We start from the raw sequence: 229033 nt of genomic DNA on the forward strand, positions 1-229033 counted from the left end.
GCCGCCTCCTGATCCAGAGCGCCATCTGCGTGGCTGCACCTGGTCTTCGGGGACATGCCTGAAAGCATACCGCCCCATTTTTCCGGTGTCAGGGCGCCCAAGGCGCAATGCCGTCCATCAGTCGCGGCAACGGTCCGACTGGCAGCATACCCTGGCGCATCAGCCGAGCCTTGAGTGGGCTGACCCGGTCGATCACGCCGAGCGCGCGTCGACGCAGGAAACCGATCGGGGGCACTTTACTCTGGACCGTGCGATTCAGCGTATCCACTGCGAAGGCGCGGGCTACGACGTCTGGCCGGCGTCGGCGCTCGTAGCGTCGTGTGACCTCGGGATCGCCGATATCCTCGCCTGCACGCTCGGCCGCGACCAGAACCTCGATGAGCGTGGCGACGTCGGCGATGCCGAGGTTCAGGCCCTGAGCGCCGATCGGCGGCAGGGCATGCGCGGATTCGCCAACCAGCGCAAGCCGCCGACCAGCGTAGCGATCCGCCAGCAGACTGCCTACCGGATAGGAGAAGCGCGGACCCACGGCCGTCACCTCGCCCAGGATCCGTCGGGTCCGACGCTCGACCGCGCGGCGGAAAGCCGCATCGTCCATCGCCAAGAAGTGCTTGGCGCCTGCGTCGCGCTCCACCCAGACGACGCTAGAGCGGTTGCCCGGTAGCGGAACCAGTACGAACGGGCCGTTCGGGCGGTGGAACTCGGTCGACGTGCCACGATGGGGACGGCTATGCGCGATCGAGAACGCCATCGCTGTCTGCCCATAGCCCCAGCGCCGGGCGCGAATTCCGGCCGCTTCGCGACAGGGGGAACCCTTCCCGTCAGCCCCCACGGCCAGACGCGCGTGCACGATCCGCCCGTCGTCGAGCCGCGCGCGCGCACCGTCACGACCGTAATCGATCTGGTCGAGCTTGTGCGGCGCGATGTGCTGCACGGCATCGAGTTCGCCGATCTCCGCCAAAAGCGCGCGGCGCAGGGTCGGGTTGGGCACGTTATAGCCGAACGGGCCACCGTCCAAGCGGGCGGAATCGAAGTCTGCCGTGTGGGGCGTCTCGTCGAACCCAGCGCTGTCGTCGACGATGCGCATCCGCCACAAGCCCTCACTTTCCGCGACGACGCGCGCCCAGACACCTAGCGTCTCCAATGCCCGAACCGAGGGCATCAGGAGCGCGGTGGTGCGGCCGTCGAGCGTATGCGCAACCTCCGGTTCCGGCGGCTGTGGGTCGACGCAAACGGTACGGAAACCGGCGCGGGCAAGCGCGAGCGTCATTGTGAGGCCCGCAATGCCGCCACCGATCACGGCAACATCGGCGGTGATGTCGGCGTCTGCGGTGGGCGAAGCAACAAAGTCGGCTGGCTGTTCTGTCATGGCGCTGCCGACGATGGCGCGTTGGCGCGCGTATTTCCAGGGGTGTTCGACGTCGCAGTGTGTTTGGGCCTCGTATTCGACCCGTACCTTGCCACCCCGAGATAGCTTCGCCATGTTGGTTGCGCCGGCTGGCCCCACCCTGCCCCTTTTTCACCGATCGATCGCCGTTTCCTTGAGCATCCGTCACGACAATCGCCCGCCACCACCGCCGCCGCGCCGGCCCGGCAAATCCGCCATCAACCTGCCGCGTGTCGTCAGCTGGCTGATCGGAATCAACGTCGCTGTCTACCTGGTTACAGCGGTCATCCCAGTACGCTGGACGAACGCTCTGTTCTTCAACCTGGGCTTCATACCGGCCCGCTGGACCGTGCTGGACTGGCCCGGCTGGCAGGGATTGGTTTCACCGTTCACCCACCAATTTCTGCATGCCGGGCCCGTCCACCTCATCGTCAACATGGTGATGCTGGCAGCCTTCGGGGCTGGGGTGGCGAAGATTCTGGGCGGCCGGCGCCTGCTGGCGATCTATCTGGTCAGTGGTCTGGCAGGTGCCGCTCTGCACTGTGCCGTCTATCCCGAAACGACGATCCCGGTGGTGGGAGCTTCCGGAGCGATCAGCGGGCTGTTCGGGGCTGTGCTGCGCCTGATGGCGCGTCAGGCGCAGGTGATGGGACAACGCACCCGCATCCTGCCGGTCGCGCTGATCTGGATTGCCATCGCAGTGATGACCGGATTTACCGGCGTGCCGGGAGCAAGCGGCGGCGCCCAGGTCGCATGGGCTGCACACGTTGGCGGGTTTCTGGTGGGGCTGCTCGCTTTCGACCTGTTCACCATCGGTCTGCGTCCGCGCCGCCCACGACATCTGCGCGACATCGACGACGATGACGACTTCAGCGCCTGAGCCTTTCCCGAACTACCGTTCCATCCCGATCCGTATAACAACAAGATAGCCGACGTGCGCTCCTACCTGTCCTTCCTCGCGCGAAACCCGCGTTTCCTGACATTCGGCACCCTGGCTGCATTCTTTTCCAGCTTCGGGCAGACCTTCTTCATCGCCTTGTTCGGCGGGGCGTGGCGCGCGGAGTTCGAGCTGAGCCACGGCGGCTACGGGTCGATCTACTCGGCGGCCACGTTGATGAGCGGGGCGTGCCTGATCTGGCTGGGCAAGAAAATCGACCGGGTCGACCTGCGGCACTATACCGTGTTCGTGTGCCTGGGTTTAACGGCGGCTTGCCTGTTTACCGCCGTGGTCTCCAGCGCCTGGATGCTCGTGCCGGCCTTCTTCGCCCTCCGCCTGACCGGTCAGGGGCTGATGAGCCATGTCTCCAACGTCGCCATGGCCCGCTATTTCCAGCTCGACCGCGGCAAGGCGATCAGTATCGCCTCGCTGGGTCACCCGCTGGGCGAGGCCATCTTGCCGACACTCGCCGTCTTGCTGATCGGCGCGTTGGGATGGCGGTTCAGCTGGGGGGTGTTCGGCGGACTGCTGCTGATCGGCTTGATACCGCTGATGCTGTGGCTGCTGCGAGGGCACGGGGCGCGCGAGCAAGCGCGCCAGAACGCAGCCGCGGCCACTGAGGCAAACCAAGATGCGCACTCCTGGTCGCTGCGGCAGGTACTGCGCGATCCGGTATTTTACCCGGTGATCATCTGCATGCTGGCTCCGCCGTTCATCACCACGGGGCTGTTCTTCCACCAAGTGCACCTGGCAGAGACCAAGGGCTGGTCGCTGGAATGGCTGGCAACCTGCTTCGCCGGTTTCGCCGGCGCACAGGTGCTGGCGAGCCTCATCGCCGGGGCACTCGCCGACCGGACGGGGGCAATCCGCATGCTGCCCTTCTATCTGCCGACGCTCGGATTGGCCGCGCTGGTGTTGGCGGTGTTCGATCATCCGGCCGCAGCCGCGGTCTATCTCTTCCTGGCGGGCCTGACGGGCGGGGCCAACTTCATCCTACTGGGCGCGGTCTTCGCGGAGCTGTACGGCACCGGCCACCTCGGCGGAATCCGTAGTGTCGTGCAGGCCTGCATGGTCTTTGCCACCGCCGGTGCGCCAGCCCTGTTCGGCTGGCTGCTCGATGCCGATATCGGGTTCGAGGCGCTGACGGTGGGCTGCACCCTCTACGTCGCCGGCGCCGTCCTGCTGCTGGCGCTGCTGCAAATGCCGCTGCGCGCCCGCGCCGCGCAACAGACAGCGGCCAAGGTCTAGTCGGCTGCAATCGCGCTACCAGAGTTCTTCGGCAATCGCGCCCTCGAAGACGATCTCGTCCTGCACCTGCGCCAGCTCGTCAGCCAGGAAGTCGCGCAGGGAGACGATTCCAACGATCCTGCCGCCATCGACTATTGGAAGGTGGCGGATCCGGTTCTCCGCCATCAGCTGCAGGCCGTTGACCGCCCGGCTCTCGGGGTGGCCGATGATGACATCCCGCGTCATCACCTCGGCAACGGAGGTGCCGTTCGGATCGAGCCCGGCGGCCACGGTCCGGTAAGTCACGTCACGCTCCGACAGGATACCGCTTAGCCGGCCGCCGTCGCTCACCAGCACCGCACCGATCTGGTGATCGCGCATCATCCGTGCGGCATCCGCAACCGTGCTCTCAGACCCAACCGCCCGCAACTCAGCCTTGCCGCACATCTGTGCCAAGGTCCGCCCTGTCGTCATGGCTCCACTCCTCCCACCGTCGGCTTCTCCGCGCCGCCTGAAACAGAACCTTAGCAAAGGCGCCTTCACTGGGCTATAGAACAGACCTGTCCTGCAGCAATATCGGATTTGGGTTGCCCCCGGCGTTACAATTGGGCGCTATGCCCGCCATCGACGGTGAGCGTGGTCCCGGTCATAAAACCGGACAGATCGGAGGCGAGCAGCAGGAGCGGCCCGTCCAGGTCCTCCGGCACGCCAGTGCGGCCCTGCGGGATCCGCGCCTTCAGCGTCTTGCCCGCCGCGCTTGCCAGAAATTCCCGATTGATGTCCGTCTCGATGTAACCAGGCACGATCGCGTTGACCCGGATACCGTGCGGCGCCCATTCCACCGCCAGCGCCCGGGTAAGCGAGATCAGCCCACCCTTGCTGGCGGAATAGGCCGGCACCCAGGGACGGCCCTGAATGCCCAGGATCGAGGCGATGTTGATGATGCTGCCGCCATGGCCCAGGCGCATCATGTGCCGGGCGGTTTGCTGCGCCATCATCCAGGCACCGCGCAAATTGGTCTCGATCACCGCGTCCCAGTCGGCAAGCGCCATTTCGTGGGCATCCCCGCGGAGGACCATCCCGGCGTTGTTCACCATAATCGACAGGCCGCCCAGTTCCGTCTCCGCGACGTCGAGCACGTGGCGCACACTGTCGGGATCGGTGACATCGAGCTGGATGGCGATCGCCCGGCCGTCGAATTCGGCAATCTCCTGCACGAGCGAGTCCAGCCGATCGACCCGGCGTGCTGCCACGGCAACCTTGGCCCCGGCTTGTGCCAGCGTGATCGCGAACCGGCGGCCAAGACCGCTCGACGCGCCGGTGACGAGCGCGGCCTTGCCGCTCAGATCGAAGCTCATGCCCGCCTCCCCGGCCACCCTGGGTCTGTCCGATCCACCTTTTCATACATGGTTCGGCTGGCCAGCACCCCCGTCAAGCCCTAGCTGTATGCGAGGTTCAAAAGCCGTGAGGCCACCACCATGCGCATCGACATCTACTCGGACACGATCTGTCCCTGGTGCTTCATCGGGAAACGCCGGCTCGAGCGGGCGCTGGCCGAACGCCCACAGCCGGACTTGAAGATTCACTGGCGGACCTTCCAGCTCAACCCGGACATGCCCGCCGGCGGCCTCGACCGGCAGGATTACCTGGCACGCAAGTTCGGCGGGGCAGAAAACGCCGACCGCGTCTACGCCGCCGTCCGTCAGGCAGGCAATGAGGAAGGGCTCGCCTTCGACTTCGAAGCGATCGAGCGCACCCCCAACAGCCTGATGTCGCACCGCCTGCTGCGCTTCGCCGGGGAACGCGGCGACCAGGACCCGCTCGTGGAGCGGCTGTTCAACCTCTACTTCATCGAAGGCGGCAATCTGGAAGACCCGGACGTACTGATTCAGGCTGCGGCGGATTCCGGCTTCGATCCCGACGCCGCGCGCGGCTACCTGGAGGCCGGCGCCGGCATCCAGGAGACTCAGGAAGAGGACATGCAGGCCCGTAAGGCCGGCATCCAGGGGGTGCCCACCTTCATCCTGAACGGCCAATACGCGCTGTCGGGCGCGCAGGAGCCCAAGGTGCTGTTCCAGATGTTCGACCTGGCCCGGGAGGAAAAGGGCGCCGCGGAGTAAGGGCGCGGGCGGCGCCTGCCCTACGCCGCCTGCTGCGGCTGCGCCAGCCTGGCCAGGCGCTCGACCAGATGACGGATGCCCTGAACGCGCTGCTCGGGGGTGTTCCAGGTGCGCTTGTAGACCAGCTTGTGGTCCGGGCGAAGCTGCACCTGGCCCGGCGCCTCCTGGATGAACTGTACCAGCGCGTCCGGCCGGGCAAACTGATCCTGGTGGAAGGTCAGGACGGCACCCTTCGGCCCGGCGTCCACCTTTTCCACGCCGGCATCGCGGCAGAGCTGCTTGATCTGAATGACCTGCAGCAGGTTCTCCACCTCCGGCGGCAGCGGCCCGAAACGGTCGATCAGCTCGGACGCGAAGGCGTCGATATCCTGCTTGTCGACCAGCGTCGAGATCCGGCGGTACAGCCCCAGACGCACGTTCAGGTCCTGTACATAGCGTTCAGGGATCAACACGCTGGTGCCGATGTTGATCTGCGGGGTGAAGCCTTCCTCCGCACTCGCCTCGGCACCGCCGCGGCCAGCGCCCTGCTTGGCCTGGGAGACCGCTTCCTCCAGCATCTGCTGGTAGAGCTCGATGCCGACCTCCTTGACGTGGCCGGACTGCTCCTCGCCGACGAGGTTGCCGGCACCGCGGATGTCCATGTCGTGGCTGGCAAGCGTGAAGCCGGCGCCCAGGTGATCGAGCTGCTGCATCACGTGCAGGCGCTTCTCCGCCGCGTCGGTCAGCTTACGGCCGGGCTTCAATGTCAGATACGCGTAGCCGCGCTGCTTCGACCGGCCGATCCGGCCGCGCAGCTGGTAGAGTTGGCTGAGGCCGTACATGTCCGCCCGGTGGATGATCAGCGTGTTAGCGGTCGGCACGTCGAGCCCGCTTTCGATGATGTGGGTCGAGAGCAGCACGTCGTACTGGCCCTCGTAGAACTCCGTCATCACCTTCTCGAGTTCCTTCGCGCCCATCTGGCCGTGAGCGACGGCGACTTTGACCTCCGGCACCAGCTTTTCCAGCCGGTCGGTCACCTCGGCCAGGTCCTCGATCCGTGGGCAGACGTAAAAGGTCTGCCCGCCGCGCCAGTGCTCCCGCATGATCGCCTCACGCACGACCACGGGATCGAACGGCAACACGAAGGTGCGCACCGCCAAGCGGTCGACCGGTGGGGTCGAGATCAGCGACATCTCGCGCACGCCTGACAGCGAGAGCTGCAGCGTCCGGGGGATCGGCGTGGCGGTCAGGGTGAGCACGTGCAGATCGCCGCGCAGCTCCTTCAGCTTCTCTTTCTGCTTGACGCCGAAGTGCTGCTCCTCGTCGACGATCAGCATGCCGAGATCGCGGAACTGCACTTCCTTGCCCAGCAGCGCGTGCGTGCCGACGACGATATCGGCCTTGCCGTCCTCGAGGTCCTGCTTGACCTGCTTGGTCTCCTTCGCCGTTACCAGCCGGGAAAGCTGGCGCACCTGCAGCGGATAGCCCTGGAAGCGCTGTTGGAAGGTCTCCGCATGCTGGCGAGCGAGCAGCGTGGTCGGGACGATCACCGCCACCTGCTTGCCGTTCATCGCCGCGACGAAGGCCGCGCGCATCGCCACTTCCGTCTTGCCGAAGCCGACGTCGCCGCAGATCAGCCGGTCCATCGGCTTGCCTGCCTGCAGGTCGGCCAACGTCTCCTCGATCGCGTTAAGCTGGTCGTCGGTCTCAGCGTAGGGGAAGCGGGCGCAGAACTCGTCGAACTCCTGCGGCGGGGACAGCGGCTCCATGCGCTTGAGCTGACGGTCGGCGGCGATCTTGATCAGCCCGTCGGCGATCTCCTTGACCCGCTCCTTCACGCGGGCCTTGCGGGCCTGCCAGTTGCCCTGCCCCAGCTTGTCGAGCTGGATGCCGTCCTCTTCCGAGCCGTAGCGGGACAGCACCTCAATGTTCTCGACCGGCACGAACAGACGGTCACCACCAGCATAGGTGACCTTCAGCATGTCGTGCGGCGCGCCGCCGACATCCATGTTGATCAGACCGTCGTAGCGCCCAATGCCGTGATCGACGTGCACGACCAGGTCGCCCTCGTGCAGGCTGGAGACCTCGGTCAGGAAGTTCTCTGCCTTGCGCTTGCGTCCGCGCGGTCGGGCGATCCGTTCGCCCAGGATGTCCTGCTCGCTGATCAGCGCGGCAGAATCCCCGACGAAACCGTGCTCGAGCGCGAGTGTCACCAGCGCGACCTGCCCGGCGGGAAGCTGGCGCGCCTCGGGCCAGCTCGACACGGCCGCCAGGTTCTCGATGCCATGCTCCTTCAACACGCTTTCCAGGCGCTGACAGGAACCTTCGGTGTAGCCGGCGACCGCCACCCGGCGCCCGTTGCCGCGCTCCTGGCGGATCGCGGTCTTGAGCGTGGTGTAAGGCTCGCCCGCCTCGCCTTTCTTGCGTGCAGCGGAGAAATCGTGTCCTGGCGCCCCGCGAGCATCCAGTACGGCCGTTTCGGTGTCGGTCGGTGCGTTGTAGGGCTGGAACTGCGCGACCGGCCGGGCCTCTAGGGTACGCGACCACTCCTCGGCGCTCAGGTACAGGCGCTCCGGCTCCAACGGCTTGTAGGAGGGAACGTCCAGCCCCTCGGTGCTCTGCACCGTCTTGCGGGCATCGTAGAAGTCGTGGATCGTCTCCAGACGGCTTGCCCGGCTTTCCTCCACCTGCCGTTCCATCGTGACCGGCGTGGTCTCGGGCAGATAGTCGAACAGGGTGGCCATCCGCGCGTAGAACAGCGGCAGCCAGTGCTCCATGCCGGTGTAGGGCCGGCCTTCGCTCACCGCAGCGTAGAGCGGATCGTCCTTGGACGGCGTGCCGAAAATCTCGCGATAGGCCGTACGGAACCGCTCGACCGTGTCGTCCTCCAGCACGACCTCACTCACCGGCTTCAGCGTGAAGCCGGGATGATTGCCGGTGGTGCGTTGGGACAGCGGGTCGAAGGTGCGCACGCTCTCCAGCTCGTCGCCGAAGAAGTCCAGGCGCAGCGGCTCCGGCTCGCCCGGCGGGAAGACGTCGACGATGCCGCCACGCACCGCGTACTCACCGGTATCCCCCACGGTATCGGAACGGACGTAGCCGTTTTCCGCGAAGAAAGCGGTCAATCGGTCGGGGGCGATCTGCGTGCCAGCCTTGGCGGTCAATACGCGTGGGGCGATGACGTCAACCGGCGGCACACGCTGCAGCAGCGCGTTGACGGTGGTCAGCACGACCACCCCGGTTTCGGGCAGACCACCGGCGGCCAGGCGGCTGAGAGTGTCGACGCGCTGGGCAACGACATCGCGGTGCGGACTGACCCGGTCGTAGGGCAGACAGTCCCAGGCCGGGAAGCGCAGCACGGTGATGCCTGGGTAGAAGAAGGCCAGCGCCTCGGCCGCGCGCTCCAGCCTGGCGTCGTCGCGGGCGACGTGCAAAACGGGGGCGCCGGCACGCTCGGCCGCGGCCTCGCCCAGCAGCCAGGCGTCAAAGCCTTCGGGCGCGCGGGCGATCAGCCAGCGGCGGTTTTCGGAAAACGCCCGGGCGAGCGGGTTCTTCAGCGGTTCACCAGATCGACGCGGTACTTGCACAACTCACGCAGCAGTTTGCTGTCCAGCTCTTCGGGAATTTCAGCCTGACCGGTGATCCAGGCGTACAGATCGCTGTCGGGCAATTGGAGAAGCTGCTCGTAACGCCTCAGCTCCTCCGGGGTCAAGCTGGCGAGCGTCTCGTCGGCGAAACCGCCGATCAGCAGGTCCATCTCCCGCGTGCCGCGGTGCCAACTGTTGAAATAGGCCCGCTTGCGCCGGATCTCGAGTGCGCTGGGTGGATCAGATGTCTCGCGCATACGCCATCCTGTCGCTTGGTGAAAGGCCCCGCCTTGCCGCCGGGATATAGGCCCACGCTGCGCCCCTGTCACGACCGTTGCCGGGAGTGTTGGCGTGTAAAAGCAGAATCTGCACGCAATACGTGTTGTTTCGACGCCTATTTCGTTTATCGGGAGGCGCGCTCAAGGTAGACTGTCCCCGTCGGTCGGACTCAACCGCCGACGTAAAGGGGAGGCCAACCCACATGACCCGCACAATGAGGATCGGCCGAGGTCTTGCCGTCGTGCCGTTAGCGGCGGCCAGCCTCACACTGGCAACACCGGCTGGCGCCATCGACTTGGGCACAGACTTGCCAGCGAACGTCTTCCCGGACCATCCGTTCCCGGTTTCACAGACCGTCATCAACGAATGGATCGACAAAGGCAACGATTCCGACATTTACGCGCATGGTTGGACCCTGTGGGCCGGATTGACCTCGGACAGCGGCAGCACCGCCCGCGGGGTCGAGAACGCGCCGATCTATCTGACGTGGGCAACCCCCGATCAACTCGCGCACGCGCCGACTGCTGGTGAGAACCTGGTCGCCCGCAACGAGCCGCTACGTCTGCAGCCGCCCCGTCAGTTCCATAGTGGGCACCCTCGAGTTACGGCCCCGCAGGCAATTGGCGACGCGCGCTGCGGCGGCAGTGGCAAGCCCGATACCTGCATTGTCGTTACCGTCAATTACAGCCCGTCGGCCGCGCACCATGTGCTGAGCAATGACTTGCTGGCGCAGAGCACACTCGCTCGCTACGTGGAGGAAGGCTACTCGGAAATCCCCAACCTGCCCTACGATGCCGTGACGGTGAAACCGGTCTACAAGGTCATCTCGCAGGAAAAGCTGGACGACAACGGCCTGTACGCGATGCCGGTCTGGCCCGGCACGCCCGAGCCTGCCAAGACGTTCGGCGAGGAAGTGTGGAATCAGTGCGTCCACATCGACCCGAACAACCAGGGTCAGGGAGACGGCTCAGTCGACCAGGGCTGCACGGGGGCGAGCCCGTCCACCACCTACAATTTGTCCGATTTTATCCATTACCCGGTTACGAAGGCAGATCAGGCCTATCTGCAAAACCTCAGCGGCGGCCAGGAAGGCACGCTCGAAGTCGGCGACACCATCATCCTTGTGGCCATGCATGTAGGCAGCCGCGAGATCAAGCGCTGGACCTGGCAAACCTTCTGGTGGACCGCAGACCCCGAAGCGCCGAACGCGCCAAGCAGTCAGGCGATGGCAGCTGCGCAGCCGGAGCAGCTTCCGGCACCGGCCAGTCACTACGCCATGTCGGCGGCATATCAGATGCTCGCCCCCGCCCAACCGCTGAACGATGGGGAGAACTACGGCGCCCTGCTCCCGGTCTACAATCCCTATCTGGAAGCCGGGTTCGATCCGCAAACCTTCAAGCTAAGCCGGCCGGTCATCGTACCTGATTCGGGGCTGACCGCGACCCGCTACGGGGTCGAGACGAACTGCATGACCTGCCATGGCCTGGCTGCCTACGATCCGGCCGCGATCTACGACGATACCGGCCTAAACCGGGAGACGCCCTACGCTGCCAACTTCTACCTGCCCCTCAACGATCGGGTATTCGACGGCAAGCTGAAGCTTGATTTCGCCTGGTCGATCCTGGGGGCGATGGACCAAAGCCGCTGAGGGCCAGGGCGTAGGATCGACGGCCCGTTTTCTGGAACGCCTCGGCCTGCTAAAGCACGGGGGCGCGGCGGATGTCCGTCGTGCTCCCCGTGTGGTCGCGGAGTCGGAGGCCAACCCCTGCGCCCGGAAGTTCTGTATCCCCTGTTCCGGCCGGTCACGGAGTTACCGGGCATCGGGCCGCGCAACGCCAAGCTGTTCGAACAGCTGGCAGGCGGGCGCGTGGTCGACCTGTGCTGGCACCTGCCCTCCGGCGTGATCGACCGCGGCTACCAGCCGAGGGTCGCCGACGCCGAACCGGGCCGGATCGCGACCCTGACCGTCAACGTCGAGCAGCACCTCGAGCCGCGCAGCCGCAAGCAGCCCTACCGCGTGCGCTGCTGGGACGAGTCCAGCGCGATCGACATCGTTTTCTTCCACGCCAAGCCGGACTACGTACGCAAGATTCTGCCGGTGGGCGCGACGCGGATCGTGTCCGGCAAGGTGGAGAGCTATCACGGCCTGCCGCAGATGGCCCATCCGGACCACGTCGCCCCGCCCGAGCAGCGGGAATCCGTCGGCACGGTCGAACCCGTCTACCCCCTGACCCAGGGGCTAACACAGAAGGTCGTGCGCAAGGCCGTCGCCGCGGCGTTGAAAAGCGCGCCGGAACTGCCCGAGTGGCTGGAGCCCAGCTACCTGCGCCAACAGGGCTGGGCGCCCTGGCGCCAGGCACTGGAGAACGCGCACGCGCCGGGCTCGGAAGCCGAGATCGACCCGCAAACCCCGGCGCGGCAGCGCCTGGCCTATGACGAATTGCTCGCCAACCAGCTCGCGCTCGCCCTGGTTCGACGCAGCCAGCGCAAGACGAAGGGACGCCGGATCGCCGGCGACGGTCACCTGCGGGAGCAGGCCCTCTCCGCCCTGCCCTTCGAACTGACGGGTGCGCAAGCCCGCGCGACGCGCGAGATCCTGGCCGACATGGCCGACGACGCGCGGATGCTGCGCCTGCTACAGGGCGACGTGGGCAGCGGCAAGACAGTTGTCGCGCTGCTCGCCATGCTGGCCGCGGTGGAGGCCGGCGGCCAAGCCGCCCTGATGGCGCCGACCGAGATCCTGGCGCGCCAGCACTACGCCACCATCCAGCCGCTGGCCGACGCCGCGGGCGTCGAGGTCTTGCTGCTCACCGGCCGCGACAAGGGCAAGGCGCGCCAGCAGGCTCTAAGCCGCCTGGCCAGCGGCGACGTCAAACTCGCCGTCGGCACGCACGCCCTGTTCCAGGAGGATGTTGCGTTCGACAATCTGTGCCTGGCGGTGATCGACGAGCAGCACCGCTTCGGCGTGCACCAGCGCATGACGTTGCAGGCCAAGGGGCGTGGCGTCGACGTGCTGGTGATGACCGCCACACCGATCCCACGCACCCTGATGCTGACCTCCTATGGCGACATGGAGGCCTCCAAGCTGGACGAGAAGCCAGCCGGGCGAAAGCCGGTAGACACGCGGGTCGTTGCGCTCGACCGGCTGGACCAGGTCGTGGACGGGGTCGGCCGGTCGATGGCGGCCGGGCATAAGACCTTCTGGGTATGCCCACTGGTCGAGGAATCCGAGGCGGTCGAGGTCGCCGCGGCGGAGGAGCGTTACACCGCACTGAAAAGCCGGTTCGGCGCGCGAGTCGGGCTGGTGCATGGGCGCATGCGCGCGGCCGACAAGGACCGCGTGATGGCCGAATTCAAGGACGGCGACATCGATATCCTGGTCGCCACCACGGTGATCGAGGTCGGCGTCGACGTGCCGGCGGCAACGATCATGGTGATCGAGCATGCCGAGCGCTTCGGTCTTGCCCAACTGCACCAGCTGCGCGGGCGGATCGGCCGCGGCGATCAGCAGGCAACCTGCCTGCTGCTCTATCAGACGCCGTTGGGCGAGACGGCGGCAGAGCGGCTAAAGGTGATGCGCGAAAGCGAAGATGGCTTCCGGATCGCCGAGCAGGACCTGAAGTTGCGCGGGGCTGGCGAGCTCCTGGGGACGCGGCAGAGCGGCTTTCCCGAGTTCCGCCTGGCGGACCTGAGCGTGCACGACGATCTGCTGGCGACCGCACGCGACGACGTGCAACTGGTGCTGGAACGGGACTCCGAGCTGCAGGGGGACCGCGGCCGGGCATTGCGTGTGCTGCTTTACCTGTTCGAGCGCGACGCGGCAGTGAAGTATCTGCGCTCCGGCTAGATTCCCCAGGCCTGTACCCCGATGCCCGCGAGGTAGAGGGCCAGCAGGGCCACGCTCTCGAAGCCGATCCCGCCCACGCCCTGACGCTGGCGCTGCAGCAACCCCATCAGCAACGTCGCCGTCATCGCGATCGCCCAGGCGATCAGGAACAGTTCCGCCTGCCCGATCGCATGGAACACCGACCCCGGGCGGTAGGACACATCGGAGGCGACCAGGAATAGCACGTCGAAGGTGTTGCCGCCGATGATGCCGCCGACCGCGAGCGTGAGCGCGCCCCGCCGCACGGCGGCCAACGTGGTCACCAGTTCGGGCAGCGACGTTGCGACCGCCGTCATCAGCGCGCCGACGAACGACTGCGACAGTCCCGTCGCCCCGGCGATCGCGAGACCGGAGCGCGCGACCAACCAGCCGGCGAACGCGAGCAACGCGAGCAACAGCGTGAACCGCACCACAAGCCCGGGCGCCCCCGGCCCTTCGAACGAGCGGTCCTCGGGCGTATCCGTGCGCAATTCGCGCGTTTGCCGGGGCACCCACATCGGGTGCTCGCGCACGCTGTCCGCCAGCTTCAGGCCCCCGATATAAACAGCCACCAGGACCGGTGTGATCGGATGCACGCCCAGCACGGCAACCGCCGACGTCACGGCAGCGAGCAACGGTAGCGACAACATCAGGATCAACAGCGCCGCCTGTACCAGGTTGGTTACCGAGGCGGCTGCGTGCTCAAGATTGGCACGCCGGTAAGTCAGATCGGCGAGCGCCAGAAACACCGTCTGTACCGCGATCCCGCCCACCGCATTGGACACGGCGAGCGACGCCTGCCCGTCCAACGCGGCGGTAATCGAGGTGACAGTGCCGGACAGCGATGTCGCGATCCCCAGCAGCACGCCACCGATCAGCGCCTCGCCAAGGCCGGTGCGGTCGGCGATGACGTCTGCGAGGTTGGTCATCCGGGTGCCGGCGACCGCGATGACCAGGGCGCTGATAAGAAATACCGGCACGGCGGTCGTGAGATCGAACGCCGGCAAGTGGGGCCCTAACGGATGAAAGGCTTTACGAAACGGGTTTACGCGGTCGGAAGGTGGGAAGCTGGACGGCAGCGCACAACCAGGGCCGTTAACGACCGCCTTGCTGCGCGGCAGTTGGTACGCTTTGGTTCCCCGAGCCCGGTGCGTCGCCGTGCCCGCCCTCTGGCTTTTGCAGCTCCGGCGGTTCCGGTGGGGTGATGATGCCACCAGAGATGATCATCTTGGCGCCCTCCTCGACCGTCATGGTCAGCACTTTCGCCTCGGCCTTCGGGACGAACAGCAGGAAACCGGAGGTTGGATTCGGCGTGGTCGGCAGGAAGACGTTGATCGACTCTTCCGGGGCCTTGCGCGCCACATCCCCCTGCGTCTCGGCCGTGAGGAAGGCGAGCGCCCAGCTGTCCGGGCGCGGGTATTGCACCAACACGACCTGCCGGAAGGCGTTGGACCGTTGGGCCAGCACCGTTTCGAAGATCTGCTTGATGGCGCTGTAGACGGACCGGATGACCGGAAGACCGTTCAGCAGCCGCTCGTAGACCGTCATCAACAGGCGCCCGATCAAGCCGGTGGCGAACATGCCGACCAGCGTGAGCGCGACGAACACGACAAGCACGCCAATTCCCGGCACCGAGAACGGCAGATAGCTTTCCGGATTCCAGCCCGGCGGCATCAGCGGCGTCACCCGGGAGTCGACGAACGCCACCACGTTCCAGGTGATCCAGACTGTAATCGAGATCGGGGCCGTCACCAGCACGCCGGCCAGGAAATAGTTGCGCAGCCGCGCCAGCAGGCCGAAACCGCGATGCCCGTCGTCACCGGCCTGCTCCTGGCGGGCCAGTTCCTGCTCCAGCACGTTGCTGGCCGTGGCGGTGGAAATATCGCTCTCCGCGAAGGCCCCGGGCTCGGCCTGGGCCGCGGGAAAGGGCTCGGCGCGCTCCGGCGGGCTAATGATGCCGCCGGAGATGATCAGCTTCGCCGCCTCCTCGGTCGACATGTCGAGCAGGCGCACGTCGCTTTTCGGAATGAACAGCAGGAAACCGGTCGACGGGTTCGGTGTCGCGGGGACGAAGACGTTGACCACCTCCTCGTCGGTGATCGTCTGCACCTCCCCCTTGGTCGTGCCGGTGATGAAGCCGATCGCCCAGGTCCCCCGGCAGGGATATTCAACCAGCACGACCTGCCGGAAGGCGTTGGAGCGCTGAGCCAGGACCGTTTCGAAGATCTGCTTGATGGCGCTGTAGACGGACCGGACGATCGGCACGCGATCGACCAGTTTTTCCGCCTCCCGCATCGCCCAGCGGCCGAGCAGTCCGGTTGCGAGAACGCCGATCGTGACCAGGCCCACCGCGGCGATGATCAGGCCGACACCGGGGACGTCGAACGGTAGATACGTCCGCGGACGCCATGGCGGGGGGATCAGCGGCGTCAGGGTGGCGTCGACGAAGGAGACGAACTCCCAGGTCAGCCATAGCGTGATCGACACCGGGGCGGCGATCAGCAGCCCGGCCAGGAAATAGTTGCGCAGCTTGCTGCCCAGGCCGCCTACCGGCTTGGCAACGAGGGCATAGGGGTCGCGTCGGCTTGGTCCCTGGTCGAAACCGTGTTTGTCGGATTTCCGCGTCATCGCCGCCTAACAGGCGCCCCCGGGATCATTGCACTGCCGACATAGATGTAGCAGGGGCGCGCCTTGGCGACCAGCGTACCTGGACTCCCCGACGCGTACGCACAGACGTACGGCACACACGTTGGTCGTACTCGACCATGTGCGACACGTAACGCGAGCGAACATCTACTCGAAAGCACCGGGAAAATGGTGCGGCTGGCAGGACTCGAACCTGCACGGGCTTACGCCCACTGCCACCTGAAGACAGCGCGTCTACCAGTTCCGCCACAGCCGCACGGGCGGGAATATGTCGACCGGCCTCTCGTCTCCGCGGCGCACCTTGCCCGGCGGGGCGGATGGTGCGGCTGGCAGGACTTGAACCTGCACGGGGTAACCCCCACAGCGCCCTCAACGCTGCGCGTCTACCAATTCCGCCACAGCCGCGGAAAGTCCGGTGAACCGCGGCCCCCGCCGCGATCCGCCGGTCATGTATCGCACCGTACGCACTTGTGCAAGGGCATTTTAGACCTGTGTTTCAAAGTCATGTCGCTTGCGCTTCAGCGCACCTGCGTGCTCGGCTGCACGCCACGTTCGCCCCGACACCACAGCTACAGCGCAGTTCACATGAAGACCGGATCCATCATCCTGCTTGCCCTCGCAGCGCTGGCGGCCGTCGGCGGCGTCTCGGCGTACGTCTGGGTGTCGCTCGGCGACGTCGAAATCTCCTGGCTGGGCCTGCTGGCGATGGGATTCGGAGTCGTGTTCAGTCTGGGACTGGGAATCGGGCTGATGGCGCTGGTGTACTTCTCCAACAAACGCGGATACGACGACGAGGCCGGTCACTAGCGTCGGCGCGGGCAAGGTAGGACGGTTGGGCCCATGAATCGTGCATTCACGGCAAGCAGATAGACCTCGCGCCGCAAACAGGCTTAGGATTCGAAAACCCGAAAGGCGGATGCCACCAAAGGCGAAAGCAGTCTGCGCGTCACCGCCGGCTTGCCGCGCCGCCTCACGCCCGAATCCAGGCGCCCCAAGTTTTGGAGACCGCCGATGCCCCTGCGTTTCACCGCTCCCCTTGGAAACCACCGAATCGCCATCGCGCTAGCGACCGTTGCACTTGCCAGCGGGATCGCACTCGCAAGCGCCCCCACAGCAAAAGCCGGAATGAGCCTGAAACAATTCCGCAACTATGCCGCCATGCCCGGCGGCGCGCCCTTGATCCGCAGCTACCTCAGCGGTCTGCGCGACGGCATGATCGGTCTGCAGACCAACCTGAGTGAACAGGGCCTGGAGCCGACCTTCTGCCCGCTCGAAGAAGACATCACCACCGGCACGACCTTCGAGGAGACGGTGATGCGGGAGATCAACCAGCCCGCCGACGGACAGCCATGGCCCGGCGACACGCAACTCGCCACCGTCGTGGCCGCCGCGCTGCAGAACGCCTACCCGTGCGAGACCTACTGAAGCGGTTTTAACCCTCGGACAGGCCAGCGACCTTGAGCATGAAGGCCTGCACCAGCGCAACCTCGTCCAGGCGCGCGAATCGCCCGGCGGCGCCGGCGTGTCCAGCCGACATGTTGGTGTGCAGCAGGATCCGACCGCTCCCAGTCTGGTTGGCGCGCAAGCGCGCGACCCACTTCGCCGGCTCCCAGTAGGTCACGCGCGGATCGGCGATACCGGCGGTGGCCAACACGTGCGGATAGGCTTGGGGTACCACGTTGTCGTAGGGCGAATAGCCCAGCATCCGCCGGGTGGCCTCGGGATCGTGCAGCGGATCGCCCCATTCCGACCATTCCGGTGGGGTCAGCGGCAGGCTGTCGTCGCACATCGTGTTGAAGACATCGACGAACGGCACCTCGCCGACCACCGCACGCCACAGGTCCGGGCGCCAGTTGGTGATCACGCCCATCAGCATGCCGCCCGCGCTGCGCCCGTTCGCGATCAGGTCGCCCGCCTTGACGGCCCCGTCGGCAACCAGCTGGTCGGCCACCGCGATGAAATCCCGGAAGGTGTTCTCCTTGTTTGCAAGCTTGCCGTCCAGGTACCAGCCGTAGCCGCGATCGCTGCCGCCGCGCACGTGCGCGATGGCGTAGACCATGCCCCGATCGACCAGGCCAAGCCGGTCCGGGGAGAAGCTGGCCGGGATCGCCATGCCATAGGCGCCGTAGCCGTAAAGCAACATCGGCCGGCCGGCCTGTGGTGGCGCGTCGGCCCGGTACAGCAGCGTGACCGGAACCTGCGCGCCGTCGTGGCTGGCAACCCAGCGCCGTTCGAGCCGGTAGGTCTCGGGATCGTGGCCGCTCGGGACCCGCTGCTCCTTGCGCAAGCGCGCCGCGCCCGTGGCCATGTCGACATCGTAAGTCCGCCGCGGCGTGCGCGGGGAACTGTAGACCAGGCGCAGCGTCGTGGTATCGAATTCCTCGCCTGGCAGCAGCGCCAGGGAATAGGCGGAATCGTTCGTGTCCGCGCGGCCCCAGGTTCCGGGGTCGACCGTATGCTCCGCACCGGTCTCCAGATCACGGACCACAACACGCGGCTGCGCGTCCGCCAGTTCCAGGCGCACGAGGTGACGTGCGAAGACCGCGAAGCTCTTGATCAACGTGCCAGGACGATGCGGCACGAGATCGGTCCAGTTACCCCGCTGCGGATCGCCCAACGGCGCCTTGACGATCTTGTAGTCCCGGGCGCCGTCGGCGTTGGTCAGCAGAAGCACCCGGTCCCGCCAGGTGGCAAGCTGCACGTCCAACTCGGGCACGCGGGCATGCAACAGCTGCGGCGCGGCGTCTGGCCTATCGGCGTCGAGTGCGCGCAGCTCGGTGGTGTCCGAATGGTCGGAGCCGGCGATCACGATCAAAGCACGGCTTTCCGTCTTGCCGACGCCGAGATAAAAGGCCGAGTCCGTTTCCTCGTACAGGAGGGTGTGGGCCGTGCCGGTCACGTCCGTCCGAAAAACGCGCGAGGGACGGTGGTTGTCGTCCAGCGCGGTGTAGATCAGCGTCTGCGAATCGTTGGCCCAGACGAGGTCGCCCTGCAAGGCCGAAGCCCCCAGGTCGTGGGTCTCGCCAGTGGTCGTATCCAGCAGCTTGAGGCGGTGATATTCCGAGCCGGTCAGGTCGACCGCGTAGGCGAAATAGCGATGGTCCGGGCTATGCTCCGCCGCCGCGAGGCGGAAAAAGGCCTGCCCCTCAGCCGCCGCATTGCCGTCGAGCAGCACCTGCTCGCCATCGAAACCGTCTTCGCCAACCAGATCGGCCGTCTCCGCGCTACGCCTTGGACAGCGGCACCACAGGGGGTGCTGTGCGCCTTCCTGGTAGCGGACGTAGTAGGCCCACTCGCCGTCCGGCACCGGCACGCCGGCCTCGCGCTCCGGCATCCGGCCCCGCAACTCGGCCTTCAGCGTCGCCCGCAGTTCGTGGACATCGGCCAGCGCGTGTTCCAGATAGGCGTTCTCAGCCTCCAGGTGCTGGCGAATCTCGTCCTCGATCTTGCTGGGATCGCTCAGCGTCGTCTGCCAATCCGCGGTGCGCAGCCAGGCATAGGGATCGGCCGTCTCCACGCCATTGATCCGGTGAACCGTGTCACCGCTCCGGGCTTGCGGTGGCGTGGCGCGGGTAGCGCGATCATCGGGCACGAGAGAGCACTCCGGGATTTCGGTGGCTAAGACGGGATGGCGGTATGCTTACGGGCCGTTGCGGCCCAGCCGGTCCAGAAGGCCGCGCAGCAAGGCGTAGGCAGCTAGGCCAATCACCACGACGACCGCGACAATCGCGGCGATGCGCAGCAGTTCCCAGGCCAAGAGTAACGGCCAGAACGCCATCGCGACGTAGACGAAGGCGTCCCCCCAGTCCACCTCGCCATACGCGATCAGATGGAAGGCCAGGCCGGTGACGGCGTAGAACAGCAGCGCGATCAGGCTGCCCATCGCGGTCCGCGGTTGCATGACGAGTTCGACTCCCGACAGTCATCGTCCAGGCCCCGATATAAGGACGCGACCGCCCACACGTCAGCCCCTTTCCAGCCCCGCGCCGGTTTGTCCACGCCCTGGTTTCAACATAGCGTAGGCCACAATGAGCGCACGTAAGCACCTGCTAGTGGTCGCCCATGCCCCCTCGCCCAACCTCGCGCGGCTGCGCGACGCGGCGCTGGAGGGTGCGCGCGACGCGGAGATCAAGACGGTCGAGACACGTTGGAAACCGCCGTTGGAGGCCGGGCCAGACGATGTCATGGCCGCAGATGCCCTGCTGCTCGGCACGCCTGAGAACCTTGGCTATATGTCAGGCGCGCTCAAGGACTTCTTCGACCGCACCTACTACGCGGTGATCGAGGAGAAGCAGGGCCTGCCCTTCGCCGCCTACATTCGGGCTGGACGCGATGGCACGGGAACCAAACGCGCGATCGACAGCATCACCACCGGCCTGAGCTGGCGCCCGATCCAAGAACCGTTGATCCTGCAGGGCACCTTCCAGGAGAACTTCGTCGATCAAGTTCGCGACCTGGCTCAGGCGATGGCCGCCGGGCTCGACGCCGGCATCTTCTGACGACCGCTTGCACATAGGGAAGATGGGGACGGCCCCCGGCGCCGACGGGCACCAAACGCCGGGGGCCATGACCGCGCGCCGGAGGAAAAGACAACGTGCGCGGATGTCTTGGAGGTTGCCGGAGCACGTTCGGTTTCGAAAGCTGACCAGTGGGTCATCGGTCCGGATAGCTATCTATCCGGAAGGATAAAGCCAACGAGTACTCGCGCACCCGAACGCACGCTGATCGCCTCTGAGGGGGACTGCCCAGCCCACCGCAAGGCAGGAAGCAGATTCGACGTTGGTCCAACCTGATCAGCAACTGGGCACAGAGATGGTGGGCCCGCCAGGATTCGAACCTGGGACAGCTCGATTAAAAGTCGAGTGCTCTGCCAACTGAGCTACGGGCCCACACGGGCGGGACTCGGGACACATGCCCGGGTCGAACGGGTCGGGAAACTAGGTGGGGCTGGAAGCGCGGTCAACCGCGTTCAAAACCGCCGTCATGATCGCGGTAAATCGCTTCAACTGGCCGTGCCCCCGGCGTGGCTTCGCCCCCCGTCCCCCTGAGCGTCGAACCGCGCCTGCAACCGTTCGGCGACGCGGCTGGAGACGAACGAACGAATATCCCCGCCCAGCGACCCGATCTCCTTGACGAAGCGCGAGGAGATGAACTGTTGGCGCTCGCTCGCGGTCAGGAAGACGGTCTCGATCTCCGGATTCATCCGGGTATTCATGCAGGCCATCTGGAACTCGTACTCGAAGTCCGAAACCGCGCGCAGACCACGCAGGATCACCCGGGCGCCGACTTCCTGGGCGAAGTGCATCAGCAGCGTGTCGAAGGCGCGCACCTCGACCGTGGCGCCGTTGATGTCCAGCGCCTCCAAATCCTCCTGGATCAGCGCGACGCGCTCCTCCGGCGAGAACAGCGGCCCCTTGCCGGCATTGTTGGCCACCGCGACCACCAAGTGATCGACCACCTTGGTCGCCCGCTGGATGATGTCGCTATGGCCCAGCGTAATCGGGTCGAACGTGCCGGGGTAGATGCCGATCAAGGGGGGACGCCCGGTCATGGCCTGCTTGCCTCCGTCGTTCGCCGGCCCGGTTGCGGGCATGGGGCCTGCGTCAGCTGTCCGTTTCGGGTGTTGTCGGGGCGTCGGGACCAGACGTTTCGCCTTCCCCGCCGTCGTCTGCCGGCGGTGTGCCCGGTTCCTGCGCCTCGGCGGCATCGGCCGCTTCCTCAATGTCCTGCTCGCCCAGGTGCGCGACGGAAACCACCCGCTCGCCGTCGGCGACACGCAGGAGACGCACGCCCCGGGTGTTGCGCCCGGCGATCCGGATGCCCTGAACCGGACAGCGGATCAGCTGGCCGCCATCGGTCACCACCATCACCTGATCGTTCGGATCGACCGGGAAGGCCGCGATCATCTGTGCACTGCCCTTGCCGCGGGCCAGATCCATCGCGGTGATGCCCTGCGTGCCGCGGCTGGTGATCCGGTACTCGTAGGCCGGGGTCAGTTTGCCGAAACCGTCATCGCCAACAGTCAGCAGCAGTTCTTCCTGATCTTCCAGAGCGCGCAGTCGCTCAGCACTGATGCCGTCGGTGGCCGCACTTTCCGGCGTCAGGCCGGCATCATCGCCATTGCCTTCGCCGTTCGCCTGCCGGCGCTTCTGCGTGGCGTAGCGCAGATAAAGCTCGCGCTCCTCCGTGCTGACCTCGACGTGATGCAGGATCGACATCGAAATCACCTGATCGTCGCCGCCCAGGCGCATACCGCGCACGCCGGTGCTGTCGCGGCCCTTGAAGACGCGCACGTCGGTGACCGGGAACCGCACCGCCTTGCCTTGCAGGCTGGCCAGCAGGACGTCCTGATTGCCTTCCGCGACGCGCACGGACACCAGCCGGTCGCCTTCATCCAGCTTCATGGCGATCTTGCCGTTCGCCTTGACGTTGGTGAAGTCGGACAGGCTGTTCCGGCGGACGTTGCCGCTTGCCGTGGCGAACATGGCGTACATCTCGCCCCAGGCGTCCTCGTCCTCCGGCAGCGGCATCGCGGTGGAGATCGTCTCCTCCTGCTCCAGCGGCAGCAGGTTGCGCACATGCTTGCCGCGCGAGGCCGGCTGGCCGGCCGGCAGGCGATAGACCTTCAGCTTGTAGGCCATGCCGCGGGAGGAGAAGAACAGCACCGGGGTATGCGTGTCGCAGACGAAGACCTGGCTGACGAAGTCCTCGTCTTTGGTCGACATGCCGGAGCGGCCCTTGCCGCCGCGCCGCTGCGCCCGGTAGGCACTGAGCGGCACACGCTTGACGTAGCCCGCGTGGGAGATGGTCACGACCATCTCCTCGCGCGGGATCAATGCCTCGTCGTCCTGCTCGAACTCGGCGTCCTGCAGCTCAGTGCGACGGCCGTCGGCGTAGCGGTCCTTGGTCGCGACCAGCTCGCCGCGCAGAACCTCCATCAGCTTCGCCCGCGAGCGCAGAATCTCCAGGTACTCCTGGATCTTGTCGACGATCTCCCGGAGCTCGCCCTCGATCTTTTCGCGTTCGAGACCGGTCAGGCGGTGCAGCCGCAGATCCAGGATCGCCTTCGCCTGCGCTTCCGACAGCTTGTAGGTGCCGTCCTCGGCCACCCGGTGGCCGGGCTCGTCGATGATCTCGATCAGCGGCGCCACCTCGGCCGCTGGCCAGGCACGCTCCAACAGCCCCTGGCGTGCGGCCTCCGGGTTGGGTGCGTGACGGATCAGCTGGATCACCTCATCGATGTTGGCGACCGCGACCGCCAGGCCCGCCAAGGTGTGCGCCCGCTCGCGCGCCTTACGCAGCTCATAGGCGGTGCGCCGGCGGATCACCTCCTCGCGGAACTCCACGAAGGCGGCGATCACGTCCTTCAGCGACAGCATCTCCGGCCGGCCGCCGTTGAGCGCCAGCAGGTTGACGCCGAAGGTCGTCTGCAGCGGCGTGTGCTTATACAGCTGGTTCAGCACCACCTCGTGCTGGGCACCGCGCGAACACTCGATCACCACGCGCAGACCATCGCGATCGCTCTCGTCGCGCAGGTCGGAGATGCCCTCGATGCCCTTGTCGCGGACCAGTTCAGCGATCCGCTCGACCATCCGGGCTTTGTTCACCTGGTAGGGCACCTCGGTGATCACGATCGACTTGCGATCCTTGCCCAGGTCCTCGAAGTGCGTCTTGCCGCGCACCACGATCGAACCGCGCCCGGTGTGGTAGGCGTCGCGAATACCCTTACGCCCGATCACCACGCCGCCGGTCGGGAAATCCGGCCCGGGCACGTGCTGCATCAGGTCGTCGACCGAGACGCTCGGATCGTCGACATAGGCGCAGCAAGCGTCGATCACCTCGGCCAGGTCGTGCGGCGGTACGTTGGTCGCCATGCCGACCGCGATGCCGCCCGCGCCGTTGACCAGCAGGTTCGGGAACCGCGCCGGCAGCACCGTCGGCTCGCGCGTCGTCTCGTCGTAGTTGTCCTGGAAGTCGACCGTGTCCCGGTCGATGTCCTCCAGCATCGCCTCCGAAGCGACACGGGCGAGCCGGGCCTCGGTGTACCGCATGGCCGCTGGCGGGTCGCCGTCCATCGAGCCGAAGTTGCCCTGCCCGTCGACCAGCTTGACGCGCATGGAAAAGTCCTGGGCCATGCGCACCATGGCATCGTAGATCGCCGCGTCGCCGTGCGGGTGGTACTGACCCATCACGTCGCCGACGATGCGCGCGGACTTGCGGTACGGGCGGTTGAAGTCGTAGCCGCCCTCCTTCATCGCGTAGAGGATACGCCGGTGCACCGGCTTCAGGCCGTCGCGCACATCAGGCAGCGCCCGGCTGACGATCACGCTCATCGCGTAATCCAGGTACGACCGGCGCATCTCGGTCTCAATCGTGACCGGCTCGATCCCGTCGTTTCCGTTTGTCGGAGGCGTCTCGCTCAAAATCGGTCCCTTCACTGGACAACCACGGGCAAACGGATGTGCCCCATCCCACGTCCGCCCGCTACGCACCCCTGCTCGGCCAACACGCGCGGATGCGCGCGACTCTGGCCGGCACAAGCGCGCAAAGCCATAGCAGTTTCCCAAAGACCGGACAATCTAACCCAGTGTGGTCCGTAGGCGCTATCTCAGCGAGGCTTGTGGGCGGTCACCAGAAACGCTGGAACCAGTCGATCGCACTTCCGGCTTGTGTCGGCACGGGGCGCTGGCTTAACGCAGGAACGGTCGCCTTCCGCGCCACACATCCGACGGCCCGCACATGACCGAAACGATCCAGACAATTGACCAACTCCGGGCGCTCTATCCGGACGCCAAGCCGGTGGTCCGCCAGAAAGAGCTGTCCGCACTCGACCGGCACGCCCGGCGCTTCGTCGAGTTATCGCCTTTCGTTATTCTCGGAACCCAAGGGGCCACGGGCAACGTGGACACCAGCCCGCGCGGCGGGCCACCGGGGGTCGTGCGAGTGGCCAGCGACCGGACCCTGCTACTGCCCGACCTAGCGGGCAATAACCGTCTAGATTCCCTGCAAAATATCGTCGAACGCCCGGCTGTCAGCCTGATCTTCCTGATCCCCGGAATCAATGAAACCCTGCGGGTTCGGGGACGGGCCGAAATCGTGGTTGCGGAGGCCATGCTGCAGACGTTCGAGGTGGACGGCAAACGCCCGCGGTCGGTGTTGCGGATCACCGTGGACGCCGTTTACCTGCACTGCGGCAAGGCACTGATGCATGCCGCCCTGTGGGACCCGGAAATACGGATTGATCGCGCCTCTCTGCCCTCGCTGGGCGCCATGATCCGCGACCAGATCGGCGAAGGGCTGACGCCGGAGCAGTGATCCGTACGCACCGCAAGCAAGCGGCGCGGATTTGGTAGCGCACGCCACCCTGTTATTGCGACTGCACTTCATTTGCATTATGGTCGACGGCGTACTATGGACCGGAAGGCGGTGCTGCCTCGTGACGATGTCGACCAAAGCGATGATGTGGGTTCCGCCCGGAGCCTGATGACCAACAGCTGACCCGGCGCTCTGTCATCCGCCCATCGACGGATCGCTGTTGGGTTCGGTTGCCCTGGACGTCATTGCAGGCCGCTGCTGCACGGCCCCTCCCCTAATCAAAAGCGCAAATCCGTTCGCCCGCCCTGACCGGCGGCTGCGTAAGTGCGTGCTATTGACCGCCGGATCGACGCTTTCCCAAAGAAATCCAACGGAACCGCATCCGAAGCAGGAGCCGTATTGTGTCATCTGCCCAGCCCCCTTTTTGCCGCTATCTCCCGTATTTAATGGTGCTGGCGTTATCCAGCAGTCCGGCGATCGCCCAGGACGAGAACGACAGCGGCAGCGTCGAACTGCCAACCCTTGTCGTCGAAGGCGAGGAAGTCGGCGGTATTGCGGATCCGGCCTCCCCCGAGGGCTATGTGCCGACCGAGTCGACCGCCGGATCGAAGACCGCTACGCCGATCGAGGAGATCCCGCAATCGGTCTCCGTCATCGGCCGCGAGGAGATGGACGACCGAGGCGCCCAGAAGGTCGACGAGGCGCTGCGCTACACACCCGGCGTATTCGCCCAGCCGTTCGGCGTCGATACCGACACCGATTGGGCCTACATCCGCGGCTTCGACGTCACCCAGTCCGGCATGTTCCTGGATGGCCTGCAACTCTACTCCTACGCCTTCGCCGGCATCATCAATGACTCCTTCCTGCTGGACGGCGTTGAAGTGCTGCGCGGTCCGGCCTCGGTGCTCTACGGAGGCTCCAGCGCCGGTGGCGTCGTCAACCAGTTGTCAAAGCGAGCGAACGGCGAGCGAATCCGCTATCTGGAAGCCGGCATCACCGATTCGCCGAACGGTTACCTCGGCTTCGATATCGGCGATCAGGTCAGTGAAGACGGCCCCTGGAGCTACCGCCTGGTCGGCCGGATCAAGGGCGGCGACACGCAGGTCGAACACGCCGACAACTTCCGCGGCGTGATCGCGCCGAGCCTGCTGTTCGAGCCGGACAACGACACCCGCCTGGAACTGTTCGCCTCCTACCAGTACGACGACCAGCGCCACACCAACGGGTTCTTTCCGTACGTCGGCACGGTGGAGCGCGCTTCCTACGGCTATATCCCCCGGGACCTCTATTACAGCGAGCCGGAGCGCGATAAGTTCGAGGCCGAACAAAGCTCGATCGGCTACGAGCTTGAGCACCAGCTGAACGACACCGTCACACTGCGCTCGACGTCGCGCTGGTTCCACGTCGAACGGGAGGAGTACGGCCCCTATCCCTACGATACGAATACCAGCGACGACGTGCTCAGCCGGATCAACTTCGCTCACGATACCACCGCCGACCTGGCCCAGACCGACAATCAAGCGATCTTCGACGTCGACACCGGGCCCCTATCCCACACGTTGATGACCGGCGTTTCCTACGAGAACTACCGGATCGACCAATGGCAGGCCTCGGGGTCCGCACGGCCGCTTGACCCGAAAGATCCGACCTACACCAACAGCGGCCTGACGCTGAACGATCCCTACACCGATGAAACGATCACGTTGGACCGCCTGGGTCTCTATGCGCAGGATCAGGTGAAGTTCGGCGATGGCTGGATCGTGACGCTCAACGGGCGGTACGACCGGACCTGGATCGACCGCAATGACCGCACCGCCGCAGATGTCGACTATAGCGACCAGGATGGGGCCTTCAGCGGCCGCGCGGGGCTAGCCTATGCGTTCGACAACGGCATCACCCCCTACGTCAGCGCCACCCGTTTCTTCGAGCCGCAGATCGGCACCGACGGCAACAACGACCCGGTCGGCCCACAAACCGGCAACCAGTACGAAGCCGGTGTGAAATATCAACCAACCTTCATGCAGGCGCTGTTCACCGCTTCGGTGTTCGAGCTGACCCGCAGCAATACCTTGCAAAGTGTCTGGGACGGCAGCGGCTACAGCTATTCCACGGTTGGCGAGATCCGCTCGCGCGGCATCGAATTGGAAGCCAAGGCGAACGTGACCGACAACCTCAAGCTCACCGCGGCGCTCACCCGGTACGACCTCGAGATCACGGACGACATCGACCAGAGTATCGTCGGCAATCAACCCCGTCTGGTGCCGGAGACGCTGGCGTCGGTCTGGCTCGACTACACCATCCACACTGGCACCTTCCAAGGACTCGGTTTCGGTGCGGGCGTTCGCTACCAGGGTGAATCCTACGCCGATAACGCCAATACGCTGAAAGTCCCGGACGCGGCGCCCGTCGACGCGGCGATCCACTACGACCGTGATGGATGGGGTGTTTCGCTGAACGTCACCAACGTGTTCGACGAACGCTACGTCGCCGGCTGTCAGGGGGCCGAAACATGCGGCTATGGCGAAGGGCGCACGGCCTTGCTGAAAACCCACATCAACTTCTAACCGGTTGGATGAGCAGGAGGCGGTGATCTATCGCCCCTGCCCGTCACATCGCCAGCACCCGGCGTCCGAGCAGCCGCAACACTGCAAGTGATTTTCATTTGCGCATGAGCTCCGTCCCGTTTACCCGACGGGACCGGAGCCCTTCCCGCTGCCGACGACAGCCCGCCACCTCATGAATGTCATAGCTCAAGCTCAGGCCTCAACGCCGCGGCGACTGCGGCACGTCGCAGCCGTGCTGGCCAGCGTGCTATTGCTGGTCGCGCCTACGCCCGGCCTGACGGCCACCCCGCCGCGCATCGCAACGATCACCTGGGACCTGACGGAAACCCTCATGGCGCTGGGTATTACGCCGGTCGCGGTCGCCAATCTGCGCGGCTACCGGGAGTGGGTGGTGGAGCCTGAAGTGCCCGAGGACACGATCGACATCGGGCTGCGTTTTGCCCCCAGCCTGACGACACTGGCCGCGGCTAACCCCGATCTGATCATCACCTCGCGCTTCCTGCAGGACCTGCCAGAACGCTTGGAGCCAATCGCCCCTGTCGAGGCGCTGACGATCTATCCAGCGGACGGCGACCCGCTGGAACGCGCGGTCGAGGTCACGCAGACACTTGCGGAACGGCTGGATCGCCAGGACGCCTTTACGGCCGTCCAAGACCGGCTGGAGCGACAGCTTCAGCAGCTGGCGTCTAGAGTGGCCGACCACGGCCGCGGCGACCGCGTCTATCTGGTGCAATTCCAGGACTCGGACCATGTCCGCGTCTATGCCGACGGCAGCCTGTTCCAATCCGTGTTCCAACGCACCGGCATCGAAAACGCCTGGGATGGCGAGACCAACGGCTGGGGCTTCGCGCTGATCCCGCTGGCACAGCTCAAGGGGTCGGCCGACCATCTGATCGTGCTCGAACCCGTCCCGGACGAGGCCGAGAGCGTGATCGGCGGCAGCCGTATCTGGCAAGCGCTGCCGGCTGTACGCAACGGGCAGGTACACCGACTGCCTGCGGTCTGGGGAGCCGGCAGCGTTCTATCGGCGATGCGCTTCGCCCGGTTAGTGGAGCAGACTCTGTATGACGACCGCTAGCCTGCGTCCGACGATCCTACCTTGGGCTTGCGGCCTGTTGCTTGTCGTCGCGACCCTTGCGGTGACAGGTGCGAACCTGCACGCGCTCGGCGGGTTGGAGGATATCTGGCGGGCGCTGGAACAGCCGGCCAGCGCTTCCTTCGAAGCGGTCAAGCTGCTCTACGGCTTCGCCCCGCGCCTGGCGGTTAGTTTCGTCGCCGGCGCCGGTCTGGCGGCCGCCGGCACGGTGATGCAGCAGGTCCTGCGCAATCCGATCGCCTCGCCGATGACGCTGGGCGTGGCCGCGGGGGCGCAGCTCGCTCTGTCGCTGATAACGCTGCTGGCGCCCGAACTGCTCGCAAGCCTGCGCGAGCCGGCGGCGATGGTCGGTGGCTCGCTTGCGCTTGCGCTCGTGCTGGCGCTCGGTTGGCGTCGGCAACTCGACCCGGCCACCGTGGTATTGGCCGGTCTGGTGATCAGCCTGTATCTCGGTGCGGTCAACGCCGGCCTGCTGCTGCTCTTTCAGTACGATCTGAACGGCCTTCTGATCTGGGGGAGCGGCGTCCTCACCCAGCATGACTGGAGTGAGCTGACGTTCCTGCTGCCGCGGCTGGCCGCAGGGCTGCTCGCGCTTACCCTGCTGCAGCGGCCGCTTAGCGTAATGACGCTGGACGATGGCAGCGCACACGGCCTGGGCCTGAACCTGCAGCGCGCGCGCGTCCTGACCCTCGCCGTTGCGGTCTACCTCACCACCTGCGTGGTCAGCGCGGTTGGAGTCATCGCCTTCATCGGCCTGGCCGCCCCGGCGCTGACACGCCTTCTGGGCGCCCGGCGGATGCGCCAGCGGTTGCTCTGGGCTCCGGCGGTCGGCGGGCTGCTGCTGACGCTGGCCGACCAACTGGTGCAGAGCCTGGCCGGCGTATTGCCCGGGCTGCTGCCGACCGGGGCGCTGACGGCGCTGGTCGGGGCACCGATCATGCTGTGGCTGCTGCGCGGCATGCACGCCAAGATGCCGGCGGGCCAAGGCGCCTACTTCACAGCCGTTCAGGGCACCGGCTGGCCGGCCGTCAGCCTGATCTGGCTCAGCCTACCGGTCGTTCTGCTGCTGGCGATGACGGTCGTGCACGCCCCAGACGGCTGGATCGTGCAGGCGCCTAGCGCCGTGCTGGCTGAGGCGCCGTGGCGCCTGCCGCGATTGCTGTCCGCGGCGGCCGCAGGACTGCTGCTGGGGGTCGCGGGTACCCTGCTGCAACGTCTCCTGCACAACCCGTTGGCCAGCCCGGAATCGCTGGGACTGAGCGGCGGCGCCCTGACGGGCGTCGTGGTCGCCATGTTCATCCTGCCAACCGCCGGCCACACACTGTTGCTCGGCGCCGGGACGCTGGGTGCGCTGGCGGTGGTCGGCGGGCTGATGATCTTTGCCCAGCGCGCCGGCTACGCGCCGGAGCGTGTGCTGCTGGTCGGCATTGCGCTCAAGGCGGTGTTTGACGCCATCGTGGGGCTGGTCGCGGTCAGCGGGACTCCCTTCTGGGTCGAGCTGCTGAACTGGATCTCCGGCTCCACCTACAACACCGACTGGACGACGGTGGCGGGGACCGCCGGCACCGCCGCCATCGTGCTGCCGCTCGCCCTGGCATTGGCGCGCTGGATCGAACTGATCGCGCTTGGCGACGAACAGGCGGAAGCGCGTGGCCTGGCGGTCGGCTACGCCCGTACGCTGTTACTCCTCCTGGCCGCGCTCGCGACCGCAGCGGCGACATTGCTGGTCGGACCGCTCAGCTTTGTCGGGTTGATGGCCCCGCACCTGGCCTCGATGCTGGGCCTGCGCCGGGCGCGCGCGCAGATTCTGGGCGCGTGCGGTCTGGGAGTCGGGCTGTTGGCGCTGGCCGACTGGGTCGGCCGTGCGGTACTGCTGCCCTACGAACTCCCGGCCGGGCTCGCCGCCTGTCTGATCGGCGGCGTCTACTTCATGTGGCTATTGCGCCGGCTTTAACGGCAACGTTCGCCTCTCCTCCTGATCTCGCAGCCCCTGCGGCCGACATTAACGATTTGTTGCCCGGAACCCGGCAAGCTTTATGCCGTCCCCGCATAGGTAATGACGGGATCCGATGGACAAGGCTGTGGATGAGATGCGCGGCGGGCCCAGGCAGGCGCCCGACGGCGCCGCCGATACCCCGGGTGCGGCCAGCCGCACGGGCCGGGCAGGCGCTGTATTGCCCGAATGGGAGGCCGCGATCGCGCCGGGCGCGCGCTGCCTGAACCCGACAAGCGCCCGCTATCGTATCCGGGCCCGTAACCCGGCGCGCGCGGCCCTCGCCGCCTTGCACCGCCATGGCATGACCGGCGAGCAGGCGCGCGGCTGGGGCATGTGCATCGCCGTCCATCTGCTCCCGGACACCGCGCATCCCCGGGCCGTCTTCGCCCTGGACGGTCCTGCCGGCGAGCCGATGCTGCGATTGCGCTACGCCCGGTTGCTTCCGGGGACCTCCGAGTTACTGACCGGCAGGGATAGCCCATTCGACGAAAGCGCCGTTGCGCGCGAGGTGCCGAAGACGGCCCGTCGCTGGGCCCAAGCGCGGGTCGGATCCAGCGGCATCGCCGAGGTCATGCGCGGCATCTTTTGGCAGCGCGAGGCGACGCTGTACTGTGCGACCGCCCTTGTGCTCTCCGCGTTCGGATTCCCGATGAGTGTCGAGGTGTTTGCCGTCGGTGGCATTCTTCTACTGCTGCAGGGTGCGGTCCGGCTACTGGTACACGAAAGCCGAATCCTCGCGTTGACCCGCGCCTTTCTACGCAACCCCGCGCACGCCAGTGAACTGCGCCAGGATTCCCAACGGATGCTGTTCCTCCGCGGCCACGACCTGCTCGGGGTTACAGGCCGGCAGGTGCGTAAGATCCTGCGCGAACAGGCAGCCATCCCCGACCTGGCGGGACGTAGCCGACTCATGCTGTTAATCGACGAGGACGCCGTTGTTACGACCGGCGCTGGGGCTTACGGCATCGTTCCCGAGGAAACGTTGCCGGAAAGTGAAAACGTTCTCACCGTCGTGTTCCGGCGGCCCAAACGCCCTGACATCACGGCACCGCCATCGGAGCCGCCCACGGCGCAAGAAGGGTCGGCATCGGCTGGCGAGACGCCGCCGCCTCAAGGGTCCGGTAACCTACCCGCGCGTCGGCCGCAGGTAGCGGTCGATGTTGAGGAAGTCGAAGTGATCGAAGCGGAACTGCTTGACCCGGAAGCTTACTACGATGGCCAGCCGGCGCGAAACTGGTGGGCCTGACGTCGGGAGCGGAATCGAACTGTCTTCGCCGTCACACGCTTTCGACGGCATGCGTTCTGGACAGCGGCTCTGGGCAGGCCTAGGCCTTGGACTGGCATTCTGCGTTTACCGAGCCTGAAGGATTCCCTGCGGCCATGCGAGTCCGTCCACTTCTGCCCCTGCTGTGCGCCCTCGCCCTTCTCGTCGGCCTGCCCGACCGGACACACGCGCAGGATTTCGACATCGACCTGTCGCAATGCCGCGAGCAACTGAAAGCGTTCGCACGGCCACAACTGGATTGCCCGGTCTCGGTGACTCCGACCGATCGCGGCCTGGAGCGCGTGCCGGAAGTTCTGCGCCAACTCCTGTCCGGACTGACCTGCACCACCCAGCTCAGGGCGAACAAGGCGGACGTGTATGGTCAATGGATCACGCCCGGTCGGTTCGATCCGCCGCGCAAGCAGATCGTCTGCCAACATTCCCAGATCAAGAACCAACGCCTGAGCGCCACCGTTGACGTCACCTGCACACGCGACGGCGATAGCTGGTCATGCCCGCCAGGCGTCGAGAAGATCGAAGGTGCGGGCATGCTGAGCCAGTACCTTACCCAGTACCTCAACCAAGGCAGCGGCCTATGGAAAGGGCTGGAAGAAGAGCTGGCGAAGCGGGATTAAGACACGCCTGTCTCCAAGCCGCAGTACAGGTTGCTTTTTCTTGGGATCTGAAAAGCGGAAGACGCGAAACATCGCCCAGCGAGCGCTGCTCGCTTTCGACGCACGCCCCAAACAGCTAATCCTATATAATATTTACAACCTTTAGATGTTTTTTCCGGGGCATTAAAAATGTCATTGGTTAGCGTTTCCTCAATCAATTGGGCCTAGTAGCAGAGTCATTTGCGATGACAGATCGCGGCCCTACTAGGAGAGCAACCTGTGCTCAAACGCCTTTCGATTGGCAAGAAACTTGCCCTGATCACCATCGTGCTATCGATTCTCATGGCTGGTCTCGCGAGCGTCCTGCTCTTGGAGCTCAAGGGAACGATGTTGGAGGGGCGGAAGCTGAAACTGCGCGCGCTCGTCGAGTCCGCGGTTAATGTCGTCGACTCTTATTCGCAAATGGCGGCCGACGGAACGTTGAGCGATGCGGAGGCGAAGCAACAAGCCCTGCAGGCGCTCGCGGCCATGAACTACGACGGCAAGAACTATTTTTTCGTTGCCAATACCGATGGCGTTCTGGTCTGGCACCCGACACGCGGTGAACAGATCGGCCAAAACCTTCTCCAGACGGGGAGCGAAGGGACAAAGCGGAGTTACCGCGGTTTCCTAAGTGCCGCCAAATCATCCCCGCACCTCGAAGGGTACTTTGAATCCATCGGCCGGCGTCCAGGCTCCAAGGAACTGAACGCCCCGAAGATGTACCTTTCCGCCCAGGACGCGCGATGGAACTGGGTGGTCACAACAGGGCTCTTCATCGACGACATCGAGGCGATGTTCCAGCAACGGGCAGCATTCTTCCTTGGTCTGGCTGCCCTTGGACTGCTCCTTGGTATTGCGTTGTCGTATTTCGTCGGCCGCAGCATCACGCGGCCGGTCAACTACACCGTCAATGCCCTGGAAGCTCTGGCCGAGGGGCGTGCGGAAACCACGGTTGAGATTGACAACAACCCGACGGAGGTCGGCCGTCTAACCCGCGCCTTCAACTATTTCCGCGACAAGATGAAGGAAACGGAGGAGCTCCGCCGTCAGCAGGCGATCGCCGAGCAGAAGACGGAACAGGAACGCCGTGAGACGTTGCTCGGGTTCGCAGACGAATTCGAGAAATCGGTCGGTAACGCAGTCCAGATGCTCGCAGAAGAGGTCAACAAGGTCTCCGACACCTCCACCCAGATGTCGCAAATTGCCCGTAGCTCCGCAGAGGGGACCCAGCAGGTCAAAACGGCCGCGGAGTCCACATCGAACAACGTGCAGACGGTTGCTTCGGCGGCACAGGAGCTAAACTCCTCGATCGACGAGATCCAGCGTCAGGTTCGGACGGTGCAAGACGTGGTGGAGAAGACCCGAACCCGCTCGGACCAGACGGCACAGCAGATGTCGGCACTGGCCGGAACAGTGGAGAAGATCGGGTCGGTCGTTGAACTGATCAACTCGATCGCGGAGCAGACCAACCTTCTGGCTCTCAATGCCACGATCGAGGCCGCGCGTGCCGGGGATGCCGGCAAGGGCTTCGCTGTCGTCGCCGGCGAGGTCAAACTCCTGGCGACCCAAACGACCAATGCCACGGACGATATCCGCCAGCAGATCGACCTTCTGAACCGATCCACCGGCGAGTGCGTCGGCGGCATGAAGGAGGTGGGGACAGTGGTTGACGACCTGCTCGAAACCACCAACGCAATCGCCGCGGCCATCGAAGAGCAGAACGCAGCCACTGCGGAGATCAGCCGCAACACCGATGTGACTTCACAAGAGACGCAGTCGATCACCAAGGCGATCGGCGAGGTAACCGACTCGGTTGCGAAGACCGAAAGCACGGCGCAATCCGTCCGGGAAACCTCGGCCGTCATGCAGGACCAAGCAGAGACGGTCAGCCGCGAGGTTCAGAATTTCCTACAGCGCGTCCGCGCGGCTTAACGCGGGGTCGGTCCGCCGAACGGGCCTCGGCACGGACTTGGAGGCGGGGTGACCTGCTTCCTTGACGTGCCGCCCTTCGTCGGAGGTTCACAGCCTAGAAGGGGGCCTCACCTACCCGCACGCGCCCTGTTGTCATACCGGAACTGGCTTAGAACGGGATCTCGTCGTCCAGGTCGTCGCCGCCGCCCGGCCCTGGGGCGGGCGCGCGGGTGTCCATGGCGCCGACGCGGTCGTCCTGCTGCTGGCGGCCATAGCCACCACCACCCCCGCCGCCGTAGCCGCCGCCACCGCCTTCGCCGCGGCCGTCCAGCATCTGCAGTTCGCTACGGAAACGCTGCAGCACGACCTCGGTCATGTAGCGGTCCTGGCCCGACTGGTCCTGGAACTTGCGGGTCTGGAGCTGGCCTTCGAGATAGACCTTGGAACCCTTCTTCAGGAACTTTTCGGCAACGTCGACCAGCCGGTCGTCGAAGATCACGACCCGGTGCCACTCGGTCTTCTCGCGCCGCTCGCCGCTCTGCCGGTCGGTCCACTGCTCGCTGGTGGCCAGCGACAGGTTGGCCAGCCGCGAGCCCTGGTTGGTCTGTCGGATTTCCGGGTCGCGTCCCAGGTTACCGATCAGGATGACCTTGTTGACGGTACCGGCCATGGCGTGCGGCGTCCTTCTTTACGTGCAGCGGGAATCGAAAGGGGCCACGACTCTAGCGGTTCATATCGTCGGCTGCCAGAGGCGTTGCGGTAAACTGGTGCGACACCCACTCATCCGCGCCGCTTGCGCGCGCACAGCGCCCCTCGTTTCGCGCGCTTGCTTGCCCCATATTGTGCGCCAGCTTAGGTAATCCTGCCGGCGCACCGGGCTCAGCACCTTCGCGCCCCCGAACAACGGACACGACGACCAAACCCATGGCCGAAACGCACGGCGTCCCCACGATCCGCGTGCGCGGCGCGCGCGAGCACAATCTGAAGAATGTCGAAGTCGACCTCCCGCGCGACCAGCTTGTCGTGATCACCGGTGTCAGCGGCTCCGGCAAGTCCTCGCTGGCCTTCGACACGATCTACGCCGAAGGCCAGCGCCGCTACGTCGAGTCGCTGTCCGCCTACGCCCGGCAATTCCTGGAACTTGCGCAGAAGCCGGACGTCGACAGCATCGAGGGGCTGTCGCCGGCGATCTCGATCGAGCAGAAGACCACCTCGAAGAACCCGCGCTCGACCGTCGGCACGGTCACCGAGATCTACGACTACATGCGCCTGCTCTGGGCACGCGTCGGCACGCCCTACTCGCCCGAGACCGGCGAGCCGATCGAAAGCCAGACGGTCAGCCAGATGGTCGACCGGGTGATGGCGATGGACGAGGGCACCCGGCTCTACCTGCTGGCTCCGGTCGTGCGCGGGCGCAAGGGCGAGTACAAGCGCGAACTGCGCGATCTGCAGCAGCGCGGCTTCCAGCGAGTGAAGATCGACGGCGAGCTGTACGAAATCGAGGACGCGCCGGCGCTGGATAAGAAGAAGAAACACGACATCGAGGTCGTGGTCGACCGCCTGGTGGTGCGCGAGGGGATCGAGACACGCCTGGCGGACTCCTTCGAAACCGCGCTCAAGATCGGCGACGACCTGGCATTCACCGAGAACGCCGACACGAACGAACGCACCTCCTTCTCTGCCAAGTTCGCCTGCCCGGTCTCCGGCTTCACGATCGACGAGATCGAGCCACGGCTGTTCTCTTTCAACAACCCGTTCGGCGCTTGCCCGGATTGCGACGGCCTGGGCGCGACGCTGCACATGGATCCGGGGCTGATCGTCGATCCGCGCCTGTCGCTCAAGAAGGGTGCGATCCTGCCGTGGGCCGGCTCACCCTCGCAGTTCTACAAGCAGACGCTGGAGAGCCTCGCCAAGCACTTCGGCGTGTCGACCACGACGCCGTTCGGCGAGCTGCCGGAGGCCGCGCAGAACGGCATCCTCTACGGCACTCGTGAGCGCGTGCGCATGCGTTTCGACGACGGCCTGCGGTCCTATGAAACGGACAAGCCGTTCGAGGGCATCATCCCCAATATGGAGCGCCGCTACCGGGAGACCGACAGCGACTGGGTCCGCGAGGAACTGTCCAAGTACCAAACCGCCAAGCCGTGCGACACCTGCGGCGGTCAGCGGCTGAAGCTGGAAGCACGAATGGTCCGCATCCGCGACCTCAACGTCTCTCAGGCGGCGGAGATGTCGATCGAGCAGGCGCAGAGCTGGTTCGCCCAGGTGCTTGACCACCTACGTCCGCAGCAGCAGGAGATCGGCCGGCGGATCGTCAAGGAGATCAGCGAACGGCTGGACTTCCTGATGGACGTCGGCCTGGAGTACCTGACCCTGTCGCGCCCGGCCGCCACCCTTTCCGGCGGCGAGAGCCAGCGGATCCGCCTCGCCTCGCAGATCGGGTCCGGCCTCACCGGTGTGCTCTACGTTCTGGACGAACCGTCGATCGGCCTGCATCAGCGCGACAACGCCCGGCTGCTGCAGACGCTCGAACGCCTGCGCGACCTCGGCAACACCGTGATCGTGGTCGAGCACGACGAGGAGTTTATCCGCGACAGCGATTATCTGGTCGACATGGGCCCCGGTGCCGGCACCCACGGCGGCAACGTGGTCGCCCGCGGCACGCCTGCGGAGGTGATGCAGAAGCCGGAAAGCCTGACCGCGCAGTACCTGACCGGTTTCCGCAACATCCCCCTGCCCGACAAGCGCCGGCCAGGCCGGAAGGGCCAGGCGATCACGGTGAAGGGCGCGCGCGCCCACAACCTGCAGAACGTGACGGCGAAAATTCCGCTCGGCACCTTCACTTGCGTGACCGGCGTCTCCGGCTCCGGCAAGTCCACCCTGATCAACGAAACGCTGTACAAGACGCTGGCCCGACGGATTAACGGCGCGCGCGAGGCCCCGGCGGAGCACGACAAGGTCGAGGGCATGGAACTGCTCGACAAGGTGATCGACATCGACCAGTCGCCGATCGGCCGCACGCCGCGCTCCAACCCGGCGACCTACACCGGCGCCTTCACCCCGATCCGGGAGTGGTTCGCCGGTCTGCCGGAGTCAAACACTCGCGGCTACAAGGCCGGGCGCTTCTCCTTTAACGTCAAGGGCGGGCGCTGCGAAGCCTGCCAGGGCGACGGCGTCATCAAGATCGAGATGCACTTCCTGCCCGACGTCTTCGTCACCTGCGACGAGTGCAAGGGCAAGCGCTACAATCGCGAGACGCTGGAGATCACCTTCAAGGGCCACTCGATCGCCGACGTGCTGGAGATGACGGTCGACGAGGGCGTCGACTTCTTCTCCGCCGTGCCCAACATCCGCAACAAGCTCGTGACCCTGCAGCAGGTCGGCCTGGGCTACGTGAAGATCGGACAGCCCGCGACCACCCTATCCGGCGGCGAGGCGCAGCGCGTCAAGCTGGCCAAGGAACTGTCCCGTCGGTCGACCGGCAAGACCTTCTACATCCTGGACGAGCCGACGACCGGCTTGCACTACGAAGACGTGCGCAAGCTGCTCGAAGTGCTGCATCGCCTGGTCGACCAAGGCAACACCGTGGTGGTGATCGAGCACAACCTGGAGGTCATCAAGACCGCCGATCACATCCTGGACATGGGCCCGGAAGGCGGCTCGAAGGGCGGCCGGCTGGTCGCCAAGGGCACGCCCGAACAGGTCGCCCAGGTGCCCGAAAGTCATACCGGCCACTATCTGGGCGCATACCGGGAAAACCACCACGGCCAGGCGCACGCGGGCGGGCAAAAGCACCGCAAGCAGGCGTGAGAGCCTCCTGAATAGTCGCCTCCAATAGGGAAGAGCGGGGTACACCGTCCGAACCCCGCGCCAGCCTGCCGCTTACGCCAGCAGCAGCGCCAGCGCTGCCAGCAGGAATACCGCCAGCGCAGCCCCCGCGATCGGCATAGCGCGGCGGAAGATCTCGCCTTCCCGACCGCCCTCGCCGACCAGCGCCGCCCCCATGGCGATGCGGATCGGGGAGATCAGCGTGAAGTTGCTGCCGGCCACGTTCTGAAGGCCGGCGACCCAGGTGATCGGCAGACCCGCCTGCGCGGCCAGCGACGTCTGCACCGGCATGGCGATCGCGTTCGCGGCGACGTTGCTACCCGTGAGCAATCCCATCAGGGCCGCGATTACCGGGCTTGCCAGGACGGCACCGGCGCCGACCGCGCCGATCAAGGCCCGCATGATCTCGGCCGCCATCCCGGACGCAGCAGTGATCTGCCCCATCAACACAAAGATGAGCGTGGCCAGCACCGGCGCCCGGCCGCTGGTCCAGATGGCGCGTGCGATCGTGGCCCATTCCATCGCCGAGAACCGGGCAGCGGCGGCGTTCGCGCACGCGACCAGAAGGATCAGGAAGCTCACGTGATAGAACGGCTCGAACGGCGGAACATCCGCTGTCGGAGCGTAGTTTCCAAGGCCCTTCAATGCCGTTTCCAGGGGACCGATCGTGCGTGTCAGCAGCACCGCAAGCGTCAGGGCCGCATATGGCAACGCAGCCCGCATGCTGTCGGAACTGCCAGCGCGCAACCCTTGGTCCCGGAGGTGCCGGACCGCCAGCAGGGCGCCGCAACTCAAGAGCGCGCCGGCTTCAAGCGCAACGTAGCGATTCACCAGGACGATCGCGCCGGCGAGGGCAGCCAGCCAAACGACGTCGTCGATGCGCTGCGCCAGGCCAGGGGCATGACCCGCGCGGCCGGCCAACCACCAGAATACGGCGAGATAGGCTAGTAAAAGGGGCGCCGTCAGATAGGCACTGTAGAGACCGATCTCCTGCGTTCCCAACCCCGCGAGGCCCGCGCCCACGGTCGAGCCCACGGCCATCGCCCCCCAAGGGACGAGGATCTGGCTGTACAGGCCGAAGACCACGGCTGTGACGCCGTCCAGGCCCATGCGCAGCAGGAACGGGATCACGATGATCAACCCGACACCAAACCCGGTTGCGGCTTCGAAGAAGGGCCCGAGCAGAAAGCAAACGGCGAACAGTTGACGATAGTTGAGCTGCGCCCGCACGCCGCCCGGGTCGAACAGGTCCGGTGCGGTGCGCTTGGCCACGTTGTGGAACAGTAGACCCGCAAGAATGACCGCGATGGCGTGCCAGGCGAGCCAGGCACCGTTAACCGCCTGTTCGACGAGGAACCCGGCAAAATCGCCGTCTCCAGTCCGTGCCAAGGGCGCCAGGGCCACCGTCAACGCGAGCCCGGCCCCAGCCGCCGTTTGCAAACCGACCCGACCGCTGGCCAACGCGGCTACGACGGCGAGGATGGGCAGGGCGTAAAGACCGGCCATGAAGAGCTCCGATCAAGCGCAAGCCGGCGCGCGACCGCGCGCCTATGCCGTAGGGCGAACTGGCACAGCGTGGGCGTGCCGGCGGGCGCATTCAACATCGGCCCCTTGCGGCACCGCTTGAGCCGGACGTGCGCCAAACGGAAAGGGCCGGCGCCCATGGGACGCCGGCCCTTTCGATCTGCATCGGTCAGCCGCGTGGTTTACTGATAAACCTTCGGCTGATGCAGGTGGCTGAAACCGCCGTGGATGCGGCTGGCCGCGCGGGTGATCGCGCGCTTGAACGCGCGGAACCCCGCGACGACGGCCTTCGAGCGCTCCACGCGGGCCTGCTTGATGTAGTAGTCGATCTCGACGTGGGTCATGGCTCTGCTCCCTCTAGTACCCTTGCTGGACGGCAACGATGGTTAAGCGTCTTTCAACCGTGTTACGTTCCGCCCTCTGTCTGAGCCATAAGATGCGCCCAATGCTGCACCGCGACAAACGACGCTTTTTCAGGTTATAGGTGAACGCCGCTCATCCATTGTGGCGCCACGCCGCACCACCCGCGTCAGAGAGTCCCGTTATGCACCTGCCGCCGATCAACGCGCTCAGGACGTTCGAGGCCGCCGCCCGCCACGGCTCGTTCAAGAAGGCCGCGGAGGCGCTGAACATGACCCCTTCGGCCGTGAGCCACCAGATCAAGTCGCTGGAGGACCTGCTGGGCGTGCCGCTGTTCCGGCGGGCCACCCGCAAGGTGCACCTGACCGACCAGGGGCGGACCTACCTCCCGGCAGTGCGCGAAGCGCTGGATCTGCTACGCGATGCCACAGAGCGGATCACCGCCAAGCCGGACAAAGCCGTCCTGAACATCTCGGCCGCGCCATCGTTCGCCGTCGGCTGGCTGATGCCACGCCTGTCCGCCTTCCAGGTCGCGCATCCGGAGATCGAGACCCGCCTGTCCGCACAGATCGAGATGGTCGATTTTACCGATAGCGACATCGATCTGGCGATCCGCCATACCGCGCGGATCGACACGCCCGGGGTGACGGCGCACCGACTCATGCAGGAGGAGCTGATCCCGGTCGCGAGCCCGCAACTGCTGGAAAAGCAACCGCTGAAGACGCCGAACGATCTCGCCAAGGTGCAGCTTGTCCATGCCGTGCCGCGGATGGGCCGCTGGCGCTCCTGGCTGCGTGCGATGGGGGCGGACAAGGTGGACGCGGAAAGCGGGCCCAAGTTCGATCACGACGCGATGGCCGTGCAGGCCGCGCTGTCTGGCATGGGGGTCGCGATCGTGAACCGCGGGCTGGTCGAGAACCAACTGGCCGACGGCACGCTGGTCGCGCCCTTCCCGCACGACCTGCACTCCGATCTTGCCTTCTGGCTGGTCTACCCCAAGCACCGCGGCGACGATCCCGCAATTATCGCCTTCCGCGACTGGTTGTTCGAGCAGGTCGGCCAAAGCCCGCAAAGTCAGACCGACATACCCTCAGGCTGACGCGGCAGCGCCCTATTCCATATCGGTATCTGGCGCGTCGGCGCCCTCGGTTTCGTCGTCGATCCACTGCAGAAAGGGCGTATGTCCCGCCTGGATCGGCAGGGCGAGCACGGCCGGGCAGTCGTAGCTGTGTTCCTTCTGCACGAAGTCGATCACCCGCTGGGTCAGGGCTTGGCGGGTCTTCGCCAACAGGATCGCCTCGCTGTCTTCTTGAACGCGGCCCTCCCACCAGAAAATCGGGATCATATTCGGGATCACGTTGGCGCAGGCAACCAGCCGCGCCTCGACCAGCGCGCGGCCTAACTCCTTTGCCTCTTCTACGTTCGCCGCCGTAATGTAAATCAGATTGTAAGCCATCGCCGTCCCCTCCCGTTTGCGCTAGTGTTGCCGGAGCCGCGTGGTCGTTTGTGCGGGTCGGTCGTCAACCACCCTGCCCGGTCACCGACAGTCTAAACGAGCCGCCGCGGCCGGTCAGCGGAGGCAAGCCTCCCGGGACAGCAGGTCGCAAGCCATGCCGCCACGCCCCGCTGCGAAGACCATGCCTGCATCCTCAACCGCCGATCGGCCTGATCCCGTCGCCAGCGGCACGCCCGACCCGGGTCCGCCGAGCGCGGCAGAGCGTGCCTATCTGCAGCGCGGGCTGGACCAGCCGGGCGGCAAGTTGCCGCTGTTCGATCACGACGGCCAGGCTTATCCCTCGGCCCTGATCCGCGGGTGCATCCGCAAGGGTTGGGCGACCCCCTGGTTCGCCAACCCGATGAAGCCGGACTGGCTGGTCTGCCGCCTGACCGACGCAGGCCGAACGATCGCGGAGGAAAAAGGCCCCGTCGGAACATAAGCCGACGGGGCATGTCGAGTTGGGCTTGAGGGGGGAGCTGGCCCGCCGAACCAGACGGACCACAACCCCGACGAAGCGACGCTGAATCGCAAGACAACGACGCTGTCGTTACGCAAGGAACCGTACGGCACCCCCGCTTCCCCCACATTGATTCAGCTCAAAGCGTAGTTAATACGCCCTTTCGAACGGTTGCACGGAAGGCATGGCACGTCCCACCTGCACTGCCAAGACCACGGCGCCCAGGAGGTCGTATCATGGCGCGCGCTTTCGTCGGCACCAGCGGCTGGAGCTACGACAATTGGGTTGGACCGTTCTACCCGGAAAAGCTGCCGCGCAATCAATGGCTGACGCACTATGCCCAGCATCTGGGCACGGTGGAGCTGAATGCCAGCTTCTACCGTCTGCCGATGGGGAACATGCTGAAGGGCTGGGTCAAGCGAACGCCCGAGGACTTCCGTTTTTCGGTCAAGGCCTGGCAGCAACTGACCCACCGCAAGCGCCTGAAGGACTGCGGCGACCAAATCCGGGTCTTCTTCGAACGCATGGAGCCGCTCGCTGACCGTACGGCGGCCGTACTGTTCCAACTGCCACCCAAGATGCCGCTTGACACCGAGCGGCTGGAGGGCTTCCTGCAGCAATTACCGGCGGGAACCCGGGCGGCCTTCGAGTTCCGCGATCCACGCTGGCACGTGCGGCCCATCTATGACGTGCTGGAACACCACAACGCCGCATTCGTGCCCTTCGAACTGGCCGACGAACGCGCGCCGGCGGTTGCGACCGCCGACTTCGTTTACCTGCGTCTGCACGGCCGCAACGCCAAGTACCGCGGCCGTTACGGCCACGCGCAACTCATCCCCTGGGCCGACTGGCTCAAAGAACAGATGCACGCCGGCCGCGACGCGTTCGTCTTCTTCGACAACACCGACCAGCAAGACGACGCCGTGCGCGATGCGCTGGAGATGCGGAAAATGTTGAGCACATAAACGCGCGCACTGGGAACGCGCCGTACGGCACGGATGCGTGCAACGAGCAGTAAAAATGGATAGTCGCGATATTTAACAAGATCGGTGGTCGGAGCGGCAGGATTCGAACCTGCGACCTTCCGGCCCCCAGCCGGATGCGCTACCAGACTGCGCCACGCTCCGATCCGTCGGATACCCATGCCAAACGTGGGTATCCACCATCACGGCGGCCGTTATAGCCGCCTGTCTCAGCCCACGCAATGACCTGTCCAGCCAGCTTTTTCAAGGAGGCGTGCGGCAGCCCCCGGACCGTTCATCCCACCGCCGCGCCTACTGGCCAGTGCGCTGCTTCAGCTCCGCGCGCGCGGCGCGCAATTCGTCCAGAACAGTCTCGATCGCCCGGCGCTGCTCGGCATTCAAGGCCGCTTTCGCCGGCGGTTTGCCGTCCGATTCGGGGACGCGCTGCGTGTCGGCGGCGCGCCCGGTCGTCGCGGTCGTGGCGCGGGCCGCCGGCCCCTCCGCGCGGCCGGCTTGAGACGGACGCGGCGCCGCGGCGGTCGCGCTCGGGACGGCATCCGCATCAAGGGCGCTGCCGTTAACCGGCGGCGGCGCACCGGCGCGCTCCTGTTCGGCAACGGCATCCTCGTGCGCGGGCGGTTTGACCTGCCCTTCGCGTAGCAGCTTCTGCACCCCCTTGATGGTATAGCCATCGGAATACAGCAGGTCGCGGATACGCCGCAGCAGTTCGATATCTTCGGGCCGGTAGTAGCGGCGTCCGCCGCCGCGCTTCATCGGCCGGACTTGGGTGAACTTGGTCTCCCAGAAACGCAGGACGTGCTGCGGCACCTCCAGCTCGTCCGAGACCTCCGAGATGGTCCGGAAGGCGGCGGCAGACTTGCTGGCGGTGCGGTTGGCGGCCATGACGTTCCAGGGACTTGCGCGCGCGTCTTAAAGCGGTTGACGAGACCGGGCGGCGCCGCGCGTCAGGCGTTGACCAGCTGCTTATAGACCGCGTTGATGCGGTTGCGCAGAACGTGGGAGGCGCGGAATACCAGCACCCGACGGGGCAGGATCGGCACCTCCTCGCCGGTTTTCGGGTTGCGGCCCACGCGCCGCCCCTTCTTACGGACGGCGAAACTGCCGAAGGACGAGATCTTGACCGGCTCCCCGCGCACCAACGCGTCGGAAACCTCGTCCAGCACCGATTCCACAAGTGCGGCCGATTCATTCCGGCTCAGACCGACTTGTTCATAGACCGCCTCCGACAGGTCGGCGCGGGTCAGGGTCTTCTCCGCCATGCACGTCCCCCAGCGTTTTCGGCCCGGCAATTTCTCGGGTATTTCAAAGGGTAATGCAGCCGGCCTGACCCGTCAAAGCGGAAACGCCGAGGTTTTGGCGAAAAGTACAGAAAAACGAATGGCCTGACGCAGGCACTTGATGTGCGCCCGAGGTGTACGTGCCCATAATACGGGACGTACAGCCTACCAGCGGATCAGGGCACTCCCCCAGGTGAAGCCACCGCCCATGCCTTCGAGCAGCACCAGGTCGCCTTCCTGTATGCGACCGTCCTCGACTGCCTCGAACAGGGCGAGCGGGATCGACGCGGCGGAGGTGTTGGCGTGGCGGTCGACGGTCGTCACCACGCGTTCAGGCGAAAGGTTCAGGCGCTTGCCGGTCGCCTCGATGATCCGCATGTTGGCCTGGTGGGGAACCAGCCAATCAACGTCGTTCGCGCTCAGTTGGTTGGCGGACAAGGCAGCGTCGACCGCCTCCGACATGCGCACCACCGCGTGACGGAACACCTCGCGACCTTCCATGCGAAGATGGCCGGTCGACTGCGTGCTGGAGGGGCCACCGTCGACATAAAGAGCATCGTGGTGCCGGCCGTCGGAATAGAGGTGCGTGGACAAGACGCCGCTTGGCCGGAAGCCATCGGTCTCCTGCGCTTGCAGCACGACTGCCCCTGCACCGTCGCCGAACAGGACGCAGGTGGTCCGGTCTTCCCAGTCGAGGATACGGGAGAAGGTCTCTGCGCCGATCACGAGCGCCGTGCGCGCCTGCCCCAGCCGCAGGAAGTTGTCGGCGACCGCAAGCGCGTAGACGAACCCGGTACACACGGCCTGCAGATCGAACGCCGCCCCGTGATCCATCCCCAAACGCGCCTGGACGGTGGTCGCGGTGGCCGGGAAGGTTTCGTCCGGGGTGGCGGTGGCGACGACGATCAGGTCGAGCTGCGCGACGTCGATCCCGGCGCGTTCGATGGCGGTGCGGGCCGCGGCGGTCGCGAGATCGGAGGTCTTCTCCCCCGGCGCGGCGATCCGACGCTCCTGAATTCCGGTCCGCTGGCGGATCCATTCGTCCGAGGTGTCGACCCGCTGCGCCAGTTCGACATTGCTGACGACGCGCTTGGGCAGATAGGCACCGCAACCGATGATTCGCGACCGGGTAGCCATCAGCCCGCCACCGCCTGCGCACTGGAGTTGCCGTTGCGCGCCGGTCCGGCCGTCCGGTCAAGCTGGCCGAGGTCTGCCCGGATGCGATCGAGGAAGCCACCGCGCGCGAGGTCGACTGCGACCCCGATGGCGTTGGCGAACCCCACGGGATCGGTACCGCCGTGGCTTTTCACCGCGATGCCGTTCAGGCCGAGGAACATCGCCCCGTTGTAACGCCGGGGATCGGTCCGCTTGCGCAGCTTCTGCATCGCCCGGCGCGCCAACAGATAGCCAAGCTGGGCAAAGATCGAGGATTTGAAGGTGCTTCTCAGATAGCTGCTAATCAGCTTCGCCGTACCTTCGGCGGCCTTCAGCGCGACGTTGCCGGTGAAGCCGTCTGTGACGATCACATCCACCGTGCCTTTCGCGATGTCGTCGCCCTCGATGAAGCCGTGAAACCGGCCGGGCAGCTCAAGCTCTTTCAGGCGATCACGCGCTTCCCAAAGAGCCTCGTGCCCCTTGCGCTCCTCGGCGCCGACGTTGAGCAGTCCGTAGCTTGGTTCCATCGTTCCCAGCACGGTGCGCGAGAAGGCGTTGCCCAGGATCGCGAAGTCGACCAGGTTCTGCGCATCGCACTGAACGTTGGCGCCCAGGTCCAGCATCACCGATTCCCCGACCTGGGTGGGAAAGAAGCTGGCGATCGCCGGCCGGTCGATGCCCGGCAGCATCTTGAGCACCATCTTCGACATCGCCATCAGCGCGCCGGTGTTGCCCGCGGACACGACACCGTCGGCCTTGCCGTCACGCACGGCCTGGATCGCCTGGCGCATCGAGGAATTGCGGCCGTTACGCAGGGCGGTAGACGGCTTCTCGCTGTCGGAGACCACGTCGTCGCAATGCACGAGCGTCGTCACCTGACGCAGCTTCTTCAGCTTCGACAGATACGGCTGCACATCCTGCTCACGCCCGAAAACCAGGAACTCGACCTGGGGGTGGCGTTTGCGGGCAAGGTTGGCACCGCGCAGCACCATACGCGGTGCTTGGTCGCCGCCCATGGCGTCCAATGCGATGGTCAGGCGATCGCTCAACTACGACCTACCTCCGCCTTGTCACCGGCGCGGAACCGGATCATGCCGCGCTGGTGCCGTCGTGTGACTTGGCCAGTCGTCGGGGCCGATACCGAGGGTCAGCGTACGGGCCAGAGCCTGGAGCTTGAATCGGACTCGGGACAGCCCCGGGATAGATGCGACGCCGGCACGGCGGGCACACGACGAAAACGCCGTGCGCCGCCTTGAGCGCCGGGTCAGCACAGCCACCGGCAAACGGGCTGGTGGTCAGTACTTGTCCTTGGGCTCCAGGACTTCGCGGCCCTTATACATGCCGGTCTTGAGATCGACATGGTGGGGGCGGCGGTACTCGCCGCTGTCCTGGTCGACCACGTAAGCAGGCGACTTCAGCGCGTGGTGTGAGCGACGCTTATCGCGCCGGGACTTCGACACCTTTTTCTTCGGAACGGCCATGATTCGTCCTTCGTCTCACATCCATGTGCGGCTTCAGGCTGGAAGCCGCGTCTTAAACAAAAAGGTCGGCCCCGACAAGCCCGCGTCGCAGGCGCAGGTGCGCGCGATGTGCGACAACGAGCCAGCCGGCATTCCGGTTTCGGCCTGATGATCGAGACGGCTGGGTCTAGCCGTCCCCTTTCAGGTGGCGCAGGACGGCGAACGGGTTATCCGCCGCCTCGTCCTCTTCGTCCGGTCCCACGCCATAGCGCTCGGGATCGAACGTGGCATCCGGTGCCCGCGGGTGCGGGTCGAGCGCAAGCGCCAGCTGCTCCGCAAGCACCTCGCCCAAGTCCAGACTGTCCCCAGTCAAGGGCTCGGGCGTGTCATCCTCGTCGAGCGCGACAAAGACCTCGCCCTCTTCCGCCTCGGCTGCGGCGGGATCCAGCGTGTAAAGCTGGACGAAGCTCTCTGCGACCTCGGCGTCGAACGGTTCCAGCTTGACCACACAGGTCTGCCGCACCTGAGCCTGGAAGCTGCCCTCAACCCGGATCAACGGGCTGTCGATCAGCCGCGACACAGTGACCGTGCCGCTGAGCGCCATCAAGTCGACCAGCCCGAAGCGATCGCGCAGCTGGCGACACTCTTCCGGCTTAGCCTCCAGCGTGCGTTCGATCGGACCGCCCGCAAGCTTGTCGAGGCGGAGCTTGCGAGAGAACTCGATGCTGTCGCCGTTGTCCTGGGTCATCACTCCTGCCAATCGGCTGCGCGGCCGGCGATCGTTGGCCAAGCAGCGCCGGCGCATGAGCGGGCGGGACGATAGGCGCCCCCCGACCACCGGGTCAATCGCTTTTCAACCCGCCCCAAAACCAGCGCGTTCAGGCGGATTGTGCCGATCGGTGCGTTTCGTCACCGCCTGGGGTCGGCGCAATCGTCTGGAAATCCACGGTCCCCCGCATCAATCCGTCCAAAGACGCATCCGCCAAAGCGGCATCCGTGCGTGCCATATAGTCCGCCACGGCCTCGAGCGTCGCCTCGGAAACGGCATCGACGTTGCCGTACAGGTTGCGCCGCAGCGCTTCGCGCAGCTCGGCGCGATGGCCGTCGAGACCAGCATCGTACGCTTTGATCCGACCATAGAAGTTGCGGGCCATCTTCTTCACCCGTGGACCGACGCCCGGATCGCTGACCCCCAACTCGCGCACGCTGCCATCCATGTCTTCGAACATTACGTCGAACACCTGCTGCGCGAGGCGTCCCGTCCGACGATGGTCGGCACGGAGCCGGCGCAGCAGCAGGTAGACGTGCAGCGCAACCAACTCGAAACGGCCGTCCAGCGTATCCGGCACCTCCAGCTCGGTATAGAACCCGGGCTGCCGGGCCTGCGCGACCGCCTTGGTATACAAATCGGCCGCCGGTTTGGCTTCCGGTCGGCGGCGGCGAAACAGTTGGGCGAGCTTCATGCAGTGGTCCGGTTATCGCTATCAGGTTGCGCAGCACACGTCCGCGACCTCGAAATCCGCGGCCTGCCGCACGCTGCCGGCCTTGAAATGGGCGCACCGCTAAGGGTAATCAAGCACATAACGCGGCTTCCAGATCGAAGGACAATGGGCACCCATGAGCCAGGCGAATTTCCTGCGTCGATTGCGACAGCTGAGCCTCGCCGGCGCGAGCGTGTTGGCCCTGGCCGGCTGCGAACTGCCGGTGCAGGTGCACGGTAACCTCCCCGACGATACCGAGCTGGCGCGGATCGAACCCGGCAAGCAGGGCCGTACCGACGTCGTCAACCTGCTGGGCCCCCCGTCCGTTCGCTCCAGCTTCCAGGATTCGACCTGGTATTATGTCGGTCAGAAGCAGACGCAATTCGCCTTTTTCGAGCCGGATATCAAGGAACGCAACGTACTGGTTCTGACGTTCGATGGGCAGGACCGCCTGACCGGCAAGAAACTGTATACGATGGCCGATGCTCAGAACATCAATCTGGTCGACCGCGAGACTCCGACCGAGGGCCGCAACCTGAGCCTTATCCAACAGCTGCTCGGCAACGTCGGACGCTTCAACAACGCCCCGGGGAGCGGTGGAATCGGCAACCCGGACCCGACCCGCTAACCGGTCGGCCCGCTTGGCACGATGGCGCGACGGCAGAAAGCCGTGCGCCGCTTCTGTCCTATTGGCCGATCACGAGCCCGTGGGCGATCCCGCCTCCCCAGTCGCATATCCCTGTTCCGGCGCATCTTCCCGTTTAGTTCGCGGGACGAAAACCAGGGCCGTGAGCGCGGCCAGCAATGGCACCACGACGGACAGGTTGACCGCCGTCCAGCCCAGCGCGTCGTAGAGGACGCCCGCCAGCAACGCCGTCGCGGCCACCGTGCCGAATACCAGCACGTCGTTGAACGCCTGCACCTTCGCTTTCTCCGCCGCATTGTGCAGTTCGGTGACCAAGGTCGTGCCGCCGACAAACATGAAATTCCAGCCAAGGCCAAGCAGAACCAAACCCGCAGCGAAGTGCGCCATCCCGGTACCGGACACATTGATCGCCACGGCGCCCAGGTTGGCGAGCACACCGGTCGCCATCACGGTGCGCACACCGAAGCGGTGGATCAGATGACCGGTAAAGAACGACGGCGCGAACATCGCGAAAACGTGCCACTGGATCACCATCGCTGCCTCGCCAAAGGCGTGCTGATGGCCCATCATCGCCGGTGGGGTGACCGACATGATCAGATTCATCGCCCCATAGGCGACCATGCCGCAGAACACGGCCATTAAAAGCGCTGGCTGTCGGACGATCTCACCAAGCGGCCGACCGCCCGCCTGCCGTTCTTCCGTCGAAGGCTTTGGGATTCGGGCAAACTGCACCAGCAGCAGCGCGAGCCCGCACAGCCCGGCGATCGCCAGATAACCGCCCGCAAACATCGCGTCCGGGATCAGGGTGCGCGCATGGTTGGCGATCTGCGGCCCGAGCACGGCCGCAAGCACACCGCCCGCCATGACCAGCGAGATCGCGCGGCTGCGCCACGCCGGCTCGACCGCATCGGCCGCGGCGAAGCGGTAGTACATGCCGTGCGCCAGGAACGCCCCCGTCAGCACCGCAGTCCCGCAGTACAGGGCGTAACTCTGCTGTTGAATCGCGAACACGCCGCTCAGCCCACCAGCGATCCCGATCAGGGATCCCTGGGTGAAACCGGCGCGGCGGCCGAAGCGCTTCATGAACTGGGACGCACCCGGACTGACCGACATCAACGCCAGGAACTGCAGCGCCAGCGGCAACGTGCTCAGCCCCGGTCGCGGGGCGAGTTGTTCGCCGACCAGGGCGGTGATCGAAATCACCAGCGCGCTGCAGGTCATGGTGAGGGCCTGGCACAGGGCCAGAATTGAAACAGTCGCGATGGTCCGAGGCTGGTTCATGACGCTGGAAGCTAAGCGACCAGCGCCTAGCTTGGAAGGCCGTAACAGCCTATCCGGTCAAAAACTCAACGTCGTTGGGCCTGTTGCGGCCGGCGGTTGAAGCCTTTTAGCAAGACCGCCTGGACATCGGCGTCGACTTCGCGCTGTGCCGCCTTCAGCAAGCGACGCTTGACCAAGTCCATCTTGTCCTCGCGGTCGCTGATGAAACGGTAAGCATAGAGGCCATGCAGCTCACTCAGCATCGCATCACGCACCGCCGGCTCCCGCGCCCGAACGCTTTCCTCGGCCGCCTCGTTGGGCACCTCCAGCTGGACGACGTAGGTCATCAGCTCACGCACCTGCCCGTCGCGCATGACGGGAAAGGTCATGGGGTCCAGTTCCACGTAGCTGCTGGTCGACGCGGATTCCTCGGCGGGATTACCTTCCGAGGCCTGAGCGCTGCCGAACGGGAACGGTTCACCGCGCAAGCCGAACCACCAGCCTGCCGTCCCGCCGCCAGCCACCAGGACCACCACCACGCAAAAGAGAAGAATCCGCACCATTGAACCGCCGTCAGAGGAGTTGTTCGAAGTGGTCGGACCATAGGGTATTTTTCCTTGCGAGGAGGTTAAACACCGACAAATAACCGCCTCTCATGTTAACATTAAATATATTCTATAACCTGCTGTTTTTAAGCTATATGATGCGAAGCGGTATTAAGCCCAGCCCGCGGGTTAGAAGTGCTGCCAACCGGTCTGTGCCGTTTTGACGACGGTACCGTCCGGGCCACGCACGGTGACCTCGCCGGCGCCCTCTTCCAGGTGCCCGATACAGGTCAGCGGTAAATCCAACTCGCGGGCCAGTTCGACCAGCGCGTCCCGCCGTTCCGACGGAACGGCGAACACCAGTTCGTAATCGTCGCCGCCGGTAAGCGCGGTCGACAGCCGCGCCGAGTCGCGCTCGATGAGTTGCTGAACACCGGTCGACAACGGTAACGCCGCCGCGTCGATTTCCGCGGCGAGGCCGGAAGCGGCACACAAATGGGCGAGGTCCGCTACGAGTCCATCGGAGATATCCAGGGCCGCCGTCGCAAGGTTACGGGCCAGCAGCCCTTCTCCGAGGGTCACGCGCGGGCGTGGGCGACGGTAGCGATCGACAAGGATGGCTTGCGTACCGCCATCCAGCTCATCCGCAAGCTCGCCCAACGCGATTTTTAGGCCGAACGCCGCGTCGCCGATCGTGCCAGAGACGAAGATGTAATTGCCCGCGCGCGCGCCGGATCGGCGCAAGCATTGACCGTGGGGAACCGAGCCGATGGCGCTCAACGACAGCACGGTCGCACCTTGCGTACGGGTCGTATCGCCGCCCCATATGTGAATGCCGTAGCTCTCCTGATCGGCCGCGAGACCAGCGGCAAACTCGGCGATCCAGGTCTCCTCGACATCCGCTTGGAAGGCGGCGTTGAGCAGATATCCCTCCGGTCGCGCCCCCATCGCAGCGAGATCAGAGAGGTTCACGCGCAACAGCTTGCGCGCGACATCCCCCGCCGGATCATCCGGCAAGTAGTGAACACCGGCCGAAATGGTGTCGCTGGTATAGACCAGATCCCGCCCCGACTCGGGCTGGATCACGGCTGCGTCGTCTTGCAGGCCAAACGCCCCGCTCACATCGGCAGCCAGCGGGGCAAAATGGCGTGCGATCAGCTCGAATTCGCCGCGCATGCGCCCTCCCCGTTCGCTGGGCCGGATGTTTCAGGTACTGCGGCCCGAAGTGACGTCGTCCAAGTCCACGACGGTGCTGGACTTGGATCTTGCCTAACCGTCGCGCGTCCCCGAGCGATCCCCCTCACCATCGGGGCGCTCTGCAATCTCTTCCGGCCGCAACACCTGGGCCAAGTGGTCCAACACACCGTTGACCATCCGGGGCTCGCGGTCATCGAAGAATGCCTTGGCAAGATCGACGTATTCGTGAATCGCCGTCCGAGCGGGCGTCGCAGGCCGATGAGCCAGCTCGAACAGGCCGCACATCATGATGATCCGTAGCAGCCGTTCCAGACGCTCGAAGCTCCAGCCCTCGGCCAGCGCGCCGCTCAGGGAGTCGATCAGGTCTGTGCGGTGCGCGACGACACCCTTCACGATATCGCCGAACAGGCCGCGATCAATCCGTCCCAGTTGGATCCCGTCGATCGTCTCGTCCAAGCGGTACTGCAGGAACTCCGTGACCACCCGGTCGGCGGTCATCTCGCCCAGTTCGACCTGATACAGCGCCTGCACAGCCGCCAATCGCGCCTGTCGGCGGCGATCCGGCCCCTGGCCCTTGTAACGGGTATCGGCGCGCGTGGTCACGTACGTCTCCTCGGTCTCCGGCATGGCCGGCCTCGTCGTTGCGTTCATCTGCTGGCGGTAGCTGCCTGACGCGCTTCAGCGCGGATACAGGTTGAACCGCCGCTTGACCTGCAGCATCTGCAGGCAGGCACCAGCGGCCTCGCCGCCTTTGTTCTTGCGGTTCACGTCCGCGCGCGCCATCGCCTGCGCGTGGTTTTCCACTGTCAGGATGCCATAGCCCAGCGCCAGGCAATGTTCAGCGGAGATGTCCTGCAACTTGCGGGCGCTTTCCTGACAGACGTAGTCGTAATGCGTCGTCTCTCCCCGGATCACGCAACCGAGTGCGACATAGCCGTCGGGCCGCGGCCGACCAGAGTAGAAATCGAGCGAGCGTACGGAGATGCGGATCGCGGTCGGGATTTCGAATGCCCCTGGGACCTGCACCACTTCGTAGGTGGCGCCCGCCGCCTCCAAAGCCTGGACCGCGCCACTCAGCAAATGCTCGCCTACGTCCTCGTAGTAGCGTGCTTCGACGATCAGAATGTGCGGCGCGTCGGCCATGGCCGGTCGGTCCTGCGGTGCATGAGGTTAGGGAAGCGTGTGGGGGCGGCGCTCAGCTCGCGCCGCCGTCATCACCGGTTGGGATCGGCCGTTGGTCCACGATGCGCAGGCCGTAACCTTCCTGCAGACCGACCACCGTGCGGTGACTGTTCGACAGCAGGACCATATCGCTAACGCCCAGGTCCAGCAAAATTTGCGCCCCGACCCCGTAATCGCGCAGTTCCCCGCCGCCGGAACTCGCGTCGCCCTTGCGCGCGCGCAGCCGATCGGAAAGCGCCGTCGCCGTGGGCTCCCGGATCAACACGATCACGCCGCGCCCCTCCTCGGCGATCATGCGCATGGCGGTGGCCAATTCCCCCACCTTGCCGCCGTCCCGGTCGCCCAGCACATCGTCCAGGATCGACAAGGCGTGCATGCGCACAGGCACCGGGCGATCGTCCGCGATGTCCCCGATCCAAAGCGCGACATGCTCGGCATAGGCGACCGTGTTAACGTAGATCGCCATATTGAATTGGCCGCCGTACGTGCTGTTCAGCGTGGTCTCGTGAATCCGCTGTACGATCCGATCATGCCGGCGCCGGTAGGCGATCAAATCGGCGATCGTGCCGATCTTGAGACCGTGGTACTGGGCAAACTGCACCAGATCGTCGCGCCGGGCCATGGTGCCATCGTCGGCCATGATCTCGCAGATCACTCCGGACGGGTTGAGACCAGCCAGTCGGGCAATATCCACAGCGGCCTCGGTGTGACCGGCGCGCACCAGCACCCCGCCATCGCGCGCGGCGAGCGGGAAGACATGGCCCGGCGTCTCGATGTCCCGCGCGCCCTTCTCAGGATCGATCGCGGTTGTCACGGTATGGGCCCGATCATGCGCGGAAATGCCAGTCGACACCCCTTCGCGTGCCTCGATCGACACGGTGAATGCCGTTTCCAGACGACCTTCGTTCCGTCGCGCCATCATCGGCAGGCCGAGTTCCTCCACCCGCTCGCCGGTCAACGCCAAGCAGATCAGGCCACGGCCGAACTTGGCCATGAAATTGATCGCCTCGGGCGTCGCCATCTGAGCGGGGATCACAAGGTCGCCTTCGTTTTCCCGCTCCTCGTCGTCGACCAGGATAAACATGCGCCCGTTGCGGGCATCCTCGATGATGTCCTGCGGCGGCGACTTCAGCTCGTGGAAGACCGTGGTGCGCGGATCCGCATTGCTGCTCATGGCCTGCTCACTCATTCCTTGTCCTCGCCACCCGCCGCGAGCATGCGCGCTACATAGCGCGCCAGCATGTCGATTTCGCAATTCAGGAGACTGCCCGCCTCGCGCTGGCCGAACGTCGTTACGTCGCGGGTGTGCGGGATGATGTTCACGCCAAACCGGTTGCCCTCGACCTCGTTCACCGTCAGCGACACGCCATCGAGCGCGATCGAGCCCTTGGGCGCCACGTACTGCGCAAGCGCCTGCGGCACCTCGAAAAGGTAGCGCCAGGAATCGCCCTCGGGATAGGCGTCGACCACACGCGCAAGCGCATCGACGTGGCCGTACACCAAATGGCCGCCCAGTTCGTCGCCCATTCGCAGGGAACGTTCCAGATTGACCGGCGTGCCCGCGTCCCAGTCGCCCAGCGTTGTCTTTGACAACGTCTCGGCGGAGACGTCGACGGCGAAGCCCTGCGCGTGCGTCTCAACCACTGTCAAACAGACGCCGGCACAGCAGACCGACGCGCCGAGCGCAAGCGTGGCAGGATCATAGGCGGTGTCGAAGACAAACCGGAGATCGCCGGCTTCACCTTCCGGGGGGCTTTGCACCGCGCGCACGCGGCCAACGTCTGTCACGATTCCAGTAAACATGCGAGCGGGAACCTAAGTCAGGATCAAGCTAGGTGTAAGAGTGTGGGCCGGTTTAGGCCACTGCGACATAGGTTTCCATCACATCTTCGCCCACCGATGTCGCACCCGCCAGCCGGAAACGCGGTGTGTCGGCCAACGCGTCGAGACCGAAACCGGCAATCGCGGGGATGCCGTCGCCGCCAACCACCCGCGCGCTCCGGAACCAGACCAACCGGTCGACCAGACTGTAGCGCAGCAGTCCCGCGGCCAACTGGCCGCCCCCCTCGACCAACACACGGGTGATCCCGCGCACGGCCAGTTCGTGGAGCGCGGCCGTCAACGACAGGGCGCCGTTGCTGTCGGTCGGCAAGGACGCGATCTCGACCCCCGCGTCGCGATACGCCTGCAACCGGTCTGTGGGGCTATCCTGACGGGTCATCAAGAGAGTCGGAACTTCTGTGGCATCCCGCACCAGGGCGTGGGTCAGCGGCAACCGCAACCGACCGTCCAGTACGACACGCCGCGGGCCATACTCCGTCATACCCGGCAGACGCACGGTAAGCGCCGGGTTGTCCACGACCGCCGTCCCGCTGCCGACCACGATGGCGTCGTGCCGCGCGCGCAGGAGATGCCCCTGCGCCCGGGCGGCCTCCCCGGTAATCCAGCGGCTCTCGCCCGTATGGGTGGCGATCCGGCCGTCCAACGTCGTCGCGGCCTTGAGCGTGACCAAGGGGCGGTCCTGCTGGCGCATCAACAGATAGCCCGCATTGACCTCCGCCGCGGCCTCAGCCTGGACGCCCGTGTCGACCTCAACCCCGGCGTCGCGCAGACGCGCCAAACCGGCGCCTGCAACCCGCGGGTCCGGATCTTCCAACGCGGCGACAACGCGCGACACGCCGGCGGCGATCAGCGCATCGACGCAGGGCGGCGTCTTGCCGTGGTGAGCACAGGGTTCGAGGGTCACATAACAGGTCGCGCCGCGCGCACCGTCTGGATCGGCCGCTTCGGCTCGGCGAATCGCTTCGGTCTCCGCATGCGGGCGACCGCCCGGCTGGGTCCAGCCACGGCCCAGAACGCGCCCGTCGCGCACCAGAATACAGCCAACCGCCGGGTTCGGCGCAGTGCGCCCGAGCCCACGGCGGGCGAGCGCCAGCGCGCCGTCCATCCAGGCAGCGTCCGCTGCCGCCTGGGTGGCCGATGAGCACGAACTAGACGTTGTCTTGGTCGCCTTCGAGGGTGCCAACGAAGGTCTCGAAATCCCGGGCCTCGTGAAAATTCTTGTAGACCGAGGCGTAGCGCACGTAGCCCACCTGATCCAGCGTGGCGAGCGCGTCCATGGTCATCTCGCCGATCATCTTAGCCGGAATCTCGCTCTCCCCGGAGCTTTCCAGCCGACGGACGATGCCGTTGACCACCCGCTCCAGGCGTTCCGGGTCCACCGGACGCTTGCGCAGGGCGATCTGCATCGACCGCATCAGCTTATCGCGGTCGAACGGCTCGCGCTTCTCGTTCGCCTTCACCACCGTCAACTCGCGCAGCTGAACCCGCTCGAAGGTGGTGAAGCGTGCACCGCAGTTCGGGCAGTGCCGGCGCCGGCGGATCGCCTGATTGTCGTCGGTCGGACGCGAGTCCTTAACCTGCGTATCGTCGTTGCTGCAAAAAGGACAGCGCATTCCCCCGCACCCGCTACTTCTGGAACCTCCAGCAACGGTTGCCCGCCGGCCGGTCCCGGTGTCGGCCGTCCCCTCGGCGGTCGGCCCGTTTTGATCGTCGTGTCGAATGTCGATCCGTCAGCTATCTATATATAGTAGCGTCCGCCATCGGCGGTGTCTTCAGTTGATTGCCCCAAAAGGCATCGCGCGGTCCGCCTGGCGAACCGCGCGACATTGCCCTGGGCTTGTCGTTACGCCGTCTGCGCCCCACCCGAGTAGATCGGGAAGCGCTTGCACAGCTCCTGCACATCCGCCTTCACTGCCTGCTCGACAGCGCTGTTATCTTGCGGGTTGTCGCGCAGGCCATCCAGCACGCGGGCGATCAGATCAGCAACCTGCCGGAACTCTTCCGGCCCAAATCCGCGGGTCGTCGCCGCCGGCGCACCCAAACGGATGCCTGAGGTGACCGTAGGCTTTTCCGGATCGAACGGAACGCCGTTCTTGTTGCAGGTAATGCCGGCGCGATCGAGCGACTCTTCCGCCGCCTTGCCGGTGATCCCCTTCGGCCGCAGATCGACCAAAGCCAAGTGGGTGTCCGTGCCGCCGGTAACCGTGTCCAGGCCATGCTCCATGAGCCGGCTCGCCAGCGCCTTGGCATTGTCGACGACGCGTTGGCTATAGGCACGGAATTCCGGCCGCAGCGCTTCGCCGAAGCCGGCAGCCTTGCCGGCGATGATGTGCATCAGCGGCCCACCCTGCAGGCCCGGGAACACGGCGCCGTTGATCTTCTTCGCGATCCATTCGTCGTCGGTCAGCACGATGCCGCCGCGCGCACAACGCAAAGTCTTGTGCGTGGTCGAGGTCACGACGTGGGCATGCTCGAGCGGATTCGGGTGCACGCCCCCGGCGACCAGACCGGCGAAGTGCGCCATGTCGACCTGGAACCAGGCCCCGACCTTGTCGGCGATCTCTCGGAAGCGCTTGAAATCGATATGGCGCGGATAGGCGGAGCCGCCGGCCAGGATCAGCTTCGGCTTATGCTCGACCGCCAGGCGCTCCACCTCGTCGTAGTCAATCCGACCATCGTCCTGGCGCACGCCGTACTGTACGGCGTTGAACCACTTGCCCGACAGGTTCGGCGCCGCGCCATGCGTCAGGTGACCGCCAGCCGACAACGACATCCCCAGGATGGTGTCGCCTGGCTTCAACAGCGCCAGCATCACCGACTGGTTGGCCTGCGCGCCGGAGTGCGGCTGCACGTTCGCGTAGGCGCAGCCGAACAGCTTCTTGGCACGCTCGATCGCGAGTTCTTCAGCGATGTCGACGTACTCGCAGCCGCCGTAGTAGCGCTTGCCGGGATAGCCTTCGGCGTACTTGTTGGTGAGCACCGAGCCCATCGCCTCGAGCACCGCCTTGGAGACGATGTTTTCCGAGGCGATCAACTCGATCTGGTTCTGCTGGCGGGACAGTTCCTTCTCGATCGAGCCGAACAGCTCGGGATCGCTGTCCTTCAAGGATTCCGTGAAGAATCCATTCGGGGCCTGCTGGTCCTGTGCGGCGTTGCTATGAGCGGTCATGTCTGTCCTCGGTTAAGAAGCCGTCGTTGCAGCTTTCCATAACGTCCGATCACCGGTCCTTGTTCTGACGCGCCGACGCCGTTCATTGGTCATGAAGCGTCGCGCAACGAACCGTAAGCCGGTCAGGCGTCGGTCAGCTTGTCGACCCGGCGCTGGTGCCGGCCGCCTTCGAACGCGGTGGTCAAAAAAACGCGCAGGCAATCCCGGGCCACTTCAACCCCCATTGTCCGAGCGCCCAGCGCGAGGACGTTGGCGTCGTTGTGCTGCCGGGCAAGCCGCGCGTCGGTGGTGTTGGCGCAACGCGCCGCGCGCACCGCCGGATTGCGGTTGGCTGCGATCGAAATGCCGATGCCGGTACCACAGACCAGCACCCCAAGCGCCGCCCGTCCGTCCGCGATCGCATGGGCCATCGCGGTGCCGTAATCCGGGTAGTCAACCGAGTCTTCGCCATGGGTGCCAAGATCGATGACCTCGGCGCCAGCCTCCCGCAACTCCTGCGCGAGCGCATCCTTAAGCGCCACACCAGCATGATCGGCGGCGAACGCAACCAGTTGGCCAGCGATGGATTGACTGTTGGTCATAAGGGAGTGCTGATCCTGGATTTTGGACCGATGTGGCTGAGCCAGGGGTCTACCACATCTCGCGCGGGGGTAAAAGACCACCCCCAAGTCTCGCTGCCATGAACCGCACCATGAAGCGCAGTATAGCTGTCTCTCACGTTTACAGGACAAGGGTCGGACCGGCGTTCTTGGTCCCAGCCCCACGCGTTCGCACCAACCGCTGTGAAAACGCTGTATCGAACAATCCTCAACTGCGAAAACGCGTTGACTTTCTCTTCGAAACATAGAAAATCTGGACGTTCCGGCGAGCGAGGAAAGGATGCGAATGTGACGGCCGATACGAGGAACTTTGAGAGCCGTGACTTGCTAGACCAAACGACGGATATCGTCGTCGCTTATCTGCAGCACAACAGTGTGAGCCCAGACCAACTCTCGCAGGTCATCCGCGAAGTGCATGGCAGTCTGGCCCAGTCGGGTGAAGCGACCGCCGCCCCACAACAAGAACCGGCCGTTCCGATCAAAAAGTCGATCCAACCCGACTATCTTGTATGCTTGGAAGACGGGGCGAAACTGAAGATGCTGAAGCGCCACCTGCGCGCAGCACATGGCATGACCCCCGAAGATTACCGGACCAAGTGGGGACTCAGCCCGGACTATCCGATGGTCGCGCCGAACTATGCCGAACAGCGTTCGGAATTCGCCAAGGACATCGGTCTGGGGCGCAAACCCCGGACCTGAGAGGTCCAGTCGCGGCCTACCCCGCCCAGTTCGATAGCTACGCAGGTCTTGCGTAGCAGGCTTGCCCGGACGACATTTCTTCCGACCACCTCTGTTAGGTGGCGCCCGCCCTCGAGACGTCCCGACGGTGGAGGTCTTGATGACGCTTGTCCACATGGACATGCGATTTTGGGCCGTCGCTTGGACTTCGAGGCGGATTGACGGGAGGCCACTCTGGCCAAGCAACGACAAGCGAGAGGGAGCGACATGAACACACGTCTGACAGGGATCGCGTTGTCCGCCCTAATGGCGGGCGCCGCCGCGGCCGGTCCGGCTGCGGCACAGGACGTCGAGATCGGCGCGGTGATGCCACTTACCGGCGACCTCGCCGACTTCGGCGAGACCTCCAGCAAGGGCGTCGAACTGGCGATCAAGGAAATCAATGCCGCCGGCGGCGTTCTAGGCGAGGATTTGGGCCTGTCGATCGCCGACACCCGGACCAGCCCGCAAGCCGGCGTTGACGCTGCCAAGAAGCTGGTGAACGTCGAGAATGTCGCTGGACTGGTCGGCGCACTGTCCTCCGGGGTGACCATTCCGATCGCGAAAAGCGTCTCCTCGCAAGAGGGGGTGCCGCAGATCTCCAACGCGTCGACCTCCCCCGTGATCACGAATTTGGAGGACAACGGTTACCTGTTCCGGACGATCCCCTCCGACCAGTTGCAGGGCGTGGTGCTGGGCGACATCGTTTATGACGAGGGCGTACGCTCTGTCGCGGCGGTATACGTCAACAACGACTACGGCGAGGGCCTTGCGGAGGTTTTCAAGTCGCAGTTCGAGAAGCGCGGCGGCAAGGTGACCACCATGTTGCCTTACGAGAAGGGCAAGGCGTCCTATCGCGGCGAGCTGTCCAACGCCGCCAGCGGCGACCCGGACGCGCTGCTGCTCGTCGGCTACCCAGAGAACGGCATCACCATTCTCCGGCAGGCACTTGAAGAAGCCTACTTCGATCAGTTCATCATGACCGACGGCATGAAAACGCCGAAGGTCGTGGAAGCCATCGGCGGTCAGTATCTGGCGAACACGATCGGCTCGACGCCAACGGCGTTCGATACCGATGGGGCCGAAGCCTTCACAAAAGCCTATCAGGACGAATACGGCAGCCTGCCACCGAAGCCGTTCATCGATACGGCATATGACGGCACTTATCTGCTGGCGCTCGCCATGCAAGCGGCCGGCTCGACCGACGGGGAAAAAGTACGCGACGCGCTCCATGACGTCTCCAACCCGCCAGGCGTCAAGGTCGGCCCGGGCGAGTGGGCCAAGGCCCTTGAGGCGCTGAAAAACGGCGAAGAGGTCAACTACGAAGGCGCCGCTGGTCCGCACGACTTCGATGAGAACGGCGACGTGCCGGGCATCATCGAACACTGGACCTTCACCGAAGACGGAGGCGTCAAAACCATCCGCAAGGTGACCGGCGGCGGCGCATAAGCGCTCCCCCTTCTCGGCCGAAAACGGCACACCGAATCAGGCCCGCCGGGGATCTCCCCGGCGGGCCTTTTTCGTGCCAAACGGGCCCGAATGAGGGCATCAGACCATAACGATACGGGCCAGCGCCATGACGTCGCTCGTCAGCTTGGCGGCCAGGATGACCATCAGGACCCCGAGCCCGATGTCGAGCACCCGCCAGACCGTCGTGCCCTTAACGTAGCGTCCCGCTAGGTAGGAGGTCGCGGCAAGCGTGGAAAACCACAGCAGCGATGCCGCCACTGCCCCGCTGGAGAACACCATCCGGGTGCCGAGATCGCCGTAGCGGCTGGCCAGCCCACCAACCAGGACGACGGTATCGAACAGCACGCCTGGGTTGGCGATCGACACGGCAATCGCGGAGCCGTACGCCGACCCAGCGGTTGCCGGCTGCAGCAAGCCATCATCGTTGCCGCCGACGATCCCACGCCACAGGCTGGACAGCCCATAGTACAGGAAAAAGGCGGCGGCGATCGCGGCGAGTGTCAGTTTGAGCTCTGGCAATTGAGACACCAGCGACCCCACACCAAGCGCGCCCATCGAGATCAACACCATGTCCACGGCCACGAAGATACCGGCGATCGCGAACACTGTCGGCACCTGTGCCAACCCATGGCGGATCAGCAGGGCGTTCTGCGGACCAATCGCGACGATCAGGCTCGCCGCCATAGCCATGCCAGAGACGAACACCATCATGGCGCACTCCATCCGACCTGACCGGCCGGTTGCGAACGCGGCAGTCGGGGATGGTGGCGGAGTGCGGCGTAAACAGGATCGGTCATCAACCTTCGATGGCAGGCTGGCAGATGCTGCACCGGCACGCTCGGAAACAGATGATGGACGAGGTGGTAACAATCGTTGCGCGGGAACAGCAGGGCCCGCACCGGCTGCGGCAGGATCAGGTTCCGCGAGGCGTAGAGATCGTCGCTTTCTCCGATCAAACCGGCATGATCGACGCAATCGTTCCAATAGTTGATGGCGGTCATGACGTAGAGGTAAGGCACGAGCACCATCAACACGGTCGTCAACGGCGCCAGCCACGCCCCCGCGCCGACAGCCGCCAGTAAAGCCATTTTGGCGATGCCAACCCCCCGGCCATCCTCGAACGACAGGTCGACCGGGAAGTAGCGACGGATGTGCAGGCACAGCAGCGGCGTCACGACGTGGCGCAGCAAGCTGCCACGGGTCACGGGCGCGTCGATCCGGAATACCTGAAGGTTCTCGAAATCCTTGTCATGCATGCGGTCGCCCAGGAAAGTGTGATGGGTGGCGTGCTCCCGCTCGTATTTGCGGAAGGCGCCCAGCAACACGACGGCCGCGATCCGGCCGAATGCCACGTTGGCGCGGATCGACCGCGTGAAGGTGTAATGGCTGCACTCATGCACGATATTGTTGAGCCCACGAAGTCGGGTGGCGATGAACACAATCAGCGCCATGACCGCGAACGGGCTCCATAACCCCGGATGACCGATCAGGTAGGCGCCCAAGGCAATGCCGCCGGCGATACCGAGCAGGTAGGTGGCGAAAATCGCCGAGGCGGTCCACAGATCGTTGCGGGGTAGGTTTTTGAACTCATGCCGGAAAGCTCGGCGGACGGTTTTGGCAGACATACGGCACTTCCCTTTTGCTCGCGTAAGGTGAGCGCCGCCGCGGGTCGGCAACGCGCAAGGGAAGCTAAAAAGCAAACGTGAAAATTTTCGTTATTTCGCTAACCCTCCCGTTAACTCGCTAGGCCTTAAGGAAGACTACGTACCTATTTCGATTGATTGTAGGCCATCTGCCGATCAAACGCGGCCGCACTGGGTCGGCGCCAACGCACAACAACACGGATGTCGACAGGATAACGGTCTGCGTTGGAAGCGGACGCGAAGGCGCAAACAGCCGGCTTCGCGCCTTAGTCGCACGCTCCAGTCCCCGCTGCGATCCGGCGGGCCATTATTGGATGGGCCAGCGCGGGACCACAGGATACCGCGTCCACTGGCGCCAGTTAGCGCCCTGGGAAATATGTTCTAAGCGCCACCGTGCTGCTCCGCGGCACGGGCGCGGCCCAAGCTATCCTTCTTCGCCAGCGCGGCGCCGTTCACGGGCGATCTGACGCTTGCGCTCGCCGGCCTCGGACAGCAAGCCTTCGGGCCGGGTCACCAGGATAATCTCCAACAGCAGCCCCACCAGCAGGATGCGGACCGAGCCCGCCCGGGTCGACAGGTCGGCCGGCAGCATACCGGTCATGAATTCGGACCCCGACCAGATCAGCCAGATCACGAAGGCGCCGACCAGCGCGCCCTTGTTGTTGCCGCTTCCCCCGGCGATCAACATCACCCAGACCAGGAAGGTAAAGATCATCGGGCGGAAGGCTTCCGGGCTTACGAAGCCGAAGAAGTGGGCATACATCGCGCCGCCCAGCCCCATCACGCAGGACCCAAGCACGAACGCCTGCAGCCGGAAGGCCAACACGCTCTTGCCTGCGGCCATCGTGGAATCCTCGTTCTCCCGGATCGAGCGCAACACGCGGCCCCAGGGGGCGCGTCGGGCAATTTCCAGGAGGACATAAAGCACCGCGACCACAAGAATCGTGAAGATCAGGTAGTTGAGCGTGAAGTTGCCGCCCAGCCAGCCCTCGAACGGCCGCCCGATCTCCATGCCGCGTACGCCACCGGTCAGCCAGCCTTCGGTCTTGAGGAAAAGGCGCACGATCTCGGCGATGCCGATCGAGGCGATCGCCAGGTAATCGGCGCGCAGGTTGAGCGTGATCAAGCCGACGCACAGGGCCAGGATGCCACTCACGATGATCGCCCCGGCAATGCCCACCAGAAGGGGCATCCCAAAGCCCCCCAAATGGGCGTCCGACGGCGGCGCGGTTAGGATACCGCTGGTGTAGGCCCCGACGGCGGCAAAGGCGGTGACACCGATGTTGAACAGCCCGGTGAGGCCCCATTGGATGTTCAGCCCCAGGGTCAGGATGCCGAAAATGCCGATCAGGCAGAGGGTGAACATCCCGTATTCGATGATGCCCGACATGGTTTACGCCTTCCTGCCGGCTAACAGGCCGGTCGGCTTGAAGATCAGCATGATCACCATCAAGGCGAACGCCACCGCCGGCTTGTAAGGCGGGGACAGGAACGCCGTGGAATACTCCTGCGCCAGGCCAATGATCAGGCCGCCGACGATCGCACCGTAAGGCCGGCCGATGCCGCCCAGAATCGCGGCGGCGAAGACCGGCAGCAGGAGCCGCCACCCCATCACCGGATGCAGGCGGGTATCGATCCCCAGGAACACGCCGGCCGCGGCGGCCATGCCGCCACCGATCACCCAGGTCCAGATGATCACCTTGTTGACCTCGATGCCGGTCACCTGCGCCAGATCGGCGTTGTCGGACATGGCGCGCATCGCCTTGCCGGTCTTGGTCTTCTGCAGGAAGAGGTGCAGCAGGACCACCAGCACGACCGCGCCGGCGACGATCAGCAGATGGTCTGGCTTGACGTTCACGCCCGCCAACCGCCAGGGCATCTCAATCCCCTGGCTGTAGTACTGATTGCCCGGGCCCCAGATCAGCTGCACCAGCGAGCGCAGGATCAGCGCCACGCCGACCGACGAGATCAGCAGAATCACGGGGGCCACCTTGCGCAGCCGCCGGTACAGAATCTGGTCGACCGCCACCGCAACCAGCATGGTCGCACCAACGCCGAAGAAGAACGACAACTCCGGCGGGGCGCCCAGGATGGACACGGGAACCAACGTGAAATAAGCGCCCAGCGTGATCAGGTCGCCGTGGGCAAAATGCGGGAATCGCAGGATTCCGTAGACCAGCGACAACCCGATCGCGCCCAGCGAGAAGATGCTGCCGGCAACGATGCCGTAAATCGTGAGCTGCAGAAACTCGGCCATCTGGGTGTCTCGCGCCCCCTTATCCGCCCAAGAACATCTCGGCGACCTCGCGATTGTTCAGGAGGTTCTCGCCGGTGTCGTGGTGGCGGTTGCGGCCGGTTGTCAGCACGTAGCCGCGGTGGGACATCTTCAACGCCTGCTTGGCGTTTTGTTCCACCATCAGAATGCTGACGCCCAAGCCGTTGACTTTCTTGATATTCTCGAAGATCAGATCGACGATCGCCGGGGCCAGACCGGCGGTCGGCTCATCCAGCAGGATCAGCCCGGGATCGAGCATCAGCGCCCGGCCCATGGCGACCATCTGGCGCTGCCCCCCGGACAAAGCGCCGGCGGCTTGCCGGCGCTTCTCATAGAGCGCCGGGAACAACTCGTAGACCTTCTCAAGATCCTTGGAGAAGTCGTCGTTGCGGATGAACGCGCCCATCTCCAGGTTTTCCTCGACCGTCAGGGTCGGGAAAACGTTCTTTTCCTGCGGCACGTAGCACAGGCCCTGACGCACGATCTGGTCCGGGCGCAGGTTGGCGATCTCTTTCTCGCGGTAAGTGATCCGGCCCTCGCGCACCTTCACCAGCCCGAATACCGCTTTCATCACGGTGGACTTGCCCGCACCGTTCGGGCCGATGATCGCGACGATCTCGCCCTGCTCAACGCGCATCTCGACGCCGTTGAGAATGTCCACGTCGCCGTAACCACCGCGGATCTGGTCGACCTCAAGCAGGCTCATGGCCGCGCGTCTCCCTTGGGGTATGCGCCATTACGCGTCCGCGGCGGCCGCCGCGCCGCCGCCGAAATACGCTTCGAGCACGTCCTCGTTCTTGCGGATCTCGTCCATCGTGCCCTGGGTCAGAACGGTTCCCTGAGCCATGACGATCACCGGATCGCAAAGCTCTGCAATCAAGTCCATGTCGTGCTCGATGATGCAGAAGGTATAGCCATGCTCCCGGTTCAGGCGGCGGATCACCTCGGTGATCTTGCCCATCAGCGTTCGGTTCACGCCCGCGCCCGGCTCGTCCAGCAGCACCACCTTGGCCGGCGTCATCATCGTCCGGCCGATCTCCAACAGCTTCTTCTGACCGCCGGACAGGTTACCCGCCAGCTCATTGCGCACATGGGTCAGCTCGAGCGTCTGCAACACCTCCTCGGCGCGCGCACGGGTGCGCTGCTCATCGGCGCGCACGCGTCCTGGACGGAACCAAGCGTTGAGCAGGCTCTCGCCCGACTGGTCGCTTGGCACCAGCATCAGGTTTTCGAGCGCGGTCATACGCGCAAGCTCGCTCGGCACCTGGAAGGTGCGCACCATGCCGAGCTCGAAGCGCTTGTGCGGAGGCAGCTTGGTGATGTCCCGCCCGTCCAACAGAATCTGTCCGGAAGACGGGGGGATGAAGCCAGCGAGGATATTGAACAGCGTCGACTTACCCGCGCCGTTGGGGCCGATCATCCCGGTGATCGATCCAGAACCGACCTCCAGTGAGCAGTTGTCGACGGCGACAAGCCCGCCGAAGGTCTTGGTGACGTTGCGAACTTCGATCATCGGCCCCCTCTCGATCGTCATCGATCGCCGGATCGCGCTTACGGTGCATGTGCGCCTGGTGCGCATCTACGTCGGTTAGCATGGACCGCCCTGCTTCGGCCCGATGACCGCAGCCTGCAGCTATACCCCGCTCGGCACACCGCGACTCCGGCCGGCGCGCGGTATAGACGAGCAACCGGTCGGGAGCAAGGGCATGAACATCGACACATATGTCGCGGCCCGGAGCTGACCAGGGGCATGCAAAGAGTCAGGGCCGGCCCGTTCTGCCACGTTGTCTGGGCGCAGGCCGTTTATTGAACGGAAATTTCCGAGGCTTCGGAGGCTACGTTAGACCGAACGCCGCACGGCTGGGTTTTTTCGCCTTGGCAAGTACGTAGTCCAGTTTGCGCGCCGCTGTCTCCCGCAGCTTGTCTTTGCCGCTTGCCGCGTCGCCGACGATCGCGACCTCGGTCAAGGTCGCGGGATCCATGGCGGTGACCCGCACATAGCGCCCCTGGGGGATGAACTCGTAGATGATCTCGCGCATGCGTCCCACCGCTCGGTGCCCACTCGACCGGAGCGACGCTACGCTGCATTGGGTTAAGGAAATCCCAATGCCCTACGCCACCGCGACCAACCAAGCAATGGCGAGCCCTCCAAGAGCGACCAAAGCGCAGCCGCTTTGCACCCACCTATTCGTACAAAGACGTTCCGGCAGATACGCCGCCCCCAATCCAAGAGCGATGCCGGCGAGGAAGCCGGCCACGTGACCGCCCACGTCCGTGCGCTCACCGCCCACACCCAGGAAGGCGACCAGCATGATCCCAGCCGCGACCGGCGACCAGCGGCGCAAGCCCTGGCGCCAGCGCAGTTCGCGCGCGCTCTGCGCCGCCCCGGCAAGGAACCCCAACCCGCCGAATACGGCCGTGGACGCGCCGATGGCGACATGCCCGGGGTCTTGGAACAGTGCGTTCAGCAGATTACCCAGCGTCCCCGCCAGCACCAGCGCGAGCCAGGCGAGCCCGGTGCCGAACTGCCGGCCCACCAGCAGGCCGCAGACGCTGCCGAACACCAGATTGGACAGCAGATGCCCCAGGTTGGCGTGCAGCGTGAGCCCGGTTGCCGCGCGCCAGACCGCGCCGTTCAGAATCGCGCCGGCGTCGACCGCCCCCAACTGCGTCCAATCCAGACCGAACGGCTGACGGTTCTGCGCACCGAACCCAGCGAGCAGCACCAGGACGTAGCCGATCACGCCCAACAGCGGCGGGCTCGGCAGCACGCGCGCGCCCGCCGCGTCGACCTCGGCGCGCGGCCCGGTCAGCAACCCCAGGCGCTGTGCGGTGGTCACCAATGGCGCGCGGCGGTTTTCCTCGCGGTAGCTGTCCAGCTCCCATTCGGCCCGCAGCGCGTCATCGGCCTCAACGAACAGGGCAACGCCGCCCTCATCCTCCTGCAGCTGACAGGCAATGCCGACAGCGACCAGAACCAGGGCCTGCTGGCGCGCCTCTGCCCGGTTCCGGCACCGGCTGACTTCCACGCGCTCGCTCATCGTCGCCCTACTTGCCCCACCCTGCTGCGCGTTCTCACGCGCTCGGCTATCGCATGAACGTGGCACAGCACGCTAGCGTCGGCTGAACGGGCTGCAATGAGCTCCCCTTCGTACGGCAATAAAGGCCCTCAACCATGAACCTCGGCTTTGTGACCCTGCTTCTGGTCTGCCAACTGGTCGGCGAGACATTGACGCGTCTGCTGGCGCTCGAACTGCCGGGTCCGGTGATCGGCATGATCATCCTGTTTGTCGGACTCATCATCCGCGGCCACGTCCCGGACGGCCTGCGCGCCACGGCGAGTGGCTTTCTCAACAACCTGTCGCTTCTGTTCGTGCCGGCCGGGGTTGGGGTGGTCACCCACCTTTCGCTGGTCGCCGACGAATGGCTGGCCATCACCAGCGCGCTCGCCGTCTCGGCTGTGGTGACGATCGCGGTCACCGCGCTCGTCATGGTTTGGCTCTCGCGCTTGACCGGCAACACACCGGGACCTGAGGCGCAGAAGGAGGACTAGCCCCATGGATACAGTCGTCGACGGTGACCTTTACCGAATCTGGGTCTATCTGGCCGAGCAACCGCTGCTCGCCCTGACGGTGACGCTGCTCGCCTATCAAGCCGGCCAATGGGTCTATCAGCGCACCAACCTGCACCCGCTTGCCAACCCGGTGCTCTGGGCTGTCATCATCCTGGTCGGACTGCTCAAGCTGACCGGTGTCAGCTACCAACGCTACTTCGAGGGGGCGCAGTTTGTGCACTTCCTCCTGGGCCCGGCTACGGTCGCCCTCGCCGTCCCGCTTTACAACAATCTCAGGGAGATGCGCCGTGCGGCCCTACCGATGGGCGTGGCCCTCGTGGTCGGCTCCCTGACCGCTTCCGCCACCGCCGTCGGCACGGCCTGGCTGTTCGGGGCCAGCAAAGACACGCTGGCGTCGCTTGCGCCGAAATCGGTGACCACGCCAATCGCCATGGGGATCGCCGATGAGATCGGCGGGCTGCCATCGCTGACGGCCGTCCTGGTGATTCTAACGGGAATTATTGGGGCGGTGCTCGTCACCTATACGCTGGATGCGCTGCGCATCCGCGACTGGCGGGCGCGCGGCTTCGCCACCGGGCTGACCGCGCACGGCATCGGAACCGCCCGCGCGCTTCAAATGAACGACGCCGCGGGCGCGTTCTCCAGCCTTGCCATGGGTCTGAATGGACTCGCGACCGCGATCCTTCTGCCGCTGGTCATCCGCCTGCTCTTTTAGCCGAGACAGGCGGTTAGACGGTTTTGTTTAGGCGGCCGACGTGTAGCTTGGACGCACGCCCAGGCGCGCCGCGGCCCAGAATCCCTCAAGGCGACGGAGCGTATCATTGGTGTCGGCAAGGCCTTCGCCTTCCAGACCGTTGGCAGTCAGATCCCCGGCATGCGCTTCGAACAGCGCATCCAACTGTCGGCAAACCTGCAGGCCCTTTTCGGAGCAACGCAAGTGCGTCGCACGCTTGTCGTGTGGCGAACGCTCCTGCTTCAGATAGTCGTGTTCGACCATCTTCTTGACGTTGTAGGAAACGTTTGACCCAAGGTAGTAGCCGCGCTGAGTCAACTCCCCCACCGTCAGCTCGGACTCGCCAAGGTTGAACAGGATCATCGCCTGAACCGCGTTCAGGTCGCGCACGCCCTGACGGTCCAGCTCGTTCTTCACGACGTCCATGCACTGACGGTGCAAACGTTCGATCAGCGCAATAGTCTCCAGGTACGAAGCCTTCACCGGGCTGTCCCTCTTTCCTGCGGGGGCTCTTGAACGCGGCTCGTGAGCGCCGTGCCCGCCAGGCGCACGTCCGTACGTCCTGTTCTAACCCAATGGCCTTAACGGTAAGTTACCCGCAAATTTGGGACGAAGCAGAGCCGCGTTCGGATCATCTGCCTCGAGGTACTGCCCTCCGGCTCAGCTCTCCGGCGCCTCCCCACGCAGCAGACGATAGATCGCCGAATAGTCCTTGCCGCCCCAACCGGCATTGACCAGCGCGGCATAGAGCGCCTGCGCGTTCGATCCCATCGGCGTCGACACGCTGGCACGCATCGCCGCGTCCTGCGCCAGCTTCAAGTCCTTCCACATCATCTCGGCAGAAAAGCCGGGCGCGTAGTCGCGATTCGATGCGGCTGTCTCGACCAAGCCCGGCACCGGATTGTGGTTCAGCATCGCCCAGCAGGACCCGGAGGCTTGGCTGGAAATCTCGAAGAGCTTTTGCGGATCGAGCCCCTGGCGTTCGGCCAGCGTAAAAGCCTCGGAAATCGCTAGCATCGAAATGCCCAGGATCATGTTGTTGCAGGCCTTGGCCACCTGACCGTTGCCGGCCGGCCCGGCATGGATGGCAGCCTTCCCCATGATGTCGAACAACGCCTTGGCGCACTCGAAGGCGTCTTCCGCCCCGCCGACCATGAAGGTCAGTTGGCCCGCCTGCGCGCCCGCCACGCCGCCGGAGACCGGTGCGTCCAAAAGCGCATAGCCGCGTTCCTGCGCAGCCGTATGCACTGCGCGGGCGCTATCGACGTCGATCGTGGAGCAGTCGATCAACAGGCACTGCGCGGGCGCGTGTTCGAGAACCCCGCCAGGGCCGCTATAGACCTCGCGCACCTGCGGGCCGGCCGGCAACATGCTGATCACCGTCTGCGCGCCTTGCACCGCCTCGGCGATCGTCTGGGTGCGCCGAACGCCGTTCGCCTCCGCCTGCTGCTGGGCCGCCTCGCTGGGATCGAACCCGGCGACCTGATGCCCGGCCTTCGCCAGGTTCGCCGCCATCGGTCCGCCCATGTTGCCCAGCCCGATGAACCCGATCGCGCCCATGACTTACCTCCCGATCCGCTAGGTTATTCACTTTTCGTACCCCGAACACCAAGCTGGAAATGGCTGACAAAGCCCTGTTTTTATTGCTCTCTTTACTTCTGCAGGCTTGCTGTTCTGCAGGGTTCGGCTGCGTTGCCGCGCGGGCTTCCGCTTACGGCTCGAAGACGAGATCGTGTTCGCTCAGTGAATGGAAAGCGCGCTCAATTACCTCGTCATCGACTTGTTCGATCGTCGCCGGCTGCCACTGCGGAGCATGGTCCTTGTCGACCAGAACGGCCCGAATGCCTTCATAGTAGTCGTGGCCCCCCATACACGCCTGGCTCAGGCGGTATTCCATGGTCATGCAAGAATCGAAGTCGAGGTGCCGCCCGCGCTGTAGGGCCGCGAAGGTGAGCTTCACCGAGGTCGGGGAGCGCTTGGACAGCGTCTCCAGCGTGTCATTCGCCCAAGCGCTGCCTTCGGCCTCGAGGGCGCGCAGAACGAGCTCAAGGCTGGGCTGGCCGAAACAGCGATCGATCGCCGCGCGATGGTCCTGCAGTGGCGCGGGCCCCGGGTCCTGGGTGAACGCGCCCAGCACCCGATCCACGGCAGCATGGGCATCACCCGACAGGTCCGCTTCCGCGAGCGCCTGGGCAAGATCGACCTCCGCCTCGCTCGGGACGTAGTGCGTCGCCAAGCCGGCGTAGACGGCATCCGCCGCCTTCAGCCGCGCGCCAGTTAGCGCAAGGTACATGCCGACCGCCCCGGGCAAACGTGGCAGGACCCAGGTCGCCCCCACGTCGGGGAAGAATCCGATGCCCGTCTCCGGCATTGCCGCGAGGGTACGATCGCCGGCGACCCGGTGACTGCCGTGCATGCTAAGCCCGAGGCCACCGCCCATGGTGATCCCGTCGATCCAGGCGACATAGGGTTTGGAGAACTGATGAATCAAACGGTTCAGGCTGTATTCCGCCCAGAAAAACCGGCGGGTCAGCGCACCGTCCCCCTCGCCACGCTGCAAGGCTTTGCCATCTTCCCAGACAGCGCGCACGTCGCCGCCGGCACAAAAAGCCTTCTCGCCCTGCCCGCGGATCAGCACGGCCTGCACCCCTGTGTCCGTGCCCCAGGCCCGCAGCTGCGGATCGAACGTTTCGACCATCCCAAGCGTGAGGGCATTGAGCGCCTTCGGCCGGGCCAGTTTGACCTCGCCAAGCGCGCCGCGGCGCGCGAATGCGATTTCCTCGGTGCCGCCAATCGGCTCGGGCTGCACGCCTGTCGTCTGCTCACTCACCCCTGGCTCTCCCCTTATTTTGTATCGGGCAGTCCAGGGATGCCCCGCCACGCGCCCGATGACAAGGGCGTGCCGGTCACCCCCTTCGTCTCTGCCCCCAACGCCCAGAGCCGTCAGATCTTACAGGTCGCGAGTCCGCGCTTCTGCAGGTACTGCTGGTGATACTCCTCGGCCGGCCAGAAGATCTGGGCAGGCTGGATTTCGGTCTGGACGGTTGCACGCCGGCGTCGGCGCTGCTCCTCAAGGGACCGCTCGGCGGTCTCGCGCTGCTCGGCGTCGTGGACGAAGATCGCCGAGCGGTACTGCGTGCCGACATCCGGACCCTGGCGGTTCTTCTGGGTAGGGTCATGGCACTCCCAGAAGATGTCGAGCAGCTGCTCGTAGCTGATCTTCGCGGGATCGTAGGTCACCTCGATCGCCTCGGCATGGCCGGTGCGCCCGGTACAGACCTGTTCATAGCTTGGGTTCTCGGTGTCCCCGCCGGTATAGCCAACGCGCGTCTCGATCACGCCGTCGGTGTCGCGGAAAATCACCTCGGGCTGCCAAAAACAGCCGGCGGCAAAGGTCGCGGTCGCCATGGTTCGTCGCTCCCTCATCTGTGGTGCGCCCAGGGATTTTGCGCACATGAACGCTTGCCTTGTCCGCGACTATCTAGCAGGGCTATAGGCCGGGTCCAGCGCAGAGCTGGAAGGGCCGCTCAGACGTCACTCGCAGGATGGCGAACGCACGCCTGAATTAGGGCTTGCAAACGTCAAGATCGGTCCCGAAAAAGTCACTTCACCGAATCGCGTCACGACCACTAGCGTGCGCGTGTTAACTCTATTTTAAGCTTAAGCCCGCGGGAGCGGCGATTCCCTTGCATGAAACCGACACCCGGACCGCCGCTGGCGGCTCGGCACCGGCGAAGCTTCGCGGCGGGACGTTTACGCTGATGGTGCTCGACGTCCCCGATCCGGCGCGCGCCGATCCGCTGTCCGGGGTCGAAGCGAAGCTCCGTCAGGCGCCCAGCTTCTTCGAAGACGCCCCGCTCGTACTCGACCTGCAAGCGGTGCCGGATACCGAGCAGTTCGACTTGGCCGACACGGTAGAGCGGCTACGCACGCTGGGTTTCGTCCCGGTGGGCGTGCAGAACGCCGGGGACGGCCACGCGGCAACCGCGCTTAGCCTGGGCCTATGCCCCTTCCCTGCCTGGCGCTCCGGGCGACAGCGGCCGAACCGGGACCCGGGCCCCAAGCCGGCAACCGAGCCCAAGCGCCCGGAGCGGGAAAATCCGCCACCGCCGCCGGCCAAACCCGCCAAGCTGCTGAGCCAGCCGGTCCGCTCCGGTAAGCGCGTCTATGCGCGCGGCGGCGATCTGGTCGCGGTGGCGCCGATCAGCGCGGGCGCTGAACTGATCGCCGACGGGCACATTCACGTCTACGGCGCGCTGCGCGGGCGCGCGCTGGCCGGCGTGGGCGGCGACGAGAGCGCCCGGATCTTCTGCCAGAAACTGGACGCGGAGCTGGTGTCGATCGCAGGCGCCTACCGGGTGCGCGAGGACATCGACGAATCGCTGATCGGCCAGCCGGTGCAGATTTACCTACAGGGCGAGGATCTGATCATCGATCCGATCAGCGAGCCGACGACGACAACCCGCCGGCGCTAGCAGCGACTTCGACGCACGAAGGCCTGGCGCAAGGCAACAGCGAGGAGGGGCAGTCCCTTGAGCAAGATCATCGTCATGACCTCCGGGAAGGGCGGCGTCGGCAAGACCACTTCGGCCGCCGCCTTCGCCGCGGGCCTGGCGCAACGCGGCTACAAGACGGTCGTCGTCGATTTCGACGTCGGCCTGCGCAACCTCGACTTGGTGATGGGGTGCGAGCGCCGGGTGGTGTTCGACTTTATCAACGTCATCCACGGCGAGGCAAAACTCAGCCAGGCGCTGGTGAAGGACAAGCGGGTCGACAACCTCTATATCCTTCCCACCTCCCAGACCCGCGACAAGGACGCCCTGAATACCAAGGGCATCGGCGAAGCGCTGGAACGGCTGCGTGAGCAGTTCGACTACGTCGTCTGCGACAGCCCCGCCGGGATCGAGCACGGTGCCGTGATGGCGCTGTACTACGCCGACGAGGCGATCGTGGTCACCAACCCCGAGGTCTCCAGCGTACGCGACAGCGACCGCATCCTGGGCGTGCTGCAATCGAAATCGAAGCGGGCCGAGGAAGGCGCGGATCCGGTCAAGGAGCATCTGCTGCTAACCCGCTACGATCTCGACCGGGTCGAGCGCGGCGAGATGCTGGCGATCGACGACGTGCTGGAGATTCTGTCGATCCCGCTGTTGGGCGTGATCCCCGAGGATCAGGCGGTGCTGCGCGCCTCCAACCTGGGCCAACCGGTGACCCTGGACAACGAAAGCCAGCCCGGCCAGGCCTATGGCGACGCCGTCGGCCGTTTCCTCGGCGAAGACCTGCCGCACCGCTTCATCAAGCGCGAGAAGAAGGGCTTGTTCGGTCGGATGTTCCGGAGGACGGCATGAAGCTCCTGGACCTGTTCCGGAAACAACCCGCCTCCGCCCCGGCGGCGCGCGAGCGCCTGCAGATTCTGCTGGCCCACGAACGCGCGGGCCGCGAGGGCGGCGCGGACTTCCTGCCGCAACTGCAGCGCGAGCTGCTGCAGGTGGTGAAGAAGTACGTCCAGATTGACGACGACAAGGTTCAGGTTCAACTGGACCGCGAGGGCGACGTCGCCACGCTGGAGGTCAACGTCGAGCTGCCCGAAGAGATGCCCGACGAACAGAAGCGTAGCGCGTAAGGCAGCGCGCCACGGCCGTTTCTCGGCAAGTTCGGAACCGGCAGCCTAAGATGGAATGGAAGGCGAGTCAGGCGTCTAGAGCTTGAACTTCACGTCTCCGCCAAGAGTTTGCGGGCGATGATCAGGCGCATGATCTCGTTCGTGCCTTCCAGGATCTGATGGACACGCACGTCGCGCAGGTAGCGTTCGATCGGGTAGTCCATCAGATAGCCATAGCCACCGAATAGCTGCAGCGCTTGGTTGCAGACTTCGAAACCGACGTCGGTGGCGTAGCGCTTGGCCATTGCGCACTGGCGCGTCGCCTGCAGGTCGGCCTGATCCAACGTCCAGGCCGCCTTGTGCACCAGCAGACGTGCCGCTTCGAGTTCCGTCTGCATGTCCGCGAGCTTGAATTGCAGCGCTTGGAAGTCCGCCAGCGGCCGGCCGAACTGATTGCGGTCGCGCAGGTGCGCCAAGGTAGCTTCCAGACACGCCCGCGCAGGGCCGAGCGAGCAGGCCGCGATGTTGACCCGGCCGCCGTCGAGCCCAGCCATCGCGATGCGGAAGCCCTGTCCCTCCGCGCCCAGCCGATTTTCGGTCGGCACGAACGCCGCATCCAGCATCACCTGGGCCGTCGGTTGGCTGTGCCAGCCGAGTTTGCGCTCCTGTGCCCCGAACGACAGGCCGGGCGTATCGGCCGGCACTAGGAAGGCGCTGATCCCGCCCGCGCCCGCCTCCCCGCTGCGCGCCATCACGAGATAAAGGTCGCTGCGGCCGCCGCCTGAGATAAAAGCCTTGGTTCCAGTCAGTTGGTAGCCACCGTCAACGGCACGCGCCTTGGTCGCAAGCGACGCGGCATCGGACCCCGCGCCGGGCTCGGTCAAGCAGTAAGAGGCGAAGGCGTTCATCGTCGTCAGATCCGGCAGGAAGCGCTGGCGCTGCTCTGCGCTACCGAAGGCGTCGATCATCCAGGCGACCATGTTGTGGATCGAGAGATAAGCCGCCGTTGACGGACAGGCCGCCGAAAGTTCCTCGAACACGATCGCCGCATCCAGCCGGCCAAGCGCGGAGCCGCCGACATCCTCGCGCACGTAGAGCGCCGCAAAGCCCAACTGAGCGGCCGCGCGCAACGTTTCTTCCGGAAAGGTGTGCTGCACGTCCCAGTCGGCGGCATAAGGCGCCATCCGCTCGCGCGCGAACTGCGCCGCCGCATCGCGAAAGGCGCGCTGGTCGTCGGTGAGGGCGAAATCCATGGTCTTCCCCTCGGCACTGAGTTCGGATCGACGAGATAGACGATACCGTCGCGGGCCATGCGACGAAAACAGGGCATTCTTTGCCACGCCCCCTGGTTTGCAAAGGTTCCCATTTGCGTGTGTCGATTTACACCGCCGTGCGGGCGCGCTTACAACTGGTCGCCCGTGCAACGATGGGCCTTTACGTAGCCGCCCAAGAACGACCGCCTGATGGGAGAGGCATCTGTTCATGACCGAGTCCAGCAAACATCCCGAAACGATCTGCCTGCACGCCGGCTATCGCGCCGATCCGGCGACCGGGTCGGTCGCGCCGCCGATCTACCAGACGACCAGCTACCAGTTCCGGGATACGGAGCACGCCCGGGCGCTGTTCGGGCTGGAAGAACTCGGCAACATCTATACCCGGATCATGAACCCGACGCTGGATATCCTGGAGCAGCGGGTCGCCGCGCTCGAGGGCGGGGCCGCGGCGCTCGCGGTATCCAGCGGTCAGGCGGCGTCCGCGATGGCGGTGCAGAACATCGCCCAGGCGGGCGACAACATCGTCTCCTCGACCGACCTCTACGGCGGCACCTACGTGCTGTTCAACAACACCCTTCGGCAGATGGGCATTGAGGTCCGCTTCGTGGATCCGGCCGATCCCGAGGAGTTCCGCCGGCAATCCGACGAGCGCACGCGCGCCTGGTACGCCGAGACGCTGCCCAACCCGCGCCTGCAGGTCTTCCCGATCGAGGAGGTCGCCCGGATCGGCCGCGAGGAAGGCATTCCGCTGATCGTCGACAACACGGCCGCGCCGGTGATCTGCCAGCCGCTGCAGCACGGCGCGGCGATCGTGGTCTACTCGGCGACCAAATACTTGGGGGGCCACGGCACCTCGGTCGGCGGAATGATCGTCGACGGCGGCACCTTCCCCTGGGACAAGCACGCCGAGCGCTTCCCGCTGCTGAACCAACCGGACTCGAGCTACCACGGGGCGGTCTGGACCGAAGCCGCGAAGCCGCTCGGCCCGATTGCCTATGCGCTCAAGGCCCGGGTGACGCTGCTGCGCGACCTCGGCTGCGCGATGAGCCCGTTCAACGCCTTCCTGTTCCTACAGGGCATGGAAACGCTGCCGCTGCGCATGCGCGAGCACTGTCGCAACGGCCAGGCGGTCGCGGATTTCCTGGAAAAGCACCCGCAGGTCACCCGTGTGATCTACCCGACCAAGCAGGATGAAACCTACTACGGCCGGGCAAAAACGCACCTGAAGGGCGGCTTCGGTTCGCTGTGCGGCTTCGAACTGGAGGGCGGCGCCGCGGCCGGACGCAAGTTCATCGACAGTCTGCAACTGTTCTACCACGTCGCCAACATCGGCGACGCGCGTTCGCTCGCCATTCACCCGGCGACCACGACGCACAGCCAGTTGACCGAAGCAGAGCAGGAGGCCTCCGGCGTCTCGCCTGGCTACGTCCGCCTGTCGATCGGCCTGGAGCATATCGACGACATCCTGGCCGACCTCGACCAGGCTCTGAAGGCAGCGCATAGCTAAAAATGCAGCATCCCCTCTCCTCCTACATCAAGGAGAGGGGATGAATTTCCCGGAAATTCTGGTACTTACCCGCTGGCGTGGGCCGCGTCGTCGATAATCAGCTGGACGCGTTCGCGCGCGCCCCACTGGTCGACGCGCAGCTTGCCGCCGATGTGCAGGCGCACGCCGCGGTCATCGAGCAGCGCACGCCCAAGATCGGTGTCGCGCGCCCGGAAGGCGATTGCCTTCAAACGCTGGCCGTCGGCCCCCTCCAGGTAGCAGCGCACATGGTTCTCGCCGACCACCTGGGCGCCGTGGATGCGAACATTCGGCACGGCGAAGCGCGGCTCGGCATTCCCCGTACCGTAGGGACCGAGCTTGTCGAGTTGGCGCAGCAGGTCGAGCGTCGCCCCACCAGGCTGTACCGCACCGTCAAAGCCGAGCGCGGGGACGTAGCCGGAAGCAGCCAGCGCACGCCCCAACCGCTCCTCCAAAAAGGCGCGCGCCTCGTTCAACTTACCGGCCTCGACCGTCAGGCCGGCAGCCATCGGGTGCCCGCCGCCGGCGGACAGATAGCCGGCCTGTCGCGCGGCGATCACCGAGCCGCCTAGATCAACGCCGCGTACCGAGCGGCCTGACCCCTTGCCCTGCCCCTGATCGTCGAGCGCAATCACCAGCGACGGCCGGTCGTAGGCTTCCATCAAACGGCTGGCGACGATGCCGATCACGCCCGGGTGCCAGCCGTGGCCCGCGGCAACCACCAGCCCGTCGGCAGGCGGTGTCGCCGCCACCTGCTGGCGGGCTTCCTCCAGCACCTGCTGTTCCAGCTCGCGCCGGTCCCGGTTCAATTGCTCCAGTTGGTCCGCGAGTTCCTTGGCCCGGCCAGGCATATCGGTCGACAGCAGTTCCGCGCCCAGGTCGGCCCGGCCGATCCGGCCGCCGGCATTGACCCGGGGCCCCAGCACGAAACCAAGGTGGAACGGCCCCGGGGTCTCTTCCAGCCGGGCGACGTCGGCAAGCGCGGCGAGCCCGACGTTGCGGCGTTGCTGCAGAACTTTCAAACCACTGGTGACAAGCGCCCGGTTCACGCCGGTCAACGGGACAACGTCACACACCGTGCCCAGCGCAACCAGGTCCAGCCAGCGGCGCAGGTCGGGCTCCCGAACCGCTTCCCCATAGTAGCCGCGCGCGCGCAGCGTGCGATTGACCGCGACCGTCAGCATGAAGGTCACGCCGACTGCCGCGAGCTGACCACAGCCGCTTTCATCGTCCAGCCGGTTGGGATTAACCAGCGCGTAGCAGGCCGGCAACTGCGGCTCGGCGGTGTGGTGGTCGACCACCACCACCTCCTGGCCTTCCTGCGCCGCATGATCGAGCGCACTGTAGGAGGTAGTGCCGCAATCCAGCGTGACGACAAGCTGATAGCCCTCGCCCGCCAGGGTATCGAAGGCCCCCGGATTGGGCCCATAGCCCTCTTCGATCCGGTCGGGGATGTAGATCCGGCAGTCGTGGCCAAGCGCCTGCAGGAAACGGCGCAGCAACGCGGCGGAGGTCGCGCCGTCGACGTCGTAGTCCGCCAGCACCGCGATCGGCTCGCCATCCTGCACCGCATCCGCGATGCGCTCGGCCGCCGGGCGCATATCCTGAAACCGATCAGGATTGGGCAGGTCGGTCTTGAGGGAGGGGTTGAGGTAGCCCTCCGCCGCTTCGAGCGTCACGCCGCGCCCGGCCATCACGCGGCCGACGACCTCCGGCAGGTTCAAACGCTGGGCTAACAGGCGTGCCAAGCGATCCTCGCTCAGGCGCGCTTCCCAGCGTTTGCCCGACAGCGAGCGTTCGACGCCGAGGAAACCGGGCCGGCCGGCCTCGGTCTCAGCAGCGGCGGACGAACTTGGCGCCATCTCCCCTCCCCTGAAGACTCAAACGGGTCCGCGTACTAGCTCGCGTCGCCGGTCCAGGTCTTACGCTGGAAGTTATGGTCTGCGGTGATCAAGCGAACCGTGCCGGTCGATGAGCGCATCACCATCGAGTGGGTCTGCGCCCCCTTGTATCGCCGGCGCACCCCCTGAAGCATCGTGCCGTCGGTCACGCCGGTCGCGGCGAACATGACGTCACCGCCGGCCAGATCGTGAAGCGCGTACTTGCGGTCGAAGTCGGTGATGCCCCAGCGCTGGGCCCGTGCACGCTCGTCGTCGTTGCGGAACACCAGCCGGCCCTGCATCTGACCACCGATGCAACGCAAGGCAGCGGCAGCAAGCACACCCTCCGGCGCGCCGCCGACACCCATGTACATGTCCACACCGGCATTGTAGTTGGTCGTGGCAATCACGCCGGAAACATCGCCGTCGTTGATCAGCATGATCCGGGCACCGGCTTCGCGGACCTTGGCGATGATCTCCTGGTGGCGCGGCCGGTCGAGGATGCAGACAACGAGGTCCTCGACCTCGACCCCCTTGGCCTTGGCGAGGGCGTTCAGGTTGTCCCTCGGTTCGGCGTCAAGGTCGACGATCCCCTCGGGATAGTTCCCGCCGACCGCGATCTTGTTCATGTACACGTCGGGCGCGTTCAGGAAGCCGCCGTGCTCAGCCATCGCGATCACCGCCAACGCGTTGGCACTGCCCTTGGCGGTGATCGTGGTGCCCTCCAGCGGGTCGAGCGCGATATCGGTGTTCGGACCGCCGGCGCCGACTTCCTCGCCGATGTAAAGCATCGGGGCCTCATCGCGCTCGCCCTCGCCGATCACGACCCGACCGCTGATCGCCAGACCGTTCAAGGCTTCGCGCATGGCGTTCACCGCGGCCTGATCAGCCGCCTTTTCGTCGCCGCGGCCCATCAGCCGCGAGGCGGACAGCGCAGTCAATTCGGTGACGCGAACCGCTTCCAGCGCGAGGTTACGGTCGAGCGTGGCGTTCGCCATGAGGTGGTGCTCCCCTACAAATAAGGCGTGAGCCGCGAAGGCCGGCGACCGACCTGCCCCACGTATCGGGGCAACGGTTTATGGCCGAACTCCGCAGCGTAGAACGTTGACATGCGTCCCGTTGATGCCCTTGGTGCCGGATTATTCCATATCCGGCAAGCGGCCTAAAATGCCTCGATCCGGATCACCCGCGGCGGCTCAAGAACCGCCTCCAGCGTTTCGATCTGGGCAAGCGCACCGCGCATGGCCGCTTCGTTCGTTTCATGGGTGGTGATCACCACCGGCACGGCCTCACCACCCGGGCCACGGCCACGCTGCACCAGCGTCTCCACGGAGATTTGGTGATCGCGCAGAGCCGCCGCGACGCCCGCGATCACCCCTGGACGGTCCAGGCACATCAGACGCAGGTAGTAGCCGCCCTCATGCTCATCCATCGGACACGGCACGGCCGCGTCCAGCTTGCTCGCCGGGACGGCGAAGGTGGGCAGACGGATACCCCGCGCGATGTCGATCAGGTCGGCGACCACGGCGGATGCCGTCGGCCCCGCGCCCGCGCCGGCACCTTCGCTCAGGATCGAGCCGACGAAATCGCCCTCGGCGACGACGGCGTTGTTCACGCCCTCGACATTGGCGATCGGAACGTCGCGCTTGACCATCACCGGGTGCACCCGCTGGGAGATCTTGCCATCCACCCGCCGGGCGATGCCGAGCAGCTTGATCCGGTAGCCAAGTTCCTCGGCAAACGCGATGTCGACCGAGGTCACCTCGCGGATGCCCTCGACGTGCAAATGCGCGTAATCGACCTGTGCGTTGAACGCGAGCGCCGACAGGATCGCCAGCTTGTGCGCGGCATCGTACCCATCGACATCGAAACTGGGATCGGCCTCGGCATAGCCGAGCTTCTGCGCTTCCTGCAGCACCTCCGAGAATTCCCGGCCGGTGTCGCGCATCTGGCTCAGGATAAAGTTGGAGGTTCCGTTCATGATGCCGTAGACGGCAGAGATCGCGTTGGCGGCCAATCCCTCGCGCAACGTCTTGATCACCGGGATACCGCCGCACACCGCAGCTTCGTACGACAGCACCGCCCCAGCCTCCTCGGCGCGGTGGGCCAACTCGGTGCCATGATGGGCGATCATCGCCTTATTCGCGGTGATCACGTGCTTGCCGTTGGCGAGTGCTGTCTCCGTGACCTCCTTCGCGACACCGTCGGCCCCGCCGATCAGTTCGATCACCACATCGATTTCCGGATCGCCAGCCAACGCGACCGGATCGTCGAACCAACGCACAGCCTCCAGATTGAGGCCCCGATCCTTGCGCCGGTCGCGCGCGGACACCGCCGTCACCAGCACCGGCCGGCCGCACCGCTGTGCGATCAGCTCATAGTGCGTGTTCAGCAGATGCAGCGTGCCGGCCCCGACCGTACCCAGGCCGGCGATGCCGATGCGCAGCGTTTCGCTCACAGCGCCACCTCACGTCGTTCACTCGGAAGTTCTTCGGGATCGACCTTCCGCAGGAAGGCCTTGATGTTGCGGATCGCTTGCCGGGTGCGGTGCTCGTTCTCGACCAGGCCAAGGCGCACGTAGCCCTCACCGTATTCGCCGAACCCAACCCCGGGGCTGACCGCGACCTGCGCCTTCTCAAGCAGTAGCTTGGAGAAGTCAAGCGAGCCGAGGTGACGGAACGCCGCGGGGATCGGCGCCCAGGCAAACATGCTGGCTTCCGGACTGGGCACTTCCCACCCGGCCTGCTGGAGTCCACGGATCAGTACATCGCGTCGACTGCGGTACCGCGCGCGCATCTCATCGACGCAGTCCTGCGGACCGTTCAGCGCGGCCGTCGCGGCGACCTGGATCGGCGTGAAGGCACCGTAGTCGACGTAACTCTTCACCCGCGCCAGCGCACCGACCAACTTCGGGTTGCCGGCGCAAAAACCGATACGCCATCCCGGCATCGAATAGGTCTTGGACAGCGAGGAGAATTCGACAGCGACATCCTTCGCGCCCGGAACCTGCAGGATCGAAGGCGGCGGCGGGCAGTCGAAATAGAGCTCCGAATAGGCGATGTCGGAGATCGCGTAGATGCCGTGATGCCGACAGAAGTCCACCAACTCTTCATAGAAGTCTAAATCGACCGTCCGCGTGGTCGGGTTCGCCGGAAAGTTCACCACCACGGCCAGCGGCTTAGGTACGGAGTGACGGACGCCGCGCTCCAGCTGGCGCATGAATTCGCGCCGGAAATCCCCCTCACTGTCGTCGAACCCGGCCATCGGCAGGTGGCGCAGAGCCGCGCCGGCGATGATGAAGCCGAACGCATGAATCGGATAGCTCGGGTTCGGAACCAGCAGCACGTCGCCGGGGCTGGTGATCGCCTGGGCGAGGTTCGCCAGCCCCTCCTTGGACCCCAGCGTGACGATCGCCTCGCGCTCGGGATCAAGCTCCACGCCGAACCGACGTTCGTAGTAGCCGGCAAGCGCGCGACGCAGCCCCGGAATGCCCCGCGAGTTCGAATAGCGATGGACCCCAGGCTTCTGCACGGCCTCCGTCATCTTGTCGACCACGTGCTGGGGCGGCGGCTGGTCGGGGTTGCCCATGCCGAAGTCCACCACGTCGTCCCCGCGCTGGCGGGCGCTCGCCTTCAGTTGGTTGACCTCGGAGAAAACGTAAGGCGGCAAGCGTTTGATTTTGTGAAATTCATCCATGGCTACGTATCGCGGCTCAGCAGCTTGGGGGAACGTCGCTCGGGGCATTAACTCAAGCGGGGCTACGACGCATTAGCCCTGCAGGAAGATCTCCGCCCGGCGGTTGCCCGCTTCTCCGGTCGGCATGAACTCGTGGTAGACGGGCTCGCTGTCGCCGCGGGCCTCCAGTTGAATATCGTCGCGCCGCACGCCCATCGATACCAACTCGTCCACGACAACCTGCGCCCGCGATATCGAGGTATCGAAATTGGCCATGCGATGGGCAAACGGGTCCTTTGTGGCCGTGCGGCTGCTGGCATGGCCAACCACGCGCAACTCGCGCCCGAGGCGTTCGTAGAGGTCCGCCACCTCCCGCAGCACCTGCCGATCGTTGCCGTTTAGGCTGACCGCCCCATGTCTGAAATAGATCACAGCTACCCGGCGACCGCCATCGACCATCGTCTGGCCACCTGCGTCCTCTCGGCTGAGTGTGCGCGACTGCCCAACCTCTGGCCCGACCATCGTCGGCTGCGCTGAGGTCGAGGCAACACGCCGAACACTAACCGGCTGCTGCGGGGCCCTGCTGCTGCGCACCTGTCCCGCCGACGAACCGCGCGTCGCAGCGCCTGCATCGCTCTCATCGAAGCTCGGCTGGGACGGCACCTCGATTGGTTCGCCCTGCTCGCTCGGCTGCATCTGCGGTACGTCCGGCGCACGCTCGGGTGATGCCCTCTCGGATGCCGTACCATCGGACGTCTCACGGTCGGACGCAGGACTTTCCGGTTGCATGGCCGACTGCACCGGCCGAGCGGGCATCTCCCGGCGACCATCGCGAGACGTGCCGGAAGCCGTGCCGGCCGTATCGGACGGCATCTGGTCCGCGACCTCGGGTTGTTCCGGGGCTGCGGCTGGTGCGCTGTCTTCGGAACCGGGGGTGTCGGACGCGCGTTGCTGGATGCCCTCCCCGGTCCTGAGCTCGTCACTGTAGCGCGCGTTCGCCCGGTCGGAGGATAGGGAGTTCCGGATCTGGTCGCGTTCTTGCTTACCGCTCGGGCGGCGTGGCGGTGCCTCGGGCACGCTGGACAGACTGGGATAGTCCCCGGCCCCCTGTTGCGGTGCCTCGATCTCCTGGGGGTCGGCCGGCGGCAACGGGTCGAGCGGCCGAGACACCGTGTCCCAGGTATCGCTGCAGGCCGTCAGCAAGCCGCCGACTACCAGGACAGCAGCCAGTCGGACCACCTGTCCGACATATCCAGATCCCGCGTTCACACCGGTCATTGCGGCTGCTCCCTCACCGATCGTTGCAGCGTTGCCCGCGTCTGTCCGCTGTGGTCGACCCTTGCAGACCTCACAGACATCACCCCCATAAGACCTCGCCTTTCCCTAAGGTGAACCGGTCTATCCGGTGGTGCGGTTGCAACGTTGCCCCTGATGCTTATGGTACATCCCAAAGGCGCTGCCTGCTGGCTGCGCCTGCAGGGTTTTAAGGCGGCGTTATGTCATACGCCGCAGACGCGACAGCCACCCAGTCAAGCAATCGGCAGGATCATAGGGAAGGCAATATGGCAGAGCAACAGGGCCAGGGCGACGGCGAGGACGTGAAACTCCCCGACCCGGTCGAACTGTCACAGACCATGCAGAGAATCGCCGAGCAGAGCCAGAAGCTGGTCGGCGATTTCATGGAACGCCAGGAGCTTACGCATCCCAACGCGACGTTCGATCCGACCCACATCGCCAGCGCCTTCTACGAAGTCACCACCCGGATGATGAGCGATCCGGCAAAGCTGGTACAGGCGCAGATGAACCTCTGGCAAGACTACATGCGGCTCTGGCAGACGACCGCCAGCCGCATGCTGGGCGCCGAGGAGTCCGAACCGGTCGCCGAGCCGGAAAAAGGCGACCGACGTTTCAAGGATCCAGCCTGGCACGACAATCAGGTGTTCGACTTCATCAAGCAGTCCTACCTGCTGACCGCACGGTGGATGCAGTCGACCGTGCACGACGTCGAGGGGGTGGACGAGCACACCGCCAAGAAGGTCGACTTCTACACCCGCCAATTCGTCGATGCGCTGGCGCCCTCCAACTTCGTCATGACCAACCCGCAGGTGCTGCGTACGACGCTGGAGACCGGCGGGGAAAACCTGCTGAAGGGTCTTGAGCATCTGCTCGAAGACATGGAGCGCGGCAAGATCAGCCAGACCGACTTCGACGCCTTCGAGGTCGGGAGGAACCTGGCGGTGACGCCAGGCAAGGTCATCTATCAAAACGACCTGATGCAGCTGATCCAGTACAGCCCGACCACCGAGCAGGTCTACAAGACCCCGCTGATGATCATGCCGCCCTGGATCAACAAGTTCTACATCCTGGACCTGCGGGAAAAGAACTCGTTCGTAAAGTGGGCGGTCGACCAGGGCTTCACGGTGTTCATGATCTCCTGGGTGAACCCGGACGAGAAGCTCGCCCAGAAGTCGTTCGAAGACTACATGACCGAAGGCCCTCTGACCGCCCTGGACGTGATCGAGCAGGTCACCGGCGAGAAGCAGGTCAACGCGATCGGCTACTGCCTGGGCGGCACGCTGCTGTCCTGCACCCTCTCCTACCTGGCGCAGACCAAGCAGAAGAACCGGGTGAAGGCGGCGACCTTCTTCACCACCATGGTCGACTTCTCCGAGGCTGGCGAGCTGGAGGTGTTCATCGACGAGGAACAGTTGTCCTCGCTGGAAGAGATGATGGCCTCGAAGGGCTATCTCGAGGGCAACTCGATGAACCAGACGTTCAACCTGCTGCGCGCCAACGACCTGATCTGGTCGTTCGTGATCAACAACTACCTGCTTGGTAAAGAGCCGTTCCCATTCGACCTGCTGTATTGGAACAGCGATTCCACCCGGATGCCGGCGGCCATGCACAGCTTCTACCTGCGCCGCATGTACCAGGAGAACAAACTGCTGGAGCCAGGCGGCATCGAACTCAAGGGCGTGCCGATCGATCTCGGCAAGATCGATCACCCAACCTTTGCGCTCGCCACCAAGGAAGACCACATCGCGCCGTGGAAGTCGGGCTATGCCCTGACCCGGGCGATCAGCGGACCGGTCAAGTTCGTGCTGGCCGCAAGCGGCCACATCGCCGGCGTCGTCAACCCGCCGGCGGCGAACAAGTACAACTACTGGCTCAACAGCCGGAACCCGAAAGACCCGGATAGCTGGTTCCAGAACGCCAAGAAGGTCGACGGCTCCTGGTGGCCCGAGTGGCACAAGTGGATGGAGCAGAAGGGCGGCAAGGAAAAGGTCGAGGCGCGTGAACCCGGCGGCGGCGTCCTGACCCCGATCGAAGACGCGCCTGGCTCCTACGTGAAGGTGAAAGCAAAAGCGTAGCGCCGGCGCTGACGTCCTACTCTGCGCCAGAACTCGCGCCGCCCGGGACCCTCGTCCCGGGCGGCATTCTTATGGGCTTACGACCCGTGTTGTTCGCTCTACGGACGCGTCCGTCCTGTGCGCGCGAACCAGTCCGTGATCGCACCGATCTGATCATCGTCCATCAACGCGGGGGCGTGGCCGCAGTTCGGAATCTCGATCAGCTCGGCTTGGGGCCCGCGCTGGGTCATTTCCTGCGCCGTCTTCGGCAGCAGCAGGTCACTTTCCGCGCCGCGTAACACCAGCACCGGACACTGGATGGTATCCCACAGCTGCCAGAGGTCGACGTCTTCGATCTGCGCGGGATCGCGGAATGGCGCGCCAATCTTGGGATCGTAGGCCAGCCGGTAGCCCCCCTCCTGGTCGTCGGGGCGCAGGGAGTGGCTGGCCAGATGCCGCCATTGCGCGTCGCTGAGGTCGCCGAACGGCGCGTGCACACGCTTGATGTAGGCGAGCCCCGCCTCGAAATCGGCGAAGTGCGGATCGGCACCAACGTAGTCCGCCAACCGCTTGAGCGCCGCCTTGGGCACGAACGGACCGACATCGTTGATGACCAGCCGGCGGATCGGGCTTCGTGGCTGTGCGGCCAGCATCATTCCGATCAGTCCGCCCATCGAGGTGCCGATCCAGTCGACAGCGGCGGCATGACCACGGGCGATCACGGCCGCCATATCCGACATGTACTGTGGGTAGCCGTAGGCATCCTCGTTCGGCAGCCAGTCGCTACCGCCCCGCCCGACCACATCCGGACACAACACCCGGTGAGTCCGGCTCAAAGCCTCGCCCAGCACGTCAAAGTCGCGCCCATTGCGGGTCAGGCCGTGGACACACACCGCAACATCGTGCTTGTCGGCCGTGCCCCATTCGGCAAGGGCGATGGTGTGGAAACCGTGCTGCGACAGCCCGAGCATCCGATCCAGACGCGGCGGGACATCGGTGATCATGGCAATCGGCCCTTCCCGTTCAACACCTTACCGAGCCCCTGCACCCTGCCGCGCCGGGCCCCCATATCCAAGCGCGATCTGCGCACCCTCACCTTGATAGCTGGGCTCACCACACGCTGACGAAAGCTCGTTTGTCATTACGCACCGACCCGCGCCCCAATGCGGACATCACCCGTACGCCACGATGGAGCGCGCCTGATGCGTGAACTCACCCTTGCCCAACGTTTCAACTCCGACCAGGGCCAGATCGCCTACGACCGCTTCGGCGATGGGCCGGACGTGGTGCTGGTTCACGGCACGCCATTTCGGGGGCTGATCTGGCGCGACGTCGTCGATCGACTGAGCGAGCGCTTCCGTTGTCATGTTCTGGACCTCCCCGGTTATGGGGAGTCCGACAAATATGAAGGCCAGGAAGTCCGGCTACGCAGCTTTGCCCGGGTGCTCACCGCGTTCATAGTCAACCAGCAGCTTGAGAAGCCTGTGTTGATCGGCCACGACTTCGGCGCGGCCGCAGTGCTGGGCGCGCATCTGGTGGAAGCGGTGCCGGTGCGCGCAATTGCCGTTGTCGACGGCGTGGTCTTGAGCCCCTGGGGGACTGAATACGCACGGCTGGTGAACCAAGCGCCGGAAACGTTCAACGCCTTACCAGGCTATGTCCACCAGGCGATCCTGGCCGCCCATATCGCAACGGCGGCCGAACGCCCGCTCTCGACCGACTGGAAGCGGGCGCTGATCGCCCCGTGGATGGGCCCGCAGGGCCAAGCGGCCTATCACCGACAAATTCAGCAATTCGACTTCGCCTACACCGACCGGCTGGAGACGCTGTACCCGGCGATGGACGTGCCAACGCGGGTTTTCTGGGGCGAATGTGACCAGTGGGTCCCGCCGGCGGTCGGACGAAGGCTCGTGGAACTGATTCCCGATGCCGGCTTAACCCTGCTGCCGGATGCCGGGCACCTGGCGATGCTGGACACCCCCGGCTTGTTGGCGCGCGAGCTCGGTCAGTGGCTTAGCGAGGTGCATGCCTCGGGCTAAAGGCCTCCGGGCGGCTCATTGCGGACCTCGACGAAGGTATCGGGACGGAAGCCATTGAAGTCGGTCGCAAGCGCGTTGGAGTAAGCGCCGACACGGTCGATCTCGATCCAGTCGCCTTCCCGGATGTCGGCTGGCAGGCGGAAGGCCTTGGGGATCATGTCCAGACTGTCGCAGGTGGGGCCGTGCGCGTCGAAGATCTCTTCCGGCGCGGTGGAGGTGATCACCTGCCCCTTCTCTACCCGGATCAGGCGAACCGGGTAACGCACGCTGGCCGCCGTCATCTCCGACAGCGAGCCGTAAACCCCGTCGTTGATATAGAGTTGACTGCCCTTGCGCAGCAGCACCTGCACCAGGACCGATTGCCCGTCCGCCACCAGCGCGCGGCCCGGCTCGCTCAGCACGCGGCAACTCTCAGGGAGCTGCAGCCGGTCGAGACCGCGACGGATCGCGGCCATATAGTCGCCAATCTCCGGGGCCTGCGTGCCGAGGTAGACGGCCGGGAAACCGCCACCAACATCGACCGCCGACAGCGCGACACCGGCCCGCGCGGCCACGGCCCCAACCTGCTCGAGCGCGGTAGCGTAGGCTTCCGGCTCCAGGCACTGACTGCCGACGTGGAAGGCGAGTCCGGGCTTCATGCCCAGGTGCGCGACCTCCGCCAGCATCTCGGCGGCGGCCGCGTCCTCCGCCCCGAACTTGGCGGAGAGATGATAGAACGCACCCGCGGACTCCACTGTCTTCAGCCGGACAAAGACTGTCACCTCGGGATCGTGGCGCACCTGCTGGGCGAGTTTGCGCAGCTCGTCGATATGATCCACGACGTAAGCGCGGACGCCGTAGACGCGGTGAGCGCTGGCGATCGCCGGACGTGGCTTGACCGGATGCATGAAGAAGCATTCCGCCGCGTCGAACGTCTCGGCAACCCGCGCGATCTCGCCAAGCGACGCAGTATCGAAGGCGTGCACCCCGCCCGCGTGCAGCGCCCGCAGCACGGCTGGATGCGGATTGCACTTGACCGCGTACAGCGCCGTACCGGGGAAAGCTTCGACGAAGGCCCGCGCCGTTCGCTCGAACACGTGCGGACGCAGGCAGTAGACCGGATAGCTCGGTTGCAGCAGGCGAGCGACCTCGCCCGCGTCTGGGTAGCTACGCGTGCGCCGCCGCGGATCAGGAACGGCGGAGGCGACCGCCTGACTCGGAAGATCTTGGCTCAATGACGTCTCCTAACACGCAGCAAGTTAACACACGCACACCGGACTCGCGCCGTTTTGATCATGTGTGCATCGACCCGACCCGCCGCCTTTCCCACATTGCGAGATAGGTACTAAAGGCTCATGGATGTATGAGAACGGCTGCCAAAAGATGATCCGAACGATCCGACGTCTTGTTCTGGGTGCGCTCCTCGCCGCCGGTGCTGCCCTGCCCGCCGCGGCAGCGCCTGAAGCTGACTTGTGGCCTCGCTGGCAAGACCATGACGCCAGTGCGACGGCAACGATCGATCATGACGCCTGGGCCGCCTTCCTGGACCGCTATCTGGTGGTGCACCCGACTGGCGCCAACCGCGTACGCTACAGCGCGGTGAGCGCAGCCAACCAACAGCAGCTCGACGGTTACCTCGACGCCCTGGCGCAGGTCCCGATTTCCCGATACAGCCGGCCGGTGCAGTTCGCCTATTGGGTCAACCTGTACAACGCACTCACGGTCGACGTCGTGCTGGACCACTATCCGGTGGACAGCATCCGCGACATCGACATCTCGCCCGGCTGGTTCAGCAACGGTCCCTGGGACGCGGAACTAATCACGGTCGAGGGCACGGCACTCAGCCTGAACGACATCGAGCACCGCATCCTGCGACCGATCTGGCAGGACCCGCGCATCCACTACGCGGTCAACTGCGCGGCACGCGGCTGCCCGGACCTGCGCGCCGAGCCCTTTCGCGCGGCGACGCTCGACCGGCAACTGACCGCCGCCGCCCGCGCGTACGTCAACGACCCGCGCGGCGCCGAGGTGACGGACGACGGCCTCGTCGTTTCCAAGATCTACACTTGGTATCAAGCGGACTTCGGCAACAGCGATGCCGGTGTGATCCAGCACCTGAGGCGCTACGCCGCCCCCGGGCTCAAGGCCGACCTCGACGGCAAGGCCGACCTCGACGGCGTGTCCGAGATCGATGACAGCCGTTACGACTGGTCGCTGAACGCCGCTACAGGCGACGGCGCGTCGTGAAGATCGGCCCTTTCCAAGCCAAGGAACCGTTAGGCTAAGCGGCGCAGCGGCTTGCCGTCGTGGTCTTTCCACCCCTTGAGCAACCGCTGGACGTCGCTGCCCAGCACGACCCGGCTTTCGCGCATGTAGGCTTCGTGGTTGGCTTCGATGTCGTCCAGATCGTAGCGGTAGTTGACCATGACCCCGGCGGCTTGCCGCAACCCCTTGGCGGAGATGTCGCCCAGCCAGTTGATCCGTTCCAGACGGGCGCCGTTCTTCAGGTGGAAGCGTGCAACGGGATCGATCGGGGCGCCATTGTCGCGCCGGGCCAGCAGATAACGCGCCGCCAGCCGACGCAACGGCCCCTGGAGGGCCCCCGCCACGGACGAATCGTCCGGCCACTCGGAACGGGCCAGCAGCACCTGCAAGGCAGCGCGACAACTGTCCTGCCCGCTCAGCCGCGTCAGCGTCTTACGCTCGCCGTCCTCGACCAGAGCGTCGAGCGTGGCCTCGGGCGCGGTATCCAGCCAGGTCCGAAAGCCCGGTAACGGCGACAGGGTCGCGAACGTCTCGATCTGCGGCAGTTCGTGCGAAAGGTGGTTCACCACCTGCTTGATCAAATACTCGCCGAAGGAGATCCCTTGCAGACCGCGCTGGGTGTTGGTGATCGAATAAAAGATCGCCGCCTTGGCGTCCTTGGGGTCATCCTCCGGCGCGCTTTCGTCCAGTAGCCGCTGCACGCTGGCGGCCATCTCCGCCGTCAACGCAACCTCGACGAAGGCGAGCGGCTCGTCGGGCATGCGCGGATGGAACAGCGCAAAGCAGCGGCGGTCGCTGTCCAGCCGGTTGCGCAGATCGTTCCAGTCACGGATCTCGTGCACCGCCTCATAGGCGATCAGCTTTTCCAGCAACGCCGCGGGCGAATGCCACGTGATCTGCTGCAGATCGAGAAAGCCAACATCGAACCAGGAAGTCAGCAACTCCCGCAGGTCGCCTTCCAGCTGGCGCATGTAAGGGTCGTCGCCGCGCGCCTGAAGCAGGTCCGCGCGCAGGTCGACCAAGAACTTCACCCCATCCGGCAAGGCGTTGAACTGAGTCAGGATCTTGACCCGCGGCGGCACCAGGACGCGGCGCAAGGCCGCCTCGGCGACCAAGCGGTGATCATCGTCCACGGCAGCCTGGACCTGGCCGATCGCCTCGGCGACCCGGTCCGGGTCGCAGGCGAACTCGTGCGCGAGAAGCTTCAGGAAGCGCCGTCGACCGTCGGCATCCAGCTCCAGGTAGCGCCGGCCCAACTCGGCCGCCCGGCCCCGCGCCGACACCTCGCCGCCACGCGCTTCCAGGCACTCGTGCATCAGCCGGCGCAGGGCGCGGCTGTCGTCCGGCGCGGATTCCGGCACCGACAGACCGACCGTCCGGGCCGCACCGGCCGCAACATCGCGCCAGGCCACCGACAGATTGGCGAGTGTACGCTCGACCAGACCTGAGCCACGCTCGGCGGCGTCCGCCGCGCTGCCATTGCTGGGCTGGGCGACCGTCGTTTCCTGTTCGCTCATCGCCGCGATCCTTCTTGGTGTTGCAGCCGGCGACGGCCCTTGGACCGACCGGACATGACGTCTCCTACTGGATCGAGGGCCCCATTGCGGCCTCGGGAAGCCAAAGTGCGATCTCCGGGAAGATGCACAGCAGGATGATGCCAACCACCATGCACAGCATATACGGTAGCGCGCCCCAGAGGATCGTGGGGAGCTTCACATCCGGGGCAATCCCGTTGATGACGTAGAGGTTCAGGCCGACCGGCGGGGTAATCAGGCCGATCTCCAGATTGATTGTCATCATCACCGCGAACCACACCGGGTCGAACCCCAGGTTGGTGATGATCGGCAGCAGCGTGGGCGCGGTCATCAAAATCACCGCCACCGGGGGCAGAAAGAAGCCAGCCACCAGCAGGAAGAGGTTGACGCACGCCAGCAGCAGGTAAGCATTCATGTCCAGCCCGGCGATGTATTGCGCCAAAGACTGCGTGATGAACAGCGACGACATCATGTAGCTGAACAACTCGGCGGCGGCGATGATCATCAGGATCATCACCGATTCCTTCATGGAATCCCGGAAAATGATCCAGAGCTGTCGGCCCTTGGTGATGCCGTAGATCACCATGACCAGCACCAGGCACAGCATCGCGCCCACGCCCGCGGCTTCCGACGGCGTCGCGACACCGCCGTAAAGCACGTAAAGGATGCCGACGATGATCAGCAGGAAGGGGCCGACCTTGGGCAGCATCGCCAGCTTGTCACGCAGCGAGTAGCTCATCCCCGGCGTGACGAAGCGGTAGCCCTTGCGCCGCGCATCGATCAGCCCCCAGGCGATGAACAGCGCCATCAGCATGGCGCCCGGCAGCAGGCCCGCCAGGAAGAGCCGCCCGATCGAGGTCTCGGTCGCGATGCCGTAGACGATCATCGTGATCGACGGCGGGATCAGGATGCCGAGCGTGCCGCCCGCCGCGATCGACCCGGTCGCCACGCTGGCCGGATAGCCGCGTTGGCGCATCTCGGGGATGCCCATCTTGCCGATCGCTGCACAGGTCGCCGGCGAAGACCCCGACAAGGCGGCAAAGATGCCGCACGCGCCAATGTTGGAGGCCATCAGGCCACCCGGCACGCCGTACAGCCAGCGGTCAATCGCCTCGTACAGGTCGGCGCCGGCGCGCGAGGACGCGATCGCCCCACCCATCAGGATGAACATCGGGATCGACAGCAGGGCGAAACTGTCCAATCCGCCGTAGAAGACGTCCGGCACGAACTCCAGCGCGAAGAAGCCGTCGTAGTAGACCAGAAAGCTCAGCGACACGATGCCGAGCGCGAAGGCAACCGGAATGCCGAGCAGCAGCAGGAAGATCGTCACGGCCCCGATCAGCAGGCCCAGTTCAAGCTCGCTCATCGATCACGTCCTCCGGACAGTGTCGGCCCGCTGCCCGCCTCTTCCAGCGCATCGTCCGCTTCCAGATGCGAACTCGAGAACGGTAAGTCACGGCCGGTCAACAAGGCCAAAATGTCGGCTAAGTACTGCACGGCCGTCAGCCCGAAACCAAGCGGGATCGCCGCGTAGGGCACCCACAGCGGCGGCGCCCAAACCGTCTCCGCCCGCCAGTTGTTGGCCCAGGCCTCGTGCCAGAAGGTCCAGCCGTAATAGGTCAGCAGCGCGCAGAACCCGAACGACAGCAGCGAGGCGATCAGGGCCAACGCCATCTTGCCGTGATGGCCAAGGTAGAGCGGCAGCAGGTCGACGTTCACATGACCGCGCTTCAACAACACGTAAGGGCTGCCAATCAGCGTCGCGCCGATAACCGAAAAGGTGACGAATTCGTGCTGCCAGATCGCGCTCTCGTTAAGGACATAGCGCACGAAGACGAGGTGGCACACGGCCGCGACGGCCGCCGCCAGGAGCCCGGCGGCGATCACGCCGCAGGCGCGCGACAGCCGCCAGATCAAAACGACGAAGAGGTCCATGACATCGGCCCCAAAGGCTGGCGCGGAACGGATGGGACGTGCCACCCGGCACAACCGACTGAGTTCGGAGGTGTCGCAGCGCATGTTCTGTCCCAAAGACAAAGGGTTGCGTCTATTATTTAAGGTATCGCTTCAGACCAGTGGCGTGGCCGTCCGGGCCTCGCGCGCCCGGACGGCCGCCAACCTGGAAACCTCGCCGTCAGATCAATCGACGGAGCGCGCCTTCTCGATCAATTCGGCGCCGCCGTCGACTTCCTCGGCGAATTTCTTGTAGGAGCTTTCCTGCGCCACATCGATCCAGGCGTCGTACTGCTCCTTGGTCATCTCGGTGACCTTCACGCCGGCTTTTTTATAGGTGTCGACCAGCTTCTGATCCAAACCCTTGGCTTTCTCGAAGAAGAACTCCTCGGCCTTCTCGCCGGCAGTCATCAGGGCTTCCTGCTGCTCTTCGTTCAACTGGTCGAACGAACGCTTGGACATCAGAATCGGCTCATACATGAACCACAGCGCATAGTCGCCTGGAGGCGTCAGGCAGCTGGACTGCTCGTAGATGCGGTAGCTGACCAGCGACCCAGAGGAGGTGTTCGCGCCGTCCAGAACGCCGGTATTCATCGCGGAGTAGATTTCCGAGCTCGGCATCGAGTTGATCGACGAACCCGCGGCGGCCAGCATCTGCTCGAATGCGGGACCGGCCGCGCGCATCACCTTACCCTCGACGCTCTCCGGAGTGGTGACGCAGAAGTCTTTCCCGACGAAGCCGCCGGCCAGCCACGCATCCGAAAGCACGACGACACCGGATTCATTGATGATCTGCTTGATCTGGTCCATGAACTCGGAATCGTTCAGGCGCTTTGCATGATCGTGATTCTTCACCAGACCCGGCATCAGGGTCGCGGAGAACTGCGGGTGCCGGCCGGACGCGTAGTCCAACGGAAAGGCGGAAATGTCCAACTGCCCCTTGGTCATCGCGTCCCACTGCTGCTTCGGCTTGAACAGGGAACCACTGGGATAGACCCGGACCTGCAGGTCGACGTCGGCGGCCTCGACCTCCTTTTTGATCATCTCGACCATCTTGCCGCGAACATCGTCCTGCGGCCACTGGTGCGAAGCACGCAGCCGCTCGGCCGATGCCGGCGCGCTGAGCGCGACCACCGCCGCCAAGGCGACGCCGGTCGTAAGCACACTGCCCAGGCTTGGGCGCTTGAAGTGTTTCATGTCGATGGTACCTCCCACAGACTTTTATCGATTTACGCCCGGCGGACTGGACTTTGCGCCTTCGCAACCGGGCTGGATGGAGACGGCTCTTGTCGGCCGATTGATCAACCGCCGGCGTTGGACCCGGCGCCCCGGACTGACACCCTGCGCCGCCCGGTCAGCCTAGGAAAGCGTAAACGTGGGTCTGAAACAAGCAATCTTTGTATACAAAGTAGACAAGATTGCATAAAATCATCCAGAAAGCGGGCGACACGGAAAAACCGCCATGGTCCCGGACAGGACAGCCCACAACGCGAACGTGCAAGATAAACCTGCCACAGCCCCCCGCGGACGCAAGCCGCGACTCGCCGACCGGTTGCGCTGCCAACTGGAGGAAGAGATTGCCACGGGCCAGCTCGCCGGTGGCACGCGGCTGGATGAAGCAGGCCTAGCAAAACGCTTCGGCGTCTCCCGAACCCCGGTACGAGAAGCTTTGAGCAGCCTCGCGTCCGCCGGACTGGTCGAGACGCGCCCGCGCCAAGGAGCCGTCGTCGCCGGGCTGTCGCTTAGCGACTTGATCCAGATGTTCGAAGTGATGGCAGAGCTCGAAGCGCTGTGTACCCGCCTCGCCGCGCGCCGGATGACCGAGGCCGAACGCACGCAATTGGAGCAGACGCTGCAGGCCTGCATCGACGCAGCCGACCCGGCGCGGCCGAACGACTACTATGACGCCAACCTCGCCTTCCACGAGGCGATCTACGCCGGCAGTCACAACGCCTATCTGGCAGAGCAGACGCGCCAGCTACGCAACCGACTGCAACCCTATCGGCGCACGCAGCTGGCCGGACTGGGGCGGATCGAGACCTCCTGCCGCGAACATGCCGAGATCGTCGACGCAATCCGGCAGGCCGACGCCATCTCCGCGGAAGGCGCGATGCGCCGACATGTCACCATCCAGGCGGACACATTCGCCGAACTTGCCGCCCATTCGCCCGAGCAAAGAACGGCCGTCGACAGCGCTTGACCCCGGCATTCAACCGGGTGTCTGGCCGCAGCCACCCAACGACCGTGATAGCTTTGGCGATCAGCACGCAGAAGAACCTCAATTGGGGAGTTCCCGGATCACATGAGTGGCAACCTCTACGAACGCTTCCTCGCCGTCTTCTCCGAACGCGGTGACGCCCCGGCCATCGAGCTCGCCGACGGAACGACGTGGTCGTATGCCCAGTTGACGGATCAGGTCGGCCGTCTGGCCCGCCGGTTGGTCGAGGCCGGCGTGGAACCGGGCGACCGCGTGGCCATCCAGGTCGATAAGTCGCCGCAAGCGCTGTTCACCTACCTCGCCTGTTTCCAGGCCGGCGCGGTCTATCTGCCGCTCAACACCGCCTACACTGGTCCGGAAGTCTCGTACTTCCTGTCGGACGCGCAGCCGCGCTGCTTCGTCTGCGATCCCCGGCGCGCTGACGAGCTGGCGCCGATCGCGGGGGAAGCCGGCGTGAGCGCGGTCTTGAACATGGACCCGACCGGCGCTGGCACACTGACGGATGGCTTGGACGCCGTCACGCCGATGCGCGAGGTGGTGGAACGCGACCCCGACGACCTGGCGGCGATCTGCTACACCTCCGGCACCACCGGGCGCTCCAAGGGCGCGATGCTGAGCCACCGCAACCTGGAGTCCAACGCCCGCACGCTGCACAGCTACTGGGGCTTCCAGGACGGCGACGTGCTGCTGCATGCCCTGCCGCTGTTCCACGTCCACGGCCTGTTCGTTGCCTCCAATACCGCCCTTCTGAACGGCTCGAAGATGCTCTTCCTGCCCAAGTTCGACGCCGATCAGGTCACGCGCCTGCTGCCCAAGGCGAGCGTGATGATGGGCGTGCCGACCTTCTACGTCCGCCTGCTGGAGCGCGACGACTTCACCAAGGACCTTGTGGCGAAGATGCGCCTGTTCGTCTCCGGCTCCGCGCCGCTGCAGCCGGAAACCTGGCGCCAGTTCAAGGAGCGCACCGGCTTCGAGATCCTGGAGCGCTACGGCATGACGGAAGCCGGCATGATCACCTCCAACCCGCTGAACGGCGAACGCCGCCCCGGCACCGTCGGCTTCCCGCTGCCGAACGTGCAGGTGCGCGTCGCTAAGGAGGACGGCACGGTGCTGGGCACCGAGGAGATCGGCATTCTGGAGATCAAAGGCCCCAACCTGTTCCAGGGCTACTGGAACAAGCCCGAAAAGACGGCCGAGGAATTCCGTCCGGACGGCTTCTTCATCACCGGCGACAACGCCAAGATCGACGATCGCGGCTACGTCCACATCGTCGGCCGGGCGAAGGACCTGATCATCTCCGGCGGCTACAATGTCTATCCCAAGGAGATCGAACTGACCCTCGACGCGATGAACGGGGTCAAGGAATCCGCTGTGTTCGGTGTTCCGCACCCGGATTTCGGCGAAGCCGTCACGGCCATGGTTGTAGCCGAGGCCGGCAAGGAAGATACGCTGAGCGAAAAGGGCCTGATCGACGCGTGCCGTACCCAGATTGCCGGCTATAAAACGCCCAAGCGGATCTTCTTCGCCGACACATTGCCGCGCAACACCATGGGCAAGGTCCAGAAGGCGCAACTGCGCAGCGAGTACGAAAGCACTTTCCAGGGCGCGGCGTAGACCGCCGATTAGCCGTGCCACGTGCCTCGACAGGATCCTTCCGGCGCCGCTCAGCATGAAGTAAGGCCTTTATCTATCTGGAAAAGCTAGACTTCATGCTGAGCACTCCGACAACAGCGGAGGTGCCGAAGGATGTCTGACGGATAACGGCGCGCTCGTCTCCGCTACCGTCTTGTCGAATCGCACACGCGTGCGATCCTCCAGCCCATGAACCGCTTCGTGAAATGGGCGTTGCTCGCCCTCCCCGTCCTGCTTGGCGGCGCGGCGATCGTCGTGCTCGTCGGCTATTTCTATTTGCGCCAGTCATTGCCGCAGACCGAAGGCACGGCCCAGCTAGCCGACCTGTCGGCCGAGGTCACGGTCACCCGGGACACCCACGGCATCCCGACCATCCGCGCGGAAAGCCTCAGCGACGCCTACACCGCCCTTGGCTACCTGCACGCTCAGGACCGGCTGTGGCAGATGGATTTCATGCGCCGCACGGCGGAGGGACGCCTGTCCGAGGTCGCGGGTCAGGGCACGGTCGGGCTCGACCGCTTCATGCGCATCCTCGACCTCGGCGACCTCGCGGCCGAGCAGGTACAGCATCTGGACGCCGAGACACAGACGGCCTTGGAAGCTTACGCGGCCGGGGTGAACGCCTTTATCGAGAGCGATCCTGTGCTGCCGCTGGAGTTCCAGATCCTGGATTACGCGCCAGAGACCTGGACCCCGCAGGATAGCCTGACCTGGCTGCGCCTGATGGCGCTGCAGCTTTCCGGCAACTACCGCGCCGAACTGACCCGGGCGGCGCTGAGCGCGCGGCTTGACGCAGTGCAGGTGGACTTCCTCTACCCCGATGGCAGCAGCGATCAGACAACCACCCTGGCGGACGCCGCAACCGGCCAGGCGCTGGGCGCGCTCGACCGCCAGCTGGCCGATCTGCTGCCCGCGCGCCTGGAACCGCGAGATGCCTCCAATGCCTGGGCGCTGCAGCGCGAAGACGGCCGGGGTGCACTGCTGGCGAACGACCCGCACCTCGGCCTGCGTGCGCCAGGACACTGGTACCTGGCACGGATCGAGACGCCGGAGCGCACACTGGTCGGGGCCACGGCGCCGGGCGTGCCCTTCACCATCATGGGCCGTAACAGCGACCTCGCCTGGGGCCTGACCAGCACGCACAGCGACACCCAGGACCTGTTCCTCGAACAGGTCGATCCCGAAGACGCCCGTCGCTACCGCACGCCCGACGGCTGGGCGCGCTTCGAAACCTCGACCGAAACGATCCAGGTCGCGGAAAGCGACCCGGTGGAGCTAACCGTCCGGCAGACCCGGCACGGTCCGGTGATCTCCGATGCCGTGCAGGCAGCGCGGACCCTGGCCGGCACGAACCAGGTTGTCGCGCTCGCCTGGCCGGCGCTGCGCGCAGACGACACCACGCCGCAAGCGCTCTACAAGGTGAACGCGGCCAAGACCGTGGACGGCGCGCTGGAGGCGATGCGCGATGCCAACGCCCCGCAACAGAACCTGTTCCTGGCGGACAGCGCGGGCAACGTTGGTCTGATCGCCGCCGCCCGGGTACCGATCCGCAAGGCCGGCGATGGCACCCTGCCGCGCCCGGGCTGGACCGGCGAGTACGACTGGACCGGCATGATCCCCTACGCGGACCTGCCGCACGCCCGTAACCCCGAGCGCGGTCGACTGGTCAACGCGAACAACCGGCTGGTCGACGACGCCTATCCCTACCTGATCGCCGCGCACTGGCCTCCGCCCTGGCGGGCCGAACGCATCGAACGGCTGCTCGACCAGGCGGAAGGCTCCGTCGACATCGCCGCGATGGAGCGGATCCTGCTCGACACCCGCTCGACCAAGGCAGAGATGCTGCTCGACACGCTGCTGTCGTATCCGCCGCAGAACAGCCGGCAAGAGGCCGCGCACCAGCTGTTGAGCGGTTGGGACCGCCACATGAACTACGCCGAGGCGGCGCCGCTGGTGTTCACCGCTTGGATCGACAACCTGAACCGGGCCTTGTTCGAGGATGAGCTGGCCGGGTCGTTCCGCCGCTTTTCGCGTCCGGACCCACGGCTGATCCTGCGGGCGCTGGAGGAACAGTCGGCCTGGTGCGATGACACCGACACCCCGGACCGGACAGAAACCTGCACAGAGCAGGTCACAAGCGCCCTGGACACCGCGATCGACCAGCTGAACGACCGCTTCGGCGAAGCGGACGGATGGCAGTGGGGGGACGCGCACGTCGCGCGTTTTCCGCATCCGCTATTCTCACGTATTCCCGTCCTGAACGGCCTGTTCACCCCACAGATCGGTACCCCTGGTGGCGACGAGACGGTGAACCGCGGCGGCAGCGACTACGACGCTCCCGCCGACCGGCGCTACAGCCATATCCACGGGCCCACCTTGCGGATGGTGCACGACCTGTCCAAGCCACCGGAAAGCTCCGTCTTCATGCTGTCCGACGGGCAATCCGGCAACCCGCTGTCGCCGCACTTCGGCGGCCTGGCCGAAGCCTGGCGCGACGGCGAATTCCTAAAATTGGTCGGCGGCGAACAAGAAGACGCCGAGCGCCTCAGGCTGACTCCCGGGAATAGCTAGAGTCGGCATTCTGTCGCATGATCGCCTGACACTGCACGTCCCCAGGAGACCGCCCCATGACCGCCCTCGCCCATCCCGCCGCCACAAGCGATGGCACCGGTCGCGACGACCATCCGCAGGATCCGGTCTCACTGGACGACATCCAGACCGCGGCGGATCAGCTGCAGGGCCAGGTCGTGCGGACGCCGCTGATCTACGCCACGCGTCTATCGGACATGCTGGGCTGCGAGATCCATCTGAAGCTGGAGAACCTACAGTTCACCGGCTCGTTCAAGGATCGGGGCAGCTATATCAAGTTGCTTAGTTTGCCCGAAGACGCCAAGGCGACCGGCGTGATCGCGATGTCGGCCGGCAACCACGCCCAGGGAGTCGCCTACCACGCCCAGCGCCTGGGCATCCCGGCCACCATCGTGATGCCAGAGACGGCGCCCTTCTCGAAGGTCGAGCGCACGCGCTCATTCGGAGCACGCGTTGTCCAGGTCGGGGAGACGATCGACGAGGCCGCCCAGACCGCGCGCGAGCTGATGGACAACGAAGGCCTGACCTTTGTGCATCCCTACGACGACCCAGCGACGATCGCTGGCCAGGGAACGCTCGGGCTGGAAATGCTGACCGACCAGCCGGACCTGGACACGATCGTTGTGCCGATCGGCGGCGGCGGCGTCATGGCCGGCACTGCGATCGCGGCCAAATCGCTGAAGCCCGAGATTCAGATGATCGGCTGCGAAAGCGAGCTGTTCCCATCGATGTATCAGGCGATCCGTGGTCAGCAGCCGTCCTCCGGCGGCGCCTCGCTGGCCGACGGCATCGCGGTGAAAAGCCCCGGCAAGCTGACCCGCCCGGTAATCGAGCGTTACGTCAGCGAACACGTCCTCCTGACCGAGGACGAGATCGAGACCGCCGTTACGGTGCTCTCGGAATACCAAAAGATCGTTGCCGAGGGGGCCGGCGCAACGCCATTCGCCGCCGCCAGCCGCCTGCGCGACCAACTGGCCGGGCGCAAGGTCGGCCTGGTGATCTGCGGCGGCAACATCGACGCGCGCGTGCTAGCCTCCGTGCTGATGCGTGGGCTGGTGCGCGATGGCCGGCTGGTGCGCCTGCGCGTCCACATCAACGACGCGCCGGGCGTACTGGCCAAGGTCTCCGGCCTGATCGGGCAGACCGGCGCCAACATCGTCGAGGTCTACCACCAGCGTCTGTTCCACGACGTCCCCGTCCGCCGGGCGGAGATCGACTGCGTCGTCGAAACCCGTAATCGCGAGCACGTGCGCGAGATCATCGATGCGTTGGGCGCCGGCGGCTTCCAGACCCGCATCCTATCCACCCTGTCCGCGGATGGCCCAAGCTAAGTGTGAGCCGCCTCAACGCACCCGCCGGGTCATGAGGGGACGGACGCGCCGATAAACGGCATTTTAACCGCCTCGGAGTCACTGTCGGGCAAGCTTCTGCAAGGTGCAACGGGCTGTCATCGCGCCATCGTCGGCGCGTGCAGTGCCGGTCCGTTATGTCCTCGCTTGCTTTTTACCAGACAGGATTCGCGCGTTCATGGCCGAGGACTCCAACCGTCCGATCATCGTCATCAAAAAGAAGAAGAAGGGCGGACACGGCGGCCACCATGGCGGTGCCTGGAAGGTGGCCTACGCTGACTTCGTCACCGCGATGATGGCGTTTTTCCTACTGCTCTGGCTGATCAGCGCGACCACGGAAGAGCAGAAGGAAGGCATTGCCGACTACTTCACGCCGAACAGCGTGACGCTCAGCGATTCCGGATCCGGGAAGATCCTGAGCGGACGCACGATGAGCGACGAGGGCGCGCTGATCAGCGACCGCGCGCCGGTGGGCGTCAATATGAGCCTGCCTTCCCCCTCCGGTCCGGCCAACGAGGAAGAGGTCCAAGATCTCGCCAAAGAGCTGGCGGAACGCGAGCAGCGGGATTTCGAGGAAGCCGAGCGCAAGCTCAAGGCCGCGATGGCCGCGGTTCCGGAGCTTGCGGAGCTGGCCGATCAGGTTCTGGTCGACCACACCCCGGAGGGCATGCGCATCCAGCTGGTCGATGCGCGCGGCAATCCGATGTTCAAGCTTGGCAGCGCCGAACCGAAAGCGCACACGCGCGAACTCCTGCGGTTGGTTGCCGAGACCATCCAGGGCCTCCCCAACCAGGTGGCGGTCAAAGGGCACACCGACGCGACGCCGTTCAACGGCGGCGGCGATTACTCCAACTGGGAATTGTCCGCCGACCGCGCGAACGCCAGCCGCCGCGTGTTGCAGCAGGCCGGCCTGGACGGCGACCGCGTGGGCCAGGTCGTCGGCCGTGCCGCACAGGATCCGCTTGTCCCAGACGACCCGGATAGCCCGCGTAACCGACGCATCTCGATCATCCTGCTTAACCAGAATCATCAGGCCGAGGCGATGAAGCAGGCGACCGGGGCCGGCGAACGAGAGCCGAACGGCCTCCAGAACGGGCCGTCGATCATCCGCGACGAGCCGAACGAACAATAGTAGGAAATTCCCGTTCGCGACGGATGCAGCGGGCATTGCACAGCCGGGCCCGTGGCGCCATGCTACCGGGTAATGACGCGCCGCAACACGCAACATGCCCGCCCGACCCCTGTCCCGGCAGTCCGGATCTGGGACGGCGACGCGCCTGACATGATGACCGCGCCGGAACTCTATGACGGCGTGCTATGGCGGCGCACGCTGGCCTTCTTCATCGATCTGTTCCTGCTCGGCTTCGTCTATCTGGCGATCGGCTTCCTGGCGATGCTGGCCACCGCCCTGACTTTCGGGGCATTGGCGCCGGTACAGGCTGCCTTGATGGCGCTACTGCCGTCGATTTATGCGGCGATGACCATCCACTGGTTCGGCGCCACGCCGGGCATGCGCGCGATGAACCTGTCGGTGCGCGACTGGCGGGGGCGTTCCTGCGGCCTGGCGCAGGGGTTCCTGATGGCCGTGGTGTTCTATGCCAGCTTTGGCTTGACCTCCGGTCTAATCATGCTGGTGCCCTTATTCAGCGACCGACGCCGGGCCGCGCACGACATGCTGGCTGCCACGGTTGTCGTCCGTGCCGCCCACGTTCCGGCCGCGGGACGTCCGGCGTGAGCCTGCGGCACGCGCTTGCTAGCGACTCGCCAAAAACGCGCCTCTCCTGCCATACTGACTGCGCTTATTTCAATTTCCCCTGCCGTTTGCCGCGGATTGTCGCGGCCCCCGCGCCCACATTCGCTCCTGGAGGTCCTTTCCGCCCATGACCGCCGGTAAGCAGCAGTCGCAGGCGTCTGCGGCGCAGAACCAAGCGCAGACGGGCGCCAACCGGGGGCCGGCGGCACCGGTTCAACTTCCGGGTCTGCTGTCAAACTACGATCCTGGCGGGTCGTACTGCGAACTCCTCGGCCTGAGCGGTCAGGTCAGCGAGTCCACAAAGACCATCCTGGAACGTATCAACCAGATGGACGAGGCCAGCCTGCGCGCCCGCGCGCGGGATGCGGAACTGGAGCTTTACAACTTCGGCATCACCTTCACGGTCTATACCGAGAAGGACGCGATCGACCGCATTCTCCCGTTCGACGTGATTCCCCGGGTGATCGCCCAGCCGGACTGGCGCACCTTGGAATACGGCGTGCGCCAGCGGGTGACCGCGATCAACAAGTTCCTCTGGGACGTCTACCATGACGGCAATATCCTGAAGGACGGGGTGGTCCCGCGCGATCTGGTCCTGGGCAACAGCAACTACCGCCCGGAGATGGAAGGGATGGACGTGCCGCAAGGCACCTACGTCCAGATCAACGGGACCGACCTGATCCGCGGCCACGACGGCACCTTCTACGTCCTTGAAGACAACGCGCGCACGCCTTCCGGCGTCTCCTATGTGGTTGAGAACCGGCACCTGATGCTGCGCACCTTCCCAGATCTGATGGAAAGCGTGCCGATCAGCCCGGTTTCCAACTACGGGCAGAAACTGCGCGAGGCGCTTGGCGAAACGGCCCCTGCGGGGGTCGACAATCCGGTTGTCGTCCTGCTGTCACCCGGCACCTACAACAGCGCCTATTTCGAGCACATTTTCCTGGCCCGCGAGATGGGGGTGCCGCTGGTCGAGGGACGCGACCTCGTGGTCGAGGACGACCGCGTCTACATGAAGACGATCCGCGGCCTGCAGCGGGTCGACATGATCTACCGGCGGATCAATGACGACTTCCTGGATCCGGAGGTATTCAACCCGAACAGCATGCTGGGCGTTGCTGGCCTTATGCGCGCCTACTGGAAGGGCAACGTCGGACTGGCCAACGCCGTCGGCACCGGGATCGCGGACGACAAGGCGGTCTACGCCTACATGCCGCGGATCATCCAGTACTACCTGGGCGAGGACCCGGCGATCCAGAACGTCGAGACGCATATCTGCCGGGAGAAGGAAGGTCTGCAGTACACGCTCGACAACCTGGACAAGCTGGTGGTCAAGCCGGTCGGCGAAGCCGGCGGCTACGGCATCACGGTCGGCCCGCACGCCAGCCAGGAAGAGCTCGACCACTGCCGGGGAAAGCTGCTCGCCGACCCGGCGAACTACATCTCGCAGCCGATGATCGACCTTTCGGTCTCACCCACCCTGGTCGACGAGGGGATCGAGCCCCGCCGCGTCGACCTGCGTCCCTTCGCCGTGACCGGGAAAGAGACCTGGGTCCTGCCGGGTGGCCTGTCGCGGGTGGCGCTCCGGCGTGGGTCGATCATCGTCAACTCCAGCCAAGGCGGCGGATCGAAGGATACCTGGGTCCTTGAGTAACCTGCTGGCACGCTACGCCGAAGCGATCTTCTGGCTCGCCCGCTACGTCGAGCGGGCGGAGAACGTCGCCCGGATCATCGACGTCAACGAAACCTTCTCGCGCGACAGCCGTGGTGGCCAGAACTGGTCGTCGGTGCTGCAGTTGTTCGCCGACGACAAGCGCTATCGCGAGATCTATGGCACGCCCACGGCCGAGGGGGTGATCCAGTTCTACACGCTGGACCAAACCAACCCTTCCTCGATCGTCTCGGCGCTCAAGATCGCGCGAGAGAACGCGCGCACCCTGCGTCCCCTGATCTCGACCGAGATGTGGACGCAGATGAACATGTTTTACAACCGCCTGCGCGCGATGTCGGCAGACGAGGTACAGAAACCCCGTCTGACGCGGTTCTGCGCGTTCGTGAAGGAAGGCTGCAACACCCACTACGGCATCACCGAAGGCACCTTCTACCGCGACGAAGGCTGGTACTTCTATCAGCTGGGCCGCAGCCTGGAACGCGCCGACCAGACCACGCGCGCGCTCGACACCAAATATCACCTGCTGTTGCCGAGCGTGGAGGACGTGGGCTCGCCGCTCGACGTCTCGCAGTGGAATGCGTTGCTCCGGTCGGTATCCGGCTATCACGCGTTCCGCCGTGTGCACCCCTCCGGCATGACCCCAGCGGATGTCGCAGGCTTTATGTTGTTCCACCAGTCGTTTCCGCGGTCGGTCGTATGCTGCGTCGAAACGGTCGATGAGAAACTGTACGAGCTGCGGAGCTACTACGGTCTGTCCGGCGGCGCGGACGCGATGGAGCGCCTGGACGAATTGCGCAACGAGATGCGCTACACCCGGATCGGCGACGTGCTGAAAGGCGGGCTGCACGAATACCTGGACCGGCTCCAAACGGAATTGATCAAGGTCGGTCAGGCGCTTGGCCGGGATTTCTTCGGTTACGCGCGGGCGGATGCGGCGGAGTGACGTGCCCGAATAAGATGCAAAGGCTCCAGCGGGCCTAGACGCAAACCCGGCGCGGGGTCACTGTTATGGATATGAATGACGGATCGACCATTGCCAACCGGCCGGAAGCACCTCTCACGCGGGCAAGCCGACCGCAGAGCTTCTTCGTGCTTCGGGAGACGCCTTGCCCTTACCTCCCGGGCCAGAAGGAACGCAAGCTGGTCACCGAGCTCAGCCCGCGCGGCTGGCCGGACAGCTATTCCGATCTGTCACGCGCCGGCTTTCGACGCTCCCACCTGTTTGCCTACCGCCCCGCCTGTCGCGGGTGCGAGGCATGCGTGCCTGTGCGCGTGGACGCCACGCGTTACGCCCCATCGAAGTCGCTCCGCCGGATCGCCAGGCGCAACGCCGACTTGACCGGCACGCTGCGCCCGCCAGTAGCGACCTACGAGCAATATCTGCTCTTTCAGCACTACCTGAAAAGCCGGCACGCCGAGGGCGACATGGCCCGGATGGGCTACGGCGACTTCCGGGCCATGGTGGAAGAGACGGCGGCGGCAACGCGCCTGGCCGAATTCCGCGACCGTGAGGGCCGACTGGTCGGTGCCTGCTTGCTGGACCTGCTGGATGACGGCTGTTCGGCCGTTTATTCCTTTTTTGATCCAGACGCACACGCGCGCAGCCTTGGCAGCTACATGATCCACTGGGCGATCGGCGACACCCGGCTGCGCGGCCAACGCTACGTCTATCTTGGCTACTGGATCGCGCAATCGCGCAAGATGGCCTACAAAATCCGTTTTCGCCCGCTGGAAGCGCTCGGCCCCCAAGGCTGGCGCGACCTTGATCCGTCGGCCAATTAGTCACGGATATCGAGAGGGAGGCTCCGGCGCGGGCGCATGGGGCTGGCTTGCCCGGTCAGGGAATCACCCCTATTGTTCGCCTGGAATCTGGGATTACCGCGCTTGGGCGCGCTGCACGGCGGACGCGACCAACGCGCGAAGACCAGAGCATCAATTGTAGAAACGGGACACGACCCTCGCGTCGTGAATCCCGATACACATCCACTTCCGGGGAGGATACGCGCTTAATGAAACGCCGCGACTTTATCCGCACCACCGCCGCCGGCTCCGTGGCCGCCGGCGCCGCCACGTTCAGCGCCCCTGCGATCGCGCAGGACAAGAAGACCCTGAAGATGGTCACGCCGTGGCCGAAAAATTTCCCAGGTCTTGGGACAAGTGCGCAAAGGCTCGCTAAACGGATCACCCAGGCCTCGGACGGACGCCTTGACGTCAAGGTTTTTGCGGCTGGCGAATTGGTTCCTGCCTTGGAGAGCTTCGATGCGGTCTCGGGCGGGACAGCCGACCTCTACCATGCCGCAGAATATTACTGGCAAGGCAAGTCCAACGGTTTTGCCTTCTTTACCACCGTCCCCTATGGCTTCACGCCGCAAGAAATGCATGCATGGATTCACTATGGTGGTGGCCAAGAACTTTGGGATGAACTGTCTGCACAATATAACATTAAACCGATTCTATGCGGCAATACCGGCGCCCAAATGGCCGGTTGGTTCCGGCAACCGATTGAGTCTTTGGAAGACCTAAAGGGCCTGAAGTTCCGCACGCCCGGTTTGGGTGGCGAAGTCATGCGCCAGGTCGGCGCGAATGTGGTGACCCTGCCCGGTGGCGAGATCTTCACATCTCTCCAGTCAGGTGCGATCGATGCCGCTGAATGGGTCGGGCCTTGGAACGATCTCGCCTTCGGTTTCCACCAGATCACAAAACACTATTACTACCCCGGCTATCAGGAGCCGAATGCCGCGCTCTCGTGCGGCATCAACCGCAAGGTCTGGAATGACCTTTCTGATGCGGACCATGCGGTCATCCAAGCCGCCTGCTTGGCCGAAGCCGATTACACCCTCGCCGAGTTTGATGCGAATAACGGTGATGCCCTCGACACATTGATCAACGAACACGGGGTGCAGTTGCATCGTTTCAGCGACGATATCCTCAAATCCCTGGGGGAAGCCTCGCGTGACGTTGTCGCCGACACGGCGCAGGAAAGCGCGCTCACGAAACGAATCTACGAGAGCTACACGGCGTTCAGGGAGAAGATGATCCGCTGGACCGACATCGCGAACCGTGAATACCTGAACGCGCGCGCACTTACGCTTTCCGACGGGTAATGCCGTCGTTCAAGAGCAAGACACGCTTTGTGAGATCGAGACGAACCTCGGAAGTTCGGTTCCGATCAGCCTAACCGGTAAACAAGTCGAGCGCCCCGGTCATCGTCGGTTTTCCCGGCGAACCGGGTCGTTTGGCTTGACGCGTGACGTGCCGGCGGCCAGAACACGCGCGTTTCCCACCTGCCCGACGATCACGGGGTCTTGACGATGGCGCGCACGCTCTTCCGGGCGATCGACCAATTAAATAGCCGCATCGGCGTCACCGTCGCCTGGTTCACGCTGGCCATGGTGCTGGTCCAGTTCGTGGTGGTGCTGCTGCGCTACGTTTTCGGCGTGGGCTCGCTCTTCCTGCAGGAATCGATCGTCTACCTGCACGGCTCGATGTTCATGCTGGGCAGCGCCTACACCCTGCTGCACAACGGCCACGTGCGCGTCGACGTGTTCTATCGGGACGCCAGCCTGAAGTGGAAGGCGAAGGTGGACTTCGCCGGCTACGTGCTCTTTCTGATCCCGGTGTGCGTGCTGATCTTCATCTACTCCTGGCCCTACGTTGTCTCGTCCTGGACCTCGCTGGAAGGCTCTCGGGAAACCAGCGGCATTCCGGCCGTCTTCCTGCTCAAGACCGTAGTGCTGGTGTTCTGCGTCCTGATGGTCCTGCAGGGCATCGCGCAAGGACTTAAGGCCTTCATGGTCCTCACCGGCACCCTCAGCGCGGACCAGTTATACGCCGCCCCGGAACGCTCGGACGACGAAGCCCACGCGAGCGCCTAGTCAATTCGCTTCCCCTCAAGACCAACTCCTGGACCCGATTGAGTCATGCCGATCGCCGAGTTTCTCGACGTGCTGATGTTCGCCAGCGTGTGCGTGTTGCTGCTGCTCGGGTTCCCGGTCGCCTTCACGCTGGCGGGCACGGCCCTGAGTTGGGCGTTGATCGGCTGGGGTCTGGGCGTGTTCGACATGTCGTTCTTCGGCGCCCTGCCCTCGCGCATCTACGGCAACGCGATGACCAACGATATCCTGGTCGCGGTGCCCCTGTTCATCTTCATGGGCGTCATGCTGGAACGCTCGAAGGTGGCCGAGGAGTTGCTCGATACCATGGGCAAGCTGTTCGGCCAGGTGCGCGGCGGGCTTGGCTTCTCGGTGGCGATTGTGGGCGCCCTGATGGCGGCCAGCACCGGAATCGTCGGCGCCACCGTCGTGACCATGGGGCTGCTATCGCTGCCGACCATGCTACGTCGCGGCTACGACCAGAAGCTGGCCGCCGGAGCGATCTGCGCGTCCGGTACGCTGGGCCAGATCATCCCGCCGTCGATCGTGCTGGTGCTGCTCGGGGACCAAATCTCCAACGCCTACACCACCGCACAACGGGAGATGGGCAACTGGTCGCCAGAGCCGGTGTCGGTCGGTGATCTGTTCGCCGGCGCCCTACTGCCGGGGCTGATGCTGGTCGGTCTCTACATCGGCTACCAGGCGCTCGTCGCCTTCCTGCGCCCGTCAAGCTCGCCGCCGATCCCGCGCGATACGGAAGAAACGGGCAGCGCCATGCTGGGCAAGGTGCTGCACGCCCTGATCCCGCCGATCGTCCTGATCATCGCCGTGTTGGGCTCGATCCTGGCCGGCGTCGCGACCCCGACGGAGGCGGCCAGCGTCGGGGCGGTCGGCGCGACGCTGTTGGCCGGCCTGCGGCTGGTCGAACTGAACGCGTTGCCCGCGCCGAGCGACCGCTTCACGGCCACGTTGACCCGGCTGCTGGACAACGATGGCCGTTCGCCGGTCTATATCGCCTTCGCCAGCCTGGTCGGCATGTTGCTGCTGCAGAACTTCATGGATCTGCGCATCCTGCGCGACGAGATTCCAACGGGCGACTGGATCGGGATCATTGCCGCGATGCTCCTGTCACTCCTGCTGGCCTGGGGGCTGTTGGTCTGTCTCTTGCGCGTCTGGCGCGCGGAGATCCTGCGGCCGGTCGCCCGCTCGACCCTGCAGATCACGTCGATGGTGTTCATCATCCTGATCGGCGCGACGGTGTTCTCGCTGGTCTTCCGCGGCCTGGGCGGCGATGAGCTGGTGCAGGACGTGCTGACCAACATGCCGGGCGGCATCTATACAGCCGTGGCGATCGTGATGCTGGTAATGTTCGTCCTGGGCTTCTTCCTGGACTTCATCGAGATCACCTTCGTCGTCGTGCCACTGGTCGCGCCGGTGCTGTTGCAGTCGGACATCTCGCCGGTCTGGCTGGGTGTGATGATGGCGATGAACCTGCAGACCTCCTTCCTAACCCCGCCGTTCGGCTTCGCGCTGTTCTATCTGCGGGGGGTCGCCCCCAAGGAGGTCTCGACCAAGAACATCTACCTCGGGGCCCTGCCCTTCGTCGGCATCCAGCTGATCGGCTTGACGATCCTCGCGCTGTTCCCAGGTATTGCCACCTGGCTGCCCGGCGTGATTTTCGGATAAGCACACGGCGTCAGGATCACGACGACAGAACTCGCCTCTCTACGGTGTTGGGTCAGACGATCTGCACCGGTCGTCTCTCCCGGCGTCCAACCACCAACGACGGGTGCGTCTGAATGTGCCTTGCAGCGACACATTCGGCATGCTGTAGTCAAAATCGCTAGGGTTGGTTTCCCGCCGCCGCACGGCGGGAACGATCTTGTGTCGTGGTGTCCGGCCCTCGGACACCCCGGCATTGGAGAGAGGGAACGCGGTGCGGTCCGATCCCTACAGGTCGGACCAAGGCCGTGGCTGCCCCCGCAACTGTAAGCGGCGAGCCGGCGTTCAATTGTGCATCCACTGGATCCACGGATCCGGGAAGGCCGAGCGCCCGGCGATGACCCGCGAGCCAGGAGACCTGCCACCCGCGCATCGTTGAGACCCGGAGGACGGGGTGTATCCGCCGGGGCGGGGCAGAATCTGTCGAAGATGATGCACGCCTCCCTCACGCGCGAGCCAGCAAGGTTCGTGCGGAGTTGGGCATGGCGTGCCGCCGCCCATGCTTGCACACCCGTCATGCCATCCGGGATCTCGCTTTCAGGACCTGCATGAGCGGGAGGCTCAGCTGAACACCATGGGTTACCCCACAAAACTACCGCGCGGGAGCGTGGTCGGTACCGGCCGTCTTGCCCTTCTGGCCGCGCCTCTTACCCTGTCGCTTGCTATGGCGGCGCCATCGCCAACCGTTGCGCAGCAAAAGATGGACGAAGTCGTGGTGACCGCGACGCGCGTCCCAACCCGGATCGAGGAAGTTGGCGCCTCGGTCACGGTGATCGACCGGCAAGAGATCGAGGAGCAGCAATACCGCACCGTAACGGAGGCGCTGCACACGGTTCCCGGGCTGCGCATGGTTTCCAACGGACCGCGCGGCACCACCACGTCAATCTTCATGCGGGGGGCGAATTCCAACCAGACGTTGGTGCTCCTGGATGGCCAGCGGATCAGCAATCCCGGAACCCCCAGTGGCGCCTTCAACTTCGCCGATTTGACCACAGACAACATCGAACGCATCGAAGTGGTGCGTGGGCCGCAGAGCGCGCTTTACGGCAGCGATGCGATCGCTGGCGTCATCAACATCATCACTCGACGACCGGAACGTGCGGGTGTGCGCGGCAGCGCAAGCGTCGAAGGCGGCACTCTGGGCACATTCAAAGGCAGCGGCAACCTGCGTGGACGTCAGGGCCGGGTCAGCTTCGACGCCACGCTAAGCGGCATAACGACCGACGGCGATACGATCACCCCAGAGCGCTACCGCCCAGCGGGCGCACCGGCGGAAGACGACAGCTATCAACTGCTGAAGGCTGCCGGCCGGCTCGGCATCGATCTGAGTGAGCAGCTCGACGCGTCATTCTATGCCGAGGTGACCGACAGCGAGCTGGATCTCGATGACAATCCGGAAGACCCGAACAGCGTGGAACAGACGCGCCGCTACATCACCGGCGCAGAGCTGTCGGGCCACTTCTGGGACGGCCGTTACCGCCCGACGCTAAGCCTCGGTTACACCGACTTCCGGCGCGATAACGATAACCGGCCGGATGCGTTCAGCGGAACCCGGACCAACACCGTCAACGAAGGCAGCCGTGCGTCGGCGAGCTTCGAAAACGAACTCGACGTACACGACGATCATACCCTGATCCTCGGAGCGGAGGTCTACGAGGAATCCTTTAAATCCAGCGGTGTGCAGGACTTCTCTGGCTTTATACAACGCCAGCGATCCGACGCCGATGCCACGACCACCGCGCTATTCCTGCAAGACGTCTACCAACTGACCTCGCAGCTTTCCGGCACCATCGGCGTGCGCTACGACAAGCCGGAGGATTTCGATGGCCAGGTGACTTGGCACGTCGCGCCCAGCTACGAGATCGAGGCGACCGGCACACGCCTGAAAGGCAGCGTGGGCACCGGCTTCAAGACGCCCTCCCTGTTCGAACGCTTCGGCTTCACGCCAAGCAACAGCGGCACCGCCTTCCGCGGCAACCCCGACCTGGACGCCGAAAAGAGCTTCGGTTGGGAGGTTGGCTTCGAGCAGCCCCTGTTGGACTCGCGCGTGCGTTTCGGGGCGACCTATTTCCAGAACGATATCGAAGATGGTGTGACCACGGTGTTCGATTCGAACTTCAACTCGACGACAGTGAACAACGCCGACATCGAAACCTCGGGCGTGGAAACCTTCGTGGCGGTTGAGCCGCTGGACCGGTTAAGCGTGCGCGTCGACTACACCTACCTTTCAGCGGAAGATGCGGACACCGGCCAGAGTCTGGTCCGGCGGCCCAAGCATAAGGTGACGGTACAAGCCCGTTGGCGGCCGACCGATCGTCTGACCCTGAGCGGCGGCCTGCGTGGCATCGCCGGGGTCACAGACATCGGCCTGAACGGCGGACGCGTTGACCTCAACGACTACCTCGTCGCCCGCGTCGCCGGCAGCTACCGGATCAACGACTGGTCCGAGATCACGGCCCGGGTCGAGAACCTCACGAACAACGACTATGAAACCGCCGACGGCTTCAAGGCACCGGGGCTTGAGGCGTTCGTCGGCACGCGGCTGAGTTTCTAGGCTGGCTGTCGACGTCGATGGGACGAGGGATTGTATGACCAAGATGGGTCCGATGCAGGTATGGCACGTCGCGACCGCAATACTGGTCGTGTTCTTGACGGCCTGGGGACCAGCGGCGGCCGGGTCGACGCCGGCCGCCGCCGAGCGCCCGCAACGCGTGGTGTCGCTCAACCTGTGCACCGACCAGCTGCTTGTGCAGCTGGCGGAGCCAGAACGCATTGCCTCGGTCTCCGTGCTGGCAGCCGATCCGCTCTATTCCGCGGTCGCCGACAGGGCCCAGGGCCTGCCGGTCAATCACGGCCAGGCGGAAGAGGTGCTACGGCAGAATCCCGATCTGGTGTTGACCGGTACCTTCGGGAACCGCAGCACGGTGCACCTGCTGCGCCGGCTCGGCTACCCGGTGGTACAGATCGGCCCGCCGCGCGACCTGACCGATGTCCGCCGTCAAATCCGCAAGATCGCTGACGCACTTGGCGTGCCGGCGCGGGGCCGCGCGTTGATCCGGCGCTTGGACACACGGCTGGCCGCTGCTGCGCCACAGGAACGATCCGAGGATCGCGTCACGGTCGCGATCTACCAGCCCAACGGGATCGTTGTCGGACGCAACGAACTCCCCCACGCGGTCGCGACTGCGGCGGGCCTCTCCAACCTGGCGGCGGACCAGGGCATGAACGGCATGAGTCCGCTTGCGCTGGAGCGGTTGCTGGTCGCACGTCCGGACGTTCTGATCCTGCAAAGCGAACGCGATCCCGCACCGTCCCAGGCGACCGAACTGCTGCGCCATCCTGCATTGCAGGCATTGGCCGAACGCAGCGTGGTAACCCGTATTCCGCGCCGCTTATGGTCCTGCGGAGGACCGCAAGTCGCCGAGGCGGTGCGCCGTCTGGCGCAAGCACGCCGGGAGGCGCACTGACATGCCGTGGCGTCCGCCGACATCGACGCTGGGGACCGCAGGGCTGCTGACCCTGGGACTGATTGCGGCGTTTGTGGGCTCCCTCCTGGTCGGCCCGGCCGGGCTGCGGCCAGGCGTGGTGTTGACGGCCCTGCTCGAAGGCCGCGGGGACGTGGTCAGTGTAATCGTGCAAGAAATCCGCCTGCCGCGCAGCCTGTTGGCGGTCGCGATCGGGGCGTCGCTGGGGCTCGCGGGCGCGGCGCTGCAAGGCTATCTGCGCAACCCGCTGGCCGAGCCAGGATTGATCGGCGTCTCCGGCGCGGCAGCACTGGGCGCGGTACTGACGCTCTATACCGGTGCCTCCGCCGCGTTCGCGCTCGCCCTGCCGCTGGGCGGCATCGCGGGGGCGATCTTGGCGGTGTTGCTGGTCCTGCTGCTGGCAGGACGCAACGCCGACACGCTGACGCTGATCCTGGCCGGCGTCGCCGTCACCTCATTCGCCGCCGCGTTGACCTCGCTCGCGCTCAACCTGGCGCCCAGCCCCTACGCCGCGCTGGAGATCGTATTCTGGCTGCTGGGCTCGCTCTCCGGCCGGTCGATGGAGCATCTGGGGCTGGCGTTGCCGTTCATGGCGGTCGGCTGGGTTCTGCTTGCCAGCGTGGCGCCTGCGCTCGATGCGTTGACCCTCGGCGAAGATGCGGCACAAAGCCTCGGCTTCCACCTGCCCGCGGTCCGCACGCGGCTGGTCCTCGGCACGGCTCTCGCTGTCGGTTCTGCAACAGCGGTGGCCGGCGCGATCGGCTTTATCGGACTGGTGGTGCCCCATGTCCTGCGCCCCCTGGTCGGCCATCGACCGGCCGCGCTGTTGCCGGTCAGCGCCCTGGGCGGCGCGTTGCTGTTGCTGCTTTCGGACATGCTGGTACGTGTCATCACCGCGAACCAGGAGTTGAAGCTGGGTGTCGTGACCGCGTTGGTCGGCGCGCCCTTCTTCTTCTGGCTGGTGATCCGTACCCGTCGGGGGATCGCATGATCGACGTCACATCACAGCCGCGGCCGCCCTCATCGACCGCCCCCGATGGCACGCCGGTCTTGGCGGCCAAAGCACTGGACGTCACGCTGGGCGGACGGGCCGTGCTCCAGGGCATCGACTGCGCGGTGAAACCGGGCGAGCTGGTTGGGCTGATCGGCCCCAACGGCGCTGGCAAGACAACGCTTCTGCGGACCCTGGCCGGGCTTGTGCCGGCAAACGCCGGCCGGGTCACGCTGGCCGGCCAGCCACTCGCCGAGATCCCACGACGGCGGTTCGCCGCGCGTGTCGCCTACCAGCCGCAGGGAGAGCGGCCCCATTGGCCCTTGCCGGTGCGAGACCTGGTGATGCTGGGCCGTGCGCCACGGCGGCGCGCCTTCGGACGCCCAGCTGCCGGCGACCAGGCAGCGGTGTCACAGGCGCTGCACGCCACCGGTACGGAGCATCTGGCCGAGCGGCCGGCCACCGAATTGTCCAACGGCGAGTGCGCCCGGGTGCTGCTGGCGCGCGCGCTCGCCGGGGCGCCGGAATGGCTGCTGGCGGACGAACCCGTGGGCGGGCTCGACCCCTATCATCGACTGGAGGTGATGGCGCGCTTGCAAGCGACTGCTCGGGCGGGTGCAGGTGTGGTGGCCGTGCTCCACGACCTAACGCTCGCGGCCCGCTTCTGCGACCGGCTGCTGCTGCTGCACGGCGGGTGCATAGCTGTGCAGGGCACGCCCACGGAGGTTTTAACGGACAGATGGCTGCGTCGAGTCTACCGCGTTCGGGCACTCACCGGCGTACAGGACGGGGAGCCGTTCGTTTTGCCCTGGGCACGCGCCGCGCCGTTGGACGAGCCCCAGAGCCCCCCAAATGAGGCTGAAGCGGAATCGGCAAGCAAGCGGTGAATTCCATTGTCAGTCGAACGCAAACGCGCGCCGACCTCAAAGAGGCCGACGCGCGTTCGTTCTTCAGCCGTATGAGACGGTCATTTTAGCCGCGCAGGCGGTTAAATACGCCCCAGCCGGCACGCACCACAGCGGTTGCCAGCGCGATCTTCAGCGCCCCACCGAGCAGGAAGGGAACCACACCGGTGACGACCGCCGCACCCAGCGCGGTTTCGGCGCCGGTTCCGGCAATGCTGGGCCCGTCGGCCGCCGCATAGAAGGTCGCGAGCCAGGCAACGCCGGGGACGAACAGAACGAGCGTGCCCAGGGTGTTGGCGACAGCGCTCTTCCAGACCTTCCGGTCCCAGCCCCGCTCGGCCAGATAGCCGACGCAAGCCGCGCCGAGGATGAAGCCCGGCAGGATATAGCCTCCGGTCGGCCCCATCAGCACGCCCGGGCCCGCACTGAAGCCGGCGAACACCGGCAGGCCAAGCGCGCCCTCAAGGGTATAGAGCGCCAGGGTCGCCGCGCCCAGGCGCCAGCCCATGGCCATCCCGACGGTCATCACGGCAAAGGTCTGCATGGTCATCGGCACCGGCCACATCGGCACCTGAATCTGCGAACAGGCGGCGACGAACAGGCTGCCGACGACAGCCAGCGCGCCGTTGCGCAGCCAACTGCGGCTGCCGCTCTTGGTCGTCCAGATCGCATCCGCCAAGGTGGCGGGCATCGCCCTGCTACTCATGGGTGGTGGTCCCCCCTCAATCAAACTGTCCGGTTGGTGTGTGCAGGCTCGTTACGCCTAGCTGCCTTTATAAACGGCTGCGTTCGGCGCTGCAAAGAACCGCCGCCGACACGGCGCCGTCAAGTCTTGAGGCTAGGCGCCGAAGCCGGTCTTGCGCGGGAAGCCGTTGGGCACCATCCGACCGGCCGTGGCGCGCTTGCCGAGCCAGGCCCGCAGGTCGGTTTCGGTCCGGGTGCGTTCGGCGTTGATCTTCCAGGTCAAGCCGTCATCCAGCTTGAACGCCTTGGCATCGGCCAACCCACCGTCCTTATAACGCTGCAGGAAGACGCCACGGCCCTTGGCCAGCTCCGGCAGTTCGTTGCGCGGGAAGACCAGCAGCTTGCGGTTGTCGCCGACGACGGCGATGTGATCGGCCTCGTCGGGCACCGGACGGCAGAGTTTGGCCTCGTGACCGCTGGGTACGGTCAGGATCTGCTTGCCGCCCTTCTTCTGCGCGACCGTGTCATCCTCGTCGACGATGAACCCATGGCCACTGTCGCATACCACCAACAGCTTGCGGCCCGGCTTGTGGCTCAGAATCTCCACCACATCGGCGTCGTTCGGCAGGTCGATCATCAGCCGCAGCGGTTCGCCGTAGCCGCGCCCGCCCGGCAGGCGGTCGGGGTTCAGGGTATAGAAGCGACCGTTGGTGGCGAAGATCAGGATCTTGTCGGTGGTCTGGGCGTGCACCGCGAAACGCGGGCCGTCGCCGTCCTTGTACTTGACCTCGCTGGTGTCGGTCAGATGGCCCTTCATCGCCCGGATCCAGCCCTTGCGCGAACAGATCACGGTGATCGGCTCGCGCTCGACGAACGCCTCGACCGGCACGTCGATATCGGCGGGCGCCTCACCCAGCTCGGTGCGCCGGCGGCCCAACTCTGTATCCTTGCCGAAGCGTTTGCGGATCGCCTTCAGGTCGTCGCCGATGCGCTGCCAGCGTCGGCTCTCATCGTTCATCAGGTCCTGGAGATCGGCCTGCTCCTCCGTGAGCTTCTGGTGCTCCTCCCGGATCTTCATCTCCTCCAGCTTGCGCAGGGCGCGCAGGCGCATGTTGAGGATCGCGTCGGCCTGAATCTCGGTCAGGTTGAAGGTATCGATCAGCTTCTGCCGAACGTGATCCTCCTCGCGGATGATCCGGATCACCTCGTCCAGGTTCAGATAGGCGACCAGGTAGCCGTCCAGCACCTCCAGGCGCCTGGCGATCTCGCCAAGCCGATGACGGGTACGCCGTACGAGGACATCGTGCCGGTGATCCAGGAAGGCCTGCAGCACCTCGCGCAGATCCATCACCCGCGGGGTGGTGTCGGCGTCGAGCACGTTCATGTTCAAGCCGACGCGCGTCTCCAGCTCGGTCTGCTTGAACAGGCTTTCCATTAATGCGGCCGGCTCGACGTTGCGACTCTTCGGTTCCAGCACCAGACGCACCTCGTCCGTGCTTTCGTCGCGTACGTCGTGCAGCGCCGGCAGCTTCCGGTTGGCCAGTAGATCAGCGATTTTCTCGACCAGCCGCGCCTTGGGCACCTGATAAGGCATCTCGGTCACGACCACCTGGTAGGTGCCGCCCTTCAGAGCCTCCCGATGCCAACGCGCGCGCACCCGCAACGAGCCGCGGCCGTGGGTGTAGGCTTCGACGATCGTGCTGCGCGGTTCGACCAGGATACCCCCGGTCGGGAAGTCCGGCCCCGGCATGCGGTCGATCAGCGTCTCGATCCGCGCGTTGGGATGGTCGATCAGATGCAGCAGCGCCTCGCACACCTCGCCCGCGTTGTGCGGTGGGATCGAGGTTGCCATGCCGACCGCAATGCCCTGAGCGCCGTTGGCCAGCAGGTTCGGGAAGCTCGCCGGCAGAACGACCGGCTCCTGCCCCTCACCGTCGTAGGTCGGACGGAAGTCGACGGCGTCCTCGTCGATCCCCTCCAGAAGCGCCATCGCAACCTCGGTCAGGCGCGCTTCGGTATAGCGCATCGCCGCCGGGTTATCGCCGTCGATGTTGCCGAAGTTGCCCTGCCCGTCGATCAGCGGATAGCGCAGCGCGAAGTCCTGCGCCAAACGCACCAGCGCATCGTAGATCGCCTGATCACCGTGGGGGTGATACTGACCGATCACGTCGCCGACCACGCGCGCGGACTTCTTGAAGCCGCTGTTGGGCTCCAGACGCAGTTGGCGCATGGCGTAAAGCAGCCGGCGGTGCACCGGCTTCAGGCCGTCGCGCACGTCCGGCAGCGAGCGGGAGACGATCGTCGACAGCGCGTAGGCGAGATAGCGCTCGGAAAGCGCCTCGCTCAAACGCACGTCGCGGACGTTGCCGCCTGGCTCGTCGGCCAGCAGGTCGCTCATCGGGAACTCCGACTCGGGATCATAGACGTGGAAGACAGTAGAGACGCCCGGTTAACGCCACAAGAACGGTGAGCGGCGCTCAACCACGGCGGCTGGCGAGATACCAGCCCACCGCGCTCAACCCGGCCCAGACCGCTTCCGAGATCAGCAGGTCGAGGGTCAGTCCAGGCGCCGTACCGATCGCAAGCGTACCGGCCAGCCGTGCGACGAACGCCCCGCCGGCGCCCAGCGTCGACATCGCCAGCGCGGCGATCAGCCAGTCCTCGCGCAGCGTCGCCAGGGCCAGGAACGCGCCCACCCCGGTGTAGAAGCCGCCGTAGACCGTCACGAATTCCACCTGCCCCGCGGGACCTGCGAAAACGTAACCGATCATCCCCGCGACCCCGGCAGGGTCGAGCAGGCTCCACAGCCCCACGAGCAGGCAAACCAGGGCTGACAGGGCGCAAATGAGGCGGGCGGCGAGCATGGGAATCGTCCTTTGAAATCAAGCGTCTGAGTCAAAGTGCATCCCTCTCTTCTCGGAAAAGAGAGGGGGTGTCAGAACCGGTCCACCCGGAAGGGCGAAACGTCGATGCCGGTCGGCCGGTCGAGCGTGAGGTCACGGACCAGCTCGCCCGTGCGCGCGGAGAGCATCAGGCCGCAATGGCCGTGGCCAAAGGCAAATACCGTGTTGGCGAACCGCGGGCTCCGGGAAATCACCGGCAGGCTGTCCGGCATCGACGGGCGGAAGCCCATCCAGCGCACGGCCCCTTCGCCGTCGACCCCAGGAAACCAGCGTTGCGCATTCTCCAGCAACATGTCCGCCCGCCGCCAGTCCGGCGGTGCGTCCAAACCGGCCAGCTCGACCGTGCCGGCCAGGCGCAGCCCGGCGTCGATCGGCGTGCAGACCTGCCCACGCTCGGTCGAGCAAACCGGCATGCGCGGCCGCACGCCCGGGTTCGGCAGGGTGAGCGAATAACCACGCTCCGTATCCAACAACGGGTCGCTGCCCAGGCGGCGGGCCAATGTACGGGAATACGCGCCCGCAGCGATCACCAACCGATCGCAGGCGTGCCGGCCGCGATCCGTCAGCACCGCCTCCGGCCCTTCTACACCGATTTCGAAGTCGTACACCTCTTCCCGCAGAATCCGTCCGCCCCGCTGCCGGAATGCGCGTGCCAGGACCTGCACGAGACCAAGGCTGTCGCTCACGTAGCCGACATCCGGGTAGTAGATGCCAGCATGGAAGCGCTGGGACGCGCCCAACGCCGGTTCCAACTGCCGCAGTTCTTCCGCCGGGATCACTTCCGCGCGTACGCCGCGCCGGCGCTGAACCTCCAGGCTGCGCTGGTAACCATCGAACCCGGCCTTGGTTTCGTACAAGCCGAGCCAACCGGTCTTACGCAGCATGTCATGTGCCTCCGCTGCCTCGAGCAGCGGATCGAACGACGCCATGCAGCCTTCAAGCAAATCTCGCAGCGCGTGCGAAACTCGCTCGACCTCCGACCAGCGCGCGCGCTTGACGAAGTGCCACAGCCAGGGCGTCAGCTTTGGCAGGTAGGACCAGCGCACCGCCAGCGGGCTTTTACTGTTGAAAAGCATCCGCGGCAGGTCGGTCAGCACGCTTGGAGTCGCGACCGGGACCACGTGGTCCTCACCGATCACGGCCCCGTTGGCGTACGTGGCCCCCTCGCCAGGCGCGCCGCGATCGAGCAACGTCACGCGCGCGCCCGCTAATTGCAGGTGCAGCCCGGCGGCGACGCCCACCGCGCCGGCGCCAACGATCACAACGTGGGGCGTGGTGTGGGGAGTGGCGGCCTCCCTGTCGACTTGTTGGTGGGTCTTGGATCCGGCCATGGGCACGTGATCTAGCCGCTCCCCGGTGCCGGGTCCAGAGCCGCTCCGGCATCCTCCCCGGTGGTTCGCTCGAAACGCTCCGCGACACGCAGACGCGCGGCCGGCAGGTCGCGATCGTCGGGGTGGAAGACGTGTCGACGCAGGAAATAGCCGGTCAGCTTGAGGCCAAGCGCGACCTCTCGAACGCCTCCACCACCGTAGCCGGCCAGGAAGCCCGGCAACGGCAGCAGCTTGTCGCGATACGGCTCCCCCTTGGACAGCGACACCGCGCGGCCCGTACGTGGGGAGACGAATGCCAACTGGTCGTTCGGCCCGCCGCCGGCGCACTGCGTCAAGTCGAGTCCGAAACCGACCTCGCGGAGCAGCAGCAGTTCCCAGTGCACCAGCGCTTCCGCCCAGTGGTCGCCGTACAGAGCTTCCAGCAGCGCCGCCGTCCCCTCGAACGCGGCTGGATGGGCTGTGCGCTCCGGCAGCGCATGCTCCGCGACACCGACCGCGGCCGACAGGGCGTCTAATCGCTCCGGATGGTCGAACAGGCGTGCGACCGGGCTGCTCTGCAGTTCACAGGTCAGGGTCCCCAGGTAATCCGGCAACCGCGCCTTCCAGGACGCATCAACCCGGTTCCCTGGCTGAAAGGTGCCGCGCTGACGCTTCGACTGCCCGCCACGGACCAAGCCGGCATGCCGGCCGCGCTCACGGGTCAGCAACTGCACCACGACCGCATCCTCGCCATGCGGCCGCGCGGATAGCACGATGCCTTCGTCACGCCATTCGATCATAGCCGATAGATGGCGCGGCAAAGCGCGCCTGTCGAGTTGTCATTGAGGTGGCCTGTCTACGCTGAACGCGTCAGCAACGCACCGGGGAACAGCCCCACACGCCGACGGCCTGCCCCGTCCCCGGCGTCGCTCTACAGATCGCCGAACAGGGCCTCGTAAACCGTGTGCCAGGCCTGCTCGCTATAGGCATGCAGAAGACCATTCCCCTCGCGACGGGTGGGGACGTAGTCGTGACCGTCGAGCAGACGGGCGACGCCACCGGCTTCCGCCAGGATGAAGGATCCCGGGGCGTGGTCCCAGGGCATCAGCTTGGTGAACAGGGCGAAGCGGATCTCGCCGGAAACCAAGCGGACGTATTCCGCTCCCGCACACCCAAGCGTCTTGACCGCGCTTACACGGGACCGACGCTTATCGACCTGTCGGGCCATTGCCTTCGTGGCGAAGGTACTGGCGTTCAACGTGCCCGACATCTCGGCGGCGGCCAGTTCCGGCTGGTCGAGAATGATCCGCTCGCCATCGTGCGTCGCCCCGGCACCGGCGACGCCGGCAATGCATGTGTCCCTGGCCGGCATGTCGATCCAGGCAGCCAGCGTTTCCCCGCCCTGCACCAAAGCCACCATGACCGCGAACGTCTCCCGGCCAGCGGCGAAGTTGTTGGTGCCGTCGATGGGATCGATGACCCAGACGGGATCGCTGTCGTTCAGCCGGTCGAACACGCTGGGATCGCGCGCAGCCCCCTCCTCGCCCAGCACGACGGAGCCTGGCAGGTGATCGCTCAGCAACTGCGACAGGCGCGCTTCCGCCGCCTCGTCGGCGACCGTCACCAGCTCGCCGCCCTGCTTGCGCATCACCTCCCCGTCCGCAAGGTGACGGAAGCGCGGCAGGATTTCCGTTTCCGCGGTTTCGCGAATCAGGCGGCTGACGGTGTCGGGATCGAAGCGGGGCATGACGGTCGCGAGTATCGGGGAGGAACGGCGCAAAAGAAAGGGGCCGCGAGAAGATCCCGCGGCCCCGATCCATGGATGCGTCCGAAACGCTCGGGCGGAAGCCGAGCGGTACCGGGCAGCCGGACTTCTTAGAAGCCCATGCCGCCCATACCGCCCATGCCACCCATTCCGCCCATGCCACCGGCGCCGGCGCCGCCGCCGCCCTGGCTGTCGGAATTCTCGTCCGGGTGCTCCGCGATCATGGCCTCGGTCGTGATCAGCAGACCCGCCACGCTCGCGGCGTCCTGCACGGCGGTGCGCACGACCTTGGTCGGGTCGATCACGCCGGCCTTGACCAGGTCGCAGTACTCGCCGTTGTAGGCATCGAAGCCGTAGTTGAAGTCGTCCTGCTCCAGCAGCTTACCGGCGATCACCGAGCCGTCGAAGCCGGCGTTCTCGGCGATCTGACGCACCGGCGCCTGCAGCGAGCGACGGACGATGTCGATGCCGACCGTCTGGTCGTTGTTCTGGCCCTTGAGGCCGTCCAACGCCTTGACGGCGTACAGCAGCGCCGTACCGCCGCCGGGCACGATGCCTTCCTCGACGGCCGCGCGGGTGGCGTGCATCGCGTCGTCGACGCGATCCTTGCGCTCCTTCACCTCGACCTCGGTGGCGCCGCCGACCTTGATCACGGCTACGCCGCCAGCCAGCTTGGCCAAGCGCTCCTGCAGCTTCTCGCGGTCATAGTCCGAGGTGGTCTCCTCGATCTGACCCTTGATCTGCTTGACCCGCTCGTCGATCTCCTTCTGCTTGCCAGCGCCGTCGACGACCGTGGTCTCGTCCTTGCTGATCTCGACCTTCTTGGCCTCACCCAGCATGTCGAGGGTGACGTTCTCCAGCTTGATGCCGAGATCCTCGGAGACGACCTGACCACCGGTCAGGACCGCCATGTCCTCCAGCATCGCCTTGCGGCGATCGCCGAAGCCCGGCGCCTTCACCGCCGCGACCTTGAGGCCGCCGCGCAGCTTGTTGACCACCAGGGTCGCCAGCGCCTCGCCCTCGACGTCCTCGGCGAGGATCAGCAGCGGACGGTTGGACTGAACGACGCTTTCCAGCAGCGGCAGCAGCGGCTGCAGGCTGTTCAGCTTCTTCTCGTGCAGGAGAATGTAGGGATTCTCCATCTCGCAGAGCATCTTCTCGCTGTTCGTCACGAAGTAAGGCGAGAGATACCCGCGATCGAACTGCATGCCCTCGACGACGTCGAGCTCGGTCTCCAGGCTCTTGGCCTCCTCGACCGTGATCACGCCTTCCTGACCGACCTTGCTCATCGCGTCGGCCAGCATGCCGCCGATCTCCTTGTCGCCGTTGGCGGAGATCGTGCCGATCTGCGTGACCTCGTCGTTGGTCGAGATCTGGCGGCTGCGCTTGCGCACGTCCTCGACGACCTTCTCCACGGCCTGATCGATGCCGCGCTTCAGGTCCATCGGGTTCATGCCGGCGGCCACCGCCTTGGCGCCTTCGCGCACGATCGCGCGCGCCAGTACGGTCGCCGTGGTGGTGCCGTCGCCTGCAACGTCCGAGGTCTTGGTCGCGACCTCACGGACCATCTGGGCGCCCATGTTCTCGAACTTGTCCTGGAGCTCGATCTCCTTGGCGACCGACACGCCGTCCTTGGTGCTCCGCGGGGACCCGAACGACTTGTCGATGACGACGTTGCGGCCCTTCGGGCCGAGCGTCACCTTGACCGCGTCGGCGAGCGTGTCGACGCCGCGCAGCATCCGCTGCCGGGCGTCCTGACTAAAGCGTACGTCTTTGGCTGCCATTGTCTCGTTACCTCCTTTGGCCGTCTTTTCTTACGCCACGACGCCCATGACGTCGGACTCGCGCATGACCAGCACCGTCTGACCCTCGATGCTGATCTCCGTGCCGGCCCACTTGCCGTACAGGACCGTATCGCCTTCCTTGACGTCGAGCGGGACCTTCTTCCCGTCGTCGCCCTTGGCGCCGTCGCCGACGGCGACGACCTTGCCCTGCATCGGCTTCTCCTTGGCGGTATCCGGAATGATCACACCGCCGGCCGACTTCTCCTCCTGCTCCATCGGCTCGACGGCTACGCGGTCATGCAGCGGCCGGAATTTCATTGGACCCCTCTCAGACTGTCTTGTTTGACGGTTTGCGTTTCGGTTCTTGGCTACGCGTCTGCAACTTCGGTGCGGCTAAGCGCGTATCCACCGGCCCCGCGGAGCGGGCCGATGAGCCTTGCGGGCGGGGCTGTTAGCACTCCCGCCCGCCGAGTGCTATCCGGCATATACGAACCCGTCCGCCCACCGTCAACCAGCCGGGGGCGGCAATATTTGGCCAGTCGATCACCACGCGGCCGGAGCGCGCGCACAGCGTGTTGTGGCGGGAAAATCAGTTGTCGACCTGAACGTGCTCGCCGTGGCGGTACTGGAAGCGTTCCACATCCGCCGGATCGAGGTGGACGCGCAGGTGGGCATAACGCTCGTCGTCGTGCCGGTCCATGACGTGCCCGCGGTCGTACAGCCAGGCGAGCGCCCGGCCGTCCTCCAGCGGGACATGCACGTCGACGCACCGGAAGCTCGCGGACAGGCGCGCCTCGATCGCACGGCCAAGCGCCTGTGTCCCCTCGCCCGTCTGGGCCGAGACCGGTACCTCGTTGGGATCGCGTGCGGCCTGTTGTTCGACCGCCTGGCGCTGCTCGGGGCTGAGCTTGTCGATCTTGTTCAAGGCCTCGACCAAGCCCTCGTCGACCGCCGTCCCGACGTTGAGTTCGCGCAGCACCTGTTCGACGTCCTGCTTCTGCGCCTCGCTGTCGGGGTGGGAAACGTCGCGGACGTGAACGATGATGTCCGCCTCCTGCACCTCCTCCAGCGTCGCGCGGAAAGCGGCCACGAGCTGGGTCGGCAGGTCGGAGATGAAGCCCACGGTATCGGACAGGATGACGTCCTGCCCGTCCGGCAGCCGGATGCCGCGCATCGTCGGGTCGAGCGTGGCGAACAGCATGTCGTGCTCGAACACCGTCGCCCGGCTCAGCCGATTGAAAAGCGTCGACTTTCCGGCGTTGGTGTAGCCGACCAGCGCGATCACCGGATACGGCACCCGGCGGCGCTGCTTGCGGTGTTCGTCGCGGGTCTTGCGGACCTCTTCCAGGTCGCGCTTCAACCGGGTGATCCGGTCGTCGATGATCCGGCGGTCCATCTCGATCTGGCGCTCGCCGGGACCGCCCATGAAACCATAGCCGCCGCGCTGGCGCTCCAGGTGGGTCCAGGAGCGCACCAGACGCGAGCGCTGGTAGGTCAACGCGGCGAGTTCGACCTGAAGCTGGCCTTCCTTGGTCCGCGCACGCGCCCCAAAGATCTCCAGGATCAGACCGGTACGGTCGACGACCTTGCAGTTCCAGGCCTGCTCCAGGTTGCGCTGCTGCACAGGGGACAGATCGGCATCGACGATCGCGATGCCGATTTCCTCAACCTGGACGAGTAGACGGTAGCGTTCGACGTTGCCGCTGCCGAGTAACGTCCCTGCGTTCGGCCGCGACACACGGCAAACCTCGGCCGCGACCACCTCAAGGTCGATCGCTTCGGCCAAGCCGGCGGCCTCGTCGAGCCGGGCCTCGGGCGTGCGCGATAGCGTCTCGCCGGTACGCAAGTCGGGATGAACGACCAACGCGCGCTGGTTGGACGCGCGCCGGTCGTTGGTACGGCCGGGCACCGCGCTATCGAGGACACCCTTTTCAGGCCGGTTGCCACTCACTTAGGCCTCGGCCTCCTCCTTCTGGCCCTCGAACAGGGAAATCGGCGAGGCCGGCATCACCGTCGAGATGGCATGCTTGTAGACCAACTGCGAATGCTGGTCGCGGCGCAGCAGAACGCAGAAATTGTCGAACCAGGTCACGATGCCCTGGAGCTTCACCCCGTTGACCAGGAATACGGTCACGGGAACCTTCTGCTTGCGGATGTGGTTCAGGAACACGTCCTGAACGTTCTGGGACTTGTCAGCGGCCATTCAATAATCCCCTCTTTTGTTATGTCTTCACTGTTCGGCGTCGGCCGCCGCGGGGATTGCGTGCGGACCGCGCCCTTATTGTTACGTAACGCCGTTGGCATCAGTTCGGTACCGGCCGACTCCATCGGCGGTACCGTTGCCTCCGACGATTACCGCCTCCGGCTTGCGACAGCCACCGCAATGGCGACACGCTCGCACCCGAATGTCGGACGTACGCGGAAAGCTATCAAGGTGTGCAGAGCACAAAAACACTTTAATGGGCGCGCAAATAAGCCAACAAGGCCCCGCAGTTCGGGAAGTGCTGGGCGGGGGCGCATCCCTCGAACTCGCCCGCCGCCGGCGGCGTTTCCCGAAGCAGAACCGGCACGCAGCCGCCGTTGTGTGCGCAGGCAAGGTCGATGTCGGTGTCGCCAACGAACCACAGCCGCCCCCGCTCGACATCCGCCATCGGACCGCCGGCGAGCGTATAATCCACCACCGCCGGGTCCGGCTTATCACGCACCGCATCATTCGCGCCGACCACGGCCATCAGATGCCGGTCCCAGCCAAGCGCGGCCGCCTCGGCGCGCAGCAGTTGACCCTGCTTATTGGAGATCACGCCCACCGCGTAGCCCTCCTGCGCCAGGCCCACGATCAAATCATGGGCGCCGGGCAACGGCGTCAAGCTCTCCAGATGATCCTGCGCGAAGGTGTCGTAGAAGATCTCGGTCGCCCGAGCCGCCTCAGCGCCGAACAGTTCCGGGAAGGCCTCGCGCGCACTCTTGCGCACGTTCGCCTTGGTCTCCTCGAAACTCCAAGGACGATGGCCAAGCGCTTCGAACGTGACCCGCAGGGCGTGGTGAATGGCCGCCCAACTGTCGACCAGGGTGTTGTCCCAGTCGAACAGTAGGCCGCGCGGTCGTGCGGCATCGCTCATCGGCAGGCTCACACGGCCATCGAGTTGTAGATGTCCCCCGGTGCCGCACCGCGACCCTCGTTCACGACCTGCTCAACGTAGGCCTCGCGGAGCTTCAGGGTCAGGATGCCGGGGTGACCGTTACCGACCGGCTGGCCATCGATCTTGGTGATCGGCATGACGTGGTTGGTCGAAGAGGTCAGGAACGCCTCGGTGGCGTTCATCGCCTCCTCCTTGCTGAACGGACGAATCTCCAGCTCGTAGCCCTCGCGCGCCATCAACTTGGTCAACGACAGCCGCGTGATACCAGGCAGAATCGCATGGTCGGCCTGACGGGTAACCACCTTCTTGTCGGGCGTGACGATCCAAGCGTTGGTCGCCGCACCTTCGGTGACGTTGCCGTCGGCGTCGATCAGCCAGGCCTCGTCGCACCCGGCTTCGGCCGCCTGCTGCTTCGCCAGAATGTTCGGAAGCAGCGCGATCGACTTGATATCGCAGCGCTTCCAACGCTGGTCGGGCGCGGTAATCACGGCGAACCCCTGCTCCAGCTGCGCCTCCGACTTGGCCGGCAACTGCCGCGTGGTCATCGTCAGCGCCGGGCGCGGCTTGGACTTCGGGAACTTGTGGTCGCGCGGGGCGACCCCACGGGTCACCTGCATGTAGATAAAGCCGTTGGTCAGCACGTTGCGCCGGATCAGTTCGTGGCTGACCAGCTTGAGCGCGTGACGCGTCATCGGCATGTCGATCCGCAACTCGGCGAGCGACCGCTCAAGCCGGTCCAGATGCGGCTCCTCGTCGACCACGTGACCCTGGTGCACCGGCACGACCTCGTAGACGCCGTCGGCGAACTGGTAGCCGCGGTCCTCGATATGGACGCTGGCCTGGTTGTGCGGGACGAAGCGGCCGTTGGCGTAGGCGTAGCGCGGCATGTGTTGAGCCTCTTCAGTCGGACGATTGCTTGGAAGACGCGGGCGCGGAACAACGCGCGGGAGGGCGCAGCCGACCACCCCGGCAGCCCCTGTTTAGCCGGATGGCGTCCGGGAATCCAGCCAAGCCCGGCTCAGAAGAATTCCAGCTTTACGGAGAACAGACGTTCCACCTTCTTCACGCTGGACGTGGTGGAGAAGATGATCACCCGGTCGCCGGCGCGCACGACCGTCTCGCCGCGCGGGATCACGATGCGCTTGCCGCGCACGATCGCCCCGATCAGCACGCCCTCGGGCAGGCGCGCATCCTTGATCGGCACGCCGACCAGGCTGGAGGTCTCCAGCGCCTCCGCCTCGATCAGCTCGCCGAAACCTTCGGAAAGCGAGTGAACGGAGCGGATCCGCCCGCGCCGGACGTACTGCAGAATGGTCGACACGGTAATCGCCCGCGGGCTCACCACCGTGTCGATGCCAAGCGAGCCGATCAGCCCGCCGTAGCTCGTTTTGTTGACCAGCGTGACCGCCCGGCGGCAGCCGTAGCGCTTGGCGAGCAGCGAGGCCAGGATGTTGACCTCATCGTCGTTGGAGACGGCGACGATCGCCTCCGCCGTCTTGACGTTGGTCTCTTCCAGGATCTCGGTATCCAATGCACTGCCGTGGATCACCACGGTGCGGTCCAGCGTCTGGGCCACCTGCTCCGCCCGGGCCTTGTCGACCTCGACCAGCTTGAGCGCAACGTGCGGATTGTGCTGCTCGACCTGCCGGGCAAGGTTCAGGCCGATGTTGCCGCCGCCCACGATGATCACCCGGCGCGCCTCGCGCTCCTCGTGGCCGAAGGCGGCCATGGCGCGCATCAGGTGCGAGGTCTCGGCGACGAAGTAGACGTCGTCCCCCTCCAGCAGTTGATCGTCGGCGGTGGGCACGATGCCGCGACCTTCGCGCTGGATGCCGACGATCACGATGTGCAGATCCGGGAACATGCCGGTCAGCTGGCGCAGCGGCGTGTTCAGGATCGGCGTCGATTCCGTGCAGTGCACGCCGATCAGCGACACCTTGCCGCTGGACAGCGGGATCACGTCGAACGCACCCGGAACCTGCAGCCGCCGGCCGATCGCGCGCGCCACCTCGATCTCGGGCGAGATAATGTGGTCGATCGGCATATGCTCGCGCGAAAACAGATCGGACCACTGCGGATCGAGGTAGGACTGGTGGCGCACCCGCGCGATCTTGGTCGGCACCTCGAAGATCGAATGGCAGATCTGGCAAGCCACCATGTTGACCTCGTCGGCGTAGGTGACCGCGACCACCATGTCGGCGTCGGCCGCGCCCGCGCGCTCCAACACGTCCGGGTGGGAGGCGAAGCCCACCAACCCCTGGACGTCCAGTGTGTCGGTGATCCGCTGAATCAGCTCCTGCGAGCGGTCGATGACCGTGATGTCGGCGTTCTCGCTCGCGAGATAGCGCGCGATGTTGAAGCCGACCTGCCCGGCCCCGCAGATGATAACCTTCATGCCTGCCTGCCGTTGTAATCTGGCGGGACTGGCGCCGACTCGCCCGGTCGGCAAGCGGCGTCCAGCGTCCGCGCCAGCCTAGAGCACCGTACGCCCCGTGGAAAACGCTTCTCCACACGCCCAGGCGCGCCATCTGCGTGGCAACTCTGGTGTCAACAAAACGCGCTCGATCCCTCTTGACGCGAAACACGGCGAGTGGTGCAATTGCACATCAGTCTCATTTGCAGGGTCGCTGGAGCGCCGGTCCCCGTGTACATCTGTCTGTGCAACGCCATCTCCGACAAACACGTCCGCGCCTGTGCAGGCCAGGGTCGCTGTTCCGTATCCGATGTCTACAAGGCCCGCGGCTGCCAGGCGCAGTGCGGCAAGTGCGCAAAGTCGATCCGCGCGATCCTGGACGAACTCGCGCCCCAGCCAACGGGCACGGGCGCCTATCTTGAAGGGGCCGCCGCCAAGCCTTCCGAATAGCGTTTTACTCTCGTCATCGCCGTTTCCCTTCGTCACACTGTCCTTGTGTTTGACGGACAGATGGGGATTCGGAATGAAAGGCGACCAGAAGGTTATCGCGTACCTGAATCAGGCGCTCAAAAACGAGCTCACCGCGATCAACCAATACTTCCTGCACGCGCGCATGCTCGACGACTGGGGCGTCACCAAGCTGGGCGCCAAGGAGTACCAGGAATCGATTGAGGAGATGAATCACGCTGACAAGCTGATCCAGCGTATTCTGTTCCTGGAAGGTCTGCCGAATTTACAGGACCTCGGCAAGCTGCAGATCGGCGAAAACGTGAAGGAGGTCCTGGAGTGCGACCTCAAGATCGAATACGACGCCTGCCCCGAGCTGCGCGAGGCCGCGAAGTACGCCGATGGAATCGGCGACCTGCCAAGCCGCGATCTGTTCCGTGAGATCCTGCGCGAGGAAGAGGAACACATCGACTATCTGGAGACCCAACTCGGCCTCCTGGAGCGCATCGGCGAAGAGCGCTACACCCTGCTGAATTCGGACTCGGCGGATAAGGGCGAATAAATTTCAGAGCCTGCCCCGGAGGATACTCTGGGGCATCAGGCTCTTGCCAGCCGGCGGGCGATAAACCGGAAGGTAGCGCGGGGACATCCAGCCTTAAGCTAAGGTGAAGGCGGTTTCGGGGCTCAGCTCGCCTATGCCTCACCGTGTCTCCGTCGCTGGCTGAATCCCAAGTGACCGCAGCTTGCGGTGCAACGCACTGCGCTCCATCCCGACAAAGCTCGCGGTGCGGGAGATATTGCCGCCGAAGCGCAGGACCTGGGCCTCCAGGTACTGTTTTTCGAACAGCTCCCGCGCCTCGCGCAGCGGCAGAGACATGATCTCGCCGCCGGCATCGGCGCGCAGCGCCGCGGGCGCGCTGGAGCCGATCTCGGGGGGCAGCATGTCCGCCCGGATCGGGTCCTGCGGATCGCCCGGGGCCATGATCAGCAGCCAATCGATTACATTGCGCAACTGGCGCACGTTACCCGGCCAACTGTACGCCTGCAGGGCCGCCATGGCGTCGTCGCTCAAAAGACGCGGTGGCAGGCCGGCACTCTTCGCCGCACGTGTCATGAAGTGCGAAACCAGGGCGGGCACGTCTTCTACCCGCTCGTGCAAGCTTGGTACCCGCAACGGCACAACGTTCAAGCGGTAGTACAGGTCCTGGCGGAAGCGCCCCTCCTCCAGGAGGTGCTCCAGATCGCGGTTGGACGAGGCAATCACCCGAACATCGACCTCGACCCGCTTGGTGCCGCCGACGCGCTGGAAGCTCTGATCCTGCAGCACGCGGACAATCTTACCCTGGGTTTCCAGCGGCATGTCGGCGACCTCGTCGAGCACCAGCGTGCCGCCATGGGCGCGTTCGAACTGGCCGACCTTGCCACCACCTTCCGACTGGTCGGCCTCCGCCTCGACACCGAACAGCTCGGTCTCTAACCGATCGGGATGCATGATCGCGCAGTTCAGTACGACGAACGGCCCTGCCGCGCGGCGCGACCGACGGTGCAGCATGCGCGCAACGACCTCCTTGCCCGCACCGGCTGGACCGGTCACCAGCACACGGCTGCCGGTCGGCGCCACCTTCTGCACCGCTTGCTGGAGCGTCTGCACCGGCTGGGAGTGGCCGATCAGCTCGGCCTCCGTGCCGGCGCGCAGACGCAGCTCGGCATTCTCGCTCTTCAGCCGGGCGGCTTCGAGCGCACGCTCGATCACCAGCAGCATGCGGTCGGTCTTGAATGGCTTCTCGATGAAGTCGTAGGCGCCTTCCTTGATCGCCCAGACCGCGCTTTCGATCGTGCCGTGACCGGAGATCATCACCACCGGGAGGTCCGGCTGCTCGCGCTGCAGAAGCTGCAGGATCTCCAGCCCGTCCATGGCGGAGTTCTGCAACCAAATGTCGAGCATCACCAGGCTCGGCCGGCGGTTCCGGATTCCCTCCAACGCCTGGTCACTATCGCCAGCGGTACGGCATTCGTAGCCTTCGTCTTCCAGAATGCCGGTAACCGCCGAACGGATGTCGGCCTCGTCGTCAACGATCAGGATGTCGTGCGCCATGGCGGGGTGTGTCCGGTATCCTTAAAGGCTCTTGGGGATCGTCTCGGGCGAAAACGGCTTCAGGCGCGGACGCGGGCCCGGCCAATATCGGTGTTGGGAGGCTGGTCATCACCGCTCTGGCCGGCGTCCTCGCCGACCGGGAGGATCAGGCGCACGCATGCCCCACCCTCCGGTCGGTTGGTCAGGCGAACCTCGCCTCCATGGTCTTCCATGATCTTCTTCACGATCGCCAGGCCCAGGCCGGTCCCGTGATCGCGCGTGGTGACGTAGGGTTCGGTTAGCTTATCGCGCTCTTCCACCGGCAGACCGCGGCCATTGTCCAGCACCTCAATGATCCAGGCCTGCTCGTCCGGGCGTACGCGTATCCGCACCTCTCCCTTCGGCTGTTCCGGTGCCTCCGGTCGGGCGCGCACCGCCTCGATCGCGTTCTGAACCAAGTTGGTCAGCGCCCGGTCGATCTGCCGACGGTCGCAGGACAGCCGGGCCGGCTGATCGCTCAACTCGCGTGCGAACGATAGATCCGGGTTGGCGGTTTCCTGCAGGAACACCGCCTGCTCGGCCAACTGGTTCAGGTCCTCGCTCTCCATCACCGGCTCGGGCATTCTGGCAAAGTTGGAGAACTCGTCGACCATCCGTCCAATGTCGGTGACCTGCCGGACGATCGTGTCGGTGCAGGCTTTAAAGGTTTCCGGATCCTGTTCGATCTGTTTCAGGTAGCGGCGCTTCAGCCGTTCGGCCGACAGCTGGATCGGGGTCAGCGGGTTCTTGATCTCGTGCGCAATCCGTCGCGCGACGTCCGCCCAAGCGGCCTTGCGCTGCGCGGACAGCAACTCGGTGATGTCGTCGAAGGTGACCACGAAGCCGCTGATCGGGCGGCCGGCCTCCTGCTCGGCCGTCACCCGGACCAGCAGGGTGAGCGTGCGGCCGTCCTGCGCGGTAAACTGAATCTGATCCTGCGCACCGCGGCCCGGACGCTTGCGCGCGCGCTCCGCCAGCTTGGCCATCTGCGGGGCGATCTCGTGCAGCGGCCGGCCGATCAGCTTGTCCCGCGTCGTCTCCAGAAGCCGGCAAGCGCTGGTATTGGGCAAATCGATCCGCCCATCCGGATCCAGGCCGATGACTCCGGCGGTGACGCCGGACAGCACGGCCTCGGTAAAGCGCCGGCGTTCGTCGAGCTGGCGGTTGGCGTCGACCAGCGCGGTCTGCTGCGTCTGCAGCTGGCCGGTCATGCGATTGAACGCACGGGTCAGGCTGTCGACCTCATCGCGCGTTTCCGGCGGGGGCGCGCGGGTTGTCAGATCGCCGCTGCGCACCCGTTCGGTTGCCATGATCAGTTGGCCGATCGGCTGGGTGAGCTGGTTGGCGAAAGCCAGTCCGACCCAGACCGAGGCGAGCAGCAAAAGCATCGCCACGACCATGAAGATCAACGCAAAGGTGATCTGCATGGTGGAACGCTTGCCCTCCAGCTGCTTATACAGCTGCACAGCGTTCTCGGTCCGATCGATGTGGTTCAGGATCTTGGGATCCACGAGCCGCCCGACGTAGAGGTAGGCGTCGACGAAGTTATCCAGCTTGATCAGCGCACGCACCCGGTCCTCGGTGCCAGCCGTAAGGGTAACGACATCACCCTGCTCGGCGCGCTGCATCGCCCAATCCGGGACCTCCGGATCGAACTCCAGCATCAGCGAGAAACCGGCCCGCGCGATCACCCGGCCGGAACTGTCGAACACCACGGCTTCGGTCAGGGAGCGCAGAGCGGCCTGGGTCGCGAGCGTGCGCTGAAAGCGCTGCTGGTTGTACATCAGCAGCGGTCCCTCGCGGTTCAGATCGTTCGCCATCGACAAAACGTCGGCGTTGATCGTTTCGCGGTGCTCTTCGAGATAGGACTGCGCGACCTCCAGCGACGCGTCGAGCGCGGTCGACACCCGCTCCGAAAACCAACCCTGCAACCCGTAGTTGAAGAACAGTACGGAAAACACCGCAAGCACGATCGCCGGCGCCACGGCGACCAGGCTAAACAGCCCGACCAGCCGGGCATGCAGCCGTGCGCCGGCCCGGCCGCGCCGGCGTGCGACCCAAACCATCACCAGCCGCCGGGCGATCAGGGCCCCGATCGCCAGCAGGAACACCAGGTCCGCGTTCAGCAGCAGCAGGATCGTCGTCGGGTCCGCAACGCCGAAGAAATTGTCGGTCATCGCGGCGAAGGTGGCGAGCCCGCTGGCCACGCCGCCGACAACCAGAACGATCGCGACCTTGCGTTCAAGGTTGCGCCGCGCGGCCCAGGCCGCCAGCCGCCTCACCCGATTGCGCGTGGGTGCGTTCCGGCCGTTCGGGTCGGTTTCATTCTGGCGACTGTCGGTAGAGGCGCTCATGGTAGATCCAGGGCAGCGTCGGTCCGGGCGCGAGACACATCCTGCGCATCAGCGCTGGCGCCGTGGCGCCAGCGCTACAGGCACTGTTGCCCGAAAACCACAGCTACTTCAATCCGCGAACGACGTCGATCTCCAGATCGCGGATCTTCTTACGCAGCGTGTTGCGGTTCAGGCCAAGCAACTTGGCCGCGCGTAGCTGATTGCCCTTGGTCGCGGCCAGCGACAGTTCGATCAACGGCCGCTCGATCTCGCGCAGAACACGGTCGTACAAGCCAGACGCCGGCAGGCTGTCGCCGTGCGCTTCGAAGTAGTCGCGCAGGTGGCGCTCCACCGCCCCGCCAAGGGAATCGCTGGCCGTTGGTGCCCGCGCGGGTTCCGTGGGCTCCGCGGGCGCGTCGCCCAGCTCCGCCTGCAGGATCGCCAGGTCGATCACTTCCTGGCTGTAGAGCGCGGTCAGACGGCGGATCAGATTCTCCAATTCGCGCACATTGCCCGGCCAGCGGTAGCTCTTCAGGTAGCTCATCGCGTCGGCGTCGAGCGTCTTGGGCGCCAGCCCTTCATCCTCGCACCGGGCGAAGAAATGCCGTGCCAGTTCGGGAATATCCTCCGCCCGTTCACGCAGCGGCGGCAGGCGCAACGGCACCACGTTCAGGCGATAGAACAGGTCTTCGCGGAACAGGCCCTCGCGCACCAGTTGGCGCAGATCGCGGTGGGTGGCGGCGATGATACGCACATCGGCCTTGATCGGCGTACGTCCGCCGACGGTCGTGTACTCGCCCTCCTGCAGCACGCGCAGCAGGCGCGTCTGCGCCTCCAGCGGCATGTCGCCGATCTCGTCCAGGAACAGCGTGCCGCCCGAAGCCTGTTCGAAGCGGCCGGCATAGCGTTGGTTGGCGCCGGTGAAGGCGCCCTTCTCGTGACCGAACAGCTCACTTTCGATCAGCTCGCGCGGAATCGCCGCCATGTTGAGCGCGACGAACGCCCCACCCCGACGCTTGCCATAGTCGTGCAGCGCGCGGGCCACAAGCTCCTTGCCGGTACCGGACTCGCCGTAAACCGTGACCGTCAGGTCGGTGCCCATCAGCCGGGCGAGCACGCGGTAGATCTCCTGCATCGCCGGGGAGCGGCCGATCAGCGGCAGTTGCTCTTCCTCGCCCTCGGCATCCTTGGGGCGCTGCTCGCCACCGGTCGAGGGGCTGACCTGCGGCGCGGACAGGGCGCGCTCGACGACGTTGATCACCTCGCGCAGATCGAACGGCTTGGGCAGGTATTCGAAGGCCCCGCGCTCGGTCGCCTTGACGGCCGTCAGCAGGGTGTTCTGCGCGCTCATCACGACGATGCGCAGACCGGGACGCGCCTTCTTGATCGACGGAATCAGTTCCAACCCGTTCTGGTCCGGCATGACGACGTCGGTGATTACCAGATCGCCATAGCCGGCCTGCACCCACTCCCAGAGTTGGCTCGCGCTGCCGGTCGCCTTGACCTCGTGACCGTGGCGGCCGAGCGCCTGGCTCAACACCGTCCGGATCGCACGATCGTCGTCCGCCACCAGGATCGTCGCCGGAATCATTGCGGCGCCTCCTCCTGGGCCTTGGGCAGCATGATCCGGAACACGGTCTTGCCCGGCTCGCTGTCGAACTCGATCACGCCGCCGTGGTCGCCGACGATCTTCGCGACCAAAGCCAGCCCCAGCCCCTTGCCGGCAGGCTTGGTGGTTACGAAGGGGTCGAACAGATGCTCCTGCAGATCGTCCGGGATGCCGGAACCGTTGTCCTGCACGGTGACCATTAGCGGCAGGTCGACACGCGCGCCACCGCCGGGCACGGCCAGGCGCACGCCCTGTTGATAACGGGTCGACAGCACCAGTTGACCATCCGCTTCGCCCGCCGCTTCGGCGCCGTTCTTGACCAGGTTGAGCAGCGCCTGGATCAACAGATCGCGGTTCCCCAGCACCGGCGGAAGCGACGGGTCGTAGCTCTCCCGGATGCGGACCTCCCGCGCAAAGCCGGTCTGCGCCACCTTGCGCACATGCTCCAATACCTCGTGGATGTTGACGGGCCCGCGCTCCATCGGCCGCTCGTCCGAAAACATCTCCATGCGATCGACCAGGGCAACGATGCGATCCGCTTCCTCGCAGATCAGCGAAGTCAGCGCCTGATCGCCCGCGCTCGCCCCCTGCTCGAGGAGTTGGGCCGCACCACGAATCCCAGAGAGCGGGTTCTTCACTTCGTGCGCCAGCATCGCCGCCATCGCGGTAACCGACCTGGCGGCGTTGCGATGAGTCAGCTGATGGTCGATCTTCCGCGCGATCGAACGCTCCTGCACGGTGACCGCGACCGTCCCCGGCATTTCTGGGATCGGCGCCACGTCGATCGAGACATAGCGGCTGCCGAACCGCGGCGATTCGATCGTGACGCCGTACTGCGAGACGCTTGTGGCCTGCTGGCGCGCCTGCTCGATCAGTGCGTGGAGTGGGCTGTCCTGCGGGACCACGGCGGCGAGCGTCCGGCCGACCATGTGCCGGGCGCTGGAGCCTAGAAACTGTTCGGCCGCGTTGTTGAGCGAGGCGAAGCGCCCCTCGGCATCGACGGTGAAGACCGGATCGGCAAGCGCGTTCAGGATCGCGCTCGAATCCGCTTCCGGCAGCGGCTGCTTGCGTCCCTTACCGGCGTCGTTCATCAGGCGGCCTGCGCGCGCGTCGCGGCGTGTCGGTTATCCTGCGCGGCGGCGTAGAGTTGCCGGACCAGCGTTTTCGCGGCGCACGGCTCCTCGGCCGCCATCACCGCCCGCTTGAACGCGGCCGCGCCCGGCAGGCCCTGTGCGTACCAGGCCATATGCTTGCGGGCGATCCGGACGCCGCGGTGCCTGCCGTAGTAGGTCAACAGTGCCTCGTAGTGTTCGAGCGCGATGTCGCGCTGCGCGGCCAGGTCCGGCGCCGCGCCCATGTGTCCGGTCCGGAGCAGTTGCATGACCTGTCCCAGACGCCACGGCGCCCCACAGGCCGCACGGCCGATCATCACCCCATCGGCGCCGGACGCCGCGAGCGCGCCGCGCACGTCGTCGGCGGTGTCGATGTCGCCGTTCACGATCACCGGCAGATCGGTCGCTTGCTTGGTCCGCGCAACCTCCGCCCAGTCGGCGGTGCCGTTGTAAAGCTGCTGGCGCGTGCGGCCATGCACGGTGATCAGGCGGATGCCCGCGCTCTGCGCCATCCGGGCGAAGTCCGGCGCGTTCAGGCTGTCGCGATCCCAGCCCAGGCGCATCTTGAGCGTCACCGGCAGCGGATGCACGGCCTCCGCAACCCGCTCCAGGATACGCCCGGCCAGCGCCTCTTCCCGCATCAGGGCGGATCCGGCGTACTTGGTGACGATCTTCTTCACGGGACAGCCGAAGTTGATGTCGATGATCGCCGCCCCCCGATCGCGCTGGATGCGCGCAGCCTCCGCCATCGTGTCGGGGTCGCAGCCAGCTAACTGCACGGCCATCGGCCCCTCGTCATCGTAGGTTTCCTGCAGCTTGCACGCGCGCATCGCCTGACGTGCCTCGCGCACGGACGCCTCGCTCGCGATCATCTCGGAAACCACCAGCCCCGCCCCCAGCCGGCTGACCAAGCGCCGGAACGGTTTGTCGCTCACGCCCGACATCGGCGCCAGGATCACGGGGGTGTCCAGACGCACATCGCCGATCTCAATGCCCATAGGTTAGGCACACCCTTCGCGCTGCCTAAAAAACGTGCTCCCCCGCTCGGTTTTACGGACCTTCCGGCCCCCGCGCAACGGAATCGTCATCTAAGCCGGCTTGGCCCGACCAAGTCCGGCTAGGGTCTGTTGGGGTTCATTGCAGTTGTAGCTTTACTGCGGCGAGATGGATCATGGCGTTAAAGCTGATGTCGGTCTTGTCGCAGCGGATCGCGACGCGTTTGAATTCCTTGAGTTGGCAGAAAAAGTTTTCGATCAGGTGGCGCCAAGTGTAGATCGCGGCATCGATCTGGCGCGGCGGCCGGCGCTGGGGACGCTGGGAGATCACGATCTCGGCGTTCCGCGCCACCATATCTCGAATAATCCAGTTCGAATCGAATGCCTTGTCCGCGATCAGGCCGCCAAACTTCAGGCCATCGAGCAGCGGAGCGACGGCGAGGGGCTCGCCCCGATGGCCGGGCAGGAGCTGGAAACGGACCAGGTTCCCTAAGGCGTCAGTCAGCGCGACGATTTTTGTGGTCCATCCGCCGCGCGAGGCGCCGATGGCCTGACGTTGAGTCCCCCTTTTGCGCCGTGTCCGTGGCGATGGACCGGAACGATGGTGCCGTCGACCATGGCGTATTCCATGTCGGGATCGTCCGAGACGGCCTGGAACATCTGCTCGAACACGCTGGCCTTGGCCCACGTGCGAAAGCGGTCGTAGACCGAGTTCCAGTGCCCAAACTCCGCCGGCAGGTCGCGCCATTGGCACCCCGTGCGCGCGATCCAGAGGACGGCCTCGACGAAACGCCGATTGTCCCCTGTGCGCCCGGGATCCTCGGGCTTGCCCTTGCAATAGGGCGCCATCTTTTGCCACTGCGCGTCGGTCAGGACGTAACGAGCCATGCCAAACTCCCATTTTGGGAGCTTGAATCACATCATCGCCAACGACGGAATCCCATGAACCCCAACAAACCCTAGGCCATCAACACGTCGGTAACGAACTTGACGCCGGGATAACCGAGGGTGAGCAGGAGGTAAGCGAGCAAGGCCAGCCGGGCGGCACGACGCCCGCGCACGCCCGTTCGGTTGTGCAGGATCAAGAGGCCAGCGATCACCAGAAACGCCAGCATGGTCAACAGGGTCTTATGCGAGAAGCGCATCAGTTGGCCGCTGGTAACCAGTTCCACCGCCATGCCGGAGAGGATGTCGACCCCAAGCACGATACAGGCGGCCGTCAGCAGACCGATCTGCAGGCGTTCGGAATCCGCGACCGAAGGCAGGATCGCGGTCAGACGGTTCGGCCGCTTCGCCTTCAACGCCCGTTCCTGCAGAAACACAGAGACGCCGGCCACGGCCGCCGCCGTCGCGAACGCGTAGGCTCCGACCGACAGCACGATGTGGGCGAACAGCCACGCACCGACCGGGATCGACACCCGCGCCGAGGCCGGCGCGAGCGTCCAGGCGGTCGCGATCACGCCCAGAATCACGAGATAGCCCAGCATCAGCGGTGCCAGCCGCCAGGCTTCCCGCACGATCAAAGCCAAGCCAGTAAACAGTACCGCGCTGGCCGCGACCGTAACCCATAGGGTCGCGCTCAAGCCCGTGTGCCAGCCGGTCGACAGCTCCACCGCGACGTCCGCCACCGGGCCCAGCACCGCCACGGCAAGCAGACACCAGAACAACAGGTCAGGACGGGCATCGTTCCGACGCAGCGGACGCACGGCGGCCGGCAGCATGGCGATCGTGGCGGCGAGCGAAAGGGTTACGGTGGTCATGACGCAGGCGTTATATCACCTCTTGGCCGGCGCGACAGGGCGCACTAGGCTCCCGTCCGCAGACGCCTTTCCACAAGTGGCGCACCACGCCCTTCTTGCAAGCCGGGAGCCGGCGGACAACCCTTGAGCCAGACGATCGCCCTGGTCGTTGCGGCCGGCCGCGGCAGTCGGCTGGGCGCCGACCGTCCAAAACAATACCTGAACCTGGCCGGCGCACCGATCCTTCGTCACACGCTGCGCGCCCTGGCCGCGCATCCCGGTATCGACGGGGTGCGCGCGGTCATCCATCCGGACGACGGTGAGGCCTACGCCAACGCCGCATCCGGGCTTAATCTGATGGCGCCGGTGCATGGCGGCGCGAGCCGGCAGCAGTCGGTGCTGAACGGACTGGAGAGCCTGGTAGACGCGGGGCCAACGCGCGTGCTGATCCACGATGGCGCCCGCCCGTTCGTCGAAGCTGCGACGATCGACCGCGTGCTCCAGGCGCTCGAAACGCACGCCGGGGCGATCCCGGCCATCGCCGTATCCGATACGCTGAAGCGCACGGCCGCCGACGGGACGATCGCCGAGACGGTGCCACGCGCCGGTCTGTGGCGCGCGCAAACGCCGCAGGGCTTTCGCTACGCCGACATCCTGACGGCCCACCGGGCCGCTCAAGGCGAAGCGGACGCCAGCGACGATGCCGCCGTGCTGGAACGCACCGGTCAAACGGTCGCCCTCGTCCAAGGCAGTCCGGAGAACGTTAAAGTGACCACGCAGGACGATCTGACACGCGCAGAGCGCTGGCTGGCCGGAGCGATGGAAACGCGCGTCGGCCAGGGCTTCGACGTTCACCGCTTCGCCGACACGCCGGGGCCGGTGATGCTGTGCGGCCTCCCGATCGACCACGATGTTGGGCTGGCCGGCCATTCGGACGCGGACGTCGGGCTGCACGTGGTGGTCGACGCGCTGCTGGGCGCACTTGGCGAAGGTGACATCGGGCATCACTTCCCACCCAGCGACCCGACGTGGAAAGGTGCGGATTCCGCGCAGTTCGTAACCCACGCGCTGGAGATTGCCCGCACGCGCGGCGCGCGGCTGGTCCATGTCGACGTCACGCTGATTTGCGAGCGACCCAAGGTCGGCCCGCATCGCGATGCCATGGCCGCGCGGATCGCCGATCTGCTGGAGCTGCCGACCGCACGCGTCTCGGTCAAGGCGACGACGACCGAGGGGCTGGGCTTCACCGGCCGGCGCGAAGGGATCGCCGCGCAGGCCGCGGTCACCGTTCAACTCCCAGAGGAGGCCTAGGCACCGATGGCGGCACCGGCTTCCGACAGACCCGGGCGCTGGTCGCCGCTTGCTCTGTTCGTGACGTTTGCAGGGGCCGGCTACCTGCCGAAGATGCCGGGGACCTGGGGCTCGTTGGCCGCCTTGCCGCCCGGGGCGCTGATCCTGTGGTTGGGCGGCGGCTGGGTGCTCGCGATCGCGGGCCTGCTCGCAATCCTGGCCGGTACCGCCGCGGCGCACGTCTACTATCAGAAGGTCGGCGGCAGCGATCCGCAGGAGATCGTAATTGACGAGGTCGGAGGACAGTGGCTGGCCCTCGCCCCGCTCGCGCTCGACCCGCTGCACTTCCTGGTCGCATTTGCCGCGTTCCGCCTGTTCGATACCCTGAAACCCTGGCCGATCAACGCGCTGGAGCGCCTACCAGGCGGACTTGGCATCATGGCGGACGATGCCGCCGCCGGTCTGGTCGCCGCTGCACTCAGCGCTTCCGGGCTCTATCTCACGGGGCAGTTCTGATGTTTCCCGACGACCTGCGCGCCAAGGCCGAACGCCTGCTCGACGCCTACAGGGACGCCGGCTGGATGCTCGCCACCGCAGAGAGTTGCACGGGTGGGCTGATCGCCGGACTTCTGACCGAGATCCCCGGTTCCTCCGCCGTGGTCGAGCGGGGCTTCGTCACCTACACCAACCAGGCCAAGCAGGACCTGTTGGGCGTGCCGAACGCGACCCTGAGCGACCACGGCGCGGTCAGTGCCCAAGTCGCCCGTGCGATGGCGGAGGGCGCGCTGGCCCGCGCGCCGGTGCAGGCCGTTGTTGCCGTGACCGGGGTGGCAGGGCCCAACGGCGGCACCCCCGGAAAGCCGGTTGGCCGGGTCGAGTTTGCACGCGCGGCCCAGAGCCTGGAGACGCATACCATCCGCAACAACCTGTCCGGTGACCGTGGCCAGATCCGGCTGGCCTGCGTATCGGTCGCCCTTGACCTGTTCCACCGCGCGCTCACCGACGCACGCGCCACCTGACGCGAACGCCCTGCCCCGATGACCGACCCGAACGCCTCCAACGCCCAAGGCCCCACGAACAACGGTCCGGGCCGCCTGCCCCTATCCGTCACCGACCTGTTGCTGATCGTGATCCTGGCGCTGGGCGGCTCGCGTTTGCTGCTGCCAGTGCTGCTGCAGCCACTTGGCATCACGCCAATGGCCGAGGGAGGTCCCGGCACCGGGGTCATCCTGGGGCTGCTGGCGCTGCAGACGGCCTTCCTGTTCGCGGTGATCTATGGTGTCGCCGTCGCCTGGCGTGGGGTCACCTGGGCGGATCTCGGCTTCCGGCCGATCCCGACCCGCTGGGTGTGGCGGGCGATCATGGTCGCGGTTGCCGCCTTCCCGCTGGTCAGCTTCGTCAGCTGGCTGCAGATGCAGATCATGGGGCAGCCGATCCAGAACCCGCAGATGGACTTGCTGAAGCCGGAGCGGTTCGGCTGGGACCTCTACATCGGCATGCTGCTGGTGGCGGGCGTGCTGGCGCCGATGGTCGAGGAACTGGCGTTCCGCGGCCTGCTCTACCGCTGGCTGCGTGAGCGCCTGGGTATCTGGGTCGCCGCTTTCGGCTCGGCGCTCGCCTTTTCGGTGATGCACGGCATTCCGGGCCTGATCCCGGCGATCGCCGTGCTCGGCCTGGTGCTGGCATGGATCTACGAAATCACCGGGACGATCTGGGCGCCGATCATCGTGCACGGCATCTACAACGCGATCGTGACCACGATCCTCTACACCGCCATCAGCCAGGGCGCCCCGCTACCGGGCGCCGGGGGGTAACTCAGGCGCCGCGCCGGGCCGTCCCGCCGGAGCGACCGCGGGCGCCGGAGCGCTGGGCACCGCCGTAGAGTTGATCGGCGCGCGCCTCGAACGCCTTGACCATACGCCGGACGGCTTCGTTGAACAGCGGCTCCATCATCCGCTGCAGGAAGCGGGTGCGGAACTCGAAGTCGACATAGAAGTCGACCAGGCACCCCTTGTCGTGTTCGTAAAACACCCAGGCGTTGTTCAGGTACTTGAACGGCCCTTCAATATAGCGCACGTCGATCCGCTGATCCTCGGGCTGCAGCTTCACCTCGCTGGTGAAGCGCTCGCGGATCATCTTGAAGCCGATCACCAGGTCCGCGACGATCGTGTTGCCGCGCTGCCGGCGGATCCGCGACCCGATACACCACGGCAGGAACTCGGGGTAGCGGTCGACGTCCGCCACCAGGTCGTACATCTGCTGCGGCGTATACGGCAGCGCCCGCTGTTCGGCATGCGTGGGCATGGGGCCTCGCTGGCGTCGACGCGCGGGCGAGCGCCGCGCGGAAGGCGGGTTATTGCGCGGCGGCCTGCTGGGCTTCGCGGGCGGCGCGCAGGCGTTCGAAATCCTCGCCCGCGTGATAGCTGGACCGCGTCAGGGGGGACGCGGAGACCATCAGGAAGCCCTTGTTGAAGGCCCGCTTCTCGTAGGTCTTGAACTCGTCCGGCGGGACGAAGCGGTCGACCGGGTGGTGCTTGCGGGTGGGCTGCAGGTACTGCCCGATCGTCAGGAAATCGACCCGCGCACTGCGCAGATCATCCATCACCTGCAGGATTTCTTCTTTCGTTTCGCCCAGACCGGCCATGATCCCCGACTTGGTGAACATCGTCGGGTCGAGTTCCTTCACCCGGTCCAACAGGCGCAGCGACGCGTAGTAGCGCGCCCCCGGACGCACCGGGATGTAAAGGCGCGGCACCGTCTCCAGATTGTGGTTGAAGACATCCGGCTTGGCCGCGACCACCGTTTCCAGCGCGTTGTCCTTGCGCAGGAAGTCCGGCGTCAGGACCTCGATCGTGGTGCCGGGCGCCTGATGGCGGATCGCGCGGATCACACGGGCGAAATGCTCCGCCCCGCCGTCGTCCAGGTCGTCGCGGTCGACGGAGGTGATTACCACGTGCTGCAGGCCAAGCTGGGCGACCGCGTCGCCGACCCGCGCCGGCTCGAACGGGTCGAGCGCTTCCGGCTTGCCGGTGGAGACATTGCAGAAGCTGCAGGCACGCGTGCAGGTCTCGCCCATGATCATCATGGTCGCGTGACCCTTCGCCCAGCACTCCCCGATATTGGGGCAGCCAGCTTCCTCGCAGACGGTGTGCAGCTTGTTGTTCCGGACGACCTTTTTGGTGTCCTGGTATTCGCGCGAGGTCGGCGCCTTCACACGGATCCAGTCCGGCTTACGCGCAACCGGATTGTCTGGCTTGTGTGCCTTTTCCGGGTGACGGACCTTGCCGCTCAGATCTTTGGTCTTGGCCGCGCGGCTCGGGTCGTTCTCGGTTGCCTGGCGTTCCGCTGTCGTCATGTCGCCCCGTCGACGGTTCGTCCGTCGCTTAGAAGTGGATGGCCCGACCATAGGCGTCAAGCACGCTCTCGTGCATCATCTCCGAGAGCGTGGGGTGCGGGAAGACGGTGTGCATCAGCTCCGTCTCGGTCGTCTCCAGCGTTTGTGCGATCGAATAGCCCTGGATCAGCTCGGTGACCTCTGCGCCAATCAGATGCGCCCCCAGGAGCTCACCGGTGGTCTCGTCGAACACCGTCTTGACCATACCACTGTCCTCGCCCATGGCGAGCGCCTTGCCGTTGCCGCGATACGGGAAGCGGCCGACCTTGACCTTATGGCCCGCGTCCTTGGCCGCCTGCTCGCTAAGCCCCACGGAAGCGACCTGTGGGCTGCAATAGGTGCACGCCGGGATGCGTTTGATATCCAGCGGGTGGACATCGCTCAGACCCGCGATCTTCTCCACGCAGATCACACCCTCGTGGCTCGCCTTGTGCGCCAGCCAGGGCGGACCGGCCGCATCGCCGATGGCGTAGACGCCGGGTTCTCCGGTGCGCATCCATTCGTCGGTCTGGATGTGCGACTTCTCGACCTGAACCTTGGTGCCTTCCAGGCCCAGGTTCTCGGTGTTGGCGACGATGCCGACCGACAGGATGACCTTGTCGACCTCGATCTGCTGGGTCTTACCATCCTTGGTCTTGAGCGTCGCGGTGGCGCCGTTCTTGGTTTTGTCGACCTTCTCGACGTTCGCCTCGGTGTGGATCTTGATGCCCTTTTTGTCGAAGGTCTTGCGCGCGAAGTCGGAAATCTCGCGGTCCTCGGCGGGCAGAATACGGTCGACCACCTCGGCCACCGTCACCTCGACGCCCATGTCGTGGTAGAAGGAGGCGAACTCCATGCCGATGGCGCCGGAGCCGATCACCAGGATCTTCTTCGGCATCTCCTTGGGCACCATGGCTTCCTTGTAGGTCCAGACGCTCTCGCCGTCCGCCTCGATATGCGGCAGCGTGCGCGCCCGCGCACCGGGCGCCAGGATGATGTGCTTGGCCTGGACGTCCTGCACCTTCTTGCCGTCCTTCTCGACCGTGAGCTTGCCCTGCCCGGCCAGCTTGGCGTGGCCGTCGATCACCGTGACCTTGTTCTTCTTCAGGAGATGGGTCACGCCCTGGGTCAGCTTCTTGGCCGTATCCCGGCTGTGCTTGACCACCTTGGCAACGTCGAAGGAGACGTTGTCGGCCTTGAAGCCGAACTGATCGAGCGAATGCAGCAGATGATTGATCTGGGCGGTGTGCAGCAACGCCTTGGTCGGGATGCAGCCCCAGTTGAGGCAGATGCCGCCCAGGTGCTCGCGCTCCACCACGCAGGTCTTGAAGCCCAGCTGGCTGGCGCGGATCGCGGCGACGTAACCGCCGGGCCCGCCGCCGACGACGGCGATGTCGAAGCTGTTCTCGGCCATGGGATCCGCTCTGTCCTAACCGTTCGTGTTGTCGTGCCAGATACTGCCTACGGAGCACGCCCTAGAGCAGCATGCTCATCGGGTCTTCCAGCAGTTTCTGCAGTTCGCTAAGGAAGTTGGCGCCGATCGCGCCATCCACCACCCGGTGATCGACCGACAGGGTGCAGGACATCATGGTCGCCACCGACAGCGCGCCGTCCTTGACCACCGGGCGCTGCTCGGACTTGCCGACCGCCAGGATACAGGCCTGCGGCGGGTTGATGATCGCCTGGAAGTTGGTGATCCCGAACATGCCCAAGTTGGACAGCGAGAAGGTACCACCCTGGTACTCCTCGGGCTTCAGCTTGCCGTCGCGGGCGCGCTTGGCGAGATCCTTCATCTCCGTGGAGATGGTCGCCAGGCCCTTGGTCTCCGCCTGCTTGATCACCGGGGTGATTAGGCCGCCCTCGATCGCCACCGCGACCGAGATATCGGCATGCTCGAAAAACAGCGCGCTGGCGCCGTTAAAGGCCGCGTTCGCCTGCGGCACCTTCTTGAGCGCCAGAGCGCAGGCCCGGATGATGAAATCGTTGACCGACAGCTTGTAGTCCTCGCCACGCGCCTGGGCCCGATCGTTCAGCTCCTTGCGGACCTTGAACACCGCGTCCATCTCGACGTCGACCGACAGGTAGAAGTGCGGGACGGTCTGCTTGGACTCGCTCAGGCGCTTGGCGATCGTCTTGCGCATGTTGTTGAGCGGGACTTCCTCGTAGGCCATGCCGAGGGAGTCGGCGGAGGCCTTGGCGTCCACGCCCTGCGCGGGGGCCGACTGCTGCGGCGCCGGCTGTTGCTTCTGCGCCTGCGGCTGGGCGGCCGGCTGCTGCGCCGGGGCGCCACGCTCGATCGCCTGCTCGACGTCGGCCCGCACGATCCGGCCGTGCGGGCCGGTGCCCTTCAGGCTGGCCAGATCGAGGCCCGCCTGCTTCGCCATCCGCCGGGCGAGCGGCGAGGCGAACACCCGGTTGCCGGACGCATCCTTCGGCGCCGGCGGTGCCGGTGGCGCGTTCTCCAGACTGGCCTGGGTGCCGGGCGCGGACGACGCCTGCTGCGGCGCGGGTGCGCTGCTCCCCTCCGATGCATCCGGCTGCGTATCCGAACCGCCATCATCTCCGGCTGGGGCAGCCGGCGGTTCGGGCGCCTTGTCGAGGTCGGCCTCGCTCTCGCCCTCTTGCAGCAGGATCGCGATCGCCTGGTTCACCGGCACGCCCTCGGTGCCTTCCTCGACCAGGATCTTGCCGACCGTGCCTTCGTCGACCGCTTCGACCTCCATGGTCGCCTTGTCGGTCTCGATCTCCGCCACGACGTCGCCGCTGGAGACGGTGTCGCCCGGCTTGACGTGCCACTTGGCCAGGTTGCCCTCGGTCATGGTCGGCGACAGCGCCGGCATGAGGATGTTGACGGGCATTGTTGACGGCTCCCCTTGTGTCGGCCGCGCGAACGGTGTCAGGCGCCATGACGTGGCGTGCGCGGCGTCTTGTCCCCTGGCTCCCCGATAGGCCGCGCGGACCTATCGTTGGGGCGAAACGGTTAGGCGCGGTAGCAGACCTGCCGGGCGGCCTGGAACACTTCTTCCGGACCCGGGATGGCCAGCTTTTCCAGGTTAGCCGCGTAGGGCTGCGGCACGTCCTTGGCGCAAACGCGCGTGACCGGCGCGTCCAGGTAATCGAACGCGTATTCCATGCACAGCGCCGCGATCTCAGAGCCGATCCCCGCGAACGGCCAGCCTTCCTCGCAAGAGACCACGCGGTTCGTCTTCTTCACGCTGGCAACCACCGTGTCGACATCGAACGGACGGATCGAGCGCAGGTCGACGACCTCGGCCTCGATGCCCTCCTCCTGGCTCAGCCGCTCCGCGGCTTCCAGCGCGCGGTGAACCATCATCGAGTGCGCCACCAACGTCACGTCCGTACCCTGCCGGCGCACACAGGCCTTGCCGATCGGCACGGTCCAATCGTCGGTGTCCGGGATTTCGAAGCTGTGGCCGTAAAGCAGCTCGTTTTCCAGGATCAGCACCGGGTTGGGATCGCGGATGGCGCTCTTCAGCAGGCCCTTGAAGTCCGCGCCGTGATAGGGCGAGACGACCTTCAGCCCGGGCACGTGGGCATACCAGCTCGCGTATTCCTGGCTGTGCTGCGCGGCGACGCGGCTGGCCGGACCGTTCGGGCCGCGGAAGACGATCGGGCAGTTGATCTGACCGCCCGACATATAGAGCTTCTTGCCAGCGGAGTTGATGATCTGGTCGATCGCCTGCATGGCGAAGTTCCAGGTCATGAAGTCAACGATCGGCCGCAGACCGTAGAACGCCGCGCCGATGCCAAGACCGGTGAAACCATGCTCCGTAATCGGCGTGTCGACCACGCGCCGGCGACCGAACTCCTTGAGCATGCCAACCGTGACCTTGTAGGCGCCCTCGTAGTCGGCAACCTCCTCGCCCATCAGGAAGACGCGGTCGTCGCTGCGCATCTCCTCGGCCATGGCGTCACGGATCGACTCGCGCACCGTCTCGGTCTTGGTCGGACCGGTCCACTCCGGCTCCTCCGGCTGCTTCGCCGGGAAAGAGGTCCGCGGCTCTTCGGCCACGGTCGGCGGCATCTTCACATTACCCTCGGCATCATACATCGCCTTATCGACCTGCTCGCCCGCGGGCGGGGCAGCCGCAGGCGCAGGGCTCGGCGCCGTCGCAACGCCGTCGTCTGCGGATTGCTCCTCTTGTGCGGCCCCATCGCCGCCGCCAGTTCCGCCGGTCGACGGCTGCACCTTGTCCAGGTCGGCCTCACTCTCACCCTCGGCGAGCAATAAGGCGATCGCCTGGTTCACCGGCACACTCTCGGTCCCTTCCGGCACCAGGATGCGGCCGAGCGTTCCCTCGTCGACCGCTTCGACCTCCATGGTCGCCTTGTCGGTCTCGATTTCGGCGATGACGTCGCCATTGGCGACCGGGTCGCCCTCCTTTTTATGCCATTTTGCGAGGTTCCCCTCGGTCATCGTCGGCGAGAGCGCCGGCATCAGCACTTCGATGGGCATCCACCCCTCCCAGAGAGCAGAGCGGTTCTTGCTTGACCCCCGGCCCGGCCGCGGCGCGCCTCGGCGCGCATTTTCGCGGTCGATGCAAGCGGCACGGTCCGGGGCATTTGGCAGCCGATACGGGGTTGCGGGGTACCGACCCGATGGGTCGATCGCGCAACGGCCCTAGAGATCGGTTCAGGCTTCGAGCACGACGTTGGTGTAGAGCTCGCTCGGGTCGGGCTCGGGACTGTTCTGCGCGAACTCCGCAGCCTCCGAGACCAAGTCCTTGATCTCGCGGTCGATCTGCTTGAGTTCGCCTTCCGTGACGCCGGCGTGCTGCTCCATCACCTCGCGCAGGCGCAGCAGCGGGTCCTGTTCGGTGCGCATCTTCTGCACCTCTTCCTTGGACCGGTACTTTGCCGGGTCGGACATGGAGTGCCCACGGTAGCGATAGGTCAGCATCTCCAGGATGTACGGCCCCTTGCCCGAACGCACGTGCTCGACCGCGCGCTGCGCGCTCTCCATGACGGACAGGACGTGCATGCCATCGACCTGCTCGCCCGGGATGCCGTACGCCTCGCCGCGCTGGTACAGTTCCGTGGTTGCCGAGGCGCGCTCGACGCTGGTGCCCATGCCGTATTTGTTGTTCTCGATCACATACAGCACCGGCAAGTGCCAAAGCGCAGCCATGTTGAAGGATTCGTAAACCTGCCCCTGGTTGATCGCGCCATCACCCAGGTAGGTCGGGCAGACCTTTTCCTCGCCACGGTACTTGATCGCGAAGCCAATGCCGGTGCCAACCGGAACCTGAGCGCCAACGATGCCGTGCCCACCGTAGAACGACTTGTCTACGCTGAACATGTGCATCGAACCGCCCTTGCCCTTGGAATAGCCACCGGAACGGCCCGTCAGCTCAGCCATCACCCCGCGCGCTTCCATGCCGGAGGCGAGCATATGGCCGTGACAGCGATAGGAGGCGACCACCGGATCGTCGTCGTTGGTGACGGCCTTCATGCCGACCACGACAGCTTCCTGCCCGATGTACAGGTGACAGAAACCGCCGATCAGTCCCATGCCGTAGAGCTGCCCCGCCTTCTCCTCGAACCGGCGAATCAGCAGCATATCGCGGTAAAGCTGCAGCAAGCGGTCCTTGGAAAAACCATGGGTCGGGTCCTGAGCGGCCGACCGCCTGGGGCTGCTGCGGGTCTTCGATTTCGTGGCAGTCGAGCTACTGCTGGCCGCCGTCTTGCGCGCGCCGCTGGTGCCGGCGCTGGAGGTGCTGCCCTTCTTACTGGCCATACCTACCCCTGTTGATCGACCGCGCTCTGAACCGGCGCTGTGCGTGGCTTAGCGCCCACTTGGGCGTTAACGTCGCAGGTAGCCTAGGCGCAACCGCCCCCGAACGCAAGGCGCACCGACAAGCACATGATCACCATTAACACACTGAATAAGAAAGATAATTTGCAGATAACTCGTTATTAGTTAAATGCTACAATCACACGCATAGCCACCCAACGTGAAAGCACCTCCATTCTCGCTGCAATGCACCAACAAGGAGCGCGCGAACCTTCGCGGCGCAGCATCGCGTTCTAGGCTTTAACGGAAAAACAACAGGTGCCGCGCGCCCGATCGCGACGCGCCGACTTGGCTAACGGCGAATGTCTTCGATCCGCCCATCCGGACCGGTCATCACAATGACCTCGTCCTCGCGTGTGAAGTTGAGCACCTCGCGCGCGCGCTCTTCCAGCATGTCGGGGTCAAGGCTATCCGGGCGCAGAAGCTTGACCTTCTGCTCGAGCTCGCCGCGCTGCGCATCCAGCTCCTGATCCACCGCCTTTGCCTGCTCAAGCTGCTGCTGCAACTGCACATAAGCCAGCAAGCCGCGCTCGCCCTGCACGGCGTGATAGGCAAAATACCCCGCGATACAGGCGAACAAGACCTGCGGGGCGATCTGGCGCGCGCGCCGACGGATTTCACGGACCATGGCCATGGCTTCAGCGAATCACGTACCCTCTCGTCCGTCAACGGAAAGAATCAGGGATTCCAGAAATTTGGACCCGATTCCTTAATGTTCTGGTTTTGGACACGGGGGAACGGTGCAATGCATGCTCTGACCGGAAAACAATCTCACCCCGGCAAGCACCATCCGTTCGGGAAAGCTTGTTGATACGCCTCCGAGGCGCCCGGCTGCGCCGGGCGCCTCGGAACAAAGCTGAGGCCAGTACAATCACCTCATGCCGAGGGCGGCCTACAAAAAGACCGCGTCTCGAAAGCGTCCAGAGGCTGAGCTGAAAACGACCGCACCAACACCGATCAATAGAGGATGCGTCTCGCCAGCCGGCCTCGCTACTGCTTCAACACGCCCCGACCGGCGAAGTGAGCGGCCAGATCGAGGTCTTCCTCGATGCGCAGCAGGCGGTTGTACTTCGCCGTCCGGTCGGAACGCGACAGCGAGCCGGTCTTGATCAGCCCGCAGTTGGTCGCAACCGCAAGGTCGGCGATGGTTGCGTCCTCGGTTTCGCCAGAGCGATGGGACATCACGGCCGTGAAGCCGTTCTTGTGCGCGAGTTCGACGGCCTCCAGCGTCTCGGTCAGGGTGCCGATCTGGTTCACCTTGACCAGGATCGAATTGGCGATGTCGTCGCGCACACCGCGAGCGAGGCGTTCGGTGTTGGTGACGAACAGGTCGTCGCCCACGAGCTGCACCTTGTGGCCGATCCGCTTGGTGAGCGCGGCCCAGCCATCCCAGTCATCCTCGGCCATGCCGTCCTCGATCGAGACGATCGGATGGGCCTCGCACAGGTCCGCCAGGAAGTCGGCGAACTGGGCGCTGTCGAGGGTCTTGCCCTCGCCTTCCAGAACGTACTTGCCATCCTTGAAAAACTCGCTGGCCGCACAGTCGAGCGCGAGCACAACGTCGCTGCCGGGCTGGTAGCCCGCGTCCTGGATCGCGCCGGTAATGTGCTCGAGCGCCTCGTTGGTGCTCTTCACCGCCGGGGCGAAGCCGCCCTCGTCGCCGACGTTGGTGTTGTGACCGTTCTTCTTCAGCCGGGCCTTGAGCGCGTGGAACACCTCGGCGCCGCAGCGCAGCGCCTCGGCAAAGGTGTCCTGGCCGACCGGCATGATCATGAATTCCTGGAAGTCGAGCGCGTTGTCCGCATGCTCGCCGCCATTGACGATGTTCATCATCGGCGTGGGCAACGTGCGCGCGGCCGCACCACCGACGTAGCGGTAAAGCTCTAGCCCGGCTTCCTCCGCCGACGCCTTCGCCGCAGCCAGCGAGACGCCGAGGATCGCGTTCGCGCCCAGGCGGTCCTTGTTCGGCGTCCCGTCGAGCGCGATCAGCGTACGGTCGAGCTTCACCTGATCGCCCGCCTCGAAGCCCTGCAGCGTGTCCTGGATCTCGTGGTTCACCGAGGCGACAGCTTCCTGCACGCCCTTGCCCAGATAGCGGCTTTTGTCGCCATCGCGCCGCTCGACCGCCTCATGCTGGCCAGTCGACGCGCCCGAGGGCACCGCTGCGCGCCCGAACGCGCCGCTTTCCAGCAGGACGTCGACCTCGACCGTGGGGTTGCCGCGGCTATCCAGGATTTCCCGGCCGCGAATCTCAACGATGGCGCTCATAGCTGCCCCTCTCTGGTTACGTGGCGAAATGGTGAGCCTGGCCGACACGCCGAGCCGACCGACAGGCATCCGCTTCGGGGGATACGGTTTTTGTGATTGGCAGACAAGCCACCACGCGCGCCTATTCCGGGCCCGTAGATCGCCAGGTCACCGAGGTTAGAGCAGACACTCAGGGCAAATGGACCGGATCCGCCTTGGTGATCTCGTCCAGCGCCTTCAGCGTCCGCAGCACGCCCGGGACGGCGCCCAGCGGCACCATGTTCGGGCCGTCGGAGGGGGCATTCCCCGGGTCCTCGTGGGTTTCCATGAACACCCCGGCCACACCGACTGCGACGGCGGCACGCGCCAGCACCGGCACGAACTCCCGCTGGCCGCCGCTGGTGGTCCCCTGCCCGCCCGGTTGCTGGACGGAGTGGGTGGCATCGTACACCACCGGGCAGCCGGTCCGCGCGGCCATGATCGGCAAACCACGCATGTCGGAAACCAGCGTGTTATAGCCGAACGAGACCCCCCGCTCGGTCAGCAGGCACTGCGCATTGCCGCCTTCCGCCAGCTTGGCTGGGATGTTGTCGGCATCCCACGGGGCCATGAACTGCCCCTTCTTGACGTTGACCGGCTTGCCGGTGGCCGCGGCGGCGAGCAGCAGGTCGGTCTGACGGCACAGGAAGGCCGGAATCTGCAGCACATCGACGACCTCCGCCGCCGAAGCGCACTGTCCCGGCTCGTGCACATCGGTCAGGACCGGCAGGCCGACCTCCCGTTTCACCGCATCCAGAATTTCCAGCCCGGCTTCCAGGCCGACGCCGCGGTAGCTCTTGGCGGAGGAGCGGTTCGCCTTGTCGAAGGACGACTTATAAACCAGCCCGAGACCCAACTCTTCCGCGATCCCGCGCAGCCGCTCGGCGGTCTTCAGCGCGTGATCACGGTCCTGGATCGCGCAAGGCCCCATGATCAGGGCCAGCGGCCGGTCGTTCGCGAACGTAACGCCGCCGATCCGGACCTGGCGGGTTTGCGGGCGCGGCTCGGTCATGGCGGGCGGGTCCTGTGCTTAAGGCTGCCGTTACATCAAGCGCGACTGCTCGACGGCGGCGTGGATGAAGGACGTGAACAGCGGGTGCGGGTCGAACGGCTTGGACTTCAGCTCCGGGTGGAACTGCACGCCCAGGTACCAGGGGTGCGAGGGTACCTCGACAGTCTCCGGCAGCTCGCCGTCGGGGCTCATGCCGGCAAAGTGCAGGCCAGCCTTCTCCAGCACCTCGCGGTAGTTGACGTTGACCTCGTAGCGGTGGCGGTGACGCTCGCTGATCTCGACCGCATCGTAAATCTGGGCGATCCGGCTACCTTGCGCCAAGTGGGCGGTGTAGGCGCCCAGGCGCATCGTGCCGCCCTTGTCGCTGGCGCTGTCGCGGCGCTCGACCGTGTTGCCGCGCGTCCATTCGGTCAGCAAGCCAACCACCGGATCGTCGCACGGACCGAATTCGGTCGTTCCGGCGCCCGCGATACCCGCCAAGTTCCGGGCCGCCTCGATCACCGCCATCTGCATGCCGAAGCAAATCCCGAAGTAAGGGACCTGCCGCTCGCGCGCGAAGTTGGCGGCGGCGATCTTGCCTTCCGCACCCCGCTCGCCGAAGCCGCCGGGCACCAGGATGCCGTGCACATCCTCCAAATAGGCGGGCGCGTCCTCGCGCTCGAACAATTCGGCGTCGAGCCACTTCACCTTGACCCGGACGTTGTTGGCGATGCCGCCGTGGGTCAGGGCCTCGGCCAGCGACTTGTAGCTGTCGAGCAGGCTGGTGTACTTGCCGACCACACCGATCGTGACTTCGCCGTCGGGATGGCGCACCCGCTCCATCACCCGGTCCCAGGTCGACAGGTCGGGCGCCGGCGGCTCCATCTGGAAGTGCCGGCAGACCTCGTCGTCCAGCCCTTCGGCGTGGTAGCTGCGCGGGACGGCGTAGATGCTGTCCACATCCAGCGCCTGCACCACCGCTTCCTCGCGGATGTTGCAGAAAAGCGCCATCTTGCGCCGCGCGTCGCGGTCGATCGGCTGCTCGGCGCGGCAGACGATCATATCCGGCTGAATGCCGACCCCCAGCAGTTCCTTGACGGAGTGCTGGGTCGGCTTGGTCTTCAGCTCGCCGGCACTGGCGATGTAAGGCACCAAGGTCAGGTGAACGAACAGGCTGCGCTGCCGGCCCAACTCGTTGCCGAGCTGGCGGATCGCTTCGAGGAACGGCAAGCCCTCGATGTCGCCGACCGTGCCGCCGATCTCGCAGATCACGAAGTCCTCGTCGCCGACGTCGGCGTGGACGAACTCCTTGATCGCATCGGTGACGTGGGGAATGACCTGGACCGTGGCGCCCAGATAGTCACCGCGCCGCTCACGGGAGAGCACCTTCCAGTAGATCTGGCCGGTCGTGACGTTGTCACTCGTGCGCGACGGCACGCCGGTGAAGCGCTCGTAGTGCCCCAGGTCGAGGTCCGTCTCCGCCCCGTCGTCGGTGACGTAGACCTCACCGTGCTGATACGGGCTCATCGTGCCCGGATCGACGTTCAGGTAGGGGTCGAGCTTACGCAGCCGCACCTTGTAGCCACGCGACTGCAGCAGTGCGCCGAGCGCGGCCGAACACAACCCTTTGCCAAGCGACGAAACCACGCCGCCCGTGATGAAAATGAAACGCGTCATGAGCCGCTACACTATGGGCACTAGGGCGGGGGCGGCAAGCGCGGACGCAGGCCGCCGCCACCCGAACGAATGAAAGGCTAAGCGGCCTGCGCGCGGGCGCATCGCAGGCCGCCGTTTTTCGCGTCGCGGCAGCCGGCGCTACTGAACCGGCACCTGTGGCTCGCCGTCGCCGGACCCGCTATCGCCGCCGCTGGGGACGTTAGCGCCCGAGTCGCCCGGGTCCGTGGCTCCGGCACCGCTGTCCGAACCGGTCGACGGTGGGGTCTGCTGTTCGCTGGCCGGCACCTGATCCAGGATCGAGTCCGTCTGTGTGCCGCTCGAGGCGAAGATCGTCAGCAGAATCGAAGTGGCCATAAACCCCGCCGCGAGCACCGCGGTGGTCCGGGTCAGGGCGTTGGCCGTGCCACGCCCGCCCAGGAAGCCCTGCAGGCCGGCGCCGCCACCGCCGGCACCGCCGCCGCCGATGCCCAGGCCGCCGCCCTCGCTTGGCTGCAGCAGAACGAGGATCACGAGCGCGATCGCGATCAGCAGGTGAATGACGAGGAGAACCGTTGTCATGACGTCCGCGTTCTTCGGTGTCTGTAGAATCCGCGCGATACCCGCGCCTTAGGAACTGCTGCCGGTCGGCAACAGTTCGGCGCCAAGCATACGTCGGTCGTCGTTGGCGCGCAGGTCTAAAGCCTTCCGCGCCAGTTTTCCAGAGCGGGTTTTGCCCCAGGCCTATGAACGTGCCGCAAAGCAGCACGCCACACCGCACGTCGGTGGGTTAGCCCGCAGCTTTACCGATTTCCCAGAAATCATCCGCCTTCAAGCTCGCGCCGCCGACCAGGGCGCCGTCGACGTTCTCCGTCGCCATCAGCTCCCCCGCGTTGGCCGGCTTGACAGAGCCGCCGTAAAGGATGCGCACCTGCGCGCCCGCCGTATCGCCATAGGCTTTCTTTAGTTGCGCGCGCACATGGGCATGGGCTTCGCGGACATCCTCCGCGGTGGCCGTGCGACCGGTGCCAATCGCCCAGACCGGTTCGTAGGCAACCACCAACTCGCCCTCGCCCGCTGCAGGCAGCGATCCTTCGAGCTGGCGGGTCAACACGTCCATCGCCTTGCCGGCGTCGCGTTCTTCCTGGGTCTCGCCGATGCACAGGATCGGGGTGATGCCGTGGGCGCGTGCCGCCTCCGCCTTGGCCTGGACCAGTTCATCGCTTTCCTTGTGGTCCTGCCGGCGCTCCGAATGGCCGACGATGACGTGGCTGCAGCACAAGTCGTCCAGCATCCCTGGCGCAACATCGCCGGTGTGGGCGCCCTTCTCCTCGAAATGGCAGTCCTGGGCACCCAGCTTGACCGGACTTCCGGACAGCTGCTCGGCCACCAAGTGCAGCAGGGTGAAAGGTGGGCAGACCAGCCAGTCCACATCCGGCGCCTCGCTGCCCCGGGCGCGCTCGGCAAGTGTCTTGGCGAGCGCCGTGCCGTCCGCGCGCTGGCCGTTCATCTTCCAGTTGCCGGCGATCAGCTTGCGCATCGCCCTCTCCCATCCCTGTCGCTGTGTCGAGGCGTCCGAAAAACCGCCGCGTCTGTTAGCACAGCTTTCCCAGGGCAGACCAGCGCACCACCATCGTGCTTGGCCGCCTTGCTGTGACCGGTTAGCGTGCGTTGGATGAGCATCGAATTCCTGGTCACCGCATTGATCGTTGTCGCCGTGCCCGGGGCGGGCGCGCTCTATACCGTGGCGACCGGGCTTGCTCGCGGACGGCGCGCCAGCCTGGTGGCGGCGTTTGGCTGTACGATTGCGATCTTGCCGCACATCGCCGCCGCGATCACCGGGCTGGCCGCGTTGCTGCATACCAGCGCGCTCGCGTTCCAGCTGCTCAAGTACGCCGGCATCCTCTATCTGCTGTATCTAGCCTGGCAGACCCTCCGAGCCCGCGGCGCACTGCAACTGGACACCGGTGGTGCCAAAGAGTCTCAGACCAAGAACGACCGACAGATCGTCGGACAGGCGATTCTGATCAACCTGTTGAACCCCAAGCTGTCGATCTTCTTCCTGGCATTCCTGCCACAGTTCGTCCCGGCCGGGGCGACCGACGGGCTGGCGCGCATGGTCCAGCTGTCGGCGGTGTTCATGGCCCTGACGTTCGTCGTGTTCGCCTTTTACGGGATGTTTGCTGCTGCCACCCGGCACTACGTGCTCAGCCGACCATCGGTCATGGGCTGGCTGCGCCGCGGCATTGCAGCGACGTTCGTCGGCCTGGGCGCCCGACTGGCGCTCGCTGAGCGTTGAGCGTCGGCTAAGCCTGCGGCAAGCCGACATCGTGCCGCACCGGGATTGCCGGTTGCCCCTCCCCGCCCGGATTTCTAAGATGCGCGCGTTTTCCGGCGTCCGGCGCGTCGCGGGGCGGCGTCCCGAACGTCGGCGCTGACGCGCGCATCTTTATCCCACCATCGAGGGCCGCGCTCCCCGTCATGCAGACCAGCTTCCGACGCACCTTCACCAAAGCCGTCACGATCGTCCTGTTCAGCCTGCTGATCGCCTCCTTCGCACTCTGGGGCGTGGGCGACATCTTCCGCGATACCGGCGGCAGCCAGACCGTGATCAAGGTCGGCGATCAGGAAGTCGGCCAAGCGGAGTTCCAGCGCTCCTTCCAGCGCGAGTTCAACCGGGTGCGCCAACAGATCGGCGGACAGCTGGATATGCAGACAGCGCGCCAGCTAGGCCTGGTCGATCAGATCGTACGGCAGACGGTCACACGTCTGCTGTTCGACCAGAAAGCGCGTGATCTGGGCCTGGTGGTGAGCGACGACCAGGTCGTCCAACGTATCCGCCAGCAGGAGGCCTTCCGCACGGCCGGCCAGTTCAACCGGCAACTGTTCGAGCAGACGCTGCGTCAGAGCGGCCTGTCGGAGGCGCGCTATGTCGATTTACTGAAAAGCGATATCGACCGCCAACACCTGGCAACCGCCGCCGCCGGCGCGCTGCAAATGCCGCAGGCGATGGCCGAGGCGCTCTATCGCTACCGCAACGAACGCCGGATCGCGGACTATCTCGTGGTGCGCAACGACAGCTTCGAGATTCCAGACCCGGACAGCGCAACCCTGCAGCAGTACTACGAGGACAACAGCAGCCAGTTCATGGCGCCTGCCTACCGCGCGCTCACGGTGCTGCACCTCGATCCGGAGGCGCTGGCGAACGAGGTCGCGGTCGGCGAGGACGAACTGCGCGAAGCGTTCGAAAACAACCGCGACCGCTTCGGCCAGCCGGAAACGCGTGAGCTGCGGCAGATCGTCCTGGACAGCCAGGATGCGGCGGAACAAGCGCGCGCGATGCTGTCCGAGGGGCGCAGCTTTGCCGCGGTCGCCCAGGAGTTGACCGGCAGCGCCCCCGCCGATCTGGGCGAAAATCGCCGCAACCAGTTGCTGGATGCCTTGCGGAAGCCTGCATTCAGCACGGATGAAGGCGCGGTCACCGAACCGATTGAAAGCCCGCTCGGCTGGCATCTAGTCAAGGTCGACACGGTGAACGCGGGCAAAACGCCGGACTTTGAAGAAGTGAAGGACCGGTTGCGCGCCGACTTGGTACGCGACAAAGCAGTCGATCGGCTGGTCGAGATGGCGAACACCGTCGATGACCAACTAGCGAGCGGTGCCACGATCGCCGAGGCCGCGCAGCAGGTCGGCTTCGAGGTGCGCAAGATCGATGCGATCAGCCGCCAGGGCAACGCGCCCGACGGCGAGCCGGTCGCGGAGATTCCGCAGTCTGGCGACTTCTTGCAGACGGCCTTCGAAACCGCACAGGGCGAGCAGAGCCTGCTGCAGGAGACCGACAACGGCGGCTACTACGTTCTGCGCGTCGACGGGGTCACGCCCGAGCAGGCCCGGCCCTTGGACGAGGTACGCGATCAGGTACTCAGTGCCTGGCGCGCGGACCAGCGGGCGCAGGAGGCGCAGAAGACGGCCGAACATATCGCCGACCGTCTCGACGAAGGCGCCACGCTGGCGCAGTTCGCCGACGACCGCGGATTGTCGGTGCAAACCACGCAGCCGCTAACCCGCGGCGACAACCGGCAGGCTGGACCCGTCGGCCGGGCGTTGGCCGGCCAGCTGTTCGGGATCGAGGTCGGCGGTGCGACCACCGCGGGTGTGCAAAACGGTGTCGCCGTGGCACAGCTGAAGGAGGTCCAAAGCGCCAATCCGGGGGACGACCCGGAAGCGGTCGCGCAGCTACGCGAACGGGCGCGCCAGGGGCTGCGCTCCGACGTGCTGGCGTCGTTCGCCAATGCGCTGCGCAACCACTACGACGTTCAGGTCAACCAGCAGCTGCTCGACCGCATCATCAACCGCAGTTCCTAACCGTTCGCGCCCGGCACCGTCCGGGCGCTTTTCCAGCACGCCGGATCCCATGCAGGTCACCCCAGACTTCGACCGCTTCGCCGCGTTGTATGAGGCGGGTACGCCACAAGTCGTGCACACCGCCATGATCGCCGATCTGGAGACGCCTGTTTCGGCTTTCCTCAAGATCGCGGACGGCGCACGCAACGCCTTCCTGTTCGAAAGCGTGGAGGGCGGCAACCGAATCGGCCGCTACTCCTTCGTCGCGCTCAAGCCGGACATCATCTGGCGCTGCCGCGGCCAACAGGCGGAGATCAACCGCAACGCCCGCGGCGACACCGGCACGTTCGAACCGCTTGACGGCCATCCGTTGGAGACGCTCAAGGCGCTGCGCAAGGAATCCTGGATCGACCTGCCCGAGGACGCGCCACCGATGGCGGCCTCGCTGATCGGCTACATGGGCTATGACGCGATTCGGTTGATGGAGCGCATTCCGGACGAGAACCCCGACGTGCTCGGCGTGCCGGATGCGCTGTTCACCCGGCCGACCGTCACGGCCGTGTTCGACCGGCTGGAGGATCAGGTGACGGTGTTCACCCCGGTCTACCCCGAGCCCGGCCTGGACGCCCGGCACGCCTGGCAACGCGCAACCGAACGCCTGGCCGAGGTGGTCCGCGACTTCGAACGCTCCCTGCCCTATCGCCGCGAGCGCGTCTCGATCGAGGAGGAACTTGGCGACCCGGTGTCCAACATGAGCCGGGAACGCTTCCACCAGATGGTCGAGGCGGGCAAGGAATACATCGCCGCCGGCGACATCTTCCAGGTGGTGCTGTCACAACGCTTCTCGGTGCCGTTCCGGCTGCCACCGTTCGCGCTCTACCGGGCGCTGCGCCGGCTTAATCCCTCGCCTTTCCTCTTCTACGCCAATCTGGACGACTGCGCGGTCGTGGGATCCAGCCCAGAGATCCTGGTGCGCCTGCGCGACGACACCGTGACGATCCGCCCGCTCGCCGGCTCTCGCAAGCGCGGCGCCACAGCGGCGGAGGACAAGGCACTAGCGGAGGAGTTGCTGTCCGATCCGAAGGAATTGGCCGAGCACCTGATGCTGCTCGATCTCGGCCGTAACGACGTGGGCCGGGTGGCGCAGATCGGCACGGTGCGCGTGACCGAGAAGATGGTGGTGGAAAATTACAGCCACATCATGCACATCGTCTCCAACGTCGAAGGCCGGATCGACCCGCGCTATGACGCCATGGATGCGCTGCAGGCCGGCTTTCCCGCCGGTACGGTCTCCGGCGCGCCCAAGGTGCGGGCGATGGAGATCATCGATGAACTGGAGCCAGAACGCCGCGGCATCTACGCCGGCGCGGTCGGCTACTTCGGCGCCGCAGGCGCGATGGATACCTGCATTGCCCTGCGCACGGCGGTGGTCAAGGACGGCACGATGTATGTGCAGGCCGGCGGCGGTGTGGTCGCCGACAGCGACCCGGAAGGCGAGTTCCAGGAGAGCTGCAACAAGGCCCGCGCGTTGATCCGTGCTGCCCAGGAAGCCATGCGCTTCGCCGCAGGCCGGTGAGGTCTACTGCGCTCAAACGGCCCGACTGACTGGCGGTCGCGACGCGGAGGCCATCTTCGGCTTCCAGGAGACTACCGCTGCCCCTTTTCCGGCAATCGCGCCACGTCGGGGCGACGCTCCTTGACGAGCGCGCTGATCGGAACCAGCGCGATGCCCTTTTCGCGTAAGCCCGGCACCCAACTCCGAAGGGCTTGGATCGTCTCGTCGTAAGGATGGCCGATCGCGACCGCGCTTCCGGCTTCGCGGGCAATGCGCTCAACCTTCGCGAGTTGCTCCCGGATCGCGTCGAGGTCGCGCTGGTTGTCCAGGAAGATGTCGCGGCTGACGTGCGGAACGCCCATCTCTGCGGCAAGCCGGTCACCAACGCTGCCGGCGATCGTCCGACTGTCCAGGAACAGGAGGCCGCGACGCTTGAGCTCGTCCAGAACAGCACGCATGCCCTTTGCATCTCGGGTAAACGCGCTGCCCATGTGGTTGTTGATCCCGACATAGCCATCGAAGCGCGACAGCGCCCAGTCCAGACGGGCCATCAATTCGGCTTGATCGAGATCGCCGCGCAACACATTCGGACCCGGGTCGGTATCCGGGTCGCGCGGCTGCATGGGCACGTGCACCATCAGTTCGTGCCCGGCTTTCCGCGCCGCGCGGGTGATCTTGCCGGGATTTGGCGCATAGGTCATGAACGCGAGCGTCAGCGGTCCTGACAGTTCCACCGTCTCCCACGCGTTCGACCGGTTAAGGCCCAGATCATCGATCACGATCGCGATCTTCGGTGTGCCGGCGCCCGCTGGGACATGGGCCGCCGCATTGCGCCGCCACGCCGGCATGGGGGTCGGCTCGCCCGTCGTCGCCAACGTTTCCGCTTGCCGGCGACCGTCGCGAACGATGCGATCGGTAATCTCGAGGTCTTGTGTCAGGTCGCCTGCCGACTTCGGCGATGGGGTTTCCGTTGGAGACGGCGTGGCCGGAGATGGCGCCTTGGCGTAACCGCTGGTTGGTACCCGTGTGCCGGGATCCTGCTCGACCGACCGTTGCGCGGAAACCTGCGGACCATCGGGCTGGCGATGATCTTCTCCACCGACCAGCAGACCCGCGAGGGCCCCAATCGCCGCCCCGCCCAGGACAACCCCCAGCGCGATGCCAGCGACCTGACGCACGGTGAAGCTACCCAGCACGGCTTTTCTGGGGGGACGCCCATGGGCGCGGCGATGGCGGGTACGGCGGATTTCGGGCATGCGGTGTGCTACGGCCCTGTCGCGGAGTCGGAAAAACGTGTGCGACGAGCCTATCACACGATGTTTGAACGTCGTTAACCGTTCGCAGTAACCCGGCTCTTGGTATCCGCGCCGACGGGCTCCTCGGCCGGCTCGCCGGCGAGGTCGGCCAGGATCGGACAATCAGGTCGGTGATCACCGTGGCACCGGCCGATCAGGTGCTCAAGCGTGTCCCGCATCGCTTGCAGTTCCGCCATCCGCTGGTCGATCTCGGCAAGGTGTTCGCGGGCGAGCGCTTTTACGTCGCCGCTGGCCCGCTCCCGGTCCCGCCAAAGCGTTAGCAACTCGCTCACCTGCTTTACCGGGAAGCCAAGGTTACGGGCCCGGTGGACGAAGTGCAGCGTCTGCAGTTCCTTCTCGCCGTAGACACGATACCCAGCACTGCTGCGCTCCGCAGGCGCGATCAGGCCGATGCTCTCGTAGTAGCGGATCGTCTTGGCCGGCACGCCGGAGCGTTTGGCCACTTCGCCGATGTTCATGCCGTCGCCTCCTTGCCCTGGACGGTCGACGCCACCGATGCACCACGGTTGGCGACCCGTCCCTGCCGGCGTAACAGCAGGGAGTTGGTGGCCACCGACACGCTGGACAGCGCCATCGCCGCACCCGCGATGATCGGGCTCAACAGGCCCACCGCCGCGACCGGGATCGCCACCGTGTTGTAGGCGAACGCCCAGAATAGGTTCTGCCGGATCTTGCCGTAGGTGGCCCGCGACAGGTGAATCGCCTCCGCGACCAGTCGCGGGTCACCGCGCATCAGGGCGATGCCGGCGGTTTGCAGGGCGACGTCGGTGCCCTCGCCCATGGCGATGCCGATGTCCGCAGCAGCCAGGGCCGGCGCGTCGTTCACGCCGTCGCCGACCATCGCGATCACATGCCCCTGCTCCCGCAACCGCTCGATCTCCCGCTCCTTGTCCGCGGGCAGCACCTCGGCAATTACCCTGTCGATACCGATCTGGGCGGCCACCGCTTCCGCCGCGCGGCGGTTGTCGCCGGACAACAGCGTGACCTCGATGCCCTCGGCCTGCAGCGCAGCCACCGCCGCATCCACACCGGGCTTCAAACGGTCCCCCAGGCCAAGCACCCCGACCAGACGAGGGCTCTCACCCAGTTCACCGACATAGACCACCGACCAGCCCTGAGCTTCGAAACTGTCCGTGGTCTCCTGCGTACCGGCCGTATCGACATCCTGTTCGGCCATCAACCGATGAGACCCGACGGCCAGCCGTCGACCACCAACGGTGGCCAGCACCCCCTTGCCGGAGACATTCTGGAAGTCCTCCGGCGTGGTGAGATCGGCATCCTGTTGCCGAGCGTAGGCGACGATCGCCTCCGCCAGCGGGTGCGAGCTGCCCTGCTGCACGCTACCGACCAGACGCATCAGATCGCCTTCGTCAATCCCGCCGAACGGGCGCGCGTCCCGGACTTCCGGCTTGCCCTCGGTCAGCGTTCCGGTCTTGTCAAACACGACCGTGGTGACCCCGCGCGCCTGCTCCAGAGCGCTTGCGTCCTTGATCAAGACGCCGCGCCGGGCCGCCAGGCCGGTGCCAACCATGATCGCCGTCGGGGTGGCCAGACCCAGCGCACAGGGACACGCGATCACCAGCACCGCGACGGCATAGATCAGCGCCGTCTGCAGGCTCGCCCCCGCCAACAGCCAGCCGATCAAGGTGGCGACCGCAACCCCGACCACCGCGGGCACGAACACGCTGGCGACCTTGTCGACCAGACGCTGCACCGGCGGCTTCGACGCCTGAGCCGATTGCACCATGTCGATGATCTTGCCGAGCGTCGACTGCTGGCCAACCGCCGTCGCCTCGATGCGCAGCAGACCGTCGCCATTGATCGCGCCGCCGACCACGTTATCGCCCGGTCCCTTGGCAACCGGCAGGCTTTCGCCAGTCACCAGGCTTTCGTCCGACTGGCTCTCGCCAGACAAGACACGTCCGTCAACCGGGATGCGTTCGCCCGGGCGCACAATCGCGACGTCGCCCTGGACCACCTGATCCGCAGGCACGCTCACGGTCTCGCCACCGCGCTCAACACGCGCCTCATCGGGGCGCAGACGCATCAGCGCCTGGACAGCCGCCCCGGCGCTGCGGGTCGCCCGATCCTCCAGGATGCGGCCCAGCAGGACCAGCGTGATCACGGCCGCCGCAGCCTCGAAGTACAGATGACCGCCGCCGCCCCAGGCCAGCAGATCGCTCGTGGGGGCCGCCACCACGTTGTACAGGCTGAGACCGAACGCCGCCGTCGTTCCCAAAGCGACCAGCGTATCCATATTGCCCGAGAAGCGCTTCAACGCCGGCCAGGCGGCCTTGTAGAAGCGCGCGCCAGCGAACACCTGCACCGGCAACGCAAGCGCAAGCTGCACCAGCGGCGGCAGATGCCCCGGCAAGCCGACCAGTTCGAACCCCATCTGCGCGACCAGCGGCAGGGTCAACAGCGCGGAGACGGCGAACAGCGCCCATTCGCGCCGCGACTGCGCCCGCTCACGCGCCGCCTCTGTGTCCTGGTCTTCCTGCTCGGCCGGGCGGGCACCATAGCCGGCGTCCTTGACCGCCTTGACCAGTCGGTCGGGCTCCACTTTTCGGCTGAGGCGCACCCGCGCCTGCTTGTTGGCCAGGTTGACGTTGGCGCTCTCCACGCCCGACACGCCGGCCAGCGCCTGTTCCACCGTCGAGACACAGGACGCGCAGGTCATGCCCTCGATCCTGAGGTCGCAGACGGCACCATCACGCTGCGGATCGGTCTGCCCGGCCGGTTGCGTGGGTGCGGGCTCGGATGTCTTTGACGCGTTACCCGCTCCCGCCTCGCCAGCGGATTTTTCTTCGTTTCCAGAGTCCTGTGGCGTCACGCTAAAGCCAGCGCGCGCCACGGCGGCGGCCAGCTCGGAGGCCTGCGGGCCCCGATCGGCCGGGGTGACGGTAGCGATCCCGCGGGTATGGTCCACCTGCGCGGACTTGACGCTGTCCAACGCCTCCAGCTCCCGCTGCACCTTCGACGCGCAGCCGCCGCAGCTCATGCCGAACACCGGCAAGTCGATTTCAGCGGAGTCCGTCCGCCGGGCCAACTGGGCCGTGTAGCCCGCGGCATGCACGGCCGCCAGCAAGTCTTCCGGAGCCGGTGTGGCCTCCGGCTGCGGGGTCACCTCCGCGCGGCCGGCGGTGTGATCGACCGTGACCTCGGCGACGCCGTTCACAGCTTCCAGGTGACGACGCGTCTTGGCGGCACAACCGCCACAGGACAGGCCGGTGATCTCCAGGACGATCGGATCGCTATGAGTCGTGTGTGCCGCTTCAGCCATGGCACTGGTGTCCCTTGCCTTGTCTATCTCAGGTCTGACATGGCCCTTCCAGTCACTGGAAGGTCAAGAGGGCGCAGTGACCAGCCCGCGGGCTTGCTTCCGTGCCTGCGTTCCTGCTGCTATAAGGCACGCCCCGGCAGATGCGCCGGGGACGTCAACGCCGGGCGACAAGTGACTGATATGTTTCTGTTGATCGATAACTACGACAGCTTCACCTACAATCTGTACCACTACCTCGGCGAGCTGGGGGCCGAGGTCGAGGTGGTGCGTAACGACGCCCTCACCGCCGACGAAGCGCTGGCCCGGCATCCGCAAGGTATCGTGATCTCACCTGGACCATGCGATCCGGACCGGGCGGGCATCTGCCTGGAGCTGATCGACAAGGCCAAGGACAGCGTGCCGATGCTGGGTGTCTGCCTGGGCCATCAGGCGATCGGCCAAGCGTTCGGCGGCAAGATCGGCCGCGCGGCCGTGCCGATGCACGGCAAGGTGAGTGAAATCCGGCACAACCACGCCGGCGTGTTCCGCGATCTGCCGACGCCGATGCAGGCAACGCGCTATCACTCCCTGATCGTCGAGCGCGAGGGCTGGCCGGACGATCTGGAGGTCGTGGCCGAGGCGGACGACGATGTGATCATGGGCTGCCGCCACCGCACCCGCCCAATCCACGGCGTGCAGTTCCACCCGGAAAGCATCGCCAGCGAGCATGGCCATCATCTGCTGCGCAACTTCCTGGCCGAGGCGGGTCATAACGGGTAGACCGCCGCGCGAAACCGTTTCCACCTGCCGAGACGACGCACAAGAGGACGCAGCATGACCGGCGACATGACCGACCTGAAGGGCCTGATCGCCACCGTGGCCGGCGGCGACCAGCTCAGCGCGGAGCAGGCCGAGCAGGCCTTCGGCATCATCATGTCTGGCAACGCCACACCCAGCCAGATGGGCGGCTTCCTGATGGCCCTGCGCGTACGCGGAGAGACCATCGATGAGATCACCGGCGCGGCGCGCGCGATGCGCGCCAAGATGACCACGATCGAGGCGCCGGCGGGAGCGCTCGACACCTGCGGCACCGGCGGCGACGGCAAGGGTACCTACAACGTCTCCACCGGCGCGGCGTTCGTGGTCGCGGGCTGCGGCGTGCCGGTCGCCAAGCACGGCAACCGGGCGATGTCGTCCAAGTCCGGCGCGGCGGACGTGCTGGCTGCCCTCGGCGTCGAGGTCGAAGCGGAAACACCGTTGGTGAAACGCGCGCTGGAAGAGGCCGGCACCTGCTTCCTGCTCGCCCCGCGCCACCATAGCGCGATGCGCCACGTCGGGCCGACGCGCAAGGAACTGGGCACACGCACCCTGTTCAATCTGCTGGGTCCCCTATCCAACCCAGCCAAGGTGAAGCGGCAGATGATCGGCGTGTTCTCCCCCGACTGGGTGGAGCCGCTGGCACACACACTGAAGAACCTAGGCCATGAGCGCGCCTGGGTGGTGCATGGCGCCGATGGGTTGGACGAACTGTCCACCACCGGCCCGAGCCTGGTTGCCGAGTTGAAGAACGGCGAGGTCACCACCTTCGAAGTCAGTCCGGAGGAGATCGGTCTGAAACGAGCCGATCTGGACGATCTGCTGGGCGGCGATGCCGAGCAGAATGCCCAGGTGATGCGTGCCATGCTGGCTGGCGAGCACGGGCCGTTCCGCGACATCGTCGTCTACACCGCTGCCGGCTGCCTGGTCGTCGCAGACAAGGCGCGCGATCTGAAAGAGGGCGCCCAGATGGCCGCCGCGTCGATCGACAGCGGGCACGCCGCGCGCGTGCTCGACCGGCTGGTCGAAATCACCAACGCAACTCCGCCACACGGAAAAACGACCGCATGAGCGACGTGCTGACCCGCATCTGCGCCACCAAGGCGGAGGAAGTCGCCCGGCGCAAGCTGTCGACACCGCTTGCCGATCTGGAGACACGCGCCCGTGACCAGGACCCGCCCCGCGGCTTCGCCCGCGCGCTTCGGGATGGCGCCGCGCGCGACGGCTTCGGCCTGATTGCCGAGGTCAAGAAAGCTTCACCGTCGAAGGGCCTGATCCGCGCGGATTTCGATCCCCCCTGGATCGCACGCGCCTACCGCGACGGCGGCGCCTCCTGCCTGTCGGTGCTGACCGACGCGCCGTACTTTCAGGGCGCAGATCACTACCTGGAAGCGGCACGCGCGGCCGTCGACCTACCGGTGCTGCGCAAGGACTTCATGCTGGAGCCCTACCAGATCGTCGAAAGCCGGGCGCTGGGCGCCGATTGCGTCCTGTTTATCCTGGCCGCCCTGTCGGATGCCCAGGCTTCGGAACTGGAGGCCGCCGCACGCGAGCAGGGCCTGGACGTGCTGGTCGAGGTGCACGGCGAGACGGAACTGGACCGTGCGCTCCGGCTCGAGAGCCCGTTGATCGGCGTAAACAATCGCAATCTCAAGACCTTGGACGTGGACCTTGAGACCAGCCGTCGACTCGGCCCGCGCGTCCCAACGGACCGCCTGATGGTGTGCGAGAGCGGGCTATTCACCCGTGATGATCTGCTTGGCATGACGGAGCACGGCGCGCGCGCCTTCCTGATCGGCGAGAGCCTGATGCGCCAGCCCAACGTCGAGCAGGCCACGGCCGCGCTGTTCGGCCGGTCGGCGGGAACCGCCGCAGGGGCTGCGGAATGAGCGAATTCACCCATTTCGACGAGCGCGGCAACGCCCGCATGGTGGATGTGAGCGCCAAGGACGAGACTGCGCGCACCGCCACCGCCAAGGCGCGCGTGACCATGGCCGAGGACACGGCGCGGCTGATCCGGGAAGGCGGGGTCAAGAAGGGCGACGTGCTGTCGGTCGCCCGGCTGGCCGGGATCATGGGCGCCAAACGCACACCCGACCTGATCCCGCTGTGCCACCCGCTGAGCCTGTCCAGCGTCGAGGTCGAACTGGCGCTGTCCGACGATGCGCCCGCGGTGGAAATCGCTGCAACCTGCAAGATCGCGGGCAAGACGGGTGTGGAGATGGAGGCACTTACCGCCTGCTCCGTCGCCGCGCTCACGGTCTACGACATGTGCAAGGCAGTGGATAAGGCGATGACCATCACAGACGTCCGGGTCACGCACAAATCGGGCGGAAAGTCCGGAACTTACGAGGCTGCTTGATGCTCTCGGTCGAGGATGCACGCACCCAGGTCCTGGCCGCTTTCACGCCCCTGCCGGCGGAGGTGGTGAGCGTCGAGCGGGCGCTGGGCCGTGTGCTGGCCCAGGATGTCGCCGCCCGCGTCACCCAACCGCCGCGCGACGTCTCCGCGATGGATGGCTACGCCGTGCGCGCCCAGGATGTGGCCAATGCGCCGATCACAATGCGGGTGGTCGGGGAGGTTCCAGCCGGCGGCGATTTCGACCGTCCGCTCGGGCCCGGCGAAGCCGTGCGGATTTTCACGGGCGCGCCCCTGCCCCGAGACACCGACACCGTCGTCATCCAGGAAAACACCGCGCGCGACGGCGACCAAGTGACGGTCCAGCAGGCCGAACCCAAGGGGCGCTGGGTCCGCCCGGCGGGGTTGGATTTCCAGGCGGGTAGCGTCGGCCTCACCGCTGGACGTCAGTTGAGTGCCCGCGATATCGGCCTCGCGGCTGCGATGAACCGCCCCTGGCTGTCGGTCCGCCGCAAGCCTCGCGTGGTGGTGCTCGCAACCGGCAACGAAATCGTCCTGCCGGGCGAGGAACTCGGGCCCAGCCAGATCGTCAGCTCCAACGGCTATGCCCTGTCCGCCTTCGTGGCGGCGTGCGGCGGCGAGCCGCTGCACCTGGGCGTCGCCCCCGACACCAAGGACGGGCTGCGCCAGATGCTGGCGGGCGCGGCGCAGGCGGACCTGCTGCTGACCAGCGGCGGCGTCAGTGTTGGCGAACACGACCTGGTTCAGGACGTGCTGACGGAAATGGGGGCGGATCTCGGTTTCTGGAAAATCGCCATGCGGCCGGGCAAGCCATTGATGCTGGCCAATCTGCAGGGAACGCCCGTGCTGGGCCTGCCGGGAAACCCGGTATCTGGTCTGGTTTGCTCGACCCTGTTCGTACGGCCGGCGATCGACCGCATGCTGGGCCGCGACGCCCCGGCGGAACCCCGCCTGCCTGCGTTGGCCGGGCGCGATCTGGACGAGAACGGCGGGCGTCAGGACTACATGCGCTGCACCCTGTCCCAGGACGCAGACGGCAACCGGATCGCCACCCCCTTCGACAAGCAGGACAGTTCGATGCTGAGCCGGCTCACCCAAGCGGACGCGCTGCTCGTGCGCGCGCCCCACGCGCCGGCCCAGGCGGCCGGCAGCCCGGTTGAGGTCGTGCCATTCGGGGCGGGAATTTAGTGCGCGCTAGCACACGGCCCTTTCGGGGTCACGGTTCTGCGTATTTGCCGTGACAAGCCTCTCCGCCCACGCGAAGGGCGGTTGACGCTTCGACGGAACCAAAGTAGAACACGGCATTGAGTTGATGCTTTGTTCCGCGCCGACAATCGCACCCGTACGCCCTGAAAGTCGGGTTCGGGCCCCGGTTTAACGGTATTCCGCGCTGGGACAGGCAGCCTCGGGGGCAAAACGGCAAAGCGGATGCCAACATGCTGACGCGCAAGCAACACGAACTGCTGCTCTATATCCACAAGCATCTCGGCGAACACGGCGTTTCGCCTTCGTTCGACGAGATGAAGGAAGCGCTCAATCTAAAGTCCAAATCTGGCATCCACCGTCTGATCAGCGGACTAGAGGAGCGTGGGTTTATCCGCCGGTTGCCGCATCGCGCCCGGGCACTGGAAGTGCTGCGCCTGCCAGGTGAGCCCTCCACTCAGACAGGCAGCGCGGAAGACGGTGCGCAAGACGCCGCCGGACACCCGCTGTCAGGAGCACACGGCCGCCCGGTCGGCGACAACGTCGTGCAAGCGAACTTCCGCGCCCCCACCGTCCCCGAACTGGGCGCGACAACGGCTTCGCAGAATCTGCACCTGCCGCTCTACGGTCGGATCGCCGCCGGCACGCCGATCGAGGCGCTGCGCGACGAAAGCGCGTTCGTCGAAATTCCGGGGGCGATGGTAGGCGACGGCGAGCACTACTGCCTCGAAGTCGACGGCGACTCGATGATCGAAGCCGGCATCCACGACGGGGACACGGTCGTGATCCGCCGTGGCGAGCATGCAGAGCCTGGCGCGATCGTGGTCGCCCTGGTCGATGGCGAGGAAGCCACCTTGAAGCGCATCCGCCGACGCGGCCACTCGATTGCCCTGGAACCCGCCAACCCGGCCTACGAAACCCGGATCTATCCCCCCGAACGGGTCAAGGTGCAGGGCCGCTTGGTCGCCCTACTGCGTCGCTATCACTGAGGCGTCGCGCGCATAAACCCTCCACGGCCCGACATGAGCTTTGGGCTGGTGCTGATCTGGCCGTCGCGCGGTCTTACTCCCGGCCGCGTCGGCGAACCCAGGGGCGGGTGCCGCGATGCGCGCGGACTGTGTCGACGCGCGGGCCATCGCGCGCGAGGTAGATGGCGTGCGTCCCCGCACGCCAAAGGTCGAAGCGATCGACCAGGATGCTCGGTCGGGCGCATTTGATCCGCGCCACCGGCACCACCGCAACCAGCACGTCCGCCATACGGCAGTCCTCCGCCAGGGCGCGGCCGTCGCGTACCAGCGCGGCCGTCAGGCTATTCTTGCGGAACAGACAGGCCAGCGGGTCGCAGGTCAGATCCGCACTCTCCGCTTGCCCCCAAGGCGGCCAGGTCTGCACGCGTTGCGTGCCCAACCGCCGCATCCAGACATCGCGGCTGAACCGCTCGCGGCGCTGCGTACTGACCCACAACTCGCCGCTGGCGGCCCGCACGCCGATCAACCTGGCATCGCCCGTGACCAGTACATCCGGCCGCGGTCCCCAGGGCACGCTCAAACAGCCGACAGCGACCGCAGCCAGTCCCCAAAGCCGCCAGCGCCGTTGCCACAAGCACAACCAGACGCCCCCGGCAATGATCAGGGCGAGTCCCGCGCGGCTCGGCGACGGCAGCACCGCGACCGCCCCCGGCCAGTCCGCCACGGTTTCGGCGACGGCAAGCATGCCGGCGATCCCCCACCCCATGACCGTCAGCCCGAAGCCATCGAGGCCGAGCGGCATCAGCGCGAATGCGACGAGTGCGGCCGGCATGATCCAAAAGGCGGTGAGCGGCACGGCAACCAGATTCGCCGCCAAGCCATAGAGAGCCAGCCGGTTGAAGTGGAACACCGCAAACGGCCCCGTCGCCAAGATCGCGATCACGCTGGTGAGCGCCACGCTGCCGGCGTACAGCACAAGCCGCATGGGGATGCTGCGCTGGCTGGTCCGCCCGAAGGTATGGCTGCGCAAACCCTCGTAGGCCGCGACCAGCGCCGTCGCGGCAGCGAACGACATCTGGAAGGAGGCGCTAACCAGGCTTTCCGGATGGAGCAGCAGGACGACGAACGCGGCCCAGGCGACCAAGCGCATGGTCAGCGCACTGCGGTCGAGCGCAACCGCGAGCAGCACCAGCGCGAGCATCAGAAAGGCCCGCTGGGTCGGTATCGTCGCCCCGACCAGCCATAGGTAGCAAAAGCCAGCCAGGGCCGCTGCCAGGGCGGCCCACTTCTTCGCCTGCACCCGCACCGCAACGGCGGGCACGAGCGCGATCGCCGCCCGCACGGCGAAGAACACCAGCCCGGCGATCAGGCCAACGTGCAGGCCCGAGATCGCCAGCAAATGCGCGAGCCCGGAGTCCCGCATCGTCTGCAGCACGTCCTCGGGGATCGCGCTGCGCTCGCCGGTCATCAACGCGGCGGCGACCGTGCCAGCGCGCCCGGGTACCGCCGCGCGCACCCGCCGGGCGATCGTCTGCCGGCGCTGCGCCCACCAAAGGTCCCACGCGCTTGGCCCTGCCCCCGGCGCGCGGGCCAGGCGCTCCACGCCACCCAACGCGAAACCGACCGCGCCCAATTGCTCGAAATAGGCCCGCCGGGCGAAGTCGTAGGCCCCGGGCGCGGCCGGCTCGGGCGGCGGCGATAGAACCGCCAGCAGACGCACCCGGTCCCCCGGCAAGATGTCCGGCGCGCCCGCGGAGACGGTCACACGCACGACTGCCGGCGTCAGGTTGGCATCAAGCCGCGCCACAGCGACCTCGCCCAGGCGAAGACGGTGCCCGGTGGCCCGTGGCTCGACCTCCAGCACGGTCGCGTGGATCCGGGCGGGGCCATGCTCCTCCTGCAGAACCGGTGCTGCGACCAGATACGTGCGCAACTGCGCCGCGCCGAAACCAGCACCAACCGCCCCCAGCGCGAGCGCGCCGAGCATGACCCAGGTGCGCCCGCGCGCCTGCAGCGCAAACAAGGCCGCAAAGCCGACCGCAAGCAGACCGATCCAGCCCGGAGGTTCCCGCTGCAGGGTGAAGTAGACGGCGATGCCGCTGCCGAAGGCGACCGGCAACCACAGCGCCCAGCGCTCCCGCTCGGCCAGGAGCTGAATCTGCAGGGTGAGCCAGAGCGCGTTCAGCCGGCCGGCCAGCGCCTCGACCGCTGCTTGCCGCCCCACCCTCGCCCGCACCCGCCCACGCATACCGCGCGCCCCAAGCCGTCATCACGCGACGGCATGTTAGCAGATGCGCGCGTCCGGTGTACCCAAACGCGTCTCCAAGGCACTCTTGGCACGCTCATCGTGGCATGAAAGCGAACGCTATGCTAAACCCGCGCGCCTGAGACACCGCCGTGTCGCCGGCCGCAATGGCCCGCATGACCGACCCTGCCGCGCCATTGGTGTTTCATCCCGCCCAGAAGGCCCGTAACGCTTCGAGGAGACCATGAGCGTCGTTACCCGTTTCGCACCCTCGCCCACCGGTTATCTACACATCGGCGGTGCACGCACGGCGCTGTTCAATTGGCTGTTCGCCCGACATCACGGGGGCAGCTTCCTGTTGCGGATCGAAGACACAGACCGCAAGCGCTCAACGCCCGAAGCGATCCAAGCGATCCTGGACGGGCTGAAATGGCTTGGTCTGGAATGGGATACCCAGCCGGTCTATCAATCGAAACGCCTGGAGCGACATGCGGAGATCGCCTACCAGCTGCTGGCGGATGGCAACGCCTACCGGTGCTACGCCACCCAGGAGGAGCTGGAGGCGATGCGCGAGCAAGCGCGCAAGGAAGGCCGGCCGATCAAGTATGACGGCCGGTGGCGCGACCGCGATCCGTCGGAGGCCCCGGCCGACGTAACCCCGTGCATCCGCCTGCGCATGCCGCAGGAGGGGCAGGCCACCCTGCACGACCGGGTGCAGGGTGCGGTCACGGTCGACAACGCGCAGCTCGACGACATGGTGATCCTGCGCCAGGACGGCACTCCGACCTACAACCTGTCGGTCGTGGTCGACGATTACGACATGGACATCACTCATGTGATCCGGGGCGACGATCACCTGACCAACGCCTTCAAGCAGGCCAAGGTCTACGAGCTGCTCGGCTGGGAAGCGCCGGTGTTCTCGCACATCCCGCTGATCCACGGCCCCGACGGTGCCAAGATGTCGAAACGCCACGGCGCCGTTGGCGTGGAAACCTATCGCGACAAGGGCTACCTGCCCGAAGCCATGCGCAACTATCTGCTGCGTCTGGGCTGGGGGCACGGCGACCTGGAGATTGTCCCGACAGACCAGGCGATCGAGCTGTTCGATCTGGACGGTGTCGGCAAATCCGCCGCGCGGTTCGATTTCGACAAGCTGGACAACTTCAACGGCCACTACATGCGCCAGGCCGACGATAGCCGCCTAACCGATCTGGTCCAGGAACGCCTGGAGGCCGAATTGGGTCGCGAGCTGACCGGAGACGACCGCTCGCGCCTTCTGGCCGGCATGGATGGCCTGAAACAACGGGCCAAGACGCTGCAGGAATTGGCCGAAAGCGCCAAGTTCTACGTCCACCGGCCGCAGGAATTGACACCGAAGGCCGCCAAGCAACTGGCCGGCGACGCCCGCCCACGCCTGGCGCAACTATCCGACCGGCTCGAGAGCCTCTCGAACTGGAACCAGGATCTGATCGAAAGTGAAACCCGCGATTTCGCGGAAGGTCTCGAACTCGGCCTCGGCAAGGTGGCGCAGCCGCTGCGCGCAGCGCTGACGGGTTCGACCGTCTCGCCGGGGATTTTCGAGGTCATGGAGGTTCTTGGCCGGCAGGAGACACTTGCCCGTCTGCGCGCCGCCGCAACGACACAAGATACCGAAGCAGGGCAGTAAGATGACCGATCGGTTGCCTGGAGGTTGAAAATTCACCTCCTTCGCACCGCGTTGATCGCCCACCCCCTAGCTTCTATGCTGCGTCGCAGCTAACTTCCGCCCGACACGCGGGTGCCTACCTCCAACAGCTATACGGAAAGCAGGGCCATGAACGACAGCAAGGGCGCGGCCCAGCAGGCGTCCGGTCAGAAGACCGCGACCCTGACGGACCACGAGACCGGCGAGAGCTACGAGCTTCCCATCCTCGACGGCAATATGGGCCCGCGCGTCTATGACGTGCGTAAGCTGTATGCCCAAACCGGCGCGTTCACCTACGACCCCGGCTTCACGTCGACGGCAAGCTGCAAGTCCGACATCACCTTCATCGACGGTGAGAAAGGCCAGCTGCTGCACCGCGGCTACACCATCCAGGACCTCGCCGAGAACAGCGATTTCATGGAGGTGTGCTACCTGCTGCTGCACGGCGAGCTGCCGAACCGCTCGGAGAAGACGGAATTCGAGAGCGCCATCACCTACCACACGATGCTGCACGAGCAGATGCTCTACTTCTTCCGCGGCTTCCGCCGCGATGCGCATCCGATGGCGGTGATGGTAGGCGCGGTTGGCGCGCTGTCGGCCTTCTATCACGACTCCACCGACATCACCGACCCGCACCAGCGGATGATCGCCTCGCATCGGCTGATCGCGAAGATGCCGACGATCGCGGCGATGGCCTACAAGTTCTCGGTTGGCCAACCGTTCATCTATCCGCGCAACGACCTGAGCTACGCGGAGAACTTCCTGTACATGACCTTCGCCGTGCCGGCGGAGGAGTACGTGGTCTCCCCCACGCTCGCCCGCGCGATGGATCGGATCTTCATCCTGCACGCCGACCACGAGCAGAACGCCTCCACCTCGACGGTGCGGATTGCCGGTTCCTCCGGGGCCAACCCGTTCGCCTGTATCGCGGCCGGCATCGCCTCGCTGTGGGGACCGGCGCACGGCGGCGCCAACCAGGCGGTGCTGGAAATGCTGCAGCAGATCGGCAGCAAGGACCGGATTCCCGAGTTCCTGGAGCGCGCCAAGGACAAGGACGATCCCTTCCGCCTGATGGGCTTCGGCCACCGGGTCTACAAGAACCACGATCCGCGTGCGCAGGTGCTGCGCGAAAGCGCTCACGAGGTCCTGGACGAGCTCGGCAAGCGCGACGACCCGCTGCTCGACCTCGCCATGGAGCTGGAGCGGATCGCGCTGTCCGACTCCTATTTCGTCGAGAAGAAGCTGTTCCCGAACGTCGACTTCTATTCAGGCATCATCCTGAAGGCGATGGGCTTCCCCTCCTCGATGTTCACCGTGCTGTTCGCACTGGCGCGCACGGTCGGCTGGGTCGCCCAGTGGAAGGAGATGATCGAGGATCCGGGCCAGAAGATCAGCCGGCCGCGTCAGCTCTACACCGGCTACGGCCCGCGCGATTTCGTGCCGCAGGATCAGCGGGACTAACGCCGCGTCATACCTGACGACAAAACCCCTTACCGCACACGCGGTAAGGGGTTTTTCTTTGGCGTTATAGGCAATGCATCCGCTTTTTGCAGACACATGCTCCCAGGTCCCTAACGATCCGCCCCTGCCGCCTCCAAAACGATCCGTGCGGCCTTACGGCTCGGCGGCTCGCCGAATGCGCCCAGCGCCTTTGCCGCCTCCTGACAGGCGCTGACATAGGCCGCCCGGCGCTCGGTATCGTCCAGTAGCGGCTGCAGCGCGTCAGCCAGTTTGGTAGGCGTGCAATCCTCCTGCAGCATCTCCGGCTGGATCGGCCGGTCCATCACCAGGTTGGGGAGGCTGACATAGCGCACGTGGATCAAGCGGCGGGCCAGGAAGGCAGTGAGGCGGTTAACGCGGTAGGCGACCACGGTGGGCAGTTGCGCCACCGCCAACTCCACCGCCACGGTGCCGGACGCGGCGATCGCTGCGTGCGAGGCCGCGAAGGCGGTATAGCGTTCCTCCGTCCCGGTCACGACCGTGACCGGAACCGGCCAGGCCCGGGTCACTCGCCGCACCCGCCGCTCGACCCCCGCGACGGTCGGCAGCACGACATGCAGGTCCGGCAGTTGTTGGGCGAGCAGCGCGACCGTTTCCTCGAACACGGGCAGCAGTCGTTTGACCTCGCTCTTCCGGCTGCCTGGGAGCAAGCAGATCAGTGGTGCCTGGGTCGGGATGGTGTGTTGCGCCCGGAACTGCAATGTGTCGAACGTTCGCCCGGCCGTCTCGACCACGGGATGACCGACGAAATCGGTCGCCAGACCGTGTTGTTCGAAAATCGGCGGCTCGAATGGCAACAGCGTTAGCAGTCGGTCCAGATAACCGGCCATCGCCTTCGCCCGCCAAGGCTTCCAGGCCCAGACCTGCGGGGCGACGTAATGAATCCTCGGGCAGCCGATGCCGGTCAGCTTGTGCATCACGCGCAGCGTGAATGAGGGGCTGTCGATCGTGACCACAGCGTCCGGCCGCAGCGCACGAGCCGCAGCCACCGTCTGACGCATCCGCGTCAGGATCCGCGGCAAGTGCGGCAGCACCTCCGCAAGCCCCATCACCGACAAGTCGCTCATCGGGAAGAGGCTCTGCAGCCCCTCGCCTTCCATCCGGTCGCCACCGACACCGGCGAAACGCACACGCCCACCCGTCTCCGCCTTGAGCTCCGCCATCAGGCGCGCGCCCAACTGGTCGCCGGACGGCTCGCCCGCGACCAGGAAGATCAGCGGTCCGCCCGTAGTACTCGTCATACCATCATCCCTGTTCAGGCTCAGGCGGCGCCGGAATCGGGCGCGTTCCTCGCCGTACCGGCCCTCTCGACGCCGTACAAGAAAAGGTGCGCCGCATCGGCCGCCTTGATCGTCCCCTCCGGGTTCACCATCAACGCGCCTCCTGCGCTGATGGCGATTCCGCTCAGGCCCGCGGCTTGTGCGCCTTCCACCGTGCGCTCGCCAATCGTCGGCAGGTCGGCGCGTGCATCCTGCTGCGGCTTCTTGATCTTGACCAACACCCCACCCGGCCCCGGCCGCCGGAGTCCACCGCAGCGCGCAAGCAGGCGATCCGTCCCCTCGATCGCCTCGACCCCCAGCACCAGTCCCTGCTGCACGACAACGGCCTGGCCGACGTCCTGCTCTCCCAAGGCCCGCGCGACCGCCAGGCCGCGTCTGATATCCTCGAAGGCAGCCGCATCCGGGGTATGACGCCCCAGCACCCCGGCGCCTGCCAACACATCGGGCAGCACCTCGTGCAGGCCGACCATACGGAAGCCCTCGTGCTCCAGAAGCGCCATGACGGCCCGCAACAGTCCATCGTCCCCGAGGGCGCGGGTGCCCAGCCGGCCCAGAAAGCGTGCAGCCGTGAAGTCCGGGCGAATCTCCCCGAACGATGGCCGGCGCACGGGCCCTGCCATGACCAAATCCTGGCAGCCGGCCTTCCGCAGGGCCTTCAACGCCTGCCCGGCGGCGCCCAACCGGGTCCAGACATGCTCGACATCGCCGTCCAGGGTTGCGGGATCGGTCTGACCGTCGAACGCGACGACGAAGACCTCCCGGCCCGCACGCCGGCAAGACTCGACGATCTGGCGGGGCAGCGGGCCGCCGCCGGCTAGGATGCCGAGCTTATCCGGCATTCTCCGCCTGCGGCTGGCACAGCGCACGGCTGGAATCGGCACGGACGAAGTCGATCAGATCGTCGACGATCTGCAGATCGCCATAAGCCTGTGCCAACTGGTCGACACGCTCCCGGAAGGTCCCCTCGCGGCCGTGGAAAAGCTCCTGATAGGCGGCGCGGAGTTTCTGCACCTCCGATTTCCCGACCCCCCGCCGCTTCAGTCCCACGACGTTCAGGCCATTGAGACGTGCACGGTTGCCGGTGACAAGGCCGTACGGGATCACGTCGTTCTCAACTCCCGACATACCACCGATCATCGCGCCGGCACCGATCCGACAGAACTGGTGGACGGCACACAGCCCGCCGAGGAAGGCACCGGCGCCGACCTGCACGTGCCCCGCAAGCGTCGCCTGGTTGGCCATGATAACGCCGTCGGCGACCCGGCAATCGTGCGCCACATGGGCACCGATCATCAGGACGCAATTCTGCCCGACCGAGGTGACCAGCTGATCGCCTTCGGTCCCGGGGTTGAGCGTACAGTGCTCCCGGATCACGGTGCCCGCGCCGACTTCGAGCCGGGACTCCTCGCCCTTGTACTTCAAGTCCTGCGGCGGTGTCCCCACCGCGGCGAAGGGATAGACCTGCACCCCCGACCCAAGGCGGGTGTGACCCTCGACGACCGCATGGCTACGCAGCACGACACCTGGGTCCAGGACCACGTTCGGCCCAACGATGGAGTAAGGGCCAATCGTGACGTCGTCCGCCAGCTTGGCGGCCGGATCGACAACAGCCGTGGCGTGAATGTTGGACATCAATCATCCATGATCATGGCGGAGAAGGTCGCCTGCGCAACACGCACGTCATCGACCTTCGCTTCGGAACGGAACTTCCAGACGTTCCCACGGTTACGCACTTTTTCGACATGCACGCGCAGCACGTCGCCCGGAAAGACGGGTTTGCGAAAGCGCGCCTCGTCTACCGTCATAAAGTAGACGAGCTTGCCCGCGGCCTCGCCTTCCAACGTCTCAACCACCAGGACGGCGGCAGTCTGGGCCATCGACTCGATGATCAGTACGCCCGGCATCACAGGCTGCCGAGGGAAGTGGCCGGTGAAGAACGGCTCGTTGATCGAAACGTTCTTCACGCCGGTTGCCTTCACGTCCTTCTTGATGTCGACCACCTTGTCGACCATCAGGAAGGGATAGCGATGCGGGATCATCTCCATCACCCGCATGATGTCGGCCGAGGAGACCTCGGCGGCTTCCCCCCGCTTGTCACTCATCCTTATTACCCTTCGTTTTCAGCAGGCGCTGCCAGATCGCAACCAGCCTGAAAAACTGTTTGGACGGCATGGCGGGCGATCCGGCAAGGCGTTCACCCGCCGCCACATCCCGCGAGACCCCTGCCTGCGCGGCGATCTGTGCACCTGTGCCAAGCCGTATATGTCCCGTCACACCAGCTTGGCCGCCCAGAGCGACGAAGTCCTCAATGACCGTGCTGCCAGCCACTCCAGCCTGTGCGACGACGACGCACCCGCGTCCGAGACGCACGTTGTGCCCGATCTGAACCAGATTATCCAGTTTGCTGCCGGCCCCGATCACGGTGTCCGGTCCCGCGCCGCGGTCGATCGACGTGTTGGCACCGATTTCCACATCTTCTTCGACGATCACCCGGCCGAGTTGTGGTACATCGCGAAAGGGGAAATCAGACATGTCGAAGCCGAAGCCACGCTGGCCGATCCGCACACCGGGGTGGATGTTCACCCGCGCACCGATCAGGCAGTGGCTGAGCGTTGCCCCGGCACCGACCGTCGTGTCGTCGCCGACCGAGACGCCAGGGGCAATCACGGCGTTCGCGCCGATCCGGCAGCGATCCCCGATCACCGCCTCCTCGCCGATCACCGCACCTGGACCGATGTCCGTCTGCTCGCCGATTTCCACGCCTCGGCCGATCCGCGCGCTGTCGTCGATCTGGCCCGTGGGGTGTTGATCAGGGTGGAACGCGGCGGCAATCGCGGCATAGCCACGGTACGGCTTGTCCGCGAGCAAGAGCGCCATGTCATCGGGCGCATTGCCTGCCTGCTCCGGCGCCACGATGCAAGCGCCCGCGCGGCTTTGTCGGAAATCGTCCAGGTAGCGTTGGTTGTCCAGAAAGCTGATGTCGTCCGGCCCGGCCGCGGAGAGTGGCGCGACCCCGGTAACGCGCCGGTCCGGATCGCTGCCCGCAGCCACGGCGGCCCCGGTCAGGTCGGCCAGTTGCTGCAGCGTAAACGGTCCTGCACGGCGGAAAAAACGATCGTCGACCATACCCCCGCTTTACTGCTTCAGCGGCGGCACGTCGACAGACGAAAGCTCTTCGTTCAACCTTTTCAACGCCCGATCCGTCATATCGAGGTGCGGCCGCACGATCACCACCGTGGCCTTGCCCAGCACCAGGTCGATGTTCTGCCCGCTGGCCAAGTCCCGAACGATCCCGACGAGATGTTCCTGAACCGCCCGCATCGCCTGCGAGTAATTACGGTCCAACTGTCGCTTCGACCGTTGGATCTCGCGCTGCAGCTCCGTTACCTGCTCTTCCAGCCGCCGGCGCTTTTTCCGGAACGCATCCTGCGAGAGAACGCTCCGCTCACGCGCGAGTTCCTCGTTGGCTTCCCGCAGCTCCTGTTCGCGGCGCTGCAGTTCGGATTGATACTGTTCGCGCTGCTTGTCGATCTGCCGCTGGATCGATTGTACCGCATCCGACTCGCTCGTGATCTTCTGCATATCGATCACGGCGATCCGGATGCCGCGGAGCTGCGACCCAGCCTGCCCCCCCTCGGCTGTGTAGCCATCGCCCGCGGTTTGGGCGAGCGCAAGCCCCGTGACGGCCGCACTCCCGGCAAAGGCGATCGGTAGTGCGATCAGCAAACGGGCCGCACACCGGCGGATTTTGGAGAACGCCATGGCTCTCACAGTCTAGAAGGAGGTGCCGAAACTGAACTTGAAGATCTGTTCCTCATCGAAGTCCTCCTTCACGACCGGGAAGCCAAGGTCAAGCTCCAACGGACCGATCGGGGAACGCCAACTCATGCCAACGCCAACGGCAACACGCGGCGAGGAACTTTCCAAGACCTGGTTCGGGTTATCGTCGACGCCGAAACTCGCCCCGGTATCCGCGAAAATCCGGCCGCGCACCGGCAGATCGCTGCCAAGCCCGATCGGGAAGCGCAACTCGACCGTACCGGCGTAATAGTTCTTGGCGCCAATCGGGTCTCCGGTCGGCTTGTCGCGCGGCGACAAGCCGGCGCTGTCGAAGCCGCGCACCTCGTCGCTGCCGATGAAGAAACGGTCGTTGACCCGGGTATCCTCGCCAACGCCGAACATGTTGCCGACCTCTGCCCCGAAGACGATCGACCATTCTTCGACAACGGGCTGATAGTAGTTCGCGCCGATGACGTTCTTCACGAAGGTCACGTCACCGCCCAGACCCGCGAAGGTGTTCTCCGTGAACGCCTCGAAGCCATCGCTGATCATGTTCTCCTGCGACACCCCGTTATAGCTCAAACGGTGGGTGATCGAGGAGAGATTGGTTGTGCCTTCGGAACGCTTGATGATCACGGCCGCGTCGTCTTCGACGTTCTCAACCGTCCGCCGCGAATAGCGGTAACGCCAAGACTGGCGCCACCGATCAATCAGATCGTACCCCGTACGCAGTGCACCGCCCAATTCAGTCTCATCATACGTCCGGCTGTCCGAGGAAAACCCGCCGAAGGTGTCGTTTTCACGGCTCGTGCTGGTGCGGAACAGGTCGAAGCCCGCCGAGACGGGTTCGCCCATGAAGTACGGCTCAGTGAACGAAAGGTCATAGCGCTGGCTGGCGCCCGACAGAGTCAGGTTCAACTGCAGATCCTGCCCCTTGCCGAGCAGGTTGCGCTCGCGCAGTTGGATTGCGCCCAAGGGGCCGTCCGACGTGGAAAAGCCGGCACCGAAGGTCAAACTGCCGGTCGACTGCTCCTGGACGTCGACGTTCACGACCGTCGCGGCTTCGCCCTCGACACGCTGGGTGTCGACATTGACCTCCTTGAAGAAGCCAAGGTTCTGGATCCGCTCACGCGACCTGCGCAACTTGGAGGCGTTGAACGCGTCGCCCTCAACCAACTGGAACTCGCGTCGGATGACGCGGTCCAACGTCCGGACATTGCCGGTGATCTCGATCCGCTCGACGAATACCTTCGGGCCTTCTTCAATCCGATAGGTGACACCGATGGTATCGTTGTCCCGGTCGCGGTCGGTCTGCGGCCGCACCTCAACGAAGGCGTACCCGAGATCGCCGACCGCGCGCTCCAGGTTGGAGATCGTTTCTTCGACGGCGCTGGCGTCGTACCAGTCCCCCTCCTCGGTCGTGATCGCGTCCTCGACCTGCTCAGGCTCCAGCCCCTTGAGCGAACTGGAGACGTCGATCGCGCCGAATTTGTAGCGGTCGCCCTCACTGACGGTGAAGGTTAGGACAAACGCCTCGCGGTCGGGAGTCAGCTCGGCAACCGCGCTGCGGACCTCGAATTCCGCATAGCCCTCGCTCAGATAGAAGCGACGCAGTTGTTCGCGGTCGAACGACAGACGGTCGGGATCATAGGTATCGTTGGCCCCCAGCAGCTTCCACCAAGCGGATTCTTCGGTCGCGATCTGATCGCGCAACTCGCTGTCCGAGAACGCCTCGTTGCCGACGAAGTTGATCGCGCGGACCTCGGTTTCCGGCCCCTCGTCGACCTCAAACACGAGATCTACGCGGTTCTGTTCCAGCTCGATCAGCTTCGGCTCGATCTCCGCGCCGTAGTAACCGTTGCGGCGGTAGACCTCCAACAGCCGGTCGACATCGTTCTGAACCTTGGTGCGCGTGTAGACCACGCGCGGACGCAACTCGACCTCCTGGCGCAGGGTCTCTTCATCGAGCTCGTCGTTACCCTCGAACGCGATCCGGTTGATGATCGGGTTTTCCTGAACGTCCACGATCAGCCGGTCGCCTTCGCGCGACAGCACGACATCCTCGAACAATCCGGTGTCGTACAGTCCCTTAAGCGAGCGGTTCAGTTCCTGCGCATCAAACCGATCACCAGGATCGACCTCCAGGTAAGAACGCACCGTGGTGGGCTCGATGCGCTGGGTGCCGCGGATCACGATCTCGCCGATCTGTCCGCCGTCGGTGATCGACTGCGCCTGCGCCACCGACCCGGGACCCGCGACCGTGGTCAAGCTGAGCAAGATTAGCGACACCGTCGCCGGGGTCGCGACGGCGCGTCCGATCCCCTTGATTGTCCCCCGTCTTGGCACGCGGCCCCCGGATTATTCAGTTCAGAAGTAGGAAAATACCTGGAGCTGGACCAGATCGTTCCAGGTTACGAAAAGCATCAGCGTCAATACCAAAGCCAAACCGATGCGGAAACCGTATTCTTGCGCCCGCTCCCCCAGCGGGCGTCCACGAATCCCTTCGATGGCATAGAATAGCAGGTGGCCACCATCGAGCATGGGCACCGGGAACAAGTTGATCAGCCCAAGGTTGATCGACAGCACGGCCATAAACCAGACGACATTTGTAACCCCGGTGTCCGCGACCTGCCCCGAGAGCTGCGCGATCCGGATCGGCCCGCCGAGCTCGTCGGTGCTGCGGCTGCCGGCGATGATCTGGCCAACCGCCTGCAGCGTCCCGGTGGTCAGCGAGTAGGTCTCCTCACCGGCCCGAACGACCGATTCCAGGGGACCGAAGCGCTTGTATTCCATGCCAGTGCTGGTCACGCCGAGCAACCCGATGGTGTGCTCGTTCCCCACCGAGTCGCTCACGGTACTGCGCTCGGGCGTTGCCGTTAGGGAGACGCGTTCACCGTCGCGCTGGACCACCAGGGTCATCGTCTCGCCCGGACTTAGGCGCACGATCCGCTGTAGCTCCTCGAACCGTTCGATCTTCTGGCCATCCAGCTGGACGATCCGGTCGCCCGGCTGCAAACCGGCTTCCGCCGCGGCCGACGGCTCGCGTACCTGATCCACCACCGGTGCCGTGTAGGGCTGGCCGCTGATCATGAATAGCCCGGCCAGAACGACGATCGCGAACAGGAAGTTCGCGACCGGACCCGCGGCCACGATCGCCGCGCGCTGCCCAAGACGCTTGTGCGGGAAGGCCACCGCGCGTTCTTCCGCGCTCATCTGCTGGGCGCTCTCGGCATCCGGCTGACTGGCCGCGTTGGCGTCGCCGAACATCTTCACGTACCCGCCGAGCGGCACGGCGCTGAACTTCCAGCGGGTACCCGCCTTGTCGTTCCAGCCGAAGATCTCCGGGCCGAAGCCGATCGAGAAGACCTCGACTCGCACGCCGTTCCAGCGGGCGATGATGTAGTGGCCAAACTCGTGGACGAACACGAGCACCGTGAGCACCACGAGGAAGGGAATCAGGTATTCGGAGAGGATTTCCATGGATCAGCGACCTGACGTCTTGCGGGTGGCGGCCCGGAGTCGTGCGAGTCCCAGCGATTGCCTATCGTGGGATCAACCGGCCCGTCGCGCGGTGATGCGGGAGGCCGCCGCGCGCGCGTCGCGATCGACCTCGAGGACGTCCGCGATCGTGGTCACCTGGCTGGCCGGCATCTCGGCGAGTACGCTTTCCACCGTGCCGGGGATGTCCAGGAAACCGATCCGCCCGCCCAGGAAGGCGTCGACGGCGACCTCGTTTGCAGCATTCAGAATAGTTGGGGCACAGCCCCCGGTTTGCAAGGCTTTCCGAGCCAGCGTCAAGGCGGGAAAACGGCGGGAATCCGGGGTCTCGAAGGTCAGCTGGCCGATCTCCGCGAGGTTCAAGCGGGCCACGGGCGTGCGCATGCGCATCGGCCACGCCAAGGTATGCGCGATCGGTGTACGCATGTCGGGCACCCCCATCTGCGCCAGCACCGAGCCGTCGCGGTAGGCCACCATCGAATGCACGATCGACTGCGGATGGATCAGCACGTCGAGGCGATCCTCGGGCACCTGGAACAGATGGTAGGCTTCGATGAGTTCCAGGCCCTTGTTCATCATGGTGGCCGAGTCGACCGATACCTTCGCCCCCATCGCCCAGTTGGGGTGCGCCACCGCCTGTTCGGGCCGGATCGCGGATAGGGCCTCGGGATCCGTGGTCCGGAACGGTCCGCCGGAGGCGGTCAGGATCAGCTTGTCGACCGTCTCCGGCCGCGCCCCATCGAGCACCTGGAAGATCGCGTTGTGCTCGCTGTCGACCGGCAGCACGGTCGCACCGTGGCGGGCGACCTCCGCAGTGATCAGCGGGCCAGCGCAGACCAGCGTCTCCTTGTTCGCCAGCGCCAGCGTGCCGCCACGCGCGATCACCGCCAACGCCGGCGCCAGACCGGCGGCGCCGACCATCGCCGCCATCGTCCAGTCAACCGGCCGCGCCGCAGCCTCGACGATGGCCTGGTGGCCCGCGGCCACCTCGATCCCCGTGCCAGCGAGCGCGTCCTGCAGGTCGCCGTACACGCGCTCGTCACCAACCACGGCCAAGCGCGCGTTGGTCGCGCGCGCCGCTTCGGCCAGCGCGGCAACATTGGTGTTGGCGGTCAAGGCTTCGACGTCGAACGCCTGCGGGTTGCGGCGGATCAGATCGAGCGTGTTGCCGCCGATTGACCCCGTCGCCCCCAGGACCGTGACGCTGCGCGGCGCCGCGTCGTCGAACAGTTCGCCCGCCATGTGGCCGGCATCATCCGCGACGCGCTCGCTTCGCCCTACGCGCTCGTCCACCGCCATACCCGTTTCCTTCAGACCGTTGCGTCCAGAGCGGTGATTGAGAGTGCCAGCACAAGGCTGGCTGCGACCAGCCCGTCAGCCCGGTCGAGCAAGCCCCCATGGCCCGGGATCAGACCGCTGGCGTCCTTTGCCCCGACCCGACGCTTGAGCGCGGACTCCAGCAGATCGCCCGCCTGCGCGACGAGTGCGAGCAGCGCGCCGGCAACCGCGACGCCCGCGACGCCGGGCAAACGGGTCGCGTGCGCCAATTCAGGCTGCCAGGCCGCCACCAGCACGCTGACGAGCACCGCACTGGCGAGCCCGCCAACGAGTCCGGCCCAGGTCTTGTTCGGGCTGACCCGGACCAGCAGCTTGGGCCCGCCCAAGCTCTTGCCCGCCGCATAGGCGCCGATATCGGTCGCCCAAACCACCGCGATCAACCAGCCGATCAACAGCAGGCCAACCTCCGGCCGCGCGCGCAGGAATAGGAACCCTAGGCAGGCCGCCCCAAGATAGACCACGCCGGCCGCCAGCCACAGACGTCCGCGCAGCCCTGCCCCGCGCCCGATCAGCGCAGGCGCCACGAGCGCAGTCAGAAGGAGCAACAGCGCTGCCATCTCCGGCCGGTCGAGGGCATAGAGCAGGATGCCGACACCGACCCCCAGCGCCGCCACCCCGACAGCCGAACCCGCGCCTTGCGTGGTCAGCCGGGCCCATTCGAATGCCATACCGGCACCGACGGCGATCATCAGAAGGTCCGTAAAGACCCCACCCAGATACAGCGCACCCAACACCAGCGGCGCCATCACGAGCGCGGAAATGACACGCGTACGCAGCGGACTCACGTCAGCGCGAACCGACCGCCGCGCCGTAGCGCCGCTCACGGCGTTGATACTCCTGAACCGCGCGGCTGACATCATCCTTGGCCATGTCGGGCCAGAGCTTGTCGAGGAAGAACAGCTCGGCATAGGCGCATTGCCAAAGCAGGAAGTTGCTGATGCGCTGCTCGCCGCTGGTGCGAATCAGCATGTCCGGGTCCGGCATGCCAGCGGTCGAAAGCGCGCCGGCGAACCGCTCGGGATCGATCGCCTCCGGGTCTAGCGCCCCGGTCGCCGCCTGCTGCGCCAGCTTGCGGGAGGCATCAACGATATCCTGCCGGCCGCCGTAATTCAGCGCCAGGGTCAGGGTCAGGCGGCCGTTGTCGGCGGTCGAGGCCTCGGCGTCCGCGAGCATCTGCCGCAGGTCGGGACCAAAGCGCGTGCGATCGCCGATCACCTGGAAGCGCACATCGTTCTTGTGCAGCTCCGCCACCTCGCTCTTCAGGTAGCGGCGCAGCAGCCACATCAGGTCTTCGATCTCGCTGGCCGGGCGCTTCCAGTTTTCCGCAGAAAAGCCAAAGACCGTCAGATAGGGGACACCCAGCTCACCGACCCGCTCGACCACCCGGCGGACGGCCTCCGCCCCCTGGCGGTGGCCGGCGGTGCGGGGAAGTCCGCGCGCGTGCGCCCAGCGGCCATTACCATCCATGATGACGGCGATGTGCTGAGGCAGCGACTTGTCGGAGAGCGACGACGTCCCATCCATCGGGCGCTAGACCTGCATCAACTCTTGTTCTTTATGCTCCAGCAGCTCGTCGATCTGCTTGATGTGGTCGTCGGTCATCTTCTGGAGCTTCTCGGTATAGCGCTTGTAATCGTCTTCCGAGATTTCGCCCTCTTTCTGCTGCTTCTTGAGGGCGTCCATGCCGTCGCGGCGCACGTTGCGCACGGCCACGCGCCCCTGCTCGGCGTACTTGCTGGCGACCTTGGAAATCTCCTGCCGGCGTTCCTCCGACAGCGTCGGAATCGGCACCCGGATGGTCTGCCCCTCGGCCTGCGGGTTCAAGCCCAGGCCAAAGTCGCGGATCGCCTTCTCGACCGCCGTGGTCAGGGAGCGGTCCCAGACCTGCACGGTCAGCATGCGCGGCTCCGGCGCGTTGACGTGCGCGACCTGGCTCAGCGGCATCTCGCCGCCGTAGGCCTTCACCTTCACCGGATCGAGCAGGCTGGTGTGCGCCCGACCGGTGCGCAGCCCCTTGAAGTCATCTTTCAAAGAGGTCAGCGCGCCGTCCATGCGCCGCTGAATATCGTCGAAATTCGCGTCGTCCGACAAAGTTCTAGCCCCCGTCTTTCAAGAGCTGTCTTTCACGATGGTGTATTGGCCGTCCCCGCCCACGACCTGTGCAAAGCCGCCCGGTTTTACAATGGAGAAAACGAGGATCGGAATGCGATTTTCACGGGCAAGCGAGATCGCCGAGTGGTCCATCACGCCCAGATCGTGGCTGAGGACCTGCAGGTAGGACAGCTCGTCGTACTTGGTCGCGCCTTGCGCCTTGTAGGGATCGTCGGAATAGACCCCGTCCACCTTGGTGCCCTTGAGCAGCGCGTCGCAACCCATCTCGGACGCGCGCAACGCCGCGGCCGTGTCGGTGGTGAAGAAGGGGTTGCCGGTGCCGGCGGCAAAGATCACCACCCGGCCCTTCTCCATGTGCCGGAGCGCCCGGCGGCGGATATAGGGCTCGGACACCGCTTCCATCGGGATCGCCGATTGAACGCGGGTGGGCACGCCCTGCTGCTCGATCGCGTTCTGCATGGCCAGCGAATTGATCACGGTCGCCAGCATACCCATGTAATCGCCGGTCGCGCGGTCCATGCCCGCGGCCGCGCCGGCCACGCCGCGATAGATGTTGCCGCCGCCGACGACGACGCAGACCTCCACGCCCATGTCGCGCACCGCCGTGATGTCGCGGGCGATCCGGGTGACCGTTTCACCGCACAAGCCATACTCCTGCTGGCCCATCAGGGCCTCGCCGGAGATCTTGAGCAGGACCCGTTTGTAGCGCGGTTCAGCCGCCATCGTCGTCGTCGTTCCCACCATTGTCAGGCCCGCTCGACTCCAACCGGCTGACGGGGCCAGAGCATTGCAGGCGGCATCTTAGCCTTACGCCGGTCTCCGGAGCGAACCGAAATCCGGCCCGGATTAATCCAACGCGCGTGTCACGCCGTCTTAGATCAGACTTGCGTCTCGTCGATGTGCCACCGCCCCGCGCCCCCGGCCGTCCGCCCAAGCACGGGCGACGGCGGAGGACGCAGGGCGGAAGCTGCCGCTGTTCGCGGGCCCGGCGCTTACGCGGCCGACTGCTGGTCGTCTTCGGCCTGCGTCTCGCCCAGCTGATAGCGGGCCATGCCGGTCACCTTGATCTCGGTGCCGAGGTCCTTGCCCAGCTTGTCCAGCACGTCGCCGACCCGGCTTTCGCCGTCGACCACGAAGGTCTGGTCCAGCAGCGCGTTCTCCTCGTAGAACTTGCGCATCCGGCCCTGCACCATCTTCTCGATGATGTTCTCGGGCTTGCCACTCTCGCGCGCCTGCTCCTCCAGGACCTTCTTCTCGCGCTCGACCAGGGCGGGGTCGACGTCGTCCTGGGTGATCGCGTTCGGGTTCACGGCCGCGACGTGCATGGCGATCTGCTTGGCGGTCGCTTCCAGCTTGTCCGGACCGGCACCGGCCTCCAGCGCGATCAGCACGCCGATCTTGCCCTGGTTGGGCGCCAGCTGGTTGTGGACGTAGCCGGCGACCGCGCCCTGACTGACCGTCATCACCTTGGCGCGCGAGATCTTCATGTTCTCGCCGATCGACGCGATCTGCTGGGTCAGCTCGTCCTCGACCTTGCGACCGGTCGAGGGGAAGGTCGCCTGCATCAGCGCGTCGGTCTCGGCTTCCTCGTCGAACGCCAGCTTGCTGAGCTCAGCGACGAACTTCTGGAAGTTCTCGTTGCGGGCGACGAAGTCGGTCTCGCAGTTGACCTCGACGACCGCGCCCTTGGTGCCCTCGGCGTGCACGCCGACCAGGCCCTCGGCGGCGGTACGGCCGGCCTTCTTGGCGGCCTGCGACAGGCCCTTCTTGCGCAGCCAGTCGACCGCGGCGTCGATGTCGCCGTCGGTGTCATTCAGCGCCTTCTTGCAGTCCATCATGCCCGCGCCGGTGCGCTCGCGCAGCTGGCGGACCAGGTCGGCCGTGATCTGGGCCATGGTGCGTCTCCGTCTCTTACAATCGCGTCTGTCGCGTGGTCGTCTTGAAAGCCCGGCGCGACACGCGCGTCGGCCGGGACGCCGTAGCTGCAGGTCAGCACGGCGCCCCGGCGACTGTCGCGCACGGGCGTGTTACAGGGCGAACCGCCCGAATTCGGCGCCTCAACGGCGCCGGTGGGCTTACGCGGACTTCGCCCGGCCTTCCTCGGCGGTCTTGTCCACGTCGCTTTCGCTCTCGCTCGCCGTGCCGCCGGTGCTCGCGCTGTCTTCGCTCACGCCGGTCGGGCTCTCGGGTGCCGTGCCCGCGGGCGCGGTTTCCGGCGCCCCCTCAGCCACGTCGGCGGCGTCCGGCAGCTTCTCGCTGACGGTCTCCGAAGCGCCCGCATCGCCGCCGGAGGCCTGCACCTCCGCGGAGATGCCGTCGAGCACCGCATCGCCGAGCAGTTCGCAGTACAGCGAGATCGCGCGCAGCGCGTCGTCATTGCCCGGGATCGGATAGGTGATGCCGTAGGGATCGGAGTTGGAATCCAGCACCGCGGCGACCGGGATGCCGAGCTTGTTCGCCTCGCTGATCGCCAGATGCTCTTTATTGGTATCGATGATGAAGATCAGGTCCGGCAGACCGCCCATGTCCTTGATGCCGCCCAGCGCGCGCTCCAGCTTGTCGCGCTCGCGGGTCAGGTTGAGGGTCTCTTTCTTGGTCAGGCCGGCGCCGCCCTCGTCCAGGATTTCCTGGACCTGGCGCAGCCGCTTGATCGAGTGGCTGATCGTCTTCCAGTTGGTGAGCATGCCGCCCAGCCAACGGTGGTTGACGTAATACTGCCCGCAGCGCTGCGCGGCCTCGGCGACGTACTCGCTGGCCTGGCGCTTGGTGCCGACCATCAGCACGCGGCCGCCGTTGGCGACGACGTTGCGCACGGCTTCCAGCGTGCGCGAGAGCAGCGGCACGGTCTGCTGTAGGTCGAGGATGTGGATGTCGTTGCGCTCCCCATAGATGAACGGCTCCATCTTGGGGTTCCAGCGCCGGGTGGTGTGACCGAAGTGCACGCCAGCTTCCAGCAGCTGGCGCATGGTGAAGGTCGGCAGCGCCATGATGTCTCTCGTCCTTTTTCCGGTTCGTTCCTCCGCGGGCGCTGGCTGTGGCCGACGGGACGATGGCCCGATCGGCACCGGAAGCGACGGACGGCCGTTGCTGACGGGAACGCGTCTGGCAGCTTGCCAGTCACGCCCCGCACGGCCCCGCGCGAAAGGCCCGCGTGTGGGATGTGCGCGGGTGTAACGCCGCGCGCGGGGGAATGCAAGGGCGTGGGCACGCGGGCATCCGGCAGGCCGCAGACGCGGGCGCCCCGGGAGTCGGCAGACGGAGGTGCGCAGGCGTGAGGCTCCGGACCGCCGACGGCGGCTCGGGTTGCAATCGCTGCCCAGATTTCGTGCAAGGTTACTTGAGCAGACGCGTACACGACCAAACGTCACGCCACTCGATCACGCGCCTGCGGGTTCCGCCGGGCGATTCGACTTGAGTCTATTACTTCGTATAGCGCGCGATACCTTTCAGGATAGGTCGCATTTAACGCGCGCTTTACGGATCCCCTGGATAGTCGGGCGTTCAAGGGCGCGCGGATAGAAGACAAACGATGCGCCCGCCTGCACAGGGGACGCACGACCATGCACGCGATGGATCACGACATTACAGAGGCCGACGCCTATGCCGAGGCCACGCTCACGCGCATGCGTACGCTCAAAGTCCCCACGACCCCGAGCAACTTCGAGATCTTCTACGCCTACGTCTGCCAGGCCGACCCCGAGCTGGTGCGCGCGCTCGACGTGCTGATCTCCAACCACCAGCCGTTCACCCGCGACCGGCTGGCGGAAATCCACCAGTTCTACTTCACCGGCCCGGTGGCCACCTCCGGCAGCAGCAGCCCGCACTGGGCGCAGTTGTCGGACCAGATCGAGGAAACGCTGCGCGAGGCGGCGGACGAGCTGGGCGACGCCGCCGACAGCACGCAGAGCTTCCGCAACTGCCTGGAAGGGCTGGAGATCGAGGCCGAGAGCGCGGACGCCGACACGGCCGCCGCCGCCCGCAGCGCCCGGCAGCGCGCGGCCGCCCTGCCCCGGCTGATCGACCGGCTGATCGCGGAGACCCGTGCGATGGCCGGCCGGGCGCGCAGCATCGGCGAGAACCTGACGCAGCAGCGCGCGGAGATCGAGAGCCTGCAATCCTCCCTGGAGGAGATGCGCACCGCCGCCGAGACCGACCAGTTGACCGTAAGCGCCCCGTACGCCCCATTGGCATAGGGCGTTGACGCGCGGACCCAGAGCTCGGGAGCGCGCGACGCGCCGCCGAGGGCTCTGGCCAACAAACATTGCAAATTTTGTTGGTTTTGCTGGGCCGAGCTCAGCCCGACTGGCCGGCGTCCTGGCGGAAGTTCCAGGGCAGTAGCTCGTCGAGCCGGGACTGCGGATGGCCGGCAGCGACCGCTTCGAGCGTCGCCTTCAGATAGGCGTATGGGTCCACGCCGTTGAGCTTGCAGGTGCCGACCAGCGAGGCCCAGAGACCCCATCGCGCCCCGCCTTCATCATGGCCGGCGAACAACGCATTCTTCCTGTTTAATGGCGCCGGCCGGATCGCGTTCTCGATCGGGTTGGAATCCATCTCCACGCGGCCGTCGTCCAGGAACACGCACAGTCCGTTCCAGTGTCGCAGGATGTAGGCGAGCGCCTTGGCCATGTTGCTCTTGGGCGACAGCCGACGATGCTGCGCGTCGACCCAGCGACCGAGCTCCTCGACCAAGGGCTTGGACCGCTCTTGCCGGACGGCACGGCGGTCCTCGGGATCGCAGCCGCGGATCTCCGCCTCGATCTCGTACAGCGCGGCGACGCGCTTGAGCAGTCCGTCGGCGATCGGCGAGCCGCTCTTGGGCGTCGCCTTGATCACCTCGCGCCGGGCATGGCTCCAGCACTGCGCGAGGGTGACCGGCGCGCCGCCCGTGCGGGACTCCTCAGCCAGACGGCAGTACCCCTGGTACCCGTCCACCTGCAGGATGCCATCGAAGTTTTCGAGGATCTCCTCGGCGTGACAGCCACCCCGGCCCGGCCGGTAGTGGAACACCACCCCGGGCGGGTCCGGCCCATTCCAGGGTCGATCGTCGCGCGCCAACGCCCAGAAGTATCCCGTCTTGGTCCGCCCGCGCCCCGGATCGAGCACCGGGGCGACCGTTTCGTCCATGAACAGCTTCGGCGACTGCTTGAGCAGCTCGCTCATCCGCTCGACCACCGGGGCAAGGTGGTAGGAGGCGTGGCCCAGCCAGTCCGCCATCATCGAGCGGGTGACCGGGATGTCCTGGCGCTCGAACACCTGCGCCTGGCGATACAAGGGCAGATGCTCGCTGTACTTCGCGACGATGATGCTGGCGATCAGCGCCTCGGTCGGCAGCCCGCCCTCGATCAGGTGCGCGGGCGCCTTCGCCTGGGTCACGCCCGCATTGCCGTGCGGACAGGCGTAGCGCGGCTGCACCGTCTCCTTGATCCGGTACTGCGTCGGCGTGATGTCCAGGCGACGGCTGCGCGTCTCGCCGATCTTTTTCATCTGCCCGCAGCCGCAGGGACACGCCGTGTCCTGGGGCTCGACGTATGCCTCGTCCTTGGGCAGATGCTTGGGCATCGGGCGCGCCTTGCCGGATTTCGCCCGACCCGACTGCTTGCCACCGCCGGCGCTCTGGCCCTGTTTGTCGTCGTGCTCGGCCTGGGCCGCGCTGATCGCGGTCTCGACGTCCTCGAACACGAGCTCCTTCTGCTCGGGATCCAGCTTCTCCGAGCTGCGGCCGAACTTCGCGCGCTCGAATTCCTTGACCAGGTGTTCGAGCTTCTCGTTGTAGGCTTTGAGCTCCGCCGCCTCCGCCTCGGCGGCCTGACGCGCGGTGCGCTCGGCCTCCGTCGCCGCCCGCTCGGCCTGCACGGCCTGCTCGACCAGCTGCGCCACCTCGGGCGACAGCTTGCTCGGGTCGGGCGGGGTCGGCGGTCCCTGCGACATACTGTCAGGCTACGGATCACCTCCCCGCCACGACAGAGGTTCTGGGGCCGGTGAATCAATTCGCCGCAGCCGGTTTCGGCACGCGCTTGGGCTGCACACGCTGCCATTCCAGACCCTCGAACAGCGCCTCGAACTGGGCCCGCGACAGCCGCATCACGCCGTCGCGCACGGGCGGCCAGCTAAATCGGCCCTGGTCGAGACGCTTGTAGGTCAGCACGAGACCGGTCCCGTCCCACACCAGGATTTTGACCCTGTCGCCGCGCTTGGAGCGAAAGACCACGGTCAGCCCCGAGTGCGGGTCCAGGCCGAGCTCGTTCTGCACTGTCGCCGCCAGCCCATCGTGCCCGCGCCGGAAATCGACCGGCCGCGTGGCGATCACGATCGGCATGCGTTGACCGGGGACGATCATCGCCGAACGGCCAGCTCCGCCGCCACCGTGGCGATGCGCGTGGCGTCCGTATCCCCGGGCAGCCGCACCGTCACGCTGCCGGCGACAATCTCTACCACCTGCTCGGCCGCGCCGGGTTCATTCTCCCGGGCCGCCGGCTCCGCGACCTGCAGCGGCACGAACGCCGGCGTGACGTTTGTCGTGTCCGCCTGATCGCCATCGAGCGGCAGAACGCCGTCACGCGCCGCCCGCCGCCACCCCGTCAGCTGCTGTGGCGAGATGCCGTGGCGACGCGCGACCGCGCTCACACTGGCACCCGGCGCGAAGCTCTCCTGGACGACGCGCGCTTTGACCGCGTCCGGCCAGCGCCGACGGCCTGTCGAGCCGCCCACCACCTCAAGCCGGCCGCTGTAGGTGCCGTCCGGGGCGGATCCTGTGCTCTGCGACATGACTGCCTCCTGAACCTGGAGCAGCCAGCCATGCCGTGCTCAGGGGGCTGGAGAAAACCGACGATCAAATGGTCCGTAGGAGGCGCTTACAGTTGACCGGCCTCGCCAACCGCCGGGTGTTCGAGTACGAGCTGCGGGACGCTTGCGCGCAGGCGATGGAGGTCGGCGCGCCGGTGTGCGTGGCGGTCGCCGACATCGACCACTTCAAGCGGGTCAACGACACCCACGGCCACCTGCTGGGCGACCAGGTGCTCAAGCTGGTGGCGAAGGTGATGCGCACCGAGCTGCGCGACAGCGACATGGTGGCCCGCTGGGGCGGCGAGGAGTTCGCCCTGCTGTTCCCCGCGACCGAGCTGGACACGGCCCGGGAGGTCTGCGACCGGCTGCGCGCCGCGATCGCCCGCCGCCGCCTGACCGACCGCGCCACCGGCGCCCGCGTCGGCCCGATCACCCTCTCCCTCGGCCTCGCCACCTACCGCTACGGCGAACCGCTCGACACCCTCCTCAAACGCGCCGACACCAGCCTCTACGCCGCCAAGGGCGCGGGGCGGAACCGGGTGATGACGGAGGAAGAGGAACGCGCGGGGTTGGTGGGGGTTTGAGGCAGGCAATAATAATATAGCAACATCAAGAGAACTCAACGTTAACAAGCAAACCAATACAATATAAATATGTACTTGTTTAAGTTTTCACTAAATTAATATTAACGTTTTAATGAAAAATATAATTTCTGCTAGGCTACACTTTCGGCTGCTCTGTTATTGGATGGACATAAATATGTCCTTTAATTTGTGCGCTTGCAATCTTCTTTTCAAGAACCTTAGATAAAGTAATTTGGTCCTCTAGTATCAACTGGATATCCTCACCGTCCATCAGAATTGTCTTCATGGCTTTTCCTGAGATTAGCATCTTAACAGGTTCAGGAGAAAATCCAGCTACAGAAACAAACAACCCTCTTCCATACATTTTCCCTTCAACTTTACTAGCGAACGCATAAAGAGGTTCTGTACTTGCTCTTTTTTCTTGCCACTTCGCCTCAATAATATAATTTTCGCCATCATATTTTAACGCTCCATCTATTTGTTCTCCCTTATTCCTAAAAGATCCGGTGACCTGGAGATTCTCCAGTTCTGCTAGTCTTTTAAGAAATTTCTCAAACTCATAACCTCTCTGTTGGGCTTTAATTTTACCCTCGTGAAGTTCTATAAAAATCGAACGTAGTTCCTCAAGTGAGTTATATCGACTTAATTTGTCTGATGGCCCTGATGTACGACGCTTTACATTATCTCTATGCTTCTGATCACGGATTTCTACAAGTTGCCGAAGATGCTCAAGGTTCCTATTTGCAACATTACGATCTAATTTATTGATCTTATCAAAATAATATTCATCAAAATGAGACCAATCCAGCAAAGACTTTAACATCGCACGATATTGGCCTAACCCACTATCCTGACGTTTCAAAAGCTGATCAAAAATTAAATCAACCATTTTCCCCCGAGCCATCTCGGGTTTTTTGAATTCCTCAATTACACTCAGTTCATCATTAGAGCAACCTGCATCATAGAAAAATTGGTATATGTCTTTCTTAGCCCACAAAACTGAAAGAATACAGTCCTTCATACAAGATCTGATATCTGATGGAAATGTAGAGTTTGGCATTATACAATCTCCGTTATTTTGAAACAATTCAATTCACAGCAACAAGACCCAAATCGAAATGACGCACCGTAATTTTATTTGGTCGAAGCATTCCTATTGTACCAAGCAGATTGTTGGCGCCGAAGTAACCAACACTCAAACATCCTGCACCACAACCCCCGGAATGCTCTTCAACGCCTGACGCGCGTTCGGCGATAGTTTATAGCTGTCCGGGAGTTCCATCTCAACCTCTTCGCCGTGGTCGAGGTCGAGGACGACGGAGACCTTGCCGCGGCCCCGGCCCTCGCGGGCCAGGATCGACTTCAGGTGCGGCAGCGGGTCGGGGGTGTGGAGGTAGACGCGCAGGCCGGCGGCGGCGTTGGCGGCGGCCTGGTCGAGGTCCTCGATCTCCTGGGCGGTGAAGCGGACGTCGTCGCCGTTCACTTGCACTTCCAGGGTCAGCAGGACCGGCTGGCCGGCGACCAGCAGGTCGCGGGTCTTGTTCAGCACCTCCGAGAAGACCCAGACCTCGTAGACGCCGGACTGGTCGGAGACGGTCAGGATGGCGAACTTGTTGCCGGTCTTGGTCCGGCGCTCCTGCCGGCCGGCGACGATCCCGGCGGCCTTCTTGCGGCCCGGCTCGACCTTCATCAGCTTGGGAATGTCGCCGAACTTCGTCACCCGCATGCGTTCCAGCGTCTGGCCGTAGGAGTCCAGCGGGTGGGCGGAGAGGTAGAAGCCGATGGCGTCGAACTCGTAGCGCAGGCGCTCCATGTCCGGCCAGTCGTCGACGCGCGGCAGGGACAGGCGCGGCGCTTCCTGCACGCCGGCGCCGCCACCGAACAGGGAAACCTGGTTGGAGTTGCGCTCGCTGGCCGCGACGGCGGCGTGGCGGACGACCGTATCGGCGGCCTTGTAGACCTGCTGGCGGTTCGGGTTGATCTGGTCGAACGCGCCGGCGCAGGCGAGCTGTTCGATCTGGCGCTTGTTGATCTGCTTGCTGTCCAGGCGCTGGGCGAGATCGGCCAGGTCGCGGAACTCGCCGCTGGCGTCGCGCTCGGCGACCAGCCCTTGCATCGCCGCGTGGCCGACGTTGCGCAGCGCGGCCAGCGCGTAGCGGATGCCGGTGCGCTGGGCGCCGTCCTCGTCCCGGTAGAACTCGGTATCGAAGTTGGGGCGGGAGCGGTTGATGTCCGGGGCGAACAGCTGAATCCCCATCCGGTTCAATTCCTGGCGGAACAGGTTCAGCTTGTCGGTGTTCGCCATTTCGTAGGTCATGGTCGCGGCCATGAACTCGTGCGGGTAGTTCGCCTTCAGGTAGGCGGTCTGGTAGGCGACCATGGCGTAGGCGGCGGCGTGCGACTTGTTGAAGCCGTAGCCGGCGAACTTGGCGATCTGGTCGAAGATCGCGCTGGCGTTCTTGGCGGTGACGCCGCGCGCCTTCGCGCCCTCGGTGAACTTCTCGCGCTGGGCGTCCATCTCCGCCTGGATCTTCTTGCCCATGGCGCGGCGCAGCAGGTCGGCTTCGCCCAGGCTGTAGCCCGCCAGCTCCTGGGCGGCCTGCATGACCTGCTCCTGGTAGATCATGATGCCGAAGGTCTCCTCCAGCACGCCCTGCAGGTCGGGGTGCAGGTAGTCGACGGTCTCGTCGCCGTGCTTGCGCGCGATGTAGGAGGGGATGTTGTCCATCGGCCCCGGACGGTAGAGCGCGACGACGGCGATCACATCCTCGAAGCGGTCGGGCTTCAGGCGCTTGAGCACGTCGCGCATGCCCTGGGATTCCAGCTGGAACACGCCGACCGTGGCGCCGGAGGCCAACAGGTTGAAGGTCGGCTCATCCTGCAAGGGCAGGTTGGAGAGGTCTGGCGGCTCCACCCCGCGCTTGCGGATCAGCTCGCAGGCGGTCTGCAGGACGGTCAGGGTCTTCAGGCCGAGGAAGTCGAACTTGACCAGGCCGGCCTTCTCGACGTCCTTCATGTTGAACTGCGTCACCGGCATGTCCGCGCGCGGGTCGCGGTAGAGCGGGATCAGCTCGTCCAGCCGGCGGTCGCCGATCACCACGCCGGCGGCGTGGGTGGAGGCGTGGCGGTACAGCCCCTCCAGCTTGAGCGCGATGTCGAGCAGGCGGGCGACCGTCTCGTCGCTGTCGCGCTGCTCCTGCAGCATCGGCTCGCCATCGATCGCCTCCTGCAGGGTGGTCGGCTGGGCCGGGTTGTTCGGGATCAGCTTGGAGATCTTGTCGACCTGGCCGTAGGGCATCTGCAGCACACGGCCGACGTCGCGCACCACCGCGCGGGCCTGCAGCTTCCCGAAGGTGATGATCTGCGCGACCTTGTCGTGGCCGTACTTCTGCTGGACGTAGGTGATCACCTCGTCGCGCCGGTCCTGGCAGAAGTCGACGTCGAAGTCCGGCATCGACACGCGTTCGGGGTTCAGGAACCGCTCGAACAGCAGGTTCCAGCGCAAGGGGTCCAGATCGGTGATGGTGAGCGCCCAGGCGACCACCGAGCCCGCGCCCGAACCGCGCCCGGGGCCGACCGGGATGTCGTGCGTCTTCGCCCACTGGATGAAGTCGGCGACGATCAGGAAATAACCCGGAAAGCCCATCCGCTCGATCACGGCGAGCTCGTGTTCCAGGCGCTGCCAGTAGGGGTGCGCGACCTTCTCGCGCGCGGCGTCGTCCGCCTCTTCTCCCGTAAAAACAGCGGTTTGCAGGCGTCCTTTCAGACCTTCGTGCGCCTGCGCGCGCAACTCCTCCGCCTCGGAGCGGCCGCCCTCGGTCTCGTAGGGCGGCAGCATCGGCTCGACCGGCTCGGGGAAGTAGGCGCAGCGCCGGGCGATCACCAGCGTGTTGTCGAGCGCCTCCGGCAGGTCCGCGAACAGCTCGCGCATCTCCGCCGCCGACTTGAAGTAGTGCTCCGGCGTGAGCTGGCGGCGGTTCTCCTGGCTGACGTAGGTGCCCTCGGCGATGCACAGCAGCGCGTCGTGCGCGGCGTGCATCTCGCGGGTCGGGAAGAACGGCTCGTTGGTCGCGACCAGCGGGATCTCGCGGTCGTAGGCGAGCTGGAGTGCAGCCTCCTCGCACGCCTCCTCCTCCGGCAGGTCGTGGCGTTGCAGCTCCAGGTAGAGCCGCTCGGGGAAGGCCGTAGCCAGGCAGTCAAGCACCGCGCCCGCCTGCTCTTGCTTGCCCTCGCGCAGCAGCCGGCCGACCGGCCCGTCCGGCCCGCCGCTCAAACAGATCAGGTCGTCCGCGTGCGCCTCCAGCAGCGCCCACTCGACGTGCGGCAGCTCGCCCGCTTCCGTCTGCAGGTGCGCGGCGGAGGCCAGCTTCATCAGATTCTTGTAGCCGGTCTCGCTCTGCGCCAGCAGCACGATCGGCTCGGGCGCGGGCTTGTGGCCGGTCTGCGCCGCCGGATCGGCATCGGCGCGCGCCAGGTTCAGCTGGCAGCCCGCGATCGGCTGCACGCCCTTCTTGATCGCCGCCTGCGCGAACTGCAGGCCGCCGAACAGGTTGTTGGTGTCGGTCATCGCGACCGCCGGCATCTGCTGCTCGGCGGCCAGCGCGACCAGCTTGTCCAGCTTGATCGCCCCTTCCGACAGGGAATAGGCGGAGTGAACGCGCAGGTGTACGAAATCGGCGTGGGTCATGGCCGGCAGTGTGCCACGAGGGGAACGAGTCGGTCGCGCAGAAGAAGCCGTGCGGGCGGAATCTCCCTCAGACCGCCACCAACGCCCCATCCTGCAGGCGCACGGTGCGGTCCATCTGACCCGCCAGATCCAGGTTGTGGGTGGCGACCAGCGCGGCGACGCCGGACTCGCGCACGATCTGGGTCAAGGCGGCGAACACGCGGTCGCTGGTCGTGGGATCGAGGTTGCCGGTCGGCTCGTCGGCCAGCAGCACCGACGGTTCGTTGGCAAGCGCCCGGGCGATCGCCACGCGCTGCTGCTCGCCGCCCGACAGCTCCGCCGGGCGGTGGTCCAGGCGCTCGGCGAGCCCAACCAGTTCCAGAAGCTCGCCCGCGCGGGTGCGGGCCTTCGACCGGGCGGTGCCGGCGATCATCTGCGGCAGCACCACGTTCTCGCGGGCGGAGAACTCCGGCAGCAGGTGGTGATGCTGATAGACGAAGCCGATCGACGCGCGGCGCACCCGCGTGCGCTCGCCGTCCCCAGCCTTGGAAGCGTCGCGCCCCTGGATCACCACGCTGCCGGCATCCGGGCGTTCCAGCAGGCCGGCGATGTGCATCAGGGTCGACTTGCCGGAGCCGCTGGGGCCGACCAGCGCCACCATCTCCCCGCCCGCGACCTCCAGCGCCGCGCCGTTCAGGACATGCAGGTCGCTGCGGCCCTGGTGGAAGGTCTTGCGCAGCTCCTTGAGCGCCAGGGCCGCCTCACTCATAGCGCAGCGCCTCCACCGGATCGAGCCGCGCCGCCCGCCAGGAGGGGTACAGCGTCGCCAGCAGCGACAGCCCCAGCGACATCCCGACGACGGTCGCCACCTCGCCCGGGTCGACCTTCGCTGGCAGGTTGGACAGGAAATAAATCTCGGCGGCGAACAGGTTGGTGCCGGTCAGCGCCTCCAGCCATTCGCGGATCGTCTCGATGTTGGTCGCGAACGCCAGCCCCAGCGCAAAGCCGGCGGCGGTGCCGATCACCCCGATCGCCGCGCCCGAGATCAGGAAGATCCGCATGATCATGCCGCGCGTCGCGCCCATCGTGCGCAGGATCGCGATGTCCGGCCCCTTGTCCTTCACCAGCATGATCTGCCCGGAGATGATGTTGAAGGCCGCAACCACGATGATCAGGGTCAGGATCAGGAACATCACGTTCCGCTCGACCTGGATGGCATTGAAGAAGCTGGAATTGGCCCGCTGCCAGTCGACCGTGCGGTAGCCGGGCCCAAGCATCCGGGCGATCTCGTCGCGCACGGCGTCGACGTCGTCCGGGTTCTGGACGAACAGCTCGATCGCGTTGACGCCCTCGCCGGTGCGGAAGAACTGCCGCGCCTGATCGAGCGGCAGATACACGAACGAGCTGTCGTACTCGTACATACCGACCTCGAACAGGCCGGCGATCGGGAAGCTCTTCATCCTGGGCACGGTGCCCATCACGGTCGTGTTGCCGCGCGGGGTCACCAGCGTGATCTGATCGCCGACCGTGAGGCCCAGCTTCATCGCCAGCCGACGACCAACCAGGGCGCCCTGCCCACCGAAGTCCTGCGCGCGACCGGACTTGACGTTGTCCGCCAGCAGGTCGCGCTCCAGCAGGTCCTCGGGCGCGATCCCGCGCACCACGGCGCCGGAGGCCTGGCCCGCGTGGGTCACCATCACCTGCCCCTGCACCTGCGGGTGGGCGCGGGTGACGCGGTCGATCGACGCCAGCCGCGTGGCCAGATCGTCGTATCCGGTGATCGGGCCGCTGTTGGAATAGACGGTGATGTGGCCGTTAACGCCCAGGATGCGGTCAAGCAGCTCGGCGCGAAAGCCGTTCATCACCGACATGACGATGATCAGCGTCGCCACGCCCAACGCGATGCCGAGCAGCGAAAAGCCGGCGATCACCGAGATGAAGCCTTCCTTCCGCCGCGCACGCAGATAGCGGAAGGCGACCGTGCGTTCGAATGCCCCGAAAATCATGAAGCGGCTTGGGCCCTACCCTGCCAGCTTCTGCAGCGCGGCATCGGGCGACAGCTCGTGACGCTCGCCGCTGGCACGGTGCTTCAGCTCGACGGTCCCGGCCTTCAAGCCCTTCGGCCCGACAATCAGCTGCCAGGGCAGTCCGATCAGGTCCATCTGCGCGAACTTGGCACCTGGGCTTTCGTCGGTGTCGTCGTACAACACGGTGATCCCGGCCTGCTCCAGCTTGGCGTGCAGCTCATCGCAGGCCGTCCGGCAGCTCTCATCGTTCGCGCGCAGATTGATCAGACCGACCTTGAAGGGCGCCACGCTCTCCGGCCAAACGATCCCGGCGTCGTCGTGGAACGCCTCGATCAACCCGCCGACCAAGCGCGACACACCGACGCCGTAGGACCCCATGTGCACCGGCACGCTCTGCCCGTCCTTGGTCGAGACGTTGGCTTCCAGCGGCTCGGAGTACTTGGTGCCGAAATAGAAGATATGCCCGACCTCGATGCCGCGGCGCTGCACGCGCTTGTCCTCGGGGACCTGGCGTTCGAATTCCGCCTGGTCGTGCATGTCGTCGGTCCGGGCGTACTGGGTGGTCCAGTAGTCGACGATCGGCTTGATCTGATCGTCGTCGTCGAGGTCGATGTTCTGGCCCAGGACGTCGTAGTCCAGCAGATCCTTGTGCGTGAAGATCTCGGTTTCCCCGGTATCGGCCAGGATCACGAACTCGTGGGACAGGTTGCCGCCGATCGGGCCGGTCTCGGCCTCCATCGGCACGGCCTTCAGGCCCATCCGCGCAAAGGTGCGCAGGTAGGTGACGAACTGCTTGCGGTAGGCGCGGTGAGCGCTTTCCTGATCCAGGTCGAAGGAATAGGCGTCCTTCATCAAGAATTCCCGCCCACGCATCACGCCGAAGCGGGGCCGCACCTCGTCCCGGAACTTCCACTGGATGTGGTAGAGCATCGACGGCACGTCGCGGTAGCTCTTGGCGCCGGCGCGGAAGATCTCGGTGATCAGTTCCTCGTTCGTGGGGCCGTACAGCATCTCGCGGCCGTGCCGGTCCTTAATCCGCAGCATTTCCTTGCCGTAGTCCTCGTAACGCCCGGACTGGCGCCACAGCTCTGAGGACTGGATGGTCGGCATCAGCAGTTCGTTCGCCCCGGCGCGATCCTGCTCCTCGCGGACGATCTGCTCGATGTTCTGCAGCACCGCGTAGCCCAGCGGCAGCCAGGAATAGATGCCGGCCGCGCCCTGGCGGATCATGCCAGCGCGCAGCATCAGGCGGTGCGAGACGATCTCGGCTTCCGCGGGGGTCTCTTTCAGTGTGGGCAGAAAGTAGCGCGACAGACGCATGACAGGCCTTTGTCCGGGAACTGCGAGGAATGATCGTATGTGACTCTCAAGCGCAGGGCCCCTACCGGCCCCACGCGAGCGCGCGGCGGACTTTAGGCGACGGTCCTGGCGGTGTCCATGCTTGGCGCCTTACCGTGTCTGTCCGGAACGAAACGGCCCCGGTCAGCAGCGCGCCGACCGGGGCCGTTTGCAACCTAGCGCTCCGTCACAAGACGGCGGCCTAGATGACCTTCGCCTCGTTGTGCAGCTTGTCGACCAGCTCGCCGACACTGTCGACCTTGATGCCGGCCTTGCGCGCCGGCGGTTCCTCGACCTTCTGCAGGCTCAGGCGATGGCCAACGTCAACGCCCAGGTCCTCGGCCGTATAGTTGTCGATCGGCTTCTTCTTCGCCTTCATGATGTTCGGCAGCGAAGCATAGCGCGGCTCGCACAGGCGCAGGTCCGCGGTCAGAACCGCCGGGCGGCCGACCTTGAGCCGTTCCAGGCCGCCGTCGATCTCCCGGGAAATCAGGAAGTGATCGTCGTGCACCTCGACCTTGGAAACGAAGGTCCCCTGCGCCCAACCAAGCAGTGCGGAGAGCATCTGGCCGGTCTGGTTGTTGTCGCCATCGACCGCCTGCTTACCGGCGAACACCAGGTCCGGGCTCTCCTTGTCGCAGATCGCCTTCAGGATCTTGGCAACCCCAAGGGGCTCGGGCGCCGGCTCGGCCTTCACCAGGATGCCCCGGTCGGCGCCCATCGCCAGGCCGGTGCGTAGCGTTTCCTGCGCCTGCTGCGGGCCGACGGCGACCAGCACCACCTCGCTGGCGTGCCCCTGCTCCTTGAGCCGGATCGCCTGCTCGACGGCGATCTCGCAAAAGGGGTTCATCGCCATCTTGGCGTTGGCCAGATCGACGTCCGAATTGTCCTGCTTGACGCGGACCTTCACGTAGGGGTCGAGCACACGCTTGACCGGGCAGAGGATCTTCATGGAAGGCACCTAGCGCTGTCGTCGTCGGGTTATTTAATCGGGCTGGTTTGGCGGATAGCACCCGCCCCACCCCCTGTCAACGTGGGCCGGTGGGCGTAGCGGTGTGCCGGGGATAAAGGCCGGCGGTCGATGCCAAGGCTACCCGATCGCCCCCTCCTCCCCATTGGAGGAGGGGGCTAGCTGGCTGCTGCCTTACGAACGCGCGCGCTCGTTGGTGGGATCGTAAAGCGGCTTGTTGCCGACCGCCTCGACCGTCAGCGGGAAGTGCTCGCCGAAGTACTCCATCACGAGCCCCTGACCTTCCTTGCAGTAGCTGTATGGCAGGTAGCCCATGGCGATCGTCTTGCCGACCGAGGGCCCGAAGGCGATCGAGGTGGTGTAGGACCGCCGGCCCAGCTCGTCCTTCAGAACGTCGCCGTTCTCCGGGTTCAGGATCGGCCAGTTGCCGACCGGGAAGCGGTCCACGCCCTTGGCGTCGGTCTGCTGCTGCAGGGTCAGCGTGCAGAGGTAGGCCGGCTGCCGGTTGCGCTCGCGCTGAGCGACGTACGCCTCGCGGCCGAGGAAATCCATCGGCTTGACCTTCGGCCGGGCCAGCCCCGCCTCGACCAGGTTGTACTCGGTCAAGAGGTCGGCGTTCTGCAGACGCAGGCTCTTTTCCAGCCGGCGGCTGTTGGCGTAGGTCTCGATGCCCACCGGGGTGACACCAGCCTCGTACAGCATGTCCCATAGGGTGAGACCGTAGCTGAACGGGAAGTGCAACTCCCAGCCTTGCTCGCCGACGTAGGAGATCCGGAAACCGGTGACCGGGATGCCCTTCAACGTAAAGGTGCGCGAGGCGGCGAAGGGGAAACGATCCGGCTCCAGCTCCTCCGGCCGATCGGCCAGCTGCTGCAGGGTCTTGCGGGCGTTCGGCCCCCACACGCCCAGGCAGCCGAAGTGGTCCGAGCGGTCCTCGATATAGGCGCGGAAGCCCTGATCCTCGGCGATCCGCTTCATCCACAGGACGTCGCGGTTGCCGGCATCGCCGCCGTCGATCACCCGGTAGCGGTCGACGCCCATGCGCACCACCGTGAGATCCGCGCGGATGCCGCCGGTCAGATCGATGAAGTTGGTGTAAACACCCTTCCCCACCGGCGTGTTGCCACCGACCTTGGCAACCGACAGGTACTCCATCAGCGCCTCGGCATCCGGGCCCGAGACGTCGTAGATCGCGAAGTGGGACAGGTTGATCATGCCGACGTTCTCGGACAGTTCGAGATGCTCGGCGTTGGAGACGCGCCAGAAATGGCGATTGTCCCACTCGTTCTGGCGTTCCGGTATCCGGTCGCCCCACTTCTCCAGCAGCCGTTCCTCGTGGGCGGCGTAGCCGTGGGCCCGCTCCCAGCCGCCGACTTCCATGAAGTAGCCGCCGAGCTCCTGCTCGCGGGCGTGGAACGGACTGCGCCGGATGTTGCGGCCCATGGTATAGGGCTCGCGCGGATGGACCGCCGGGTTGTAGATCTTGAACGCGGTCTCGTAGCAGCGGTCGGCGATATAGGTCTCGGTCTTCTGGATCGGGTAGTAGCGACCGACATCGATGGCGTGGTGATCCACCTCGGTCCGTCCGTCGGTCATCCAGTCGGCGACCACCTTGCCGGTGCCCGGTCCGTCCTTGATCCAGACGCTCTCGGCGTACCACAGGCCGCGCACGTTCGGGCTTTCGCCGATCGACGGGCCGCCGTCGGCGGTGACCTGCAAGAGCCCGTTGAACGACCACTTCTCGTTCCAGCCGAGCTCGGCCAGGATCGGAGTCAGTTCCATCGCCTTCTCGAGCGGCTCCATCACCTGCTCGATCTCCAGATCGTGCTGCGAGGGCGACAGGCGGGCCTGCTCCTTCTCCAGAATGTCGCGCGGATGCACCAGCCGCGGGGCCTTCTCCTCGTAATAGCCCCACTCGATCTGGCCACCCTCGGTCGTGCTCGGATCGCCGGTGTCGCGCAGGTAGGCGGAGTTGCCCTGGTCGCGCAGCAGCGGGTAGCCGATGTCCTTACCGGTGCCCTCGAATTCGTTGTACGGGCCGAAGAACAGCAGCGGGTGCTCGACCGGCATGATCGGCAGATCCTCGCCCGCCATGTCGGTGGCGAGCAGCCGACCCCACAGGCCGCAGCAGACCACGACGTAGGGCGCCTCGATGTAGCCGCGCGGAGTGTGCACGCCCTTGATCCGGCCGTCCTCGATCTCAAGTCCGGTCGCCGGGCAGTTGGCGAAGGCCTGCAGCTTGCCGCTTTCCTCGCAGGCCTGGACCATCTCGCCCGCAACCGTCTGCGACCGCGGCACCACGAGACCGGCATCCGGGTCCCACAAGGCGCCCTGGATCATCTCCTCCTCCAGGAGCGGCATCTTCTCCTTGGCTTCCTTGGGCGAAACCAAATAGGTGTTGTTGCCGAATGCCTTGCCGGAGCCGACCTTGCGCTTGAGCTCTTCCATGCGCTCATCGTCGTCCCAGCGCGCGACCTCCAGACCGCCGACCCGCTCGTAGCGACCGAGCTTGTCAAAGAACTCGATCGAGTAGTTGGTCGTGTACATCGTCATCTGGTCGTGCGCGGTCGTGAAGCAGAAGTCCGACGCATGCCCGGTCGACCCGATGTCGGTGGGGATCGCCGACTTGTCGATGCCGACGATGTTGTCCCATCCGCGCTCGATCAGGTGATGCGCGACCGAGGCGCCGACGATGCCGCCCTGACCGATAATCACGACGTTTGCGCTGTCGGGGAATTTCGCCATCTCGTTTAGCTCTCCGGCTGGAAGGAGGTCTTGCCGCGTGCCCGGCCCGTCCCGCGTGACTGGGCCGTGTGGGAGCTCACGTCGAACAGCCGCAGCAGGGTATCCGCCTGCCCGGTCGCGAAGGCGTTGTGCCCGCTGTCAATGTCCGGAATATGCGCGCTGTCCGTCATCCCGCGAGCTCCCGCGTGATCGCCGGCCGATCCCGGCCAGTGTCCCGTGTCCTCTCACGTTCAATGAGGGATCACGCACGCACGAGCGGCTTGCGAACCTGCGACCAGGCATCGCGGGTTTGCGTCACGGAGGTTACGGGGATGGCAAAACGTGGGGCTGACGGGGCGTTGACCTGCGCCCGCCAGCGGCGCCCTAAGGCTCGGATGCGACGCCCTTGAAACCGGTCGCCAGCACGTAGGTCTCGGCACTTTCAGCGCGCGAGGACGGCGGCTTGATGTGGCGGACCTTCTCGAACTCGCGCTTCAGCCGGGCGACCAGGTCCTGCGCACTGCCGGACTGCAGGGTCTTGGCGAGAAAACTGCCGCCCGGGCTCAAAACAGCTTCCGCGAAGTCGAGCGCGGCCTCGACGGTGGCGATCACCCGCAGTTGGTCGATCCGCTTCTGCCCGGTCATGTTGGGGGCCATGTCGGACAGGACGACGTCGGCTGGCCCGTCAAGGGCGGCCTGCACCCGTTCGGGCGTGCCGGGATCGGTCATGTCGCCCTGCAGCAGCGTCACGCCCACCAGCGGCGTGACCTCCAAAAGGTCGATGCCGACCACCCGGCCATCGTCGCCGATCCGCTCGAGCGCGACCTGACACCAACTGCCCGGCGCCGCGCCGAGGTCGACCACCCGGGCACCAGGGGTCAGGATGCGATGCTTGTCGTCGATCTCGCGCAGCTTGTAGGCGGCGCGCGCCCGATAGCCCTCGCGCTGGGCAGCGGCGACGTAGGGGTCGGAAAGCTGACGTTCCAGCCACCGCTTGGAGGATTCCGTGCGCCCCTTGGCGCGCTTCAGGCGCGTACCCTCGCCTCCACCCCGGCCGCTGGACGCACGCTCGCGCCGGCGCTGGCGGCGCATCCGCCCGCTGCCCTCGCCGGACCCGCTCTTGTTATCATCGCTCATGACGCCTGTGTCCCGCAGCGGCCCGCGCTGCGTCTTTCATACGAGAGAAGGGGGCGAACGGCAGCTAGAGCGGCGGCGCCGCCACCGGTTCGCCGCGCGCCTGCATCAGATGATACAGGATGCCCTCGCGCAAGCCCCGGTCAGCCACCGTCAGCCGGTCGACCGGCCAGGCCCGGCAGATCGCCTCCAGAATGGCGCAGCCGGCGATCACCAAATCCGCGCGCTGCGGCCCGATACAGGGATGGTCGAGGCGCGCGGCCGGGCTCATCTCGACGATCCGCCGGCTGGTCGCGCGCACCGTCTCGGCCGGTAGCACGCAGCCGTCGACCTGCCGGCGGTCGTAACGCGGTAGCTCTTTCGCGACGCCCGCCAGCGTGGTGACCGTGCCGCTGGCCCCGACCATCTGCACCGGGCGGTCGGCGAAAGCCCGCGCCACCGCGCGGTCGCCCGCGAAGGTTCGCAGCGCCTCGGCCGTCTCGGCGACCATCGCCTCGAAGGTTTCCGGCGTATCGGGTGCGCCGGCAAAGCGCTCGGCCAGATTGGCGACTCCAACGGGCATGGAATGCCAGGCGACCAGATCTGGCCCGCCCGGCCCGTCGCCGTTTCCGGCCGCACGCATGGTCAGCCAGCAGAGTTCCGTACTGCCGCCGCCGATATCGAAGATCAGGCCATTGGGCACCTGGGGATCGAGCAGCGGCGCGCAGCCGCCGAGCGCCAGACGCGCCTCCTCCTGCGGATCGATCACCTCGAGCTGCAGTCCGGTTTCCCGGTGCACGCGCGCCAGAAAGGCGTCGCGGTTGAGCGCCTGCCGGCAGGCTGCCGTGGCGACCGCCCGCAGTTCGCAGCCTGGACGGCGGCGCACCTTCGCCGCGCAGACCCGCAGCGCCTCGATCGCGCGCGCCATCGCCGCCTCGGACAGGCGGCGGCTGCCGGCCACACCTTCGCCCAGCCGCACGATCCGGGAAAAGGCATCGACCACCCGGAAGCCCCCCGCCACGGGACGGGCGATCAGCAGCCGGCAGTTGTTAGTGCCCAAGTCGATCGCCGCGTAAGAGACGGCGGCATGCGGGTCGGCGGGGTCGTCCACACGGCCGTCGCAAGATGCGGGCCCGGCAGAGGCCGGCGCGCGGGCGCGGCGCGCATGCACCGGTCCGCCGCTTGCGGCATCCGGCGACGCCGTTACTGACGCGTTCTGGCGATGGCGCGGCGCCCGTGCCACGTACCCGTCTCCTCCTGCTCTGCCGACATTCACCGCAGAAAGTCTGACACGACCGTCAAGCGGGGGCGCATTCATCGATTCCGGTCGCCCCACCTCGACACACGCGGCAATGCAATGAAACCGTAACGCGACGCGCACCGCCCGCCAAGCAGCCCCGCCAACGGGCGCCGCCCTCCCGGACCAAGCCCGACCCGTGCGGGACAACGACCCAATCATCGCGCCCCCATTTCGGGGGGTTGAACTCCCCCCGACGCATCGTCTACATAACGGATGCCGCTCGCCGGGCCCGCTCCGGCAGTTGGCGCGCCAGCCTTCCGAAGCGCTCAGGCGCGCTCCCGGTTGGGGGATAGTTTAGTGGTAGAACGCCTGGCTCTGGACCAGGTAGCCCAGGTTCGAATCCTGGTCCCCCAGCCAACCTCCCATTTTCTTTTGTTTTCAACGAGCTAAGAGTGGAAAAGCCGGCTTGGTATGACATTCCGGGGCTGCTTCTTACCACGCAGACCCGACTGGCCGGTATTCCGGTAAGATGCTCTCAGTGGCGCTCTTAGCACCGTTGCCGATAGCACTCAGGTAGTAGCCAACTGCCCCATCCCATCCTACCCGCTCGTCTCATTCCGTGTTTCGTAGCGCTCAGTTGTAGCCCGGTTCGAGCAATCCATTTCCGACATCACGGCTACCAAGACCAAATGCGTCTTATTCTTCGGATTCGTCTTTATTGAGCCAAGCCTCCAATTCTCGAATGTCAATTGCAAGATTGCGTTCCTCTTTGGTACCGCCCTTGTGAATGACACCAATCACCGCACCATCGCCATCAACCAGTGGTCCACCGGACATACCGTCAGCGAGTGATTGCGTTACCTCGATAAGCTGGACATCGACAAAGCCAGGAATCTGTACTTGGTCTAAACTCCTGGCGATTGTCGCTGTTACATGGCCAGTTCTGACGTTAATTTTCTCCCCATACCACCAAGTGGGGTAACCTAACGCGATTACCTCTTGACGAATATCAATTTCATATGAATTAAAAACTAACTCGTAATACTCTGCATCAGGAATTGTGTTCTCAAGTAGCGCCAAATCTCGATACTTATGACGTCTGATAACTTTGGCTTGGAAGATATTTGTCGGATTCGATGGGTGAAAAATTTTGACCATGTCCGTTTTTTCGACACAATGCGCCGCCGTCACTAGACCAATATCCTTGAGAAAAAAGGCGGTTCCCTGGTGCTGAGTGTCTTCATTCTCAATGACCCATATCGCCCGATCCCAAATCTGTCTTTGCGTTGGACTAACCTTAATCGGCCAATCCGGAAAACAACGATTGAAGCGGACAGCTAAACCCCGCACAACAGGATCCGACGACCCCTTAACTTGAGCGACAAACGAGATCTTTCCACGGAGGTGCTGAGCGAGACTTGATCGTCCGCCATACTCCTCGTGATACTTTTTTTCCGCGCTCTCTATCCCAAGTTTTTCTACAGAGAATAGCGCCGCTCGAATATTCCGTATGTACCGACGATCAACATTCAAAATCTCGTTAATCTTGATGCCGGTCACCACACGCCGTGAATCTCGGTCTGCGTAATGAATTTTTTCTTCGTTAACGAAAAACCCGTTCTGAATGATCTCATTCCGTAGTCTCTGCGCTAGAAGTTCCGACGAGAAGCGCCCGGCTGGTGGGAGGACGGTCTCGAAAAGGGCTGCGGGGGGTGATGGCTAGAGAACGTTATGTCGTCCGCATATCGGGTATAAATGCAGCGGGCTTCTTTAGCGAAGGTCATGAGGCTCTTGTCGAGCCTGAAGCAGATCATGTTCGACAGCACTGGGCTGCTCGGGGCGCCTTGTGGAAGACGCCCCTTGTTGCAGCATACGATGCCGATGATTTTAGCGACTTTAGAGTTCAGCCCCAACGAAGACAGCATACCCTCAATGCGTGTCTGAGAGATAGTCGGGAAGAAGTCCTTTAAATCGATATTGACCACGTACTTACACCGCTTGTGGGCCAATGCATTTGTCTTAACGGATCGTTCGGCGACAAAGCCGTGAACTGGATTACGGCGGCGGTAAATCTCATTCAGCTTTTTTGCAATTTTGCGTTGGAGAAATTTTAGTCTCTCATCGGGAGCGTTGATGATTCGATTTTTGCGCCCCGCACGGCCAATAGAAAAGTTGTGGTACATACGCGCTCGGTAGTACCGGATTTTCTTCAATTCATCGGCGCCGAGATTCAGATAAGCGAGGAGCGCCGCTTCGTCAGCGAGTTCGGGAGGAATTACAATGCGAATATTCTTGCCAAACATCGGTACCCAATCTGGCGCGGGGCTTCCCCTTCAATCACGCCGGCGTCATAAAGATTGCTGACCAGCGTACACGATATATGCAGACGTTTTATCTTACGCCGCGGTTACCACAGCGCGTATGCAAAGGGAAACCCCGCAGTTGTATAACTATCAACTGACGAACTGGGGTTCAAACCGGACTTCCGATTCGGTGCCGTCTGCAACTGAAAATTGCCGGAGCATTGGTGTTCGTTGGTATTGGCAAGGACACCTTTATGATGTCCATCTGTGGGGCCTACTAAACGCAAGAGATGATACGGACACCATCGATGAGGCGGCCCGGAAGCTGAACGAACAACACGAGGCATGGCTGAACCCGTCCGACCTGGCAAAGCGCGTCCCAGAGGTGGTCGAAGGGTATCCCGACAGGATCGTCCCGGTGATTGCGAGGCGCAAAGGTAAGCACAAGCCGCTTAACCATTGTGTGGCCGGAGAGGCTCAGGATGTCTGAGCCGCAAGTAGGGAACGCACACTGCCCGCTACAGTCTGATCCCCCGTCACTGCAAAAGAAGGGTACGAACGAAGCCCGCGCGTTCCCGTCTCCGCATCTCTTTGAAAGTCTGACTAGACACGAGACTCCGCGCCCGGTGTCGACTTCAAGAAAAGGCGATGGGACTATTTTGAAAGCAAAATCCCCGGCTAATGTTTCCGATTGACAACCTTGCCCAAAGTTGGCGCCTCAGTGTCACGGACATACATTCAAACGAAAGCGTATAGCCGTCTTGCCCAACCAAGCGTGCCCAATTCAGTCATCCGCCCTTCGTGCTGTCGCGCGCTGGTGGATCAGTGCGTATACCCCAGATCGCCTGCCGAGCCGGCGAGAGATCGACCTGGACGCGATCCGGCACGCACTGCCCTACGTCTGGCTCGTCGAACACGTCCCGGATGATGAGAGCTTCCGTTACCGCCTCTCCGGTGAGCACGTGAACGTCGTTTTTGGCTTTTCACTGCGCGGCAAGCGCCTGTGCGACATCATCGAGCCACACATGCTCGACACCGTCCGCCAGCGCTACCTGCATGTCCTCAACACACCGGGCGTTGTGTACGCCGTCGGACGCGTCTACATGCGCATCGGCGGCTATCGCGAGGGCGAGCGCTTGATCCTGCCGCTGTCAGATGACGGTGTGAAAGCGACACACCTATTTGGTGTAACAGATTACGGTGGCGGTCGCCGGGAGAACTGGGAACAGCCGCCGGAGTACATGGATGAGCGGTTCCTGGAGATCGACGACGTTCGGGCTTGGGGTCCAGCCTTGAGCTTGGACGACATGACCTTATAGAGCCGATGGAACGCGCAGAGTAGCCAAGTATTAAGAGAAGCATTCGCTCTGCCCCGGTTGAGATCCGAATAGAGGCCCTCTCCGCCCGACGACGGGTATGTACGGGCACTGTTGGCGCAAACGAGACCGCCTTATCGGTCTTCTATCGCTCCCCCCTGAAGGCGTCCCGCGGCGCCAGCGCTCAAGGCTGACCCAGCGCCCCAACGCGCATGCGCGCACCTGCCCCTATCGAGGAGGCGCGGGCGTCGCCTATAAGATCATCGGTCAAAGACGAGGGTAGCAGCGCGCGTCGCGAACAGGAGCCTTATGCTCGGCCTGGATCTGGATTTGCACCGCCGGGTGCGCATCGGCGTCACCGGCCTCAATACCGCGGGCAAGACCGTCTTCCTGACGTCCTTGGTGCATGCGCTTCGCCATCGCGGCGCCATCGCGAACGTCTCGGCCATCCGGGACGGCCGACTGAAGGGGGTCGAGGTGATGCCGCTCGACGCCTCCGACGGGGTCGCCGCCTTCCCCTACCAGGCGAACGCCGACGCGATTACCGGCGCGGACGGGGGCGCCCCACGCTGGCCCGAGAGCACGGACCGGATCTCCAAGATCGTGCTGGCCGTCCGGTACACCCCGACCAACGCGCTCACCCGGCAACTGGGCGACCGGCAGCTTCGGATCGAACTGGTCGATTACCCGGGCGAATGGCTCCTGGACGTCCTGCTCGCCCGGTCCGACTACGACACCTGGTCCCAAGCGCTCCTGGGCGAGATGCAGACGACCGGCGACAGCCCGGAAGCGCGCGCCTACCTCGACTTCGTCAATCAGACGAATGCGACCACGCGCCAGGACCTGGACCATTGGGCCGGCACGGCGGCGCGGCTGTTCAAGCAATACGTCGAGGCCCGACGCGACGCCACCGGCCGGGCCAACCGCCTGCATCCCGGGCGGCTGCTGTTGCCCGGCCCCGGGATGGACCCCGACATGCCGAGCCTGACCTTCGCGCCCCTGCCGCCGGCGGGCCGTGACGCCGTCAACGGCGTCCTCCAGGCGATCCCGTTCGTGCGCGAGTTCGGCGGACGCACCCTGCGCCAGGTGATGGCCGAACGCTTCGACACCTACCGGCGCCGGATCGTCCAGCCGTTCTTCGACCAAACGTTTGCCAAGCTCGATCGGCAGGTCGTGCTGGTGGACCTGTTGGGCCATCTCGCCCGCGACGGCATCGGCATGCCGATGCTCGACGACGAGCTGGGCGACCTGCAGGAGTCCATGCGCCTCGGGCGTGGCTGGCTGCCGCGACAGATCCGGCCGAGCGTGGAGAAGGTCCTCTACGCCAGTACGAAAGCCGACCTGGTGCCAAGCGACCAGCACGACGTGCTGCTCGAACGGATGCGCGCGGCCGTTGGCCAGAGCCACGAAGCCGCGCGCTTCCGTGGCGCCGAAACCCGGGTGATGACGCTGGCCGCCCTCGCCGCGACGCGCGAAGTCACGGCCCAGGACCGCCCGGGGCGACGTTACGTCGCCGGCCTGCAGACCGACGGCAACGCCTATATGCACGATCCAGGCGACCTCGCGAACGCGCCGATGGACGGGACTCGCACGCCGGATCAGTCGCAGGCCCTGTTCGCCCTCGAACGCTTCCTGCCCCCCAAGGGACTCGGCCGGCGCGATGCCTGGCCGCACAAGCGCCTCGACCGCGCCATCGAGTTCCTGCTTGGAGACGATCTGGCATGACGCACAGGCCCCCGCGCCCGGACACCCGGCGGCTGGACCAGGCTGCAACGCCGTCCCCCGCGCCCGCGCGGCCCGACACGCGCCCGGCCGACGCGGGCATGCCGGCGACCGCGTCGGCCGGCGCGCCAAACGCGCCGTCGCCGCGTCGGGGCAAATTGATCTGGCCTCGGGTATGTGTCGCCGGGCTCGGATTGCTCGGAGTCGCCGTTGCGGGTGCCTATGTACAGGAAGCCGTGGCGACCGTGATGAACCCGACCGACTGGGCGGGCTGGCTCGTCACCGGCGGGGTCGGGCTGGTGATCGCCGGTCTGGTCCTCGGCTGCGTCGGCGAGCTGCGCGGGTTCCGCGACCTGCGTCGGCTCGACCGCCTGAACGACCGCGCGCGGCAGGTCCGCGAAGACGCGGTGGCCGACGATCCCTCACTGATCCGGGATCTGACGGCCGTCTACGCCTCCCGACCCGACCTGGACGGCAAGCTGCGGACATTCCGCCGCGACGCGGAGGGCATCGGGGATGCCGCGAACCAGCTCGCCGCGTTCGAGATCCATGTGCTGGCCAACCTCGACGAGCGGGCGCAGTTGGCGATCACACGTGCCGTACGGCGGAACGCGACGGCAACGGCGTTGAGCCCGTTCGCCCTCCTGGACGCGAGTGTGACGGCCTGGACAAGCCTCCGGATGATCCGCGAGGTCGCCACCCTGTACGGCGCCCGTCCCCGGGTTGCCGCGTCGCTCCGCCTGACGCGCACCGCCTTCGGCAATGTGCTGGCCGCCGGCCTGTTCGAGACGGTTCAGGACGCGGTCAACGATCTGGTTAGCGGGGGCGTTGCCGGACGGGTCTCGACCTCGATGGCGAGTGCGATCGCCAACGGGTTGCTGACAGCGCGTCTGGGGCTGGCGGCGATGGAAGCGTGCCGCCCGGTGCCAACCTCGACGTCCAGGCGGACGAGCGCGCGGTCCCTGGTCCGGCGCGCACTTTCCGACGTGATCGGCGGTCATCGCCCGCAGAACCAGCCTGACGAGGAGGCGTAGTCCAGACTGACCTGCTGGAGATCGACGCGGCGGCGGAACCGGCTAGGCTACCGACCAGGTCTCGTTCGCGTGCAGCAGCAGATCGGGTTGGTCCGCGCAGCGGTGGATGAAATCCGCCACTTGCGGGCTGCGCCAGGCCCGTTGGTAACTGCCCCAGGCTTCGAGCACGCTTTGCTGGCGCAGGTCGCCGGGGGCGAACGGCAAGGCGTTCAAGAGCTTCACCCGACCGTTCGGGACGATCAGCATCATCGCCTGCGGGCTGTCCAGCCGGTCGGCGATTTCCTGCTCGATGTCGTGGGGATAGATCGATAGGCGGGTCGGCGCGTTCCGATGAAGCGCCGCCCGCATCCGAAGCTCGGTAACCGCCTCGGCCCAGGCTTCCGGATCGGGCATCAGCGTGGACCAGGACGCCGCCGCGCGGCCGAGGCGCATCAACGGACCGGTGACGAACGCGCTGCAGCCAAGCTCGACGGCCAGGTCGAACGCGTCCGCCATCTCAGCCAGATTGTGGGTGGTCGGCGTGAATACCATCTCCGCGGGCACGCCGCAGTCACTCAACCGGCGCAGCGCGCCGGTCGCCTGCTCGAAGCTGGCGGAACCGGGACGCATCAGCGCGTGCGTCTCCGGCCGGGCGCCATCGACCGAGATCTGAGCGTTATCGACCCGCAGCCCCGCCATCCGGGTCGCGGCCGCCGCGTCGACGTAACGCCCATCGGTTTCGATCTTGATCGCCGTGCCGGCCTCGGAAAGCGTCTCGAAGATCTCCCAGACGTGCGGCACGCCGAGCGGCTCGCCACCGCCAAAGGCGACGTAGGGGATGCCGGCCTCGGTGATCTGCCGGGCGACGTCCAGCGCCTCCTCGCGGGTCAGTTCGTCCGACCAGCCCTTGTCCGGCCCGGACTCCTCGCAACAGGAAGGACAACGACCGGCACAGCTATTGGTCAGCTGCCAGGCGATAAACAAAGGGGCGCTAAAGTCCTCGACGGCGGCACCGGGACGCATCGAAACAACTCGACTTTGGCTAATGGGCGAAAATGGAACAGGCGGCAAGAAAGGCCGGGGCCGGTCGGCAGGACCGGCCCCGGACCCGGCTTAGGTGAAGCGGATGTACGGCTGTGCCATAACCTGCTCGGAGACGTCTTCCATCTCCGGCGTCTCCCAGGCCGTCTTCTCCTGCACGGCCGCCGACCGCTCCTCCTGACGCGCTTCGCGCGTCTCGGTCACGCTCTCGCTCATACGTCACCTCCTTTCTTACTGCTCAGGCGGTGGATTCCGCCAGCTCCTGCCAGGCATTGGCCTGGGCGTGCCGGGCGCCGTCGGCGATTGCCGCCTCGATGGCCTCCCGGAGCGCCGATGTATGCCAGGCCTGGCAGTAGGATCGCCAAGCTTGCGCCAGGCCGTCCCGACGCACGTCGGCAACGATGTAGGGCAGCGCCGCCGACGCCTTGACCCGGCCGTCGGGCAACACGAGCAGGGTCGCCGGCGGTTCGGCCGCCGTCTGACGCAGCCCGTCCTCCATGCGGAACGGCAGGTAGGCCAGTTCCATGCCCGCCTCGCCGCTTTCGGCCTCCCGATCCAGAACCGCCCGGAAGGCGTCGTACTGCTCAGCCGTGGGAACCAGCTTGCGCCAGTTGCGCGCGGCATTGCCGATCCGCATCAGCGCGCCGGTATTGAACCGGAAAGCCCCCAATTGCCGTGCCCGCCGGAGCGCCGCGGGCAGCTCCGTGATCGTAACGCGGGTTGGCGCGAAAGTGACCTCCAGCGGCAGGCCGGCCGCACGCACCGCCCGGCAGGCTGCGTGCACCTTCTCCAGCGACGCGCCCGGACGCTGCCGGGCGTAGGTGGTCGGGTCGTCCGCATCCAGACTGATCTGCACGCTGCGTACCGGCAACTCGGCCAACTGCACGGCCTCCGCCGGACCGAAGCGCTGCCCGTTGGTCTCGATTTTCAGCTGCACGCCGCCCCGGCCCAGCCGCTCGGCAACCTCCAAAAAGTGCGGCACGACCATCGGCTCGCCGCCGCACAGCATGGCGTAGGGCACGCCCGCCGCGACGATCTCGTCGGCAAACGCCAGCGCCTCGGCGCGCGACAGTTCGTTCGCCATCGGCTTGCCAGGGGCACTTTCCGTGCAGCAGTGCACGCACGCCAGATCGCAGTCCCGGGTCAGCTGCCAGGAGACGAACAGCGGTGCGCCCAGTCGATCGATCTGGTGGGCGCCAGTCGCGCTTGCTGTCATTGCGCCCTCCCCTATCCAGCCAGCCAAGGCTGGCTCAGCAGCCCAAGGGTGAACAGCACGGTGGTGACGAGGTAGCAGCGCACGATCGCGCGTACCGCCGGGAGGAAGGCCCGTGGCGTCTGCCAAGTGGTGCGGGCGCACTGCAGACTGCGCCAGAGCAGCGGCGCAGCGGCGAGTGCCGCCAGCGTCGGCCAGGGGAAAACGCCACCGGCCACCCCAACGACCACGACCGCGAGCGCCAGCGCCGCCAGGCCGTTGTACAGCCAGACCGCGCGCGCCCGGCCCAGGCGTACGACCAGATTGCGCTTGCCGACCAGGCGGTCCTGATGAAAGTCGGGGATCGCGTTGGTGACGGCGAGCGCCATGATCAGGAAACCGGGCACCAGCGCGGCGAGCAACGCCGGCCCGATCACGTCCGCATCAAACCTCTGGACCTGCAGATGCAGGCTGCCCAATACCATCAGCGGACCGTACGACAGCGCGATCACGGTCTCGCCCAGGCCGAGGTAGGCGAAGCGGATCGGCGGCGCGACGTAGAAGGCAGCCGCCATTCCGCCCAGACCGGCGTACAGCAGGATCGGCCAGCCGGTCAGCCAGGTCAGGTACAGCCCGACTGCCAGCGCGCCAGCGAAGGCGGCAACGCCCAGCCACAACACCGCGGACGACATCGGCGGCGTGTCCTCGGGATCGAACACGCGGTCGGTGCCCATGCGGCTGTCGAAGTACTCGTTGAACGCCTCGACGCCGACCACCGAGAGCACGATCCCGCCCAGGCCGATCCAGAACAGCGTGCCATCGAACGTGCCCAGCATCGCCCAGGCCCAGGCCGCGCCCAGCAGGTAGGGCAGCAAGCCGGCGTAGAGGAAAAAGCGGTAACGCACGAGGCTGGCGAGCCGGCCCAGCAAGATCACCAGGCTGGACGGACGTGGCGCATAGGTCTGAACGTGCTCGCTCACGGCCCTACCCCGCTCACTGGCGCGTTAGACATAGATCCAACGGTGCAGCTCGGCCGTCTTGGTCGAATCCTGCTCCAGTTCGGTCACGAAGTCCGCGACACGCGGGTCCTGCCAGGCGCGCTGGAAGTTCGACCAAACCTGCGCCAGCGATTCGGTACGCAGGTCGCCACAGATGAACGGCAGCGCATTGATCAGCTTGACCAGACCGTTGGGTAGCACGATCAGCAGCGCCGCCGGGTTCTCCAGCCGCTCGCGCATCTCCTGACGCAGGCCAAGCTCGTGATAGTGCACACGCATCCGGCCGATATACTCGAGCCGCTTCAGGTAGAGCGTGTTGAAATAGTGCATGTACTGGTCCTCGTTCGGGACCAGCTTTTGCCACGTCTTCACCGCGTTGCCGGTGTACATCGTCCGGCCGGTGTAGAAGTTCTGCGCGCCCAATTCATGCGCAAGGTCGACGGCGCGGGCGATCTCGTGGGTATTGAACTTGGTCGGCGAGTAGTTGATCTCCAGCGGCACGCCCGCTTCGACCAGATTGCGGATGCCCTGCATCACCTGGTCGAAATCGCCGCGCACGCGCATCTTGTTGAAGGTCTCGCGGCTGGCGCCATCCATCGAGACCTGCACAGACTTCACGTCGAGTTCCTTGAGCCGCTGACAAGCTTCCTTGGTCAGATACTGGCCGTTGGTCTCGATCTTGAGCTGGGCACCCCGGCCGGCGGCATACTCGACCAGATCGAAGAAGCGTGGATGCACCATCGGCTCGCCGCCGGACAGCGAGATATAGGGCACATCGAGATCGATCGCCTGGCGCAGCACGTCGAACGCCTGCGCGTCGCTCAACTCGTCCTTGAAGGCACGCCCCGGACCGCTCTCCTCAATGCAGTGCAGGCACGCAAAATTACACTCGTTGGTCAGCTGCCAAGCGAGATAGAGCGGTGCGCCGAGCGCCCCCGAGGTGGTCGTCCCCGGGGTCGCGGGCTGAGGACGCACACCGACGTCTTGGGCGTGACCGACACCCCCATCACCTTCGAACCCATCCATGACGCCTAGTCCTCAACTATCAGACCGCGCTCACGCAGTTGCTGCGCGAAGACCATCGCCTCGCGGTCGATCCGCGCCGCCTCGTCAGCATCATAGGAGGCTTTCAGACGTGCCGGAATCTGGTCCTCTGGGGTGCCAGCCTGGATCTCGCGCACGACGGCGGCCGCGGTTGGATTCAGGGCGTAGACCTTCTCCGACCGGGTTTCGAACAAAACCCCACCGAACTTTTCCTGCCGGAATTTGACGTATTTCGCCAGTTGCATGCCTACACCATCACATCTCAGGATACACGTAGCGGGCAAAGGGTCCCGCAAGCGTTGCCAGGTGTCAACGAAAAATTACACATCTAGTGTCCAGATTCCTTGACACTGAGTTGCCACAAGTAAACCGACCTCTAGGGCATCCCCTTATCGCGCATTGCGCGGCCCGGTATACGCCACTGCAAGCCGCACCGGCAGGGGAATTTTGCCGTGAGGGGTCCGTTGCGCTGCGCACCCATGCTATGGGGATGGCAACTCGTTCGACACCCGACTCGATCGACCAGCGGTATACGTGATGATGCGCATGTCCGCGAGACCATCTGACCCCATTTGACCGCGTCCCCTGTCCTTTGACGAAAACCGCCGAAACAGATTCAGGCTTGGTCCGCTACCGTGCCCAGGTCAAACGCCACGCCGTCGTCCTGATCGCGCTCGCGGGGGCGTCGGCCTTGGCGTTCGTGACCGATGTCGCGACCGGACCATCCAATATGAATCCCTTGGATGTCGTCCGTGCGATCCTCGCGCCCGATTCGGTGGCGCGGACCGTCCAGGTCATCGTCTGGGACGTGCGCCTGCCTTATGCCGTCATGGCCCTGCTGGTCGGGGGTGCGCTCTCGCTCGCCGGCGCGGAGATGCAAACGATCCTGGACAACCCGCTCGCCAGCCCCTTCACCCTCGGCGTCTCCTCGGCCGCCTCCTTCGGGGCGGCGGTCGCCATCGTGCTGGGTCTGGGCCTGCCGGGCGTCGCCGATGATTGGATCATCTCCGGCAACGCCTTCGTGTTCGCTTTCGGCTCGGTGCTTCTGCTGCAGGCGCTGGCGCAGGCGCGCGGCAGTGGGGTGCAGACCCTGATCCTGTTCGGCATCGCCTTGGTGTTCACCTTCAACGCCCTGGTCGCGCTGCTGCAGTTCGTCGCCAGCCAGGAAGCGCTGCAGCAGCTCGTGTTCTGGAGCATGGGCAGCCTCGCCCGGGCGAACTGGCAAAAGCTGCAGGTTCTGGCCGTGATCGTCGCGGTCATGCTGCCTTGGTCGTTCGCCAGCGCCTGGACGATGACCGCCCTGCGGCTGGGCGAGGACCGCGCGCGCAGCTTCGGGATTCGTGTCGGCCGCCTGCGCTTCCTATCCCTACTGCGGGTCAGCATCCTCGCGGCCACCGCCGTGGCCTTCGTCGGGACGATCAGCTTTATCGGCCTGGTCGGGCCGCATATCGCGCGCCTGCTGGTCGGCGAAGATCACCGGTTCCTGCTGCCGGCCAGCCTGTTCAGCGGCGCGTTGGTGCTGTCGCTTGCGTCCGTCGCGAGCAAGACGATCGTGCCGGGCGCCCTGCTCCCCGTGGGGATCGTGACGGCGTTGATCGGAATCCCCTTTTTCGTCGTGCTGATCTACTTGCGTCGGGAACAGGGCTGATGATACGCGACACCACTTCGCTTCAGGTCGAACGGCTTCGGGTCGGCTACCACCGACGCACGGTGATCCGGGACCTGACATTGGCCCCCTTCCACAGCGGCGAGATCACCGCGCTGATCGGGCCGAATGCCACCGGCAAGACCACCCTGCTACGCGCGCTGGCCGGACTGCAGCCGGCCAAGGGGGCGCTCTATCTGGGCGGCGATAATCTGCTTTCCCTGCCCGGCTCGGCGCATGCCGCACGCGTCACCTACATGCCGCAGTCGCTGCCGCCACGCGTCGCGCTCACCGTGTTCGAGGCCACGCTGAGCGCGCTCAAGGTCGCACCCGGCGCCCGGCAACCGGCCCAACAGTCCCACATCCAGGTCATGGAAACACTGCAACGGCTCGGCATCGACGACTTGGCGCACCGCCCATTGACCGAGTTATCCGGGGGACAGCGCCAACTCGCCAGCCTCGCCCAATCGGTGGTGCGGGAGCCAACGGTGCTGCTGCTGGACGAACCAACCAGCGCGCTCGACCTGAACTATCAGTTCCGGGTGATGAATCTGGTGCGCGCACTCGTCCGCGAGCGCGGCATCATTGCCGTGGTGGTGCTCCACGACATCGCGCTCGCCAGCCGCTGGTGCGACCGCGTGGTGGTGCTTTCGGACGGCGCCGTAGTGGCGGATGGTCCCCCGGCAACGGCCGTGACCGCGGATACCCTGGCGCAGGTCTACGGCGTCCGCGCCCGCGTGCTTGGCGACGCGCAGGACGACGCCTTGCAGGTGATCGTGGAGGATGTGTTGGACACAGGGGACGCGACTGGACAGCCTAGCCGTTAGTCCGAAGTCATGGTCAACTGCCCCGGCGCCAGGCCACCCCAGTACGCGCCATCCAATTGGATCGGCAGGAAGCGATCGCTGATCGTCTGCTTCGTCGCCTCTGGGTCGAGGGCCTGGAACCGCTCTGGGTGGATGGCTTTGGCCAGCATCTCCAGCGCCAGAATATCCAGCGGCGAATTCAGCAACTGGTGGGACAGCCCGTAGGCACGTTCGTTTCGGACAGCCGGCAGTTGCGCGATACCAGGCCGTGCCACGACGCGCGCCAGCGACTGCCGGACGCGCACCGCCTGATATCCAAGCCCGCAGACGACACCGTCATGCCCCTCCATGTGTGGGCCGCCGGTTGCGATATAGACCTCCGGCGCGCGGGAAATGACGTATTCGAGGTTGAGGGTGCCGCGCGCGCCCTCGATCACCGCTGCGCCAATGTTCTCGCCCCCGGCAAACGCGATGTATTCGCCGATGTTGCCGGCGCCAACGGAGTTGCAGCAGTCCTCGGTGTAGCCGGCATGCGGTTCGAGAAACACGCTGGGCCTAGTTACGTCCTCGCCCGTCAACCGGTCCGCGATCGCATCCATGTGCGCCCGACGGAACGCGAGGAACGCCTCAGCCCGATCCTCCTGACCCGTTACCTGCCCCAGGATTCGCAGACTGGGCGCGAGGTTGCGCAAGGGATGGATGAAGAAGTCGAGGGTCAGCACCGGGATCCCTGCCTGCTCGATCGCTCGACGCTGGCTGTCGGCCAAGTGCCCGTGTGCGGAGACGATCACCAGATCGGGATCGCTGGCGACGATCCGTTCCACCGACTGCACCCGCGCGCCGGTAGAGACCTTGGCCAAGTCGGCGATTTCAGGCGCATGCGCGCGAAAACGCGCGTAGGTCGCCGGGCCGATATGGTCGATGTCGTGCGGCCAGGCGACCAGGAGGCTGACCGGATCCGGGTGGATCAGCGCCAGCGCCATCAGGAACCGGCCGTCCGCGATCAGGATTCGGCGGGCGGGCTGCTCTAGCACGACGCGGTGGCCATCGAGATCGGTGACCGCGATCTCCGCGCGCACCGGATCGGGGGACAGGCAGCCCCCGACCATCAGCCAAGCCACCGCAAGCGCCGTTGCAATCCGCCGCACCATCCTGATCGCGTCCTTATCGGCTGGTTTCTAGAAGACGGCCTTAAGGCTCAGCAGCGCGCTGCGCGGCTCGCCGTAGAAATTGAACACGCTCGCGCCACCGACGCGGGAGTAGTACTTCTCGTCGAACAGGTTGTTCACCGTCAGGGTCGCGGTGACGGAGTCGGTGATGTCGTAGCCGGCCATCACGTCCACCACGACGTACCCGTCGGCGTTGATCGTCGTGCCCCGGCTGATCGACTTGAAATCGCTGAACGCCTTCACGCCACCGCCGACGAACAGATCGTTCATCCAGCCGCCGGTGTTAAAGCGGTACTTGGTCCAAAGATGGGCCATGTGCCGGGGCGTGTAGGTACTGAACACGTCGCCCGAGTTGGTGCCGTTGACATATTCGGAGCGGCTGTAGGTATAGCCCGCGAGGACTTCCCAGTTCGGCTGGATATTGCCACTGACCTCGAACTCGACGCCTTCGACCTCGACCTCTTCGCCGGCGACCGTATTGCCGGCCCCATCGCTCATCGGCCTGTTCTCGTCGGTCAGATGGAACACCGCCGCCGAGGCGTTCAGCCCACCGTCCAGCAGAGATGCCTTCACACCGGCCTCGTACTGCGAGCCTTGACGCGGCTCGAGCGTCTGACCGCTCGCATTGACCTGCGATTGCGGCTGGAAGATTTCCGTGTAGCTGACATAGGGCGAGATGGTCTCGGTCAGGTCGTAGACGACACCGGCATACGGCGTGAACTCGGCATCGACATCCTGCTCGCCGGTTTGCGTCGAGGTGAGGAGGTCTGTTGTTTCCGACTGGTACCACGTCGAACGGCCGCCACCGATCAATGTCAGGTCGTCGATCGGCTTGATCCGAACCTGGCCATACAGGCCGTACTGGTCCGTCTCCGTTTCGGTTTGCGAGCTGTAGGTGACGCTGGGTCGCGTCAGGTTGGTGTTCCAGTGGAAGATGTTGTTGGTGTCGCCGGTGGCGCCGCGGCCCTGTTTGAAGGTGTTCTCGAAACGCTGGTAATCCGCCCCGACCAGGACATTATGCTCCTGGCCGAACAGCCGGATCGGCTTGCTGATATGACTGTCGAGCGCAAGCGAGGTTTCCTCGTAATCGCGCGCCAGCCAACTGACGCTGGAGATATCCCCGTTGGCCGCGGCGGCGCTGCCGGCATAGCCGTAGAGAAAGTCGACATCGCGGTCCGAGTAGCGCGCCGAGACCTTGGCGTGGCCGCCATCCGCGAAACGATGCTCCAACTCGCCGATGTAATCGGTCACGCGGTTGTCAAAGTCGTTCCAGTCGGCCCCGGTCGTGGTCGACCGGTCGATGTCGAGCAGCGTGCCGTCGGCATAGGTCGGCAGACCGTTATACGGCTCGATATCACGCTGCATGTGACTGATCGTGAGCGACGCGGTCGTCATGTTGGTGAGGTCGGCTTGCATCGTGCCATAGCCGACCGACACGTCGTTGTCGTTATTATCGACCCAACCCTCGTCATGCCCGCGCGCCAGGACGAGCCGGCCACGCACATCGCCGTCTTCGGTGAACGGCACGGACAGGTCGGCTTCGCCGCGCACCCCGCCCCAGCTGTCGCCCGACACCTCACTGCTGCCCTGGAACTCGCGCAGCGGCCGCTTCAGGTGCATGTTGATCGCACCCGCCGGCTCGCCGGCGCCGGCGAACAGCCCCGACGGACCCTTGAGAATTTCGACGTGATCAACGATCGCCATATCCGGCTGGGTGCCGTAAATACTGGACAGCGGCGCCGGCAGACCATTGAAGGACAGCGAGTCGAATTCGAACCCGCGCGAGTACAGGCTCGAACGACCATTGTCATTGTCCAGCACCAGGAGACCCGGCGCATCACGCAGCGCCGTATCGAGTGAGCTGGCGTTGCGGTCTTCCAGGTATTCCCGGGTCAACACGGTGGTCGACTGCGGCACCTCGCGCCAGAGGCGTGTGTCTTTTTCCCCCACACTGATGAAGTCAGTGGTATAGCTGTCCGTGGTTTCCGTTTCGTAGCCGGATCCAGTCACCACCATTTCGGGCAGCTCGATGGCCCCGCTATCGGCTGCGGGGCTGGCGGCCTCGGCCTCCGCGCCGGCCTCTTGCGCCAGAGCCGGCACGGCCAGTTGACTGGAAAACAGCACGGCGGCCAGAACCCGGACGGACGGGCGATGGCGCCAGGAAACGGTGTAGACAGTCATTGTAGGTCGGACCCCCCTTTTAGGTCTGGACACGGCGAGGCCGGATGCTCCGCCAGGCACGCGTTCGCTTTTCAACGCAATCTCCGGCGAAAGCCGCCCCCAAGCGCACACCGGACTTGCACTCTACTGCGAATGAGTTTCATTCTCGTACCTGAGAAACGCGGACACCGGTACGCCTGAGAGCTTTGCGGGCATGCCAAAGTTGTTTGGCGGGAAGTCACGCCGCAGCGCGCCGCCTTGCGTCAGGCGGGCCCAGCCCCCTGCTGGGCCAGGTACGGAGAGCACTGAATGGGATTATCGAACGGACAGCCCGCCCGCAGGGTGGACGGCGCGACACTCGCTGCATGTTCACAGCCGCTGGGGCGCAACTTCCGTGTGGTGACACCACACGCTGCCAACGGACCGCTCCTCGATGGCGACTTCGGCGTTTGCGCCCTGCGTCCCGGTTTGCTCGTGCAGTACTCGGATGCCGTCGATCTGTACGACCTGGTCACGCGCATCGAACAGCGTCCAGGGATCACGATCCAGGTGTTCCTGAACGGCTCCGTGGCGGCGACCCTCGGCGGCCGTTCGCTGTTTCCGGATGTCCGCCAAGGCCTCGTCGAAGGGGCCGGCCCGCGCGCTTTGATCACGACCCGGGTGCGGCCGGAACTGCTTGAGCGCCGCGGCTGCCGCGGTAGCCGCGTCCGCAAGGTCAGCGTCACGCTCTCACAGGACTGGCTGGCCGACTGCGGACTGGTCGGCCGCAGTCCCTCGTTCGACCTTGAGCGGTTCGCGCAGGTCCACCTCGCCCAGCGTAACTGGATCCCAAGCACCGGCGTGGTGGCCCTTGCCGAGCGGATTCTGCAACTTTCCCGGCAGCCCGAACCGTTCTACCGCTTGCATCTCGAAAGCACGACGATCGAGCTGGTCGCCCAAGCCTTCGGCGATCTCATTGGCAGGCCAACCGGCCCGGAAACGGGGCGCGCCGACCCCCGTGACCTACGCCGCATGCGCCGGATCGAGGCGTACATCGCGACGGCCGACCAAACCGCGCTGTCGCTCGACGAACTGGCGCGGTTTGCCGGCACCAGTAACCGGACCGTCCAGCGGCTGTTCCAGACGATCCACGGCATCAGCGCGTTCGAATATATCCGTCGCTACAACCTGGAACG

Annotated in this window: 203 protein-coding genes, 5 tRNA genes, 1 pseudogene and 1 riboswitch (1 of these 210 only partly in view); of the genes and pseudogenes, 74 read left to right on the top strand and 135 right to left on the bottom strand. The window is 65.5% G+C overall.

Annotated features, from left to right (window positions below):
* Positions 1-88: 88 nt before the first annotated feature.
* Positions 89-1483 carry an FAD-dependent oxidoreductase gene (locus RHOSA_RS0111960; RefSeq protein ID WP_051432092.1) on the bottom strand — a complete coding sequence of 465 codons (1395 nt, stop codon included), beginning with the start codon at positions 1481-1483 and terminating at the stop codon, positions 89-91.
* Here RHOSA_RS0111960 and RHOSA_RS22140 point away from each other — a divergent pair.
* Together RHOSA_RS22140 and RHOSA_RS22145 are read left to right on the top strand one after the other, a co-directional pair.
* Positions 1482-2267 (top strand): rhomboid family intramembrane serine protease, encoded by a 786-nt coding sequence (locus tag RHOSA_RS22140; RefSeq protein WP_051432093.1) that lies wholly within the window; start codon positions 1482-1484, stop codon positions 2265-2267. The two genes, RHOSA_RS0111960 and RHOSA_RS22140, sit on opposite strands and share 2 nt — an antisense overlap.
* A gap of 54 nt (positions 2268-2321) precedes the next feature.
* Positions 2322-3572, top strand: coding sequence for an MFS transporter (locus RHOSA_RS22145; protein WP_037256219.1), 1251 nt, complete (start codon positions 2322-2324; stop codon positions 3570-3572).
* Between the two features lie 15 nt (positions 3573-3587).
* On the opposite strand, the gene RHOSA_RS22150 is transcribed toward RHOSA_RS22145, so the two are convergent.
* The gene (locus RHOSA_RS22150) at positions 3588-4025 is read right to left on the bottom strand and encodes a CBS domain-containing protein (protein WP_051432094.1); all 438 of its coding nucleotides are present in this window, start codon (positions 4023-4025) and stop codon (positions 3588-3590) included.
* 125 nt (positions 4026-4150) lie between these two features.
* Positions 4151-4909: an SDR family NAD(P)-dependent oxidoreductase gene (locus RHOSA_RS0111980; protein ID WP_027288859.1), complete on the bottom strand. Its 759-nt coding sequence runs from the start codon at positions 4907-4909 to the stop codon at positions 4151-4153.
* Positions 4910-5029: 120 nt separating this feature from the next.
* On the opposite strand from RHOSA_RS0111980, the gene RHOSA_RS0111985 reads away from it, so the two are divergent.
* On the top strand, positions 5030-5671 hold the full coding sequence (locus RHOSA_RS0111985) for a DsbA family oxidoreductase (RefSeq protein ID WP_027288860.1): 642 nt from the start codon (positions 5030-5032) through the stop codon (positions 5669-5671).
* A 20-nt stretch (positions 5672-5691) separates the two neighbouring features.
* Here RHOSA_RS0111985 and mfd read toward each other — a convergent pair whose 3' ends face one another.
* Positions 5692-9237: a transcription-repair coupling factor gene (mfd, locus tag RHOSA_RS0111990; RefSeq protein WP_322786840.1), complete on the bottom strand. Its 3546-nt coding sequence runs from the start codon at positions 9235-9237 to the stop codon at positions 5692-5694.
* On the bottom strand, positions 9204-9494 hold the full coding sequence (locus RHOSA_RS0111995; RefSeq protein ID WP_027288862.1) for an FAD assembly factor SdhE: 291 nt from the start codon (positions 9492-9494) through the stop codon (positions 9204-9206). The genes mfd and RHOSA_RS0111995 overlap by 34 nt, the downstream gene beginning before the upstream one ends.
* Positions 9495-9718: 224 nt before the next feature.
* Here RHOSA_RS0111995 and RHOSA_RS0112000 point away from each other — a divergent pair, with 224 nt between their 5' ends.
* A complete protein-coding gene (locus tag RHOSA_RS0112000; RefSeq protein ID WP_156092712.1) occupies positions 9719-11164 on the top strand; it encodes a hypothetical protein in 1446 nt (481 codons plus the stop codon).
* A gap of 117 nt (positions 11165-11281) precedes the next feature.
* Positions 11282-13363, top strand: a complete 2082-nt coding sequence (gene recG, locus RHOSA_RS0112005; protein ID WP_027288864.1) for an ATP-dependent DNA helicase RecG — start codon at positions 11282-11284, stop codon at positions 13361-13363.
* Here the strand turns inward: recG and RHOSA_RS0112010 are convergent.
* The 4 genes from RHOSA_RS0112010 to RHOSA_RS0112030 all read right to left on the bottom strand — a co-directional run bounded on the left by RHOSA_RS0112010 (position 13360) and on the right by RHOSA_RS0112030 (position 16432).
* Positions 13360-14361 carry a sodium:calcium antiporter gene (locus RHOSA_RS0112010; RefSeq protein ID WP_244880638.1) on the bottom strand — a complete coding sequence of 334 codons (1002 nt, stop codon included), beginning with the start codon at positions 14359-14361 and terminating at the stop codon, positions 13360-13362. The genes recG and RHOSA_RS0112010 overlap by 4 nt on opposite strands.
* A gap of 115 nt (positions 14362-14476) precedes the next feature.
* On the bottom strand, positions 14477-16009 hold the full coding sequence (locus RHOSA_RS25760) for a DUF502 domain-containing protein (RefSeq protein WP_242468785.1): 1533 nt from the start codon (positions 16007-16009) through the stop codon (positions 14477-14479).
* Positions 16010-16196: 187 nt separating this feature from the next.
* Positions 16197-16283: transfer RNA gene (locus RHOSA_RS0112025), tRNA-Leu, on the bottom strand.
* Between the two features lie 62 nt (positions 16284-16345).
* Positions 16346-16432, bottom strand: a tRNA-Leu gene (locus RHOSA_RS0112030).
* Between the two features lie 180 nt (positions 16433-16612).
* On the opposite strand from RHOSA_RS0112030, the gene RHOSA_RS0112035 reads away from it, so the two are divergent.
* Positions 16613-16834 (top strand): hypothetical protein, encoded by a 222-nt coding sequence (locus tag RHOSA_RS0112035; RefSeq protein WP_027288866.1) that lies wholly within the window; start codon positions 16613-16615, stop codon positions 16832-16834.
* Between the two features lie 318 nt (positions 16835-17152).
* Positions 17153-17452 (top strand): hypothetical protein, encoded by a 300-nt coding sequence (locus RHOSA_RS0112040; protein WP_027288867.1) that lies wholly within the window; start codon positions 17153-17155, stop codon positions 17450-17452.
* A gap of 7 nt (positions 17453-17459) precedes the next feature.
* On the opposite strand, the gene RHOSA_RS0112045 is transcribed toward RHOSA_RS0112040, so the two are convergent.
* On the bottom strand, positions 17460-19619 hold the full coding sequence (locus tag RHOSA_RS0112045) for a S9 family peptidase (RefSeq protein ID WP_027288868.1): 2160 nt from the start codon (positions 19617-19619) through the stop codon (positions 17460-17462).
* A gap of 48 nt (positions 19620-19667) precedes the next feature.
* Entirely contained in the window at positions 19668-19928 is a 261-nt protein-coding gene (locus RHOSA_RS0112050; protein ID WP_027288869.1) for a hypothetical protein, read from the bottom strand.
* Positions 19929-20055: 127 nt separating this feature from the next.
* Here RHOSA_RS0112050 and RHOSA_RS0112055 point away from each other — a divergent pair, with 127 nt between their 5' ends.
* Entirely contained in the window at positions 20056-20526 is a 471-nt protein-coding gene (locus RHOSA_RS0112055) for a flavodoxin family protein (RefSeq protein WP_027288870.1), read from the top strand.
* A 314-nt stretch (positions 20527-20840) separates the two neighbouring features.
* On the opposite strand, the gene RHOSA_RS0112060 is transcribed toward RHOSA_RS0112055, so the two are convergent.
* From RHOSA_RS0112060 to gyrA, 3 genes are all read right to left on the bottom strand, one after another.
* Positions 20841-20916 (bottom strand) — tRNA-Lys (locus tag RHOSA_RS0112060).
* Between the two features lie 113 nt (positions 20917-21029).
* Positions 21030-21578, bottom strand: coding sequence for a pantetheine-phosphate adenylyltransferase (coaD, locus tag RHOSA_RS0112065; RefSeq protein ID WP_027288871.1), 549 nt, complete (start codon positions 21576-21578; stop codon positions 21030-21032).
* A gap of 52 nt (positions 21579-21630) precedes the next feature.
* On the bottom strand, positions 21631-24450 hold the full coding sequence (gene gyrA / locus RHOSA_RS22165; RefSeq protein WP_037256222.1) for a DNA gyrase subunit A: 2820 nt from the start codon (positions 24448-24450) through the stop codon (positions 21631-21633).
* Positions 24451-24766: 316 nt separating this feature from the next.
* On the opposite strand from gyrA, the gene RHOSA_RS22170 reads away from it, so the two are divergent.
* The 7 genes from RHOSA_RS22170 (at position 24767) to RHOSA_RS0112105 (ending at position 34850) form a co-directional block, all read left to right on the top strand.
* The gene (locus RHOSA_RS22170; protein ID WP_051432095.1) at positions 24767-25342 is read left to right on the top strand and encodes an MSMEG_1061 family FMN-dependent PPOX-type flavoprotein; all 576 of its coding nucleotides are present in this window, start codon (positions 24767-24769) and stop codon (positions 25340-25342) included.
* 446 nt (positions 25343-25788) lie between these two features.
* Complete coding sequence (locus tag RHOSA_RS0112080; protein WP_037256224.1) at positions 25789-27906, top strand: TonB-dependent siderophore receptor; 2118 nt, start codon at positions 25789-25791, stop codon at positions 27904-27906.
* 172 nt (positions 27907-28078) lie between these two features.
* Positions 28079-28984, top strand: a complete 906-nt coding sequence (locus RHOSA_RS0112085) for an ABC transporter substrate-binding protein (RefSeq protein WP_081728688.1) — start codon at positions 28079-28081, stop codon at positions 28982-28984.
* The gene (gene fhuB, locus RHOSA_RS0112090; RefSeq protein WP_051432096.1) at positions 28971-30956 is read left to right on the top strand and encodes a Fe(3+)-hydroxamate ABC transporter permease FhuB; all 1986 of its coding nucleotides are present in this window, start codon (positions 28971-28973) and stop codon (positions 30954-30956) included. The genes RHOSA_RS0112085 and fhuB overlap by 14 nt, the downstream gene beginning before the upstream one ends.
* 115 nt (positions 30957-31071) lie before the next feature.
* The gene (locus RHOSA_RS0112095) at positions 31072-32244 is read left to right on the top strand and encodes a hypothetical protein (protein ID WP_027288875.1); all 1173 of its coding nucleotides are present in this window, start codon (positions 31072-31074) and stop codon (positions 32242-32244) included.
* 134 nt (positions 32245-32378) lie between these two features.
* Complete coding sequence (locus RHOSA_RS0112100; RefSeq protein ID WP_027288876.1) at positions 32379-32897, top strand: hypothetical protein; 519 nt, start codon at positions 32379-32381, stop codon at positions 32895-32897.
* A 258-nt stretch (positions 32898-33155) separates the two neighbouring features.
* Positions 33156-34850 (top strand): methyl-accepting chemotaxis protein, encoded by a 1695-nt coding sequence (locus RHOSA_RS0112105; RefSeq protein ID WP_027288877.1) that lies wholly within the window; start codon positions 33156-33158, stop codon positions 34848-34850.
* A gap of 148 nt (positions 34851-34998) precedes the next feature.
* Here the strand turns inward: RHOSA_RS0112105 and ssb are convergent, their stop codons facing one another.
* Positions 34999-35499 carry a single-stranded DNA-binding protein gene (gene ssb / locus RHOSA_RS0112110; protein WP_027288878.1) on the bottom strand — a complete coding sequence of 167 codons (501 nt, stop codon included), beginning with the start codon at positions 35497-35499 and terminating at the stop codon, positions 34999-35001.
* Between the two features lie 254 nt (positions 35500-35753).
* Here ssb and uvrA point away from each other — a divergent pair, with 254 nt between their 5' ends.
* Positions 35754-38639 carry an excinuclease ABC subunit UvrA gene (gene uvrA / locus RHOSA_RS0112115; protein WP_027288879.1) on the top strand — a complete coding sequence of 962 codons (2886 nt, stop codon included), beginning with the start codon at positions 35754-35756 and terminating at the stop codon, positions 38637-38639.
* A 72-nt stretch (positions 38640-38711) separates the two neighbouring features.
* Here uvrA and RHOSA_RS0112120 read toward each other — a convergent pair whose 3' ends face one another.
* Together RHOSA_RS0112120 and RHOSA_RS25160 are read right to left on the bottom strand one after the other, a co-directional pair.
* On the bottom strand, positions 38712-40163 hold the full coding sequence (locus RHOSA_RS0112120) for an L-lactate permease (RefSeq protein ID WP_027288880.1): 1452 nt from the start codon (positions 40161-40163) through the stop codon (positions 38712-38714).
* A 200-nt stretch (positions 40164-40363) separates the two neighbouring features.
* Positions 40364-40525, bottom strand: a complete 162-nt coding sequence (locus RHOSA_RS25160) for an RSP_7527 family protein (RefSeq protein ID WP_156092714.1) — start codon at positions 40523-40525, stop codon at positions 40364-40366.
* Between the two features lie 200 nt (positions 40526-40725).
* Between RHOSA_RS25160 and gcvA the strand changes: the two genes are divergently transcribed.
* Positions 40726-41640, top strand: a complete 915-nt coding sequence (gene gcvA, locus RHOSA_RS0112130; protein WP_027288881.1) for a transcriptional regulator GcvA — start codon at positions 40726-40728, stop codon at positions 41638-41640.
* A 12-nt stretch (positions 41641-41652) separates the two neighbouring features.
* On the opposite strand, the gene cutA is transcribed toward gcvA, so the two are convergent.
* Positions 41653-41997, bottom strand: a complete 345-nt coding sequence (gene cutA / locus RHOSA_RS0112135) for a divalent-cation tolerance protein CutA (RefSeq protein ID WP_027288882.1) — start codon at positions 41995-41997, stop codon at positions 41653-41655.
* Between the two features lie 154 nt (positions 41998-42151).
* Between cutA and RHOSA_RS25605 the strand changes: the two genes are divergently transcribed.
* Complete coding sequence (locus RHOSA_RS25605) at positions 42152-42478, top strand: hypothetical protein (RefSeq protein ID WP_215905065.1); 327 nt, start codon at positions 42152-42154, stop codon at positions 42476-42478.
* Between the two features lie 254 nt (positions 42479-42732).
* Positions 42733-43461: a DUF72 domain-containing protein gene (locus RHOSA_RS0112145; protein ID WP_027288883.1), complete on the top strand. Its 729-nt coding sequence runs from the start codon at positions 42733-42735 to the stop codon at positions 43459-43461.
* An 85-nt stretch (positions 43462-43546) separates the two neighbouring features.
* Here RHOSA_RS0112145 and RHOSA_RS0112150 read toward each other — a convergent pair.
* From RHOSA_RS0112150 to RHOSA_RS22180, 8 genes are all read right to left on the bottom strand, one after another.
* A tRNA-Pro gene (locus RHOSA_RS0112150) sits at positions 43547-43623 on the bottom strand.
* Between the two features lie 147 nt (positions 43624-43770).
* The gene (locus RHOSA_RS24770) at positions 43771-44361 is read right to left on the bottom strand and encodes a MerR family transcriptional regulator (protein WP_027288884.1); all 591 of its coding nucleotides are present in this window, start codon (positions 44359-44361) and stop codon (positions 43771-43773) included.
* 62 nt (positions 44362-44423) lie between these two features.
* A complete protein-coding gene (locus RHOSA_RS0112160; protein WP_027288885.1) occupies positions 44424-44738 on the bottom strand; it encodes an integration host factor subunit alpha in 315 nt (104 codons plus the stop codon).
* Between the two features lie 183 nt (positions 44739-44921).
* Positions 44922-45893, bottom strand: a complete 972-nt coding sequence (locus RHOSA_RS0112165; RefSeq protein WP_027288886.1) for a beta-ketoacyl-ACP synthase III — start codon at positions 45891-45893, stop codon at positions 44922-44924.
* On the bottom strand, positions 45893-46960 hold the full coding sequence (gene plsX / locus RHOSA_RS0112170; RefSeq protein ID WP_027288887.1) for a phosphate acyltransferase PlsX: 1068 nt from the start codon (positions 46958-46960) through the stop codon (positions 45893-45895). The genes RHOSA_RS0112165 and plsX overlap by 1 nt, the downstream gene beginning before the upstream one ends.
* Positions 46961-47206: 246 nt before the next feature.
* On the bottom strand, positions 47207-47392 hold the full coding sequence (gene rpmF, locus RHOSA_RS0112175; protein WP_027288888.1) for a 50S ribosomal protein L32: 186 nt from the start codon (positions 47390-47392) through the stop codon (positions 47207-47209).
* Positions 47393-47558: 166 nt separating this feature from the next.
* Positions 47559-48119: a YceD family protein gene (locus RHOSA_RS0112180; protein WP_027288889.1), complete on the bottom strand. Its 561-nt coding sequence runs from the start codon at positions 48117-48119 to the stop codon at positions 47559-47561.
* Positions 48120-48249: 130 nt separating this feature from the next.
* Positions 48250-48834, bottom strand: a complete 585-nt coding sequence (locus RHOSA_RS22180) for a ubiquinol-cytochrome C chaperone family protein (protein ID WP_051432097.1) — start codon at positions 48832-48834, stop codon at positions 48250-48252.
* Positions 48835-48988: 154 nt separating this feature from the next.
* Between RHOSA_RS22180 and RHOSA_RS22185 the strand changes: the two genes are divergently transcribed.
* Positions 48989-49480, top strand: a complete 492-nt coding sequence (locus RHOSA_RS22185; protein WP_037256235.1) for an outer membrane protein assembly factor BamE — start codon at positions 48989-48991, stop codon at positions 49478-49480.
* 69 nt (positions 49481-49549) lie between these two features.
* On the opposite strand, the gene RHOSA_RS22190 is transcribed toward RHOSA_RS22185, so the two are convergent.
* The 11 genes from RHOSA_RS22190 to rpiB all read right to left on the bottom strand — a co-directional run bounded on the left by RHOSA_RS22190 (position 49550) and on the right by rpiB (position 59274).
* Positions 49550-50779, bottom strand: a complete 1230-nt coding sequence (locus tag RHOSA_RS22190; RefSeq protein WP_081728690.1) for an MFS transporter — start codon at positions 50777-50779, stop codon at positions 49550-49552.
* Between the two features lie 65 nt (positions 50780-50844).
* The gene (locus tag RHOSA_RS0112200; protein WP_027288890.1) at positions 50845-51321 is read right to left on the bottom strand and encodes a flagellar basal body-associated FliL family protein; all 477 of its coding nucleotides are present in this window, start codon (positions 51319-51321) and stop codon (positions 50845-50847) included.
* Between the two features lie 171 nt (positions 51322-51492).
* Entirely contained in the window at positions 51493-52479 is a 987-nt protein-coding gene (thiL, locus tag RHOSA_RS0112205; protein ID WP_037256250.1) for a thiamine-phosphate kinase, read from the bottom strand.
* Between the two features lie 93 nt (positions 52480-52572).
* The gene (gene nusB / locus RHOSA_RS0112210; protein ID WP_051432098.1) at positions 52573-53127 is read right to left on the bottom strand and encodes a transcription antitermination factor NusB; all 555 of its coding nucleotides are present in this window, start codon (positions 53125-53127) and stop codon (positions 52573-52575) included.
* 51 nt (positions 53128-53178) lie between these two features.
* Entirely contained in the window at positions 53179-53643 is a 465-nt protein-coding gene (locus RHOSA_RS0112215; RefSeq protein WP_027288893.1) for a 6,7-dimethyl-8-ribityllumazine synthase, read from the bottom strand.
* A 52-nt stretch (positions 53644-53695) separates the two neighbouring features.
* Entirely contained in the window at positions 53696-54871 is a 1176-nt protein-coding gene (gene ribB / locus RHOSA_RS0112220; RefSeq protein ID WP_242468784.1) for a 3,4-dihydroxy-2-butanone-4-phosphate synthase, read from the bottom strand.
* Positions 54868-55485 carry a riboflavin synthase gene (locus RHOSA_RS0112225; RefSeq protein WP_027288895.1) on the bottom strand — a complete coding sequence of 206 codons (618 nt, stop codon included), beginning with the start codon at positions 55483-55485 and terminating at the stop codon, positions 54868-54870. The genes ribB and RHOSA_RS0112225 overlap by 4 nt, the downstream gene beginning before the upstream one ends.
* A gap of 52 nt (positions 55486-55537) precedes the next feature.
* Entirely contained in the window at positions 55538-56629 is a 1092-nt protein-coding gene (gene ribD / locus RHOSA_RS0112230) for a bifunctional diaminohydroxyphosphoribosylaminopyrimidine deaminase/5-amino-6-(5-phosphoribosylamino)uracil reductase RibD (RefSeq protein ID WP_027288896.1), read from the bottom strand.
* A 43-nt stretch (positions 56630-56672) separates the two neighbouring features.
* Positions 56673-57137 (bottom strand): transcriptional regulator NrdR, encoded by a 465-nt coding sequence (gene nrdR, locus RHOSA_RS0112235; RefSeq protein WP_027288897.1) that lies wholly within the window; start codon positions 57135-57137, stop codon positions 56673-56675.
* 230 nt (positions 57138-57367) lie between these two features.
* Positions 57368-58693: a serine hydroxymethyltransferase gene (gene glyA / locus RHOSA_RS0112240; protein ID WP_027288898.1), complete on the bottom strand. Its 1326-nt coding sequence runs from the start codon at positions 58691-58693 to the stop codon at positions 57368-57370.
* A gap of 122 nt (positions 58694-58815) precedes the next feature.
* A complete protein-coding gene (rpiB, locus tag RHOSA_RS0112245) occupies positions 58816-59274 on the bottom strand; it encodes a ribose 5-phosphate isomerase B (RefSeq protein WP_027288899.1) in 459 nt (152 codons plus the stop codon).
* A gap of 306 nt (positions 59275-59580) precedes the next feature.
* Between rpiB and RHOSA_RS0112250 the strand changes: the two genes are divergently transcribed.
* The gene (locus RHOSA_RS0112250; RefSeq protein WP_037256255.1) at positions 59581-59991 is read left to right on the top strand and encodes a Ros/MucR family transcriptional regulator; all 411 of its coding nucleotides are present in this window, start codon (positions 59581-59583) and stop codon (positions 59989-59991) included.
* Positions 59992-60237: 246 nt separating this feature from the next.
* The gene (locus tag RHOSA_RS22195) at positions 60238-61458 is read left to right on the top strand and encodes an ABC transporter substrate-binding protein (protein ID WP_037256258.1); all 1221 of its coding nucleotides are present in this window, start codon (positions 60238-60240) and stop codon (positions 61456-61458) included.
* A gap of 99 nt (positions 61459-61557) precedes the next feature.
* Here RHOSA_RS22195 and RHOSA_RS22200 read toward each other — a convergent pair whose 3' ends face one another.
* From RHOSA_RS22200 to RHOSA_RS24290, 8 genes are all read right to left on the bottom strand, one after another.
* Positions 61558-62190 (bottom strand): LysE/ArgO family amino acid transporter, encoded by a 633-nt coding sequence (locus tag RHOSA_RS22200; protein WP_051432099.1) that lies wholly within the window; start codon positions 62188-62190, stop codon positions 61558-61560.
* On the bottom strand, positions 62187-63179 hold the full coding sequence (locus tag RHOSA_RS0112265) for a fatty acid desaturase family protein (protein ID WP_156092716.1): 993 nt from the start codon (positions 63177-63179) through the stop codon (positions 62187-62189). The genes RHOSA_RS22200 and RHOSA_RS0112265 overlap by 4 nt, the downstream gene beginning before the upstream one ends.
* 367 nt (positions 63180-63546) lie before the next feature.
* Positions 63547-64512 (bottom strand): branched-chain amino acid ABC transporter permease, encoded by a 966-nt coding sequence (locus RHOSA_RS0112270; protein ID WP_200372026.1) that lies wholly within the window; start codon positions 64510-64512, stop codon positions 63547-63549.
* A 3-nt stretch (positions 64513-64515) separates the two neighbouring features.
* Entirely contained in the window at positions 64516-65379 is an 864-nt protein-coding gene (locus tag RHOSA_RS0112275; RefSeq protein WP_027288903.1) for a branched-chain amino acid ABC transporter permease, read from the bottom strand.
* 19 nt (positions 65380-65398) lie between these two features.
* The gene (locus tag RHOSA_RS0112280) at positions 65399-66103 is read right to left on the bottom strand and encodes an ABC transporter ATP-binding protein (RefSeq protein WP_027288904.1); all 705 of its coding nucleotides are present in this window, start codon (positions 66101-66103) and stop codon (positions 65399-65401) included.
* 30 nt (positions 66104-66133) lie between these two features.
* Complete coding sequence (locus RHOSA_RS0112285) at positions 66134-66910, bottom strand: ABC transporter ATP-binding protein (protein WP_027288905.1); 777 nt, start codon at positions 66908-66910, stop codon at positions 66134-66136.
* Positions 66911-67232: 322 nt separating this feature from the next.
* The gene (locus RHOSA_RS0112290) at positions 67233-67436 is read right to left on the bottom strand and encodes a DUF6898 family protein (RefSeq protein ID WP_027288906.1); all 204 of its coding nucleotides are present in this window, start codon (positions 67434-67436) and stop codon (positions 67233-67235) included.
* 72 nt (positions 67437-67508) lie between these two features.
* Positions 67509-68438 (bottom strand): rhomboid family intramembrane serine protease, encoded by a 930-nt coding sequence (locus RHOSA_RS24290; protein ID WP_051432100.1) that lies wholly within the window; start codon positions 68436-68438, stop codon positions 67509-67511.
* 134 nt (positions 68439-68572) lie between these two features.
* Here RHOSA_RS24290 and RHOSA_RS22210 point away from each other — a divergent pair, with 134 nt between their 5' ends.
* Positions 68573-68950, top strand: coding sequence for a CidA/LrgA family protein (locus RHOSA_RS22210; RefSeq protein WP_037256263.1), 378 nt, complete (start codon positions 68573-68575; stop codon positions 68948-68950).
* Positions 68951-68954: 4 nt separating this feature from the next.
* Positions 68955-69686, top strand: coding sequence for an LrgB family protein (locus tag RHOSA_RS0112305; protein ID WP_027288907.1), 732 nt, complete (start codon positions 68955-68957; stop codon positions 69684-69686).
* Between the two features lie 27 nt (positions 69687-69713).
* Here the strand turns inward: RHOSA_RS0112305 and RHOSA_RS0112310 are convergent, their stop codons facing one another.
* The 4 genes from RHOSA_RS0112310 to msrA form a co-directional block, all read right to left on the bottom strand.
* Positions 69714-70187 carry a MarR family winged helix-turn-helix transcriptional regulator gene (locus tag RHOSA_RS0112310; RefSeq protein WP_027288908.1) on the bottom strand — a complete coding sequence of 158 codons (474 nt, stop codon included), beginning with the start codon at positions 70185-70187 and terminating at the stop codon, positions 69714-69716.
* 177 nt (positions 70188-70364) lie between these two features.
* A complete protein-coding gene (gene mmsB / locus RHOSA_RS0112315; protein WP_027288909.1) occupies positions 70365-71264 on the bottom strand; it encodes a 3-hydroxyisobutyrate dehydrogenase in 900 nt (299 codons plus the stop codon).
* A 151-nt stretch (positions 71265-71415) separates the two neighbouring features.
* The gene (locus RHOSA_RS0112320) at positions 71416-72534 is read right to left on the bottom strand and encodes an enoyl-CoA hydratase/isomerase family protein (RefSeq protein ID WP_244880639.1); all 1119 of its coding nucleotides are present in this window, start codon (positions 72532-72534) and stop codon (positions 71416-71418) included.
* Positions 72535-72647: 113 nt separating this feature from the next.
* Complete coding sequence (gene msrA / locus RHOSA_RS0112325; protein ID WP_027288911.1) at positions 72648-73112, bottom strand: peptide-methionine (S)-S-oxide reductase MsrA; 465 nt, start codon at positions 73110-73112, stop codon at positions 72648-72650.
* Positions 73113-73390: 278 nt separating this feature from the next.
* On the opposite strand from msrA, the gene minC reads away from it, so the two are divergent.
* The 3 genes from minC to minE are packed head-to-tail and all read left to right on the top strand — an operon-like array spanning position 73391 to position 75327.
* On the top strand, positions 73391-74179 hold the full coding sequence (gene minC / locus RHOSA_RS22215; RefSeq protein WP_051432101.1) for a septum site-determining protein MinC: 789 nt from the start codon (positions 73391-73393) through the stop codon (positions 74177-74179).
* A gap of 57 nt (positions 74180-74236) precedes the next feature.
* The gene (gene minD, locus RHOSA_RS0112335; protein WP_027288912.1) at positions 74237-75052 is read left to right on the top strand and encodes a septum site-determining protein MinD; all 816 of its coding nucleotides are present in this window, start codon (positions 74237-74239) and stop codon (positions 75050-75052) included.
* Positions 75049-75327 carry a cell division topological specificity factor MinE gene (gene minE, locus RHOSA_RS0112340; protein WP_027288913.1) on the top strand — a complete coding sequence of 93 codons (279 nt, stop codon included), beginning with the start codon at positions 75049-75051 and terminating at the stop codon, positions 75325-75327. Before minD ends, minE begins: the two co-directional genes overlap by 4 nt.
* A gap of 89 nt (positions 75328-75416) precedes the next feature.
* On the opposite strand, the gene RHOSA_RS0112345 is transcribed toward minE, so the two are convergent.
* Positions 75417-76559: an acyl-CoA dehydrogenase family protein gene (locus RHOSA_RS0112345; protein ID WP_027288914.1), complete on the bottom strand. Its 1143-nt coding sequence runs from the start codon at positions 76557-76559 to the stop codon at positions 75417-75419.
* Between the two features lie 229 nt (positions 76560-76788).
* Here RHOSA_RS0112345 and RHOSA_RS0112350 point away from each other — a divergent pair, with 229 nt between their 5' ends.
* Positions 76789-78087, top strand: coding sequence for an O-acetylhomoserine aminocarboxypropyltransferase/cysteine synthase family protein (locus RHOSA_RS0112350; RefSeq protein ID WP_027288915.1), 1299 nt, complete (start codon positions 76789-76791; stop codon positions 78085-78087).
* 65 nt (positions 78088-78152) lie between these two features.
* On the opposite strand, the gene recJ is transcribed toward RHOSA_RS0112350, so the two are convergent.
* The 5 genes from recJ to RHOSA_RS24295 all read right to left on the bottom strand — a co-directional run bounded on the left by recJ (position 78153) and on the right by RHOSA_RS24295 (position 84938).
* Positions 78153-79967 (bottom strand): single-stranded-DNA-specific exonuclease RecJ, encoded by a 1815-nt coding sequence (recJ, locus tag RHOSA_RS22220; protein WP_037256268.1) that lies wholly within the window; start codon positions 79965-79967, stop codon positions 78153-78155.
* A gap of 35 nt (positions 79968-80002) precedes the next feature.
* The gene (glpX, locus tag RHOSA_RS0112360; protein WP_027288916.1) at positions 80003-80983 is read right to left on the bottom strand and encodes a class II fructose-bisphosphatase; all 981 of its coding nucleotides are present in this window, start codon (positions 80981-80983) and stop codon (positions 80003-80005) included.
* 164 nt (positions 80984-81147) lie between these two features.
* Positions 81148-82443: a homoserine dehydrogenase gene (locus tag RHOSA_RS0112365; RefSeq protein WP_027288917.1), complete on the bottom strand. Its 1296-nt coding sequence runs from the start codon at positions 82441-82443 to the stop codon at positions 81148-81150.
* Positions 82440-83681: an LL-diaminopimelate aminotransferase gene (locus RHOSA_RS22225; protein ID WP_051432102.1), complete on the bottom strand. Its 1242-nt coding sequence runs from the start codon at positions 83679-83681 to the stop codon at positions 82440-82442. The genes RHOSA_RS0112365 and RHOSA_RS22225 overlap by 4 nt, the downstream gene beginning before the upstream one ends.
* 72 nt (positions 83682-83753) lie before the next feature.
* Positions 83754-84938, bottom strand: coding sequence for an OmpA family protein (locus RHOSA_RS24295; RefSeq protein WP_027288918.1), 1185 nt, complete (start codon positions 84936-84938; stop codon positions 83754-83756).
* A gap of 284 nt (positions 84939-85222) precedes the next feature.
* Here RHOSA_RS24295 and RHOSA_RS0112380 point away from each other — a divergent pair, with 284 nt between their 5' ends.
* Positions 85223-87031, top strand: a complete 1809-nt coding sequence (locus RHOSA_RS0112380; RefSeq protein WP_027288919.1) for a PHA/PHB synthase family protein — start codon at positions 85223-85225, stop codon at positions 87029-87031.
* Between the two features lie 98 nt (positions 87032-87129).
* Here the strand turns inward: RHOSA_RS0112380 and RHOSA_RS0112385 are convergent, their stop codons facing one another.
* The gene (locus tag RHOSA_RS0112385) at positions 87130-88014 is read right to left on the bottom strand and encodes an alpha/beta fold hydrolase (protein ID WP_051432103.1); all 885 of its coding nucleotides are present in this window, start codon (positions 88012-88014) and stop codon (positions 87130-87132) included.
* A gap of 198 nt (positions 88015-88212) precedes the next feature.
* On the opposite strand from RHOSA_RS0112385, the gene RHOSA_RS0112390 reads away from it, so the two are divergent.
* On the top strand, positions 88213-89049 hold the full coding sequence (locus RHOSA_RS0112390) for an alpha/beta fold hydrolase (protein ID WP_027288921.1): 837 nt from the start codon (positions 88213-88215) through the stop codon (positions 89047-89049).
* Here RHOSA_RS0112390 and RHOSA_RS22235 read toward each other — a convergent pair.
* Positions 89046-90263: a type III PLP-dependent enzyme domain-containing protein gene (locus RHOSA_RS22235; RefSeq protein WP_156092718.1), complete on the bottom strand. Its 1218-nt coding sequence runs from the start codon at positions 90261-90263 to the stop codon at positions 89046-89048. The two genes, RHOSA_RS0112390 and RHOSA_RS22235, sit on opposite strands and share 4 nt — an antisense overlap.
* A gap of 148 nt (positions 90264-90411) precedes the next feature.
* Between RHOSA_RS22235 and RHOSA_RS0112400 the strand changes: the two genes are divergently transcribed.
* Positions 90412-91275, top strand: coding sequence for a DUF547 domain-containing protein (locus tag RHOSA_RS0112400; protein WP_037258271.1), 864 nt, complete (start codon positions 90412-90414; stop codon positions 91273-91275).
* Between the two features lie 29 nt (positions 91276-91304).
* Here RHOSA_RS0112400 and RHOSA_RS22240 read toward each other — a convergent pair whose 3' ends face one another.
* From RHOSA_RS22240 to dctP, 4 genes are all read right to left on the bottom strand, one after another.
* Complete coding sequence (locus RHOSA_RS22240; protein ID WP_081728695.1) at positions 91305-92810, bottom strand: malonyl-CoA decarboxylase; 1506 nt, start codon at positions 92808-92810, stop codon at positions 91305-91307.
* Positions 92811-92874: 64 nt separating this feature from the next.
* A complete protein-coding gene (locus RHOSA_RS0112410; RefSeq protein WP_027288923.1) occupies positions 92875-94194 on the bottom strand; it encodes a TRAP transporter large permease in 1320 nt (439 codons plus the stop codon).
* The gene (locus RHOSA_RS0112415) at positions 94191-94763 is read right to left on the bottom strand and encodes a TRAP transporter small permease (RefSeq protein ID WP_027288924.1); all 573 of its coding nucleotides are present in this window, start codon (positions 94761-94763) and stop codon (positions 94191-94193) included. The genes RHOSA_RS0112410 and RHOSA_RS0112415 overlap by 4 nt, the downstream gene beginning before the upstream one ends.
* A gap of 204 nt (positions 94764-94967) precedes the next feature.
* On the bottom strand, positions 94968-95978 hold the full coding sequence (gene dctP / locus RHOSA_RS0112420; protein ID WP_037256270.1) for a TRAP transporter substrate-binding protein DctP: 1011 nt from the start codon (positions 95976-95978) through the stop codon (positions 94968-94970).
* Positions 95979-96276: 298 nt separating this feature from the next.
* Here dctP and RHOSA_RS0112425 point away from each other — a divergent pair, with 298 nt between their 5' ends.
* The 16 genes from RHOSA_RS0112425 to RHOSA_RS22265 all read left to right on the top strand — a co-directional run bounded on the left by RHOSA_RS0112425 (position 96277) and on the right by RHOSA_RS22265 (position 116951).
* Positions 96277-96981: a GntR family transcriptional regulator gene (locus RHOSA_RS0112425; protein ID WP_051432479.1), complete on the top strand. Its 705-nt coding sequence runs from the start codon at positions 96277-96279 to the stop codon at positions 96979-96981.
* A gap of 102 nt (positions 96982-97083) precedes the next feature.
* Positions 97084-98613: a malonate--CoA ligase gene (locus RHOSA_RS0112430; protein WP_027288927.1), complete on the top strand. Its 1530-nt coding sequence runs from the start codon at positions 97084-97086 to the stop codon at positions 98611-98613.
* Between the two features lie 207 nt (positions 98614-98820).
* Positions 98821-101202, top strand: coding sequence for a penicillin acylase family protein (locus RHOSA_RS22245; protein ID WP_037256272.1), 2382 nt, complete (start codon positions 98821-98823; stop codon positions 101200-101202).
* A 56-nt stretch (positions 101203-101258) separates the two neighbouring features.
* Positions 101259-102551: a threonine ammonia-lyase gene (locus RHOSA_RS0112440; protein ID WP_081728697.1), complete on the top strand. Its 1293-nt coding sequence runs from the start codon at positions 101259-101261 to the stop codon at positions 102549-102551.
* A gap of 196 nt (positions 102552-102747) precedes the next feature.
* Positions 102748-103701 carry a flagellar motor protein MotB gene (gene motB, locus RHOSA_RS22250; protein WP_081728698.1) on the top strand — a complete coding sequence of 318 codons (954 nt, stop codon included), beginning with the start codon at positions 102748-102750 and terminating at the stop codon, positions 103699-103701.
* A gap of 150 nt (positions 103702-103851) precedes the next feature.
* The gene (locus RHOSA_RS22255) at positions 103852-104304 is read left to right on the top strand and encodes an RDD family protein (RefSeq protein WP_051432104.1); all 453 of its coding nucleotides are present in this window, start codon (positions 103852-103854) and stop codon (positions 104302-104304) included.
* A 145-nt stretch (positions 104305-104449) separates the two neighbouring features.
* A complete protein-coding gene (locus RHOSA_RS0112455; protein ID WP_081728700.1) occupies positions 104450-105976 on the top strand; it encodes a circularly permuted type 2 ATP-grasp protein in 1527 nt (508 codons plus the stop codon).
* A complete protein-coding gene (locus tag RHOSA_RS0112460) occupies positions 105969-106937 on the top strand; it encodes an alpha-E domain-containing protein (protein WP_027288930.1) in 969 nt (322 codons plus the stop codon). The genes RHOSA_RS0112455 and RHOSA_RS0112460 overlap by 8 nt, the downstream gene beginning before the upstream one ends.
* Before the next feature lie 71 nt (positions 106938-107008).
* On the top strand, positions 107009-107776 hold the full coding sequence (locus tag RHOSA_RS0112465; RefSeq protein ID WP_051432105.1) for an arginyltransferase: 768 nt from the start codon (positions 107009-107011) through the stop codon (positions 107774-107776).
* Between the two features lie 227 nt (positions 107777-108003).
* Positions 108004-109098 carry a TRAP transporter substrate-binding protein gene (locus RHOSA_RS0112470; RefSeq protein WP_027288932.1) on the top strand — a complete coding sequence of 365 codons (1095 nt, stop codon included), beginning with the start codon at positions 108004-108006 and terminating at the stop codon, positions 109096-109098.
* 207 nt (positions 109099-109305) lie between these two features.
* A complete protein-coding gene (locus RHOSA_RS22260; RefSeq protein WP_051432481.1) occupies positions 109306-109869 on the top strand; it encodes a TRAP transporter small permease subunit in 564 nt (187 codons plus the stop codon).
* Between the two features lie 45 nt (positions 109870-109914).
* The gene (locus RHOSA_RS0112480; RefSeq protein ID WP_027288933.1) at positions 109915-111552 is read left to right on the top strand and encodes a TRAP transporter large permease; all 1638 of its coding nucleotides are present in this window, start codon (positions 109915-109917) and stop codon (positions 111550-111552) included.
* 190 nt (positions 111553-111742) lie between these two features.
* Positions 111743-111968, top strand: a riboswitch (cobalamin riboswitch).
* 320 nt (positions 111969-112288) lie between these two features.
* Positions 112289-114142, top strand: a complete 1854-nt coding sequence (locus tag RHOSA_RS0112490) for a TonB-dependent receptor plug domain-containing protein (protein WP_027288934.1) — start codon at positions 112289-112291, stop codon at positions 114140-114142.
* A 34-nt stretch (positions 114143-114176) separates the two neighbouring features.
* Positions 114177-115055, top strand: coding sequence for an ABC transporter substrate-binding protein (locus tag RHOSA_RS0112495; protein ID WP_051432106.1), 879 nt, complete (start codon positions 114177-114179; stop codon positions 115053-115055).
* A 1-nt stretch (position 115056) separates the two neighbouring features.
* Positions 115057-116064 (top strand): FecCD family ABC transporter permease, encoded by a 1008-nt coding sequence (locus RHOSA_RS0112500; protein WP_051432107.1) that lies wholly within the window; start codon positions 115057-115059, stop codon positions 116062-116064.
* Complete coding sequence (locus tag RHOSA_RS22265; RefSeq protein WP_081728702.1) at positions 116061-116951, top strand: ABC transporter ATP-binding protein; 891 nt, start codon at positions 116061-116063, stop codon at positions 116949-116951. Before RHOSA_RS0112500 ends, RHOSA_RS22265 begins: the two co-directional genes overlap by 4 nt.
* 85 nt (positions 116952-117036) lie before the next feature.
* Here the strand turns inward: RHOSA_RS22265 and RHOSA_RS0112510 are convergent, their stop codons facing one another.
* The 13 genes from RHOSA_RS0112510 to trkA form a co-directional block, all read right to left on the bottom strand.
* Positions 117037-117675 carry a biotin transporter BioY gene (locus RHOSA_RS0112510; RefSeq protein ID WP_027288937.1) on the bottom strand — a complete coding sequence of 213 codons (639 nt, stop codon included), beginning with the start codon at positions 117673-117675 and terminating at the stop codon, positions 117037-117039.
* Between the two features lie 132 nt (positions 117676-117807).
* Entirely contained in the window at positions 117808-120051 is a 2244-nt protein-coding gene (parC, locus tag RHOSA_RS0112515) for a DNA topoisomerase IV subunit A (RefSeq protein ID WP_027288938.1), read from the bottom strand.
* A gap of 79 nt (positions 120052-120130) precedes the next feature.
* A complete protein-coding gene (locus RHOSA_RS24300) occupies positions 120131-120517 on the bottom strand; it encodes a DUF4345 family protein (RefSeq protein WP_051432109.1) in 387 nt (128 codons plus the stop codon).
* Between the two features lie 71 nt (positions 120518-120588).
* The gene (locus tag RHOSA_RS0112525) at positions 120589-121887 is read right to left on the bottom strand and encodes an NAD(P)/FAD-dependent oxidoreductase (RefSeq protein ID WP_081728703.1); all 1299 of its coding nucleotides are present in this window, start codon (positions 121885-121887) and stop codon (positions 120589-120591) included.
* Positions 121888-121898: 11 nt separating this feature from the next.
* Positions 121899-122666: a DNA repair protein RecO gene (recO, locus tag RHOSA_RS22275; RefSeq protein WP_200372024.1), complete on the bottom strand. Its 768-nt coding sequence runs from the start codon at positions 122664-122666 to the stop codon at positions 121899-121901.
* A 131-nt stretch (positions 122667-122797) separates the two neighbouring features.
* Positions 122798-123613, bottom strand: coding sequence for an inositol monophosphatase family protein (locus tag RHOSA_RS0112535; RefSeq protein WP_037256277.1), 816 nt, complete (start codon positions 123611-123613; stop codon positions 122798-122800).
* Between the two features lie 128 nt (positions 123614-123741).
* Positions 123742-125415: a chaperonin GroEL gene (gene groL, locus RHOSA_RS0112540; RefSeq protein ID WP_027288941.1), complete on the bottom strand. Its 1674-nt coding sequence runs from the start codon at positions 125413-125415 to the stop codon at positions 123742-123744.
* Between the two features lie 30 nt (positions 125416-125445).
* Positions 125446-125733: a co-chaperone GroES gene (gene groES, locus RHOSA_RS0112545; protein WP_027288942.1), complete on the bottom strand. Its 288-nt coding sequence runs from the start codon at positions 125731-125733 to the stop codon at positions 125446-125448.
* Between the two features lie 271 nt (positions 125734-126004).
* Positions 126005-127324 (bottom strand): GTPase HflX, encoded by a 1320-nt coding sequence (gene hflX, locus RHOSA_RS0112550; protein WP_027288943.1) that lies wholly within the window; start codon positions 127322-127324, stop codon positions 126005-126007.
* 42 nt (positions 127325-127366) lie between these two features.
* Complete coding sequence (gene hfq, locus RHOSA_RS0112555) at positions 127367-127618, bottom strand: RNA chaperone Hfq (protein WP_027288944.1); 252 nt, start codon at positions 127616-127618, stop codon at positions 127367-127369.
* A gap of 253 nt (positions 127619-127871) precedes the next feature.
* The gene (locus RHOSA_RS0112560) at positions 127872-128534 is read right to left on the bottom strand and encodes an HAD family hydrolase (protein WP_037258297.1); all 663 of its coding nucleotides are present in this window, start codon (positions 128532-128534) and stop codon (positions 127872-127874) included.
* Between the two features lie 8 nt (positions 128535-128542).
* On the bottom strand, positions 128543-129442 hold the full coding sequence (locus RHOSA_RS22280) for a D-amino-acid transaminase (protein ID WP_051432111.1): 900 nt from the start codon (positions 129440-129442) through the stop codon (positions 128543-128545).
* 131 nt (positions 129443-129573) lie between these two features.
* Entirely contained in the window at positions 129574-130950 is a 1377-nt protein-coding gene (gene trkA, locus RHOSA_RS0112570; protein ID WP_027288946.1) for a Trk system potassium transporter TrkA, read from the bottom strand.
* 249 nt (positions 130951-131199) lie between these two features.
* On the opposite strand from trkA, the gene RHOSA_RS22285 reads away from it, so the two are divergent.
* Positions 131200-131418 carry a (2Fe-2S)-binding protein gene (locus tag RHOSA_RS22285; RefSeq protein WP_037256280.1) on the top strand — a complete coding sequence of 73 codons (219 nt, stop codon included), beginning with the start codon at positions 131200-131202 and terminating at the stop codon, positions 131416-131418.
* A gap of 73 nt (positions 131419-131491) precedes the next feature.
* A complete protein-coding gene (bfr, locus tag RHOSA_RS0112580; RefSeq protein WP_027288947.1) occupies positions 131492-131977 on the top strand; it encodes a bacterioferritin in 486 nt (161 codons plus the stop codon).
* A gap of 138 nt (positions 131978-132115) precedes the next feature.
* Here bfr and ntrX read toward each other — a convergent pair whose 3' ends face one another.
* The 7 genes from ntrX to ccsA form a co-directional block, all read right to left on the bottom strand.
* Entirely contained in the window at positions 132116-133510 is a 1395-nt protein-coding gene (ntrX, locus tag RHOSA_RS0112585; protein WP_027288948.1) for a nitrogen assimilation response regulator NtrX, read from the bottom strand.
* Between the two features lie 59 nt (positions 133511-133569).
* Positions 133570-135882 carry a sensor histidine kinase NtrY-like gene (locus RHOSA_RS22290; protein WP_081728704.1) on the bottom strand — a complete coding sequence of 771 codons (2313 nt, stop codon included), beginning with the start codon at positions 135880-135882 and terminating at the stop codon, positions 133570-133572.
* 103 nt (positions 135883-135985) lie between these two features.
* Complete coding sequence (gene ntrC, locus RHOSA_RS0112595) at positions 135986-137452, bottom strand: nitrogen regulation protein NR(I) (protein WP_027288949.1); 1467 nt, start codon at positions 137450-137452, stop codon at positions 135986-135988.
* Positions 137449-138561 carry a two-component system sensor histidine kinase NtrB gene (locus RHOSA_RS22295; RefSeq protein ID WP_051432112.1) on the bottom strand — a complete coding sequence of 371 codons (1113 nt, stop codon included), beginning with the start codon at positions 138559-138561 and terminating at the stop codon, positions 137449-137451. Before RHOSA_RS22295 ends, ntrC begins: the two co-directional genes overlap by 4 nt.
* Positions 138561-139580 (bottom strand): tRNA dihydrouridine synthase DusB, encoded by a 1020-nt coding sequence (gene dusB, locus RHOSA_RS22300; RefSeq protein ID WP_051432113.1) that lies wholly within the window; start codon positions 139578-139580, stop codon positions 138561-138563. Before dusB ends, RHOSA_RS22295 begins: the two co-directional genes overlap by 1 nt.
* Before the next feature lie 136 nt (positions 139581-139716).
* A protein-coding gene (locus tag RHOSA_RS24775; protein ID WP_156092720.1) for an IS5 family transposase occupies positions 139717-140465 on the bottom strand; the annotation gives its coding sequence in 2 pieces (ribosomal slippage) (positions 139717-140138 and positions 140138-140465; 750 coding nt in all).
* Positions 140466-140536: 71 nt separating this feature from the next.
* On the bottom strand, positions 140537-141337 hold the full coding sequence (gene ccsA, locus RHOSA_RS0112620) for a cytochrome c biogenesis protein CcsA (protein WP_027288952.1): 801 nt from the start codon (positions 141335-141337) through the stop codon (positions 140537-140539).
* A 123-nt stretch (positions 141338-141460) separates the two neighbouring features.
* Between ccsA and RHOSA_RS0112625 the strand changes: the two genes are divergently transcribed.
* From RHOSA_RS0112625 to RHOSA_RS0112640, 4 genes are read left to right on the top strand one after another with little or no spacing between them, the layout of a single operon-like run.
* Positions 141461-142627, top strand: coding sequence for a bifunctional 2-C-methyl-D-erythritol 4-phosphate cytidylyltransferase/2-C-methyl-D-erythritol 2,4-cyclodiphosphate synthase (locus tag RHOSA_RS0112625; protein ID WP_027288953.1), 1167 nt, complete (start codon positions 141461-141463; stop codon positions 142625-142627).
* A 6-nt stretch (positions 142628-142633) separates the two neighbouring features.
* The gene (locus RHOSA_RS22305) at positions 142634-143122 is read left to right on the top strand and encodes a phosphatidylglycerophosphatase A family protein (RefSeq protein WP_051432114.1); all 489 of its coding nucleotides are present in this window, start codon (positions 142634-142636) and stop codon (positions 143120-143122) included.
* Positions 143122-143625: a CinA family protein gene (locus tag RHOSA_RS0112635; protein WP_027288954.1), complete on the top strand. Its 504-nt coding sequence runs from the start codon at positions 143122-143124 to the stop codon at positions 143623-143625. Before RHOSA_RS22305 ends, RHOSA_RS0112635 begins: the two co-directional genes overlap by 1 nt.
* 18 nt (positions 143626-143643) lie before the next feature.
* Positions 143644-144420 (top strand): CPBP family intramembrane glutamic endopeptidase, encoded by a 777-nt coding sequence (locus tag RHOSA_RS0112640; RefSeq protein WP_027288955.1) that lies wholly within the window; start codon positions 143644-143646, stop codon positions 144418-144420.
* A 1-nt stretch (position 144421) separates the two neighbouring features.
* Here the strand turns inward: RHOSA_RS0112640 and RHOSA_RS0112645 are convergent, their stop codons facing one another.
* From RHOSA_RS0112645 to tpiA, 12 genes are all read right to left on the bottom strand, one after another.
* On the bottom strand, positions 144422-144910 hold the full coding sequence (locus RHOSA_RS0112645) for a type II toxin-antitoxin system RatA family toxin (protein WP_027288956.1): 489 nt from the start codon (positions 144908-144910) through the stop codon (positions 144422-144424).
* A 49-nt stretch (positions 144911-144959) separates the two neighbouring features.
* Positions 144960-145961, bottom strand: a complete 1002-nt coding sequence (gene lipA, locus RHOSA_RS0112650) for a lipoyl synthase (protein WP_051432115.1) — start codon at positions 145959-145961, stop codon at positions 144960-144962.
* Positions 145962-145989: 28 nt separating this feature from the next.
* Entirely contained in the window at positions 145990-147393 is a 1404-nt protein-coding gene (gene lpdA / locus RHOSA_RS0112655; protein ID WP_027288958.1) for a dihydrolipoyl dehydrogenase, read from the bottom strand.
* Between the two features lie 61 nt (positions 147394-147454).
* The gene (locus tag RHOSA_RS0112660) at positions 147455-148837 is read right to left on the bottom strand and encodes a pyruvate dehydrogenase complex dihydrolipoamide acetyltransferase (protein ID WP_027288959.1); all 1383 of its coding nucleotides are present in this window, start codon (positions 148835-148837) and stop codon (positions 147455-147457) included.
* A gap of 122 nt (positions 148838-148959) precedes the next feature.
* The gene (locus RHOSA_RS0112665) at positions 148960-150456 is read right to left on the bottom strand and encodes a pyruvate dehydrogenase complex E1 component subunit beta (RefSeq protein ID WP_027288960.1); all 1497 of its coding nucleotides are present in this window, start codon (positions 150454-150456) and stop codon (positions 148960-148962) included.
* 177 nt (positions 150457-150633) lie between these two features.
* Positions 150634-151737, bottom strand: a complete 1104-nt coding sequence (gene pdhA, locus RHOSA_RS0112670; RefSeq protein WP_027288961.1) for a pyruvate dehydrogenase (acetyl-transferring) E1 component subunit alpha — start codon at positions 151735-151737, stop codon at positions 150634-150636.
* A gap of 349 nt (positions 151738-152086) precedes the next feature.
* Positions 152087-152422, bottom strand: coding sequence for an FtsB family cell division protein (locus RHOSA_RS22310; RefSeq protein WP_081728944.1), 336 nt, complete (start codon positions 152420-152422; stop codon positions 152087-152089).
* Positions 152423-152784: 362 nt separating this feature from the next.
* A complete protein-coding gene (gene eno / locus RHOSA_RS0112680) occupies positions 152785-154062 on the bottom strand; it encodes a phosphopyruvate hydratase (protein ID WP_027288963.1) in 1278 nt (425 codons plus the stop codon).
* A 169-nt stretch (positions 154063-154231) separates the two neighbouring features.
* Positions 154232-155092: a 3-deoxy-8-phosphooctulonate synthase gene (gene kdsA / locus RHOSA_RS0112685; RefSeq protein WP_027288964.1), complete on the bottom strand. Its 861-nt coding sequence runs from the start codon at positions 155090-155092 to the stop codon at positions 154232-154234.
* A gap of 30 nt (positions 155093-155122) precedes the next feature.
* On the bottom strand, positions 155123-156748 hold the full coding sequence (gene pyrG / locus RHOSA_RS0112690) for a CTP synthase (RefSeq protein ID WP_027288965.1): 1626 nt from the start codon (positions 156746-156748) through the stop codon (positions 155123-155125).
* A 138-nt stretch (positions 156749-156886) separates the two neighbouring features.
* On the bottom strand, positions 156887-157306 hold the full coding sequence (secG, locus tag RHOSA_RS0112695; protein ID WP_027288966.1) for a preprotein translocase subunit SecG: 420 nt from the start codon (positions 157304-157306) through the stop codon (positions 156887-156889).
* A gap of 208 nt (positions 157307-157514) precedes the next feature.
* Positions 157515-158264 carry a triose-phosphate isomerase gene (tpiA, locus tag RHOSA_RS0112700; protein ID WP_027288967.1) on the bottom strand — a complete coding sequence of 250 codons (750 nt, stop codon included), beginning with the start codon at positions 158262-158264 and terminating at the stop codon, positions 157515-157517.
* A 135-nt stretch (positions 158265-158399) separates the two neighbouring features.
* On the opposite strand from tpiA, the gene RHOSA_RS0112705 reads away from it, so the two are divergent.
* The 3 genes from RHOSA_RS0112705 to trpE all read left to right on the top strand — a co-directional run bounded on the left by RHOSA_RS0112705 (position 158400) and on the right by trpE (position 162644).
* Positions 158400-159023, top strand: coding sequence for a LysE family translocator (locus RHOSA_RS0112705; protein ID WP_027288968.1), 624 nt, complete (start codon positions 158400-158402; stop codon positions 159021-159023).
* Positions 159024-159205: 182 nt separating this feature from the next.
* The gene (locus RHOSA_RS0112710) at positions 159206-161089 is read left to right on the top strand and encodes a SurA N-terminal domain-containing protein (protein WP_027288969.1); all 1884 of its coding nucleotides are present in this window, start codon (positions 159206-159208) and stop codon (positions 161087-161089) included.
* Positions 161090-161138: 49 nt separating this feature from the next.
* Complete coding sequence (gene trpE, locus RHOSA_RS0112715) at positions 161139-162644, top strand: anthranilate synthase component I (protein ID WP_027288970.1); 1506 nt, start codon at positions 161139-161141, stop codon at positions 162642-162644.
* 71 nt (positions 162645-162715) lie between these two features.
* On the opposite strand, the gene RHOSA_RS24305 is transcribed toward trpE, so the two are convergent.
* From RHOSA_RS24305 to RHOSA_RS22320, 3 genes are all read right to left on the bottom strand, one after another.
* Positions 162716-163879, bottom strand: a complete 1164-nt coding sequence (locus tag RHOSA_RS24305) for a divergent polysaccharide deacetylase family protein (protein ID WP_081728705.1) — start codon at positions 163877-163879, stop codon at positions 162716-162718.
* Positions 163880-163953: 74 nt separating this feature from the next.
* Positions 163954-164397 carry a Cu(I)-responsive transcriptional regulator gene (gene cueR / locus RHOSA_RS0112725; protein WP_027288971.1) on the bottom strand — a complete coding sequence of 148 codons (444 nt, stop codon included), beginning with the start codon at positions 164395-164397 and terminating at the stop codon, positions 163954-163956.
* Positions 164394-167222, bottom strand: coding sequence for a heavy metal translocating P-type ATPase (locus RHOSA_RS22320; RefSeq protein ID WP_081728706.1), 2829 nt, complete (start codon positions 167220-167222; stop codon positions 164394-164396). Before RHOSA_RS22320 ends, cueR begins: the two co-directional genes overlap by 4 nt.
* 180 nt (positions 167223-167402) lie before the next feature.
* Here RHOSA_RS22320 and RHOSA_RS0112735 point away from each other — a divergent pair, with 180 nt between their 5' ends.
* The 6 genes from RHOSA_RS0112735 (at position 167403) to lexA (ending at position 172588) form a co-directional block, all read left to right on the top strand.
* Entirely contained in the window at positions 167403-167981 is a 579-nt protein-coding gene (locus RHOSA_RS0112735; protein WP_027288972.1) for an anthranilate synthase component II, read from the top strand.
* 54 nt (positions 167982-168035) lie between these two features.
* Positions 168036-169088 carry an anthranilate phosphoribosyltransferase gene (trpD, locus tag RHOSA_RS0112740; protein ID WP_027288973.1) on the top strand — a complete coding sequence of 351 codons (1053 nt, stop codon included), beginning with the start codon at positions 168036-168038 and terminating at the stop codon, positions 169086-169088.
* Entirely contained in the window at positions 169085-169906 is an 822-nt protein-coding gene (trpC, locus tag RHOSA_RS0112745; protein WP_027288974.1) for an indole-3-glycerol phosphate synthase TrpC, read from the top strand. Before trpD ends, trpC begins: the two co-directional genes overlap by 4 nt.
* Positions 169903-170379 (top strand): cyclic pyranopterin monophosphate synthase MoaC, encoded by a 477-nt coding sequence (moaC, locus tag RHOSA_RS0112750; RefSeq protein ID WP_027288975.1) that lies wholly within the window; start codon positions 169903-169905, stop codon positions 170377-170379. Before trpC ends, moaC begins: the two co-directional genes overlap by 4 nt.
* Positions 170379-171584 (top strand): molybdopterin molybdotransferase MoeA, encoded by a 1206-nt coding sequence (locus RHOSA_RS0112755; protein ID WP_027288976.1) that lies wholly within the window; start codon positions 170379-170381, stop codon positions 171582-171584. The genes moaC and RHOSA_RS0112755 overlap by 1 nt, the downstream gene beginning before the upstream one ends.
* Positions 171585-171832: 248 nt before the next feature.
* Entirely contained in the window at positions 171833-172588 is a 756-nt protein-coding gene (gene lexA / locus RHOSA_RS0112760; protein ID WP_027288977.1) for a transcriptional repressor LexA, read from the top strand.
* A gap of 73 nt (positions 172589-172661) precedes the next feature.
* Here the strand turns inward: lexA and RHOSA_RS22325 are convergent, their stop codons facing one another.
* Positions 172662-174791 (bottom strand): ComEC/Rec2 family competence protein, encoded by a 2130-nt coding sequence (locus RHOSA_RS22325; protein WP_037256294.1) that lies wholly within the window; start codon positions 174789-174791, stop codon positions 172662-172664.
* Positions 174792-175056: 265 nt separating this feature from the next.
* On the opposite strand from RHOSA_RS22325, the gene gltX reads away from it, so the two are divergent.
* Both gltX and gltA read left to right on the top strand, forming a co-directional pair.
* Positions 175057-176478 carry a glutamate--tRNA ligase gene (gene gltX / locus RHOSA_RS0112770; RefSeq protein WP_027288978.1) on the top strand — a complete coding sequence of 474 codons (1422 nt, stop codon included), beginning with the start codon at positions 175057-175059 and terminating at the stop codon, positions 176476-176478.
* Between the two features lie 147 nt (positions 176479-176625).
* Positions 176626-177957 (top strand): citrate synthase, encoded by a 1332-nt coding sequence (gene gltA / locus RHOSA_RS0112775; RefSeq protein WP_027288979.1) that lies wholly within the window; start codon positions 176626-176628, stop codon positions 177955-177957.
* A 110-nt stretch (positions 177958-178067) separates the two neighbouring features.
* Here gltA and lpxB read toward each other — a convergent pair whose 3' ends face one another.
* From lpxB to rpsB, 15 genes and pseudogenes are all read right to left on the bottom strand, one after another.
* Entirely contained in the window at positions 178068-179237 is a 1170-nt protein-coding gene (lpxB, locus tag RHOSA_RS0112780) for a lipid-A-disaccharide synthase (RefSeq protein WP_027288980.1), read from the bottom strand.
* 20 nt (positions 179238-179257) lie between these two features.
* Positions 179258-180115 carry an LpxI family protein gene (locus RHOSA_RS0112785; RefSeq protein WP_027288981.1) on the bottom strand — a complete coding sequence of 286 codons (858 nt, stop codon included), beginning with the start codon at positions 180113-180115 and terminating at the stop codon, positions 179258-179260.
* A complete protein-coding gene (gene lpxA, locus RHOSA_RS0112790) occupies positions 180105-180908 on the bottom strand; it encodes an acyl-ACP--UDP-N-acetylglucosamine O-acyltransferase (protein WP_027288982.1) in 804 nt (267 codons plus the stop codon). Before lpxA ends, RHOSA_RS0112785 begins: the two co-directional genes overlap by 11 nt.
* Complete coding sequence (gene fabZ, locus RHOSA_RS0112795; protein WP_027288983.1) at positions 180908-181378, bottom strand: 3-hydroxyacyl-ACP dehydratase FabZ; 471 nt, start codon at positions 181376-181378, stop codon at positions 180908-180910. Before fabZ ends, lpxA begins: the two co-directional genes overlap by 1 nt.
* Positions 181371-182402: a UDP-3-O-(3-hydroxymyristoyl)glucosamine N-acyltransferase gene (gene lpxD, locus RHOSA_RS0112800; protein WP_027288984.1), complete on the bottom strand. Its 1032-nt coding sequence runs from the start codon at positions 182400-182402 to the stop codon at positions 181371-181373. The genes fabZ and lpxD overlap by 8 nt, the downstream gene beginning before the upstream one ends.
* A 9-nt stretch (positions 182403-182411) precedes the next feature.
* Complete coding sequence (locus RHOSA_RS22330; protein ID WP_051432117.1) at positions 182412-183038, bottom strand: OmpH/Skp family outer membrane protein; 627 nt, start codon at positions 183036-183038, stop codon at positions 182412-182414.
* Positions 183039-183050: 12 nt separating this feature from the next.
* The gene (bamA, locus tag RHOSA_RS0112810) at positions 183051-185345 is read right to left on the bottom strand and encodes an outer membrane protein assembly factor BamA (RefSeq protein ID WP_156092722.1); all 2295 of its coding nucleotides are present in this window, start codon (positions 185343-185345) and stop codon (positions 183051-183053) included.
* A 78-nt stretch (positions 185346-185423) separates the two neighbouring features.
* The gene (gene rseP / locus RHOSA_RS0112815; RefSeq protein WP_027288986.1) at positions 185424-186536 is read right to left on the bottom strand and encodes an RIP metalloprotease RseP; all 1113 of its coding nucleotides are present in this window, start codon (positions 186534-186536) and stop codon (positions 185424-185426) included.
* A 72-nt stretch (positions 186537-186608) separates the two neighbouring features.
* Positions 186609-187796 carry a 1-deoxy-D-xylulose-5-phosphate reductoisomerase gene (locus tag RHOSA_RS0112820; protein WP_027288987.1) on the bottom strand — a complete coding sequence of 396 codons (1188 nt, stop codon included), beginning with the start codon at positions 187794-187796 and terminating at the stop codon, positions 186609-186611.
* 68 nt (positions 187797-187864) lie between these two features.
* The gene (locus tag RHOSA_RS22335) at positions 187865-188716 is read right to left on the bottom strand and encodes a phosphatidate cytidylyltransferase (RefSeq protein ID WP_051432118.1); all 852 of its coding nucleotides are present in this window, start codon (positions 188714-188716) and stop codon (positions 187865-187867) included.
* Complete coding sequence (gene uppS / locus RHOSA_RS0112830) at positions 188679-189416, bottom strand: undecaprenyl pyrophosphate synthase (protein WP_027288988.1); 738 nt, start codon at positions 189414-189416, stop codon at positions 188679-188681. Before uppS ends, RHOSA_RS22335 begins: the two co-directional genes overlap by 38 nt.
* Positions 189417-189422: 6 nt before the next feature.
* Complete coding sequence (gene frr, locus RHOSA_RS0112835) at positions 189423-189944, bottom strand: ribosome recycling factor (protein WP_211234265.1); 522 nt, start codon at positions 189942-189944, stop codon at positions 189423-189425.
* Between the two features lie 57 nt (positions 189945-190001).
* Positions 190002-190727, bottom strand: coding sequence for a UMP kinase (gene pyrH, locus RHOSA_RS0112840; protein ID WP_027288990.1), 726 nt, complete (start codon positions 190725-190727; stop codon positions 190002-190004).
* A gap of 269 nt (positions 190728-190996) precedes the next feature.
* Positions 190997-191899, bottom strand: a complete 903-nt coding sequence (tsf, locus tag RHOSA_RS0112845; RefSeq protein WP_027288991.1) for a translation elongation factor Ts — start codon at positions 191897-191899, stop codon at positions 190997-190999.
* Between the two features lie 309 nt (positions 191900-192208).
* A pseudogene (gene rpsB / locus RHOSA_RS0112850) lies at positions 192209-192991 on the bottom strand (30S ribosomal protein S2); the annotation flags it as partial.
* A 573-nt stretch (positions 192992-193564) separates the two neighbouring features.
* On the opposite strand from rpsB, the gene RHOSA_RS0112855 reads away from it, so the two are divergent.
* Positions 193565-194197 (top strand): hypothetical protein, encoded by a 633-nt coding sequence (locus tag RHOSA_RS0112855; RefSeq protein WP_027288993.1) that lies wholly within the window; start codon positions 193565-193567, stop codon positions 194195-194197.
* 100 nt (positions 194198-194297) lie between these two features.
* Here RHOSA_RS0112855 and tnpC read toward each other — a convergent pair whose 3' ends face one another.
* Genes tnpC through tnpA form a run of 3 tightly spaced genes read right to left on the bottom strand, consistent with a single transcriptional unit; the run spans position 194298 to position 196769 of the window.
* Complete coding sequence (tnpC, locus tag RHOSA_RS0112860; protein WP_027288994.1) at positions 194298-195932, bottom strand: IS66 family transposase; 1635 nt, start codon at positions 195930-195932, stop codon at positions 194298-194300.
* Between the two features lie 55 nt (positions 195933-195987).
* Positions 195988-196341, bottom strand: coding sequence for an IS66 family insertion sequence element accessory protein TnpB (tnpB, locus tag RHOSA_RS0112865; RefSeq protein WP_027288995.1), 354 nt, complete (start codon positions 196339-196341; stop codon positions 195988-195990).
* Entirely contained in the window at positions 196338-196769 is a 432-nt protein-coding gene (tnpA, locus tag RHOSA_RS0112870) for an IS66-like element accessory protein TnpA (protein WP_027288996.1), read from the bottom strand. The genes tnpB and tnpA overlap by 4 nt, the downstream gene beginning before the upstream one ends.
* Positions 196770-196861: 92 nt before the next feature.
* Between tnpA and RHOSA_RS22340 the strand changes: the two genes are divergently transcribed.
* Positions 196862-197371 carry a GGDEF domain-containing protein gene (locus tag RHOSA_RS22340; RefSeq protein ID WP_051432119.1) on the top strand — a complete coding sequence of 170 codons (510 nt, stop codon included), beginning with the start codon at positions 196862-196864 and terminating at the stop codon, positions 197369-197371.
* Positions 197372-197507: 136 nt separating this feature from the next.
* Here RHOSA_RS22340 and RHOSA_RS24780 read toward each other — a convergent pair whose 3' ends face one another.
* The 10 genes from RHOSA_RS24780 to RHOSA_RS0112920 form a co-directional block, all read right to left on the bottom strand.
* The gene (locus tag RHOSA_RS24780; protein WP_200372023.1) at positions 197508-198392 is read right to left on the bottom strand and encodes a restriction endonuclease; all 885 of its coding nucleotides are present in this window, start codon (positions 198390-198392) and stop codon (positions 197508-197510) included.
* Positions 198393-198566: 174 nt separating this feature from the next.
* A complete protein-coding gene (gene dnaE, locus RHOSA_RS0112880) occupies positions 198567-202058 on the bottom strand; it encodes a DNA polymerase III subunit alpha (RefSeq protein ID WP_027288997.1) in 3492 nt (1163 codons plus the stop codon).
* Between the two features lie 67 nt (positions 202059-202125).
* Positions 202126-202806: an ABC transporter ATP-binding protein gene (locus tag RHOSA_RS0112885; RefSeq protein ID WP_027288998.1), complete on the bottom strand. Its 681-nt coding sequence runs from the start codon at positions 202804-202806 to the stop codon at positions 202126-202128.
* Positions 202799-204043: a lipoprotein-releasing ABC transporter permease subunit gene (locus RHOSA_RS0112890; protein ID WP_027288999.1), complete on the bottom strand. Its 1245-nt coding sequence runs from the start codon at positions 204041-204043 to the stop codon at positions 202799-202801. The genes RHOSA_RS0112885 and RHOSA_RS0112890 overlap by 8 nt, the downstream gene beginning before the upstream one ends.
* A gap of 15 nt (positions 204044-204058) precedes the next feature.
* Complete coding sequence (gene proS / locus RHOSA_RS0112895) at positions 204059-205384, bottom strand: proline--tRNA ligase (protein WP_027289000.1); 1326 nt, start codon at positions 205382-205384, stop codon at positions 204059-204061.
* A 220-nt stretch (positions 205385-205604) separates the two neighbouring features.
* The gene (locus RHOSA_RS0112900; protein ID WP_027289001.1) at positions 205605-206354 is read right to left on the bottom strand and encodes an electron transfer flavoprotein subunit beta/FixA family protein; all 750 of its coding nucleotides are present in this window, start codon (positions 206352-206354) and stop codon (positions 205605-205607) included.
* Between the two features lie 192 nt (positions 206355-206546).
* Positions 206547-209117 carry a GcvT family protein gene (locus tag RHOSA_RS0112905; RefSeq protein WP_027289002.1) on the bottom strand — a complete coding sequence of 857 codons (2571 nt, stop codon included), beginning with the start codon at positions 209115-209117 and terminating at the stop codon, positions 206547-206549.
* A gap of 5 nt (positions 209118-209122) precedes the next feature.
* The gene (locus tag RHOSA_RS25170; RefSeq protein ID WP_156092724.1) at positions 209123-209287 is read right to left on the bottom strand and encodes a hypothetical protein; all 165 of its coding nucleotides are present in this window, start codon (positions 209285-209287) and stop codon (positions 209123-209125) included.
* A 193-nt stretch (positions 209288-209480) separates the two neighbouring features.
* Positions 209481-210233: an RlmE family RNA methyltransferase gene (locus tag RHOSA_RS22345; RefSeq protein ID WP_081728711.1), complete on the bottom strand. Its 753-nt coding sequence runs from the start codon at positions 210231-210233 to the stop codon at positions 209481-209483.
* Between the two features lie 64 nt (positions 210234-210297).
* The gene (locus RHOSA_RS0112920) at positions 210298-211320 is read right to left on the bottom strand and encodes a Ppx/GppA phosphatase family protein (RefSeq protein ID WP_051432120.1); all 1023 of its coding nucleotides are present in this window, start codon (positions 211318-211320) and stop codon (positions 210298-210300) included.
* A 472-nt stretch (positions 211321-211792) separates the two neighbouring features.
* Between RHOSA_RS0112920 and RHOSA_RS0112925 the strand changes: the two genes are divergently transcribed.
* A tRNA-Gln gene (locus RHOSA_RS0112925) sits at positions 211793-211866 on the top strand.
* Positions 211867-212145: 279 nt separating this feature from the next.
* On the opposite strand, the gene RHOSA_RS25765 is transcribed toward RHOSA_RS0112925, so the two are convergent.
* Entirely contained in the window at positions 212146-213009 is an 864-nt protein-coding gene (locus RHOSA_RS25765; RefSeq protein ID WP_200372022.1) for a S1 family peptidase, read from the bottom strand.
* An 89-nt stretch (positions 213010-213098) separates the two neighbouring features.
* Positions 213099-213752: a reverse transcriptase family protein gene (locus tag RHOSA_RS25770; RefSeq protein WP_200372021.1), complete on the bottom strand. Its 654-nt coding sequence runs from the start codon at positions 213750-213752 to the stop codon at positions 213099-213101.
* A 139-nt stretch (positions 213753-213891) separates the two neighbouring features.
* Here RHOSA_RS25770 and RHOSA_RS25175 point away from each other — a divergent pair, with 139 nt between their 5' ends.
* The 4 genes from RHOSA_RS25175 to RHOSA_RS24310 all read left to right on the top strand — a co-directional run bounded on the left by RHOSA_RS25175 (position 213892) and on the right by RHOSA_RS24310 (position 217824).
* A complete protein-coding gene (locus RHOSA_RS25175) occupies positions 213892-214242 on the top strand; it encodes a hypothetical protein (protein ID WP_156092726.1) in 351 nt (116 codons plus the stop codon).
* Positions 214243-214513: 271 nt separating this feature from the next.
* On the top strand, positions 214514-215071 hold the full coding sequence (locus RHOSA_RS0112935) for a PAS domain-containing protein (protein ID WP_027289004.1): 558 nt from the start codon (positions 214514-214516) through the stop codon (positions 215069-215071).
* Positions 215072-215377: 306 nt separating this feature from the next.
* Positions 215378-216793, top strand: coding sequence for a YcjX family protein (locus RHOSA_RS22350; protein WP_037256302.1), 1416 nt, complete (start codon positions 215378-215380; stop codon positions 216791-216793).
* Positions 216790-217824 carry a TIGR01620 family protein gene (locus tag RHOSA_RS24310; protein ID WP_081728714.1) on the top strand — a complete coding sequence of 345 codons (1035 nt, stop codon included), beginning with the start codon at positions 216790-216792 and terminating at the stop codon, positions 217822-217824. Before RHOSA_RS22350 ends, RHOSA_RS24310 begins: the two co-directional genes overlap by 4 nt.
* A gap of 42 nt (positions 217825-217866) precedes the next feature.
* Here the strand turns inward: RHOSA_RS24310 and RHOSA_RS0112950 are convergent, their stop codons facing one another.
* The 6 genes from RHOSA_RS0112950 to RHOSA_RS0112975 all read right to left on the bottom strand — a co-directional run bounded on the left by RHOSA_RS0112950 (position 217867) and on the right by RHOSA_RS0112975 (position 222323).
* A complete protein-coding gene (locus tag RHOSA_RS0112950; protein ID WP_027289006.1) occupies positions 217867-218826 on the bottom strand; it encodes a radical SAM protein in 960 nt (319 codons plus the stop codon).
* A 90-nt stretch (positions 218827-218916) separates the two neighbouring features.
* Positions 218917-219060: a hypothetical protein gene (locus RHOSA_RS25180; RefSeq protein ID WP_156092728.1), complete on the bottom strand. Its 144-nt coding sequence runs from the start codon at positions 219058-219060 to the stop codon at positions 218917-218919.
* 22 nt (positions 219061-219082) lie between these two features.
* Positions 219083-220060, bottom strand: a complete 978-nt coding sequence (locus RHOSA_RS24315) for a radical SAM protein (protein ID WP_027289007.1) — start codon at positions 220058-220060, stop codon at positions 219083-219085.
* Positions 220061-220071: 11 nt separating this feature from the next.
* Entirely contained in the window at positions 220072-221016 is a 945-nt protein-coding gene (locus RHOSA_RS0112965) for a prenyltransferase (RefSeq protein WP_027289008.1), read from the bottom strand.
* Between the two features lie 24 nt (positions 221017-221040).
* On the bottom strand, positions 221041-222060 hold the full coding sequence (locus RHOSA_RS24320; protein ID WP_027289009.1) for a radical SAM protein: 1020 nt from the start codon (positions 222058-222060) through the stop codon (positions 221041-221043).
* A gap of 5 nt (positions 222061-222065) precedes the next feature.
* Entirely contained in the window at positions 222066-222323 is a 258-nt protein-coding gene (locus tag RHOSA_RS0112975) for a PqqD family protein (RefSeq protein ID WP_027289010.1), read from the bottom strand.
* 377 nt (positions 222324-222700) lie between these two features.
* Here RHOSA_RS0112975 and RHOSA_RS0112980 point away from each other — a divergent pair, with 377 nt between their 5' ends.
* Together RHOSA_RS0112980 and RHOSA_RS22370 are read left to right on the top strand one after the other, a co-directional pair.
* Positions 222701-223726 (top strand): FecCD family ABC transporter permease, encoded by a 1026-nt coding sequence (locus tag RHOSA_RS0112980; protein ID WP_242468783.1) that lies wholly within the window; start codon positions 222701-222703, stop codon positions 223724-223726.
* Positions 223726-224550 carry an ABC transporter ATP-binding protein gene (locus RHOSA_RS22370; protein WP_051432121.1) on the top strand — a complete coding sequence of 275 codons (825 nt, stop codon included), beginning with the start codon at positions 223726-223728 and terminating at the stop codon, positions 224548-224550. The genes RHOSA_RS0112980 and RHOSA_RS22370 overlap by 1 nt, the downstream gene beginning before the upstream one ends.
* Here the strand turns inward: RHOSA_RS22370 and RHOSA_RS22375 are convergent.
* Both RHOSA_RS22375 and RHOSA_RS0112995 read right to left on the bottom strand, forming a co-directional pair.
* Positions 224547-225680: an ABC transporter substrate-binding protein gene (locus tag RHOSA_RS22375; RefSeq protein ID WP_051432122.1), complete on the bottom strand. Its 1134-nt coding sequence runs from the start codon at positions 225678-225680 to the stop codon at positions 224547-224549. The two genes, RHOSA_RS22370 and RHOSA_RS22375, sit on opposite strands and share 4 nt — an antisense overlap.
* A 27-nt stretch (positions 225681-225707) precedes the next feature.
* The gene (locus RHOSA_RS0112995) at positions 225708-227879 is read right to left on the bottom strand and encodes a TonB-dependent siderophore receptor (RefSeq protein ID WP_051432123.1); all 2172 of its coding nucleotides are present in this window, start codon (positions 227877-227879) and stop codon (positions 225708-225710) included.
* A 375-nt stretch (positions 227880-228254) separates the two neighbouring features.
* On the opposite strand from RHOSA_RS0112995, the gene RHOSA_RS0113000 reads away from it, so the two are divergent.
* On the top strand, positions 228255-229033 hold the 5' portion of the coding sequence (locus tag RHOSA_RS0113000; protein ID WP_027289013.1) for a helix-turn-helix domain-containing protein. Its footprint extends 151 nt past the window's final position; only the first 779 of its 930 coding nucleotides appear in the window; the start codon lies at positions 228255-228257; its stop codon lies off the right edge, out of view.

It is taken from the genome of Rhodovibrio salinarum DSM 9154 (assembly GCF_000515255.1).
In the GTDB taxonomy this organism is placed as follows: domain Bacteria; phylum Pseudomonadota; class Alphaproteobacteria; order Kiloniellales; family Rhodovibrionaceae; genus Rhodovibrio; species Rhodovibrio salinarum.

What these genes read in the sequence shown, in the direction of transcription:
- RHOSA_RS22320 (WP_081728706.1), bottom strand. Translation starts at nt 167,222, where the DNA reads ATGGCTGAAGCGGCACACACGACTCATAGCGATCCGATCGTCCTGGAG.
- RHOSA_RS0112410 (WP_027288923.1), bottom strand. Translation starts at nt 94,194, where the DNA reads ATGAGCGAGCTTGAACTGGGCCTGCTGATCGGGGCCGTGACGATCTTC.
- RHOSA_RS25180 (WP_156092728.1), bottom strand. Translation starts at nt 219,060, where the DNA reads ATGAGCGAGAGCGTGACCGAGACGCGCGAAGCGCGTCAGGAGGAGCGG.
- bfr (WP_027288947.1), top strand. Translation starts at nt 131,492, where the DNA reads ATGAAAGGCGACCAGAAGGTTATCGCGTACCTGAATCAGGCGCTCAAA.
- groL (WP_027288941.1), bottom strand. Translation starts at nt 125,415, where the DNA reads ATGGCAGCCAAAGACGTACGCTTTAGTCAGGACGCCCGGCAGCGGATG.
- RHOSA_RS0112305 (WP_027288907.1), top strand. Translation starts at nt 68,955, where the DNA reads ATGGATACAGTCGTCGACGGTGACCTTTACCGAATCTGGGTCTATCTG.
- RHOSA_RS0112345 (WP_027288914.1), bottom strand. Translation starts at nt 76,559, where the DNA reads ATGGATTTCGCCCTCACCGACGACCAGCGCGCCTTTCGCGATGCGGCG.
- RHOSA_RS22350 (WP_037256302.1), top strand. Translation starts at nt 215,378, where the DNA reads ATGCTCGGCCTGGATCTGGATTTGCACCGCCGGGTGCGCATCGGCGTC.
- RHOSA_RS0112665 (WP_027288960.1), bottom strand. Translation starts at nt 150,456, where the DNA reads ATGCCCATCGAAGTGCTGATGCCGGCGCTCTCGCCGACGATGACCGAG.
- hfq (WP_027288944.1), bottom strand. Translation starts at nt 127,618, where the DNA reads ATGGCCGCTGACAAGTCCCAGAACGTTCAGGACGTGTTCCTGAACCAC.
- rpmF (WP_027288888.1), bottom strand. Translation starts at nt 47,392, where the DNA reads ATGGCCGTTCCGAAGAAAAAGGTGTCGAAGTCCCGGCGCGATAAGCGT.
- RHOSA_RS0112100 (WP_027288876.1), top strand. Translation starts at nt 32,379, where the DNA reads ATGCGAGTCCGTCCACTTCTGCCCCTGCTGTGCGCCCTCGCCCTTCTC.
- RHOSA_RS22150 (WP_051432094.1), bottom strand. Translation starts at nt 4,025, where the DNA reads ATGACGACAGGGCGGACCTTGGCACAGATGTGCGGCAAGGCTGAGTTG.
- RHOSA_RS0112050 (WP_027288869.1), bottom strand. Translation starts at nt 19,928, where the DNA reads ATGCAACCGCGGACCGCGATGGGCAGCCTGATCGCGCTGCTGTTCTAC.
- rseP (WP_027288986.1), bottom strand. Translation starts at nt 186,536, where the DNA reads ATGGAAATCCTCTCCGAATACCTGATTCCCTTCCTCGTGGTGCTCACG.
- cueR (WP_027288971.1), bottom strand. Translation starts at nt 164,397, where the DNA reads ATGAACATCGGCGAAGTGGCCAAACGCTCCGGCGTGCCGGCCAAGACG.
- RHOSA_RS22185 (WP_037256235.1), top strand. Translation starts at nt 48,989, where the DNA reads ATGAGCCAGGCGAATTTCCTGCGTCGATTGCGACAGCTGAGCCTCGCC.
- tnpC (WP_027288994.1), bottom strand. Translation starts at nt 195,932, where the DNA reads ATGTCGCAGGGACCGCCGACCCCGCCCGACCCGAGCAAGCTGTCGCCC.
- RHOSA_RS0112385 (WP_051432103.1), bottom strand. Translation starts at nt 88,014, where the DNA reads ATGATCACCGATGTCCCGCCGCGTCTGGATCGGATGCTCGGGCTGTCG.
- RHOSA_RS0112495 (WP_051432106.1), top strand. Translation starts at nt 114,177, where the DNA reads ATGACCAAGATGGGTCCGATGCAGGTATGGCACGTCGCGACCGCAATA.
- RHOSA_RS0112165 (WP_027288886.1), bottom strand. Translation starts at nt 45,893, where the DNA reads ATGGCTACCCGGTCGCGAATCATCGGTTGCGGTGCCTATCTGCCCAAG.
- rpiB (WP_027288899.1), bottom strand. Translation starts at nt 59,274, where the DNA reads ATGACCAACAGTCAATCCATCGCTGGCCAACTGGTTGCGTTCGCCGCC.
- tsf (WP_027288991.1), bottom strand. Translation starts at nt 191,899, where the DNA reads ATGGCCCAGATCACGGCCGACCTGGTCCGCCAGCTGCGCGAGCGCACC.
- groES (WP_027288942.1), bottom strand. Translation starts at nt 125,733, where the DNA reads ATGAAATTCCGGCCGCTGCATGACCGCGTAGCCGTCGAGCCGATGGAG.
- ccsA (WP_027288952.1), bottom strand. Translation starts at nt 141,337, where the DNA reads ATGACCACCGTAACCCTTTCGCTCGCCGCCACGATCGCCATGCTGCCG.
- RHOSA_RS0112055 (WP_027288870.1), top strand. Translation starts at nt 20,056, where the DNA reads ATGAGCGCACGTAAGCACCTGCTAGTGGTCGCCCATGCCCCCTCGCCC.
- RHOSA_RS0112160 (WP_027288885.1), bottom strand. Translation starts at nt 44,738, where the DNA reads ATGGCGGAGAAGACCCTGACCCGCGCCGACCTGTCGGAGGCGGTCTAT.
- lexA (WP_027288977.1), top strand. Translation starts at nt 171,833, where the DNA reads ATGCTGACGCGCAAGCAACACGAACTGCTGCTCTATATCCACAAGCAT.
- RHOSA_RS22310 (WP_081728944.1), bottom strand. Translation starts at nt 152,422, where the DNA reads ATGGTCCGTGAAATCCGTCGGCGCGCGCGCCAGATCGCCCCGCAGGTC.
- RHOSA_RS22375 (WP_051432122.1), bottom strand. Translation starts at nt 225,680, where the DNA reads ATGGTGCGGCGGATTGCAACGGCGCTTGCGGTGGCTTGGCTGATGGTC.
- RHOSA_RS24315 (WP_027289007.1), bottom strand. Translation starts at nt 220,060, where the DNA reads ATGACAGCAAGCGCGACTGGCGCCCACCAGATCGATCGACTGGGCGCA.
- RHOSA_RS22265 (WP_081728702.1), top strand. Translation starts at nt 116,061, where the DNA reads ATGATCGACGTCACATCACAGCCGCGGCCGCCCTCATCGACCGCCCCC.
- RHOSA_RS0112200 (WP_027288890.1), bottom strand. Translation starts at nt 51,321, where the DNA reads ATGGTGCGGATTCTTCTCTTTTGCGTGGTGGTGGTCCTGGTGGCTGGC.
- gltX (WP_027288978.1), top strand. Translation starts at nt 175,057, where the DNA reads ATGAGCGTCGTTACCCGTTTCGCACCCTCGCCCACCGGTTATCTACAC.
- RHOSA_RS0112040 (WP_027288867.1), top strand. Translation starts at nt 17,153, where the DNA reads ATGAGCCTGAAACAATTCCGCAACTATGCCGCCATGCCCGGCGGCGCG.
- RHOSA_RS22240 (WP_081728695.1), bottom strand. Translation starts at nt 92,810, where the DNA reads ATGAGCGAACAGGAAACGACGGTCGCCCAGCCCAGCAATGGCAGCGCG.
- RHOSA_RS24300 (WP_051432109.1), bottom strand. Translation starts at nt 120,517, where the DNA reads ATGCTCGCCGCCCGCCTCATTTGCGCCCTGTCAGCCCTGGTTTGCCTG.
- dctP (WP_037256270.1), bottom strand. Translation starts at nt 95,978, where the DNA reads ATGAAACACTTCAAGCGCCCAAGCCTGGGCAGTGTGCTTACGACCGGC.
- RHOSA_RS25605 (WP_215905065.1), top strand. Translation starts at nt 42,152, where the DNA reads ATGCCGCCACGCCCCGCTGCGAAGACCATGCCTGCATCCTCAACCGCC.
- fhuB (WP_051432096.1), top strand. Translation starts at nt 28,971, where the DNA reads ATGACGACCGCTAGCCTGCGTCCGACGATCCTACCTTGGGCTTGCGGC.
- thiL (WP_037256250.1), bottom strand. Translation starts at nt 52,479, where the DNA reads ATGCGCGGCGAATTCGAGCTGATCGCACGCCATTTTGCCCCGCTGGCT.
- RHOSA_RS22290 (WP_081728704.1), bottom strand. Translation starts at nt 135,882, where the DNA reads ATGAGCGCCTCTACCGACAGTCGCCAGAATGAAACCGACCCGAACGGC.
- RHOSA_RS0112635 (WP_027288954.1), top strand. Translation starts at nt 143,122, where the DNA reads ATGTTTCCCGACGACCTGCGCGCCAAGGCCGAACGCCTGCTCGACGCC.
- trkA (WP_027288946.1), bottom strand. Translation starts at nt 130,950, where the DNA reads ATGAAGGTTATCATCTGCGGGGCCGGGCAGGTCGGCTTCAACATCGCG.
- trpE (WP_027288970.1), top strand. Translation starts at nt 161,139, where the DNA reads ATGCAGGTCACCCCAGACTTCGACCGCTTCGCCGCGTTGTATGAGGCG.
- RHOSA_RS24770 (WP_027288884.1), bottom strand. Translation starts at nt 44,361, where the DNA reads ATGGCCGCCAACCGCACCGCCAGCAAGTCTGCCGCCGCCTTCCGGACC.
- RHOSA_RS0112535 (WP_037256277.1), bottom strand. Translation starts at nt 123,613, where the DNA reads ATGCCCCGCTTCGATCCCGACACCGTCAGCCGCCTGATTCGCGAAACC.
- ntrC (WP_027288949.1), bottom strand. Translation starts at nt 137,452, where the DNA reads ATGATTCCGGCGACGATCCTGGTGGCGGACGACGATCGTGCGATCCGG.
- pyrG (WP_027288965.1), bottom strand. Translation starts at nt 156,748, where the DNA reads ATGACGCGTTTCATTTTCATCACGGGCGGCGTGGTTTCGTCGCTTGGC.
- RHOSA_RS0112480 (WP_027288933.1), top strand. Translation starts at nt 109,915, where the DNA reads ATGCCGATCGCCGAGTTTCTCGACGTGCTGATGTTCGCCAGCGTGTGC.
- RHOSA_RS0112560 (WP_037258297.1), bottom strand. Translation starts at nt 128,534, where the DNA reads ATGAGCGATGCCGCACGACCGCGCGGCCTACTGTTCGACTGGGACAAC.
- gltA (WP_027288979.1), top strand. Translation starts at nt 176,626, where the DNA reads ATGAACGACAGCAAGGGCGCGGCCCAGCAGGCGTCCGGTCAGAAGACC.
- RHOSA_RS24295 (WP_027288918.1), bottom strand. Translation starts at nt 84,938, where the DNA reads ATGACCGGTGTGAACGCGGGATCTGGATATGTCGGACAGGTGGTCCGA.
- lpdA (WP_027288958.1), bottom strand. Translation starts at nt 147,393, where the DNA reads ATGGCCGAGAACAGCTTCGACATCGCCGTCGTCGGCGGCGGGCCCGGC.
- ssb (WP_027288878.1), bottom strand. Translation starts at nt 35,499, where the DNA reads ATGGCCGGTACCGTCAACAAGGTCATCCTGATCGGTAACCTGGGACGC.
- RHOSA_RS0112640 (WP_027288955.1), top strand. Translation starts at nt 143,644, where the DNA reads ATGACCGACCCGAACGCCTCCAACGCCCAAGGCCCCACGAACAACGGT.
- RHOSA_RS0112660 (WP_027288959.1), bottom strand. Translation starts at nt 148,837, where the DNA reads ATGCCCGTCAACATCCTCATGCCGGCGCTGTCGCCGACCATGACCGAG.
- RHOSA_RS22280 (WP_051432111.1), bottom strand. Translation starts at nt 129,442, where the DNA reads ATGCCGCGCTACGCCTACGCCAACGGCCGCTTCGTCCCGCACAACCAG.
- RHOSA_RS0112510 (WP_027288937.1), bottom strand. Translation starts at nt 117,675, where the DNA reads ATGAGTAGCAGGGCGATGCCCGCCACCTTGGCGGATGCGATCTGGACG.
- ribB (WP_242468784.1), bottom strand. Translation starts at nt 54,871, where the DNA reads ATGAGTGAGCAGGCCATGAGCAGCAATGCGGATCCGCGCACCACGGTC.
- RHOSA_RS0112645 (WP_027288956.1), bottom strand. Translation starts at nt 144,910, where the DNA reads ATGCCCACGCATGCCGAACAGCGGGCGCTGCCGTATACGCCGCAGCAG.
- pyrH (WP_027288990.1), bottom strand. Translation starts at nt 190,727, where the DNA reads ATGGCGGCTGAACCGCGCTACAAACGGGTCCTGCTCAAGATCTCCGGC.
- RHOSA_RS0112710 (WP_027288969.1), top strand. Translation starts at nt 159,206, where the DNA reads ATGCAGACCAGCTTCCGACGCACCTTCACCAAAGCCGTCACGATCGTC.
- RHOSA_RS0111960 (WP_051432092.1), bottom strand. Translation starts at nt 1,483, where the DNA reads ATGGCGAAGCTATCTCGGGGTGGCAAGGTACGGGTCGAATACGAGGCC.
- RHOSA_RS0112430 (WP_027288927.1), top strand. Translation starts at nt 97,084, where the DNA reads ATGAGTGGCAACCTCTACGAACGCTTCCTCGCCGTCTTCTCCGAACGC.
- RHOSA_RS24780 (WP_200372023.1), bottom strand. Translation starts at nt 198,392, where the DNA reads ATGAAGGACTGTATTCTTTCAGTTTTGTGGGCTAAGAAAGACATATAC.
- cutA (WP_027288882.1), bottom strand. Translation starts at nt 41,997, where the DNA reads ATGGCTTACAATCTGATTTACATTACGGCGGCGAACGTAGAAGAGGCA.
- RHOSA_RS25170 (WP_156092724.1), bottom strand. Translation starts at nt 209,287, where the DNA reads ATGACGGACAGCGCGCATATTCCGGACATTGACAGCGGGCACAACGCC.
- glyA (WP_027288898.1), bottom strand. Translation starts at nt 58,693, where the DNA reads ATGACCGCTCATAGCAACGCCGCACAGGACCAGCAGGCCCCGAATGGA.
- RHOSA_RS24310 (WP_081728714.1), top strand. Translation starts at nt 216,790, where the DNA reads ATGACGCACAGGCCCCCGCGCCCGGACACCCGGCGGCTGGACCAGGCT.
- RHOSA_RS22245 (WP_037256272.1), top strand. Translation starts at nt 98,821, where the DNA reads ATGAACCGCTTCGTGAAATGGGCGTTGCTCGCCCTCCCCGTCCTGCTT.
- recO (WP_200372024.1), bottom strand. Translation starts at nt 122,666, where the DNA reads ATGATCGAATGGCGTGACGAAGGCATCGTGCTATCCGCGCGGCCGCAT.
- RHOSA_RS0112215 (WP_027288893.1), bottom strand. Translation starts at nt 53,643, where the DNA reads ATGGCCGACGCGCCGCACATTCTGATCGTCGAAGCACGCTACTACGAG.
- RHOSA_RS22345 (WP_081728711.1), bottom strand. Translation starts at nt 210,233, where the DNA reads ATGAGCGATGATAACAAGAGCGGGTCCGGCGAGGGCAGCGGGCGGATG.
- RHOSA_RS22295 (WP_051432112.1), bottom strand. Translation starts at nt 138,561, where the DNA reads ATGAACGACGCCGGTAAGGGACGCAAGCAGCCGCTGCCGGAAGCGGAT.
- moaC (WP_027288975.1), top strand. Translation starts at nt 169,903, where the DNA reads ATGAGCGAATTCACCCATTTCGACGAGCGCGGCAACGCCCGCATGGTG.
- RHOSA_RS0111980 (WP_027288859.1), bottom strand. Translation starts at nt 4,909, where the DNA reads ATGAGCTTCGATCTGAGCGGCAAGGCCGCGCTCGTCACCGGCGCGTCG.
- coaD (WP_027288871.1), bottom strand. Translation starts at nt 21,578, where the DNA reads ATGACCGGGCGTCCCCCCTTGATCGGCATCTACCCCGGCACGTTCGAC.
- recJ (WP_037256268.1), bottom strand. Translation starts at nt 79,967, where the DNA reads ATGGCGCCAAGTTCGTCCGCCGCTGCTGAGACCGAGGCCGGCCGGCCC.
- RHOSA_RS0112455 (WP_081728700.1), top strand. Translation starts at nt 104,450, where the DNA reads ATGACCGCCGGTAAGCAGCAGTCGCAGGCGTCTGCGGCGCAGAACCAA.
- RHOSA_RS0112145 (WP_027288883.1), top strand. Translation starts at nt 42,733, where the DNA reads ATGGCGCGCGCTTTCGTCGGCACCAGCGGCTGGAGCTACGACAATTGG.
- gcvA (WP_027288881.1), top strand. Translation starts at nt 40,726, where the DNA reads ATGCACCTGCCGCCGATCAACGCGCTCAGGACGTTCGAGGCCGCCGCC.
- RHOSA_RS0112350 (WP_027288915.1), top strand. Translation starts at nt 76,789, where the DNA reads ATGACCGAGTCCAGCAAACATCCCGAAACGATCTGCCTGCACGCCGGC.
- RHOSA_RS0112490 (WP_027288934.1), top strand. Translation starts at nt 112,289, where the DNA reads ATGGACGAAGTCGTGGTGACCGCGACGCGCGTCCCAACCCGGATCGAG.
- RHOSA_RS0112885 (WP_027288998.1), bottom strand. Translation starts at nt 202,806, where the DNA reads ATGAGTGAGGCGGCCCTGGCGCTCAAGGAGCTGCGCAAGACCTTCCAC.
- RHOSA_RS0112905 (WP_027289002.1), bottom strand. Translation starts at nt 209,117, where the DNA reads ATGGCGAAATTCCCCGACAGCGCAAACGTCGTGATTATCGGTCAGGGC.
- RHOSA_RS0111985 (WP_027288860.1), top strand. Translation starts at nt 5,030, where the DNA reads ATGCGCATCGACATCTACTCGGACACGATCTGTCCCTGGTGCTTCATC.
- RHOSA_RS0112855 (WP_027288993.1), top strand. Translation starts at nt 193,565, where the DNA reads ATGCACGCGATGGATCACGACATTACAGAGGCCGACGCCTATGCCGAG.
- kdsA (WP_027288964.1), bottom strand. Translation starts at nt 155,092, where the DNA reads ATGACCGAGCCGCGCCCGCAAACCCGCCAGGTCCGGATCGGCGGCGTT.
- lpxD (WP_027288984.1), bottom strand. Translation starts at nt 182,402, where the DNA reads ATGGTCGACGATCGTTTTTTCCGCCGTGCAGGACCGTTTACGCTGCAG.
- RHOSA_RS0112120 (WP_027288880.1), bottom strand. Translation starts at nt 40,163, where the DNA reads ATGGCCGGTCTTTACGCCCTGCCCATCCTCGCCGTCGTAGCCGCGTTG.
- RHOSA_RS25770 (WP_200372021.1), bottom strand. Translation starts at nt 213,752, where the DNA reads ATGTTTGGCAAGAATATTCGCATTGTAATTCCTCCCGAACTCGCTGAC.
- motB (WP_081728698.1), top strand. Translation starts at nt 102,748, where the DNA reads ATGGCCGAGGACTCCAACCGTCCGATCATCGTCATCAAAAAGAAGAAG.
- RHOSA_RS0112995 (WP_051432123.1), bottom strand. Translation starts at nt 227,879, where the DNA reads ATGACTGTCTACACCGTTTCCTGGCGCCATCGCCCGTCCGTCCGGGTT.
- nusB (WP_051432098.1), bottom strand. Translation starts at nt 53,127, where the DNA reads ATGCCGGAGACCGAGGAGACGTACGTGACCACGCGCGCCGATACCCGT.
- RHOSA_RS0112890 (WP_027288999.1), bottom strand. Translation starts at nt 204,043, where the DNA reads ATGATTTTCGGGGCATTCGAACGCACGGTCGCCTTCCGCTATCTGCGT.
- RHOSA_RS0112285 (WP_027288905.1), bottom strand. Translation starts at nt 66,910, where the DNA reads ATGATCGAAGTTCGCAACGTCACCAAGACCTTCGGCGGGCTTGTCGCC.
- nrdR (WP_027288897.1), bottom strand. Translation starts at nt 57,137, where the DNA reads ATGCGCTGTCCTTTTTGCAGCAACGACGATACGCAGGTTAAGGACTCG.
- RHOSA_RS24305 (WP_081728705.1), bottom strand. Translation starts at nt 163,879, where the DNA reads ATGCCCGAAATCCGCCGTACCCGCCATCGCCGCGCCCATGGGCGTCCC.
- mmsB (WP_027288909.1), bottom strand. Translation starts at nt 71,264, where the DNA reads ATGGGCGCGATCGGGTTCATCGGGCTGGGCAACATGGGCGGACCGATG.
- RHOSA_RS0112085 (WP_081728688.1), top strand. Translation starts at nt 28,079, where the DNA reads ATGAATGTCATAGCTCAAGCTCAGGCCTCAACGCCGCGGCGACTGCGG.
- RHOSA_RS0112705 (WP_027288968.1), top strand. Translation starts at nt 158,400, where the DNA reads ATGAGCATCGAATTCCTGGTCACCGCATTGATCGTTGTCGCCGTGCCC.
- RHOSA_RS0112950 (WP_027289006.1), bottom strand. Translation starts at nt 218,826, where the DNA reads ATGCGTCCCGGTGCCGCCGTCGAGGACTTTAGCGCCCCTTTGTTTATC.
- RHOSA_RS22140 (WP_051432093.1), top strand. Translation starts at nt 1,482, where the DNA reads ATGTTGGTTGCGCCGGCTGGCCCCACCCTGCCCCTTTTTCACCGATCG.
- frr (WP_211234265.1), bottom strand. Translation starts at nt 189,944, where the DNA reads ATGGACGGCGCGCTGACCTCTTTGAAAGATGACTTCAAGGGGCTGCGC.
- dnaE (WP_027288997.1), bottom strand. Translation starts at nt 202,058, where the DNA reads ATGACCCACGCCGATTTCGTACACCTGCGCGTTCACTCCGCCTATTCC.
- RHOSA_RS22305 (WP_051432114.1), top strand. Translation starts at nt 142,634, where the DNA reads ATGGCGGCACCGGCTTCCGACAGACCCGGGCGCTGGTCGCCGCTTGCT.
- RHOSA_RS22200 (WP_051432099.1), bottom strand. Translation starts at nt 62,190, where the DNA reads ATGATGGTGTTCGTCTCTGGCATGGCTATGGCGGCGAGCCTGATCGTC.
- RHOSA_RS22225 (WP_051432102.1), bottom strand. Translation starts at nt 83,681, where the DNA reads ATGGATGAATTTCACAAAATCAAACGCTTGCCGCCTTACGTTTTCTCC.
- RHOSA_RS0112975 (WP_027289010.1), bottom strand. Translation starts at nt 222,323, where the DNA reads ATGCAACTGGCGAAATACGTCAAATTCCGGCAGGAAAAGTTCGGTGGG.
- RHOSA_RS0112080 (WP_037256224.1), top strand. Translation starts at nt 25,789, where the DNA reads ATGGTGCTGGCGTTATCCAGCAGTCCGGCGATCGCCCAGGACGAGAAC.
- RHOSA_RS24290 (WP_051432100.1), bottom strand. Translation starts at nt 68,438, where the DNA reads ATGAGCGAGCGCGTGGAAGTCAGCCGGTGCCGGAACCGGGCAGAGGCG.
- RHOSA_RS0112095 (WP_027288875.1), top strand. Translation starts at nt 31,072, where the DNA reads ATGGACAAGGCTGTGGATGAGATGCGCGGCGGGCCCAGGCAGGCGCCC.
- RHOSA_RS22370 (WP_051432121.1), top strand. Translation starts at nt 223,726, where the DNA reads ATGATACGCGACACCACTTCGCTTCAGGTCGAACGGCTTCGGGTCGGC.
- RHOSA_RS25760 (WP_242468785.1), bottom strand. Translation starts at nt 16,009, where the DNA reads ATGACGCGGAAATCCGACAAACACGGTTTCGACCAGGGACCAAGCCGA.
- RHOSA_RS0112900 (WP_027289001.1), bottom strand. Translation starts at nt 206,354, where the DNA reads ATGAAGATCCTCTGCCCGGTCAAGCGTGTGCTCGACCCCTACGTGAAG.
- RHOSA_RS0112380 (WP_027288919.1), top strand. Translation starts at nt 85,223, where the DNA reads ATGGCAGAGCAACAGGGCCAGGGCGACGGCGAGGACGTGAAACTCCCC.
- RHOSA_RS0112035 (WP_027288866.1), top strand. Translation starts at nt 16,613, where the DNA reads ATGAAGACCGGATCCATCATCCTGCTTGCCCTCGCAGCGCTGGCGGCC.
- RHOSA_RS0112000 (WP_156092712.1), top strand. Translation starts at nt 9,719, where the DNA reads ATGACCCGCACAATGAGGATCGGCCGAGGTCTTGCCGTCGTGCCGTTA.
- tnpB (WP_027288995.1), bottom strand. Translation starts at nt 196,341, where the DNA reads ATGATCGTCCCCGGTCAACGCATGCCGATCGTGATCGCCACGCGGCCG.
- RHOSA_RS22330 (WP_051432117.1), bottom strand. Translation starts at nt 183,038, where the DNA reads ATGGCGTTCTCCAAAATCCGCCGGTGTGCGGCCCGTTTGCTGATCGCA.
- uvrA (WP_027288879.1), top strand. Translation starts at nt 35,754, where the DNA reads ATGGCCGAAACGCACGGCGTCCCCACGATCCGCGTGCGCGGCGCGCGC.
- RHOSA_RS0112500 (WP_051432107.1), top strand. Translation starts at nt 115,057, where the DNA reads ATGCCGTGGCGTCCGCCGACATCGACGCTGGGGACCGCAGGGCTGCTG.
- parC (WP_027288938.1), bottom strand. Translation starts at nt 120,051, where the DNA reads ATGAGCGACCTGCTGGCCGACGAGCCAGGCGGCAACGTCCGCGACGTG.
- glpX (WP_027288916.1), bottom strand. Translation starts at nt 80,983, where the DNA reads ATGGCGAACGCCACGCTCGACCGTAACCTCGCGCTGGAAGCGGTTCGC.
- RHOSA_RS0112785 (WP_027288981.1), bottom strand. Translation starts at nt 180,115, where the DNA reads ATGCCGGATAAGCTCGGCATCCTAGCCGGCGGCGGCCCGCTGCCCCGC.
- RHOSA_RS0112525 (WP_081728703.1), bottom strand. Translation starts at nt 121,887, where the DNA reads ATGGCCGGATCCAAGACCCACCAACAAGTCGACAGGGAGGCCGCCACT.
- RHOSA_RS0112225 (WP_027288895.1), bottom strand. Translation starts at nt 55,485, where the DNA reads ATGTTTACTGGAATCGTGACAGACGTTGGCCGCGTGCGCGCGGTGCAA.
- RHOSA_RS0112400 (WP_037258271.1), top strand. Translation starts at nt 90,412, where the DNA reads ATGATCCGAACGATCCGACGTCTTGTTCTGGGTGCGCTCCTCGCCGCC.
- trpC (WP_027288974.1), top strand. Translation starts at nt 169,085, where the DNA reads ATGAGCGACGTGCTGACCCGCATCTGCGCCACCAAGGCGGAGGAAGTC.
- secG (WP_027288966.1), bottom strand. Translation starts at nt 157,306, where the DNA reads ATGACAACGGTTCTCCTCGTCATTCACCTGCTGATCGCGATCGCGCTC.
- tnpA (WP_027288996.1), bottom strand. Translation starts at nt 196,769, where the DNA reads ATGTCGCAGAGCACAGGATCCGCCCCGGACGGCACCTACAGCGGCCGG.
- RHOSA_RS22210 (WP_037256263.1), top strand. Translation starts at nt 68,573, where the DNA reads ATGAACCTCGGCTTTGTGACCCTGCTTCTGGTCTGCCAACTGGTCGGC.
- RHOSA_RS22170 (WP_051432095.1), top strand. Translation starts at nt 24,767, where the DNA reads ATGACCGAAACGATCCAGACAATTGACCAACTCCGGGCGCTCTATCCG.
- uppS (WP_027288988.1), bottom strand. Translation starts at nt 189,416, where the DNA reads ATGGATGGGACGTCGTCGCTCTCCGACAAGTCGCTGCCTCAGCACATC.
- fabZ (WP_027288983.1), bottom strand. Translation starts at nt 181,378, where the DNA reads ATGAGTGACAAGCGGGGGGAAGCCGCCGAGGTCTCCTCGGCCGACATC.
- trpD (WP_027288973.1), top strand. Translation starts at nt 168,036, where the DNA reads ATGACCGGCGACATGACCGACCTGAAGGGCCTGATCGCCACCGTGGCC.
- msrA (WP_027288911.1), bottom strand. Translation starts at nt 73,112, where the DNA reads ATGGCGACCGCGACCTTTGCCGCCGGCTGTTTTTGGCAGCCCGAGGTG.
- RHOSA_RS22180 (WP_051432097.1), bottom strand. Translation starts at nt 48,834, where the DNA reads ATGAAGCTCGCCCAACTGTTTCGCCGCCGCCGACCGGAAGCCAAACCG.
- RHOSA_RS22260 (WP_051432481.1), top strand. Translation starts at nt 109,306, where the DNA reads ATGGCGCGCACGCTCTTCCGGGCGATCGACCAATTAAATAGCCGCATC.
- pdhA (WP_027288961.1), bottom strand. Translation starts at nt 151,737, where the DNA reads ATGGCCAGTAAGAAGGGCAGCACCTCCAGCGCCGGCACCAGCGGCGCG.
- RHOSA_RS0112755 (WP_027288976.1), top strand. Translation starts at nt 170,379, where the DNA reads ATGCTCTCGGTCGAGGATGCACGCACCCAGGTCCTGGCCGCTTTCACG.
- minE (WP_027288913.1), top strand. Translation starts at nt 75,049, where the DNA reads ATGAAGCTCCTGGACCTGTTCCGGAAACAACCCGCCTCCGCCCCGGCG.
- tpiA (WP_027288967.1), bottom strand. Translation starts at nt 158,264, where the DNA reads ATGCGCAAGCTGATCGCCGGCAACTGGAAGATGAACGGCCAGCGCGCG.
- RHOSA_RS0112390 (WP_027288921.1), top strand. Translation starts at nt 88,213, where the DNA reads ATGCGTGAACTCACCCTTGCCCAACGTTTCAACTCCGACCAGGGCCAG.
- eno (WP_027288963.1), bottom strand. Translation starts at nt 154,062, where the DNA reads ATGAGCGCCATCGTTGAGATTCGCGGCCGGGAAATCCTGGATAGCCGC.
- RHOSA_RS0112290 (WP_027288906.1), bottom strand. Translation starts at nt 67,436, where the DNA reads ATGCGCGAGATCATCTACGAGTTCATCCCCCAGGGGCGCTATGTGCGG.
- lpxA (WP_027288982.1), bottom strand. Translation starts at nt 180,908, where the DNA reads ATGTCCAACATTCACGCCACGGCTGTTGTCGATCCGGCCGCCAAGCTG.
- RHOSA_RS22195 (WP_037256258.1), top strand. Translation starts at nt 60,238, where the DNA reads ATGAACACACGTCTGACAGGGATCGCGTTGTCCGCCCTAATGGCGGGC.
- RHOSA_RS0112465 (WP_051432105.1), top strand. Translation starts at nt 107,009, where the DNA reads ATGAATGACGGATCGACCATTGCCAACCGGCCGGAAGCACCTCTCACG.
- RHOSA_RS0111995 (WP_027288862.1), bottom strand. Translation starts at nt 9,494, where the DNA reads ATGCGCGAGACATCTGATCCACCCAGCGCACTCGAGATCCGGCGCAAG.
- RHOSA_RS0112280 (WP_027288904.1), bottom strand. Translation starts at nt 66,103, where the DNA reads ATGAGCCTGCTTGAGGTCGACCAGATCCGCGGTGGTTACGGCGACGTG.
- RHOSA_RS0112470 (WP_027288932.1), top strand. Translation starts at nt 108,004, where the DNA reads ATGAAACGCCGCGACTTTATCCGCACCACCGCCGCCGGCTCCGTGGCC.
- RHOSA_RS22190 (WP_081728690.1), bottom strand. Translation starts at nt 50,779, where the DNA reads ATGAACCAGCCTCGGACCATCGCGACTGTTTCAATTCTGGCCCTGTGC.
- RHOSA_RS0112415 (WP_027288924.1), bottom strand. Translation starts at nt 94,763, where the DNA reads ATGGACCTCTTCGTCGTTTTGATCTGGCGGCTGTCGCGCGCCTGCGGC.
- proS (WP_027289000.1), bottom strand. Translation starts at nt 205,384, where the DNA reads ATGCGTCTGTCGCGCTACTTTCTGCCCACACTGAAAGAGACCCCCGCG.
- ribD (WP_027288896.1), bottom strand. Translation starts at nt 56,629, where the DNA reads ATGGACGGCGCGCTGGCGCTCGCCCGCCGTGGGCTCGGGCGCACTGCG.
- RHOSA_RS0112275 (WP_027288903.1), bottom strand. Translation starts at nt 65,379, where the DNA reads ATGGCCGAGTTTCTGCAGCTCACGATTTACGGCATCGTTGCCGGCAGC.
- lpxB (WP_027288980.1), bottom strand. Translation starts at nt 179,237, where the DNA reads ATGACGAGTACTACGGGCGGACCGCTGATCTTCCTGGTCGCGGGCGAG.
- RHOSA_RS0112180 (WP_027288889.1), bottom strand. Translation starts at nt 48,119, where the DNA reads ATGACCCAGGACAACGGCGACAGCATCGAGTTCTCTCGCAAGCTCCGC.
- lipA (WP_051432115.1), bottom strand. Translation starts at nt 145,961, where the DNA reads ATGACGACAGCGGAACGCCAGGCAACCGAGAACGACCCGAGCCGCGCG.
- RHOSA_RS24320 (WP_027289009.1), bottom strand. Translation starts at nt 222,060, where the DNA reads ATGGATGGGTTCGAAGGTGATGGGGGTGTCGGTCACGCCCAAGACGTC.
- RHOSA_RS22255 (WP_051432104.1), top strand. Translation starts at nt 103,852, where the DNA reads ATGATGACCGCGCCGGAACTCTATGACGGCGTGCTATGGCGGCGCACG.
- ntrX (WP_027288948.1), bottom strand. Translation starts at nt 133,510, where the DNA reads ATGGCGCACGACATCCTGATCGTTGACGACGAGGCCGACATCCGTTCG.
- RHOSA_RS0112735 (WP_027288972.1), top strand. Translation starts at nt 167,403, where the DNA reads ATGTTTCTGTTGATCGATAACTACGACAGCTTCACCTACAATCTGTAC.
- dusB (WP_051432113.1), bottom strand. Translation starts at nt 139,580, where the DNA reads ATGGGCATTGAGATCGGCGATGTGCGTCTGGACACCCCCGTGATCCTG.
- RHOSA_RS25160 (WP_156092714.1), bottom strand. Translation starts at nt 40,525, where the DNA reads ATGACCCACGTCGAGATCGACTACTACATCAAGCAGGCCCGCGTGGAG.
- RHOSA_RS0112440 (WP_081728697.1), top strand. Translation starts at nt 101,259, where the DNA reads ATGACCGCCCTCGCCCATCCCGCCGCCACAAGCGATGGCACCGGTCGC.
- RHOSA_RS0112270 (WP_200372026.1), bottom strand. Translation starts at nt 64,512, where the DNA reads ATGTCGGGCATCATCGAATACGGGATGTTCACCCTCTGCCTGATCGGC.
- RHOSA_RS0112820 (WP_027288987.1), bottom strand. Translation starts at nt 187,796, where the DNA reads ATGGCGGGCGAACTGTTCGACGACGCGGCGCCGCGCAGCGTCACGGTC.